Below are 230,686 nucleotides of genomic sequence, written 5' to 3'. Positions count from 1 at the left end.
CTAAGCTCAGTATAGTGTTGCTGTGGATTTTTTCCAGTAATTGCAGTGATTTCTGCTGCTAGCAAGCACATAATAATGCCGTCTTTATCAGTGGACCACGGTGTTCCATCAAAGCGCAAAAATGAAGCACCTGCACTTTCTTCACCCCCAAAACCCAAACTTCCATCAAACAAACCATCGACGAACCATTTAAAACCAACAGGCACCTCCACTAGTGAACGCCCAAGAGAACGTACTATGTAATCTATAATAGAACTGGAAACCAATGTTTTTCCTACCGCAACTTGACCCCCCCATTTAGGTCTGTTTTGGAATAGATAAGAAATGGCCACTGCCAGATAATGGTTAGGGTTCATTAAACCCGAAGGGGTGACAATACCATGACGATCATTGTCTGGATCATTAGCAAAAGCTAGATCAAATCTATCACGTACTGCTAATAAACCAGTCATTGTATATTCCGATGAACAATCCATACGGATTCTACCATCATGATCGAGATGCATAAAACGAAAGGTTTGATCTACAACATCATTCATAATAGTGAAGTCTAGTTGATAAAAATCGGCAATACGCTCCCAACATGCAATACCAGCACCACCTAAAGGATCAATACCAATTTTTAATTTAGCCTTCTGTATTGCTGGAATATCTATAATATACAATAAATCCTCAACGTATCGCTGTATGATGTCCTGCTCTGTTAAATAGCCACTGGCCCATGCATCATCTAATGTTACTTTTCTAACTTCTTTCAGCCCACCCTGAATTAACATATTAGCTCGCGCTTCTAAAATTTTAGTACAGTTATTATTCGCTGGACCACCATTAGGTAAATTATACTTAATTCCACCATCTTCCGGTGGATTGTGGGAAGCGGTAATTACAATACCATCTGCCTGTGGACCACCATTTTTATTATGCTCAATAATCGCATGAGAAATCACCGGTGTTGGTGTGTAGCCATTTTCTTTTTGAAGAATCACTGGTATCTTATGAGCGGCAAAAACTTCTAACACAGATAGCATTGCTGGTTCTGATAATGCGTGAGTATCTTTCCCTATATATGAAGGACCGGTCACACCATTTTTTTCTCGCTCTTCGGCAATAGCTTGTGTGATAGCTAAAATATGCGTTTCATTAAAACTGTAGCGCATAGAGCTACCACGATGACCTGAAGTACCAAACTTTACCGCATGCTCGATATAACCTGTCTTAGGGCTTAGTGCATAATACTGAGAAGTGAGTCGTGCCACATTAACTAAATCACTCTGCTGAGCAAGTTGTCCAGCCCTACAGTGATACCCCATAAAACCACCTCCCTTCAAAAATAAATATTAGAGGTCGATCAACTGACTGCATTGGCATTAAACTAAACACTTCATGGATATGCACACACAGCTCTATTTATACAACTATCATGCGACAATCTATTGTATGCGTAGTTTTAATGTATCTGATAATCATGCTCATCTCTATAATAATAAATTTCGTCTGCTCGAATAATGACAATAATTACTTAGTTCATCGTGATATTTTCTCAAAAACAATTGTGAATTACTTTTCATGCATTTCTATATGTCTTACGCTGAAAATGATCACCTACAATTTTGAATAAAAATTTGTACTTATATCGATGCTGTCTGTTTGAACATTCCTCTCTTGTTTCGCTATCAGCTTGTTATTAATATCTGCTATGCAGCGCATGTGTAGGGTATATTGCCTTTAAAAACAACTTTCTTGTTACGTATTATAATGCAGTCATTGACTGCTGCACATGCAAACATTCAATATCTACAAGATCCATCTATTGATATGCGATTATATTTTAATAACTTGAAAACTTTCCATTTTAACAGATATATGCAAAAGTATAATTAATAATTACTAATTACTATCATGGTTCAATACATAATATACATAGAAAATCACAGTATTTTCTTATTCGCCCTATCTTGTTTAAGTCAATCTCAAATAACAAGTAAGACCAAAAATCTAATAATACGATAAATACTAAGCTAAGTTACATTGCCTTTATACTCTGATGTATAGTTCCGTTAGTTACACACTCTGTATATATGCTACACTTGACTTTACAGATACAGACTTTTAATAAAACTTATCTCATTATTCATGCTATACGATCTTCATCGTAATACTATTAGCGCTTGCACGATCAATTACATTACATGATACTTGATAGTATATATCAAGTATCATGTAATGTAATTGATAGTATATATCAAGTTTTATGTTAAGATAGTTCTGCACTAATACATTATATGGAGTATTAAAATATATTGTATTGAGGTATGAGAGTGTATGAACTGACGTAATCTGACCTATCGAGCTTATCTCAACATTCTGTGCGTTAGAGCAATAAGGCATTATCTTACCATAACCCCGTTTTTGCAATGCATATACATTATATCGATAGATAGTACGGAAATATTATCAGATTAATATTATTTTAGTGTTTTAAGATGTTATGCATCCGTAGGATTTACCGTTATGAATACCATTCGCTTCGCAATAGTCCGACAAAAATATCGCCCAGATGGCGGTGCGGAAAAATTTATTACTTACGCACTAGAAGCTCTAGCAACATTACAGATCATCGATCTAAATATTATCGCCCGTCAGTGGCAATCCAAGCAGAAAACAAACTGGACGCTACATAAATGTGATCCGTTAAAATGGGGTAGAATAAACCGTGAACGCGGGTTTGCCTATAACGCACGAAAACTTTGGCGTCGAGAAAACTTTAATATTGTGCAAAGTCATGAACGTATTGCAGGGTGTGATATATATCGCGCAGGAGATGGTGTGCACCAAAGCTGGCTAGAACAGCGAAGTCGTATTCTTCCAAAATGGCATCAAAAACTACTTTTCCTCAGCTCTTACCATCGTTATGTAATCCAAGCTGAACGAATAATGTATCAGGCTCCAGAACTCAAAGCGGTTATATGTAATTCGCGTATGGTTCAGCAAGAAATTACAGCTCAATTTGGTGTCAATAAAAGTAAAATTCACGTGATCTATAATATAATTAATACGAAAGAATTTTTCCCAGCTAGCGAGTTTCGGCGTCTAAAGATCAGAAAACTATTTTCTTTACCATTAACTGCGCCCCTTTTGATCTATGTTGGATCTGGTTTTGAACGAAAGGGGCTGAAAGCAGCTATTTACGCGATAGCGAAAACCCATTACTATCTAATAGTGGTAGGGCGGGATAAGGCAGAAAAAAAATACCATAATATAGCCAAAGATCTTTACTGCGCTAACCGTGTGATTTTTGTTGGTGTTCAGGTCAATATGTGCCTATGGTATCAAGCTTCTGATGGGTTGTTGCTTCCCACCTTATATGATCCATGTCCTAATGTTATTTTAGAGGCAATGGCTTGCGGCTTGCCAATTATTACTTCTACCAAGTGTGGTGGCAACGAATTTATCTTACCAGGTAAAAATGGCTATATTTGCGATGCGATGGATATTAATGCTATAGCGGATGCTATTATGGCACTACCTCGATGGACTTTTAATAGCTTAGCTAGCAATTACGCACGTTCACAAGTACTGCCTCTATCGGCGCAGTACTTATCTCAACAGCTTCTATCTCTTTATAGAAAAATTCTTTCTTAAACTATGCGTATATTAATGATTATTGATGGGCTCTCTGGTGGAGGAGCTGAAAAAGTTGTTTTGACTCTCTGTCAGGAGATGTCTCAACTAGGGCACAAGATACAACTATTATCATTACGTAATATCTGTCAGTATCCACTGCCTAGGGGGGTAAATTATCAGGTACTTGATGGATTACCTTATGCGTCATTCTTTAAAAAATTAAAACAACGCTCTTACTTTGCTGATGCGCTTAGTCACGCTATTAACGTGCATGAACAAAAACAGGGTGCATATGATCTAATGTTCTCTCATTTACATAACACTGACCGTATCGTCTCTCAAGCTCATTTTAACTCTATAGAAAAAATATGGTTCTGTATTCATGGTATGTTATCTACTGCTTATCTTGGGCATCGTCATGCTCTCGACCTGTGGCGAAAAAAAAGAGCAATCACTAAAATCTATACTAATAAAAATGTCATCTCTGTTTCCAATGCCGTAGCACAGGATTTAACAGTGGGTCTTTCTATCCAACCTAGTAGATTAGTTGTTATTAATAATCCCTTTCAGCTTGAACGTATCCTTGCTCAAGCAGCTAAAAAATTTAATCTACCACAATCACCGTACATAATACATGTAGGTCGTTTTCATCCTCATAAACGTCACGATCGCCTACTTTTTGCCTATGTAAAATCAGGCATTCAAGCTAAATTAGTGCTAGCGGGCTGTGGAACCGTACAACAGATCAACATAATACAGAAATTAGCAGAAAAACTAAAGATCTTAGATCGGTTGATTTTTACCGGTTTTCAAATCAATCCTTACCCACTGATAAAACATGCAAAAATGTTAGTACTTAGTTCAGATAGTGAAGGTTTTGGTAATGTTCTTGTAGAGGCCTTACTCTGCGGAACACCAGTAGTCAGCACGCGTTGTCCAGGCGGTCCAATAGAAATTTTAGAAAAATCTGGTATGGGAAATGCTTTAACAGATTTAAACAGTCATGCGCTAGCAGAAAAAATGGCAGAAGTCTATCGCTATCCACCGGATCCAATTGATAAAAAACACTTAAACATTTATGATTGTAAAAACATCTGTCAGCAATATTTAAGATTAGCGCTGCGTTCTTAAAGCATCAGAATATAAGTGGCCCCTCATTGATCGCATAATCATTTTATATTAAATACGCATGACATTCTTATGATATAATATCAGTAACATCAATTACTAACACTCAATTAGTAAAAAAGAAGAACCTATAGAGGATTTTACCTAATGATGTGTAAGAATCTCTATACGCCTAATACAACAAATAGTAACTGTCTATTATGAAGATATCATAATACTACTACACAATAAAAAAACTCTAAACTATCTGAGATATATCAGATAGCGCAACAGGCAAATCACTTTAAAAAGAGTACATTGCCTATATAAAACTGCACAATCAAAACTGTGGTGTATACATTTTTCTATAATACACTTTTGTATGATCACTGTTATAAGCAATTTTTGCACCTATACTCTTAAAGTATACTCTCAAAGAGCTATTTGCAATATATTTAAATACCTATATTTAAATATCTCTGTTATTAATGTAATATCCCTGTTTGATACATAAAACATTAATTAATACAATTATTACACGCAAGAACATTATAGAAATAAAACTTTATATAAGGTATCATATGCAATATACTTCTGCATGCTTATAGAACAGACGATGTACTAAGCACTATCCCAGTAAATATAATTAGACCAACCCAGTTATTTTGTAAAAACGCTTTAAAACAGCGCTCCTCCTGACGGCTAGCGATCAAAAGTTGTTGATAAGTAAATAACATAAAGACCCCTAAAATTGCAACGTAAAAGATTGGATGCAGAGCCAGCTCCCAACCGACTAATGTTAGAAATGTTAATGATAACAACTGCAACAAAGCAATAACTAGCTTATCGTAACGATGGAATAAAATCGCAGTAGATTTAACACCTATCTTTAAATCATCCAAACGATCAACCATAGCATATTGCGTATCGTAAGAAAGCACCCAGAAAAAATTTCCAAAAAAAAGTAACCAGCAAGCAATAGGTATTCGATCGCTTATTGCCGACCAGGCCATCGGAATTGATAAACTAAACGCAACCCCTAAAAACACTTGTGGCCAATAAGTGTATCGCTTCATAAATGGATAGATCCAGGTTAAAGCTAATCCTACTGTAGAAAATAAGATTGTGATAATATTCATTGTTAAAACAAGAGAACAGGCAATTACTAGTAAACTTATATGTAATAGTTTTGCCTTTTTCACAGAAATCTTTCTAATAGATAGTGGTCGGTTTTGTGTGCGCCGAATATATCCGTCAATATTTCGATCGATAATATCATTAATGACACAGCCTGCCGAACGCATAACAAAGACCCCGAGCATAAACACAAATAACACTTTTAGCGGTGGGGCCGACATACCTGATAGCCATAACGACCACAAAGTAGGCCATAATAGTAAAAATAGGCCACCAGGTTGGTTAATACGCATTAACTGACAATAAATTGCCAGATTACGTATTTTGAATATGTCACCCATATGATATTCTCTTGTTAAGGTCTTTTCAAGAAGACCGTAAAACAGTTATCACTAATAAGAACGCACTATATATACGTGCATATATCTCATCAAGATTATGCTGGTTAGCATTATTTTAGAATGAGTGAGGCTTCATACAAGCTTTAGAAAATAATAGATACAATATACTCTATATATGATATTCTTGATATATCTGTAAGTGTTTGTTTAACAAAAATACTACGTGTATGATTAGATTTTAATTAGAATAAACTAACTATCTTGTCTGTCATAACGCAAAACTATTTTGTTCTGCAACCTGCATGTTCCTTTAAACGATACTATCGTTATTACCATTACCTGCTACTTAAGAATTTTACTAAATTTCAAAGTAAAATACTAACTCTTAATGACTAACTCTCAAATATAGTTATCAGCCTAACAGTGATAGGCTCTAAAATTAGGTTATAGAAACAATAGATACCACATATAATACTATTTATATCGTACACCTTTCAACTGCGACTAAAATTTAGGGCGCTTTTAATGCTTTGATGTTGCAAGACTAGCACAAATGACTTGTACCATCATAAGACATAGTTATAATCAATATCTTATGATGTTTCATTATTGAGAAATATAGCGTATTGATATGATCAAATATTTTCAAGTATGTAACTAGCTAGACTCTGTAGAATACAGATGTTAATATAATCAAGGTTTGTCCTGACCAGTTATCTCTGTATCACTTGAATCCCATAGCTAGAGATGTGTATTTAAAGATAAACATTTAAAGAATTAAGTCGTTTACCTCATAAAGGATTAGAGAAGATCTCTGGATCATCCCGTATAGGCAATTATGACTCATACAGAATTAACCAATGCATTCTATTGCATAATACCTTGGCTCCAAGAAACTAATTGCTATATTTTAGCATGTCGTTTATCAATATATGAGTTGCCATCAGCTTGCTCTTGAAACAACCAGGACACGTCCCCAATATAGTTAATAACTATACGCTGCGTGTATCCGTGATATACAGTATATAATATTGTGACTTACACAGAACACAAGAAACGCAATCAAAGCTCAAATATACTAAAATACTCTTACGTAACCTCGTTACAGAGCAAGCATTGTACTAGGAGATTCAAATGGTATATGGTGACAATAAGACAGTCACTCAATCGAAAATGACATTGGTTCCTATGGTAATAGAGCATACTTCTCGAGGAGAGCGCTCATATGACATCTATTCGCGTCTACTTAAAGAGCGTATTATCTTTTTAACTGGACCGATTGAAGACCACATGGCTAATCTAATTGTAGCTCAGATCTTATTTTTAGAGGCTGATAATCCAGAAAAGGATATTCATCTTTATATTAATTCCCCTGGTGGAGTAATTACTGCTGGCATGTCTATTTATGACACCATGCAGTTTATTAAGCCGGATATTAATACAATTTGCATGGGGCAAGCATGCTCCATGGGGGCCTTTCTTTTAACTGCAGGTACACAAGGCAAGCGCTTCTGTTTATCTCATTCACGCATCATGATCCATCAACCTCTAGGTGGATTCCACGGTCAAGCTTCTGATATTGATATTCATGCACGTGAAATTATTAAAACAAAGCAAATTATGAATCAATTAATGGCTAAACACACTGGTCAAACTATTGAGACTATTGAGCGCGATACTAATCGAGATCGTTTTTTGTCAGCAACAGAATCCGTAGAATACGGTTTAGTAGATTCCATCTTATTTAAACGTCATTAATTATTTTGTTATATGATAAAAAATCAACATAGAGTGATTGTACTCGATATAAGACTATATCTATACACATGATAATAAAGGTAGCAGTTTGATTTTTATTTCCTCTATTGGAAACAGTCAGTATCATTATAAAATGAGAGGGAAGTAAATGACCGATAAGCGCAAAGACGGTTCAGGACAGATCCTCTACTGTTCTTTTTGCGGTAAAAGCCAGTATAAAGTTCGCAAATTAATTGCTGGACCATCAGTATGTGTCTGTGATGAATGCGTGAATTTATGTAACGACATAATTCGCAAGGAGAGTCAGGAAGTGACATCTCCTGCTCATTGCAGTTCTCTGCCTACTCCGCAGGAGATTCGAGCTCATCTAGATGAGTATGTAATAGGGCAAGGACAAGCGAAAAAAGTACTATCAGTGGCTGTTTATAACCACTATAAACGCCTATATAACAGCGACGCCGGTAATACTATCGAGCTAGGAAAGAGCAATATTTTGTTAATTGGTCCAACAGGAAGCGGCAAAACCCTGCTTGCTGAAACCATGGCACGCCTCCTAGATGTGCCATGCACTATGGCGGATGCGACAACTCTTACGGAAGCAGGATACGTTGGTGAAGACGTAGAAAACATTATTCAAAAACTTCTGCAAAAATGTGATTACAATATACAAAAGGCTCAACATGGTATTGTCTATATTGATGAAATCGATAAAATTTCACGTAAATCAGATAACCCATCTATTACTCGGGACGTCTCTGGTGAAGGTGTACAGCAAGCGTTACTTAAGCTCATTGAAGGCACGGTGGCGTCAGTGCCACCGCAAGGTGGGCGAAAGCATCCACAACAAGAATTTCTTCAGGTAGATACTTCAAAAATTTTATTTATTTGTGGGGGAGCATTTTCTGGGCTCGATAAAGTTATTGCACAACGGGTAGATAATGGAGTTGGAATTGGTTTTGGTGCATTATTAACGCATCAATCAAGAAAAACAGAAGAGGATAATATTTTATCCCAGGTCGAGCCAGAAGATCTAATTAAATTTGGACTGATTCCTGAGTTCATTGGACGCTTGCCAGTTTTAGCAACACTTAGTGATCTAGATGAAATAGAGTTAATTCAAATCTTACATGAGCCAAAAAATGCACTGACAAAGCAATATCAAGCTTTATTTAGTTTAGAAGGAGTGGAGTTGGAGTTTCGAAAGGAGGCGCTACGAGAAATTGCACGTCAAGCAATACGACGAAAAATTGGGGCTCGAGGACTACGCTCTATCATAGAAAGCATCCTACTAAACACCATGTATGATCTACCATCAATACATAACATCCAAAAAGTTATTATCAATCAATCTGTCATCACTGGAGAAAGTGAACCAATAAAAACCTACAAACAACAAGAATCTATAAAACAATCGGATAACTTAGTAATAGCAAGCTCTTCATTACCCCTAGAGAATCCCGATACCTCTGATGCTATGCTGGAGGATAATGAAAATTAACTTTTAATTTACGTGAATAAAAATAAATTTTACAATAATTTTGTCATTACCATTATCAATGCAAAAATATCATTATGTTGGGTAAGATGCCAGTGCAAATTAGATCTCATATAAATATGTAGTAATTAATTCAATCTGTTTAATGACAAACATCATCCATAAACTTCGTCAGTTTGTGGCTTATAACACTTTACAAGGGCTCTTGTATACCTATGGTTAGCTTTTATTAAAAATTCGTAAATTTGTTATTTTTAGGAAAAAACATATTACTCTCTTATTAATCGAAGACTTTCGTTTGTGTATTTTAGCTTCTTTGTGAAAAATTACGTGTGAGAATATTTTCTCATTAGGTTTCCATTGGGTTGCTATTTATCATTCTCATAAATTGAAACATCAATAAGTACAACTGATTTTATCATGAACAGAGATGCCCCAGAGGCACTATACAACTATCTGAAAATCAAGGCTATGGCTTAAGGATTAATCTCTATCAAAAATCTTTATAAGAACATATCTTATCTTAGATGTTTAGACCAACTCCAGAAATAACTGTTTGCTTATATCTGAGATACTCAACAATGGATATTTTAAAATTTTTATCTCGAGCTTTATGGCAACATAACTATACCGCACTTACAGATCCGTCTCTTGTTTTGTCACTCTATGTTATATTCTTTTGTATCTTATTTTTAGAAAATGCTTTATTACCGACATCTTTTTTACCAGGTGACAGTCTATTAGTGCTAGTTGGTATCTTAGTGGCCAAAGGAGTAATAAATGGCGTACTTATATTATGCATTTTAACAATTGCTGCTGCTCTTGGTTGCTGGGTTAGCTATGTACAAGGTAAGTGGTTGGGACACACACTAATAGTGCAAAAGTGGCTCTTATGTCTTCCGTTACATTACCATCAAAGAGTAGAACGATTGTTTCAACAATACGGGATGTCTGCGCTATTAATTAGTCGTTTTATTGCTTTTGTTCGCACACTATTACCAACTATTGCAGGACTGTCTAGTTTGGATAATATAAAGTTTCAATTATTTAACTGGACTAGTGCTTTTCTCTGGGTACTGGTGTTAATCATGGTGGGGTTTTTATTTGGGCAAACACCAATTTTTATTTATTACGAACCGCAATTTATGCTATGTCTAATATTGCTACCAATGGGTTTGATGCTATGTGGCTTAGTAAGCGTACTATACTGCTTATGTAGTAAGAATCTATCGAAAAAATAAGACTGCCCGCGAATAACTTCTGCTGCAATGATAAGGTATAGTTTGAATAAAAATTCATCTTCATACTAGTGGACAAACTCCACTGTTATATCTTGTTAATATCCAATCATGATGATATGACGCGTATTCGGGGATTATTAATAAATCGTTTTGTGATGTATCGGTCGTTAAAGAGGTAGCTATCAACATATAGCTTACTGAAGCTATACAATTCAATACTAATATTCAAAAAATACGATATACGTGATGCTTATATTGTATATACATATACTCTTTCTAAGAAAGATGGTAGTCAATCAATAATTTAACTGACATTGCTACATATTGTGTAATTACTGAGTGTAATAGCTAAGCGGTTAAATGACTTCTCAGTTAGGATGCAACATAGCATCATGCAGTACTGACTTAAGATATAAGATCATTTCACTAATTTTAAACATTCGTTTTTGATTCAACACTCTAGATTTGTATTCAATTTCTTTATTGTTAAGATTACGCTCACTAATAACTAAGATATGTGGAATTCCAATTAGCTCCATATCTGAAAACATTATACCTGGTCTTTCGATCCTGTCATCCAGAATGACATCAATACCTTGAGCTAGTAGCTGAGAGTAAAGATCTTCAGCTGTACATCTTACACGAAACGACTGTTGTATATTAATTGGTAATATAGCCACTTGAAATGGAGCTAGCACTGGTGACCATAAAATACCATGCTCATCATGATTCTGCTCAATTGCAGCGGCAATAAGACGACTAATACCGAGGCCATAACATCCCATACTGATAGTTTTACTACATCCATCTACGCTTTGTACAATAGCTTTCATAGCATTAGAATATTTTGTTCCTAGCTGAAAAATATGTCCAACTTCAATCCCCCGTTTAATTAATAATACACCTTTACCATCAGAGCTCATGTCACCTTCTACTACATTACGAATATCTTCAATACGTGGCAATGGGAGATCACGCTCCCAGTTGATGCCTGTAAAATATTGACCATCAATATTAGCACCAACAATAAAATCACTCATGGCAGCAACAGAACGGTCAGCTATAATAGGCATATTAAGACCAATTGGCCCTAGTGATTTAATTCCAGCTTGACAATATCGACGAATTTCCTGATCAGTCGCAAAACATAATGGCGAGGCTATAATATCAATCCTTTCTGCTTTAATTTTATTAAGTACATGATCTCCTCGTACTAAAAGAGCAACCAACCCATCAGCGATGTCTGTATTTGCTTTTACTACCAGTGTTTGAACTATTTTGTTTATTGGAACATGGAACTTCTCAACAAGATCCTGAGTAGTAGTAACATTCTGTGTCAAAAATTGTGTTTTTATTTGTGAACCTAACTGTCGCGCATTGCTTGGAGGCAATGCCTCCGCTATTTCTAGATTTGCTGCATATGTCGATTCTGTAGAATATGCAATATCATTATCGCCACTTTCTGCTAAAACTTGAAATTCGTGAGAAATGCAGCCACCAATAGATCCAGTATCTGCTTCTACAATACAAAAGTTTAAATCCATCTTTTTTAAGATATTTCTGTACGCACTATACATAACTGCATAAGTTTCCTGCAAAGATTCCTGTGTTTCATGAAAAGAATAACCATCCTTCATAAGGAATTCTCTAGAACGTATAACACCAAATCGCGGTCGTATTTCATCACGAAATTTTGTGTGAATCTGGAAAAGCTTAATAGGCAATTGTTTGTAAGAGGTAACTTCATTACGGATTAAGTCAGTAATCACTTCTTCATGTGTTGGGCCAACTACAAAAGAACGACCGTTCCGGTCGACCAATTTGAGTAACTCAGAACCATACTGCTCCCAGCGTCCACTTTCCTGCCATAGACTAGCCGGTTGTATAATTGGCATAGATACTTCAAGAAAACCAATACGCTGCATTTCTTCACGTACAAGACGTGTTATTTTTTGTACTACCCGCAACCCAGTCGGCAGCCAGGTATATAATCCTGATGCTAATTGACGTATCATCCCAGCGCGCAGCATAAGTTGATGACTGATTGTGTCAGCACTGGAAGGCTTTTCTTTTAGCGTTGAAAGCATATATTGAGTAGTGCGCATGGCTTATCGGTTTACGTAAGTTAATCAGGCCTAGAAGTAACAGAAAATAATATTTTTAAATATTACAGTAATAAACATTACATTTTTTTGATATAAGGATAATAAAGAATATATTGTATATAAAATACGTATACTGCTCCATAAGATATGATAATCACAGATTCATAGCTATAACTTATGAAATTCTATAGTAGTTCTATTTCTTAAATAAGACTATCTACATATATGAAGACACAATTTCTTTTACATCATAATCGATAAAAATTATTAGTAAAAATTAAAGATATTAAAGGAAAAAAGACATGATTGATTATATTGAATATAGCTTACGCTATATTCATATATACTATATACTATATACTATATACCGTATACTAAGTATATATAAACACATCCTCTGTATCTTTAAAAATATTTACAAAACGATCACTATGCCTCTCAAGCACATGAATACCGCTGCGCTTGAGAAAATTCAATAATATCATGTATATAAAATATAACTTGAGCATCTTTATAGAGGGATGTTTTCGAAACTACATTACTACTCTAAGCGCACAACATATAAAACATTCTATTTAGAATGTTTTATATGTTGTCATGTTTAACCTTTAACCTAGTAATACAACTTGATCTAGCAGAATCGCTCATCTATTTTTGCTGCATATATATAACTCTGACTACTGAAAGATATATCAAAAATATATAGTATACCTATTTAATATATCGAATATTAATTTTTATGCTCTATTACCGATGATCATCTATTGTAACCCCTGGAGGTATACTAAATTGAAATTTTTTAGGATCAATTTCAGTAGGATTCTGCTTGGCTAAAACATAGCGAATACATACTCCATCTCTCTCAAAGATACTAAAGCGATTAATATTACCATTTTTGAGAATATTTAGAGTAAATTTTTTAATATTGCTATATAATTCCTTAGGAATGAAGATAAAGGTATCACCTTTTTGTAGTAAATGATATCGTTTCCAGGCATTAGACCAATGGCATGATACCAGCATTAACGGGGTATTCTGAAGAATATTTTTCACGCAATAGATACTGACTTGTTTGACAGATGGATTGTAAAACCACAACGTCTTTCCATCTGATATTAAATCACTTGAATCAGGGTACAGCACCTTCCAATATAACTGATCTGGTCGATTCACCCACACATAGCCATGACTCTTTTGAATTAAAATATTTCTTTTGTCGATCACTGTTTGATTAAACTCAGTGTGAAAGCTTTGAATTTTTTCAAGACGCTTTTGCAGAACAGTGGCTATATCACATTGCATACTACTAGAAACGCCAGGTATGATTAATAGACAGATGACAATCAATATTTTATTGATCATGTTATTTGTTCTTCCTAATAAAATTATAACTCTTAATGCATTTAGCGCTATAAACTATAATCCTTCTGAGATTGAAAATATTCTTTTACTATTTATCTTTTACTATTTATTAAGAAAACACTAATCAATGCATGTTAACTATTACAGCCCAGTTGATTAAAATAGTTATGCTTATCTTCCCATCGATGATGTGTGTCTCTTCTACATAATGTTAAAAATCATTAATAAGATTATTCTTGCAAAATACCCTATCATAGCAAAATCTTTTTCCTATCGAATACACTAACTTACAAAAAACAAAAATATAAAGTATGTATTACTTACACATGAGAGAGCTTAAAAGATTAATAGATAAATCAGCTAGCGCTGTTCAATCACCAGATAGATAGGTCCGGATAGTTAGTACATTTTTTCTTTAAAGCCTAATTAAAATTATTAGTCATCATTCTATTTGTACATAGAAAATTGAAAACATGCCGCACTCTAGAAATATAGTTTTTGGATTGTATTAGAAATGTTTTTGTAAACCATGACTAAATTACTTTTTGAGTATATTGGTGTATCTCTGTATGTAACAAACACATGTAATCTATAGGCAATCCTACAATTACTTCCCACAATTACTAGTGAGTTTTTAACTATTGCTATGCCCTTAAAAAATACCGCGGTTCTACTGTAATAATTCTGAGTTATATGGATACAAGTCACGTGGACGAAAACCTACTATTAACAACATCAAACAATAAACACTAATGCCAATGCCACATACCACCGAGAGTCGCAACAATCTCTCCGGCATACCCCCCATACTCCAGTCTTGGATCATGTGAGATACTCCAAATAAGGATATTGCCATAGCTAGCACAGCAATAAATAAACGTATAAAAAATTTCATCCATCCTGGCTGTGGTACGAAAAATCGTTTTTTAAGTAATTGCCAATAAAGCAGTCCAGTATTTAGACAGGCAGATAATCCAATCGATAGTGACAACCCAGCGTGTTTAAACGGACCAATAAAAGCTAAGTTCATGATCTGTGTTGCTAGAAGTGTTACTATGGCAATCTTGAATGGAGTGCTCATATCCTGTCTAGCATAAAAACCCGGCGCCAATACTTTCATGACAATGAGCCCTATCAAACCTACTGAATAGGCCACTAAAGAGCGCTGCGTCATCGTTACATCAAAGGGCGTAAATTTACCATATTGAAATAAAACAATAGTAAGCGGTTTTGCTAAAATACAAAGCGCCACAGAACCTGGGATTGCTAAAAGAAAACACAGACGCAATCCCCAGTCCATTATCTGTGAGTACAGTGCCTGTTGACCGCTCATGAAACTCTTTGATAAAGCCGGAAGAAGAATAGTTCCTAATGCTACACCCAGAACTCCAATAGGAAATTCCATTAATCGATCAGAATAATATATCCATGATACCGATCCTATTTCTAAAAAAGAAGCCAGGGTTGTATTGATTATTAAAGACACTTGACTAACTGAGACGCCAATAATTCCTGATGCCATCTGACGCACTAGTCTCCGCACAGCGTTATCGCGTAGATCAATACGTGGTAGAACGAGTAATCCAAGTTTTTTTAAAGAAGGCATCTGATAAAAGAACTGCAGTATTCCACCAACTAATACCGCCCACGCAAGCGCCATAATAGGTGGATGAAAGTACGGAGTTGCAAGCAATAAAAAACTAATCATACTAAAATTGAGCAATATGGGTGATAAGGCAGGCACTACAAAAAAATTCCATGTATTCAGGATAGATCCAGCCAATGATGCCAAAGAAATCAGTAATATATATGGAAATATAATATGAATAAGTGATACAGTTATTACAAACTGCTCTGTAGTATGAGAAAAACCAGGTGCAGTGACAATAATTACCCAAGGTGCAACAAATATTCCTAATAAGCTCACTAATGATACAATTAGTGTAAGAAGACCAGATGCATGCCTGATGAATACTTTTGTTAGCTCTATATTTTTTGCATTCTTATACTCAGTTAAAATTGGAATAAAAGCCTGAGAAAATGCACCTTCGGCAAAAATACGACGGAATAGATTAGGCAACTTAAAAGCAACAAAAAAAGCATCCGTTACCATGCCTGAACCAAAAATATAAGCTATAAGTGAATCCCGTGAAAAACCTAGAACCCGTGAACACAAAGTCACAAAACTAACTGCTGCTAATGATTTTAAAAGATTCATCTGTTTCCTGCTTTTAGTATCCAGCTCATTTAACCTATTAACACACCACAACTGCATCAGTGATAATTATCTTAGAACAAATGAGGCGACTTAACATAAAAACATTTCTTATACAGAGTTACAGATTTTTTAAGTCGTCACACTACAATATTGCAATATTAGTTGTAATGTAAGTATATATACAGGGCACCCCTAATACATCTAAAGGAATAATCTCTTTGAGTAATACATCTTAATGCATTGTTATCTAATCTAACTCATTATCATGCATAATCAGTTCTGCAAAGCGCAGCTCTCCTAATCTGCTAAAATCTCTGGTTACCCTGGGTATGCTCAAAATTCATATGAAGTAATCTCCATGAAATCTGTAACTATTGCATTAATAACCTGTATAACCGAAACTATTTAATTAATACCCTATAATAAGATTAGCATACTCATTATAGAATAGTTTTATCATGCACTAATAAAACATACATATCGCATCTTTTACAGGTGATAATTATGCTAATTGGCACTATGAAATTTATTGTGAGATATCATTGTTAGATATCGTGATATATGATATTGATCAGTAATAACATATGGTTATTTAAAAAGTCATAAATATATTTATCATTATGAGGATACATATCACGCTTCTCTACATAAAATAGAAAAGATTTTTTGTTTCTTATACCTAATAAAAATCCAAATTAAAATATATCCTTATGTTTAGTAACATATTAAATCAATACGTGATAATCTCTAAACGAAAAATGAAAAATTATCTAAATCAGGATCATTCAAGCTGTCCATTTCAAAGTTTACAAACATCATGCACAGTGATGATTGCTCATTACACATGATCTCTTGTATTATCTTGTTTCGTAACTCGTATTAAATCAATACGGTAATCAGTGGCCTCGATAATTTGAAATCTCAGGGAATAAATATTAATAATATCACCAATTTTAGGTAATCTGCCTATGTGCTCAATAATGAGACCAGCTAAAGATGCATTGTGATCTTCTGGTTTTATTAAGTTTTGATTATTGAATAAATGTTGCAATGAATGCAAATCTGCACCACCTTTAACCAACCAACCCTCTTCATCAATAACAATATCGGGCGTCTCATCTTCATCAGGAAATTCACCAGCAATAGCTTCTAATACATCCAATGGTGTAATAAGTCCTTGAACCGTACCAAATTCGCCAGTTACAACAACAAAGCTACCTTTTGCACGGCGTAGTACTCCGAGGAGATTTAAGGGATTCAAGGTATCTGGTATAATGATAGGTGGCGTAGCGCTCGCAAAAGTAAACACATCAACACCGTGATCTAATGCTACCAATAATTCTTTGGCTCGCACTACACCTATTATTGAGTCTAAATCACCTCTGCACACCGGAAACAAACTGTGCGGTGTATCGAGCAATTGCATGCGTACTTCATCTAATGAAGAAGTTAGGTCAACCCAAGAAATTTCTCCGCGGGGTGTCATGATGCTCCGTACTGAACGAGCAGCAAGAGTTAGCACTCCATTCATCATGTAGCGTTCTTCATCCTTAAATTCTTCTTTCGGTGATACTGTTGTTACAGAGCCATCTTCTATTCCATGACTAACGTATTGTCTATATCCTCCCATTAGCCGTTGAATCGCCTCAGCAGTTCTTTCGCGCATAGGGCGTCTCTCTTGATATCGCATTAAGTTACGCCGCGCCATTTGATTAAATAATTCAATAATAATCGAAAAACTGATTGCTGCATACAAATAACCTTTTGGTATGTTAAAATGAAAACCTTCAGCTAGTAGACTTAATCCGATCATCAGTAAAAAACTTAAACATAAGACTACTACAGTTGGATGAGCGTTGACAAAGTTAGTTAATGGTTTAGACGCTATGAGCATTACACTCATAGCTATCACTACTGCAAGCATCATAATTGATAAATCATTTACCATCCCTACTGCAGTAATGACTGCATCAAGAGAAAACACTGCGTCTAAAACAACCACCTGCACTACCACTGACCAAAAACTAGCATAGCCTTTATGCTTAACATTATGCACATCTCGGTTCTCTAAGCGTTCGTGCAATTCTGTCGTGGCTTTAAATAACAGAAAAACACCTCCTGTAAGTAACATTAATTCACGCCCAGAAAAACTAAGATCACCTATGCTAAAAAGTGGATGGCTCATTGTAGACATCCATGACATTAAGGATAACAAACCTAGCCGCATCACCATAGCCAATAATAATCCAGTGAGGCGGGCTTTATCACGCTGCTTTGGTGAGAGCTTATCTGACAAGATAGCAATAAATACTAAGTTATCGATACCCAGGACAATTTCCAGAAGAACAAGAGTGAAAAAACCCGCCAAAACTGATGGGTCTAAAAGAAATGACATGGACAGCTCCGAAAAAATACACTGGACAGCATCAGTAGTATTTGTATGGATGAGTTATGAGTAGCTTTTATTAAAGCATGAGCTGCGGATACAAAAATACCAAAATAATTATTCGAGTAATTCAACTAATTAAAGAAAACATAATGACAGTACATCTGAAGCTACAGCCCTGTGCTCCTATATTTTTAAAAAATGTTACTATTCTTGATCGCTCAGTATAGAAAAAGTCATTATTTTCAGCAACCTTATAAGCACTAACAATCCAAAATGTAATCAAGGTTCTATTTGCTTCGCTGTCTTTGTTGTCACTGAATTTTGCTATTTTTATACATTATTATTACCAATACGGTATTTTATGCAATAAACAGATGCAATCACCTCTGATCTTAAATAGTGTATACTTAGTATCATGGTTCTTATACTGAGTATTTTATTGGTTTTACTTATTGTGATTAGAGCGTCTCTTCGAATCCCATACTCTTTTTATCTTATCAAGTTTTTGACTTATCTGCGTTTTAGTGTTTTTATAAAAGAAGTAATGTCCTGACATAATCTCTTGATACCTGTATTATATAATGAAGAAATTAAATAATACTTCTCAGTCCATTGAATTGCTCTGATAATAGAAGCTGCACGTAACCGTGCTTCTTTATAACCTAAGAGGTCAACCTTGTTGAACACTAACCAACGCGGTTTCTGAAAAAGATTAATGCTGTATCTCTCCAACTCATATGTAATAATAGAAATATTCCTAACCAATTCTCTTTCATTTATTGGTGCTATATCAATAATATGTAGCAATAAGTGACAACGTTCAAGATGTTTTAAAAAACGAATACCTAGCCCGGCACCATTCGAAGCTCCTTCAATTAAACCTGGTATATCCGCAATAACAAAACTATTATCGCAGTCGACTCGCACTACGCCAAGACTAGGTGCTAGTGTTGTAAAGGGATAATCAGCTATTTTTGATTTAGCAGAAGATACCATGCAAGTTAAAGTTGACTTTCCTGCATTTGGCAATCCTAACATGCCAACATCTGCTAGTAGCATCATCTCTAGCCGTACATTTCTCTGCTCACCCAATGTACCCATAGTCTTTTTACGTGGAGCGCGATTAATCGATGATTTAAATCGCGTATTACCCATTCCGTGCCAACCACCTTTTACGAGCATCATTTTTTGGAGATGACGAGTCATGTCACCTAGTATCTGAGTTGTATCGCAATCAATGATTCTGGTGCCTACAGGAACATGAACAACTAGATCCTTTCCTCGCTTCCCTTTGCAGTCACTACTCTGGCCATTTTGACCATTTTCAGCACAAAAAGTTTTTTTAAAATGAAACTGAACTAATGTATTGATGTTCTCATTAGCTTGTATATATACATCACCGCCATCGCCACCATCACCGCCGTCAGGACCGCCACGAGGGATATACTTCTCACGACGAAAACTAACGCAACCGTTTCCCCCATCACCAGCCACCGCCAGGATCTTTGCTTCATCTACAAACTTCATTTGAGTACCCCATTATCGATACAACAGTGTATCTTCCAGAATGGATAATATCAAAAGATAGCGAGCGCATAATCCTACGTAAATATCACCAGTCTACGTCCTAAGTCATTGCTTCAATGCAGACAATATATGCGACCTTCGGTATACAAATCTATGTCTATCAAAGATAAAATCAATCAGAATATTATTCTGCTTTCATAATAAACAGTTATGCAATGTCATGGCTTAATGTGTTTTGCTTAAACAAGCATCCGAGTAACCAACCTACCGTCTTTAATCACAATATATATTTTTTATGCCAATATATAGAAATATATATTGTTTATTATCAATTTGATTGACGCTTCTAGGCTCAGATTTCTAGGTCATATGACATATTGGCAAGAATATTGGTAAGTTAGATTACATTATACATTACAATCCATGTCAGCATAGATTGACAAAGGGAGTTACCTCCTTCCTGACATTGATAAACACATAGTCTGTTTGCTTCGCAAACGAATAAGTTAGATTGTGAATACGTGGTAGTCTGAAGTATTAAAAAGATCACTACAGTAAGGCATTCTATGCCTAATCTTTCTTAACCAGAAAGTCATATATTTATATAAGTTACTTTAAATGTCTGTTAACCTCATGTGTGTTAATCAATGTCTCTTAATCTAAGTTACACTGTTTTCACTACTACTCAACAAGTAGTAGCATACTAAACTATTACTTATATTAATATAATATAAGCGTGTGACAGCGCTGTACCTGATAATGTCTTTATATAACTAGATATAACTAGTGTGAATGTACTAGATATAGCTAGTGTGAATGTCTTTATATAACTAGTGTGAGAATCTGCAGTAGCAATGAGACCTCAATAGTGATTCTTATTTAAGAATCAAATGTTTACATCATGATGCTAAGTTACGATTTTCTGATTTGGCTCTGTACTTGATAGAGTAAAACCCATAAGATAGCTTAGATGTTGGTGTGAAATACATAGATTTTATATTTTATATAAACAAGACTATATTTTGATAGGCAAATGAATCTCTCGATCGATATCGTGTTAGCAATAGTTATTTACCATGATTACGCATACCTATATATTTCATAACTTATATTTCATATATATAAACTAAAAATAACTATTGTTATAACTATATATTAAAAATAACCAATAATGTTACTGTGCTTAAAATAAATAATTTTTAAGGTAATTGCCCATCGGTCAGAGATTCTAGCTATGGCGAGATATAATATTTTTAAGCTACCATTTATTAATGAGTGTTGCGTGAACTTTATGAAAAAAAATCTGTTCTAATTTCTTGTTTTTGCCATTTCTTATAGAAATAAATTACTCTGATTAAAAATAAATTCTTTTAGAATTTATTTGATAATATTGTCTATTACACTAATTGATATGATCAGTGACGATGCTAATATATTTTCGTCTTGCTGCTCCTTTAATTTCAAATTTGACTTGACCATTAGTAGTAGCAAACAGAGTATGATCACGACCACACCCCACATTGTTACCGGCATAAAACTGAGTTCCCCTCTGCCTCACAATAATGCTCCCCGCCAATACAGTTTCTCCTCCAAAACGCTTTACCCCAAGTCGTTTTGCATGAGAGTCTCGACCATTACGCGTGGATCCACCTGCTTTTTTATGTGCCATGTGTTAAGCGATCCTCTGAGGCTCTAATAGTAATAATTTTAACATCAGTAAAAGACTGTCGATGACCTTGATGTTTTCGATAGTGTTTACGAGCACGAAATTTAATAATTTTAATTTTGTTGCTGCGACCATGAGCGATAATTTCTGCTTTTATTATTCCACCTATTACAAACGGTGAGCCTATATTGATATTCTTATCATTGGCTATCATAAGAACTTGGTTAAATACTACTACTTCGCCAATTAAGTGGTCTACCTTTTCTAGTCGTACCGCCTGACCTTCACTTACTCGGTGTTGCTTTCCGCCACTTTGAAAAACCGCATACATAGCCAACTCCGTTTCTGCGCTTTCCTGGTAAATATTATACTGCGCTATAAATTTTATTAGATATGTAATTATACAAAACTCTTTACTAAAAACAAGCATTTATTATCAATACAAAAGAAAATACTTTTACAACAAGAGCAAATATTTTTTCAACACATGGTGCAATATCATATACTGTATGATCTATTATATATCTGATGATATTAAAGATACATTTATACTTCCTTTGCGGTAAAAACTAGGTGAGAACTCAAAAAACTCATGAATTTAGAAGAAATAAACATACTTATTGCACATGATATGGCAGATGTTAATACTATAATAAGTAAACAACTGAGCTCAAATATTCCTCTGATTAATCAACTTAGTTGCTACATCATTAACAACGGAGGCAAACGTATTCGTCCAATGATCACATTATTAGCGGCAAGGGCCATTCATAGCTACTCAGGAAAACAACATATTACTATGGCAGCACTCATTGAGTTCATTCATACTGCAACACTACTACACGACGATGTCGTTGATCAATCAGAGGCCCGCAGAGGTCAACCTACCGCTAATATTGCCTTTGGCAATGCAGCGAGCGTATTAGTTGGCGACTTTATATATACTCGTGCATTTCAGATGATGACCAATCTTGGATCATTAAAAATTCTAGGAATAATCTCAGAAGCTGTCAATGTCATTTCCGAGGGAGAGGTGCTGCAATTGATAAATTGTCACAATCCAGATCTAACTGAAGAAAATTATATGCATATTATCTATAGTAAAACAGCGCGTCTTTTTGAAGCTGCAACGCAAGCTTCCGCTATTTTAGCGGGATCCAATCTAGCTCAAGAGAAAGCCTTACAAGATTATGGTCGTTATCTAGGTACTGCATTTCAACTGATTGATGACGTATTAGATTATAGCTCTAATGATAAAATATTAGGAAAAAACATAGGTGACGACCTTAAGGAGGGGAAACCTACCCTTCCTTTATTACATGCAATACACCATGGAAACCTTGAACAAGCTAACTTCATTCGCTCAGTAATTAGTAAAGGAAACGGATTCCACTATTTTGATATGATTCAATCCATCATGAAACAATATGGTTCTCTGGAGTGCACGAGAAAAACTGCACAGAAAGAAGCTGATAAGGCTGTAGCGGCATTAGAAATACTTCCTGAATCACCATGGCGTGATGCATTAGCGGCGCTAGCGCATATCTCAATGCAGCGTATCACTTAATATCTGCGATGTGCAGACTACATTGTTATCTACATTTCTAAATCATAAATTTTAAAACTTTATTATAATCAGCATTACTACATGCTCGCAGTGTTGAATATTTATCAGTGCTTAATATTTTATGTAAAATATTTTATGTAAAATGATAAAATTATTAGTTTTAATTCAAGAATCACTCTAAATAGAGGATAAATGCAGTATAAAATAAGAAATATTACTTATTGTATGCCACTTATGAATAATAATATTAAGACTTATTATGATCGGCTTCTTTTTAAGCTTGTACATGTTGGACAACATAGCATGCCGGGATCACGTTAATAGAAAAACAATCAATATATAGCTTGATCTTCCGATCAATAAAAAAATGTTAGAAATATTAGAAATATTAAAAAACTAGTAAATTTTACTAAAATTAAATTTTTTATACACTGATATTAAATGCTCAGTTAGTTAAAGACAGATTGATCTAATTTTAGTAAATACTAGATAGATACGTTATCAATACTGACTCTATGTACCGCTAAGTACATAGATCTATAAAAAAATCAAGTATTCTTAATTCTTAGATAAATACACTTGAGTGCAATAATACTAATTACATTGATTTTCAAATGTACCGATTTGATAATTACTGTTATTTTGTAAAAATATATGTATCTTGCTCTAAAACAGCGTTGATCTGGTTTTCATTGTGGCTCCTCTGACTGGATTCGAACCAGTGACATACGGATTAACAGTCCGCCGTTCTACCAACTGAACTACAGAGGATTATTCAAAAGTAAAAATTCTATTTTATCATATAAACTGTGAGATGTCAAATACTTAAAATTCATTTTTCCTACACGCACTGACAGTCTGAAGTATTATGTCAAGGCATATTACAATACTCTGTATCATACGGTGCAGTAACACTTATTATACGTATACTCTCGATATATTGTTGCAGTCGCGCTGTCGTCTCTATCTAGATATATTCTTATGAATCTCTAATGAAATTAAGAGCACCCTGTAATCTAATACAATAGAAACGTAATAGATAATAAGACATGCGTTACTAACACCTAAGATATCAACTATGATATTAGAGATAATAATTTTAATTAGTATCTTTAGCGCAATCTATGATTGATATCATATTGTGTATGATTGATATCATATTGTGCATGCACCATATAGTTCACATCAATGTTGGAGGTTAATCTAAAACGATTACGTAAGGGGTGATAGCATAGTCCAATAATGTTATATACATACAAAGGTGTCCTGTCTATCCATTCTAACAACTCACTGGGACGAATAAATTTTTTTATGTTATGCGTTCCGCGTGGCAGAATTTTTAGAATATACTCTGCACCAAGAATTGCTACTAACCAGGATGTTTTTGTACGATTTAAAGTTGAGCAAAAGACGTTACCACCTGGCTTAACAAGCCTAGCGCAAGAATCAATAATTGAGCACGGATCCGGGACATGCTCTAGCATCTCCATACAAGTTACAACGTCATACTGCCTAGAGCACTGCTCGGCATAAGCTTCTACTGTTTGTTTTATATAGTGTATTTTGGTATTGGTTTGCAGAGCATGTAAACGTGCTACTTGTAATAATTCCTCGCTCATGTCTAAACCGGTAACATGAGCCCCTTCTCGAGCCATGCTTTCTGCAAGAATACCACCACCACAACCAACATCTAAAACATCTTTACCAAAAAGACCATTTGCGTGCTTTATAATCCACTCCAGGCGTATTAAATTCATCCTATGCAGGGTCTGGAATGGTCCTTCTAAGTCCCACCAAGACGACGCTAACCTTGAAAATTTAATAATCTCATTGCTATCGATGTTCATTTCGTGAACCTGTTATACCTTCTTGGTTTACCCCTTTAGCGCTCTAACAAAGCTGATAATTAAAAAAATCCTTTGCATATCAATATATATCAATATATATTGATTTTCGTCTTGTCTAGCAATCCTATCCATATTTGTAGTAGTACTGTCATTAGACTATCATTTTTATATAGAATCTGAAAACTTCATATAATTTCTAATGTGTCGTATATCAAAAACATTCTCAAGGTTCCTTATTTTATGCATAAAATCAGTAGCATTTTATTGTTGTTACTCTTATACTAACCAGTACACCAGTTTATTCCAGAATATCTCTAATTCCAGAATATCTCTATAATAAGATATAACTTACTTTTATCATAAGTGTTGAGATTATCAACTGGTAATCATAGTAATCACACGATTACCTCATTTATTCTTGGATTCATATCAGTAACGAGTTAAATCATCAAAAAACTGTCTTACACCATCAAAAAACGTTTTAGAGCGCGGACTGTGCTTCTCTTCAGAAGATTCAATAAAGCTGTCATTTAATGTGCGTAATATCATTTTTTGATGTTCATTTAAATTCACGGGAGTTTCAACTACTATTCGACACAACAAATCACCTGCAACACCGCCACGCACTGATTTTACACCTTTTCCTCGCATACGAAACAATTTTCCGGTTTGTGTTTCAGAGGGTACCTTTAAACTTACACGTCCATCTAAAGTAGGAACTTCAATCTCCCCACCTAGTGCTGCCATTATAAAGTTAATTGGAACCTCACAGTATAAATTATTTTCTTCACGTTCAAAAATGTGATGCTTGCGCATCTGAATTTCGACATATAAATCACCTGAAGGGGCTCCTTTTTCACCAGGCTCACCTTCTCCACTCAGACGAATACGATCACCTGTATCGACCCCTGCAGGTATTTTCACTGACAAAGTTTTAGATTTAGAAATCCGACCTTTTGCATTACAAACCTTACACGGATCTTTGATGATCGACCCTCTTCCTTGACAGTGTGAGCAAACCTGCTGAACAGTAAAAAAACCTTGTCGAATTTGGATCTGCCCTGAACCATGGCACGTTGGACAAGTTTTTGGTTTAGTTCCTACCCTGGCTCCATTTCCATTACATTTGATACAATCTTCCATGGTTGGAATCTGAATTTCTTTAGATACACCACGTACTGCTTCTTCTAATGATAACTCCATATTGTATTGAAAATCAGATCCACGTGTAGTACGCTTCTGACGTCGATTTCCCCCAAAAATATCACCAAATACATCGCCAAAGATATCACTAAAGTCAGCATTACCACTACTAAAACTACCTTGTCCACCTCCATTTGAACCGCCATGCTCAAAAGCGGCATGACCATACTGGTCGTAAGCTTTTCGCTTCTGTGTATTTGTGAGAACCTCGTAAGCCTCTTTAATCTCTTTAAATCTAGCCTCCGAGCCCTTGTCTCCAGCATTACGATCAGGATGGAATTTCATTGCTAGACGCTTATAAGCCTTTTTGATTTCGCGCTCATCTGCTGATTTAGTTACACCTAAAATCTCGTAATAGTCTTTTTTCACCATTGCTCTTTATCCTGACATTCATAGACACGCACGGAGGTGAATTGTATCCACGTCCGTGCTAGTTGTAATCGGTGCTTTCAACGACATACATCGCTAATCTGAAAGATAATTATTTTTTGCTATCATTCACTTCTTCGAACTCAGCATCCACAACGTCACTATCTTTTTTAGTGCTTTCAGTAGAACTTGTGGAACTTCTAGACTCTGCTTGTTGTGTAGCGTGTTCTATAAGCTTAGCAGAAGATTCCATTAAGATCTGCATCTTGGCTTCAATTTCTGATTTATCTTCGCCTTTTAGTGCTGCGTTGAGCGCATTTAGCGCAGATTCAATAGAAGCTCTATCACCTGCTGCTAGTTTATCACCCACCTCTTTTAATTGCTTACGTGTACTATGTACTATTTGGTCACCTTGATTTCTGGTCTGAACTAGCTCTGCAAACTTACGATCTGACTCAGCATTAGTCTCTGCATCGTGCACCATTTTTTCAATTTCTCTATCGTTTAAACCTGAGGAAGCTTTAATAGTTATCTTTTGCTCTTTACCAGTATGCTTATCTTTTGCAGATACATGTAAAATACCATCAGCGTCAATATCAAAGGTAACCTCAATTTGAGGCATTCCACGCGGAGCGTTTTGAATACCATCAAGATTAAACTGCCCAAGAGACTTGTTATCCACTGCGCGTTTACGTTCACCTTGCACTACATGAATAGTCACCGCAGACTGATTATCCTCTGCTGTGGAAAATATCTGACTGTGCTTAGTTGGAATTGTAGTATTTTTACTAATTAGTGAAGTCATCACACCCCCCATGGTTTCAATACCCAAAGAGAGCGGGGTCACATCCAGCAACAAAACATCTTTGACTTCACCAGCTAGTACGCCACCCTGTACGGCAGCACCTACAGCTACCGCTTCATCTGGATTAACGTCTTTTCTTGGCTCTTTACTAAAGAAATCCGCTACTTTGGCTTGCACCATAGGCATACGGGTTTGACCACCTACAAGAATCACATCGTTAATATCAGCTATAGACAAGCTGGCATCTTTTAAAGCCATTTTCAATGGCTCAATTGAACGGATAATCAAATCTTCAACTAAGGACTCCAGCTTTGCACGTGTAACTTTGATATTTAAGTGTTTTGGACCATGAGCATCTGCTGTAATATACGGTAAATTAACATCGGTTTGCTGAGCAGAGGAAAGCTCAATCTTAGCTTTTTCGGCTGCTTCTTTTAAGCGTTGCATAGCTAGAGGGTCATTATGTAAATCAACCCCTTGATCTCTTTTGAATTCAGATACAAGGTAATTAATCATACGGCTATCGAAATCTTCACCACCTAAATGAGTATCACCGTTAGTAGCTAAAACCTCAAAAGTTTTTTCACCATCAACCTCATCAATTTCAATAATAGAAATATCAAAAGTCCCACCACCTAGATCATATACTGCAATTGTGCGATTACCTCGACCTTTATCTAAACCGTAAGCTAAAGCAGCTGCAGTAGGCTCATTGATGATGCGTTTAACATCTAAACCTGCAATACGCCCAGCATCTTTAGTGGCCTGACGTTGCGCATCATTAAAATAGGCTGGTACAGTTATCACTGCTTCACTGACATCCTCTCCTAAGTAATCTTCAGCGGTTTTTTTCATTTTTTTTAAAACTTCAGCAGAAATCTGCGGAGGTGCTATGCGTTTTCCTTTTACATCAAGCCACGCATCGCCATTATCGGCATTAACAATTTTAAATGGCATTATTTTGATATCACATTGCACCTCTTTATCCTGAAAACGACGGCCAATAAGGCGCTTAATTGCAAATAAAGTATTTTGTGGATTAGTAATCGCCTGACGCTTAGCAGGCTGTCCAACTAATGTTTCACCGTCCTGAGTATAAGCAATAATAGAAGGCGTGGTTCGATCACCTTCTGAGTTTTCCAGAACACGCGACTTTCCGCCATCCATAATAGCAACACATGAATTTGTTGTACCAAGATCAATGCCAATAATCTTACCCATAGAGATATCTCCTACTAATTATGATCGTCATTATTAAGTATTTATAATTATCTTAAATGCGGGCATATGCTATAATTTCAACTGCTTGTGTAATGTTTTTCTCAGTTATATACAAGAGCATTAAAGTATTATTGATACCAGACAATGACATATTATTGACACTAAAAAATTACATATTATTGATGCTGAGAAATTACAGGTTTATCAGTTTTACAAACTCTAACTCATGATAAAAGTTCCGTTTATCTATTTATATAAGTTTCAAATAAACAATAAAAAATAAAAAATTTTATATCTTATCCCTGTAAACTTAAAGCTCAATAGAGATTTATATACAATTTAATCAAATAAGACTCAATTAGAGATTGATATACAATGTAATCAAGAAAGGTATCTCTATTTAAATAATAAATAATAATAACAAATAATAAAGTATTGTAATAAAAATACGAAAACTATGTGATATTCACAGTTATAATTATATATAATTTTCAATTGATTTCAATTTTTATGATTTTAATGATTTTAATTTTTATATATATATCTGATATTTTTATATATTATATTCTATTTATTGTTGTACCTATTGAAATGTTCTGATCCTTGAGTAAATTGTACATAAAATATTTCTAAATATATTTATATATTTAAAGTGTATATCTTTAGTAAGTTTATTTATTTTGTATATCTTAAGTAAGTTTATTTATTTTAAGTATATTTTACGTATTTTATGCGCCCTATTTTGTACAGCATGCAATAACACAAGATCGGATGATCTTCAAAGTTTAAAGAAAATAATAAAGTTTAAAGAAGGTAATAAATATTACTATTATAGAAAGATAACTCTATGCATTAGAGAACCTAAATGAAAACATTAGAGAACCTAAATGAAAACATGAAAATAAAATATCTATACTATACAATGTGAATCAAGATTACTATCTAATATATTACTACTAATACATACTACTATCCTGCTATTTCTTATCTTACTATTTTTACTATTACTATCTAATGATCTAATAAATAAAAAATATGAGAATAGTAATTATTATTATTAAATAAATAAATAAATAAAAAAATAATATTATCTATCTTTGCCTTGACTAAATAATATTTTCTTTGCCTTTACTCGTTTATTCAGAAATGAAATAATGATTTTTATATAAAGTACACAATCATGATACCTCATACGAAACGAATTCATGCATAATAGCACATTACGTGTATGATGCTCGTATTAAAAATAGATTAGAATCATTAAAGGCATTGCATATTTACTTCATTCATAATATGATAGATTGATATCATATAGCTTGATAGATCGATCTTAGAAATTGTCTGCTAACTATTAGCTTAGTTAGTTTAGTTCGACAGACAATCTAAATATTCTATCTATACGAAAACTGTAATCAATCTTCGGCACGTAGCGCAGGTTGGTAGCGCACCGTCATGGGGTGGCGGGGGTCAGAGGTTCAAATCCTCTCGTGCCGACCAAAACGTTCATAATGTTCAATATTTTCAATAATTAAAATTCAATTCTTATATATATCAATTCAATGCTTTCTATATATAATATATAATTGTCAATATTTATCGACTTATTGGACTTATTGTAGGTCTATTACTGTCTATATACTCATACTTAATTAAGGTATATTATATTATTAATTAAATATTCTCAATTTATTAAATATTCTCAATTAAGGTATATTATTAAGTATTACGATTACGATGTATTATGTCATAATATTGTACTTTGTACTTTTGTACTATAAATACAGTATTCGAAGTTATGCAGTCCGTAATATACAAATATACTATACTGATGTTTTTACGTTTATCAGTCCTTAATACCTTGTACAATACAAAATAAAAATACCTTATACAAAGTAATACCTTATACAAAGTATAAAGAAGAATGTATGCTATGATTTATGTTATTAAGAAAGAATGTAAAGAGTGTATTCTTCTTGAACTTAATCATTAAACTTATAAATTATGTTTAAAATAATTGATATATTATTGATATCTCCAGGCTTCTAAATAACCTAATACCCGCTTTTATCGATTATCGATTTAATCATTGAATCATATATATAACATGGAATCATAGTATATAAAATGAGCAATAATCTATGACATGTATATTTTTACTATATACTTTATACACAAAAATAAAAACAGTAATAGCTGAAATATTCATCATAAATTCTGCACAATAACACTCAGATAACACTCAGACTGTCTAATTTTATTACAAGTCTATCTAGCTAGAAAATAGTTTGATATTTGATACAAGTCTATCTAAAGAATAATTGAAATATGAAATAATCCGAATAGACTGACAAGAAAGATACGCTATATTCCGTATTAATTTAATTAGCATGGCGAAATGATACTTTCACCAAGTATTGATTATTGATAATTTTCTATAGAAACAAGAATAAAAACTCTTATGAAAATATATACAAGATATGAACACACATGAACATTATATCCTAACCTAGTGTTTTTAGTAAGGTATTTACTTCCATTCATTAAAAAAATGAAAAAATTAAGACGTTTAATACATAATACAGATATCTAGCATTGAAAATTTCATATTTAGCTTTATGTGCTATTGTGAATCTACATATGAACTTTATAATATTTTTATAACTTACATACCATTCACTACCAAAGCGCATCTAATGCTCTTTATCAACTATTAAGATACTTGGTATATTCCTTTATTTTTTAAATTTTTAAATATTTTTTAAATATAATGTATTATAGGTAATACTTTTAAATAAAAATGCATTATAGACAAATAATAATGCATTATAGACAATACTACGCCATATAGTACATTTATGTTACAATAATTAAATACACAAGAATAAAAAGTTTAGAAAATCTACTCACAATAATTTTATTTTTTTATTATTCTAGATATATGAGATATATGTATCTTTTATAATTCTTAGTACATTAAATTATCATAGAATTATCATATTTCAAGGAAATATCATAATATCATATTTAAATTAAATTTGTTTAAATTTATTTTTGATGTAATATTTTATAATTTTATATTACATAAATTACATAAATGTATATCTTTATATTACATATCTTTATATTACATATAAATTTAAAATTAAAAATTAAAATTTAAGTTAGGCAAAATTTAGGTTTAGGTTACATCATAATAGTTTATATTACATCATAATAAAATTATACATGATATGTGTTATTATATTATAATTATATATGATTTATAAAATATGAAATCATAAAAAATAAAAATTCAATTAAATGATTAATCATTAAAATAAATAGAAACTTATCTATTTATATTTCTATACTTATATTTTCTACAGAAATGAGAATGTAGGATATGCGTACACTCAGAATATTCTATGCATTAATTTATGGAATATTATGCATTACGAAAACCACGCTATCCAGACATCAATGTGAAGTTAAATATCATGGTCATAGAGTTATAGCTACACACTGATTAACATGTTGAAAAAATTAATCAAGCATGTTGAATAAAATTCATACTATATTCTTAGGTTGTGTATTAACCATGACATTGATATGATATGTTTGAACTTAATCTATAATTTTATAAACATTATAAGGTTAGAATCTAATCTAATGAGAGTAGTAATCATGACATTTTTTATTATATTGTTAGTTTTTATGAAAATTTTTTAAAATATGTGTCAAGTTATAGCATTGTATCCTCACACAGGACAACCAGAGAAATAAGAAAATCACTATAAATAAACTATAAATAATGCTAAAAAGATATATATTCATATATATTAGTAGACTAAAGATACGAAAGCTATATATAGATATCACTAAAAATAAAAACTATAAATCTGATGGGATCAGACGTATGGAATAATTGATATTTCACTATATACAATATAAAATTGTATAGTTATATATATTTATATTTGATGCAATATTTGAGAGATACATCCTAGAGATACATCCTCACCAACTTACCATCCTTGTTACTCTGACAAGACAAGCAACATTATGCTCACTATTTATACAGCTTTACTATATTTTCTTCAACCTCTGATCTGGATACGTCTCTGGCTACGTGGACGAAAATCTTCTTCTTATCGCCAACGCTGGGGGGAACGATATGGATTCTGTACAGAAAAAGTCAAAACAAAAGGTATTTTGCTACATGCCGTATCCGTTGGTGAAACGTTGACTGCAATTCCACTCATACGCGAACTCAATCATCGTTATCCCGCCCTACCTATTGTAATCACTACCATGACGCCCACTGGTTCAGATCTCGCTATATCTTTGCTTGGAGAAACTGTGTCTCACGTATATCTACCCTATGACCTTCCTGGGGTAATGAGCCGTTTTTTTAATGTTACTTGTCCCAAGGTAGTAATAGTAATGGAGACCGAGCTTTGGCCTAATATGATCACGCTGTTATATACTCGTCGTATTCCGCTCATAATAGCTAATGCCCGTCTATCAGAGCGCTCGGCTAGACTTTATAAAAAGTTTGATACCTTTACCAAATGCTTGTTACAACGCATTACATTAGTTGCCGCCCAGAGCATAGAAGATGGCGAACGTTTTATTGAGCTAGGTTTAAAGCGTTCGCAACTCGTGGTGACAGGAAGTTTAAAATTTGATGTGTCTGTCATGCCAGAACTGATAGCAAAAGCTATGCAGTTACGAAGTCAGTGGATACTGAACAATCGATCTATATGGATTGCCGCGAGCACCCATAAGGGTGAAGAAAAAATAATCTTAAATGCACACTGTAAGCTTCTTAAGCGTTTTCCGGACCTCTTATTAATTTTAGTACCCAGACATCCTGAGCGTTTTTCTAGTGTGAGCTGTTTAACTAAACAGCACAATTTACACTACATTTTACGCAGTAATGGTCAGATACCCTCCGAGCATACGCAAGTGGTAATTGGAGATACTATGGGTGAGCTCATGCTGTTCTATGCTATTTCAGATATAGCGTTTGTTGGTGGTAGTTTAGTTAAGCATGGTGGTCATAACCCATTAGAACCTGCAGCTCATACTATTCCAGTCTTAATGGGTCCTTATACCTTTAATTTTAAAGAGGTATGTAAACTCTTACAGCAAGGTAGTGCCCTAATTACTGTCACGGATGCTGAATCATTGAATCATCAGATTACTGTATTACTCACCGATGCAAGCTATCGCTTGAATTCTGGGCTATACGCATGGAATGTGCTACATAAGAACAAAGGTGCATTAAGGCACTTATTAAATTTAATTGACCCTTACCTTGTACAAGGAGATCATTAAATGAAAAAACTACAAAAGCTCTCAGCAGTAATCATCACTCACAATGCAGAAGAAGTACTAGCTGAATGCCTAGAATCAGTAAGTTGGGCAGATGAAATTATTCTGTTAGATTTTAAAAGTAGTGATAAAACTCTAGATATTGCTGTGCGTTACGGAGTAATGGTGTATCAATCGAACACATGGCCTGGTTATGGTAAGCAGCGACAAATTGCACAAAGTTATGCTAATTATGAAATGATTTTAATGATTGACAGCGATGAACGTGTAACTACAGAGTTGCAGCAATCTATTAATCTCATACTGCAGCAGCCACCTGCAAAAATTGTATACAGTATATCACGATGCAATGTATTTCTTGGACAAGCCATGCGACATGGCGGGTGGTACCCAGATCGTGTGATCCGTTTATACCCATCCTGCTATGCTTACAATAATCACTTAGTTCATGAATCTTTGGATGTATCTGCAATACCTATTCGATCACTACATGGCGATTTATTGCATTTAACCAGTAGAGATTTTTGTACCTTTCAGTTAAAGCAATGCTCCTATGCTAAAGCTTGGGCTAAACAACGCTATCAGAAAGGTAAACATTATAGTATAACAAAAATTATTTACCGTAGCTTTTGGTCATTTATCAGAACATTATTAGTACGTGGTAGTTTTTTAGATGGAACACGGGGTTGGTTACTAGCAATAGTTGTTTGCCAGTATACTTTTAATAAGTATGTCGCCCTTTGGGATCTTAATTGCACCTCTAGGAACAGAAACTAATGAGAAAAAAAGCTATCTACCCTGGAACTTTTGATCCAATAACCAACGGCCATCTTGACATAGTTACACGAGCAGCAAGGATTTTTGAACAGATAATTCTAGCAATCTCAGCTAATCCAAGAAAAAAGACAATGTTTTCTGTGATAGAAAGAGAGCGTCTAGCACAAGAAACGGTTAAACATCTTCCAAATATATCAGTCATAAAATATAGCAATTTATTAGTAAACTTTGCTAAAGAACAAAAAGCTCGCATACTGATTCGCGGCTTACGCACAACATCTGATTTAGAGTATGAAAGGCAAATAGCCTCAATGAACCATTACTTGTCTCCTGATCTAGAAAGTGTTTTTTTTATGACAACAACGCAATATACTTATCTTTCTTCGTCATTAATTAAAGAGGTAGCTCAACATGGTGGTGATGTACAGAAACTTCTTCCAATGCCGGCATATCAAGCATTAAAACTACGTCTTGACATGACCATAAACTGTTAAAAAAATTTTATTAGCTTAAGAAGAAATTCCTTGTTGGCCCTCTTTGAATTATACCATGGCATGTGCCTTCTGATTAGTGGCTTAATATCATTCTTATGATATCCTAACCAGAGGGTTAAAAGGTATATTTATTATAGCATAGATGAAGAGACAACTGCCTACACTCCGACATACAGTAAGAGATTGTGGTTAACTAAAAGTTATTATATACAATGACTATTGTAGTGATGTTACTTTTATCATAGATAATGATAACTAATCAGCCGTTATGATATTATCATAAAAAATATCTCTATATAGAAACGATGCATATCATATGCTTAGATGCTCATTGCACTATAGATCATAGGTTATTCCGCTGATGTTATCATGAATAAAGGTAACCTAAAATATAAAGCATAATCTCCATAAACCATAGCAAGACAACTACATCAATATATTATGTAAGTAGCTCTGATGGCATTGTCACGTTACATATAATTGAGTAGACAACCTCTTAAATGTTTAATTTAGCTAAACTCTCTATCCGTCATATCAGACACTCCACACGAGAGTAACGATTGCATCATTAAGGATTACCAATCATCGACCAGATAAAAAATCTGTAATGATGCTTAGCACCGCTGTGTTATCTGTTGATAGTCTGCAATATTTTTATCTAAAAATTTATCTAAGCATTTCATATAATGCGTTTCATCTTCTGACACATACATATGTTTATACACTGACAGGAATAAAATATAGGTTTTAATATCGATATCTATCAATTAATAGCGTGATAAACGATCTGAAAAAGTACAATTTGATACAAAACGAACAACATTCTCTGAATACTAGGTCTATAGTGTATACTAGTAATATACCAACTTACATAGACTCATGGGCTCTCACTAGATATACATCTTGCAGCAACAAAAAATATTAGTTCACTATATGTACTGGTCTGCACTGCGTACTTTTAAGACAACAGTAATGATTATAGGTGTGCATCTTTGGCTTTTATAGTAAGTAATGAGCTATACTTTAATTTAATGAGCCATACTCTAATTCTATTACTCTTTAATAAAGTTACGGGAGTTTAATTAAGATTACGACAGATACAAATCTTAACCTTGCTGTAAATAAGAAGGATAGTTATTTAAAAACAGATTGAAAACTAACACTGCTTATCTAGCGCACTAGATATATCAACTTCAGGTTTATAATCTTAGAGAATTTGCGATGCTACTAATGATAGAATTTTGAATGCTTTTAATGATGAGCCTATAAATGTTAACTAAGAAATAGATTGTTATTACTGTTTGTGATCATTGTGCGATGTGGATACTTTACAGGATCTATAGAAAAACCTAATGTTAGTTTTAATGCTAAATTAAAAGTAACTGTACTTTGTAACACATAAGATATTTACACTATTAAAATATCTTCCTAAATATATGTTACCTAGTCTCTGCTTAATATTACAATTAACTACACCGCCCATATACGTCTATATCCGTATACTACGTCTATATATTATAGGATAGACGCTAATGTTACGATAATTTAATCTATCTAAATAAAATAAAATTGTCTTACTAATACTTACTAATAAATGCATATGCGATATCCATTCATGGTAAAATAGACTGATAGGTCTTAATGCGTATCATCACACATTGTTCATGTTTGCTGAATATACTTGCTTGTCATCATGTATTGATTCACTATACATTAGATAATCACCTATTGTAATTAAGCATAAAAATGTGAATCAGATCTTCTCACAAACCATTCCTGATAAGAGGATATCATGTCAAAGCAACAGATCGGCGTAATAGGTATGGCAGTCATGGGACGTAATTTAGCTCTTAATCTTGACAACCGAGGCTATTCCGTTTCTGTATTTAATCGATCCAATACAATAACTAACGCATTCCTTAAAAAAACTCAGACCAAAATGTTAGAACCCCATTATACGATACAAACATTTTTGCGCTCGTTAGAAAAACCACGATGCATCATGCTTATGGTAAAAGCTGGTGAAGCTACTGATTCGACTATTTCGTCATTGATTCCATATCTTGATCCAGGTGATATTCTCATCGATGGCGGTAACGCATTTTATAAAGATACTATGAGACGCCAGCGTGAACTCTCTACGCAAGGCGTATATTTGATTGGGACTGGAGTTTCCGGTGGTGAAAGAGGAGCCTTAGTAGGACCATCCTTTATGCCTGGAGGTCATAAAGAGGCATATGCGGTCATAGAGCCAATATTCACTAAAATTGCAGCTCTGTCTGAAGGTAAGGCCTGCGTTTCTTATATAGGACCAGATGGTTCGGGACATTATGTAAAAATGGTGCACAATGGTATTGAATATGCTGATATGCAGCTTATTGCAGAAGCGTACTCGCTTTTAAAAGATCCGCTAAATTTCAATAATGAGACATTAGCTCAGATATTTAGCGACTGGAATCAAGGAGAGTTAAACAGTTACCTCATTGGTATCACCAAAGATATCCTCACAAAAACAGATAAAGACGGTAATTATATCCTAGATTTGATCCTAGATGAAGCGGCTCATAAAGGTACAGGACAGTGGACTAGTCAAAGCGCGTTAGATCTCAATGAGCCAGTATCATTAATCACTGCATCAGTATTTGCCCGTTACCTTTCCTTATTAAAAAGTCAACGAATAGAAGCATCAACAGTGCTATCTGGTCCTAAGTTGCAAACTATTAGCATTAATAGGGACGAATACATTGAGACAGTGCGTAAAGCACTCTATCTTGGAAAAATAATTGCTTATGCCCAGGGGTTTTCCCAGCTAAAATCTGCATCTACGCAATATAACTGGCAGCTGAAATATGGTGAAATTGCTAACATATTCCGAGCAGGCTGTATTATTCGAGCAGGACTTCTTCAAGAAATTACTAATGCTTATAAAGATAATGCAAATATTTCTAATCTTATTTTAGCTCCTTACTTTAAAAGTATTGCAAATAAATACCAAAAAGCACTGCGTGATGTGGTAGCTTATTCAGTTTTAAATGGTATCCCGACACCGACCTTTTCTGCTGCTATTTCTTATTATGATAGTTATCGTGCAAAACAGCTACCTGCTAATTTGATTCAAGCACAACGCGACTACTTTGGTTCGCATACTTATCAGCGAATAGATAAAAGTGGTATCTTTCATACAGAATGGTAATGTGATCCCCATTATATAGACAATGTGCAGCACTTTCCGATGAAGCCTCTGAAGATTTAGTAGGTACTCTTTAATAGTATTAAGTTTTTCGATAACTATCAATCATAAAGTCATACCTGCTTTATACTTGATTACGATCACTCAACGCATACTAATTAGACTCGATGTTGATACATGATACAAAAGAGTATGGCCATACCATGAATCATACGGTCTACGCTGTATTGTTACAAGTTTTACATAGCGATGGAATAATAACGCAAAATATAATCAATAAGTTAAGAAAGTTAAGAGATGTGGCATATCTTAGTTAGTATGCACTAGATATTTTGTATCTACTTGAATATTGAATGCATACAAGATACGCGTTTAGTGTGTAAAGTATAACAAATAAGATTAGTATTATGCGTCTAGTTTAAAACAATTGAGCAACGTTTAATATCACCTGCTAATCCTTACTCCATAAACGATGGGGCCCTTTCAAAATCAGCGACTTCTTGCTCATAATACGCGAGTAAACAGAACAGAACCGATACAGTTCTTTCTGCTTAAGATTTAGATAATTTTAGTCCTTATACTTATAGATGCAAAAGCAATCAGCGTATAACTTGAGAGTAACCACTCCGTCTCTATTTACAATAAATAGTATAGATCAAAAACTAAAAGTAGAATAATAATAAATATTATTATCCTACTTTGATACCAATATACTATCATAGTATATACTCTCATAAAAAATCTATTAATTAGATTTATACAAGTAATCGCGATGATAGGTGCCAGTAGTAAGACAGCAATCAGCAATTCTTTCTTACGAGCTTTAAATGACTAACATGATTATAACATATTGAAATAATGCACAAAAATCATCAAAACAATTATAATGTAAAAGGTTTGAGGAGTATTAATCTTATTTAGGATATGCTATCAGTGTATACTACACATCTGTATAGACTGAGGATGTTAGATCCTGCAATGAGTAGATTGATCTATTAATATAACATCTAAAAAACTTTACTTACGTAAGTCAGAAAGACAGCTGATAATCTTATATACATTAGCTAATTGTCTGAGCCTCACCAGAAAAATACCAGTTAATTTTATCATGATAAGGAGCATAATAGTAAAATACAGAAGAAGTGTCAGATCAAGCTTTATACTATGTATACAATCTGGCCACATTTAGCTAAGTTAGCAATACTTATGTAGTCAACATTATGTATATCAGATCACCATATGATAATTATGACTAGTACGTCATGCCAATAACGATTTCGTTATAACTAGGTGAATACCCAGAGATAATTACTTCGGCAAATTAGATAACTCATTAAATACGGTAATGCTTGATCCTTCAGTATATATTCACTGTTAAGGTATTTTATCTGAATCTGAACTCAACTAATTAGCTAAAAATAGAGCAGTTGTTAAGATCTACAGCATGATCGTGAACTTCTCAAAAATAGCAGAAAATACAGTAGTTACATAATATCGTAACTAGATACGTGTATCTACCTAATGGTTTTATCGATAACTCACATTAGTATTATCATATGTAACAATACTGTAATCTATATATCTAAATTAACAACTGACATACATAGCAAAATAAAAATATGTTATCTATTGATAACCTCTAGGAATAAAAACTCTTAGGAGGAAAAAATAAAAAAATCTGCACACGTTTTGGTTCGTTTTAAGATCAAGCCTCGTTCAACAAGTTAGGGCTATGAGCCTACTCATTATGTTTATACTATATAAATTATTTATTGCATTATATATGCTTATACGTTGTGGTGAAAACTGCTACCACTCCCATCCTATATGTAACATTGATCAAAAAGGTAACTAAAAAAGATCTATCTGTATATAACTATAGGGATTATTTGTTAAGGACAGGTAAAGCGCGACATGAATCAGAGTCTTTTTGTAACTAAACGCGATGGCCGCACTGAGCGTATCGATCTAGATAAAATACACCGCGTACTCAACTGGGCAGCAGAAAATCTACATAATGTCTCTGTATCTCAGGTAGAATTATGTTCCCGTATCCAATTTTACCCAGGTATCCGTACATTTGATATTCATGAAACGATCATCAAATCAGCTGCCGATCTTATCTCAGCAGACGCACCTGATTACCAATATATGGCCGCACGTCTAGCAATTTTTCATTTACGAAAAAAAGCATATGGTCAATTTGAACCGCCTAAACTCATTGACCAAGTGACACGTATGGTATCCATGGGAAAATATGATGCCCATCTTTTAACAGACTACAGTGTAGATGAATTTGCAAAAATGGATAGTTTTATTGATCATTGGCGTGATATGAACTTTTCCTATGCTGCGGTAAAACAATTAGAAGGAAAATACCTAGTTCAAAACCGTGTTAATGGTGATATCTATGAGAGTGCTCAGTTCTTGTATATCTTAGTATCTGCTTGCTTATTCTCTAGTTATCCGAATAGCACGCGCCTAGATTATATTAAGCGTTTTTATAATGCTATCTCAACTTTTAAAATTTCATTACCAACACCTATTATGTCTGGAGTACGCACCCCAACGCGACAATTTAGCTCTTGTGTGCTTATTGAGTGCGACGACAGTCTAGATTCGATTAATGCCACTGCTAGCGCTATTGTCAAGTATGTCTCTCAACGCGCTGGAATTGGTATCAACGCTGGTCGTATTCGTGCTTTAGGTAGCCCGATACGTGGTGGTGAAGCATTTCATACTGGCTGTATTCCATTTTATAAACATTTTCAGAGTGCAGTAAAATCCTGTTCACAAGGAGGTGTACGTGGCGGCGCTGCTACTCTATTCTATCCTATGTGGCATCAAGAAGTGGAGAGTCTTTTAGTTTTAAAAAATAACCGCGGTATAGAAGACAACCGGGTACGTCATATCGACTATGGTATACAACTGAATAAGTTAATGTATCAACGATTACTTCAAGGCGAAGATATTACTTTATTTAGTACATCAGATGTACCAGGACTCTATGATGCGTTTTTTGCTAACCAAGATGAGTTTGAAAGACTCTATACCCAATATGAGCAAGACTCAAAAATTCGAAAACAACGCATTAAAGCAGTTCAGCTATTTTCCTTAATGATGCAAGAACGCGCCTCAACCGGTCGAATCTATATTCAAAATGTTGATCACTGTAATACTCATAGTCCTTTTAATCCAACTATGGCACCAGTACGTCAATCAAATTTATGCCTTGAGATTACTCTACCTACTAAACCCCTTCAGGATATCAACGATGAAAATGGAGAAATTGCGCTATGTACTTTATCTGCGTTTAACCTTGGTGTAATTGATAAGCTTGATGATCTTCAGGAACTAGCAACATTAGCGGTACGAGCGCTAGATGCATTGCTAGACTATCAAAATTACCCTATTCCTGCGGCCAAGCGTGGCGCCATGGGACGACGCACGCTTGGTATTGGCGTAATTAATTACGCATACTACTTAGCAAAACACAGGGTCCGTTATTCCGATAGCAGTGCCAATGTATTAACACACCAAGCGTTTGAAGCAATTCAGTACTGGCTATTAAAAGCATCTAATGAACTTGCTATTGAACAGGGCGCCTGCCCATGGTTTGCAGAAACCACTTATGCTCAAGGCATTATGCCGATTGATACTTATAAAAAGGATCTAGATGCTATCTGTAATACCCCTCTATTACTTGACTGGGAGGGTTTACGTAAGTCAGTAAAAATTCACGGCCTGCGTAACTCAACACTTTCGGCAGTTATGCCGACAGAAACATCTTCACAGATTTCTAACGCTTCTAATGGTATTGAACCACCTCGAGGGCATATCAGCATCAAAGTCTCAAAAGATGGAATCCTTCGCCAAGTTATACCAGAGTATGAACGTCTTAAAGATTATTATGAATTACTGTGGGATATACCAAATAATGATGGCTATCTTCAGCTAGTTGGTGTAATGCAAAAATTCATTGATCAAGCAATTTCATCAAATACACATTACGATCCAATGCGATTTATAAATGGCAAAGTCCCTATGAAACAACTGTTAAAAGATTTGCTTACAGCTTATAAGTTTGGTATTAAAACGCTGTATTACCAGCATACCCGTGATGGAACAGAAGATTTAAAAGATGATTGGTTGCCCGCTACGCCGGAGGAGGACTGCGAAAGCGGTGCCTGTAAAATGTAACCGTTACGATAAAAGTGCATTTCGGCGAATAATTACGACTACCGGCTTCATGTTTTGGAATACACAATGACTTATACAATATTTTCTCAACAAAAAAATAATCAGCTACTAGAGCCAATGTTTTTTGGTCAACCAGTAAATATCTCGCGATTTGATCAGCAAAAATATCGAATATTTGAAAAACTCATAGAAAAACAGCTATCATTCTTCTGGCGACCTGAAGAGATTGACGTCTCACGTGATCGCATCGATTATCAATCTCTACCTGAGCATGAAAAACATATCTTTATTAGCAACTTGAAATATCAAACACTGCTAGACTCTATTCAGGGAAGAAGCCCAAATATTGCACTATTACCAATAATCTCTATTCCAGAACTAGAAACATGGGTAGAAACATGGGCTTTTTTTGAAACAATTCACTCACGCTCATATACTCACATTATTCGAAATATTGTGAATGATCCCGCACTGATATTTGACGATATTGTCACACATAAACAGATTTTATCGCGTGCTAAAGATATTTCTAAATACTATGATGATTTAATTCGTATGACTAATGCTTGGAATCTCTTAGGTGAAGGTGTGCATCAGGTGAATCATACTACCGCCATAACTGTAAACTTGCGCGCACTAAAAAAACAACTATATCTTTGCTTGATGAGCGTAAATGCCCTAGAGGCTATCCGTTTCTATGTGAGTTTCGCTTGCTCATTTGCTTTTGCTGAACGCGAACTGATGGAAGGTAACGCTAAGATTATCAAGCTCATTGCGCGTGATGAGGCACTGCATGTCACTGGCACTCAATATATTCTAAATTTGCTTCGGAATGGTGATGACGATCCGGAAACAGCAGAGATAGCCGACGAGTGCCAACAGGAATGTTACAATCTATTTTTTCTGGCAGCACAACAAGAGAAAGAATGGGCTGAATATCTCTTTAGCAACGGATCAATGATTGGTCTAAACAAAGCTATTTTATGGCAATATATTGAATATATTACTAATATGCGCATGCATGCTATCGGTCTCGATCAACCTTTTAAAACCCGTTATAATCCAATTCCATGGATTAACTCATGGTTGATCTCAGATAATGTACAAGCAGCTCCTCAAGAAGTAGAAGTAAGCTCGTATCTAGTGGGTCAGATTGATGCTGAGGTTAGTACAGATGATTTTATGAATTATCGACTGTAATCTTATGACAGAACCTATTATTACACTCAAACCTTTTGGTATAAAATTAATATGGTATGATCTTCATCATAATCTTCTTACGATTCTAGAACTACACAACATATATATTGAATACCAGTGCCGTGCAGGATACTGCGGCTTATGCCGAATACGCCTACTACAGGGGATGATAAAGTATAGAACACAGCCTATTACTTTCTTGCGACCCGGTGAAATCCTACCCTGTTTATGTTACGCATGCAGCAATATTGAGATCGAAATGCATTGTCAGTGATCATGATCGACAGAGACTTGATTGATACATAAGATTTATACATAGATGTTTTTATGTAAAATTTTCTCTATTAGCACAATGTCAATTATTTGGCTTGACTGTCTGTATTAAAAAATACATGCGATTGATATTATCAAATCGCTTGCATCAGTTCTCTTGAGAAATGATGAAAATCTTAATGAAATAGGTTACATGCTTGGAGCATCTCGAGAACTTCTGTTATACAGAAAATTATTTTATCTTGCTCAGCTTTAATTAAACTGTACAAAACATCTCTATAATAGAGCTATAATATAATTATAGTCTATCTATATCACGCTTAAAGAATTAGTTGATGTATCTATGCACAACCAAGATCTCACGATTATCACAATATCGTGATACAAAATATGCACATATCTCTTTAAGATCTCCAGAGGAGAATCCGATGGGAAATACCTATAAAAATGTCACGCAGAGTAACCAGAATCTTAGACAAACAGATCAGGTTCTTACGTGCGATCCAAAATACATTGTTCTAGACATTCGCTCGCAAGATGAGCAAGAAGATCGACCGTTAAAACTTGCTAACTTTCTAGTAAAAACTTTACCATTCTATTATCTAGATAATCAATTTAACGCCTTAGACCAAAAAAAATCGTATCTACTATATTGCGATAATGGATTAATGAGCCGGTTACAGGTACTTTATTTACGTGAAAAGGGGTTTACAAATGTTAAAAGCTATTGTCTGCACCAAGCTGGAACATTGAACATATGAGATTACTGAATAATAATTTATTAGATTGCGTCCTTCCATCTTGTCGTATACTCAAATATTGTATCTAATGATCAACGCTTGATGGTTAACTGATCATTAAAATGTATTTGCCGCATCCGTGCTGCAGACCTTAAAAAGAAAAAGAATAATTATAGAAACACTATACAAACAGATCAAAATACCATTAACCATAGTAATGAAAGAATGATTTCAGGTGTGAACATGTACGATGCTGTGACCAAAGAGGACTATATGATTTTGCCGCATAATATGCAGAGCCTCCGTGAATTGCGCTTAAATTATAGATAGTAGCATTAACTAGATGATCGCTTGGTAAAGATGATAACACCAAATCATGTTCTCTGTCCCTCTATAGCATGTAAGCTTGTGTAACTACAATACGTTTAAGCTTTATTTTTACAGATATCATCACTTATGCTGGTTTTGCTATTCTAATAGAGCTTCTGATAACTACATGTTACAACTTTTATGCACTGTATTATCTATATACAATACTGCAACAGTTTTATAAATGATAAATTTTTATAAAGTATCGATTTAATCTATTCAAAATTTAGCATAACAATGCTACAAAACCATATGCCCAGTAACAAACCTCAAAAAGCAATCCAATTAAAATGTATTCTATGTCACAATTAGATTTCTCCGTTTTAATTTTTTATTTAACATACTACTAGAAGATGTAATTGGTATACCCCTTCATTTGGATTCTAGAATAATCTTCGACCTAGCGCTGGTTGCAGGCTATAAGGACAGTGCTCAGGATAATATCAGTATTTATCACATTGTGATAATTATTAATATTCATATTAATTAATAACTCTAGATTATGATTTGAGCTGAATAATTCTTATTAATCATAAAATCTAATTAATAATATGCTTGTTATCCCTAGCAGTCGATTCTTCAGTAGTGGATCCTAGAGTAATTTTTGAAGGTATGCTGGTAATATAACAAGAGGGATAACCTACTCCTGCATGATAAACGGTAGGGATGTGATGGCATGATGTTGTGTAGCTGAAATATCTATCAGTATACCTATACAGGTTTTAGTAGACCCTCTCAGAAGGGTCTTGATTTAGAGAAGACTGGTATATAGATATAGTGTATACAACTATATAGATAGACCTTGAGTCTGCTTCACAAAAACCAATAAACATAAAAATTTTTTATCCACTACTATTGATAGTGTCAACACACTAAAGCACGTATCTTACGTAATAATATCTATTATATACAGCGTATCGGTTGGTATGTAAATAGCTACAATAGTCATCTTATCTCAGTAAGATACATTATAAACAGTAAGATATATTACAAGATACTAGAAGTAATAGCAGTGCTTTCTTAACCTGTTTTCTGTAACTGATGCATGCTTCTTAGCTAGAGTAACACAAATCTAAAGTGTATTACTTCGATCATTTATTTATCTCAAAATGATCTATTCATTATCGCAACACATTCATGAGTAAATCTATAACGTTCACTTAGTCGTATCAGGTTAATAAAATATTATTTGTAAATGTCCCGTGAATATGCGACTGAGCTACTGTGATCCTAGCAATACAGTAATTTAAGCAGTAAACATGACATTCAATATAAAATCGTGACAATAAAATGCACTCTTATGAGATTTAGATCTCTCAATTAACTGTTAGTGCATTATATAATATATTATATATGCATCTCGAGCAAAAGATTTAGTAAGGTGCTAGGCATTATTTAAGATTGACACACAACTTACGATCTAATCTTAATTATGGAGAACTAGTATTACTGGTAGAATGGTATAAAAAATTACAGAATATACTATATATCTCCGAGCAACAGGAGTCGAGTATTGTGGTTTATACCTAAACTCTCACGCTTGTGTATATCTTCCCGTACCGTTTTGATGCTATCCTATTTTTTTATGGAGACTGATATCTAACTTTAGGTGTGTTTCTATTAAGACCCCTGCTGATAAACCCGTATATAAAATACTAAATTAACACTCTCAAACAATGTTGGAGCATATAAAAGACATCAGGGCCTAATATTATTAGGTTAATGATAGTATACTTTTACAACTCATATCTCAGCGCAAGACTATTTGCATTTAGGACAACACAGAACTATGTTTACTTAAAGTTTACTGAAAGTTTTCTTTGAACGTAAAGACACCAAAAAAATCTATTAATCAAAATTTAGCCGCTCTCTTGACAGAAAACATTCGATTTTTATAAATTATTTCTTTATAATCTCGTACATTAAGTATAAAGCTAGGTTGATGTGAAGGATTATTTATACTTTATATAGCCTATACGTCTAGCAAGGGGTAAAATCATTACTGCATATAGATGCATATAGATTAATAAAATCTAAACGCTTCTATTAGCGCTTAGATTTTATCAATCTACAATTTAACATGGATGCGTATTTAGATGAGAACTTTTACAGCTAAGGCAGAATCGGTCCAGCGTGACTGGTATGTTGTTGACGCAACATGTAAAACCTTAGGTCGTTTAGCAACAGAGCTAGCCCTTAGATTGCGTGGGAAGCATAAAACAGAATACACTCCGCATGTGGATACAGGCGATTATATTATCGTCCTAAATGCTGAAAAAGTAGCGATAACTGGCACTAAACCTAGTGATAAAATATATTATCATCATACTGGGTATATTGGGGGTATCAAAAAGTTAACTTTTTCAGAGATGATTAGTCGTTATCCTGAAAAAGTGATCGAAATAGCAGTAAAGGGTATGCTTCCAAAGGGCCCACTAGGTCGTCAGATGTACCGCAAACTTAAAGTATATGCAGGTGATAGGCATAAACATGCGGCACAAAAACCGAAAGTTCTTGATATATAATTAGGATGTTAAAAATGTTTGAGAAGACAAACTATGGAACTGGTCGCCGAAAAAGCGCCTCTGCACGTGTCTTTCTCAAGGCAGGTAGCGGTGGCATCACTATTAACCAGCGTTCTTTAAAAGAGTACTTTAGTCGCAAAACTGCTTGCATGATAGTTCGTCAGCCACTAGAATTATTAGATATGGTAAATGAATTTGATTTATATGTTACGGTAAAAGGCGGCGGTACATCAGGGCAGGCAGGCGCTATTCGTCATGGAATTACACGAGCTCTAATAAAACACAACGAATCATTGCGAGGCAATTTACGTAAAGCAGGATTTGTCACACGAGATGCGCGCCAAGTGGAGCGTAAAAAAGTCGGTTTTCGTAAAGCACGTCGTCGTCCACAGTTCTCCAAGCGATAACTTTTAAGTTATTAACACACCTTACCCAGTGCTAAACACTGGGTTTGTGCTCAGATCATGACCTTCAAGCACGATCACGGTAACATGTCGTACTATGCTGACAAGTTCTATTATGAGAATGTAAGATCCGATCTAATTATCAGCGCTTATTATATTTTATATATTTATATAAAATATAATAAGCGCTGACATACTGACTCAGTGATCCTGTAAGGTTACAGCCCTAGCACTAAAAATAAACACAAAAAACCTAAACGGCTATTATAGCCCCCTCTGCTCCCGACATACACATGAGAATCTATATCACTCAGGATTCTCGTAATATAACACTACTTTTTGACCTAACTCATCGTCTCAGAATTCAATGCGCACCTACAGCACAAAAATTTTCAGCATTGATGCATACCAAGCTAGGTCCACTAATCTACCGTAGCGGTTTATTAAAGTTAACCCCCTACTGCGCTATTTCTGCTATTTCTTATAGCCAGTTGACACTAGATAAGTCTCGTATTAGTATGTAATACTTAAATGAATATTGCTCTCATCTAGATCTGATGTCGATTTACCTAAGATCCCGCGAAGAGTCACAACTTTTTATTGATTGCATTAAACAGACTAGATTAACCTTATTGTACATAAGTAAAAGTATTATCAATGGTCAAAAAAAACGCTCAAGATAACAGTTCCAAGAAAAGCGATAAGTAATCTCTAAAATTATTCTTATACAATCTATTTAGTCAATGAAGCGTTTCGCTTAAAATGGTGCTATTTAGCTCCGTTATTTTGGCTTCTACTAAAAATAAGCATTCATTTATAGGAATCAGTACAAAAAGCTAAAAAACTATATTGAGAAGCATATTTTTTATAATTCTTTTTTAATATTCTAATAGAACTGAAGCCTCACACAATAATAACATTCGGAGCTGAATACAATGACAGATTCTCAATCTACTTCTTGTCGTCCTTATCTAATACGTGCATTTTATGAATGGTTAATTGACAATCAGCTCACGCCTCATTTAGTAATCGATCTGCATATACCTGATGTCGTAGTACCTTTGGAATATTCATCGAATGGCCAAATAATTCTAAATATTTCACCAAATGCAGTAAATGATCTCGAATTAGGTAATCACAAAATCCTTTTTACTACCAGCTTTAGCGGTATTTTGAAGAAAATTTCAATACCTCCACTATCTGTCATAGCGATTTATTCTCGTGAAAATGGTGAAGGGATGATCTTTGAACAAGCAATAGAACAAACTATAGAGCGACCTCCATATTTCAACGACTACACCACACCAATTAAAAATAATAAAATGCTATCCGTGATTAATAATCATCACAATAATCAGTATAGCATTAACCACAACCATCCTGATAAGAACACCCAAAAAAAATCTACAGATGATAAGACTGGTTTAGGGTTACACCTTGTGCAATAACATTGGTCTACTATCAAATATAAAATTTGACAATACCATATACGTTTTTATATAATATTAATTATTATTAATGCTTTTGAAATAAAAACGTATATTCTTAAAGCTCAATTTAATTTCGATCCAATATATAGAAACACTTGCAAAAATAAGAATAAACAAGAATTAATTAATAAGAATTAATTAATTCTAATCGACTTTAATAAAAGCAGCGGATATCATGTAAGCAGGTAAAACTTAGTTTTTTATTTAAAAAAATTCTCTACGCATGATTACATCATCTAAAAATATTTTTATAAAAAACAATTTGCTAATTAAAATTCAGAGACTACTAATTCATATTCTCATTATATCTTAATAAAATATTGAATAGAAATAAAAATATCACAAAGATCATCTTTAATAAAGATAAAAATGCGTAGATATCCACTCTTATATTAGAGATATCGCACATCATATAAAGTAATGACTTTATATGTTCTAGGCGTAGATGTGTTCCATGTACGATATAAATAATTATTTAGTCCATACTTGTTATTTAACAAATAATGTGCACTGATAAAAATCAGTAAAAAACCTGAAGTGACCTATAAAACCTAGCTTGTGCCTTGTAAGATTATATAAGGTAATATGATAGAATTTGATTCTAAAACCTTTCAAGGGTTAATTTTTAATTTACAAACTTACTGGTCAAAGCAAGGCTGTAGTATTCTACAACCTGTAGATCTAGAAGTTGGCGCCGGTACATCGCACCCGATGACCTGTTTATCTGCCATTGGTCCAGAGCCAACCTCGGTAGCCTATGTACAACCATCACGACGACCGAGTGATGGCCGTTATGCTAAAAACCCTAATCGCCTACAGTGTTACTATCAGTTTCAAGTCCTTATCAAACCATCACCACCTGATATCCAGGTGCTCTATTTAAACTCCTTACAAGCATTAGGCATAGACCTGGGCATGCATGATATCCGCTTTGTTGAAGATAATTGGGAAAACCCCACCCTAGGTGCATGGGGACTAGGATGGGAAGTATGGCTCAATGGTATGGAAATAACACAATTCACTTACTTTCAACAAATTTGTGGCTTAGAATGCAAACCCGTGAGTGGTGAGATTACTTATGGTCTAGAGCGACTGGCGATGCATATTCAGGATGTCGATAACATTTATGACTTGGTCTGGAATCAGGGGGCAGAAAGTACAATCACGTATGGTGACATATTTCATCAAAATGAGGTAGAGCAATCCGCATACAACTTTGAGTACGCTGATGTAGCTTTCCTCATGACTTGCTTGCAACAATATGAAGACGAAGTGCAATATCTCCTAACACTAGAAAAACCTCTACCAATTCCAGCATATGAACGTATTTTAAAAGCAGTGCACAGTTTTAATCTACTAGATTCACGCAAAGCCATATCAAGCACGGAGCGTCAACGTTGCATGCTACGCATTCGAACACTTACTAAAAGTGTAGCTGAAGCCTATTTAAACTCTAGAAAGGCAATGGGATTCCCCTATTGTAAAAAATATCTAATCAATACCAATGACTGAAGAAAATTTTTTAGTAGAAATCGGCACTGAGGAATTACCTCCAAAAATGCTACGTTGCTTAGCTGAAACGTTTGCGAAAAACCTTATTGCTGAGTTAAATCTTGCATCTTTGACCTATCAAGAAGTACGCTGGTTTGCTACTCCAAGGCGCTTAGCCTTATTAGTTCACAAGCTAATCCTAGCTCAACCTGATCGTAAAATCATTAAATACGGACCAACAGTGCAGACCGCTTTGAATGCAAATGGGACTCCATCACAAGCTGCCTTAAGCTGGGCTCATAGTTGCGGTATTCACGTTGAGCATGCTGATTATGTGGAAACTAGTAAAGGTCAGAGGCTAATGTTCTGTACTAAACAACCTGGACAAAGGACACAAAATTTACTGCCAGACATAATTGCTACGTCTATCAAAAAACTGACCAATCTTAAACAAATGCGATGGGGGAAGTCTGATTTTCAATTTATACGACCTGTGCATACTGTGATGCTACTCTTAGGTGATACACTTATTCCTACCAATATTTTTGGTATCTCTTCCTCTCGCATTATTCGAGGCCATCGCTTTATGGGTCAGTCAAGGATTACTATTAATCATGCCGACCATTATCTTCAGGTTCTGCTAGAAAAAGGAAAAGTCCAAGCAGATTATTTATTGCGTAAAAAAATTATTACTAGTAACGCTACTGCTGCAGCGGCACGCATTGGGGGGTGGGTTGACCTACAAGAAGACCTGCTAGAGGAAGTCACTTCTTTGGTGGAATGGCCAGTGATTTTAATGGCAAAATTTGACAAAAAATTCCTTATAATACCACCTGAAGCACTAGTCCATGCCATGATGGATCATCAAAAATATTTTCCAATTTATAATCAGAAAGGGGAGTTATTGCCCTATTTTATACTTGTGAGTAACATCGAATCAACACACCCTCAAAAAGTCATATTGGGCAATGAAAAAGTAATCCAAGCCCGATTAGAAGATGCTGCCTTTTTTTTTCACAATGACTGTCAAGATCTTCTAGAAGATCATCTGCCGCGTCTAAAGAGCGTATTATTCCAGAAAGACCTAGGTAATTTACTCGATAAAACTTATCGTATTAAGAAGCTATCAGGGTGGGTAGCAGAAAAAATCAGAAGTAATGTGCAAAGTGCAACACGCGCTGGGTTGCTTTCTAAATGTGATCTAATGAGTCACATGGTATGTGAATTTACAGAAACTCAGGGCATTATTGGTATGCACTATGCTCGACGCCAAGGTGAGACAGAAGAAGTAGCCATTGCTCTCATGGAACAATATAAGCCACGTTTTTCGAGTGATCCTGTTCCGTCTAACCCTGTATCCTGTGCGCTAGCAATTGCCGATAAAATAGACACCATAGTAGGAATATTTGGAATTTCTAAACACCCTACAGGAAATAAAGATCCATTTGCGTTACGTCGTTCTGCGCTTGGGGTCTTACGTATTATTCTTGAAAACAGATTGCCGATAGATTTGAAAAAGCTAACTGAAGAATCTATAAAACTATATGGTAAGAAACTGTCCAGTATCAATGTCGAAGATGATGTAATAAATTTTTTCTTTGGTCGCTTGAGCTCTTGGTATCGCAAAAAAGGTTACAAACCCGATGTCATTAAAGCGGTCCTTGCATGTCGTCCTACTAAACCAGTAGATTTTAATGCACGAGTAGAAGCCGTAGAATACTTCTGCTCCATGGAATACTCAATAAAACTATCAGAAGTTCAGAAACGCATTTCTAGTATTCTTGATCAATCTGCAGAAACATTCAATCATAGCGTGCAGTATTCTTTGCTACATGAGGTAGAAGAAATACAGTTAGCAACTCGTGCTGCCACTGTACAAACCAACCTAGACTTGTGTTTATCTGAAGAGCGTTACCAGGATGCGTTGATTGCGCTGATACCTCTTCATGACGACATTGAGCAGTTTTTTTCTAAAGTTCTGGTGAACACAAAGATAAAAGAGTTACGCATTAATCGCCTTACGCTATTAAATCAACTCAGAAAATCATTTTTACAGATCGCCGATCTATCTGTATTAAAGTAATCTCATATTAGATAGCATCGCAGTATCTATTGAATTTTATACTTTTTCTGTGAAAAAGTACCTTTAAAAATAAAAATTTAAACGAATTAGTGTTATATTTTTACGTTATCACCACATTGAATCATGTTAATTATTTGTATCTTTTTAGCAGGATCTTCTTCTGAATGGTCTGGTGATTAACCATAAAATAAAAATTATTTATCTGCAAGCCTTGTCATGTGATCTTTTGTCCAACCAAATCAAAGACTCTGATAGATATAATTTAAAAACCACTAGATGTGTTATTTTTATTTGAGCTAATCATAAATTGATTATAAGTTGCTTTTAAGATAAATATCGCACAATAATGCTACATTCTTAAAAATCTAAGGCATTCATCTGTCTGTCATGCAGTTTATCCTTAAGGTTTGACTATGTTCTGTAAGAATGCATGTCAAATTTCATATGTACAATAAAGACAATCATACGCAGCACGTAAAAGGTGTTCTATATCTATATTATAATGATAATCATTATGCTCTCTACCTTATATCATTATGATACTCTCTGCAATATAGATGTGAATATGCTAATATTTACCAAGGCGCCAAACACTGAGTGCATGTAAGTTTGTAAAGCGTCTCATTTTACATAAGTTCTATATTTTACCTCTAGAGAGAGATCGCAACAAGCTCAGTATGTTTAGCATTATTTCCTATCACTGATCTATTATAATTATAATATACAAAACGGAGAGATATAGCAGTATGATTTTAAGTTTTTTACATATTAGAATCGTTCATCGCTAATCAATTATTAATGGTAGATTCTGTTACGAAGATATGAGGGATTATCACTATATTACGTTAATATTGATAACGCTGAAATGTATATCTCATATACTCAAAATATAGTATCTATAGATATAGAGATATAGATACTTAAGGGTAAAATAACATGTGCGGATGCTCTACAAACAACACTTAAATATGTTATCTCGAGCGCCATTTATTTGCTGGTGTCGATGTGATTCAAAAGCCACCATCTCATAATACATATTATTACATAATCATCTGTTTCATCTTAGTTAATATCAGGCATGTCATAAACTTTTGCAGGATTAATGTTTATAATTAAGAAGGGTTAGAAAATATTATTTAAAGTCTTTGAAGAGTTAGAGGCTAAAGTACATCAGGCTATTGATGCAATGGCATTATTACAAATAGAAATTGAAGCATTAAAAGAAAAATGACACCCTTAGTCATCAAATTCAAGACATGTACAAAAATAACGAGAGATTAGGGTGTAAAAATAAGAAGCTTATAGCAGATCAACAACTCTGGCGGGCTCGCCTAAATCAGAGCCTTGAAAAATACAAAAATTTGATCTCACTTTCCTAAATTAATCAATTTAATAAAATTTTCTTCAATGGAGTAAAATGGTTTGGTATAAATAATGTAGTTTTGCAATTCATACTATAAATTTGTCTTTACTCGGTAATTAGATTGACTAAATAACAGTATAGCCACTTTTGCAAAAACACTAGATTAAGTAAAAGAAATAAGATTAATCTGTTTAATACTATTATTATGTATGTCATCACAACCCCTCTCTTCTAGCTATTATATATATACAGTCTTACCTGCCTAGAATTCTACCTAAAATAATTAATCTAATGCATCTCATGATTCTAGGTTCTCTGTTGTTTCTAACAACATGTACTCTTTTAAAGATCTCTTGCTATTTTCTCGCTACCGATTATATAATATTTTGAGTTTAATTTGTTCATAAATCAATTCTAATATATTAGAAATATATAATACGTCTAGATTAGAAAAACCACAGAATTATATGCTTATTTTTAAAAAAGCTAATTTATAATTAGATATCTAATATTCAGCGCATGTCCAGAGCGCTTGAAAATCTGGTTAACTTTAAATTCTAGCTTCGACCTAAGACGCAAAGGTACTGTTTATAACGTTTGAAGATTGTTATTTACTTTAGCATACACGTTAGTTATTTAATATACAGATATACTTTTGATCTGTATTGACGCTTTGCATAACACGTTTTTCTAAACAAAACACATTCTGCGTAATAGTACAAATGTACAAAAAACATTCTTCTAAAATCAGACGTATACGTATTATTTCCGGTCAATGGCGGGGATATTATATATCAGTGCCTAATCATGTAGGATTGCGCCCTACAACCAATCGGACCAGAGAAACATTGTTTAATTGGATTTCTGCGACTGTTATAGAATCTAAATGTCTTGACTGTTTTTCTGGTAGTGGCGCACTAGGACTGGAAGCGTTATCACGCTACGCTGCTAGTGCAACTTTTTTGGAAATACAAGGCTCAGTTACAAAACAACTAAAGCACACTCTTTTCACACTAAAAATAAAAAATGGACATATTATTCACACAAACACATTGAAATTTCTCTCTCAGAAAGGTGATGGGTATCACCTTGTCTTTGTTGACCCACCTTTTCGTACAGGTCTCGTTGAAAAAACCCTTATGTTATTAGAAACACATGCTTGGTTAAAAGATGAATCTCTAATCTATGTTGAGAGTGAGACAGAGCATGGACGACCAGTAGTGCCGGGAAATTGGTTTTTAGATCGTGAAATCATTTCTGGTCAAGTAGCTTCTCGATTATATTATCGCTTGGATAAATAAGAATATTATATACATTACTAATAAAGGCACTTCACTATTCTTATTCTTATATTAAGACATTTGATCACTCACTGCATCAGTTGTTGTACCCATTTGTTGTGCCCATTTTGAGCTATTTTAGTAGCATGCCTTAACGTTTTCAGCTACTATAACGAATACTTACATCTTGTAAACAATCCAAAGGAAATAACATGATAAATTATTTCAGGCAAGTTATCATGATTACAGCTAATCGCATCAAAAGTAATATTTTAGTAAAGGAATCCTAGAAAGGATGTAAATATCTCAAAATTTCTCCTGGGGTGCCTAGCGGCACCATATTATCTGAATCTGACAATGTATATCAGATGTGATCTCGTATAATTTGTGGTTATCTTATAAATATATAAATCTTAGTAAATACATAATATAGCTGCATACGCAGTTATTGAGTCTTTAGCCATACTCTTGTTACATTTGAAATGTATAATAAGATCTGTGTTATCAATAACAATGACATTGTTATTGAACACGACAGTGTTTACCAGAGAATTAACTCTAACTCTATATAAAATATTATTTACTAGCTATACTCTTTCAATACACATATTTATTGTGTTTTCAAAATAAATCACAGAACACACATCGATTTATCATCTACAGGGATGATAGCATCCTATGCTATGCAGAGTAGATCTCTAGTATTTTCACATAGTTTTTACTATTTGATCACAAGAAAGAGCTTAATAATAACAGCGCGATTAATTGTATCATGCTTATAAAGCATATAGGCTTTGTTAGAAGTACATCAAAACTTATTTTATATATAAGGCAAAGCATCCTTTTTGGATAGACAGCGCGCACTAAATTGAGTGAATAATACACATTCACACACGATACATGACCTGATCATGCTCTGTGTAGCTTATGAGTTATATAAAGATATAATCACTATCTTTATAGTGTTATTATATATATAACGCATGATTCTTTATTGTATGTATTAAAAGCGCAACATTATATCACCAATAAAGACATGCTACTTTAATCTTTTCAACGGGATCTATTATAAATAATGTGAATGTTCAAACGTGATGTATATAAAGCATATAGATTCTATATAACAGCTTTTAAAACACACCACTGTTAGTGGTGTCAGATACGATCGCTAATCTAGTAATCACATTTTACAAGTATATTTAAAAAGTTCCATGGTAATTCCTGCTCACTCTGTGATAAAGGACAACTTGCTGACTAATTATATTTCAATAAAAATTACCTAGAAATGCTTACTAGTAATTATCAAGACCTGTATGTACTATCCTTATACAGCAGATCTTACATATAATAGATAAAGAATCATCCAAAACAGAAATTACACGATCATGTAATAAAACACTACAATACACATTACTAATAATATTTTGTGTCATAGGCATATAGCATTCTAAAAATGCTACTCTCTAGTAATGTGTAAATATTTACCTAAAGGTATCTATACATCTTTAAATTCTAGCACTACACAGTAATACGAAGCGTACTGATGCGATTTTTTATAATTCAGTATATAGATATATAGAATAAAAGAATCTGAGTGATATAGAAAAATCATAAGCATTGCAAGGCAATTATAGTACAGAGATTTCATGTAAATCTATTAAGATGCTTTATATAAAAAACGTGTCTTATGGACCTATCCCAATAAATCGCTATCTGTTCGATAGTGCATTATTACTGTAATCTTTTGGTCCTCATCATTCTGATGTATTCATGATTTAAGTCACCTAACGTAAAAGATACGCGCTAAAATAATGCATAACATACTAGAAAAGTATAACAAGATTAAATAAAAGCCCTATAAACTTGATGCTGTTTAAATCATCAATTGATTAATCTATCTAAAAACTATACTTAGGGCTTTGTTAAAGAGGAAAATTAGTTTTGAAGCTACATTGTATCGCGACTCTTGCACTAGGAGTTTTTTCTCTTATATCTTGCTCTAGTAGTCACTACACAGAAGCACCTGTAAGCATAGTAAATGCCCACATTTCAAAAAAAAATATATCTAATTCGTACCATATTAGACATATAAGTAATGTACGTATGAGTAATATGATAGGTATCGATCCTGTGCATAGGTCATATAAAGGAATAAATCTTCCAACACAAAATAGAAGAAAGGACTTACTTGCACAAAATAACCGCATCTTTGACCGACACTCGTACAGTAACCTTTATAAAGGTAGTTATAAGCACAAGATTTATGTAGTTAAAAAAGGAGATACGCTATTTTACATTTCATGGATTTCTGGAAATAAGATGGATGATCTAGCAAAACGCAATCATATTATTAAACCATATGTTCTTTTAGTCGGCCAAAAACTTCAAGTATCTCATGCCATTTATTCATTACCTGCAGTGCGGAATGTGGTAGATATGAAGAAAACAATACATAAAAACCATTTTGACTGTTTTGTTGTGGATCATACAAAAAATACTACCAAATCTATCTATACAATCACTAGAACACATCCTAAGGTGGTTTACTTAATAAAGAACAATTATCAACTAAAACCAAATCATGAGGCAGCAGAAATAAAAAAACTTATAACTAAACACAAAATAAATCGTATGTTTAATAAAAGCCAGCCTCTGCATATTTGGTGCTGGCCAAGCAATGGTAAAATTATTAATTATTTCTCTGATTCTGAAAGAGGCAATAAAGGAATTGATATTCAGAGTAATTATGGCGCTACTGTAGTGGCTGCAGCGAATGGACGAGTCGTATATACTGGTAATGCATTGCGAGGTTATGGTAATCTAATTATCATTAAGCATCACAATAATTATCTAAGTGCTTATGCGCATAATGCAAGTATCCTTGTACATGAAAATCAAGAAGTTAAGGCAGGTCAAAAAATTTCTACGATGGGAAAAAGCGGCGCTATTTCTGTTAGATTACATTTTGAGATTCGCTATAAAGGGGAATCTGTTAACCCATTACTTTATTTACCAACGTCATAATATACTAGAATATAACCAGATTTTATACTCATTATCAATATAAACTATTATTTTTATATTAGATTCTTCTAATTATCATCGGTAACTGTGAATCACAGATAAGATGTGAATCACAGATAAGATCAAAACCTGAAATATGAAAAGGATGATAGGCATCATACACATGCAGAACGGCATTGTTCCGGTGCGATCCATTAATTATTATATTTTTGCAAATAAATAATAATTAATGCAACTGCCTATGCCTTTTCCTATGTCTAATGTAATAAGCCCAGACATAACATAGTACGATGTTAGTATTTTTACAGACATTAAGGGCTATGCAAAATTACTTGATATAATGTTTCCGCGTATCTGCTACCTTAACCGTTCTTTTTTATAAAAATATATTTTTAAGACTTAAATTTTTATAATTATTGTATTTCCACGCATTCCGAATGTTACGCTGATACCCTAGATACTCTTAAAGATCTTACGATACGTAAGATTAGTTGATATCAATGCATATGAAATATCTCGATACAGTAAACATTGAAGTTATTTAGTCATTAGGCTTATACATCTAAAACCGTGGCAGTCCTATGACGTCTACTATCAGTGTCTATTTGTTTTACTTGTATGACGATCTTTGATGAGGATTGTATGGCAATCTTGTACTAAGAAGATAATATAGATAAATAATAATTCATTTAGAATCATACCCGTATGACTTACTACCTATGATTAATAATAGCTCATATAATGCAATTTTTTTACTAAAAAATATATCTGTTGTGTACTATGATTATATCATAGTATGATAGCACTTAGATACAATATAACATTACATTTTAGTACGCGATCTGATATCGAAGCGAATATTGTTCAGCTTTATAATATATAATATGCAATCCGTGCTATACATATCGCTTTTAGGTATGCATCTCAATCTTCAATCATGGCAAAACTAGTAACTATGTTACTGATATAGTAACACCATTATATGCAATATAAGGTGAAAAATGCTGACAAGATCTATGATAAATTGATTTTTTGTTTTTATTTGAAGCTTCTGATATCAGATTATCAAAAAATAAATAATATGTTTTATACAATCTAACTGTATATTATGACACAATTAATAAAATGCTCAAGCAATATAAAAGCTAAAACAAGATTTTATGCATCGTCATATGTTTGTGGCCAAGCGTAATTATCAAAGCGAGACCACTGGCCATTAAAGGTTAATCTGATAGTCCCAATTGGACCATTACGCTGTTTACCAAAAATAATTTCTGCCACACCTTTTAGGGGGCTATGCTCATGATAAACTTCATCACGATAGATAAACATAATCAAATCAGCATCTTGCTCGATAGCACCAGACTCACGCAAATCAGAGTTAATTGGTCGTTTATCAGCCCGTTGCTCCAAAGAGCGATTAAGCTGAGAAAGTGCTATAACGGGTACTTTCAGTTCTTTTGCTAATGCTTTCAATGAGCGAGAAATCTCAGCAATCTCTAAAGTACGGTTATCAGATAAAGCAGGAACACGCATCAACTGTAAATAGTCAATCATTATTAGGTTTAGTCCACCATGCTCTCGAAAGACGCGACGCGCTCGTGCACGTACTTCTGTAGGGGTCAAACCAGAAGAATCATCAATAAACATATTTTTTTTCTTTAAAAGAATACCCATTGTGCTAGAAATGCGCGACCAATCATCATCATCGAGCTGTCCAGTGCGAATACGAGCCTGATCAACACGTGATAAGGATGCTAGCATTCTTATCATGATTTGTTCGCCTGGCATCTCGAGGCTAAAAATTAATACGGGTTTATCCTGTAGCATAGCTACATTTTCACATAGATTCATCGCAAAGGTGGTTTTGCCCATTGAAGGGCGGGCAGCTACAATGATAAGATCAGACCTCTGCAGACCTGCGGTTTTTTTATTAAGATCCTGATAGCCAGTATCTACTCCAGTGATACCATTATTCGGATTCTGATATAAAGACTCAATACGCGACATGGTGCCTTCAAGGATTTGATCAATACCTCTAGGTCCTGAGTCTTGGTTTGCTCGATGCTCCGCAATTTGAAATATACGTGATTCAGCAAGATCAAGAAGAGCTTCACTACTACGACCCTGTGGGTTATACCCAGAATCAGCGATCTCTTGCGCCACAGCAATCATTTCCCGAACTACTGCACGTTCGTGTACGATATCTGCATACGCGCTAATATTAGCCGTACTTGGTGTATTTTTCGATAATTCTGCTAAGTAGGCAAAACCACCTACCATATTTAATTTGCCTTGTGTCTCCATCGACTCGGAAAGGGTGATTAAATCAATTGGTTTGCCTTGATTTAACAGATCATGCATTGCTAAAAAAATCATCCGATGGGGCCGACTAAAAAAATCCTTAGCAACTACACGTTCTGCAATATGTTCCCAGCGATTATTATCTAGCATTAAGCCACCTAATACTGATTGTTCTGCTTCTATAGAACGCGGCGGTAGCTTTAATCCTTCTATCTGATGATCATATCGTTCATAGTTTATATGGGATTTATTGGTAGTGTTTTTGTCTGTCATAGGTATGTAATATCAGGGATCGCATGGTGAAATAAAAAATGTAATTATTAGCTAAGTAGTATTTACTATCTTCATTGTCCTATCTTACTGCATAGCTACACTCCTACAATCTATATTAACAGTAAGATCAATATTGATATTTATATTACTGTTAATATAACATAGCGCTAATAATTAGGGATACAGTGATGAGAAGACGCGCGATTATTATTTATATGATTAAATGACTAAGACTTAAATAATCCATATCTCTATATATTCATATAAACTCTTAGATTTTGTAAATGCTTTTGATCTATTTAAGTATCTAAACTATCTAAAATATAGCAAGTAGAACAGACTGTATTAAAAGATATAAAATAAAAATAATATAGGCCTAGATACTGCTGATACTAAAAACCACTAATAGTTAGACGCGCTCCTTTTTCAGTTCAGCATACACAGATTATATTTTTAGAAATTACATATTACTTTAATTATTCGTACTCAACCCATCTATAATAGAAATATTATCGGTTGAATATTAAAAATATACAGAATTAGTCGAAAGGTTTAGATGCCTTCTGCACCAAGATTCTCTATTGATTGCTTATCTCATAACGCAGAATAATAAACCATGAACATCCCGTAATTAGTAGGTATCTGAATCACTGCATAATATGACGAATCAGGTCAAGAACTTTACTAGAGTATCCTGTCTCGTTATCATACCAAGAGATTAACTTAAAGAAATTATCATTAAGTGATATACCCGCACGAGCATCAAAAATGGAAGTCATTGTTTCACCATTAAAATCACTAGATACTACCTGATCTGAAGTAAAACCAATAATTCCTCTCATCTCACCTTTCGATGCTGCTTGAATTGTTGAGCATATATCTTCATAAGATGTAGATTTTTTTAAACGAACAGTTAAGTCAACCACGGAAACGTTGGGGGTAGCAACGCGAAATGACATGCCTGTTATCTTACCACAAAGCTCGGGAATGACCTGGCCAACTGCTTTAGCCGCGCCAGTTGCAGAAGGGATGATATTCTGAATTGCACCACGACCACTTCTCCAATCTTTACAAGATACACCATCAACAGTTTTCTGCGTTGCTGTAGTGGCATGAATAGTTGTCATGAGAGCCTCTACAATGCCAAATTTATCGTTAATAACTTTAGCTAATGGAGCAAGACAATTTGTTGTGCAAGATGCATTAGAGATAATATCTTGTCCTTGATAGGAGTGATGATTAACCCCCATAACAAACATCGGAGTTGCATCTTTCGATGGTCCAGTGAGAACAACTTTTTTTGCACCAGCCGTAATATGTGGGCGCGCAGTTTGATCTGTTAAAAAATGACCGGTAGCTTCAATTACAACAGACGCATTTACTGCCGCCCACGGTAAATTACCAGGATTGCTCTCTGTGCTAACAAAAATAGTTTTATTATTAACAACGAGGTTACCTTCAGAGTTAACTTTAATGGCGCCATGAAACCGTCCATGGGTTGAATCATACTGCAACATATAAGCCATATATTCTGCATTTAATAAATCATTGATCGCTACAATTTCGATATCAGATCGAGTTGCAGCAGCACGAAAAATAACTCGACCAATGCGCCCAAAACCATTAATTCCAACTTTAATAGCCATACATATCACCAACGTGTTATTTGTGTTCTTAATTTAGGATTTAGAAATAATACTAATAATCACTAGTGTTATTTCTAAATAACTATTAGTTTTATAAAACATATAATCATATGTTTTAATTATTACATATTAGTAATATCAACATATGCAATCTGCACTTACATGACATAGATGATAGTCATCAAGTCTGTTATTTATATTCAACAACATTAGAAATATAAATCCATCATAAGGCTCATGAATGGTATTATCTCGATCAGTCAAGATATATGATATAGTCACTACCATAGTTGAATTGCTACATAACCACCGCTATCTCCAGGTATTACAGAAGATTTTATTATCAGACAAATTCAGATCCACTCTCTATCTGACATATGAGTGATAAAGTAAATCACCTGGTACATTCCATAAATCAGATACTCAAATACAATGGATAACTTCACATAATTTTATTGCAGCATATTAAACATATCATGCTATCAAAAATTCTTATAAATAGAAAACCCGTATTTTTTGAGCTTAGAAGTTATAAAAATATTGCCATTGCGATCAGTACTAGCGTGATCTAGAGCAATATGCTCATAACAACATGTTGTAGTGATTATATTATTGAAATAATTTGTACCTCTTATGTCTGCTGACAGGTATTGATAAGGTATGTTAGAGGTAAGATCCTAATGTGTATTATGACTTTATCTTATGAAGATGCCATCCTGCATTAATGTTTATTCATTAATATAATGCATGCTTACATCTATAGTATGTAGAAATGGCGAATGCTTTCAATAAAGATCAAATAGCCTTATTCTAAAGCAAGTTAGCATATAAAATATGCTAACTTGCTTTATTCCATTGTTACTGTATTCTCTTACTTTGTATTCAAACGTTATATTGTATTCAAATCTCATGCAGCTCTCATAGATAAGATAGTTAATAATATCAGTGCATGAAAATAACAAAAGATAATTACAAAGTAATACTTAAGTTTTGATGATACATGTTATAGATTCTTAGATAATCTAGCATAAGCACTATTAAGATAGTTCCGTTTTAATGTACTGACTTTTCTTTTGAATCAAATTTTATCATATTATATCATATCATATCACAATATGATACATGCAGTTTTTTAGTTTGTAAAACATATATCTATATATACGGCATTTCAGAAGAATACCGATAATACTTTATATAGTATTATCATACTAACAGTTTGAAATTCTGAGGTGTTTAATATCTTTCGTTTTTACTAGTTTTTTTATTGCAGACTACCGCTCATTTTGAAAACTATATACAACCAAAAATAATATTTCCTGTTATTTTCTAATCGACTTTATACACCTCACCTTAATCACAAAAACCTCTAAAAACTAGACTTTGACATATACATGTATAATTATATTATTGTAATAATATTCTGTAATATTTAGTATGATATGAAACTATTGCAAAGATTGAACACGATAAAATGAGCACAAAATACACCGAGAGACAGGATATACTTCAGTTATATCATATACAGTAGCTTCATATGTATAGATTGTTTCTTCAGACATGATAACCATTCTCTGATCCTATATATTAGAGATATCATCATCTCGCGGAACATAACATTATATTGAAATACATAAACTTACCGAGAGATATTAGGAGCCCAATACAAATTAATGCTCTTATTTTATTACCATGGATTAAATAATCGTATAACATATGATAACATAGACGCAATAATAGATAGACAAAGTCTAATAATAGATAGAAAAAGTCTAATATACTTTTACGTAACAAAATTACTTCTCAGGCAATTATAATTGAGATTATCTATCCTGATGGGATTCTCATAACACTTGCAGGCAATATTGTTCAAATTACATGATAAAACAATTATTTAACACTACTTAAAACTATTCATGCATACCTTCACTAACCACTGAGGCAGTCTCTCAAACCTACTAGATACTCTAACTGATAGGCCCACAACCTATATCTGCGCTATTACGATCAATAGAACAATGATATTTTATTGATCTGATGCGTCAGGTTCTATAAGTGTAATTTTTGTTACTGGCGCATACGAGTAACTTGTATAACGACCAAGATCTATCGCAGAATTAACCTGAGGAGTCATGTCCTTCTGATTTTGGACTAGAACAAAATCATTAGCAATGCCTTTTTTCTGAACTATCGGGGTGACCAGTTGACTACTAACAGATACATAATGAATGGTATTCTTTATAGAATTTTTTGTTTCAATCGCCGGTATACTGTTAGCATGAGAACTCATGCCAGGTTGAGAAAGCAAAGTCAAGCTGTTGTTGGCGCTTTCTGATACATTTTTAGCTTCTGCGTTTGCTGACGTAGCATGAGACGCCTTGCCCTCGAATGCTAGTTGATTTTTCTTATGTATTTCTGCCATGGGACTAGAGGGTATATTGCGATGACTGGATTCGAAATTTTTCACTGATATCGTTGAGTTGTCAATCCAAATCTTACCAAATGCAAGCTCAGGTGATGCCATGGCGTGCATTAAAGGCATGGGTGAATATTGTCCATCACACTCATCAGAATGACGACGGCGACGATGACCACCGAAACGCGAATGGCGCGTCGACCGACGTGGCCGGCGCACAACGGTATAACCACTTTTAGTTTCATGTGCAGATAAATCTAATGTAGCATTACTAGGCTCTAAGATAGGAGGTATTATAGATAAGTGAGATTCTTGTGATTGACTCATGACATCTATAACCCCACCAGGACTTTCGGTATCTTGTTGTACTGTTTTTAGTTCTGACAAGACATTACGACTCAATTCCATTGATGCGCACTGAGTCTGTTTTTCTATCTTATTAGTCACTGACACACTCGGTGCAGCACGTTGCTCAGATCGGTCTAACAGATCGTGTTCCAACTGCTTAAAATCTGAGCGACGACGATAACGAGACTGTCGTGATTGAATCTGTCTCTTGGTCTCAGATTCTTCTGAAGAGATTTGCTTACTATGATTAGATATCTGCTGAGTATGGCGACGATTGCGATGATTGCTGCGACTATCACGAATATCACGTTCATTGCGATCGGCACTATAGGTACGATCATCACACTGACGGTTATCATGATCGATATTCTTATTAACATGATCAACGAGATCATGATGCTTACGAGGGTCCTGTTGAGAAACAACACCGAGCGAAGATGTTTTGATAATGCTTTCAGAAATGACAGCACACTCTGATGGTTTACTTATTGTCTCTGTTGAGAAGAATAATTTTTTACATTCTTTTATAAGACGACTAACTAAGCTAGGTTGTCTGATGACGGTATACCCAGATGTTTCTACAGATACATTAGATTCTTTTCTGGAACGATCCATTCTATGCGATCCTAGTGAGGACCCTGGAATGACAACGGTAGTTATAGCTGGTCTTTCTGGACGTTTTCGCTCAACTTGCGTAGAATCCATAAGAACCCCCATCTCATCTTCATGCAGTTTTGACAGATGATAGCTTAAAGTTTGTGTTTCTTCTCCGCTACGTACGCGCGATACTGAATAGTGAGGGGTCTGCATATTATCACTTGGAACGATAATCGCACGCACACCACCAGGGCGCTTTTCAATAGCACTTACAGCATCACGTTTCTCATTTAGTAAATATGAAGCAACCTGCACTGGCACAATAGCGTGCACTTCTTTTGTATTTTCTTTTAGCACCTCTTCTTCTATTAATCGCAAAATAGATAATGACAATGACTCATTATCACGGATCGTGCCTGTACCGCTACAGCGAGGACATACATGATGACTAGACTCACCGAGTGATGAACTCAGGCGCTGACGTGACATTTCTAATAACCCAAAACGTGAAATATGGCTGATTTGAATACGAGCACGATCTTGGCGAACCTCTTCACGCAGGCGATGCTCTACAGCCCTTTGGTGGCGTATTGGCCCCATATCAATAAAATCAATGACAATTAATCCACCTAAATCACGTAGCCGTAGCTGACGAGCAATCTCATTGGCTGCTTCTAGATTTGTGTTAAATGCTGTCTCTTCAATATCAATACCTCGAGTCGCACGAGCAGAATTGATGTCTATAGCAGTAAGAGCTTCCGTGCTATCAATAACAATTGAACCACCGGATGGTAAACGAACTTCACGCTGAAAAGCTGATTCAATCTGTGACTCAATTTGATAATGACTAAATAATGGAATTTCTCCTGTATATAATTTAATTTTGCTAGTAAAATCTGGACGACCAAGCGCCGCAATATGCTGACGAGCTAACTCCAATACCTGAGGATTATCTATTAAAATTTCACCGATATCTTGTCGTAAATAATCACGGAAAGCACGTACAATGACATTGCTCTCCTGATGAATAAGAAAAGGTGCTGGCCGGCTACTTGCTATCTTCTTAATTTCCTCCCAATGTTTGATACGAAAACCTAAGTCCCATTGTAATGCTTCAACAGATTTACCAACCCCAGCAGTACGTGCAATTAAACCCATGCCATCCGGAAGCTTCAATAAAGATAAAGTAGCCTTAAGCTCAGTTCTGTCATCACCTTCAATACGTCGAGAAATACCACCAGCGCGGGGGTTGTTAGGCATTAATACTAAATATGTTCCGGCTAAGCTAATAAATGTAGTTAGGGCGGCTCCTTTATTACCGCGTTCTTCTTTATCAATTTGTACAATAACTTCCTGTCCTTCACGCAAAACATCTTTAATATTTGGGCGACCACGAATATTATCATTTTCTAAAAAATATTCACAGGAAATCTCCTTGAGAGATAAAAAACCATGTCTCTCCGCTCCGTAATCAACAAATGCAGCTTCCAAGCTAGGCTCAACACGAGTTATCTTGCCTTTGTAGATATTAGCCTTTTTCTGTTCGTACCCTATCGTCTCAATATCTAAGTCATATAGACACTGTCCATCGACAAGTGCAACGCGCCACTCTTCTTGCTGCGTGGCGTTTATCAGCATTCTTTTCATCATAACTTACTCATTATTATTGCATGATTAATAAAGCAACAGATAGAATTTCACTTAAAATAAGGATACAAATAACCCAATTTTACTTAGCTATCAATCTGATGGATATCGCCAACGGAGGGTAAGTAATATTTAGTGGTCTTTGACAGATGCATTAGTAAACCTTAGACGCAAGCGCGCGACTAACTTGACTAATCTTAAATCTATCATCTATCTGTAACTCTTGTATCATCTATCTGCAATCCCTGAATTCATCAATAGCCCGCACTGCCTGCAGGACCCTCATGCCTGATAAATACCATGCTTCGTATAAGGCATTCGTGAAGTTGTGTAATCAATACTAATTGTTCGTATTTAGCATGGACTCTATATGGATATATCAATCTTATATTTTACTTAGGTAGTATCTTGCTATAGGTAGTATCATGCTACATATAACTCTATATTAATATTTTATTATTGAAGTCACTTGAATATTCACGTAATTTGCTTACCAATATCAAAGCAAGCAATAAAAAGGTAATTTTGATTGACCTAAATAGGGTATTTTTAAAATTTTTGAAGATTGTTAGGTCAATCTATAACTAAACACGCTAAACCTCAACCTATGTTTTTCAACATCATATATCTGTTTCTACTGGACATGAGAATTAGAAAAATATAGCGCAAGTAACCTTCTAAAAGCCTAAAGAAATCTGTATATTCAACACTGCAACACTGCAACACTTCAATACTACTAGCATCATATAACAGCATTATGCTTGCCTTAGATGTTATCTAAATGCAATCAGGTTCCTATTATATCGATTTTCCATATAATTTATATAATTTTGATATGATTGTATATGTATGTATAATATTTTGTATATTACTAGAATCTAGTAAGGAATCACACCTCAGATCTGAGATTATCTTGATACTCGTCTAGCTCATTTGGATACAATCTAAAATTTTAAGATCAATATATGACATAAAATTGTATTCTAATTATAAACTGATATTTATCTATCAATAGTATTGCATACTGATATTGTATATGTATGGGGTCTATATACTATCTGTGGTATTAGTACAAAGTTCTGTGTAGTATCATTACAGATAAGGGGTTACGCGAATTAAGGGGTTTAAATTTTATGTACGAATACACGCAAGAGGGTGTGAATTTAAAAAGAAAAGCGCATACGCTAAAATAAAGTCACCATATAATTTCTGCAAATCTGATAAATATATTGAGGTATTTAGGATACTCAGAATGTTACGTAGGATACTTAAGAACCCCTGAGGTTGCTATTTCAAGTAACGTGTATTATTTACTACAGAACTACAGAGTCAACTACAGAACTGTAGAGTCAGATGATAATCTGATATATATCATTTATTTATATGTATACTGAAATATAATTCAATAATAACATGTGCATTCTGAAATGTAATGTAATAATAAGAATATAACCTATTTACAAAAAAATTTTGCAAAGTTTATGCAATTTCATACAAATATTAACGATGTTAATGATTACGCTGTGTCATTTCATGGTGCCTGATCAAATCTTATCCTATGCTTGACTGAGGAGTACAGTTAGGATATTAACTATAATATGCTTTTCTCAAGGCAGAAAATCTCTGCAGAGAAACTGTAATCGTTAATCAAGAATTGTATTTTTTAAATAGAGAATAGATTTATTACTATCTATGCAAGATGATGTACATATCACTAGTGCTATTAGTATATATGTCACTATTTGTGATAATTTATCTATGGTATAATGCTTAGTCTATATAATGTTGTGTTAGCCAACAGTAAAATTGTACACCATTTAACAAAATACTTAGCACATAATATAATTAGAAAAATAATTCGACTAAATTCTGATTTCACTTTTGATCTCGCTACCGATCATACCGATCATAGGTACGTCTATAGACACTGACTTATTCAAAAATAGTCACAACAAGATACATCTTCCTTTCTGCTTATCTTAAATAAATAAAAGAACGATATCATATCGTATCATAATATAATATATATAATTATAGCATTGGAGTTAAAGTAAAAAATCTTCTAGCTTTTTATTGTGTCCGTCTATAGCCATTCTTATGACTCCTGGAGTTCTGCCTTGCCCAGTCCATGTTTTATGTTCTCCATGCTTATCGACATAGCAATATTTTGCAGGACGCGATAGCCGTTTAGCCTGGGCGGTCGACTTTATTTTAACTGATGTTGTCAGTAATTCATTAGGATCGATACCGTCAGTTATAAGCATATCACGATACTTCTGCAGTTTACGGTAACGTGCTTCTACTGCCGCCTGAGCCTGACTTTCTTCTGTACGACGCTCATTAACTACAGTCTCAAATTTAACGAGCATCTCTTCTAGAATGTCTAAAGTACATTCTCTTGCTTGAGCACGTAATGTGCGAATATTATTCAGAATTTTAAGGGCCGCACTCATAAGTTGAATTCTCTAAATTATATTTATTGGGCTAGTTCTGCATAATAATAATTATGCTTATCAAGAACTGCAATAGTTAATTTCTTAATTATATTATTATCTCAATAGCAATGAAGGATAAAGTATTCGATAAAGTATTCTATAATCTATAAATAGAGATAATTAAAATATTATTTTATAATATAAACAGGGTATGCCAACCTAGTTGTTTAGATCTAGTTCTAAAAGCAAAAACACTTGATATCTAATTTGGGGTGATGAGCTACAATCTGAAAAGATCAGGATCCATCTTATGATTTTAATCACATCTATTATCTATTAGCGCAACAGTCAATATCCTATCTTAAATTTAGATTGCTAGAAACACTTCTTGATTGTAGAAATTTGATTGTAGCAATACTCTATTTTGGTACTATCTTGGATTATTTATTAATTATTTTAAATAATATGATTTATTAAAAAAAATAACAATAAATACTTAAATACTAAAATGAACAAATATTTTATATGTTGTTGTAGAAAGATTCTCTTTTTAGGTAGTTCTGATAGTTATCAGATAATATTATTTAGTTCTTAGATTATAAGTTCTTAGAATATATGATTCTTCTCATATCAGTAACTAGAGTTATTAAAGGATATATTTTTTGACATTCTACACTAAACCCTGCTAAAGGGATAACTAGTCTATGATATTTCTCGGAATTATTTAAATCTTCAATAAATTATATATTAAAAAATATTGATCTGAAAACTATATAGATTCGTTGTATATCACTAATAATCCATAGTTGTATATCACTAATAATTTATATTGTATACTATCAGAATACAGGTCATCGGAACTACAGGTCATGATTCAAGCGTTATACCCCATCAATCCATCAATAGTTTCTGTATATTAAACAACCCGCATTCTATCCGGCCAACAGTGCCTAAATTAAGACATATGCATGATGTATCGGTATAATCAACATTATTACATTAGTTATAATAACACCTAGTGCAATGAGTTATTAATAAAACCTAGTACAATTAGTTATAATAACACCTAGTATAATTTATAATTAACTCAACTAATGCAGACTTAACACCATATGTGCATAATGAATATTAATACACACTAACTAAAAGGAATACCTATAGTCTTTATGCTTTTTAGATTACCAAATAATATACAAATTATACCCTATACTTGCCTATATTCATACTACAATACTAATTCAATCATGAACTGATGAGATCATCACTCAAATAGAGATTACAATACGCATTGTAGCATTGGAAAATCTTTTGTTTTTGAAAATACAGCGAATTCTGATATAAATTTTAAGGTTATCTCAAAACCTCTATCAACACTATACTGTACACTTTAATCAAGAATAAAAGTGACACACATACATGCTAGTGTAAATTACAGATATAGGTCAACAAACCTAATGTTCACCTCTCTTTAACATACTGAGTGAGTTTTGATTCAATGGCTGAGTCTAGATTTTATTATATACTCACTGAATGCATTATATATAATCATTATAATCACATTATATATAATCATTATAATCATGCATACAGTGAATGCGTAAAACTCAGATAACCTTTTATTTTTTATGATGTTATACGATTCGGTTCATAGAGTGCGCTTTATATAATGATTTTGAATATATTCTAATTATTTTCAATTTATACAGGGTATGCTATAGCCACATAGTTACTTAATAATGCTATATACAATGTAAAATCTTGAATATTTCACACTCTTGGATAAAATCAAATGACTTTAAATCTTAACTCTATTATCTATAATAATAACTTTACTCTATTATCTATAATAATAAAATTATGAGCAGCATAAGAGATAAGCTAAATTTGTTACATAGGTCATGGTAAAATTCACCACTATAGTGGTATAAAGATCATTAAGGTATGAAACCAGCTGTATAAGCATATTGCTATAAAATGAGTCTCATGCACTATTAAATTGCAATTTAATACCTAACATTCATATATGTAAACCCTAATGACGCTATCCCACTGTATAATTTTTATTTATACCCCAGGAGAAAATCGGATGGCGCAACTTTATTTTTATTATTCAGCAATGAACGCCGGAAAATCAACAGCCTTGCTGCAATCCTCTTATAATTATCATGAAAGAGGGATGAGAACTTTAATCTATACCGCAAAGATCGATAATCGTTTTCATGTAGCTAAAGTAAGCTCACGCATTGGAATTTCATCTTCTGCTATATTATTTCATATTAAAACGAAATTTTTTCAAGACATTAACACGGCAACAGAGCATGAAACGGTTCACTGTATTTTAGTTGATGAAAGTCAATTTTTAACACGCAGGCAAGTTCAGGACTTATCTGAAGTTGTGGACATATTAAACATCCCGGTATTATGTTATGGTCTGCGCACCGATTTCCGTGGCGAGTTATTTTCTGGTAGTCAATATTTATTAGCGTGGTCAGATAAGTTAATTGAATTAAAAACAATTTGCTACTGTGGTAGAAAAGCAGGGATGGTCTTACGTGTTGATTCTCTCGGAAAACCTGTTATTCTAGGAGACCAAATACAAATAGGAGGCAATGAGAAATATATGTCAGTATGCCGCAAGCATTACTTTGAGGCGTTACAAATAGCTTCGATATAGGAGTAAAAACAACCGTCAGGGAAACGATAGCCGACTAAGAGTTTAATATATTGATTTCCTTAATATGAACAAATCATGCAGTATAATTCTAGTAATTGCACTCAAAAACTACGAAGGGACTATCATTATAGTAGTTAGACTGAGGTAGTCAGACTGCGTGATACCTAAAATCTATTAGCGATAATTCTGTTAGCGATACTTTTATTATCAATAAACATGTAATGCATATATACATGCTACAGATCTTAATTCCTACGACATATTATAGTGATAAATAAAAATTTTTATAACGTTATCCACGAGCATTATCGGAATGAAAGTCATACTTACTTAAAATACCAGATTTCTATTAGTAGATGTATAGTAGATGTAATCACTTCCTATAGTGAATGTAATCACTTCATGCATCAAATTATGATAAAAACATGATTTTGTGCAGTGCGTAAGGAGATAAAATGCTCTTTAACCCATGTTACTACATTACAATGAAAAGTATTTAAAAGTATTATAGCGGTAGTACCAGTAAACCGGAGAATAGCATTTATAACTAAGTCACTGAGTTATAAAAAGCTTTTTTGATCTTGCAAAGTATATACTTAAACACCTTTGTCTTATCTTGAAATATAGCTTTAGAGCATCATCATTAGTTTTTTAGTTCATACAGGTGCTTTAAAAAGTCATAACCGCTATTGAGGTAGAAAGAATCATGCACAAACAAGAAACTCTTAACTTCCAGTCAGAAGTCAAGCAACTATTAAAATTAATGATACATTCCATGTATTCAAATAAAGAAATTTTTTTACGTGAATTGATATCTAACGCTTCCGATGCTGCTGAAAAATTAAGATTTAAGGCACTATCTACATCAGAGCTAAACTTTGGTGATCTTCGGGTTAGGATAGAAGTTCAAAAAGACAAGCGCATTCTTGTTATTAGTGATAACGGCATTGGAATGCGACGAGATGAAGTTATTGAAAATCTAGGCACTATTGCAAAATCAGGTACTAAATCTTTTATAGCCTCACTCGGATCAGACAATGCCAAAAACAGTCAGTTAATTGGTCAGTTTGGTGTTGGTTTTTATTCTGCATTTATTGTAGCAGATAAGGTATCAGTGCGCACCCGTTCTGCAGAGTCCTCTGATAAGATAGGGGTGTTATGGGAGTCTTCCGGAGAGGGTGATTACACTATTTCTGATATTGAAAAAAACGACCGAGGTACGGAGATCATCCTTCATTTACGTGAAGGCGAAGATATGTTCCTAGATGTATGGCATATTCGTAATATCATTAGTAAATACTCCGAGCATATTTCGTTACCAGTGGAAATTCAAACACATCATGAAGAGGATGATACTGTCATATGGGAGCAGATTAATAAAGCTCAAGCGCTATGGACACGCAGCAAATCCGATATTACAGATGAAGAATACAAAGAATTTTACAAGCATTTATCTCATGATAATACTGATCCCCTTACCTGGAGTCATAATAGAGTAGAAGGAAAACAAGAATATACTAGTCTTTTATACATACCAGCTCAAGCTCCATGGGATATGTGGAATCGTGATCATAAGCACGGCCTAAAGCTATACGTGCAGCGTGTATTTATTATGGATGACGCTGAACAGTTTATGCCAAATTACTTACGTTTTATCAAAGGGGTAATTGATTCTAATGATCTACCATTAAATATTTCACGTGAAATCTTACAAAGTAACCATATTACACAAACCTTACGTCTAGCACTTATTAAACGTTCCCTTCAAATGTTAGATACCATGGCAAAAAATCATAAAGAGAAATATCAAACATTTTGGCAGCAATTTGGACGAGTTCTGAAAGAAGGACCTGCAGAAGATAGAAATAATGCAGTAACTATTGCTAAGCTTCTTCGTTTCTCTTCCACTACCTGTCCAGATTCATCGCAGACCGTATCATTAGATGATTACCTATCTCGAATGCAAAAGGAGCAGGAAAAAATTTATTTTTTAGCCGCCGATAGCTATCTTGCAGCTAAAAATAGCCCCTATCTTGAGATGTTCCATAAAAAATCCATCGAAGTTCTTTTGCTTTTTGACCGTATCGATGAGTGGATGATGAGTCATCTTACTGAATTTGAGGGAAAGAAATTCCAATCAGTCAGCACAGCTGACACTACATTAAATGCGTTGGCCGATGCTACCAGTGAAACACAAAAAGAAACCGAGAAATCTCTAGAACCGTTTATTAATCGGGTTAAAAGCTTTCTTGGAGATCGTGTTAAAGGCGTAAGCCTAACACACCGCCTATTTGATACGCCAGCAATCGTAACAACAGACGTGAATGATATATCTACGCAGATGGCAAAGTTATTTTCTGCTACAGGTCAAAACGCCCCAGCGGTAAGCTATCTATTGGAACTCAACCCTAAGCATACATTAGTGAAATTAGCAGCTGAGGTACAAAATGAAGCGCATTTTGTAGAGTGGATCGAATTATTTTTAGCTCAAGCTATCTTTGCTGCAACGGGGACACTAGAAGATCCCAATCAGTTTATCCAACGAATTAATCGTATGCTTTTAAAATCTATTAATTCAATAGAAGAGATGCCTGTGTGAAATAAATAAAGCCCCATAGATATCATTATGCTAAGATAGGAATATCTAATAGAACACCAGCCCGCAATATGCTTAGCGCGGGCTTTTCATCAAAATTACTCAAAACGTTTAAAAACGGCTTAAAAATATAAACAGGCTACTTCTAAAACAATTTTAGAATAACTAGATATATTGCATATGCCAATATAACTTGCATATGCTCATATAACAATATTTCATATCATGCAAACTTCTAAAAACTTAGACACTCTTTAGCCGTATAGGTAGGACGTCCTGTTCTTTATAATGAGCGCACATGATTGTAGTTAAATATTAAATGCTCCTTTGTCTTGACCTTGACATAGTGGTATTAGTCGTACTTCTATTACGCTCATTAAAAAACTTGATTTAGAAAGTTTCTATTGCATGTTGTTAGAAGAAATCCTTTAAATATACTACTACCTTCAGAGCCCAACCAATTGAATGCTATTTGAATGTAGTGTAGTTCTTTTTGTTCTTAATCTCATAAGAACAGCTAAATAAATTATCTTTATCGATTTATGGCTGTTACGGCATAATGTGTCATTCATAGGAAAGAATCATGCATATACTCAGGTTAAATGTTACTATCGTTTAGTATTAATTAATTTTAAGGAATATAATTTTAAGGAATATATATTAATCGCAGAGGTCTGTTAAGAACAAATTATGTTCTCATGGAAAATCAAATCACCTGAGATTACCAAATCTAGACTTACCTATAGCTAGTAATAAAATTTTCATTAGAAAATTAATAATTTTAAACGATTAATCTATAATTCACACCATTGAAAAATAATTAGCTAACAACCACTCTGTATTATTAGTTGATCTGTATCCATGCTTTGACAGGGATAGTTCTTAAACCGTGCTTGTTTAATAGAAAAACACTCTTTTTGTTAGTTGTAACACAATTATGACATTTTAAGAAGCATTAGATACTAAGATCTAATCTAAAATCAGGTAGGCCAAATACTATTTTCTTCTACTGAAGCATCAAAAAAATGACAAAGAGTTTGAATATTAGTATCGTTAAAAACGGATTTTCGCGCTGCCACTAATTTCTCTTCATATATTTTATACCGCCAGTCTAACGGGGTTAATATAGAAAACTTATCATCTTCTAAAACTATTAATTTCAAAGGAACTGTCTTAGCTTTTGTCAAACTATTATATAATGCTTGATATGCTTGAGGTGTATTAAAATGACTATGGATAGAATGAATATGCAAACAAAACCCTCGCGTAGTAACCTCCCTCCAAGAATGCAAGGCGAGTTGATAGCCAACGTCTGGTATATTTAATCTATCTAAATCAGCCGACCAAGTGTCGCGCTTCCATGATTCTTCGATTATTTTTAAGACAAACTCTGGATTGCTGATGTCCTTATACTTATGGATATCCCTCGTCAAGATATTCACTTGAAATGGTAGTTTTTTTTTTCGAATTGACTATAGATGAAGTTTTTTGATTAGAGGTAGGTATATTTTCACGCTCTTCTACTTTTAGATCTATCGCTGAATTTTCTGATGGAGTACGTTTTATTAAAAATTTATTATTGTCAGGAATGCACATAACTTTCTTATGACTAGTGGCATTTTTACTGCTATACGAGTTTTGATTGTTACTATTCTGCAAACTTTTGGAGAAGGATTCCTTTAATTTTTTTTTCTCTACACCTGTCACTAAATTTTCCAGTGCCTTAGAGGGAGATCCATGGTATAATGGGTCCTTCATGACCCTATCCGTTTTTTCTTCGTCTTGGGCTTCTTTTAGTTGAAACGCCATCGCGCGCAACAGGGTCATCTCAACCCCCATACGTTGATTAGGTGCAAATTGTAACTCTTTACGTCCTAGTAGAATAATCTGATAATACAATTGAAGATCAGTTGGAGATACTGTGCTCGCTAGTGACTTCAATCGATAATCAATAGCGCTTCTATCCTTGCTGATCACAGAAGGTAATAGCTGCATGATTGCCATACGATGTAAAAACCCAAGAATCACTATTAGCAAACCCTCCCAGTCAATGCCACGTATAGCTGCTTGATCTAATAGCTCCATGACTTTTGCACCATCAGTATGAACCAAACTCTCGATTAGAGACATCGAATATTGATCATCCAAAATGCTGAGCATATCACTGACAGCAGTAGTGGTCACTGCCCCCTTTCCTATTACGATTGCTTGATCAGTTAAACTTAGCGCGTTACGCATACTACCATCGGCTGATTGTGCTAATAGCTCTAGTGCTCTGAGCTCTGCATGAATATTTTCATCTTGAAGTATATTCTGCAATTTCATACAAATCTGATCTGTATCTAATACTGTTAAGTGTAAATGCAAACAGCGCGATACAATCGTTACTGGTAGTTTTTGCGGCTCTGTTGTGGCTAAGAGGAACTTTACATGTGGTGGTGGTTCCTCTAGAGTCTTTAATAAAGCATTAAAGCTATGACGCGACAACATATGCACTTCATCAATTAAATAAATCTTAAAACGACTCCGGGCTGGGGTATACTGCGCATTTTCTAGCAAATCTCTAATATCCTCAACTTTCGTACGTGAAGCTGCGTCAATCTCAATAAGATCTAGACAAAAGCCTTCAGCAATATCACGACACTGATTGCATACCCTACAAGGGTCAACAGTAATACTAGTCTCACAATTTAAACTCTTGGCTAATATCCGCGCAATAGTAGTCTTTCCGATACCGCTTGTGCCTGAAAATAAATAAGCATGATGTATACGCCCTAAAGATAATGCATTTTTTAATGTCAGTAATACATGCTCTTGACCAATAACATCAGTAAACACTTGTGGACGCCATTTTCTGGCTAATACTTGATAGCTCATAAAACTTTAATCATCTAGGTTGGAATATTCATTCTGTTTAAAATATATTTAACTACAGTTAAATACTAATTTATTTTTTAAAAAGAGATTGAGCGTCTTCAAAGCATACTCCAATCAAATATGTAGGAAGATTTATTCTGTAGGTAAGTTGCTATTCATCTCTAATTCTCAATGCTGGTTCAATTATTTTGTATCATATATGATACATACCTAATTTAAAACAACATATTTAACCTATCTATTCAGATACTGCATGCTATAATGATTCAACATCAATAGCAAATGCCACACGACTATACACCTGCTGTTATTTTAGTCTTATTTACTATTATTAAGTCGAAAGATTTTTATTAACATAACCTATTGACATACGCGCACACTGAAAAAACTAATGCAAAACAGGATTGTAACCATATATGGTTATTCTTTTAGGTAGAATTTCTATTAAGTACATATTGCTGCGCCACCATTTGATGAATATCAAGATAATATCTATAATGTCAGATTTAGAATTCAGATCGCTCTTATAATAAAAAGATTAATGATTCGATTAGATTGCGACTGTTAGCGCTGTCAATAGGTTGTATCATAAAGATGATACTAATGTATAAAGTGACAATGAATCAACAGCGTTTCGGGTCACATTTTATTAAAGGAGAGGCTATCATTGCCAAAATGCTATCATTAAATAAGCGCGAAATTATTAAGCGCACAGTTGTGTTTGCTAAGCCCATTTACTAGAAGTCTCTCATTGCCAGTAAGCATGATTATTGTAATCTTAGTGTTTGAGCCCTAAATCTTACAGATGCCCCTCAGGGCACATAGGAGAATATGGTAGAGTATAATCAGATTTTCAAATATGCTGTTACTAGAATAACCAGGATCCTTCCTTAAGTGAGACCGATACTATGGAGATGCTGTTTAAATACTGCCCGTTGAATCTATGTCAAGTTTTCATTAGATGATTACATCATACAATATTTATTCTCATCCCTCTTGATCTATAATGGGATGTATTTTTAATATCCAAAGATCTAAAAAATTTTTCAAACTTTTATCTCATCATATAACATGAGACTTTAAATTGTACTGACATAAAAATCTTACTTACAATTTTACTGAAAATATACTATCCAGCTAGAGATAATCCCATAAATAAAATTCCTTATATGTCTTAGAGCATACCTAAGAATATTTTTTATTTTTAGAAAAATAAAAAATACCTAAATAAAATAAAAAATACCTAAATAAAGATAAAACTCAAGAGTATACTATAACTTGAACAATATGAACCATTAATCGAACTAGTAGATAACATTGCTTTTCTTATTCACATGCATAATATATAACTCATGTATAATTATACATATTGTATTTGCGCAATGCTTCATCATTAAATACAGACAAAATACATACAAGCACTCAACGCATATTGTATTTTTGACCTACTACAAGGATCTCTGCTATTCATATACTGTTCCAAGCAATACCAATGACTAGCTGGTAACTGAAGTACTAAATATACTTATTGTGTACCTGAGTACTGTAGTGATGCTATTAATTGTAATGCGAACATAAAAAAGAAAATATACACATATTTTTTATATTTCATATGTTATTATTAACCATAAAATACGAAATATACTCTGCGGAAATCCATCAAGCGACTGATTTGTGTAAGCATTGAGCAGTAACAATACGATCACACCAAAAACCGTAATCAATATCCCTTACAAAGTAATATCATCATTCTTTATAGCAATTCTATGCGTAATAATATCTAAAATTTTGCAATAATATTCAAGACTATATTACAAAACTTTAGGACCAAATAGCAATGATATACGTTAAAAGTGATCGAATGTAGCTCAATACGCTATAAAAACTCTGTACAAACTACAATACTAATACCAAACTATGAATTCTAAACCTATACTATTAGGCCAAACACTGCTATCCTAAATTCAATAGCTAAGCTTGATAGTAAAAATATATACTGTATATGCTACAGGTAAAACTTAACAGGGCTAGATACATTATAAATGTCTCTTCAAAAAATCTAGAGTTTTACCTAAAATACTGAAGAAGATAGATGATGGCCTGTAAAATGCTGTGGCAATATTATATACGTTTTGTTAACTTTTAGATTGAGATATTTCCATGCTCAGAATCGCTAAAGAAACCCTGACATTTGACGATGTTCTTCTTATTCCAGCTCACTCTTCCGTTCTTCCAGAAACAGCTAATCTAACTACCTCACTGACTAAAACTATTCGTTTAAACATTCCCGTAATATCAGCTGCCATGGACACTGTCACTGAGTCTAGCCTGGCAATTGCCATGGCACAAGAAGGGGGGATAGGCTTTATTCATAAAAGCATGTCTATTGAAGATCAAGCAATAGAAGTCCGTAGGGTTAAAAAGTACGAGAGTGGAGTAGTAGTTAATCCGCAAACTGTATTACCGACTGCATCACTAAGAGCAGTGCAAACCTTGACTAAGCGTAATGGCTTTGCGGGTTATCCAGTAGTTAACAGTCAAAATCAATTAGATGGTATCATTACAGGCCGGGATGTACGATTTGTTACTAATCTTGATCTGCCTGTCTCTGCTGTTATGACTCCAAAAGAACGACTAGTCACCGTAAAAGAAGGCGAGTCACGCATGGTGATATTGCAAAAAATGCACGAAAAGCGTGTAGAGAAAGCATTAGTAATAGATCACCAGTTTCAATTAAGAGGCCTGATAACTGTTAAAGATTTTCAAAAAGCAGAGCGCAAACCTTATGCCTGCAAAGATAAACATGGACGCCTGCGCGTCGGAGCAGCTGTTGGCACCACCTTAGATAATGTAGAACGCATTGATGCTCTAGTATCCGCCGGCATTGATATTTTATTGATTGACTCTTCGCATGGCCACTCTGAAAGTGTTCTCCAATGTATTAGAAATACTCGTGAGAAATATCCTGATCTTCAAATTATTGGCGGTAATATAGTAACCGCTTCTGGTGCACTAGCGCTAGCTAAAGCAGGCGTTAATGCAGTTAAAGTTGGTCTTGGTCCTGGATCAATTTGCACTACCCGTGTTGTCACTGGTGTAGGTATACCTCAAATAACAGCGGTTTCAGACGCTGCAACTGCTTTAGAAGGTTCAGGCATTCCAATTATTGCTGATGGAGGTATTCGATTCTCAGGAGATATAGCTAAAGCTATTGCTGCCGGAGCAGCAGTGGTTATGCTGGGATCCATGCTAGCAGGTAGTGAAGAGTCACCAGGTGAAATTGAATTATACCAGGGGCGTTCGTTTAAATCTTACCGCGGGATGGGTTCGTTAGGAGCCATGACTAAAGGATCTTCCGATCGTTATTTTCAAAATCATAATGAGGGCAAGAAATTGGTACCGGAGGGTGTCGAAGGACGCGTGGCATACAGAGGTCACCTTAAGGAGATTATCTATCAGCAAATGGGTGGACTAAGATCTTGTATGGGTCTCACGGGTTGTGCTACTATCGAACAATTACGCACCACAGCGGTTTTTGTACGAATTAGTCAAGCAGGCATATCAGAAAGCCACTCGCATAATGTTACTATCACAAAAGAACCCCCAAATTACTACATGAGCTCCTAGTCTCGCATCTAAAATACTGCCTGATACAACTAAATAGTGATTTTTTTTTACCATACTACAACTATTCTTTGCACTTTAACTATAAAGTGCATCGCATGACCTCTAATTGACGATATTATTTTCTGGAAAATCTTTTCATGCTATCACAAAATATTTATACCGATCGTATCCTTATACTTGATTTTGGCTCACAATATACACAACTTCTCGCAAGGCGCATAAGGAGTATTGGAGTTTATTGTACATTACTGGCATGGAATGCATCAGAAAAACAGATTAGAGAATGTAACCCAAACGGAATAATTCTCTCAGGAGGGCCAGAGAGCAGTATAACTCATGATAGCCCACGTGCGGTAAACTATATATTTCATGCAGGAGTGCCAATTCTTGGTATATGCTATGGCATGCAAGTAATGGCTGTTCAGTTAGGTGGTAATGTGCAAAGCTCTAACCAGCGCGAATTCGGTTATGCACAAATTACAATCACAGGACACAGCCCGTTACTTCCTCCGCTCTTAAGTGGTACCAACACGGCTGAAAAGATACTTATGGATGTATGGATGAGCCACTCCGATCATGTTAGTAAAGTCCCATCTAATTTTATTACGATCGCCAGCACTGAAAAGTGTCCAGTGGTGATCATGGCAAATGAAAAACAACGTTTCTACGGTGTACAATTCCATCCAGAAGTAACGCATACACCAAAAGGACTAAGCTTAATAGAACAATTTGTGCGAATGATTTGTCAATGCACAGCGCTATGGACTTCAAAAAATATCATCGATGATACCACTAAACAGATAAACAATCAGATCACAAATGACAGAGTTATCCTTGGACTCTCTGGAGGTGTCGATTCCTCAGTAACAGCATTGTTATTGCACCATGCCATTGGTAATCGTTTAATATGTGTGTTTATTGATAATGGCCTTCTTCGTTTGGGGGAAGCTCAGCAGGTGATAACCATGTTTTCTAACTCCTTTGGTTTAAATATCATCCACATAGCAGCCGAAGAACGTTTTCTACAAGCTCTATCTGGTATCCAGGAACCAGAGGCTAAACGTAAAATTATTGGTCGCGTATTTATTGAGATATTTGAAGAAGAGGCAGCTAGACTTGGCAATATAAAATGGCTAGCACAGGGAACTATCTATTCTGATGTGATTGAATCTGGTATGACATCAACTGCTAAAACACGCGTGATCAAATCACATCATAATGTTGGAGGACTGCCGAAAAAGATGAGGCTGCAATTACTTGAGCCTCTAAAAACACTATTTAAAGACGAAGTACGAGAAATCGGCATGCAGTTAGGATTATCGAGCTCAATCCTACATCGACATCCATTTCCAGGCCCTGGCTTAAGTGTCCGCATATTGGGTGAGGTTACAAAAGAATACTGTAACCTTTTAAGATCCGCTGATGCTATATTGGTTGAAGAATTGCACAAAGCTAATTTGTATAATAAAGTAAGCCAAGCATTTACTGTGTTTCTTCCGATTCGCTCTGTTAGCGTTATAGGTGATAACCGCAAATACGACTGGGTCATAGCTGTTAGAGCTGTTGAAACAACTGATTTTATGACCGCTCAATGGGCAAACCTAACATATGAGTTTCTCAGCACTGTTTCTAATCGCATTATAAATGAAATTCAGGGAATATCCCGCGTTGTTTATGATATCTCTAGTAAACCACCTGCAACAATCGAATGGGAATAAAGATCGTATTCATACAGCCTAAGAAAATGGCCTGGACGTGAGTGTATGCAGTACTTATATTAATGCATGATCAAACAGAAACCCTCACATGCATTATATTGGAACTATCATATAACTTTTATATTAAATGTCTCTTACTTTAAGTAAGGTCAAAATTATACATTCTATTTTAATCCATGTGCCTTCCTTTATTTGCTTTTAATATACTTAGAAGATAGAAGCTAAAAACTACTTGAACCTACACTTACTTGTTTCAAGAGAAGTGTGGCTGAATGTATTATATATAATAGACTATCCTGAAATTTTGATACCTATTTAACATTTAACGCCTAAAGCTTATTGTCATCTTGTTTTCCGTAAATTCACGCAATATTCTAAAATAGAAAAATAAAACTCTGCCTATAATAGTAATATTCTCTTAAAGTTCTCTATAGCTAAAATAATTCAATTATTATCACCAGCCTCTTGTCTGATATAGCGATCATGTATTTGCACCAAATAATGTATTCGCGCACTCTAGTCTCTAGGAGAGACTACTATCATTGTGTAGTACCTGTTACATCAGGTACTACACATCATTTAAAATTAAAAATTAAATATAGACTATACAATCTATTTAGATATCTATACATGCATATATCTTGTTTTTTAGATCGATAAGAAGACTTGATAGACATTAGTTAATCAAACAATGATAGACATCTATTATAATTGGACTAATTATAATATCATTTCTATCCCATCAACAGATCAGAATTAGAAGCACTGCATAAAAATTATGCAGTTAAGAATATGAAAGGTTAGGAATATCCCACTAAATTATCCACTTTATCACTTTATATAGATATTAATTAGAGAATAATGTGATCCCCCGTTGTCCTAAACTCTCTATTATGAGTACCATCTGTCGTATTAGACCGTCTTATGGGAGCACTCAGCATTATCATTCGATAATCGCCTGTCCTCAAGAGCAGACAATGATGCTGTTGTAATGGTTTCAGCCACCCGCTGCAGGGCTACTACATTCTCATCTACAGCAGTGCGAATTAAAATTACACCTTGAGTATTTCGACCGATCATACTTACTTCAGACACTCGTGTACGTACTAGAGTACCCGCATCAGTAATCATCATGATCTGATCTCCATCCATCACTTGAACGGCCCCAATCACTGACCCATTTCTTTCCGATACCTTGATGGATATTACTCCTTGTGTGGCACGTGACTTAATAGGGTACTGAATATTTCTTGTGCGTTTTCCATAACCATGTTGAGTCACTGTCATAATTGCACCGTTATCTCGCGGAATAATCAAGGACACCACCCTATCGTCATTGGCTAGCTTAATACCTCGCACTCCAGAAGCCGCTCTCCCCATAGTACGAACTTCGGTTTCAGAAAAACGCACCACCTTCCCTCCAGAAGAAAATAACATAACCTCATCATGACCATTGGTGAGCGACACACCAATAAGTTCATCATCATCACGAAGATTAACAGCAAAGATACCAGCACTACGAGGTCGGCTAAATTCAGTCAATGCTGATTTTTTTACAGTTCCGCTAGCAGTGGCCATAAAGATATTCCATTCTTGAACGTACGCGTGTATAGGTAAAAGAGCAGTAATCCGCTCATTCATTGCTAAAGGTAATAAGTTAACAATTGGGCGACCACGCGCCCCACGACTCGCTTCTGGTAATTGATAAACTCTTATCCAATACAAGCGACCTCGACTAGAAAAGCATAAGATAGTATCATGTGTATTTGCCACCAACAGGCGATCAATAAAATCTTCTTCTTTAATACAGACTGCTGACTTTCCTTTTCCACCTCGTCTCTGAGCTTCATAAGAAGCTAACGGTTGATACTTAATGTATCCCTGGTATGACAAGGTCACGACTACATCTTCTTGGGTAATGAGATCTTCAGGATTTATACTGGCACTGTGTATAGCAATTTCAGTACGACGTTGGTCTCCAAATTTATCTCGAATGAATTCGAGTTCTTCACGGATGACTTCTATTAATCTTTTTGGGCTCTGTAAAACAGACATTAAATTATCAATGTAGTCTGATAAACTTATATACTCCTCAAGCAATTTTGTATGCTCTAGGCTGGTTATTTTTTGAAGCCGTAAATCTAGGATCGCCTGAACTTGATCAGCAGTTAAAGAATATCTACCAGAAGCAAGATATTTCTTTTTTTCTCGCCATATCGGATCATTGATATTAGTACCCACAGAGGCTAACATATAGGAAACACTTCCAATTTCCCAGGCATTCTCCATAAGCTTTTCTTTTGCTTTTTCTGGTGTACTTGAACCACGAATCAACTGAATCATAGATTCAATATTCGCTAACGCTAACGCTAAAGCTTCAAGAATATGAGCTCGATGACGTGCTTTTTGTAACTCAAAAACAGTACGACGTGTGATTATCTCTCGGCGATGCGACACAAAGGCTGCCACAATATCCTTGAGTGACATCAGCCTTGGTTGACCGTGATGTAACGCAACCATATTAATACAGAAAGACGTTTGCATCTGTGTTAGAGAATACAAGTTATTTAATACTACCTCACTCAGTGCATCACGTTTCACTTCTATTATAATACGCATACCTTCTTGGTCAGATTCATCACGCAAAGCACTGACTCCATCTAGTCGTTTTTCTTTAACTAATTCTGCAATTCTCTCAATAAGGTGCGCTTTATTTACTTGATATGGCAGTTCGTGTATAATGATAGTTTCTCGCCTACTTTTAGCATTCACCTCAATTCTAGCACGAGCCCGCATATAAATTTTTCCACGTCCTGTATGATAGGCTTCATGAATACCTTTATGTCCATAAATAATAGCAGAGGTGGGAAAATCTGGGCCAGGAATATACTGCATTAACGCTTCAACAGTGATACTCTCAGAGTCAAGATATGCGAGGCAACCATTAATTACCTCGGTTAGGTTATGCGGCGGAATGTTTGTTGCCATACCAACGGCAATCCCTGAAGAACCATTAATTAATAAGTTTGGGATGCGTGTTGGCATTACTTCTGGTATTTCTTCCGTGCTATCATAATTAGGCATAAAATCTACAGTTTCTTTGTCAAGATCTGCTAAAATCTCATGCGCTATTTTAGACATGCGAACTTCTGTATAACGCATCGCGGCAGCAGGGTCCCCATCAATAGAACCAAAATTTCCCTGACCATCAATTAAAGTATAACGTAACGAAAAAGACTGCGCCATACGGACAATTGTATCATATACGGCAACATCACCATGTGGGTGATATTTACCAATCACATCACCAACAATACGCGCGGATTTTTTATAGGCCCTATTCCAATCATTACCAAGAATGTGCATAGCGTACAAGATACGACGGTGCACTGGTTTTAAGCCATCACGCACATCTGGTAAAGCGCGACCAATAATAACCGACATAGCATAATCTAGATAAGAGTTTTTTAATTCTTCTGCAATATCAACCGATCTAATTTCACGGGCAAAGTCATTCATGGACGAACTTTCCTTTCTGTGTTAATTTGTTATGCAAAGATAGTGCAGTATACCACATTAGGTATAGACGAATAATCAGCGTTCCACTAATAAATCATGTGATTTTCTGTCTATTACAGCACATCATTTCTAAACACACGCTAACCCTAAAAATCTTTGCAATCAGTCAACCCTAAAATAACATTGTAAGATAAAATTCACTGTCTTCACCTTAAATGACATGGGTACCAATACAAAGATGTGATAGCATCTTTGTATGACTCTATACTTATTATAGAGTATATTTTTAATTGTAGCAGGTATTGATTACATGAAAATTAGAACTCGATTTTCTCCTAGCCCCACAGGAGACCTACACCTTGGCGGCGCGCGTACTGCCCTATATTCATGGTTATTTGCTCGTCACCATAATGGTAAATTTGTGTTGCGCATAGAAGATACTGATTTAAAGCGATCTCATCAAAGCTCGAGTGATGCCATCATAGAAGATTTGCGCTGGCTTAATCTTGATTGGGATGAAGGACCGCATTATCAGACGAGACGTTTAAATCGTTATAACGCAATTATTAAGCAAATGTTAAAAGCTAATACTGCATATAAATGCTATTGTTCAAAAAAACGACTAGATGCCCTTCGCAAAAATCAAATGGCTATTGGGCAAAAACCACACTATGATGGCTATTGTCGTGATGACAATACAAAACCGATAGATTATAACACATATGTAGTGCGCTTTAAGAACCCAGAAGAGGGCTCTGTAATCTTTTATGATAAAATCCATGGTCGTATTGAATTTAATAATCAAGAGCTAGATGATCTCATTATTCGTCGTAGTGATGGGTCTCCAACCTATAATTTTTGTGTAGTGATTGATGACTGGGACATGGATATAACCCATGTCATTCGTGGAGTAGATCACATAAATAATACTCCACGTCAAATCAACATCTTAAAAGCTATTGGCGCTACCATTCCTGTGTATGCACATGTATCCATGATATTAGATATTGATGGTAAAAAACTATCTAAGAGAAAAGGGGATTTAAGAGTAACTCAGTATCGAAATGAAGGTTATTTGCCAGAAGCATTACTTAATTATTTAGTCCGACTTGGATGGTCTCATGGTGATCGCGAGATATTTAACCTCAATGAAATGCAACAGCTATTTACATTAGAGGGACTCAGTAAATCTCCTAGTACTATGAATGTTACAAAATTAAAGTGGCTCAATCAGCACTATATTAATCATCTTGCCCCGGAATATATCAAGACCCATCTTCAATGGCAGATGAGATCTGAAAAGATTAACACCGAAAACGGTCCAAAACCAGAAGATATAGTAAAATTACTGGGTAATCGCTGTAATACATTAAAAGCAATGGCATCTACTTGTCGCTATTTCTACGAAGAATTTCAGGGATATGACGCAGGTGCAGCGAAAAAATATTTTTATAATCAAGCGGAGTCTTCTAAAAAATCACTAGAAGGTATACGTCTCAAGTTAGCTGCAATAATAAATTGGACACCAACAGAAATAGGGAATGCCATTCATGCCGCTTCTAACGAACTAGTTGGCGGTATACGTACTTTAGGGATGCCGGTGCGTATTGCTGTCACTGGATCATCAGAGTCTCCTTCCTTAGATGTTACTCTGTATACTATTGGTCAACAGCGCTGTTTATCACGTATTGATAAAGCATTAATATATATTAATAGGCAAGGCCATGGATCTTCATAAAGTATCTATATACAGAAAATACTATCCGTTCTAGAAGAACGTTATTCTAATTTATGAATAACCTACAATTCTACATTACCTATACAAAATAAACGTAATACTAAGGATTGATAATGTGATCATATATTTTATTCTCTTAATACAAGCTCACTGCGTTAGGTGGACCTAGCAGCGGGCAGTGACTTTTGAGCTCAACGTTAGATCTTAAAATAACTATTATAGTTATTGCTATACATTATCTACGCGTTTACGCTCTAAACGCACAGAAATGGGAATGCAACAGAACATTACTCTATAGAAATAACAACTGACTGTGTGATGTGCTTGTGGAGTGTTAGTTACCTGTATATTTTGATGTACTTTGTATGTAACTGAAAATTGTTCGTTTTCTAAACACAGAATAGCTCGGGGAGCTATAGTGGAAATATAGCTGGATGATTTTAGGACTTTTCCAGGTTTTTAATGTGTATAACAGATATTAAACTCTAAAAATAAACAGATTCACCTATCCACTGTTTTATGCAAAAACAGAGTTTTTTAACAAAAATCACATTCTATAGTATTGTCTTGATTACTATCTAGGTCAATTCATTAGATAAAGCCAAATTATAGCTTCTAGTAGAAGCATCATATCCACTCATCATAATCTTTTTTATACCCTTAATCTTGCATTAAATCGATTTTTTAGAGCAGCAATACATTTTGTAATAGTATTAGTGATCTCATAATCTTCAAGTGTTCGGGTGGTTGCCTGAACAATAACACTAATGGTAAAACTTTTAAAACCTGGCGCAACTTTATTTCCACGATATACATCAAATAAATTTACATCTATTATATATTTATCTCTAACTTTTTTGCATTCTCTAAGGATGTCTCCTGCCAGTATATGTTCTTCTACTACGATGGAAATATCTCGACGATTAGCTGGAAAACGCGACACAGGAAGCACATGAGGTACAATAGAATCTAAAATTCTGTTCCATATCAGCTCAAAAACTACGATTCGACCCTTCAGACCCAGATTTCGCTCTATTTCTGGATGCAAAACTCCAATGCATCCAATGTAATCTGTATTGATATACATTGCAGCACATTGACCAGGATGAAACGCAGGATTAAGTTCTCTAATAAATTTTATCTGATACAGCTTATGCTGCATATCAAAAATAGACTCTACATCTCCTTTTAAATCATAAAAATCAACCTCGGATCGCTCTAAATCCCAGTGTTCGCTGTATCGATCGCCACTAATAACACCTGAGAGCATTAACTCTTGACGAATACTATATGGTGCGCTTATGTCTGGAACAAAACGCAGACCACTTTCAAACAACCTGATACGTGACTGTTGACGATGCTGATTATATAGCACTGCTCCCAATAAACCACTAAATAATGACAATCGCATAACCGACATATCCCGTGACACTGGACGGAGCAGTCTCAAACCTTCTTGTTTTGGGTGAAGCATTGACTGAATTTTCGGATCAACAAAGCTATAAGTAATTGCCTCCTGATAACCCTTGTCAATAAGAAGCTCTTTTACTCGTTGTAGAGGAAAATCTTTTTTGCAATACTGACTCATCACTAAACTTGCTTGTACTGGCATGTTAGGGATTTGGTTGTAGCCATAGATTCGCATCACTTCTTCTACTACATCAACCTCAATAGCAATATCAAAGCGCCAACTTGGTGCGATGACTTTCCAGTGATCATGATCTTGTCTAGTTAAAATCATAAATCCTAAACGCTCTAAAATATCCGTTACTGTTTTATGAGGTATACAATGACCAATTAAACGATCTAAATTTTTACGATAGAGATTAATAATATTAGGCAATGGTAGCGCGCTATCATGCGTTATATCAATCACTGGACCAGGAGATCCACCACAAATTGTTAGTAACAGACTTGTTACACGTTCAAGAGCTTTATATTGGAGCTTTGAATCTACACCTCTCTCAAAACGAGATCCGGTATCACTATGCAATCCATAGCGACGCGCTCGTCCAACGATAGATGATGGCCTAAAAAATGCAGATTCAAGCAAGAGATCTTGTGTTTGTATTGTAACACTGGCATGCTTACTAACAGCAATACCTGCAATTGCTAGTATTTTTTCTTCATCTGCTACAACTAAAGTGTTACCGTCTAATCTAACTGTACCATTCTCTAAATGGATTACAGACTCCCCTTTTTTGGCATAACGAATACTGAGGTCACCTTGAATTTTCTCGAGGTCAAAAGTATGTATTGGTTGACCAAGTTCTAACAGAACATAATTAGTAACATCAAGCACTGGGCTCAGAGAATTAACACCACAGCGACGTAGTTTTTCCCGCATCCATAAAGGCGTACTGGCCTGGATATTCACTTTTTTTATTATCCTAGCAAGATAACGCGGACAATCCTCCGGTGTGTCAACATGAATCGAAATCAAATTCGGTACAGCAGAAAATATTGGCGTAACCTTTGATTCATATAGCGGTGTTCTGCTTATAACAGAAACATCACGTGCGATACCCATAATGCTTAGACAATCTGCACGATTCGCTGGTATACTAATTTCAATGATATGATCTTCTAGTTGCAGATACTGACGTAGATCTGTCCCTACAGAGGCATTGGTAGGTAGCTCTATAATGCCCTCTTGTTCTATAGGTATACCTAGTTTAGAAAATGAGCATAATATACCTTCCGATATCTCTCCGTGTAATTTAGTTTTTTGAATTGCACAATGACCGGGTAAAATTGCACCTACTGGTGCAACAGCAACCTTTAATCCTTGACGACAATTGACTGCACTAGAAATTACATTTAATACATTACTAGCTCCTATATCTATTGTTGTGATATATAATGTGTTGGAATGTGGATGTCGTACACATTTAACTACTTCACCGATTAAAACACGATGAAAATTAGGAGAAACTGGCTCTCTATTATTTACCTCTAAGCCAGCCATAACCATTTGATTGCAAAGTTCCAGACTATTAATGGTAGGGTTTACCCATTCTCTCAACCAGAGCTCGCTAATTTTCATTCATTTTCACCTTATTTGAATTGTTTAAGAAAACGCAAGTCATTTTCAAAAAAGACACGCAGATCACTAATACCGTAACGCAACATAGCTAAACGCTCCATTCCCATGCCAAATGCAAATCCAGAGTAGGCATGAGGGTCCACACCCATCGTTTTCATCACATTAGGATGGATCATGCCGCAGCCTAAAACTTCTAGCCATGCTCCATTTTCAGTCATTACGTCAATTTCAGCAGATGGCTCTGTAAAAGGAAAATAAGATGGGCGAAAACGTATCTGTATATCATTATTAAAAAAATTCTTGAGAAAACCTAACAAGATCCCTTTCAGATTGGCAAAGCTTATCTTATGATCAATAAGCAGACCCTCCATCTGATGAAACATGGGAGAGTGAGTCTGATCATGATCATTACGATACACACGGCCCGGAGCGATGATACGAATTGGTGGTGCTTGATTTTTCATAGCATGGATTTGCACCACAGAGGTTTGAGTGCGCAATAAGCGTGTTGAGTCAAACCAAAAGGTATCATGATCATTTCGTGCGGGATGATATTTAGGTATATTCAGTGCATCAAAATTATGATAATCATCTTCAATTTCTGGACCGGTAACGACTGAAAACCCTATCTCACAAAAAAGAGATTCAATGCAATCCATAGTGCGCGTAATAGGATGTAGACCACCCTGATCTCGTCTGCGACCAGGTAATGAAATATCAATGGTTTCTGCCATTAGACGTGTGTTCAGCGCTTGAGATTCGAGAATTTTTTTCTGCGTATTAAGCGCATCTTGTACACATTGCTTAGCCTTATTAATTTCCAGACCTAGTGATGAACGTTCTTCTCTTAGTAGTTTACGTAAGGTTGCTGCTTTAAGCGTAAGGTGTCCATGTTTACCTAGGTATTGCACTCGTACATAATCTAATGAAGAAATGTCTTGAGCATTGCTTATGGCAGCTTTTGCCTGAGTCACTAAATCTAAAATATCTACCATACCGTCCCTTTTTATTAGTTATTATAAATGCTTACATTATAGAATCCATATTCTGGTGTGACAGAATAAATACTACGGCATTTTATTTCTTATACATCTATTAACATTACAAAACTCTGATATGCCTCTAATATTATGCATATACATCTGAATCATTGAGATAATCATCTAATAATTTGTAAAGCGTGCATAGCACGCATATATTCTTATATACAATGTTGATTAATCTGATGATAAAATGTTTTCTAGAAATAGCTTCGGTATTTAAAACACCGGAATTTTTCAAAAACTACTACACTAATTTCAGTTCCTGCACGTACAGAGGAATATCAATAATATGTGATGGTTATCTAATCTATTCTGCTAGGTTACAATAAGAATTTTGATCTTCTACAACAACACAGGAAGCAGATCATTTGATTTAATTAAAGAATGCAAGCCTATTTTAAGCATAAAAACTTCAATCATCATATAAACATGCGTTGCAATGACTCTATATATTTGATGTGCTAATGAGCATATAAAATATAAATAAAATAAAGATGTTTTACATAAAAACTCTATAAATGTAGATAAGTTATAAAAATACCCATGAATTAAAGAAGAGCATCTAAAATTATCCTTGTGCTATACATAGTGTGTGACACTCTTTTATGCATATTCAGAACACTGATAATTGGGCGTTAACATAAGGAATACAAAATAGAAGAGAAGTGATAGTAATAATAATTCTGCATAAATCTATAGTGATATTCGGAACCTGAGATAATTAGACATTACGGACATTACGTATATAGAGAGGTAACTGAGACGCTACATTCAAATGTCATTTGAAGATCTCTGTGGATTTATATTGACGCTATCCACATAAAAATCCACCCGACTATAATTTATGATATATTGGGTATACAGATATCACTGGACCTTAATATATTAAAAATGATAAATCTCATATGGAAGCCTCTTTAAATGAGCTTGCAAATGTCAGAGAGGAGTCGCGTATATTAAAAATAAATCCCATCTCTAAGATACTTTACATCAGATCTATTGAGGTAATGTGCACTTGAATGCACCCGCCTATTCAAAACAGGCCTGATTATAATGCTAGCGCGTGATGATTGAGCTATCTTACAGAGAATGATAAGCACTGGAGTATATTTTCCTTTGTTCTGTCTTAGGATAACGCTCTAGATTCTTTTGCTTTTTCTGCCAACTGAGAGAATACGCTTTTATCAAATACAGCGATATCAGCTAACATCTTCCGATCAATAATAATTGAAGCCTGTTTTAAACTATTCATGAAAACACTATAAGACATACCATTCATGCGAGCGGCAGCATTAATACGTGATATCCATAGTCGACGAAACTGACGTTTACGCTGACGGCGATCACGGTAAGCATATTGACCAGATTTAATAACAGCTTGGCATGCAACACGATAAACTCGAGAACGCGCACCATAGTAACCTTTAGCTTGATGTAAGATTTTCTTGTGACGTGCGCGAGAAATTACACCACGTTTTACACGAGCCATGTAGCTCTCCTATGAAGTATCTATTTATCCCTTTTTCTACAAAAATACAATGATCGAGGAAAATACCTTAAGAGTTATTTAAGAGTACGGTAAGCAAGAAATAACTAGGTTGTGATCACTTTTTGAGACCATTGTTATAGGGCGTAAGTGACGTTTACGCTTAGTTGATTTTTTAGTCAAAATATGACGTAAGTTAGCATGTTTATGCTTAAATCTACCAGAGGCGGTCTTTTTAAAGCGCTTAGCTGCGCTACGTATAGTTTTTATCTTAGGCATCTGAAATTTCCATTTCATTTAATCCCCCGAAAGAAACCAAATAGAGCATTAAGTATGATACACATGCATTGTCTCATATACAGCTTATTGTTCTATTGTTTTTTTTTGGGAGAAAGTACCATAATCATTTGTCGACCCTCGATCTTTATAGGAAAAGATTCGACAATGGCTATATTTATATCTTCGCACAAAGCTTTTCGGACACGATGGATGATTGCCATTCCAATCTGCTGATGTGCCATTTCGCGACCACGAAAACAGAGGGTAATTTTGGTTTTATTACCCTCTTCTAAAAAACGGATCAAACTACGTAGTTTAACCTGATAATCTCCATCATCAGTGCCAGGACGGAATTTAACTTCCTTGATTTGAATAATTTTTTGCTTTTTCTTCTGTTCCTTGTACGATTTATTCTTTTCATAAAGAAACTTTCCATAGTTCATGATACGACAAACGGGCGGCTCAGCATTTGGGCTAATTTCAACAAGATCAACGCCAGCTAATTGAGCTTTTTCTAAAGCTTCAGTTAAACTAACAATGCCAATCTGTTCACCATCGATGCCTGTTAACCGAACTTCAGTAGCACGAATATCCCAGTTAATACGATTTGGGCGCACTGGTTGAACGCGTTTTCCACCTTTAATACTGTGCTCCTCCAATTAATGCAGATTATTTCGCCTGCGAATATCACCTTGTAGTTTTAACATCCAACTGCGAAAATCTACGCGACCTAAGTTATTTCCAAGTCGGGTACGAATAGATACCGTACCTTCTTCTACCTCTTGATCACCGCAAATTAAAAGATAGGGAACACGATGCAAAGTATGTTCACGGATTTTTAAACCAATCTTCTCGTGTCTCAAGTCTGCTTTTACTCGAATACCAATATCTTTGAGTTTGCATGTTAGCTCTGTAACATATTGACCTTGATTATGAGTGATACTCATAATCACAACTTGTAATGGCGCCAGCCATACAGGAAAAGATCCAGCATACTCTTCAGTCAAAATTCCGATAAAGCGTTCCATGGACCCTAGTATCGCACGATGAATCATCACTGGAACCTGACGTTCGTTATTCGCTCCTATGTATGATGCGTTTAGACGAGATGGTAATAGAAAATCTAATTGAATAGTACCACACTGCCATGACCTGTCTAGACAATCATGTAATGTAAATTCAATTTTAGGGCCATAAAAGGCGCCTTCCCCTGGCTGATACTCAAATTCAATATTTTTCTCTTTTAACACAGATACTAAATCAGACTCTGATCGATCCCATAATGCGCAACTACCAATTAATTTTTCTGGTCGTGTTGATAGCTTGACTGAAATTTTTTTAAAACCAAAGATACTATACATGTCATATAGCATTTCAAGACAACCATTGACCTCATTACGAACCTGTTCTTCCGTGCAAAAAATATGAGCATCATCCTGTGTAAAGCCACGCACTCGCATTAATCCATGTAAAGAACCAGATGGTTCATTACGATGACAACTCCCAAACTCAGCCATGCGCAACGGAAGATCTCGATAAGACTTCAGACCCTGCTTGAAAATCTGAACATGCCCAGGGCAGTTCATTGGTTTAATGCAATATTCACGATTCTCAGAAGATGTAATAAACATTGAGTCTCTATAATTATCCCAATGCCCTGTTTTTTCCCATAAGTATCGATCCATCAATAAAGGACTTTTCACTTCTTGGTAATCATACTTTTTTAATCTACTGCGTACAAATTTTTCTAACTCACGAAAAATCCTCCAACCGTCATGATGCCAAAACACCATACCTGGTGAATCTTCTTGGATATGATATAAATTCAGTTGCTTCCCGATTTTTCGGTGATCTCGTCTCTCTGCGTCTTTCACAAAAGAAAGATATGTCTTTAGTTGTGTTCTATTAGCCCATGCAGTACCATAAATACGCTGTAACATTTTATTACTGCTGTTGCCTCTCCAATATGCACCAGAAATTTTCTGCAATGTAAAATGATGACAAAATCTTATATTCGGGACATGAGGACCACGAGACATATCGACATATTGCTGGTGATAATATAAATTTAGATTAGCAGTCTGACTAATGCCCTCATCTAAAATAGATATTTTATAGTTTTCACCGCATTGACTAAAAATATGACGCGCCTCCTGCCAGCAAATATTTTTCTTTATTACATCATAATTTGTTTCAGCTAACTGGTGCATGCGTTGTTCAAGGCGCTTGATGTCTTCCTCTGTCAATCGATGATCAATATCTACATCATAATAGAAGCCATTTTCAATAGCTAGCCCGATAGCCATTTGAGCATCTGGCCAAAGTTGTTTTATTGCATGCCCTAATAGATGCGCACAGGAGTGACGGATGATCTGAATACCATCCTTATCTTGTTCCGTAATAATAATAATTAACGAATCTGATGTCACCTGATCAGATATATCAATCATGTGATTATTAACACGTCCAGCAATACACACCTTGGCTAATTCTGGGTGCATAGCCTCAACAATATCTATTAGTCTAACGGGCTCATTGAATAGCTTTTTTTTTCCGTTAGGCATAGTAACAAAAGGCATGAAACATCCTTAACTGTCAAGAATTCTTAACTGTCAAGCATTATGAAATCAATAATAATGCCACGGTTAATTGGAATATCACAACTGCTAGATTTTAACGTTAAATACAGCGCGATAGATCTTATCAGTTGTGTATCTTGCGCTTAAAACAGCATTAATCATACGCGCATTATCACGTATGATCATAATAATACTCGTCGTGTTTTATTATATTCACTTATATTATTAAGTACTTCTGTAGACAATACATCTCTATGGTTAAACTTTAATTGCTAGGTCATATCTTAATCTTGTGGTCTTGTAGATGTATTAACAAACTCTAAGATAGCATATTTATGCTATAACAAGTGGTATAAGTCAATCTATGATGTTACTGTTATATGACTCGCTTAAACATTAACTCCCATATCTGATGTCCTAACTGTTTCCCTTTTTGCTCAAATTTAGTATATGGCCTAAATGCTGGACGCTGTATCCAGGCACCGTTTTTAGACTGATTTTGATAGCCCGATACGACATTCATTACCATCAGCATGTGATTAGCATAAGATTCACAGTCAGTTACCATATGAAATGTTCCACCTAATTGCAACTTTTTTAGCACTAATTGAGCAAACTGAGCCTGCACGATACGCCGCTTATTATGACGCCTTTTTTGCCATGGATCTGGAAAAAAAATCTGTACTACGTCAAGAGTACCTGAACGCACCATAGTCTCTAGCACTGCTACTGCATCATGACATATAATACGAAGATTGGTAATATACTCTGCACGAGCTCTGATTAGGCACGCTCCCACGCCTGGCTTATAAACTTCAATGCCAAGAAAATTTTTTTTCGGGTTACACTTTGCCATATCGACTAAAGAAGAGCCCATACCAAACCCAATTTCTAATACTACTGGTGCAGCACGACCAAATACATCATTAAATTCAATTGGTTTGCACTGATATTCGATACCCATTTGTGGCCATAGTTGAGCTATAGCGCGCTTTTGACCCTTAGTGCAATGACTGTTTCTACTGACAAAACTCAGTATCCGATGCATGGGATAATGTTTGTTATATTGATCTTGTGCGATACTATGGTTCTTCATGGTTTTTGCTTTAGGCTCTATCTAGGCACAAACTATAGAGTCCAGTAGATAAAACGAGCATCCCTCCCTGCATGCAGCTATCTGATCAGATGATGTTAAGTTACAATCTATATCTATACGCACATTCTAGGTGTCACAATAAAACTGATAACTCTGAAAAACACTTCAGAGAATCTGGTACAAATCATGATATTCAAAGAACCCGATGATTTATCATCATACATGCATATTATAATACCACATAAATATAGTATATATTGCACTTGTCACTTATTTGATCTGGCTGAATAATTATTCAAATTGACTGAAATACTAAATACTGACACATTTATCACATAAATGCACTATCTAAGAATTTTTTATACACATCAAATCATAAAGCAATATGCCCCAAAAAAGGAGCCAGATATGGTCAAGCTTGACCTTCAAGTGCTTTTCTCTAAAACTATTTTGTGCTTTCATGAGGTATATATTTCAATATCACTTAGCATCACTCCATGGAAGAACTGAGTTCCTTCAAATTGTCTCTAATATTTTTGAACACTTGGATGTAAAAAGATTAGATGTATACGATCTTAATTACAGATCGAATTATTTCATCAGAGTTTTTAACTTATATAAAATTTTTAATTTATATGCAGTATATGCAATGTATTTTACTTCTATTATTTATAGAGCGAAGCTCTACGCATAATGGTTAAGTTTAACACCCTCGCTCTGGGAAACATAACACAATGTATGCACTGATTACGAATCCTGACGCATGGTTAGCTCTTGGCACATTAACGCTCCTTGAGATTATTCTTGGTATTGATAATATTCTTTTTCTATCATTAATAGTTGAAAAATTACCTAGAAACCAGCAAAACATCGCTCGTTGCATGGGAATGTCCATAGCTATGCTAATGAGACTAGTGCTTCTGGCGTCTATTACTTGGGTGATACACCTAACTAATCCAGTATGCACCCTAATGGGTCATAAATTTTCAATACATGACACTATACTATTATTTGGAGGGTTGTTTCTAGTTTTTAACTCTAGCGTTGAACTTTACAAAATCATGAAAGATTTGATTTTTTTAAAAAAAACTCATGCATGTCACTTCGCGTGGACAATCGTACAAATTATCCTACTAGATATGATTTTTAGCTTAGATTCAATTATAACTGCAGTTGGCTTATCTAATGACCTAGTCATAATGATGGTAGCTGTAGTGATTGCAGCTATAGTAATGGTATTTTTTTCCAGGCTGATTAGCGAGTATATTCAGCATCACCCCTCAATAAAAATTTTAGCACTTGTTTCTTTAATTTTAATTGGTATGACATTAGTATTAGAAGGATTTGAAGTTTATCTTGAAAAAAAATATATATATATTTCAATATTTCTTACAGTATCAATAGCAATCATAAAGATCTTATCTAATAAGACACGCCCCCATTAAAACAAAATTTTTTCTAGCTTATAGTTTACAAAAAAACTTCTTCAAGGATATTTTGAAGGATTTTAACAGAACTGAATCGTTAATTAACCATGATCAATATACTAACTTGGTCTCAATGCGATATATGCCGTAGCATTATAACTACCGTATTGATCTATATCAATATCAATAGACTTTTTTCTCCTGAAGATAGAAGAAACGCATTTTTTAAAATATATACTCTATTTAAAATTTTAACCTTAGTCACGGTAAAAATAAATTTAACCCAAAATTCTTGCTTGAGAACAATTGAACAATGTGTATCTATGAGTAAATTGTCGTATCATATATGCTTGAATTAAGTGAACAATATTAGTAGCAATAGAAAACTGCTCCTTAAGTAAAAGTGGATATTTAATATCCACTTTTACTCTAATAAACTGCATCTTTTTGATATCAGATCTAATCTATCATGGTGTATTAAGATTAACATTATAGATATTCACGAACATAGAGCTACTTTCAGTAATCTGCTTTATTATATCGTGTCAGACGCGCAGAATCTAAAATATTTCAACTAAAATTAAATTTTTATACGAAAACATATCGTATCAACATGCACGAATCCTATGGCATCTCTTGAGGACTACGAAAACACTGATCACTAGATCACTAAAGGTGATACCTAAAACTAAATAACATATAATATTCATTATTATCTGATATTTTATATAAAGTGCATCTAAATCTAGTTATATGCACATATATATCATACATAATCATATGCACCCTCTGTGATCAAATCAATGAAACTACATTCAGCAGTTTCTACAATCTAGAAAACATATGAATCTATTCTGTACATGAATATAGAGCTGTGTATCTAATTACAGAAAAACATTATTTTTAAACTATAAAAATTCAGATATCACTTTATGATAAATCTTTTTAGGTTTGATTGAATCATCACAGTCTTAAGACGATCAACGCAGGATATTGTCAACTATATTTTAGTGATATTTATTACGGATAGCAGATATAACCATACGTTATCAGTAACGAGCGTGACATCTCTAATACACTAAAATCAATTACACAGTATATTTATATACTGTGTAATTGATTTTTAACATCTAATAGATGAAAGAACTCTCTATACAAAGACATATAGTGACGTAATGGGTAAGTTTGACTGGATATAAGATTACTCTTAGATGAGAATTTTATAATTTATTTGAAAGACTTCTGACTTATCTTGTTTGTAAGTTACGAGTACTGTAATAATAAACATTAACAGTATACAATTCGCTCTGATTAAAAATTTTTCTAAAAACCTTATGACTGCGGGGGGATACTACTACTGTTTCTATACAATGCTATTGAGAAAAGTTCAGATTACAGTGCTATAACTGATGTGAGCGGCCACCCACCAAGACGCTTCCAACGATTGACAAGTTCGCAAAATAAATTTGCAGTCTGTATAGTATCATATAGTGCTGAATGCGCTTGCGCGTTATCGAATGGTATACCAGCTGTATTGCATGCTTTTGCTAAAACGGTTTGGCCAAGTACCAAGCCGCTTAATGCTGCAGTGTCAAAAGTTACAAAAGGATGAAAAGGATTTCGTTTTAAACGAGCACGTTCAATCGCAGCATTTATAAAATTTAGGTCAAATATAGCATTATGTGCTACAACCACAGCGCGATTACAGCCGCTCTTTGTCACTCCTTTTCGAACTAGTTTAAAAATAGCGTGCAATGCCTCTGATTCAGAAACTGCGCCACGTAGAGGATTCTCTGGATCAATTCCATTAAATGCCAACGCCTCAGGGTGAATTGTTAGTCCAGGAAATGGTTTAACGTGAAAGTGTAAGATATCATCTTTTCCAAGCCAACCATAGTTATCCATTTTAAGTGTAATGGCAGCTATCTCTAATAAAGCATTAGTCCTAGGATCAAAACCTGCAGTCTCTACATCAATCACTACTGGATAAAAACCGCGAAAACGACTGCTTAGTAGGCTATTTAGCTCATTTACGTCATGCATTATGTATCTTATCCAGGAACAATCAGTGAGAATTATAGAAAACTTTACTATTTGATATATCTGTGTTTCATACAGATACAAAGAAATATTTTATCTAATAGGTCTTCAATACCGCAAGCTATATCTAATATCTAATTTCGATTCATCGTGCAAACCCTGTGAGCGTGTTGTGATGATATGCTAGATAGCGTGCTATAACAAAAGTATTACATTATTACATAGATACGCATCTAGCATCCGAGTATATTAAGCTATCCAGAATAGCAATGATCACTGATTTTTATGATGACAATCTAAGATTTTTCATGCTGAATTAGCATAGAGCGCTTTTAGTAGAGGCATCTAATAAATATATTAGCCCATGAACTCTATTAGAGTATCATGAGCAAGTCTTGTATACAAGATACAGTCATGAGGAGAAATTAGGGTTGATTATACTATATTTGACCATTCAATAAGGTTGAGCGAAATGGTAGTCTAAATTTTTCTTACAAAAAAAATCAAGAGATTTTAATGTAATAGATAAAATCTATAATTAATATTTTTGAAATATATAATATATTCGATGCTCTATTATAGAGCTCTAATAAGACGCTTAATCTATGTATGATACTCTGAGTCAATCAAGTACTACTTTCTATACTGCGTTGTTATATAGAAAGTATAAATACTACACACTGTGTATCTTCGGACATAGATGAAGAGTCACTCCAAACATGATATTTAAAAAAATCTATAAGACATCAAGATAACACCATATATATGTTCGTATACTAAAGTTTTCTAAATCAGAGTTTTTGTAATTCCTGTAGTATCCTTGAAACGCGATAAAAATTGAATCTATTGTTTGATGTAAGATCGCAGATTTTTTTCAAATCAATCTAAAATACGTCACAATAAAATACAAATACTTTTATGATTAATTACTCTTAAAACCTTCTAGAATCAAGTGTAATCAATTTTTCTAACAATTATAGTCAGACAGGTGTTGATGAAAAATTAGAATTAATTTTTATTAGCAGATCAACACTGTATTGCACTTAAAAAAGCCACCTATAGCCACCTATAAGATATATTTTTTCATATGCAATGTGTTTTTATGATCTTTAAGAATTAAAGATTCTCTACAATATAGACAAGCGCGCATATATAATCAGTACTGTTTTATCTATAATTAGATTATTGTATCCTATATTGTATCCTTATTGTATCCTATATTGTATCCTAATTACGAGCTATACAAGACATGGATTTTATAAGATCCCTACTGAAGATTTATGTATAGATCTTTATTACTTATGTATTGAGTATATAAATAATAATTTTTCACACTATGTGTACTTTATGTCTGTATGTATACAATACATACATGAGTCACACTATGTGACGTAATAACAATATTAAGTTAAAGACACTATCATTATAATAATTAATGACTCTGCTGAAGTTAGAAAATCACATAAAACAGGCATCAAACAGGAATAAAATGCATCACAAAATGCTTAAAGTACTCAAAAATACTTAAAATATTTACAATTCATGCCTACTGCAATAAAAATTTTATGCATACTGCAATAGAAATGCGTCTATCAAGATAGATATCAGGATATCATGCAGTCAACAAAATTAGTTAATATGGCTCATAAGATAAATAATTTCATTATATCTTCATAAGAATTATTAAACAACTGTAATTAATAGGAATTATAAGATTTTTTTGCATGACAAACCTTATATAGATATCGTCGTGATTCAGCCGTAGGATGTTTACTAATAAGTACATTATACACTTCAACTGGAGAAAGCGTATTTATTATATAAATGGCACGATTTTTATTAGCAGAAAACACTCGTAGTACGCTACCAGAGCCACTGTGGTACGCAGTAATTACTGCATACAATCTTGAAGTAGGATTTTTAATATCAGATAGATAATTTCTCTGTAATAACGACAGATAAGCAGCTCCAGTATCGATGTTGTTCTCTGGATCTAACAGATATCTGCGGCTAGGCTGACCAGTTTTGCCATGCACTCGAAAAACATCTAGTCCCGCCGTATTCTGTACAATCTGCATCAAACCTAATGCGTTAGAATGACTAATAGCATATGGATTAAAACTGGACTCAGTGTTGATAATAGCTAAAATCAAAGACTGAGACACACCATAACGTTTTGCCATTTTTTGCACCAAAGGTAAATATTTATGTGCGCGTTGATCAATATGATTAGACACCATTGGGATAGTCACTGACCAAATCACATGCGAATTAGAATATCGATGCTCTCGTTTTGTTTTTATAAGATAGTCAGCATAAGTAGCAGCCATCTCTTGGCAGTCGATGGGTTTTCCAGTATTATCTAGAACCTGCCCATACAATAGGGGTTTGTGATGCTTTTCAGGTGCATTGTTTTCAAAAGACAGATCAATACCACAAGAGTCTTTACGCATGAGCAGAAGATTAATAATTGCCTTCCGCAAACAAAAAATAGGATGAACATGTGAAATAGTTGATAGAATAATTCGACCAGACTCAAAATCAACATGACTACGAGTATGGTACTGATCACTGTAATTTATATAATCTTTTGGCCCAGGAATCAGAACTGCTTTTCTTCCCCAAAGTATTTCAATATTATGAGAAAATTGCTCCATTAAGACATCGAAACCATCAGTATCTTTAATTGACCCCCCCCATACAGCCTCGTGTGTTCTCTGAGAACAGGAGATCAACGATATGAATAACAGAGCAAAAAGTAATATGGAAAAAAACTTTTTTATTATATGAGCACCTATCCATGTACAAAACGTTTTTTGCATGAAGCGCCTACAATTCTGCTGCTCGCCACACATGCTCTGCAGCAGTATCAATCTGATGTGTTTTGAATAAAAAATCAATCATCTCTTTTTCTATGACTTGTCGATGCGTCATATCAAACATGCTTAATTTTCTTTCATTAATAATTATCGTCTGTCTAGCAATCCATTGGCCCCATGCTTCTGCAGATATTTCATTAAAAATACGACGACCTAGATCACCAGGATACAACTGATAATCCTGACCCAAGGCCTTACGTTTTAAAAAAGTACAGAAAATCGTTCGACTCATCCTCTATCCTTACTACTGGTAATATTTGTGCTGTTTTATGGTTTTTGTATCGAGCGTAATGTATCTAGTAATCGATCTACTAATGCCGGGATACCAACAAGAGGAGGCTCCTTTAAGTTATACCAGAAACCTTTCCCGTAATGTACTTTTGCATAAGAAGAAGGCAATTTAAGCCGCATAGGTGTCACATCAAGATAAAAATGACTCAAAGTATGTCGAATCACATCCATCTGCTGTATGGGATATATGTCTAGCTCTTTATGATGAAGAGCTAGATTAAGCTCAGCTATAGACGCATACTGAGGGAATGCAAATAATCCACCCCATAAACCACATATTGGCCTCTTATCTAACCATATTTCCTGCCCTTGCTGTATAAGCAGTAACCAGTTAGTACGTGTAATCTTAGCCTTCCTGGGTTTCTTACCAGGAAGAGACTTCCAACTATCATATTTTCTAGCGTGACAATCAATATGCAAGGGGCATATTGCACATTTTGGACTAGATCGAGCGCAAATCACTGCTCCAAGATCCATCATTCCCTGATTGAATGGTCCAAAATCTTGTATTGGAGTAACTATTTCACTTATACGCCAAAAATATTTCACTACTTCTGTGTCTACAGGCCAAAAGGGTATACCATAATAACGAGATAAAACTCTCTTAACGTTCCCATCTAATATGCAGGCGCGCTTTCCTAACGCTAGTGAAAGAATAGCACCAGCAGTAGAACGTCCAATACCAGGCAAAGCGGCTATTTCTATAGCAGCGGTTGGGAAAACACCAGCGTGCTGTTCAGCTATTATTTTCGCTGCTTTATACAAATTACGCGCACGCGCATAATAACCAAGACCAGTCCAACAGTGCAAAACCTCATCTAATGAGGCTTGTGCTAAATCATTGATGGTAGGAAAACGCATCCTAAAACGTTTAAAATAAGGTATAACCGTCGTTACTGTGGTCTGTTGTAGCATCACCTCAGATAACCACACTGTGTAGGGTGTTTTATCTAGCTGCCATGGCAAGTTGTGGCGACCATAATGATGGTACCAATTCAAAACTCGTTGTGCAAAAATCGATGCCTGCATCATTACATCTATCGTACTTTATATTTAATAATAATTAGTTACAATGTGTATATACAAATTTTATATAGATACCGATAATCCTAGTTATTAAGGAGTGATAAGTAATATTAGTACAAATATCTACATGATGCACTATATCTAATTAAATTAGATATAGTCTCTATAGACTTAACTATACTATAGAGTAGTATCTATAAAACTAATATTTTTTATCAAAACACATTGGAGATACAAGTGGAAGAAATTTTTGTAACTTTAAATGTATTAGTCATAAAAATTTTTATTTTCAAGGTTATTAACCAACTCTAGATAATCGTAATAAAAATCAACTCTGTCATAAAATTTACATGTATTTTGTACTACATTCAGTTATAAACTATCAATGGATATATTTTATTATTTATTATAAAGATAATCATAATTATTTTCATTCTCATTCTGTTAATACTTGTAAATACCATTCTATAAATATACTATATTCTACTAATTCTTTCTAGTAATCTATAAAATTAATTAATATTATTATAGCCACCTGTTATCGTTTATAATACAATAGTCATATTAAGAGAGATCATCAAAGCAATAATCATTAGCAGGATATTTTATCGCCATTCTATGGTTTTTTTTTGACCCAGCAGGGGTAAGCGTTCTACTGATATGCTATATTTATGGCTCATAGAGTTATACAGACCTTCGCTATGATGAGATAATAGATAATACAATATTTCACACAGTAACATAATCGCATATTACTATACGCAGCCTGTCAAAGAATTATTGGCCTATACCTTCTCTCATCTGGCGTTGGCACCCCTTAAATAACATATAAAACTAACTAATTAAGTAACATGACTATAATGCTCTTAAATCAAAACCATAGACTCAATAATCTTTACATTAAAAGCAAATAGATATATCAATCTATATTAAAATATAGTAATTTTCTTGGATTATCTTACTTAAAATCTTAAAGGCTCCATCATGCCTAACAAGTTAGTTCTGGTTATTAACTGCGGGAGTTCTTCCTTAAAGTTTTCTATTATTAATCCTGAAAGTGGTGATGAACACTTGTCTGGTTTAGCTGAATGCCTCTACCTTCCGAATACATGTATTCATTGGACACTGAAGAGAGTTAAAAGAACACAGCGTCTAGAAGATAAAACAGAACACAAGGAAGTCTTGAGTTTTATAATAAATACTATTTTAGCATCACAATCTAAACTCTTTGGAGAAATTTTTGCTATCGGGCACCGTATTGTGCACGGTGGTCCAAAATTCACGCGCTCTGTCATTATTGATGAAAACTTTCTCCGAGAGCTGCATCACTTGTCATCGTTTGCCCCACTACATACTCCCGCGCACATAATTGGTATTACTGAAACTCTAAAACACTTCCCTAGCTTATCTCATAAAAATGTTGCTGTATTTGATACTGCATTCCATCAGACAATGCCGGAATCATCCTATCTCTACGCATTGCCTTATAAGTTGTGCAAAGAATACGGTATACGTCGCTATGGAGCACATGGCACTAGCCATAGTTATGTAATGCAAGAAGCGGCTAAATTTCTCAAAAAATCAGTGCGAGAGCTACATCTTATTACGTGTCATCTAGGCAATGGTAGCTCAGTAGCAGCTATTCTTAAAGGTCAGTGTGTGGATACTTCTATGGGTCTTACCCCGCTTGAAGGTCTCGTTATGGGGAGTCGTAGTGGCGATATTGATCCCGCTATTATATTTTTTTTACACGACAAACTAGGCATGAACATAGCTGACATTAATCACATGCTAACTCATGAATCTGGCTTGCTAGGTCTTACTGGGGTCACTAGCGATTGTCGTTATCTGGAAAATAACTATTCATCTAAAACCGATGCAAAACGCGCTATGGATGTTTACTGTCATCGACTTGCAAAATATATTGCATCCTATATCGCAGTGATGGATGGACGTTTAGATGCAATTATTTTTACCGGAGGTGTCGGAGAAAATTCTTATATGGTTCGTGAATTCACGTTAAACCAATTAACCCTATTAGGTGTTAAGGTGGATCATGATCGTAATTTACTTGCTCGTTTCGGTCGATCAGGGTTTATCAATCAAGATAATACTTTGTCGGTTCTTGTTCTACCAACCAAAGAAGAATTAATGATTGCTCGAGATGCAATATTGCTAACAACATGATGTTCAATACAGGTCTAGGATTAAACATAGTAATAGTACAAATACATGCTCGTTCTGTCACACAAACCAATCTATAATTATAGCGAAAACTGAATAACAGGACTTAAAGATCTCATGTATACAATACTCAGTCTATGATCGTCTCTCAATTTCAGTCTATTTGTAGCGATTGACTAATCAAAGACGCGCTCTAATATCTACTATATAAAGATCTGACAATATCGATCACCGTATATCCTTTATGTCATCAACAGAACTATGGGAGAAATCGTTATGGCACGTACTATTATGTTTATTCCTAGGGATGCCTGTATGGCTTTTAATAATCTCCTTGGAGGTGTTTTTCGTGCTATAAAAAATTCAGGAATACGTGTTGGCTTTTTCATACCTATAGCTCAAATATGTAATCACAGAACGCCAAGTTCTACAAAGATTGATGACAATATTAACCCATTAAACATCAATCTAGAAGGCTCTGCTGTATCTATGCACCATGTGACTAAGCTCATTCGATCCAGTCAGGTCGATATACTCATGGAAGAGATCTTTATCAGATATAATCAAAGCATAGATAAGAATGATGTTATTTTAGTACAAGGTTTAATACCGTCATACAATAATCCATATATCTCTATGCTAAACAATAAAATAGCTCAGATGCTAGATGCTGAAATTATATTGGTAACTACAGCTACCACAGTAGATAATAATTCTTTGCCGAAACTCAAAGAGCAAATAGCACTAATTGCACATAGCTTTAGGATCAGTCAAAATAAGAACATTATAGGTATTATTGTAAATCACATTGATAATCAACTTATAGGCATTAACGATTTCTCTTCTAGAGAATCAGGTGTAATCGGTACTGCACATAACCATAGCCTATTTAATCTCAATAAACAAAATCTTGTCGATGAAACACCAATTCCACTGCTAGGATATATACCGTGGAGTTTAGAAATAGCTTCTCCTCGATCTATTGATATATTTCGTTATCTACACGCATCGCCCATTAACACAGGTAAGATGAGACGTGTCACATCAATCATGGTCTGCACATATCCTCTAGAAGATACGCTTGAGATTTTCCGACCAGGTGCATTGCTGGTGATATCTTCTCATCAACTAGATGTGTTATTAGCAGCCTGCTTAGCCGCGTTAAATAATATACACATCGCTGGAATCCTACTAACCGACAGCTACTCTATAAATCAAGCGAAGTGGAAATGGTATAACGTCGTGTTTCAGACTGGACTGCCAATATTCCAGGTTGCAATGAATATTTGGGAAACGGTATCACATCTCAACAGGTTTACGTTAGAAGCAGCCAGAGATGACATTACAAATATTGATCGTATACAGACATATGTAGCGCGGCATATTTCCATCAAATGGGTTGACTCTTTGCATCAGTCTATTGTAAAACACTCCATCATAAAGAGATCTAACTTATCTTCAGCAGAATTCAAGTATCAGCTTATTCAGCGATCTCGCAAAATGAAAAAGTGCATTCTTCTCCCAGAAGGGGAAGAACCTCGCATTATTCGAGCTGCTACTATGTCTGTTAAACGAGGTATTGCAAATTGTGTACTATTGGGTAACCCAGACAATATTAAACGCATAGCATTTCAGTTAGACATCCAACTCAGTTCAGATATCCAAATCATGAACCCAGAGATTATACGAGAACAATATGTAGACCGTCTTATAGAGCTTCGGAAAACCCAAGGTATGACTAAACTCCTTGCTCATCATCAGTTAAAAGATAATGTAGTGCTTGGCACCATGATGCTTGAGCGGAATGAAGTAGATGGTTTAGTCTCCGGATCAATAAACACTACTGCTAATACCATTCGACCCGCATTGCAACTGATAAAAAGAATACCAAATAATCTACTCGTATCTTCTGTATTCTTTATGCTTTTACCTAAACAGGTATTGGTCTACGGTGATTGCGCTATTAACCGTAATCCTAACCCAGAGGAGCTTGCCGACATTGCTATACAATCCGCAAATTCAGCGATAGCATTTGGAGTCGAGCCGCGTATAGCGATGATCTCTTATTCTAGTGGTCACTCAGGGACTGGTGAAAGCGTAGAAAAAGTACGACAAGCGACACATATTGTTAAGGCAAAGCGACCTGAGCTACTGATCGATGGCCCGTTACAGTATGATACTGCTATTATGTCTAATGTGGCACAATCTAAGGCCCCTACCTCAGAAGTAGCCGGTCAAGCTACTGTATTTATCTTTCCAGATCTCAACACTGGAAATACTACCTATAAAGCAGTTCAACATTCAGCAAATATTAATGCTATTGGACCAATGTTACAAGGTTTAGGCAAACCAGTGAATGACCTATCACGTGGTGCTCTGGTTGAGGATATTTTTTATACCATTGCCCTAACCGTCGTGCAAGCATCAATATGCTATTAATGTGATATAGATCATTATATATGATCTATATCAAAGAAACCTCTAGAGCAGAACTAGACTTGCACTCACGCATTTAATATATATCTAATATCTTTAGAGCTTCGACAGGTTTCTAGAAGAAAATATTGGCCTGTGAAATAGTAAATATTATAAATACATATATATTATGTATGTTCAAATCTTAACCATGTGCCAAATACAAGCAATAACAGAAATCTTGCTATTTAATTTGAGATCACTAAAAAGTTTATTTTACTACAAATAGCGTATCAAATAGTTCTCGATAAACCATTCTATTGATTGTGCTCTGCTCTGTTTAGCAGCAATGGCTGATCACATTAATGCACTTCTTTATTCATAGAACTTTCATAAAAATTCTTTTATAATTCTGAAAAAATTTATAAGCTAAACTTGTTTTTGTGTAAGACTACTAGGGTTTAATTATAACGAAGCTAAAAATAAAAAACTTATCTTTAATATTAATTAAGACTTAATATTATTATTAACTAACATAGGTCCCAGCGGACAGCCTCCAATTAGATGTAAGTGAAGATGATATATCTCTTGTCTTCCGTGTTTATTGCAGTTGATAATTAAACGATACCCATCTTCTGAAATCCCTTCAGTTTTGGAAATTTTAGAAGCTAAAATAATCATGCGCCCCAGTAGAGCCTCATGGTGATCAGCTACATCATTAAGTGTTGGAATTAGAATATTTGGTACAATTAAAATATGTGTCGGAGCACAAGGAGAGGCATCACGAAACGCTGTGACTAACTCATCTTGATAAATAATGTCTGCTATTATTTCATGTTGAATAATTTTACTAAAAATAGTATTTGTGGTTGCCATAATCAAAATCGCCTTTCAATAAAATCTAAAATAGTCAGAAAGAAGTGAAGACGTAGCAAATATTTGTTGCGATATACTTCAATAACAGTATTAAAGAACAATATTAAAGTATATTTTATCTAATAACGTACTACGAGAATGCGTCTCAAGAACAACTGTACTAGAGATACAACACACTAAAGATACAACACATATAATGAAGCTATCAATACATCATAAGTATCAAAACAAATTTGATGAAAATTATGAGAACCAGAAAAATCACCATACATTGAAAAGACAATACATACCAAGATTAATAAAAATCATATTAATCTATTTGAAATTAAGTTAATTTTTATTAACTCAGCAATATATGTTCTGTTTTTGTGTGCATAATTTCATTATAGATAATATTATTCAGATATGCATTTATTATAGATATACATCAGCGAATACCTCTCTATGGAAACTGTAAGCATATATTAACCATGACGAATATCATTAAACGATGATGGTAATGAATTGTGTATAGACTGATCACTCTGTAGATTCTTAATAGCACTCAACCTATGTTTTGCGCCTGAAATCTCCTGCTAGAAGAAAGAATTTCATCCTTTGCGGCTGTAACGTTTTTCCAGCCGTCCACTGTAACCCATTTTCCCCCTTCTAAGGCCTTATATTGTTCGAAAAAATGTTGAATTTGATTGCGCAGTAGTTCTGATAGATCCGATACATCTTGAATATGCCCATATTCTTTGCTTAGCTTCTCTATTGGTACTGCAATGATCTTAGCATCTGGACCTGACTCATCAGTCATTTGCAGCATGCCAATAGGACGACAACGGATAACCGATCCTATCTGAAGTGGATAAGGCGTGAGCACCAACACATCTACTGGATCTCCATCTTCAGATAGGGTGTAATTTACATAGCCATAATTACAGGGATAGAACATGGTGGTTGCTATGAATCTATCGACAAATAAAACCCCGGTTAATTTATCCACTTCATATTTTATAGGATAAGAGTAAGCTGGAATCTCCGTAATAACATAAATATCATCAGGCAGATTGCAACCATCTGGAACATTTTTTATACTCATAACTGCTCCTTAATATTATTCATAACTATAATCGTGAGAAGGGCGGTGTACATAACAACAACGGCATTATCAGTAGAAGTTCTTTTTATGAAACGCTAGAAAATTAGTTATGAAACACTAGAAAATTAGGCTTTATCTTAGATCTCAATACATAGTACTACCAGAAGGCTTGAATATAGACCATAATGAGCCACATACTTCTGACCTAACCGGTTACTTAACTTATTTAGCACATGCTAGTATCAATATGCTTAGTTAGAACAGTTTCTAGAAAGTGTTGCTCACAAAATATCTAGTCAAATACAGTTTGTCGAAAATGAATAACATTTAATGGACACAAATTATAACAGCAGCTCTTTAGGAGAAAAATAATATAATACTAAAACTATATGATAATACTAAACTCAGAAATGAGCCTAAAATTGGCGATATCAGCGTTAGAAACGTATAGCCTTTAATTATTCAACCCACCATGCGATCACTTCCTAAGTCTCTCATTGTATAATGATGTAGCATCATGCACAGATACAAGCCACAAAATAGTACAAAAACCATAGTTACAGTAAACATCTACATTTTATGTAACTTTTATAAACCATAAAACAGGGATCTGTGTTGCATTATGCATTATAGCACTTGTAGCACCGATAACAGATTAATTCGTACGCACTGTTGTAAATCACGTCAATGAAAAGCACCACAAAATCATGATAGTAGTTATTAATAACAGCTTTTACTTACCGCATTGAGTAAAATGTCAGTGATATTACTGCAGAAATATATCTTTTATTACTTTATTCCTTACTAGTTGTATTGTAGTATACAATGCCAGTGATTTGCTGCTCTTTTCTGGTAATTATCAGAGCATTAGTAGCAATCACCATTACAGTAGATTACACCAAGTACACTGGAGATAGCATATGAGTTATACACTACCAGATCTACCTTATGCATATAACGCACTAGAGCCTTATTTTGATCAAACTACGATGTTTATTCATCATACTAAACATCATCAGACTTATATTGATAACGCAAATCTCGCTTTGGCAGGTACTGAGTTTTCAGATACTCTAGTTGAGCATCTAATTTCCGCATTAGATCAAGTACCTGATAATAAAAAAAATATATTACGCAATAACGCTGGAGGGCATGCAAATCATAGCTTTTTTTGGAAAGGCTTAAAACCTAATACGCATTTAAAGGGAGACCTAAAGAAAGCTATTGAAAACGATTTCGGTAGTATAGATCATTTTAAAGAGACCTTTGAAAGAGCGGCGTCTTCTTGTTTTGGTTCTGGCTGGGTTTGGTTAGTGCGCAAAAATAATAAATTATTAGTAGTATCCACCACTAATCAAGACAATCCCCTTATGGGAGAATTAATCTGTGGTACGTCTGGTACTCCAATCCTTGGCTTAGATATATGGGAACACGCTTACTATCTAAAATATCAAAACCAACGAATGCATTATGTTAAGGCGTTCTGGAATATAGTAAACTGGGATCAAGCGTCTATAAATTTTGTAAAAACTATGTAATGTGTTAAACTACACACCAAATATTAGATGTTTATGATTTATTGAGTAATACAGCATAAGCTATCAATTCTCATTGATAGTACATGGAACTCTAGTTGGTTAGATGATTTTATCACGAATCTCTTCGCGTTCATCTCTTAAGTACAGTGTATGACATTATTGATAGCATAAAACATAGTCCATTTCGACGCAGAAGGATATCAATAAAATTTAAGAGGATTTTTTAATAGAGTGCCCGTGCATCTAATACAATAAGGAATGTAATGATATTTATTAAACTCTTGGCAAGAAACTGTGTATTACTTGCCTTACTGAATGGGTGCTCATGGTTTAGCGGTACAGATAATTTCGAAGAAATATCCATACTACCAAAAATACACAACCAGTTTAATCCAGAGAAAATCTGGAGCACCAATATTGGTAATGATGTTAGTCACTTTTACTCTAATCTACGTCCAGGATATTCTAATAATACTGTTTATGCTGCTGATCGAAATGGCATAGTAAAAGCTCTTAATGCAGTAAACGGTAAAGAAAAATGGAAAGTTAATCTCTCAGATCATACATCCTTTTTCTCTGCAAACCGGCCAGCATTGCTGGCCGGTGGGGTAACACTTAATAGTAATTATATCTATATTGGAACCGAGCGTGCTACAGTCTTTGCTCTCAATCGTGATGATGGATCAATCGCCTGGAAAACGAATGTCATGGGCGAGGTGCTATCTGCTCCGGTAGTAAGTGATAATCTTGTACTGGTGCATACTAGTAATGGTCTGCTACAAGCTCTAGATCAGTTCAATGGTGTCGTGAAATGGTCGGTCCATCTTGAAGTGCCTAAATTTAGTTTGCGCGGCCAGTCCTCTCCAGCTACTACATGTGGTACTGCAATTGTAGGAGGTGATAATGGTTCCGTCAGTGCGATTTTAATTAATCAAGGTCAGATTATATGGCAACAGCGTATTGCTTATCATAGAAGCATCACTGGAGCACAGCAATTATCTGATGTTGACACAACCCCTTTAATTATAAACGGGGTAGTATATGCTTTAGCATATAACGGTGATCTGGCAGCGCTAGACATACAATCCGGCCATGTACTATGGCATCGTTATATTAGTTCGATACATGATATGATTACTGATGATGAAAAGCATATATTCCTAGTCGACCAAGATGATCGTTTGCTAGCTCTTAATATGGACAATGGCACCCAGATCTGGCAACAGAACAGCTTGTTACACCGTCATCTCACACCGCCAATACTATATCACAAAAATTTAGTTGTAGGTGATAGTAAAGGTTATCTTCACTGGGTAAATCCTAAAAATGGCGCTATAATGTCTCGACAAAAATTAGATAATACAGGGTTTCAAGCTAAACCACTAGTTACTAAGGAGTCCCCACTATTCATTATTCAATCCAAGAGCGGTAAAGTTCATGCGCTTATGCATTAAGAATCTAGGTACCCAATAATACAATTTAAATGTGATTTGGCGTTTTTGCTCTTAACATTACTGCAAGAGACACTACTTAAGCTAGTTTAAAAGACAGCATGCACACAGATATAGCTCCAATCCATATCTGTGTGCATGCTGTCTTTATGTTATATGATATTGATATGCACCAATAAATCTAGTTTGTCACGCTCGAGGTATCATTGATAGAGTGACAGTGATTTCTTGTGTGACAATACATGTCTTACAAAGACAATAGGCACTGTACATAACACAGCCAAGGCTTTTTTAAAAAAATCTTCTTTTATACAATGAAACATATGATACTTTTTTAGATAAACTTATACTGGGCTGAATATCCTATGCCTGGTTCTCCAATGATTATCTTAACGAGGATTGCACATAAATCATCATAGTGCCACCCAAAAATTCTTAATCTAAACCGACACAATTCAGGCGCATCTAATTCAGACCAGAGCCTATTCTTGAGAAAACAGCGCATCTATAAAAGAGTTAACTTGAAAAACACGTAAATCTTCTAAGGTTTCACCAACAGTAATATACCGAATCGGAATGTTAAATTTATCAGCTATTGAAAATATAACACCACCTTTCGCCGTCGTATCTAACTTAGTTAAAGTAATGCCAGTTAGGCCAATAGCTTCATGAAAAAATTTAGTTTGACTGATAGCATTCTGCCCAGTGCTAGCATCAATAGTTAATAAAACCTCATGAGGAGCGCTACAATCTAATTTTTTCATAACACGAATGATTTTTTTTATCTCAGCCATAAGATATGTTTTATTCTGTAAGCGTCCAGCGGTATCTGCTATCAGGACATCCATATGGCGTGATTTTGCAGCTTGTATAGCATCAAAAATTACTGCCGCAGGATCTGAGCCACTTGGTTGTGCTATCACCGGAATGTTATTACGTGATCCCCAGACTTCTAGTTGCTCAATAGCTCCTGCACGGAAGGTGTCTCCTGCAGCTAACATCACTAATTTACCTTCATTCTGAAACTTTCGCGCTAACTTTCCAATAGTAGTGGTTTTTCCAACACCATTAACACCAATCATTAAAACAATAAATGGCAATCTTCCTGAAACATCAAGAGGTACCTCAACTTTACATAAAATCTCAGATAAATTAGTTTTTAATTGTCTATACAGCAATTCTTCATTATCAATTTTTTTATCATTTATCTGAGCCTCTAAAGTACGGATAACACGATTAGTGGTATCTATACCAATATCAGCCATTAACAACTGATCCTCTAGCGCTTTGAGTAAGCCCTTGTCAATGGTTTTCCCTCGTAATAAATGCATTACTCCATCAACCAAGTAACTACGTGTCTGCTCTAAGCTAAGTTTTAGACGATTATAGAACCCGCCCTTGATTGCATTTTTTTTCTTTTGCAGATATTCAAGATCTGACATAGTGATTATTCCACCTATCATGCACCATAGAAAGCGCCATATATAACTAGCCTGAGATATAATAATTCATTGTAGTATAAAAAGTTGTACCTCGTATATACTCTATTATTGCACCCATATGAGAGTTTTTTTATTGAGCACCATTAACTTAAATCGTTATTATAAGATTATCTTAGATTAGCTTAGGTAGCGATGAGTCATTAGCTGTATCTATTTTCTTATTTTGTCTTAGGGATGTTTTCTAATCGATCTCATGATTTTAGAAGCTTACCCAAGACCCAGGGGACATTCTTAGCACTGTATACATTCAATAGTTATAACACTGTAGTGCTTAAACATATCCAATACCTATAGTTTTACAGCATGATGTGTCCTGAATAAACCAAATACAAAATATAAATAATATCTATGTTAGATATTTCAACAATATGATATGCCTCTGCTATACATGATGTTGTACTATACTATCTAGATCATCATAGATCTGTCGACACTGCATGTTTATGACATGTCTTGAATGTTTTCATAGCTAATCAGTAACAGTAGAACAGTAGAATATACAGAAAGATAATCTATAACGCTGATCATGTGTCATAGAGACACAGTACGTCATAGCTTTACATATAGAGAATTTTATGTTATATTTCAATAGTTAAAAAATTATTATTAAGTTATCAAAGCACAGTAACTATCATTTTGATCTATCTTGTGAAAACCAGTCACTGCCTGATTAATAAATTTATTGTATATCACGAGTACAGTACCCATGATCTATGCATAAAAAGCTAACAAAGCTCCCAGCATACATTTATCAACATAAATATATATTAAAAGAAAAAATTGATATTTGATATACTATCACATCACCTATTATTGATAATGAATTGTATGAACGGTGTCATGTAGCAAAACACATAACTATTAAACAGAATATGCAATGATAGTAAACCAAAAATGCGGATATCTAATATCCAAAACGATCATCTAATGTAATATCTATATATTTATATCCATATCTATCTATCCAGATATAGTAATTAATATTCAATATATAGTAGCATGATCAATATATAGTGATCTATAGGATAGATAATCTACAATGAAGTAAATATTGTTATATTATTGCAGAATAGATCATATGATGAAATCATTAAGAGGCATCGCTCATGTCGTGCGCTATTTAATGAGAAGAATCATCTCTTCAGATGATCTAAAGCACTATCTATTATAGTGCCTACTATCTATTATAGTGCCTACTAGCAGAGAAGCACGTTTTATTCTTCTGCGCCTGTTGTTTAACACTACTATTTAACTAACAGACTGATACCTAGAGCGTTATTTGTTCTTCTGTTGTTTCGCTCTCTCCCACTGATTGTATATCATTCGCATTCAAACCGCATACAAACTTTAAAAAAATCTATTTGTTTTTAGTGCACTACATCATGCCAACAAGCCACCAAATGACTATTTTACAGACGGTTTCACTTTAATTACTACACAAAAATGAGAATGCTTTTTATCAGTTAGAACGCTATTTGTAATTATCTAATTTTTAGCTTGGCATATAGAGCCACTAACCATTTAACACCTTGTTGTCGAAAATTCACCTGTAGGCGTGTCTGCTCACCATGCCCTGTGATATGAACAATTATCCCTTCACCAAATTTTTCATGTTGTACCCTCTGCGCAATCGAAAATCCACTGCTATGTATAATACTTTTATCATGTGTAGTATTATATTTCAGGGCTAGATTGTTTTGTGAATTATACTCTACTTTGTTTATACATATATCTGGTATCTCATTAACAAAGCGCGAGATCGGATAAGATACTTCCTTACCATAGATACGTCGGATTGTAGTATAACTCAAGATCAGTCTTTTCATTGCACGGGTAACACCAACATAGGCAAGACGACGCTCTTCCTCTAGCCTATGGCTCTCTTGTACAGCAAACTGGCTAGGAAAGACACCTTCTTCCATTCCAATAATGAAAACCTGTGGAAATTCAAGACCTTTAGAGGCATGTATAGTCATTAGCTGCACAGCATCCTGGTTCTGGACACCATCGTCTATGTTTATATCTAGTGCAGCTTGAGCTAAAAATAATTTAAGAGAAATAAAATTAGTATCCTCATTTGGATCACTATAATACTGTCTAGTAGTATTTATCAATTCCTCTAAATTCTCAATACGTGTTTGACCTTTTTCATCTTTCTCTTTTGAATACATCAACCACAGACCGGAATCCTTAAGGATACGCTCTGTTTGCATATGTAATGGCATATAACTAGTTAATTTCTCTAAAGAATCTATTAATTGAATAAAGCGCTTTAAAGAAGAAACGGCTGCATGGGCAGACAGTCCTTCATTCTTCAATAACTCCTGAGAGGCTTGCCATAATGTTATCTGACGCTTACATGATATCCGGCGCACCATCTCAAGGGTATGAAGGCCGATACCTCTGCGAGGGGTATTCACAGCACGTTCAAAAGCAACATCATCATTTCGATTAGCAATTAAGCGCAAATACGCGATGGAATCTTTTATCTCTTTTCTTTGGAAAAACCGAATACCACTGTAAATCTGATATGCAATGTTTCTTTGTACTAATGCCTCTTCTACCTCTCGCGACTGCGAATTATTACGATATAATACAGCACAATCACGTAGCGACTTGCGGTCCTTTGCATGTAATTCAATACAATTGACTACAAAGCGCGCTTCGTCAAATACATTTAAGGCGCGATAAAGAAGAATTGGCTCCCCATCAGAGGCCGCAGTCCACAGTTCTTTGCCTAAGCGACGATTATTATTAGCTATTAAAGTATTTGCAGCTTTAAGGATATTAAAGGTTGAGCGATAATTTCTTTCGAGACGCATAGTAGTTGCTAATGGAAAATCTTTAAAGAATTGCTGGATATTTTTTGTTTGCGCGCCTCGCCATCCATAAATTGATTGATCATCGTCACCAACAATCACTACTTTACTATTTTTTCCAGAGAGCGTACGAAGCCAGGAATATTGAAGAGCATTAGTATCTTGAAATTCGTCTACTAAAATATTAGTAAACTGTCTATGATAGTTGTGTAAAATCTCTGATTTAGACTGCCATAATTCGCAGACACGTAGGATCAACTCAGTAAAATCTACTAATCCAGAACGATTACAGGCCTCTTGATAAACCTCATAAACACGTAACCACATCTGATCAACCTGATAAAAAGATTTTTTTAACTGATTTGGGCGCAAGCCTTTTTCTTTTTTATCATTTATATACCAAACGCCCTGACGAGGTACCCATTTTTTCTGATCAATGTTCATACCCTTCATTAAGCGTGTGAGTAAACGCAACTGATCATCAGCATCAAGGATCTGAAAATCTTTTGGTAAATTGGCATCAATATAGTTAGAACATAAAAAACGGTGGGATAAAGCATGAAAAGTACCAATCCACATGCCACTCTGATCAGTGCCAATTAATTCTCTTACTCTTTCGCGCAGCTCCTTAGCTGCTTTATTAGTAAAGGTTACTGCGATAATTGACTGAGGAGAGCATTTTTCTATTTCTATTAACCAAGCAATGCGATAAGATAATACACGGGTTTTTCCACTACCAGCTCCTGCTAATACCAAAAAATTTGAACGCGGTGCGGATACAGCTACACGCTGTTGCATGTTTAAATGCAATAGCAGATCAGAAGCATTCATGGTCATCATAAGGCGTTAAACTGGTCTTATCTTTTTTAAAAAAGAAAAAATATTATTCAAATATCTCATAATAATGCTACATTGGTTCTTTGAATTTCAAACTGACACATTAAAAATGATGCTGTCATGACCTCTTGATTCCTCAAGGATATATGATGTTAAAGATAGATTAAGTCAAGAAAATATCTATCTAAACTCTTATGAATCTAGTTACTCTATTAAATTATAGTACATTATCTAAATAGAATACATTATCCAATGTTGCTAAATATCACAAGATATCTAGTAGATAGATATCATAAGCTATCTATAAAATAAATCTGATAAACTATCTCTACGAATATTGTATGCCTATACAAACACTGTGACTGATAATCACGCTTTTGATGCTTTCTTATACATGGGAATTGGCCTGCATATATTACGCATACATATTGATAAAATATACAATGTCAAAAAATTTTTTCTATACCATCTGTATGGTCCTGGTGACCTTTTGGTAATGAATAGAAATTAACTCTTGCGGTAATGAATAGAAGTTAACTGAGTAAGTCTCCAAAATGATCATTCAAATAGTCAATGACTAGAATGTCTCATACTACATATGATCTAAGTAAATAGACGATTCACTTATTACAATCTAGTCTTCTCAAATTATAACAACACAGGCACAAAACAGTTTAATTATGCAGATACCTACGAAAGATAAAAATATAAATATAGAGAGAACATCTAGTATTCTTGATGGCCGTAGACAGAACAATACAAAAATCTAAAGCTAAATCCATTACGACCTATAACTATGATCTATACTATAACTATGATCTATAACTATAAGTAATTGATTCATAATGGATTTTTCAACTAACATCTGTACAGAACGTGCTCACACATAGAAATTCATCTGTAATTCGATTAAATACTGCGTATTCATACTTCATACCTAGAAATTAATTATAGATTTTTTATATATTGCACTCGACCTGTTATATATTTTTGCAAAAATTTGCGATGAATTGGAATTAGGCGTAAATAATAACACAATATCTAGATTTAGTAATCTACTAGGTAGTGCTTAAATTAGACTTCAATGCATGCACTTTATCTATTCACTGTTCGTATCATCAATGCCTATCAATTGATATCGTCATGCTGTGCCTAGACAATATTACTAGTCCCGTCTTCTATAAAAAGTCGAATATATGTACTGCTTTGAGCATACATGTACTTCTTAAATAAATAACAATAATTAAGCATAGTATCTGCATCATTGCCACATACCTGAGATGATTTAAAAATACTAGTAATACCTAATATTTAGGCAACCTATGCATTTATATTTTTTATGCTACGACATTGTTTCGCCTATGATGAAACCAGAACTCTTTGCATACATAATACACTACAGCAATGATTAAACTGATCAGAACATGTTGGGCACTGAATAAAAAGTGTATGGCACTCATTGTTTAGACAGTTATGATAATGATCATATATCTTACCACACTGAGCGCAGTGTGCTAGAGTATCATTGGAGATACATTCAGACATACGCTCATCAAATACAAAGTTCTTTCCTATAAAATGCACTTGTAAGCCTTGAGTACGTGCCTGACGAACATAATTAATTATCCCACCCTCAATTTGATAAACATTTTTATATCCATGGTGACGCATCCAAGCGCTAGCTTTTTCACAACGAATACCTCCCGTACAATACAAAACTATCTGATGATTTTTATATTGTTTCAGCATATTTACCACGATTGCTAACTGTTCACGAAAAGTATTTCCTGGAATAGCTAATGCTTTATGAAAATGCCCTACGTGATACTCATAGTAATTCCGCACATCTACAAATACAGTCTTACAATCATCATATAAAAAATTTACTGTTTTTGCATTTATATATACACCAACATCATCAGCATTAAAACTTGGATCAGTGATACCATCCGCGACAATGCGCTGACGAACCTTTAATCGTAATACCCAAAACGATCGTCCATTATCATCTAGCGCTATATTCATATGCATTGAAGACATATGAGGATCAAATGAATATAGCATTTTTTCCATTTTTGAATACAGACTATATGGTACACTTACCTGAGCATTAATCCCTTCTCTAGCTACATAGATACGGCCAAAAACCTTTAAATTCGCAAGAGCTACATAAAGCGCATCTCGAAACGCATACGGGTCAGTAATAGTGAAATATTTATAAAACGACACAGTGATTCGACTTTGTGCTTCTGATAATAAGCGCCTCTTCAACTCCTGATTAGGCGTTATATTATATAATAATGACATTTTACGCGCCTATTCTACATTTGAATATTTAGATATAATATTAAGGTAGGATTTTGTGACAACTCTTTATTTTAAATTTTTCAAAAAAGATATTTAAGCTCTCACTGGTTCCTGTAGTCTTTGATACCAATATTTTCATTACTAATCAGTGACCATAAAATATAAAGATTATCATGGATATGCGAGTGATTACGTGAATATTCATGACAATTCAGTGTCATTACAAAAGATCTTCATGATTTAAGAGTCTCGAAGCTATCATCTACCTATGTAAAGAAGTTTGTTCTTAATTTAATATGCTTTTATCAATAAAGATTATTCTGGAAAATAGCCAACTTATATTACATATTTTTGATCACGGCTTCACCGAACTCAGAACATTTTAGTAATGTTGCACCAAGCATCATACGCTCAAAATCATAAGTGACAGTTTTTGCGTCAATTGTTTTTTCCATTGCTTTAATAATAAGATTTGCTGATTCCACCCAACCCATATAGCGTAGCATCATTTCAGCTGACAAAATTATAGAGCCAGGATTAACTTTATCCTGACCAGCATACTTAGGTGCTGTACCGTGAGTAGCTTCAAATAATGCACAGGTTTCACCAATATTAGCACCTGGAGAAATGCCAATACCACCTACTTGTGCTGCTATTGCATCTGAAATGTAATCACCATTAAGATTCATGCAAGCAATCACATCATATTCAGCCGGACGCAACAAAATCTGTTGTAAAAAAGCATCAGCAATGACGTCTTTAATTACAATCTCTGTTTGATTATGGGGGTTTTGTATCAGAACTGTTTTGCTATGATCGTTGAAGACCCCACTGAACTCCTCTATGGCCACCTGATAACCCCAATCCTTAAAAGCGCCTTCGGTAAATTTCATGATATTCCCTTTATGCACAAGGGTCACAGAATCACGGTTATTGGTAATCGCATATTTTATCGCGGCGCGTACTAAGCGTTTTGTGGCAATTTCTGAGCAAGGCTTGATTCCAATACCGCACTGCTCAGGAAAACGAATATTCTTTACATTCATTTCATGACGTAAAAACTGTATAATTTTATTTGCTTCTGCAGTACCAGCTGCCCATTCAATACCTGCATATATATCTTCAGAATTCTCACGAAAAATAACTACATCAATAGCTTCGGGATTTTTCACTGGGCTAGGTGTACCAGTATAATAACGTATTGGGCGTAAACAAATATATAAATCTAGTAACTGACGCAAAGCCACATTCAGAGAACGGATACCACCTCCTACTGGAGTAGTTAATGGACCTTTGATAGCAATATGATATTCTTTAAGAAAAGATAGCGTCTCTTCTGGCAACCAAATGCCCTCACCATATAATTTTACTGCTTTTTCACCAGTATATATCTCCATCCAGCTTACTTTACGTTTTCCAGTGTATGCTTTCTGCACGGCAGCATCAACAACCTTCCTCATTACAGGAGAAATATCCCTACCAATCCCATCTCCCTGAATAAAGGGGATGATTGGATTTACTGGTATATCAAGTATTCCTTGATAACACGTAATTTTCTGGCCGTCTGTAGGAATACATACTTTACTGTTCATTCAACCTCCTAACAACGCTATTATTAATAATTCAAGAATTTCAATATTTTATGGGTAAGGTATAGCTTATTAAGAGACATTGAGAAATAAGATAATGTTTTTATAAACACCTTAATTGAGATATATTGTATACCTTATACATTGAATTATAATGTAATTTCCTTTCAAAGATTTAGTTTCTGCTATTCTATCAAACAGCAAAGCTTCACTTTTACTCATTAAGTAATGACCGATTCATCCTGCTTTATTAATCATATATCAGACTACTATCAGTCTGTATTTGCATTTATATAGTCTATGTTAAGGTGTTCTTCTAAAAACAAACTGACTACCTTCTAAAAACAAACTAACTATTTGACAGTATCGTATAATATACATGATTATGCATTACAATAAATCCAAAATACTAAAAAACACAAACCTAGCCTAAAATATATACAAGCTAAAATTGTAAAATAAGAAAGAATGCGTTAAAATATAACGGTAAGAATGAGTTAAAATATAACATACTATAATATATAGATAGTTAGTTTAAGGTTTATAAAGAGTATCTTGTTTAAAGCACTACCATCACTAACACTAAACGTGTTAAGTTAATATTGAATATTACTGATTGCTAAAAATTAAAAAACACCGTCATGATATTTTTATTAACCTAAAAATAAAACACAGCCAACTACAAAGAGCACGTATCTATTATTTGACTTTGAATGTCAATTATCTCATTATGAAATATATACTAGACATTATCAAATAAACATATTTAATATCATCATAAAGTTAATAGTTTTGTACCATACACAGTATGTATCGCATGAGTTTTAGGAATACTTAAGCAATCTCTATCATCATATTTAATCCATAAAATATTTTCTCTCAATATATTAGACTCAATTATATTCTTATTTGTTAACTCATGTTATTTTATTTATACTCAAAGGAACTATAGATTTTAATATCTAGATTATATACCAAGTTAGCTCCAATATTATTATAACGATCCATCAGCCATAAGCTATCAACTAAGAATTATATCAATACCATCAAGATAAACTTTTATTATATTATCTTCAATACTTAATATGTGCATGTAAATAGATACATACAGAAGTTTAAGTCAAGAGTCTATTATGCACGCTGTTTCTGAGCTCTGCGCAAACTGTTTCTCGATTTAATCAAAACGCAAATTATAATGGACACATGAAGGATGTTTGAACTTATTAAAGAATCACCACCGGACCCTATTCTGGGCTTAAATTCTCAATTCTATACAGATCAAAATCGGGAGAAAATTAACTTAGGAATTGGGGTGTATACAGATCACATTGGAAAAACACCTGTGCTGTCTAGCGTAAAACAAGCAGAAAAATTTCTTTTAGAACAGGAGGTGACTAAAAATTATTTACAAATCGATGGTCTGTCTGATTTTGGAAGTTATACTCAAGAGTTACTATTTGGCAAAACCAATCCACTCATAAGCCAACAACGTATACGTACTGCACAGACCCCTGGTGGCACTGGTGCATTACGTGTTGTAGCAGATTTTATTGCCAAACAGACTAATACACAAAACATCTGGATTAGTAATCCTGGTTGGCAAAATTATAAAAACATTTTTTCTGCTGCGGGGCTACGTGTATATACGTATGATTATTATGACTCCATCAACCACGCACTAGATTTTAACGCTATGAAAAACAGCCTGAGTGCTGCTAGTCCTGGTGATGTAGTAGTTTTTCAGGGTTGTTGTCATAATCCAACCGGGGTAGATCCATCTTACTCACAATGGAAACACCTTTCTGAGATGTCTCTCGAAAAAGGCTGGTTACCATTATTTGACTATGCCTATCAAGGATTTTCTACAGGACTAGAGGAGGATGCTATCGGTTTGAGTGTGTTTTCTGCCACGCATAAAGAACTTATTGTGTGTAACTCCTATTCAAAAAATTTTAGTCTATATAATGAACGCGTTGGTGCTTTAACTATTGTTGCTAGTCACTCTACTATTGTTGATTCTGCGTTTAGTCACATAAAATTAGCTATTCGTGCAAACTACTCTAGCCCTCCATCACATGGGGCAGCAGTAGTTCTAAGAATTTTAAGTAGTAAAACTCTTCGTCTCCAATGGGAACACGAGCTATCTATCATGAGAGAACGCATCAAACTAATGCGCCAATTGTTAGTGAATGCGCTAAAAATAAAAGTAAAAACAGCTAATTTTAGTTTTATCACATCACAGACTGGCATGTTTTCTTTAATCAGATTATCACCGCATCAAATCAATCGTTTACGTAACGAGTTTGGCGTTTACATACTTCAGTCAGGTCGAATCAATATAGCGGGTATCAATCTACAAAATCTCTCTCCATTATGCGCAGCCATTAATCATGTTCTCTAAAAACCGACTAATAGTCGTCACCGGCAAGTAATATTGTGTATATATACAATATATAATGTATGATCTGATCGATATATAGCTCATTCAAAGCATGTAACAGAGAAGGACTATATATAACCACTCCTTCTCTAATTCATTAATCGAAAAACAAAAGTTATTATCCATACAATAAGGATATCTCCAAAACATAATTAAAAAATCATCGATACTATACAGTAGTGATAATAATACTACTATATCTTTTTCTGGATAATGGCACTCCAAAGCGTTATCTAGAGTGTATCTAATTTCATGAAACTTTTTATTAAATATAAAAGATTGCACTATCTTACAATAATTATATGCTAAGTACTGTGATCTACCTCAAAAAACTTGCTTCGACTTAGTTTCAATGAGATTGACAGTAATCAGTCATGCATAACATAACGCATCACTACATTAGGAGTGATTGAGTTATTATCCATAATGATAACATTCTGTTACTTTTAAAAATTGGTAATTTTGTAAAATGAAAAAAAACGTCGTAGTACTTGGCATCCAGTGGGGTGACGAAGGAAAAGGAAAAATTGTTGATCTACTTACTGAATGGGCCCAATATGTAGTGCGTTATCAAGGTGGTCACAATGCAGGTCACACACTAGTTATCAATGGTGAAAAAACAATCCTTCATTTAATTCCATCAGGGGTCTTGCATAAGCATGTTGTTAACATTATTGGACATGGCGTAGTTGTCTCTCCATCTGCTCTCATGCAAGAGGTGCAGGATTTAGAATCTAGAGGTCAATCAGTGCGTAAATCTCTCTTAATTTCTACAGCGTGCCCGCTATTGCTAGAATATCATGTTGCTTTAGATCTTGCCCGTGAAAAAGCACGAGGTCTCAAAGCAATCGGAACCACTGGTCGTGGCATTGGTCCTGCATATGAAGATAAAATTGCCAGACGCGGACTAAGGTTAGGTGATTTGTTGAATAAAAAAACTTTTGCAGAAAAACTTGAAATAACGATGGAATATCATAATTTTCAGCTGGTTCATTACTATAAGGCAAACGCAGTAAATTACTATACCGTGCTCGAAAATATCATGCAAATAGCTGATAACCTAACGCAAATGGCGATTGATGTCTCTGGATTACTAGAGAATGCCCAAAAACGTGGTGATCTAATTATTTTTGAGGGAGCCCAAGGGACCCTGCTAGATATCGATCATGGCACATATCCATATGTCACATCCTCAACTACTACTGCCGGGGGCGTTTCACCTGGTACCGGACTTGGTCCATGCTGCGTGGGTTATGTTTTAGGCGTGCTAAAAGCCTATTCAACCCGTGTAGGATCAGGTCCTTTCCCAACTGAGTTACGTGATCATACTGGGGAGTTTCTCTGTAAACGAGGTAACGAGTTTGGTGCAACCACTGGTCGTCGTCGTCGCACTGGATGGTTAGACGCTGTAGCTATACGTAGAGCAGTCCAAATAAACTCTATTTCAGGTTTTTGTGTTACTAAATTAGATGTATTAGACGGTCTTGAGGAAATTAAGATCTGTGTAGCTTACCGCATGCGAGACGATAGCTGTGTTACCGTAACCCCCTTAACTAGTGAACATTGGGAGGAAGCGGAACCAATCTATGAGATCTTGCCGGGATGGAACAGAAGTACATTTGGCATACAAAGTTTAGAACTTTTGCCACCCGAGGCACTACATTATATTAAACGCATTGAAGAAGTAACAGGCGTTCTAATTGATATTATCTCTACCGGACCTGATCGTAGTGAGACCATTGTATTACGTAATCCTTGTACTATATAAGCTTATATACTATATATACCCTTTTATACTAGAACGCTGATTAATATTACCACAATGGTTTACGGCCCTTCTGTTATCATCGTTTGATCTCCCTCACTAACTATATAGACCTATACAGTACTCAAGCTTACCATCTTCATAACTGTGAAAACTCTAGAAAAGACAGAAGCATCATCTATTATGATATGCTTGAGTTGCAACATTTATTACAACATATTTGATCTACTATAATTTAATAAATCATCTAGAGTAACTGCCTTAATAATAAAGTCTTTTTAGACATCGACCTCTTGGCATACTATCAAGGCAAGCAAATAATTTTAAGACTCATCCGACTATTAAAGGTGCGGATAGATACTATTATATTACTATTATATTTTTCATAAGATGGCTCAATACTTCCTAAATATTCTAGCTGTAAACCACTATCTGCTGTACCACATCATCCTGAATAAATGTGTTGCTTAGCAGATCAGAATGGAGAAACCTTGATGTTATACGACCTATTTAAGGAAAGAGAAGCTCAAAAATACGACAATCCTATTCCTAGTCGAGAATTTCTCCTCTATCATATAGGACAACATAACAAACCAATCGGTCGTGATGAATTAGCAAAAAAACTACTTATTTATGAACAAGACAGACTTGAAGCCCTACGAAGAAGACTGCGAGCTATGGAGCGCGATGGGCAGCTAGCATTTAAACGTCGACAAGGTTATTCAGTATTGAAAAAGGTTGATCTATTACAAGGAAAAGTAATTGGCCATCGTGATGGGTTTGGCTTTTTGCGTATCTCAGGGAGCAAGGATGATCTGTATCTCTCCATGACACAAATGAAAATGTGTCTCCATGGAGATATAATACTCGCACAGAGGATCAACTCCGATCGTAAAAATCGTAGAGAAGCACGTGTTGTGCGTATCATTGAGCCACGAAGCACACGTATTGTAGGTCGCTACCTACGTAATGCTGTAGGGGGCTACGTAGTCCCAGATGATCATCGCTTAACATTTGAGATCCTTATATCTGATAACAGTCTGCTTAGCAAATACCTAGGTTTTATCGTAGTAGCAGATCTCGTGCAACGCCCAACATTAAAAAATCAAGCAATCGGTAAAATTATTGAAGTACTTGGTAATGCAGTAGACACAAATACAGCAGTAAATATTGCATTACACACCCATAATATTCCTCATCGATGGCCAGAAGAGCTAGAAAAGTTCATTACACAACTGAATGTAGAGATACCCGAAGATACCAAACGTAACCGTATTGATCTGCGTCAATTACCATTGATGACTATTGATGGAGAGGATGCTGCTGACCTTGATGATGCCGTGTATTGTGCGCGAACAAAAGATGGTGGTTGGCGTCTGTGGGTTGCGATTGCTGACGTGAGTTACTATGTAAGGCCTAGTACTATCTTAGATGACGAAGCAATACAACGTGGAACTTCTGTATATTTTCCATCACAAGTTATTCCAATGCTCCCAGAAATACTATCCACTAAACTATGCTCACTAAATCCAGATGTAGACCGTTTATGTATGGTGTGTGAAATGACAGTTTCTCCTAATGGAGAACTGACTAGCTATAAACATTACGAGGCGGTTATGAACTCCTCTGCACAACTGACTTACGATACAGTTTGGAAAATTTTACAAGGAGATCAAAAATTACGCCAATACTACTCTCCGCTAGTTCAGGACCTTGAAGAGCTTCACCGCATGTATTTGGCATTAGAAAAATCTCGTAAACAACGCGGCGGGATCGTGTTCGATATCTCTGAGGCTAAATTTATTTTTAACGTGCATCGTCGTATCGCACGAGTTGAAAAAATGGTGCGTAATGACGCACATAAACTGATCGAAGAATGCATGATTCTTGCAAATATTGCATCAGCATGTTTTGTTGAAAAACATGGCGAACCAGCATTATTTAGAGATCATGATCGCCCGATAGGAGACAACATTAAGAGTTTTCGTGTCGTTCTAAGCGAGCTAGGGCTTACTCTGTGTGGCGGAGACCAACCCAGTCCATTAGATTACTCGGCACTTTTAAAAAAAATTCATGGACGTTCAGATCATGATATGATACAAACAATGCTATTACGCTCAATGAAACAGGCAGTATACGATGCAGAAAATCGTGGACACTTTGGGTTAGCGCTAGCATCTTATGCGCATTTTACATCACCAATTCGCCGCTATCCTGACCTTCTACTACACCGTACTATTAAATATCTCTTGGCGCAGGAAAAAGGCTCTCTAGAGAGTCATTACACACTTACCGGCGGACACCGCTATACAATAACTCAAATGTTACAGTTTGGCCAACATTGTTCGATAACAGAACGCCGCGCCGATGAAGCCACGCGTGACGTAACTGACTGGTTAAAATGCGATTTTATTAAAAATCAAGTTGGAGCAATCTTTAACGGCGTTATTGCCAACGTTACTAGTTTTGGTTTTTTTGTACGTCTTAGTGATATGTTTATTGATGGGTTAGTACATATATCCACACTAGATAAGCACTGTTATCGTTTTGATTCTATAAGACAGCGCTTAATCGGAGACCCCGTAGGTCACACCTATCGTTTAGGTGATACTGTTACGGTACGATTAGATGCGGTTCATTTAGAAGAACGTAAGATTATCTTAACCCTCATAAGTCATAAAAATACATTCTTACGTACAGGTAGCATCTTAAAAAAGCACTCAAAAGAGAATACCATACAGTAAATAAAATGATTTCAAAATAATTTATATATAAAAATTGAGTCATATATAAATTTACTATCACACGATATGAGGTTTACTATCATTCTAGCTAGCCCTAAAGATAATCAGTACAAAGTATTAATCAATCGATTATCATCGATTACATAATAATTAATACTTTGCTAAATAAACATAGTTTATAGATCATGCATCATTAGATATTAATACAATACTGAATATTTTCTAGCGATCGGTAACTAAGGGCGCTGCTATGGGCTCAATTATTATATAATGGAGTGATCATACAATAATACTGATACATATCAGAAAATGATCATCCACTAAAGTAGGTCAAACCTTATGACATACACAAAACGAGAACATAGGATAATCTCTAATCTATTCACAACGTGATACATTACTGTAATTTAAAGAACCTAAGACATGGATGAAATAGTTTTTGGTATGTATGCTGTACAAGCAATGCTAAATAATGATCCTCAGCGCTTTAAAGAAGTCTGGATTCTTCAAGGACGAGCAGATCATCGTCTACGGACTTTAGTAAAGTTGTTAGAAATGCATCAAGTGACAATTTATACAAAAACTCGCAGTAGGATGGATCAACAATCGGAGGGCGGGGTACATCAAGGTATTATTGCCGTTGTACAGAAAAAACGTCCATATCAAGAGAATGACCTGTTGGCCTTATTAGCTAAAATAAATAATCCATTTTTGTTAATTCTTGATGGCATTATGGATCCGCATAATCTTGGTGCTTGTATTCGCAATGCAGATGCAGCGGGCGTGCATGCTGTCATCATACCAAAGGATCGCTCTGCACAGTTAACTCCTATAGTCAGGAAAGTCGCTAGTGGTTCTGCAGAAAATGTACCCCTTGTTCATGTTACTAATTTAGCACGGGTAATGCGCTGCTTGCAACGAGAAAATATTTGGATTATTGGTACTACTGAGAAAACGCATCAGACCCTGTATCAAAGTAACCTGACAGGTCCATTATCATTGGTAATGGGTTCAGAAGAAAAAGGCATGCGGCGTCTCACACAGGAGAACTGTAACGAACTGGTGCATATTCCTATGCTAGGAGGTGTCTCTTCTCTAAATGTATCAGTAGCTACTGGCATTTGTTTATATGAAGCAGTACGTCAGAGAAACTTATGTACAAAAAAGCAATTAGATCAATTATCATAATAGTTATTAAAGGAGTATGTTAGGATATCTTAAGATATCCTATCTTTTTATTGTTAATACATGCAATTTATTAACAATAATGCTCATAAAAGTACAAGTTATACGTGATAGATTGCAGTATGCCATAATAATCTGTTAGCTAAATTCAGATTAATTTTTATCAAAAAATAATTTAATCAAGCATAAAAATTGTATTAGACTATTTTAAGATATACTATATAATATGAGTATATTGCACTAGAGTCTGATTCTTATCTATCAAAAAATAGAGTCCATATTCAAATTAATAGAATTAAGTCTTGTAGTTCTGTTTTCTATGACAGAAAACCATTGGGTTGAAGCTCTAATTAGATGGTGGGTAAAAAATAGAAAAAGATATAGTTATTCTGTCTTTCGTGCTGTCGTGCGTGGATACCCTTTTATGCTGATTAAGATACATCTTCATATAGCACGCACAGCATCTACGACAAGCGATACTATAAATGATTTCTTCTGTTGTATAAGTAAAAAATGCTTAAGATAATATATATCTTCACTGTGATATTATATATGGATCGTCTAATCACGAATCTGTGCATCATTATAACAATGCTCACTCTAAATAAGGTGCAATGAATATACACACTATGAGTAGTGTTATGCAGCAAGACACTAGAATTATTGCTACTTTTTGGTGCTTCTCCGTTACATAAAAAGATTTGAAGAAATATTTTTATTAATTGTACATTGTTATATGTATACATGTGTAATAACATTACACGGAAAAATCATATTCATACCGATAATAACTATTAGTTTTCAGCACACTCCTGTAATATATGCTTACACAGCAAGCACTTACAGTACAGCGATGCATACAATTGGTAACTCAGTAGTATTCAGTAGATTGCTGAAATGCTAACCAATCACATCAGGTAGAAAACCTGTAGAATATAGCAATTTAATATACATAAAAAAAATTCTCTATGTTGTTTGGATGAATACTGGGAGACTGATATGCGTATAGTTTCTATAGCAGATATCCTAAAAGGATGCAGCACCGTAGGCAGCGAAGTTACCGTATACGGCTGGGTTCGCACTCGTAGAGACTCAAAAGCTGGAGTTTCCTTTATAACTATATATGACGGTTCCTGCTTTAATTCGCTTCAAGTAGTAGTAGAGCAGAATCATTCTGATGTATTACGTCTCACAACGGGTTGCTCATTATCAGTAACAGGCAAAATTGTAGAATCACCAGGTAGTGGTCAAATCTTTGAAATGCAAGCCTCCCACATGGAGGTCGTAGGCTGGGTAGATAACCCAGATACCTATCCAATATCCGCAAAAATTCATAGCTTAGAATATCTTCGTGAAGTAGCTCACCTTAGACCACGAACTAATATCATTGGAGCAGTGACACGTGTGCGCCATTCCCTAGCGCAGGCTGTACACCGTTTTTTTAGTAAAGAGGGATTCTATTGGATTTCAACACCAATACTCACTGCATCTAATACCGAAGGTACGGGGGAGATGTTCCGCGTCTCTACGCTAGATATGGAAAACCCACCCCGCACAACATCAGGAAAGCTGAATTACGATATGGATTTTTTTGGTAAAGAAACCTTTCTTACTGTATCCGGTCAGTTACATGCTGAGGCCTACGCTAGTGCTATGTCAAAAATTTATACCTTTGGCCCTACTTTTCGAGCAGAGAAATCGAATACTAGCCGCCATCTAGCAGAGTTTTGGATGATAGAACCAGAAATAGCATTTTCTGATTTGTCTGGGGCATCTATTCTTGCAGAATCTATGCTGAAGTATATTTTTAAAGCAGTTCTGTCAGAGCGTGCTGATGATATGGATTTTTTTTCTTGCCGAATAGATCCAGGTGTTATTGTGCGATTGCAGCGCTGTATTTCTACTCAGTTTTCCCAGATCGATTATTCTGATGCCATTGAAATCTTATTATCATCAAAACACAAATTCCATCACCCAGTTCAATGGGGATTAGATCTCTCATCAGAGCATGAGCGCTATTTAACAGATCAATATTTTAAGGCTCCAGTTGTGGTCCGAAACTATCCAAAAGATATTAAAGCATTTTATATGCGCTTAAATAACGACGGCAGAACAGTCGCTGCTATGGATATTCTAGCGCCAGGTATTGGAGAAATCATTGGTGGATCACAACGAGAAGAGCGTGTTGAAATACTGGACATGCGTCTCGCAGAAAGGGGTATATCGATAGAAGAGTATTGGTGGTATCGTGATTTACGTCGCTACGGCACAGTACCGCACGCAGGGTTTGGGTTAGGTTTAGAGCGTTTGATTGCTTATGTTACAGGGGTAAAAAATGTAAGAGATCTTATTGCTTTTCCGAGAACGCCACGTAATGTATCTTTCTGAGTATTTATGATGCTGTCTATATACTTCATGCACATAATATATGTATACTTCATATGTTTTAAAACTATGCATCATAAAATATGATATAATAATTGTTATACGAACATTTGTTATATGTGTAATAGAACACACTACTTTCACAGGATAATAATTTGTACTTAGGCTTTGAATTACTGTTATTAGATAACGCTAATGGTTTTAGGAAAAGATTAGTAATATTTTCAAGCTAGATTCATCGAACTAGCAATGATAGAATCTCTAAAGAGTATAGAAAGCACAACACTCTCTGAGAGGTTACATAAAAATTATTGTCGGAAAACTTAAGTAATAAGTTTCCGGATAATCACTTCAATGAGGATCATACAATGATACATCGCAAAATGCTTGCAGTAATGATACCAGCCATTCTAAGTTCTGGATATGCTACTTCTGCCGAGATCTACAATAAAGACGGTAATAAAGTTGACTTATACGGTACAATTAATTTAAAACATCAATGCTCAAAAAATGCTGCTGATGACGGTGATAAATCCCATATACGCATTGGCTTTAAAGGTGAAACACAAATTAGTGATCTTCTAAGCGGTTATGGTCAATTAGAGTATAGTGTTCAAGATAATATGTCCGAAAAAGAAAGCGATTCTGGCTCTCAGCCTCATGTTGGATTTGCCGGTTTTAAATTTTCTGATTATGGAACCTTAGACTATGGTAGAAACTATGGAGTAGGACATGACCCGTTAGCATGGACTAACACTCTACCGATCGGTAGAAATGATTCAGCTCAAGCGAATAACGGAATGATTGGTCGTTCTAATGACCTAGTCACATATCGCAATAGCAACCTCTTTGGTTTGCTTGATGGTTTCGACTTTGCACTCCAGTACCAGGGAAAAAATAACACAAATACAACTACAAAAGATATTAAGACAGAAAATGGAGATGGTCTAGGTAGTTCAATGAGTTACACTACGCCAATGGGCATAGGCATATCCGCAGCTTATACTACTGCAAACCGCACACATAATCAGAAATCAACTTATTTCGGTTCTGGACATGACAATGCTGAAACCTGGGCTACGGCAATTAAATATGATGCGAATAATGTCTATCTAGCAACGATGTATGGTGAAACTCGCAATAACGCTTATATTAAAAATAAGATTGATAACAAACCAGTCGAGGGTGTAGTTGATAAAGAGCAAAAATTTGAAGCAGTGGCGCAATATCAGTTTGACTTTGGGCTTCGACCATCTTTGGCTTATATACAATCAATAGGTAAAAAAATTACTCATTTTAAACACAAAGAGCTGTGTAAATATATTGATTTAGGTACTTACTATAAGTTTAATACTAACTTGTTAACTTACGTGGATTATAAAATTAACCTATTGGAAAAAGATAACTTTACCAGTCACGCAGGTATTTCCACTGATAATACCGTTGGCCTTGGATTAATATACAAATTCTAATTTTATCTATTACCACTGCCTATCCTTTGGATGCATGTTAATAAACGGGGCAGTAGCTCCGTTTATTATTAGTCTGAATGAGTCATGTTCCTTAATTTTATCAGTATAGGAATCATTTTACTGGACATTGCATCTATAACTACACTCTTGTTTAAATCCTAATAATACTTATAAATTTTAAGATTAAAGTCATGCTCCTTATCAGAGATATAAGATATTTTAAAAGGTTTTTCTGTTAATAAATACTACAAGTACCATAGGTTTTGAATCACACTGAAGATCATGCAATGATAAAGTATCAATTTTTAGCAAAGCATATTCCCTGTACAGTCTTCATAATATACTGCAATCCTTGTATACACACTGCATATGGAACCATTTCTATATATGAAAGTTAAATTACTTTTTTGCATGACTACTTTATCAATACAATCTATATCTGTAAAATTTTTAGGTTCTCAACGGTAGCGATATTAGTATCAATTGTTTCTTAAACTGAGTTAACCACCTAATATGGCTAAACAGATCAGTAGATCTAGCTACTGATTAAATTATCAGAAGCACGCTATCGTTGTATTGAGCTTGCATTACTATTAAGATTAAAATGGGTTTTTTAAAAAAAAGTATACGAACCCTATTCACTATACGAATCCTATTAATGATAGATTTGATCTCATTCTTATCCATTGCTTTTACAACATAGATTATTTACACACAACATCATGACAAACATACAGCACACTGGTTTAAAAAGAGAACTGAAAACTCGTAATTTAATGATGATGGCCATAGGTGGATCTATCGGAACTGGTCTTTTTGTTGCCTCTGGAGCAACCATCGCCCAAGCTGGCCCAGGAGGAGCTCTAGTTGCATATGCACTCATTGGTCTTATGGTTTATTTTTTAATGACTAGTCTTGGTGAGTTAGCTTCCTTTATGCCGGTTTCTGGCTCCTTCTCTACCTATGGCTCTAGATATGTTGAAGAAGGTTTTGGTTTTGCACTAGGATGGAACTATTGGTATAATTGGGCGATAACTATAGCCGTGGATCTTGTAGCAGCCCAACTCATTATGAGCTGGTGGTTTCCAGATGCACCAGGATGGATTTGGAGCACTCTCTTTTTAGGACTGATTTTCCTACTGAATAATATCTCAGTAAGAAATTTTAGTACATCTGAATATTGGTTGTCACTCGTTAAGGTAGCCACAGTGATTCTGTTTATAGTCGTCGGTATTGTCATGATTCTCCATGCGCTACATGACTCTGCCAGTACAACATGGAAAAACTGGACGATTGGTGATGCCCCGTTTGTAGGTGGTTTTTCTTCAATTATTGGTGTAGCAATGATTGTAGGTTTTTCATTTCAAGGAACTGAGCTCATCGGTATTGCTGCTGGTGAATCCGTTAATCCTCAAAAAAGTATTCCAAAAGCAGTGCGCCAAGTATTTTGGCGAATCTTATTATTCTACGTTCTAGCAATCATTGTCATTAGTATTATAATTCCCTATACTGACCCTAATCTGCTTAAAACGAGCGTTCAAGATATTAGTATTAGCCCATTTACGCTAGTTTTTCAACATGCCGGCCTTTTACCAGCAGCAGCAGTAATGAATGTTGTGATTTTAACTGCGGTATTATCGTCAGGCAACTCAGGCATGTATTCCGCTACACGCATGTTGTTTGCTCTAGCATCTGACGGGAAAGCACCACGGATTTTTGCGAATACATCTAAGACAGGTATACCTCGTACTGCACTATATGCCACGACTTTAGTAGCAGGACTCTGTTTTCTTACTGTGGCGTATAGTAAAACTACTATCTATCTGTGGTTGTTAAATGCCTCAGGAGTTACAGGGTTTATTGCTTGGTTGGGTATTGCAATTAGCCATTACCGTTTCCGAAAAGGATATATATCGCAAGGTCGTAATCTAGATAATCTACCATATCGTGCCACTTATTTTCCAGTGGGACCTATCTTTGCTTTTATCATCTGTTTAGTGATAACATTTGGACAACACTATCAAGCATTTTGTTCTGATCACATCAACTGGCATGAGATAGCTGCAACCTACATAGGAATCCCTTTATTCCTATGTTTGTGGATGGGGTTTAAGATAAAATATAAAAGTCGTTTTGTAAAATATAGTGAGATGAGTTTTCCGACCTCAAATCACTAAGATCTGCTACAGGACACCCCTTTAATCAAGTAGATGCATTCTTGTGCACAACCTGTATCTACTATTACGTTATAAAATATAAATTATATAGTGAACATCCAAACAAAATTCTCTTGCTTAACTATTACTATTTATTGCTAGTAATCTTTACTAAAACAAGATATAAAAAGATATTAAACTAATATATTAAACTAAAAATTGTATGTCAAATAAACTAGAAGTATCCTAGGCAATCAATGCCTAGATGTATAACACTAATAAATTATGAATTTACAGTGATCCATAGAACCTATCTTTACTATTTTGCTTATAATATCGATAATCAGATCAATTATAAGCAGTATATTTTATACTATATATTACAAAAATAAAGCCAACAATAGATATGAGAGAACAAATTTAATCTATATATATAACAATGTAGATTACAGGCGCTGTGCTACAGTCTGATTCTCCTATACATTTTAAGCAAGCATAGCCAAAATTGAGTGATCTAAATACTCATCCCTCTTTTGAAATACAATGTGTCATAATATCATTAATATGATATGGCATGCAAATATCTCAGATTAAACACCGATGATCCAATAATAAGGATCTATGCTTGTTTTACTATGCACTCTTAAGGGAGAGTGATATTACGAATCTCTATTTTTCATAGAATCAGATTATTATATAAAATATGTAACATATTAACTAGAAAAAATTTAGACAATGCTATAAGTTTTTTTAGGTGGGAATAAAAATACCAGGAAATCTTTTTAAGAAATCAACTGTCCCACCCTGCACAAAGAATGATTAGAATTCAGCAGAGCTTGTACTGTCATTTTATTTTTTCCAGAGGGCTGTAATTCCTGTATATTTAAAATACCATCTGCGGTAACAACCTGAATACCTTCTTTTTCTATTTTTATGATTTCGCCAGGCTTTCCGTCATTAATAGCAGGTAGCGCAGAGGCCTTCCAAACTTTAATGTATTTCTCACCGATCATAAAATAACTTATAGGCCAGGGATTAAAAGCGCGGACACGACGCTCTAATTGAACAGCGGACAGCGACCAATTAAGACGAGCTTCTGCTTTACTAAGTTTATATGCATAACTAACTTGTCCTGTACCTTGTATGCGTAAATGATACGTATTACTCGCTAACTTCTTTAGAGTGGTTAATAAACTCAGTGAACCAAGATTAGCTAGCTTATCATATAATGTGGCCGTTGTATCAGAAGATTGAATCGGACATGATAGTGTGTGTAGAATATCCCCGGTATCTAGTCCGGCATCCATCTTTATAATGCTTACCCCAGTCTCAGTGTCTCCTGCACATAAGGCACGCTGAATAGGCGCTGCTCCTCGCCATCTGGGTAGTAAAGAGGCATGAATATTAATGCAACCAAGGCGAGGGATATCTAAAATTGCCTGAGGAAATATAAGACCATATGCAACCACCACTATAACATCAGCGTTAAATTCAGATATTATGTTCTGGTTAGCTTGGGAATGTAATGATTCTGGTTGGAAGATCGGTATTTGATGTTCCTCAGCTAACTTTTTAACTGGACTCGAAGTATTCTTATAACCTCTACCCGACGGCCGATCCGGTCGGGTTAAAACTAATACTATTTTATGGTTAGAGGAAAGCAGTACATTTAAATGATACTTCGCAAACTCTGAAGTACCAGCAAACATAATCCTTAAGGAATGAGACACATGAGCACCTTTATACCTACCAGTTAGGCGTGATAGTTCTGACGATAAAATTTTTGCAATTTCTGACGGATGCGTTGACGTTTCATAGGTGAGAGGTAATCAATAAAAAGTTTTCCAACAAGATGATCCATTTCATGCTGAATGCAAATAGATAAAAGACCATCTGCCTCTAGCTCATAATAGATACCATGGCGATTGATCGCCTGTATCTTAACCTTCTCCGAACGAGGCACTAATGCTCTCTGCTTAGGGATGGACAAACACCCCTCTTCTGTGATTGTATGATCACGCTTGTTTAATATACTGGGATTGATTAATACTAAACCTGTATTCTGGCTTTTGGAGATGTCGATGACAATAATACATTGATGAATATCAACTTGCGTTGCAGCTAATCCAATACCTTCTTCAGCATACATCGTATCGAACATATCATCGATGATGCGTTGAATACAGGTATCTATCTTTAGCACGGGTTGAGCGATAATACGTAAACGCTCATTAGGAAAATGTAATACCTTTAAAACAGACATAGCTTTTATTCTTAGTATCAAGAAATATAAGATTGTTGTTTCTACCTAACTATTATGAATAATATGTTGGATATTGCAACTATTAAACTAAATATATTTTTATTAAATGATTTATCTCTACTTCTGTTACCATTTGAGTTATTAGTTTTTGCTTATCAGTTTTATCAGTATAGTTAAGTCAAACACCAGAAGTCAGCTACTGCGACATCTCAATCCTTTGGAGTCATTACGTATCGTCTTTACCAAAGTAAATTTTATACATATTAAAAATATATATTTACAAAATGCGCGTTCAGGAGAAGCACAGTAAAAGTGCACTATATCTGATCTTACGGATATATTTTTGTGTACTCACCTGCAATTGTCATGGACTGTGATTTTATATACACGCGACATAATTCAAACTGGACACAGTCGCTCTCTGAAATAGAGCACATTATTATATCAAAAGTATATAGAGGTATATAACTTATTGCCATAAAATCATTCTTAACTGATACAGCTAGACAAGACATATGGTTAGTCTTGGTTGATCTTGCTTTTCTCCTAGGTCTCCTTATACTCAATGCTCTCTTAGATAGACGAAGTTAATAAATCTTACACGTCATACATGGCCCTTCATGGCTCTAAGTTAGATTATATCTTAATAAAACCTTTTAATGTCTCTATGAATAGATTGGTGGAGGAGCAGAGATTCGAACTCTGGAACGGTTTCCCGTTGCCGGTTTTCAAGACCGGTGCCTTCAGCCACTCGGCCACTCCTCCATTCTATATCTTCTACTCTTACTGTGAATGCATGACTCTCAATGAATGTAACTCTTTCAAAAAATCTATACGCAGTAATAATTCTACCAGATAATTATTGCTCATAATATATCTTGCAGATTTTTCATGTGAATATACAGTAATAATAGCTAGCAATCACTTACTATCTTGTTACAAACAACTTTTATTATTCAAAATATGCTATAGTCTAATTCGTTACTCATTGTAGATCTAGCATATCAATTGACATTTTTAAAAAGAACTTTCGTATATCTTAGTCTTATACTAAGATGATATCTAAAACCGTACAATCTAGAAAGATACTATTAACCATACTGGTAATAGATGCGCGTAATCAATAGAAGCATGCATTAGACATAAACTCTGCAAGTGGCATGTTAGGTATAATCCAGTAGGTACAAGTATTTCAAAGATAACCTGCACGATATATCACTTAGTAACTTTAAGAAATATATGATACCACCTCTTCTTATTTAGTTATTCGAACAATGTTATTGTAAGGTTAATTACTAATTAGGTTAATTAAAAACATTATAACAGAGAATGAACATAGATCTCAAGAAAATCTATATTTTAAAAGCAGTCTCATTATATTTTAGCAACTAATAAATGTAGGCGCATCAATATAAATGAATAATAGTAGTTTTCGCTACTTGCGCTATCACTTGTTCAGCGCTAATATCAATGATATTATTAAGTTTGACATAAACATTTTAACATAAACATTATAATGTATTGTAAGAGTACATACTCTCCATTACTTACGAAACAAAAGGCTTATATTTAAAACATCACGAGATCTGGTATTATTTCAGAGGCACAAACACAAGCTAAACAGAAGAACGTAACCATTCTTCAATAATACATAATTATCAAGTTATGATCATCTTTTATTTTATTGCAATTCCAACTACTCCGCTCTGGTTCTAGTAATAATAATATTCATTAAGGTTTATTCATAATGCATCAGTTGCTGTTTTCTCAGTTTGGAACACCTGAACAGCGTGTTCTCAGAGCGCTTAAGGCCTTGTATTCAGGCTCTGGAGTAATGGTGTTAGATGATGAAGATCGTGAAAATGAAGGAGACATGGTTTTTGCTGCAGAAAATATGACGTTAGAGCAAATGGCACTGACTATTCGTTATGGAAGCGGTATTATTTGCTTATGCCTTGATGAGGAACGCTTAAATACACTCGATCTGCCTATGATGGTTCAGAATAACACCAGTACTTACGGTACTGCTTTCACCATTACCATAGAAGCAGCAAAAGGTGTCACTACTGGAGTTTCTGCTGCTGATCGTCTTACAACAATACGCACCGCTATTGCCGACAATGCTCGACCCAGTGATTTAAACCGCCCTGGTCATGTGTTTCCTCTAAGAGCTCAATCCGGAGGCGTATTAGCTCGCAGTGGGCATACCGAAGCTACAATGGACTTAGTTACACTAGCTGGTTGTAAGCCAGCAGGCGTGTTATGCGAACTAACTAACGATGATGGCTCAATGGCAAGAACTTCAGAAGTTATTTTATTTTCCTCTCAACACAAGATGCCTATAGTAACGATCAAAGATTTAATAACATATCGAAAATACAAAAAATCCAGTAAATTAGAGCTGTAGCTCTGACAATTACAAATATCTCGCTTAATCATATTAGTACCTAAGTAGTATGCATGAGATTGAATAAACTAATCCTTTAACATACAAAAACACCCCATCTCTCCAAGAGACTCTAGCCATACATTAAGATTATGCAATCAAAACAAGCGCTTCTACACAAGAATATAAGTAAATATTTTGCCAGTATGGCGCGATACCTCTGGTACAGATAGCACCTTAAAGATACTTTAAAACATGATTACACTTTCATTTAATTATATTATATTACATGTTCACTGGAACTGAGCAGCGGGGATCATTAAAATAACAAAACATTACGTATATAATACATTTATATGCTGCGCTGTTCATTGAAAATTTTTTTCAATATTCTGGTAGTTTTTTCGTAAACAAAAATATTTTTTTTACTTACTTATATGCTCCGTTAATACATGTGATATCTTGATATCTAATTGATTTTTATTATCACTGTATAGGTAATCTCCTGTATTTATAAAATAAATATTAACACTTGATCCTTATAGACCACTTGTGTTGTGCATCCAGCAAGAACAAAGTCTCTGTTCTTACAAAGCACATCATTGTACATATTTATACAATCAAGCAGGGCCAGTCTATAATATCGTTTATATCAAAAACACTCTGAAGTCTCCTAACGTAGGATAAATCATATCTATAACAATTGATAACATTTAGAGAAACTCGATATCACTAAAAATTTTAAATGTGTATGGATCCTTTCTTAATCAAGGTCAATTAAGCTATATAGAAATTTCTAACACGCCAACTCTATATAGCCTGGTTTTTATGCATGAGCCCATCATACTGTTTACAGACAGATTTAGATATGTTTTTTATAACATCTCAATTTAACATCGAATTTGATTAATACTTAATATAATAGTGATAAGAATTATAATATTTTGAATGGATCATGCAGATATCGGATTTTATCTAAGATTTATTAGTTATCCTGTATAATATTATACTTCTAAATGATATGTAATTTTAGTATGACTTCTGACATCCACACGATTACATACAGCCTTATACCATGCGTTCACTTTGTCATTTTTTACATATCTTGAGTAAACTATATCTTTTAGCGTCTTCACACTAATTCTTATTTTGACCAACGTGCATTGGTAATTAGAAATCACCAGATCTCTAACAACCCTATACCACAATGAAATATTGTCTTTTTACTACAACTAGACAATGCTTTATACATATGATTTTTTATAAAAAATAATATAACGTCATGAATAAAAAATCAGTATTTGCAAGTCTTTTGTGAAAAATTATTTCTAACACCATTACAACAAATACTACAGTAAACAAATCTAACCACCCAGTGGTTCTGGCGTTATCTCTATCACTGATTACATCTAGTAACGTAACACTGTATTGGTATGCGGAAATTAACCTCTCATATCAGAGGTAGGTCACTACGACCTTAATTGTTCTATTACGCCAAGCTATAACCTACACATACACTCTATATTGATTAGAAGGTAAAAATGCATTAGTTCTCACTAATATAGCACAGCAGAAGGATCATCAACGTTGAAACGCTATCATACAAAGTTACTTCTATATTAATACACGCAGAATTTCTATGAATGCATTAGGGATTCATGAACGATAGACCAATAAGCACGGTATACAATATAAAGTAATGGATATTTTGGATCAAATAGAAGGCGTAGCTTTGAAGTGTATTGATACAATATCTTTTCTTTCTTTTGCATATAGAGGCATTTTGGTCAAAAAATTTTAATTATTATAGTTTATAAGATATAACGAAAAAAATCTGCATGATATCTCAGAAGGATCTTTGAGGAAATACAAGAAACACCCAATTACTTTAGGTTACTAAAAAGCAGTAAAGATTATTCTTGATGGTTAACATAAAATACTTATATGGTAAGAGTAAGCCAATATCTGACAATTACTAAAAAGTCTCGTGATAATTAGTAGCAAGACCATGTTTCCAGCTCACAAGAATTACAGTCAGATACACATCGTCGATATGTTGAGTTAATATATGAAAAAATAAAGTATTGCGGTTTATCTGCTTAGAGTGTTATGCCAATAATTTCTTCAACAATATAAATCAGATTACGCATATGGTAATTATTACCAAATCATTAGATTATTCAATCCTACCATGTACGTTATAGATATTATCACTAGGTATAATCCTAGTTATTATCTTACAAAGATGGAGTATACTTTATGTCTATTTTTAATTATCACCTAGCACATTTTATTGCTAGCGCTCCTGGTATTCACCATTTGCCAGCTGATACTGGCATTGAGATTGCATTTGTTGGTCGCTCAAACGCCGGAAAATCTAGCGCAATAAATGCATGTACAAACCAAAAAAACTTAGCTCGTACCAGCAAAATGCCAGGATGCACACAATTTATTAATCTATTCCAATTATCTGAAGGTTATCGCATAGTTGATTTACCTGGTTATGGATACTCAAATGCCCCAGTAGTTGTGCAGAGAAAAAGAAAAACTATCGTCACCAATTATCTAAAAAATCGACAATCCCTAAAAGGATTGCTGATTCTCATGGATATTCGTAACCCCTTGAAAGATCTAGATCAACAGATGATTATGTCAGCTATAGAATGTAATATAGCAGTATTAGTACTTTTAACAAAAGCAGATAAGTTAAATTACCAAAAATGCATCACACAGCTCCATACAGTGCGTCAGGTAACAAAAATTTTTTCTAATATAATACAAGTTCAGATATTTTCTGCAGAAAAAAAAATAGGTATAGACAAACTGCGTCAACAATTAGATTATTGGTATAATAGCGTGTTTACTGTAAGACAGGTGAAGCTGTAATCATTATTAACAATGAATAAATAATAATGGCAATGTTGGAATAAGTTTTAAAAAATCTTCTTTACTATGTCTTCTTTACTATGCTGTGCGTTCTTAATTCTTAATAAAGCAACTCTTGTATAGTTATAAACGTGAGCAAAACATTATACACTTTACTTCAGTCTCTGATCTTTAGAATTACTGAATATACCGTGATAGATAAATTGCTCTTTTAGTAAAAACAGAAACATAATGGTAATAAAGGTGATAAAATCATTCATTAATCAAACAGTTTACTAACACTGTTACCCAAGAAATGATAATATTACTGTATACCCTATGAGTTAGCCTGATATATAAGCATCACTTTAACTTGTGTAAGTAATATCAGTAAATTTTTTAGTAAAAAAATAATTTTTATTACCAGTGTTCTATATTTATTGATATATAAACGTATATTACGCTTAAGATTTGTTTGTTAAATATTTATTGCTCTATTGGTAACCAATGAAGATTCTTTTAATGCGTCATGGTGAAGCTGAATTAGTAGCACGCAATGATTTTTCTAGACCCTTAACTGATTGCGGATATGCTGAATCTCGTCAAATGGCCAATTTTCTCCGAAAAAAATCCATTGATATTCAACAAGCACTAGTCAGCCCTTATCTCCGTGCACAACAGACACTCAGTATAATTCGTGAGATATTCCCCTTACTAACCAATAATCAAGTAAATACACTTCAAGCACTGAGACCCGGTGGAATATCTAATCAAGTCCTATCTTATCTAAAAGAGCTAGATAAAAAAATCACTCAGTCAGTTATAATTATTTCTCATCTGCCTCTTATTGAGGCTCTTTTGACAGAAATACTTCATAAGGAAAACAAAATGATTTTTACAACCTCATCTATTGCATACATTGATCTAAATTTTCATTGGTTATTCAATAAAGTACAATGGCAAGTTTCCCCTAGAGAAATTCTTGGCAATCCATTCTATTAATCTACAATAATCGCTATCCATTAACTTCTTCTTGACATGTGGTATGAATCTTAATGTTTTATTTTAATCAAATATTATCAATGCTCAAACAATTTCTATTCTTATAGAAATTCTTGCTCTATGTAAAAAATCAGTGTGTAATGCTTCCTGCCTATACTGTTTGCGCACAGTGCAAAGCAGCACGAACATTTAGTATCCTTAGCGCCAACTCTTTTATCCAATGAATAGAGTCTGCATGCTTAATCGCGTTCTCTGAAAATAAGATTTCACTCAATCTATTCATGCGAGGAAGATCAAACATAATACTTTGCACACATATATCGTTTTAATCAAAAAGTTAATCTACTAGTTCAATTAATACAAGCAATGCAGCATCGCCTCCAAACTGCCTAGGGGCTTGATGAAAGGCCAATACGAGTGGGTGCTGAGCTAACCAGAAAGGCATTTGTGTTTTAAGGATGTGCTTGCCATGTCCGTGCAGGATTCGACTGCAATATAGATGCTTTTGTCGGCAAGTAGTAATCAGCGCACCTAATTCCTGTTTGGCTTGTACTTGAGTCATACCATGTAGATCAAGAACAATTTCTGGGGTATAATATCCGCGATATAATTTGTTTAGCTCATACTGATTTACACCATGGCGCAGATAGCGTGAGGCGCCTGCACTAGCTAAAACTGGTTGAAATTCATCAGAAAAATAATAACTATGCTCTCTTTGCGTGGATGATACACGTTGCAATACCCTCTGAGTTCGGCTCTTCCGTACTGACTTATGCACTATAGTGTCTTGCACTAACTGACGAGTACCGCGCATAAAATCAAAAAATATTTTTTTTTTCTTCCATTGTCAGCTTTTTTCTATCGTTCATTATTAATGTCACTCTCCTAAAGAGAAAAAATTTTTATATACTAAAAATGATTTTTTTCATGTCAATGTATCAGCCTATATAATATTTTTTAAAAATGTTTATTTTAGTTTTTACGCTTAAGGTACAATCCTTAACCTTAACATAGACACGGTTAGGTACTATAGCTTCCGACACACTAAGATGTACTACTATTTGGTATAGTAAATGATATTTACTAATAACATCTAGTCACTATCTTGTTTAGATTGTATTGTGATTGACTTATCTGCACCAATAAGGACTCAACTATCAGAATCACTTCCATGATTAGTCATCAATCAAATATTAAGTTATTAATACATAATTATATCTTATTAAAGAAAATATTAACTCTAAGTATTATAAGACATTCTTTAAGTCATGCTCGAGCCATCTAGTATGAGCAGAAACTCTATAATATGGCCAAGTTTTTACGGAAACTACTAGTTCTGTTGCAAGAAAAACCCATTTGTACAGAATCTAGTGCACTTTTCACTACATATGATCCTAGTAGATACTATATAATGCAATCTGGTAATAACTGTATCGATTCAGAACACAACAGAAAATTTGACCTGCTCCTAAAAATATGCTTAGGACAGGAGTAATCGTAACGGTTGCAAACAACCCCATGCCTTCAGAAAAATCTGTAACCTACAGGACAGCAGAAAATTCTGATTTTGCTAGATACAAAATCTTCTTGTAATGTTTCTAAAAATACAGTGGATTTACGAATAGATTGAATGATACCCTGTATTTTAATATAAATATGTTGCTATAATAAATTTATCTAAGGTCTTTACGGAAAACACTTTAAAAGCACTTGCGTCAGGATACGCCTTACGTCAGAGTTATGTTACATTTTATATAAAAATAATTTTTTGCTATACTCCCGACCAATCTTAATATTTCCTGTAGAATAAAACATTCTGTTAGCTAATATTAATTAAGCGTATATCTCTAGCGCTTATTTGCCATTAATTATCCTACTAATGCCGACTAAGAATAGATCCATTGATTAAAAAGCTGAGAATTGATTCTTTTCCAGAGATTTGTTCAGTAATGAACATCTTAGATGAAAATTAATTTTTCAATCTATCCTTGCTGTATAGATACCTCATTAAAAATTACAATAGAGCTAATCTATATTCTGATCAAATTTATAGTAGAAATTCAAAATTAGATGAATAATAGGCTTGAATCGACCTGTTGCAGGTTTCCTTTATTAACACAGCAGAGACAACATGACAAGATAATGCTATGTGTAAATATACACTAAACCAACGTAATTTATCACATTACAATAAGCTTATCACCAACAATAATTCTAACGATTAGTCTCTCATCTAGTCTGACCTGCATTGTGAATGTTGTATGCAAATCCATTACAACAGTAGTATCTTTATAAGATACATCTTGTTCAGTAATGCAAATCTTCATACCATAAAGACAAAAAATCTTGTAAGATTTTTATACATATCGTATTATTAGATATAATTTCATAGTACAATATACGACTCGTTGAGTACACGTCATTTCATTTAATATCCGTTAATCAAATCCACTACTTTATTCTTAAATATTTTTATTGATAATTTATGATTTTTTTTGTGTAATATGCAGTAATTCATTTTTCTTGTTTAAATCTTATATCTATCATCTCTTCCTGTAGCAGCATATAATAAATAGTTTCTATACCGCTTGATATGGCTGATTATAAATAGAGGATGAAATATCTAGAACGAGTCACATCAGATTGGTATTGCTGTATTTAGTAAGGAACTGCCTTGTTTTATCAAAATCAGTACAATTTATTTTATTTAAGGCAAGTTGCTCTATAACGCAATCTTTTTAAGCAAATTTTTAGTTGCTGATCTAACGGTGCGCTCATCATCATAATTTTTTTAGTATGTGGATGCATAAAAGATAATGTAGCTGCATGTAAAAAAATACGTTTTAGTCCAGTACCTGCCAGGTGCTTACTAAAATTAGAATTTCCGTAACGATTATCCAAAATAATAGGATGACCTATATGTAAAGCATGTGCGCGAATTTGATGCATACGTCCAGTTATAAGAGATGCTTTAACTAAAGTTGCAATGTTAGCATAGTTTTCTTCTACTTGGAATAAGGTTTGAGATGGTTTGCCGTCTTGATGAACCTTTACCGCGCAATGATGATTCAATTGAGTTGTTTTTAATAATGGAACATCCACAACCTTTACATGAGTTGGCCACCGTCCTTGAACAAGAGCTAAGTAGTTTTTTTCCATGCTGTTTGTACGTAATTGCTCATGGAGCATACGTAAGGAGGATCGTTTTTTGGCTAATAATAAAATACCTGATGTATCTCGGTCAAGGCGGTGCACTAACTCAAGAAATTCTGTAGCCGGCCGTAATGAACGTAATGCTTCAATAACTCCATACTGTAGACCACTTCCCCCATGTACCGCTATCCCAGAAGGCTTATTCAGTCCTACTATATATTCATCTTCATAAAGAATCGAGTCTGCTAATTTGGTAAGTACGGTTATTTTTTTTGATATTTTAGCGTGTTCTGGTTTGGTGATGCGAATTAATGGAATATGTATCTCATCTCCAATTTGTAGTTTATAGCATGGTTTAATACGCTTTTTGTTAATTCTGACCATCCCAGTACGTAATATCCGATAAATCATACTACGTGGAACACCTTTTAATTTATTGTGTAAAAAATTATCTATACGTTGTGCTTCGAATTCTGGAAGTATCAAAAAACTATTTTTAAAGAGAGTGTGATTATACATCATGAGCCATTCTATATAGTGATATATTATACCTCTGGTTTTTCATGCATTAGGTGCCTGTATTTACCACCTGAGTACTTATTAGATAAGGTACCACCATCATGCAGAAATCTATTTAATGTAGATTAAATGGATTTCTGCATGATGGTGGTACCTTAAGCAGATCACATGATCGCTATTAAAATTACTAGGATGCATAGGCCAGTGGAAAAAACCTAATCGTTTACTATATTTGTATTCTAGATTATAGCGTATGTTAGAATATGATGTGTATTAAACTTCAATAGCTCCACGCAATTTTTGCATAGCATTTTTCTCTAACTGTCGAATACGTTCAGCAGACACACCATAATAATTCGCTAATGCCTGAAGGGTGGTTTTATCTTTTTCGTCTAACCATCTTGCTTGAATAATATGCCGACTACGATCATCAAGATCTTTTAATGCTACACCAAGCTTATCAGAGGCATAATCTCCCCAATTCTCTTCCTCAATACCATTCGAAAAATTAGACGATAGGTCTTGTAAATAACAAGTTGGAGCTAGCGTTTCATGTTCAATATCATCATTTGGTTGAGGGTCAAAAATTAAATCTTGCGCAGACATTCTCGATTCCATTTCACGAACATCCTTACTGCTAACTCCAAGTTCTCGAGCAACCATATCAACTTCATCTTGATTAAACCACCCTAAACGTTTTTTAGTTTTTCGAAGATTAAAGAATAACTTACGCTGCGCTTTTGTAGTGGCAACCTTAACAATACGCCAATTACGCAACACATATTCATGAATTTCTGCTTTAATCCAGTGTACAGCAAAAGACACTAAACGCACACCGACTTCTGGATTAAAACGGCGCACTGCTTTCATAAGACCAATATTACCTTCTTGAATTAAATCTGCTTTTAGTAATCCATAACCAGAATAATTACATGCGACATGCACTACAAAACGTAAGTGTGATAAAATCAATGCCTTAGCTGCTATTAGATCACCACGGTAATATAACCTCTCAGCCAATTCCTTTTCCTCACTTGCTGTTAACATTGGCCAAGAATTTACTGCCCGAATATATGCATCTAAGTTTCCTAAAGAAGAAACTATGAGAGTTTGTATTTCTTTAGTCATTTGCGCCCTCTCTTGATAATGAGATGTAATAATAGGATCACTCTAAAGCCACTGATAATACTATGCTCAGTAATCAACGCTACAGGCTATTGCTATCAATAGAGATATACTCACTATGATAGGGCATAATAACTTGTATATAACTAAATATCTTGATATTAAGTATTTATATTTTAGTCGCTATATCAATGATAACTTTACCAATATATAAACATATTACAATGCTCTGTTATCATCTAATCCTCTATATCAGATATTACCTGAAGATCGTATAAGCAGACAACAGAAATAGCTTAGGCATTAGGGTGGTCTATGATCTACAGTGAATCACTGGTGATAGATGAGTTAACATATCTAGTTTATATTGTAGATTCGTAATCTAATCTATCTCTTAGATACAGTAAAACCACTTATATAGTGAGACTTTTGCGCTACTCAACACGCTTATCGCGATCATGCAAGCCACGCTCTTCTAAATCTCGATAAATCATATGCTGTTGCAATAAAGTTACTAAATTGCTAACAATATAATATAGAACCAGCCCTGATGGAAAACACAAGAAAAAGACAGTAAAAATAACTGGCATAAAAGTAATAATTTTTTGCTGTATGGGGTCTGTTGCTGTTGTTGGTGATAACTTCTGAATAAAAAACATAGTAGCACCCATTAAGAGTGGCAGGATATAATATGGATCCTGTTCAGATAAATCTTTAATCCAGAAAACAAATGAGGCATGTCTAAGCTCCACTGATCCAATAAGCATATAATACAGTCCTAGAAATATAGGCATTTGAATTATTAACGGCAGACAACCTCCCAGTGGATTGACATTTTCTCTTTTGTATAACGCCATCATTTCCTGACTCATGCGCTGCTTATCCTCTCCGAATCGCTCACGCATCGATTGAATTTTGGGCTGCAGAACACGCATACGAGCCATAGAAGTATACTGAGCTTTACTAAGTGGATATGTAACGCTACGCACAATTAACGTAATAAGAACAATCGAAAAACCCCAATTGTTGATAAAACGGTTAATAAACTGTAATAATTTAAATAGAGGCTGCGAAATAAACCATAGCCAACCATAATCTACTGTTAATTCTAAATATGGAGCTACAGTAGTCATACGGCCCTGAACTTCTGGCCCAACCCATAATGTAGCTGCTAGAGTCTTTTGAAAACCGGGTAAAATGATCACTGGCTCTGATTGGCAACTGATAGAAACTATATTATTATCTAGATTTTTTGTATACAGTATATTACTACCCATTGTTTTTGGGATCCAGATAGCAGCAAAATACTGCTGCAACATGGCTATCCAGCCATTTTTAGTTATTACATTCAAGTTCTTGTCTTTTCCAATAGTTTCAAAGTCATACTTGGAGTATTTGCTCTGACTACTAGAATAAGCCGCACCACGAAAAGTGTGTAGAGCAAAATTTTTACTATTCGTATTACGATGTTCTGGTAACTGAATAGTCTGCCTAAGCTGACCGCACATTGCAACCTCTATGGGTTCTATTGATCTATTATCAATTTGATAGGAAACGTCAATAGCATAATCGCCGCGCCGTAAAACAAAGGTTTTAATATAAGTAACATTATTTTTTGAAATAAAAGTTAACGGAATGCGTAATTCATTCTGATTATTAGATAGCTCAAAATGCTTTTGTTTACTAACATAAACCGGTCTTTTATCATAAGATAAATCATCTAGTCCATCATGACCGGTTAATCCGCTTTTGGCTTGATATAGAAAATCTGGGCTAGACTCTAAAAGTAAAAAAGGATGCTCCGAACCTAATTTATCTGAATAAGCTAATAATGCAGCCTCATCAATGTCACCCCCGCGAGTATTAATGCATAAAGATAACACATCGGTTTTAACTGTAATGACAGTATCTAAGTTGCTTTGTAACTTGTCCTGCTGCATTTTATGACTATCTGAGCTCACGATCTTCTGTATTGCTTGATGTGATGTTGGCTGAATAGTTTTTTCCATGTAAAAAACTTGCCAGATAACAAAAGATATAAACAGACAAGTAATTACCAAGAATTTGCTTTTAGCATGCATTATTCAGGCTCTCTGAAATCAATGTTTACGTGGCGGCAATGGATTATTATCACAAGAACTCAAAGGATGACATTGTAATATGCGCTTTATGGATAACCAACTGCCTTTAAATACTCCAAATCTTTGCAATGCCTCAATACTATATTGCGAGCAGGTTGGCTGAAAACGACAGCGCGGCCCTAAAAATGGGCTTAGAGCACATTGGTAGACTCTTACGATAAGGATTAAAATTTGTGAGCCAAGAGACAATGACGATTCCATAATTTCTCCAATGCTATTGTGAAAGCATTGTTATCAAGAGCAATAATCCCACTTTTTACTATAACTACAAAATCCATCGCTGGAAGTTGGTGTTGATTGTAACGAAAACTTTCCCGTATTAATCGTTTAATTCTATTTCGTTCATGTGAATGTTTAAGATTTTTCTTAGAAATAGCACAGCCAATCCTTGGATGTCCTAGTGAATTCAAACGCCCAAGAATAGTGATATAACTTGCACTGACTCGTTTCGGATTCTGAAAAACAAACTTAAAATGCGTGGAAGTTAACAAGCGCAACTGCTTGGGAAATGAATATTCCGTCATATATGATACAAAGAAATTAATGCTTATTACTTGAGACAGTTAGACGTACTCGACCTTTAGCTCGTCTATGAGATAAAATTTTACGACCGTTTTTGCTTTTCATACGAGCACGAAAACCATGGGTGCGGTTACGTTTAATCACAGATGGCTGGAAAGTGCGCTTCATACCTTTTACCTAGATTCTAACTAAAATATTTTTAGTACACATCAAACATATTAAATGTACCTGCGTGTACACCTATACCGGATTTGCCTTGCCTATACTGCTCGTCACGTTGGAGTCAAATGATGCAACCTCATAAAGGAAAGCAATAAAAGTGCAAACTATAACAGTATTTAAATTCTAAACTTTCTATACAGATAGAATTTTTATAAAATCCTACAATTCTACACTAGTTAGATACAATGTATCTTGTTATATCTGGGAAAATTTGATTCCCCGATAGCAGCGTATTAGAGTAATGCTCAGTATGATGATATACAATTATAAATTTTACTTTGTATAGATTCAGGTGATGATTGTATAAGTAGAGTTATCTCTAATTTTAACTTTGCAAAAATTGCATAGTCGGGATTGCCTTTAAAGCAATGAAAGAAATAGAAAATATTAAAATTATATTACATGCTATAATTAATATGAACATGCATATCACAGTGCGTCTTGATTATCTGTCATGATAATATTGCTGGCACAAAAACAGTTTAGTATTTTAATAGGCATTTATTTTAACTCATAAAATTATAATACATATATATCAAAAATGCAATATGTATAAAAATTTTTCTGAATTTGTCATGATCTAAGCAAACCGTTCAATTGCTAATGCCACACCATCTTCTGTATTACTTTTTGTAATAAATTTTGCCACCGACTTTACCCGGGAAATACTGTTGCTCATGGCTATACTTATACCTGAATACTCTAACATAGCTAAATCATTTTCTTGATCACCAATCGCCATTATTTCACTCCTTGCGTATCCTAACATTTCTGCTATAAATCGTAAAGCTGCACCTTTGTTTGCTCGTTTATCAAGAATTTCCAGATAGTACGGTGAACTTTTCATAATAGTATACTGCTGTAATGCCTTTTCTGGGATACGAGCAATAGCAGCATCTAGTCGATCTGGTGGATCTAGCATCATAACCTTTGGAAAGGTTAAATTACAGTCCATGTCACCTACAGAGCAATAACGCAGAGGAATGCCAGTCATCCAAGCTTCGTGTATAGTATATTTGCTAATATCTCTATTGGATGTAAACATCTCTGTTTTAGTAAAAGCCTGAAAATGCACTTCTAATACTCGTGATAATTCTTCAAAATACAGATAATCATCAAAACCTAGTAATACCTCAAAAAGACATTCTCCACTTTTTGCATTCTGAATTAACGAACCATTATTAGTAATGCAATATTGATTATCCTGATGAAGAGCTAGCTCATGTAAGTATTGCTCTACACCAATAAACGGTCTTCCGGTAGCAAGGATAACGTTAACCCCCTGGTTATTCACTCTCTGAATAACCTTTTTTACTTTTTCTGTTAACTCATGCTTCGGGTTAAGTAATGTCCCATCCATATCAATTGCAATCAATTTAATCGTCATACTATCCTCAGGATATTAATATTCTTCTTACGCTAGTATCATGCAGCTAAAATTTATAATTTGTGATGTAGAAGTCAAAAGCTAAAAACAGTTATCGCTCTGTAATGTACTTTATTTTGAAGACAATATTTCTGCACTTAATTTATCGATTCATTCTGAATCACTATAAAATATATAGCCTTAAGACTGGTGTGCAGATTGGTTCTCATAATATTTAAATTTTGATTAAAAATTAGATATCGATATGAACCGCACGCAGGGCATTGTCTTCAATAAAAGCGCGACGCGGTTCTACTATGTCCCCCATTAAAGTTCTAAAAAGTTGATCAGTTTGAAAAGCATCTTGGATAGTCACTAAAAACATGCGCCGACTGCTGGGGTTCATTGTAGTCTCCCATAATTGCTCCGGGTTCATTTCACCTAAACCTTTGTATCTCTGCACTGATAGACCCCGACGTGATTCTGATATCAACCACTTGACCGCCTGCTCAAAAGTGGACACCGATTGACGACGATCTCCGCGTACTACATAGGCGTCTTGTTTAATCAGATCCCGCAATTGCTCACCTAATATGGAGATTCTATGATATGTCTCGCTACATATGAAATCATTATCTAAACAATACTCCGTATCTATGCCATGTATACGTCCGCGCAGTATTGGCTCAAATAAGTCTAATTGAGGATTCTTCCTTACAATTCCCTGGTAGCATCTACCGTTGAAATTATTGTTATTTAACTTGTGTAGTAGACCCTGCAACCAATCGTTTACTACCTTCTCTATCGTTAAATTACTTAAAGTTTGATGATAAATTAGCACATTTAGTAATTCTATCGGATAGACGCGCTCTAATTTTTTAATCATTCTATGTGTATAGTGAAATGTATTTACTAATACTTCAAGCTGTTTTCCGCTTAATGCTGATATGTTATCGCCAATGTGTAACACAGCCTTATCAAGCGCAATAGACATTTGATACTGATCCATAGCCTCATCATCTTTAATATATGTTGCTTGCTTACCTTTTTTGACTTTATACAGCGGTGGCTGTGCAATATAAAGATGCCCTCGCTCGATAATTTCTGGCATTTGGCGATAAAAAAACGTTAAGAGCAACGTGCGAATATGTGATCCATCAACATCCGCATCAGTCATGATAATAATATTGTGGTAACGCAATTTATCTGGGTTATACTCATCACGACCAATGCCACAACCTAAAGCAGTAATTAATGTTGCTACCTCTTGGGAGGCCAGCATTTTATCAAAACGCGCTTTTTCTACATTCAGAATTTTTCCTTTTAACGGTAGAATAGCTTGATTTTTTCGATTGCGCCCCTGTTTTGCAGAACCACCAGCTGAATCGCCTTCCACTAAATAGAGTTCAGAAAGAGCTGGGTTTTTTTCTTGGCAATCAGCTAACTTTCCTGGCAAACTAGATAAATCTAATGCACCCTTTCGGCGAGTGATTTCTCGTGCACGGCGAGACGCCTCGCGCACACGCGCTGCATCAATAATTTTTCCAACTATTATTTTTGCATCACCTGGGTGCTCTAGTAGATAAGCGTAAAGCAACTCATTCATTGTTTGTTCAACTACTGTTTTTACCTCGGATGAAACTAGTTTATCTTTAGTTTGTGAAGAAAACTTTGGGTCTGAAGATTTGATCGATATGATAGCAATCAGGCCTTCGCGTGCATCATCACCAATAGTAGTAACCTTAGCTTTTTTAGTATACCCCTCTTTATCCATATAAGTATTGAGGGTGCGAGTCATGGCAGATCGAAAACCTATAAGATGAGTGCCACCTTCACGTTGGGGAATATTATTCGTAAAACAGTGTATAATTTCTTGAAAACCATTATTCCACTGCAAGGCCACTTCTATACCGATATCATCTTTCTGAGTGGCATAATAAAATATATTAGGATGAATCGGCGTCTTATTTTGACTTAGGTATTTGATAAACTCTTGCAACCCCCCTTTATAATGATAAAAATCGTTTTTACCATCCCGTTTATCTTCTAGAGCTATAGATACTCCAGAATTGAGAAAAGATAATTCCCGTAAACGTTTTGCTAACACCGAATACTCAAAGTCTATAACATTTTTAAAAGTATTATAACTAGGCCAAAAACGGACTAATGTGCCTGTCAAATCAGTATCACCTATGATGTTCAGTGGAGTTTGTGATGTACCATGTATATAGGTTTGAAAATATATATTGCCTTCACGAAAAATGGTCAGCTCTAATTTTTCTGATAATGCGTTTACTACAGATACACCAACACCATGAAGCCCTCCAGATACCTTGTACGAGTTGTCATCAAATTTTCCACCAGCATGTAGAATCGTCATGATTACTTCAGCAGCAGAGATTCCCTCTTCTGTATGTATCCCAGTCGGAATGCCACGACCATTGTCGTGTATTGATACAGATCGATCAGGATAAATAGTTACGCTAATATGGGAACAGTAACCTGCAAGAGTTTCATCAATCGCGTTATCTACAACTTCAAAAACCATGTGATGCAAACCAGTCCCGTCATCTGTATTACCAATATACATACCAGGACGTTTTCGTACCGCATCAAGCCCTTTTAATACTTTAATGCTCGAGGAGTCATACATATTGGACATCAATTTTTCTCATTAATGTTAATTTTTAGATAAAAATGCTATTGTTATGTTACTTTCATCTACCTGAAAAACTTAATATGCACATATTATAAACGAATGGGCATAATGATATAGCTTGCAGAGGGCATAACTGGATCTTTAATTTGCACACTAGATGTAGAATCAGTTAGCAATATACAAACATTGTTACCCTTTAATGTATTCAACACATCTAAAATATAACTAACATTCAAGCCAATTTCTATCTGATCGCCACTATAGATTACATCCAGGACCTCCTCCGCTGCTTCTTTCTCTTGATTATACGCTGTAATTTTTAGCTGATTCTCACTAACATGCAGGCAGATTCCACGAAATTTAGCATTAGATAAAATAGACGCCCTTACAAGGGCTTGTTTCAATGCTTCACGCTTAACCTCTATAGTTTTTACAGATGGAGATGATATAGATATAGCGCGACGATAGTCTGGAAACCGACCATCTATTAACTTAGAAATAAAGATGAAATTACCAATAGAAATACGAATATTATTTTTTCCAAGTTCTATCTCTAATGGTGTATCACTGCCGTCTAGTAGACGCGCAAGTTCTATCACACCTTTACGCGGAACAATTACGGAGTAACTTGCTAATAAATGGTCTACTGACATAGAACATATTGCTAATCGATGTCCATCTGTAGCAACTGTATATAATGTTCTTTCTACTGTTTCAAATAGCATGCCATTCAGGTAATATCGTACATCTTGATTAGCCATAGAAAACTGCGTAGCGTCAATTAGGCGCTTTATAGTGCCTTGATTTACAGTAAGAACAACCTCACTCTTCGAGTAATCCAGGTTAGGAAAATCGCTAGCTGGTAAAGCAACTAGAGAAAAAAGACTTCGCTGCGATCGCACCAGAACTCGGTCTCCCTCAAGGCATACGAAGAGTTCAGATCCTTCTGGTAATCCACGACAAATCTCAAAAAATTTACGCGAAGGAATGGTAGTCATTCCCAATACATGCTCTTTAGTGAGTGAAATACGCACTGCTATTTGCATTTCTAAGTCAGTACCGGTCAAAGACAGAGCTCTGTCTTTGACTTCTAACAAAAGATTGCTAAGAATAGGTAACACAGGACGACTACCTAATGTAGCACTAACATGTTGCAATGGTTTTAACAAGCGCTCACGTTCTATACTGAATTTCATAATATAAAAAACCTGGTGCATTACAAATTAAGAGGACAAAATCTTAATCAGAGTCGAAAAGTCTTCTTGAATATCCCTATTGTCTTCATGCAGCTATTCAAGATTTCCACAGGCATGCAGGATCGCAGTTTGCTCGCGCTACCCAAAACATAACCAACTTCTGGTAAATCATAATGAGTTAATCCTTTATCTATTGCCATTGCGATCTGTCTTGAACGGGGGGACTGAGTGAGATCTGCAGTTTAATAATAAAATTAACGACTTGAATTGTATAATACTAAGCTAGTTTGTTTTTGAACAACATGAATAGTGATTGGTTGGTCCTGTAATACTAGCGGATCACAAATCGCTTCCCAAAAACATCAACTGTGATTGCATGAATAGTAAATTCTGCATTATCTATGACATGATTAAGTGCGGCTTTTCATGCTTGCATATGAGAGTAGACTCTCATAGCAATAGAGCATCCTACTTCTTCTGATAAGAGGATATTGTTTTATAGGCTGGGTGTTAAAATCCTACACATGCTGCAATCTCTGGCAGATGAGTCGAAACTATTTAAATACCCATCACAATCGTGATCACAGTCTATCTTCTAAGCTATGCATACCTTTTTGGTGACGATCAGAAGTCAAAATAATCTGCTAATTGCCTTCTAAAAGTGTATTGAAGGCATTAAAAACTCTTTTTGGCAGTGCTCCTTACTGAGTAGTACAAAACTGAATTTAATCAATCAGTAGCGCTTTTCTGAGCAATAATAGCATTTACATTTCTCAATTGCATTGGTTTCCAATATCTTAACCCTATCGCTCGCAAAACGTTCAAATCGCATATATATCACAGTTTCTTTAGATGTTTTGGTTAACATCTCACCCCCTACCACATGTAATAGATATGTTTTATTTGGCCCGATTCTGCTATTAAAGAAACATATGGTTACACGTAGCTCACCCAAGATAATCTGTTACTTATTACGCGACTACATACATAATGGATGTAATTAATCCTCAATAAAGCTTTCAAAGTTATATCTAGCATTCACATTAGAGCCATAAGCAATGTCTAATAATTTTATAACATCATAACACCGCATTAAACGCATAGATGATTTCTACTTACCTGTATTACAATTGTACAAGTACTAGCGATAGTAGGTTCTCTCCCTAGAGGTTGAGTGACTATGTGGTAGCTAGATTTTCTATCTACCTTATTAAAAAAGCAACAGAACCTTGGCGCTACCAAAATTTTTAGGAGGACATTGATATATGAATAGATTTATCTGCAATCTATTTTAGCACAAAATGATGGCGCGCACCAATCTAGCGTATTATTATTTATTTTAGCTTGTAAAGATCTTATCTAAATGCTGAACTCGATCTTAGGTAGCTTAACCTGTCAACAGGTAAGACACTAGAGGCATAGCCTCAGTAAGACGGCGGCCCCACTGAACAAATCCAAAATACCAGAACTTAAATAATACATTATTTAATTTTTTGTAAAATGTTACCAAGTTTTAATACAAAAAGGCACTGGCTCTTTATTTTGTTTTGCTTAATCTAGCGATCTATAATATCTATAATAGTTGTAAAAATGATGAGCCATTATTTGTATTGTTTGACAACAGGCTATGATAAGGCAAAACGCAATCGAATTCTTGACCTGATATATAACACTCTCCATTACCCTAAAGCGCATAAACCATACACAACTATGGGGGACATACGGAATGCACAAAAACTAATACATAATAAATTATATCCATCGGAATTTCTGATTAGACACCTATCCTAATCCTATATGTATTTCTTTTGTGATACAAGATAATCCGCCTCCTAGTCATTCAGCTGAGTGATGATATGTAAATTCTATTTATATACTCAATATGCATTCAAAATGCTATATTGTTTTGCATATAGTATCATCAAATTACCAGATGATCTTGAACAAAATACATCTAAATATCATACATTTATTACTAATGCAGAGACCACTGAATCTATCATGTAAGGAGAGATTATGTCTCGTCCAATTGCAGCAATCATTAATCAAAAGGCATTGCAAAATAATCTCTCTATAGTGCGTCAGATGATTGGTAGTGCACGACTTTGGGCTGTAGTAAAAGCTAATGCATACGGTCATGGTATCAAGAAAACTTGGCAAAGCCTACACCAAGCAGATGGTTTTGCATTACTGAGTATCGATGAAGCCTTATTACTACGAGAAGGTGGTTGGAAAAAACCTATTTTATTATTAGAAGGGTTTTTTCATCCTGACGATATAACTATCTTAGATCAGTACAATTTAACCACAATTGTGCATAGTCCATGGCAGATTCAAGCACTAGAAAGAGCCAAGTTGCGGGCTCCCTTAGATGTCTATCTAAAAATGAATTGCGGTATGAATCGTCTTGGTTTTCAACCGGATGATATCTACTCTACTTGGCAAAAACTAAAAGCGATAGAAAATGTTGGCACATTAACACTTATGACGCATTTTGCGGAAGCGGGGTATAAACAAGGCGTGACAGAGCCAATGAAAAAAATCTCTCAAGCTTCACAGGGTCTGAACTGTCAAATGTCACTAGCTAATTCTGCGGCTATCCTGAGGCATCCTCAGACCCATCTTGACTGGGTTCGTCCTGGCATTATCTTATACGGCGCTTCTCCAGATGGTCATCAAAAGATGATATTAGGTAGTGGTTTAGAACCTGTTATGACACTCGCTAGTGAAATTATCGCTATTCAAACGATCCCCCTTGGATCAAAAATAGGCTACCATAATAGCTATCGCGCTAACTGTGAACAACGCATTGGAATAATAGCCTGTGGCTATGCGGATGGCTATCCACGCCATGCCCCATCTGGTACCCCAGTAAGGGTTTTAGAGAAAATAACAAAAACTATTGGAACTGTCTCTATGGATATGATGGCTATCGATTTAACAACGTGCCCCCAGGCGTCTATTGGCAGTAAGGTGGAACTCTGGGGAAAAAATGTTAAAATTGATGATGTTGCAACAGCATCTAAAACTGTGGGGTATGAACTTATGTGCGCGTTATCTCCACGAGTTCCAGTCAAACTTGAGTAAAATCATAGACGGAGGACTTAGCGACCTATAGATCAGTCTTTTGGTGCAGATGATCACTTGCACAGTATCAATAACATAAGTTGTGCTTGTATCAAGGATACATAATATGCATACTTAATATATTTAAGTTGTACTGAAAGTTTCGAGTATATGATTGGTTGTATACGTGCAATCATTATAGAACCTCATATTACCATATGACTACAGAATTTAGTAACATGTGTCTTAGTAATGTGTGTGTCGATTACATTACCATAGAGTACAAAAGTTATAAAATACTTATACAGACCTACGATCATCATCAAATTAGTATTAATATAAATTAATCTCACTATTAATTTATATTAATATCACTATTGCTAGTATACGCTTTAGTACGTTAGAATAACGCCCTCGTATATTTTTCAAAATATGTAATTTTTAATCCTAATAATGTTAGTGGATATCACCTAACAGCATCTTGTGAAAAGCACGGCATCATAGAATCAGTGACTCATGATACATCATTCACGTCCGATTATAAAATATTCTAATTCATCAGAATAAAACCCTTTAGTTTGTAGATCGGGTAAGACTTTATTGCTCATGCTATTTGTGACATAACTATTAATTGATATATATAAAAATATAATGGCAGTGAACGTTCTAAACTGTTTGAAAATTTCAAAATGAAATTTTTATATACATACAGTATGTTACACAAGACAAACATTCATTCTTAATTCATAAACATTAAGCATCTAATTATGATTAGATTAGTATGTGATATGAGTTTTATAGCTATACAACATGTATATTAATAGCATAAAACCCCCCGATAAAATCTTTTGTTATATTCAAGTCATATAGAGGCGATAATGCTACTCAAAATACAAAAAAATATATTTATTAGATATATATCATAGTTTCCTAGCATAAACACTAGATACAAAGTTATGCGATTTCTCTAAACATAAGCATTATTACAACGCTGATGATTTTAGATAGAGATCAAACAGAATTAAAACAATATTCAGAAATTTTAAACTATTAACACAAACTGCTAAAATTTTTAAAATATTTCTATAAAGTAGAAATTGAGAGGATGCTCTGTGAAAACACCAAGGTATTCTATGCAGTGATCTTTTCGTTAGTTTCACAGGCATATAATGTATTTTGCATCAGTGTCGCGACAGTCATTGGTCCTACTCCACCTGGCACTGGCGTAATCCAAGATGCCCGATGACAGGCTTGATCAAAATCAACATCACCCACTATCTTGCCATTTGTCAAACGATTAATACCAACATCAATAACTATTGCACCACATTTAATCCAAGAGCCAGGAATCAATCTAGGTTGTCCAACTGCTACTATCAGTAGATCGGCTTGTGATACAAAAAAATCTAGGTTTTTTGTAAAACGATGTGTAATAGTTGTGGTGCAACCAGAGAGGAGAAGCTCCATGCTCATTGGTCTTCCAACAATATTAGAGGCCCCAACAACTACTGCATGAAGTCTAAAAATATTAATATGATAACGCTCTAATAAAGTTATTATACCACGAGGTGTACACGGTCTTAACATACTTGGGGAACGCTTACACAAACGGCCCAGATTGTACGGACTAAAACCATCGACATCCTTAATGGGAGCGATGCTTTCCATAATTAGACTCGAGTCTATTCCTGGTGGCAACGGTAACTGCACCAGGATTCCATCAATATTAGCATCATGGTTAAGCTGTTGAATTAATTCTAGAAGCTGGACTTGACTAGTATGAGCTGATAAATCATACAAACGTGAAAAAAAGCCAACTTCTTTGCAAGCATAACATTTGCGAGCGACATAGACCTGTGAAGCTGGATCTGAACCCACTAATACTACTGCTAGACCTGGAGTACGCTTACCTGAAGCTAAACGTATTTTGATACTCCTAGCAATTTCTTGACGTATCTTCTGCGCAATCCTTTCACCGTTAATAATTTTTGCAGGCATCAGATGAGGCGTCCCTCTGCATTACACTCGACAATTGTGAAGCGCATCGATGTTTAGTTATACCAAAATGGATAGTTACGTTAAATGTATATAATTTACCTGTATGTGTATTTTACTGTATATGTATTTTACGTGATCTTTGATCACACTTATCATGATATTTTAAAAATACTTTATGGTATATAATCTCAACATCAAATATACATAAAGTAATATTTTAGTAGATGGTCGTAGATAACCAAAGATAATAATACTTTACATACAGTATCTAAAACCAGTATCTAAAACATACTGTATCTAAAGTATTCTAAGATTCTTGAAACTATAACACCAAAGACTATGCTGCACTATTGATTTTTACATATCTCTGTGGTTGTTGCAACTAAATCAGTCACAATGCTATTGAAATTTTTATATTTATTAACAGTCTGTAGCTTTGACATAGAGAGACCTCAGACTGAAAACCAATATAATATTGTATTAGTAATAACGACTATCTTACATTGTCTAAGTCTAACATTTATTATGATTATGATATCATAATAAATGTTAGACGATGTTAGACTAACATATCATAATAGCTGTTATCATCCCATAGGCTATTTATAGAATATGAAGTAATACTTTAAACTCAGTGCGTCATAAGTAGAATCTAAACTATAGCAGAGTGCTTGCTTACATTAATATCAATTGCGTTTACACTGCGTAAAATCAGTCTCTGCACTAATATTCAGCTATTAGCCTAGTATTTACCTAGTATTCGCGGCCACATATCTGACGATTTTGCAGTTCTTTGTTACGCTAATTGTAATTATTGAAATTGCAATCTATTACAAACTAACGCTTATGACTTTTAAATACATGAGCAGTAAGATACATAGCAGAATTAACAGTAAACTATAACATTAAGCTTAAAAACACAGTATACAGATAAATTATTTTCAAAAGCCAATTCCAATACATATGCACTACGAACATTACCCATCCATCTTGAGTTGAGAAACGAATATCACGGAAACTCACTGAAAATTTTTATTAATATTGACACAAACTCACGCACCTGTATAATTCTTACTCAGAATAAAAAATACTTCCTTTTTTAATGTGATTGATCTGTGTAGTCGCATCATATACAAGTTGACTCATAGTTAACAACTCTCAGTTAGATATAATCATCATGATTACAATCAATATAATTTAACAGACTTAGAAAGTGAATTAAACTCAATCAGTATTTACGTCGTAATAAGGATCCAGTGTCTATATCCAGAAAGAAGATTTTACTCTGATTCGAAGAACTAATCCATACAGTCTACATGTTATGTGGGCATGTTAAACACTAAAATTATAACAAATTATTTTACGTTATACTTATAACATCATATAAAATATATACTCAATGTATTATATATATAATAGCACAGTGCATGCACTGCATTGCAGTTAGTAATTGACTTACCTTACATTTTAAACATGATCTTTAAAAATTCTCAAAATAGAACGACAATTAATCTCTTGAGATGCATTTTTTATTAGATATTCAATAAAAGCATCAGAGACAGTATATAAATGTGATATTAGCGCACAATGCGCAACAATGCGCAGAGTATATCACTTCAAAATACATTCGTTTTAAACATACAATAAAGTTGTATGTACTAAAATTCCATATCAACCCACACAGGTTACATATTGCTGTTATATTGAGAATAATAGAAATATTCAGTGTATCCATCTCTCTTGAGCTCTAACGAGATGCCAAGAATTTTCTGGTGATACTAAAAAATCGCATAACTGCTAGTCAGGTCTATTTACACCACCAGTGATGCACTACATACATTGTGTCATATGAACGCTCTTTATCATGTGGCTTGATTTAATAACAATATTGTTATACGTATCAGTATACTTTACCTAGTATTAAAGTAAAACAGTTGACTCATCATATACATAACATATAATATTCATGTGGCATGCGCCCTTAGCTTAGCTGGATAGAGCACCGGCCTTCTAAGCCGTAGGTCACAGGTTCGAACCCTGTAGGGCGTGCCATCACTAGAGTTTTTCAGTTCTTCAAGTAACATTATAATGATACTATCATACATATATTTAGTATCGTATGGCATACTACATATATATTATGTATGTATAAAAAGAGTTAGATTAAGCAATACTAGTTCCCATGGCATCTATCATTAGCGATATATCTTTAGTTAAAGATTGCTTAAATATACAGAAAATATATATTCTTATAAAGAATAAAGAATCTGCGAAACTTAAACGCGCCATATAACATTTCGGCATTGTAATAATAATTACAGAACATAAAATATTCTGGTAGCTTATTTCATGATCACGGGATCGAACTGACTATTGCTAGTCATACCGGTAAGTGTTATTTATAAAACGCCATTTTATAAATAAAGAAAATCTGTATAAAAACAGAAATAGTGGTTTATACTTTTACTTTGATTTTTATGTAATTTTGAATCAACACTTAAATGAACAGTAATTATACTTAATAATATTAAAAAATTTAATAATATTAAAGAGTATTCTCAGAGGAAACTTCAAATGCAAAAAAAGAGCGGAGGTCTTTACAGGGGAGATGCAAAGAAGATCTCAGTTTGAGTATGTATATCAATAAATACTCAAACACAATTCATATAGATTATCCAGATCTTAAGCACATCGTGTTTTTTCTGAAATAGCTTTAATAGAATTAAGGCATAGCCTCATCGTATAAGATTAACAAACTAAACTAAGCAGTATTTATAATTGAGAAATAGGTTTAAAATTGAATAAAATTTACTCGCAATAGCATTTGCTAACAAAACATCATACTTAAAATATACATAAATCTATTCCTTAGATATGCTTACGTTCAAGAACTGATAATGACTCAGATGCACCACGGGCATAAACCCAGAAAACGTTTTGGACAACATTTTTTGCATGATCAATATATTATTGATGCTATTATTAATGCTATTGCTCCCCAGAATGGGGAGTTAATGCTTGAGATTGGACCTGGGCTTGGTGCAATAACGCAAAAAATAGGAAAACTGATAGATGCTCTAACAGTAATTGAAATTGACAGAGATCTAGCATCACGTCTCAAACATCATTCGTCTTTAAAGGGAAAGATCACTATCTTCCAACAAGATGCCTTAAAATTTGATTTTTCAGGTTTTTCAAAAAAAAAGAACCAATTATTACGCATCTTTGGCAACTTGCCTTATAATATTTCTACACCATTAATATTTTATCTTTTTAGTCATATTAGCGTCATTTGTGATATGTATTTTATGTTGCAACAAGAGGTAGCGGATCGTTTGTTAGCTTATCCAGGAAACAAAAATTATGGTCGTTTATCCGTTATGTCTCAGTATTATTGCCGGATGTTTCCAGTAATTCCAGTTCCACCCAATGCCTTTATCCCACCTCCAAAGGTTAACTCTAAGGTCGTGCGATTTATCCCTATAAGAACAGTACAACAATCACCCCAATTCATCTATGATTTACATCATATTACTACAGAAGCCTTCAATCAACGTCGTAAAAAAATACGAAATAGCCTTGGATACCTAATCTCTAGTAAGCGATTAATAGAAATGAATATTTCACCGGAGTTACGTGCAGAAGATGTTAGTGTTTTTCAGTATTGTCAATTAGCAGAGAAGTTAGCTAAAAATGATCAGTGACTGATGAACCGACCCATTTAATATAAAATATTGTCTAGTGCATCTCATATAGAACTGAAATCACAGTAAGTATACATATACGCACACCTCATACGTCCAGGTGAAACACCCTGTGCATCATTCAACAATACATCCGATCTATCAGAGTCATAAGTTCTTATATAATAAAAAGAGATAGGTCTGATCATGTTATATGACAATATATCTCTACTAACATTTAATATTTATTAGAAATGTAGTCTATACATAATTACTATGTAAAATCTATAATGGATAATGGTTATACTTTATAAGTGCTAACTATAGCCAGAATTAATAGATTCTAAAATCTCTATTTGAACATACGACAACGCTTTTGGTATACCTATTATAATGTCAGATTCTTATATTCTATATTTGGTAATATATTCTTATAATCTCTTCCGCCAGACATAATTTGTACCCAGAGCTCCAGATGGATTTTTGTTCCAAACATTACTTCCATATTTTGACGTGCTGCAACACCAATAATTTTTATCTTACCCCCTTTATGACCAATGACTATCTTTTTATGGCTTGTGCTTTCTACGAAAATGACCCCATGGATCGTTAACCCACCACGCTCATTGATAAAAAATTTTTCTATTGTAACTGTGACTGAATATGGAAGCTCTGCTCCGAGAGATCGCATGAGCTTTTCACGAATAACTTCTGATGCCATAAATTGTTTAGAGTGATTCATTATACATGTTTTTGGAAAATAGTGCTCTGACTGTGGAAGGTATTGGTGAACAATTCCACTAATAACATCAATATTTGTTCCTATCTTAGCAGATATAGGCACTATATCTATAAAATGTCTCTTTTGATTCAGGAGCTGCAGATACGGTAATAACAATTTTTTATCAGAAATATAATCAATCTTATTAATCACCAAAAGAACTAATGATTTATTTTTTAGGTTATTCATGACTATTTGATCAGAAATAGTCCAATTCATTCCTTCTATTATAAAAATTATGAGCCTGGAATTAGCAATAGAGTTTTTTGCTATTTGATTCATGCAGCGATCAGTAGTGCGTTTTTCTTCTATACATAAACCAGGTGTATCAATATAGATAGCTTGATATATTCCTTCGCTTTGAATTCCGATAATCTCATGACGCGTAGTATGCGGCTTACGTGAAGTAATAGAGATCTTCTGTTTGATAAGTTGATTCAATAAAGTTGACTTTCCCACATTCGGGCGCCCTATTATAGCAATAAAGCCACAGTAGGTGATGTTTTTTCTCATTCAATACCCAACTTAATTAAGGCTTTTTGAGCAGTTTCTTGCTCAGCTTGACGACGACTAAAACCAGTTCCTACTACTGGTTCTGTTATTCCACTAACTGTGCATTGAATCGTAAATGACTGATGGTGCTCTGAACCTTGTATCTGAGATACAAGATAAAATGGCAGCGGAAGATGGTTTCCTTGTAAGAATTCTTGCAGACGCGTTTTAGGATCTTTTTGTTCATTTCCTGGTTGAATAGTATGTAAACGAGAGTCGTACCAATTAAGAATCAACCGTTCTACCGTCTTCATGTTACTATCTAAAAATATGCCACCAATTAAAGCTTCCATAGCATTAGATAAAATAGATTGACGCTTATAGCCACCACTTTTCCATTCTCCTCGACTTAAAGTTAAATGCGAACCCAAATTAAACTCTCGTGCCATTTCGGCTAAGGTATAGCCACGTACTAATGTAGAACGCATACGACTCAACTCACCTTCATCAATACATGGAAAACTTCGATAAATTGCATAAGAAATTACGCAATTTAAAATAGAATCCCCAAGAAACTCGAACCTTTCATTATTTTGACGACTAGAACTGCGGTGTGTTAATGCCTGTTGTAATAATTCAATTTTTTTAAAAAAATAGCCTATCTTTCTCTGTAGATGATTCATGATTACCGTATCCATGGTTTGCCAGTGGCGATATTTAATAAATATACCTCTGTGGAGTGGCATACTTAATAATAATATACACACAGCATATATTGTGTATACACTGCGAACTGATATCATTCAGATCATAAAAATTATTAATTTAAGTCATACCTCTAAAATAATGCTTTAATGAATGATACCAATACGACCAAGACGTAAACCAGTTGGAAACTTACCTTCTTTTTTATCAAAACTCATCCATATAGCAGTTGCTTTACCAACCAAATTATTTTCCGGTACAAACCCCCAATAACGACTATCAGAGCTATTATCACGGTTGTCTCCCATCATAAAGTACATATTCTCTGGAACTAGCCAAGTCATCTTGGGCTCTGCGACCCCATTCTGAGAATAAGACCTAAAATTTTTCCATGCTCCATTGAATAATAAGATGCCGTGCTTCACACTATCGAGTGTTTCTATGCGAGTCACCAATCGATGATCTTCCGTTCTGAATTCTTCAATGAGTTCGTGTTTTATATTGTCTTTGAATTCCTCCTTATTAGGAGTGATGAATCTTTGATGATCTGTATTAACATCAGAATAAGTCACCTTCAATAAGCTTTTATAGTGTTTAGTATTCATAAAATCTGGCTGAATTGAAAGTGTTTTACTGAGAAGATTGTAGCTTACTAGATCACCGGGTAAACCAATTACCCGCTTGATATAATCTTGAGTGTTATCTTTTGGATATTTAAACACCACAATATCACCACGATGTGGATGCCCAGTCTCAATCAGAGTGCGTTGCGTCATTGGATTCTTCAACCCATATGAATACTTTTGCACTAAAATAAAATCACCAGGTAATAACGTTGGCATCATAGATCCTGAGGGAATCTGGAAGGGTTCATAACCAAATGAGCGAACTATGAATATTAACAAAAGTACTGGAAAGATTGATGCGATGCCTTCCACACATGATTTTAGTCTATACGATATAGTAGTTACATTACCAACAGGGTACTGCATTACATGTGCATTATCCTTAACTACCATCCTTTTAGCTGCCGTCAGGCACCATATTAAACCGCTAATAGACGTTGCAATTGCTAAAACTATTATGAATGTATGAGCCGTCATACCCACAACCTCTTGAATAAAATGATAAAATTTTATTTATTCTCTATAGAAACATGCATTATCGTAAGAAACGCTTCCTGCGGTAGTTCAATTTTTCCTATGTTTTTCATGCGTTTTTTACCATCTTTTTGTTTCTGAAGTAATTTCTTCTTACGACTAATATCGCCGCCATAACACTTAGCAAGAACATTTTTACGCAACTGTTTTACCGTACCGCGAGCAAAAATATTATTTCCAATACTCGCTTGTATAATAACTTCAAATTGTTGGCGAGGAATAATCTGTGTCAGTTTATTTACAAGCTCACGACCATAAAACTGCGCATGCTCACGATGAGTAATTAATGACAACGCATCGATGCGCTCGTTATTAATTATAATATCAACACGTACCATATCAGCCACGGAAAAATTTTTAAAACGATATTCCAGAGAGGCATAACCACGTGTCGTAGACTTAAGATGACTAAAAAAATCAAGAATCACTTCAGACATGGGTATATCATAAGTAAGGGCAACTTGTTTTTCATGATAAACTATACTTGTTTGGGTGCCACGTTTTTTAGTGCATAACATTATCACATTACCGAGATACTCCTGTGGTACTAACACTTGACATTCAGCAATTGGCTCACGCAACTCTACTATCTTATTACTTGGAGGCAACTTAGTGGGGCTGTCTATATCAATCAGATCACCATTAACTGTTTTGATTTGGTATACAACGGTAGGAGCAGTAATCATAAGCTCAAGGTTATATTCACGCTCGAGACGCTCTTTGACAATTTCCATATGTAACAAACCAAGAAATCCGCAACGAAAGCCAAACCCTAAAGCTGTAGAATTTTCTGGTTCATAAAACAATGAGGCATCGTTTAGACGTAACTTGCCTAAAGCATTGCGTAAGGATTCGTAATCATGAGATTTAATCGGAAATAAACCAGCATAAACTTGTGGTGCTACTTTTTTAAAGCCAGGTAATGCATTCATCGCTATATTATTAGCTAAAGTGAGTGTATCACCTACTGGCATACCCAAAACATCTTTTACACCACATACTATCCAGCCTACTTCACCGCAGTGTAAAATTCCGGTATCTTTGCGTTTTGGAGTAAAAATACCGGCACGATCTATTGTGTAAACCTGACCAGTGCTCATTACTTTAATTTTTGTACCTTGACGTAAAATGCCATTTTTAATACGTGTTAGAGACACAACACCAAGATAATTATCAAACCAGGAATCAATTATCAATGCTTGTAACGGCCCCTGGGGGTCCCCTATAGGTGGTGGAATATCCCGTATCAAACGCTCTAGCATATCAGATATTCCCACACCAGTTTTAGCTGAACACATGATAGCATCAGTAGTATCAAGCCCGATCATGTCTTCAATCTCTTGAAGAACTCTTACCGGATCTGCTGTACGTAAGTCTATTTTGTTAAGTACAGGAATCACTCTTAGGTTCATTTCTATTGCACTATAAAAATTAGCGATAGTTTGTGCTTCTACTCCCTGTGCAGCATCAATCACAAGAATTGCGCCTTCACATGCCCCAAGAGATCGAGAAACTTCATATGAGAAATCGACATGTCCTGGTGTATCAATAAAATTCAGTTGATATACTTTACCGTCTTGCGCATGATACGTAAGCGTAACGCTTTGTGCTTTAATGGTAATGCCACGTTCGCGCTCTAATTCCATGGAGTCTAACACCTGCTCCGTTATTTTACGATCTGTTAGACCCCCACACATCTGAATTAAACGATCTGCGATCGTTGATTTTCCATGATCAATATGAGCAATAATAGAAAAGTTTCGTATCTGATTTATTAATATCATTTGGCAGACTTTCAATAATAATGTGGATATGTATGGATAATAGCTAAAATCATTTTTAATTGTTAGGTTTGTAGGTATTGCTAGGCATTGCCAACGTCGCAGTGCAGATCTTACTATTTTTAGACCACAACATATAGCATGAGATTTAGAGATTAAGAACATTTCTAGTGCTTACTAGCATATGGTTAGATCCATGTCTTTCTATGTTTTATAATAATCGAATCTACACAATGCTACCTATGCTCATAACCAAACATATCCTTTAGATATTAATGCTATTTTCATACATGATAGCACTGTAATAAAAACCTACTGTATCAGATTCACTAGAGTCAGATGAATCTAATGAATCTGATACAGTAGGTTATTGGAAAAGCCATACAAAATAGACGACATCGAGAGCGATGTAAATTATGGAAATATATTTCTTTGGATTATCCAATATATATAACACTTAGTGAACTCTGCTAGAAGAAGCGATATTCTCGCATTACTCTTTTCACAGATACTCACCTAATATACTATATGCTATGTGTAGCGTAAATAAATGTACTCTTGAAAAGAAGATATCATACAATAAGAGATAATAGATAACGTCTATTATGATAGAAAAATAATTAATTAACAACCGGGCTCATAACAATCAATCACTATCTAATCTAATAAAAATATTTATAATTTTTCTAGAAGATATCTATTAAATAGATATCTTGATGTGATATTAAATTTGGCACGCATATGCTAAACTATCACTGTTTTGCAAAATTTAAATAATACTGATTTAACACGGTGACTTGCCTCTTGAGCATATCTAACGAACCATTGTTGTCTATGATGTCATCTGCAATAGAAGTACGTAATACAGATGTTGTTTGGGTGCAAATAATTTCATTAACTGCATGATAAGTACTGCAATCTCGTTTAGCAGTTCTTGCAATTTGAGATTTCAGATCAACCTCTGTTAATAAAATGCGATTAGCATGATGTTGTAAATTATTTTCTACTAACAATGGGACAACCCATAAGCACCATGGAGAACGTGAAGATGCCAACTGAGCATTAGTGGCCTGGCGAATAAGGGGATGTAATAAATTATTAACCCATAGTCTCTCTTCTGGAGAGGTAAAAATTTTTTTTCTTAACAAAGTACGGTTGATCGTCCTATCTGTTATAAATATTTCGCTGCCAAAATGCTTATGCATTGCTGTTAAAACTTCCCGGTTTTCCGTAAGAATCTGGCGTGAAATAACATCAGAATCTGTAATATCTACACCCATCTCGGCGAAAATATTTGCAATAGTGCTTTTTCCGCTACCAATACCACCTGTTAAGGCTACAATGTAGGACATAATTTTTACATCTCATTCTTTATCTAAAAATATCTAGATTGTATAACGAGCACTGATGATACTTTTAAATAGGACCGGTAACATTGTATAGTACTGTACTGTTATGCCCTTTAAGGGTTAAATATCTAAAAAATTACTTATGTTCATATAATTACTTCAGTTGCTAAAAAGTAAATTTTCTTGCATAGAACTCATTATGCATAGCGCTCAACACTGACTGTCATAAAGTATAAATATACTATTGAGCCAATCAGATGCATTTTAATATACACGATGTGTTATATGCGTGTAACTATACGTCCAGTATTAAAGAAATAGCGAACTACAATAGAAATTGTCACGCTTCTTAGGAGCAACATGATATCAATATTCCCTATGCCTAATAAACATTCACGATATTTCTTATTTATAAAGATTTTAGTATCTAGTGATATCTCTCATAACGTATAAATTACATCAGCAAAAACATATATACTGTATATTATAAGGCTCGACCTAAATCCTTACTAACAATCAACTAATGCTTTTCGCATCCATCTTTATATTAAAAAAATGAATTAAGATTAAATAATAATCAAGCGTCATATAGGTAGATAATATCTATATGCCATAAAAAAGATACACAAAAGGCTGATAATTAACACTAAACTTTATATTAAGGTTAGATTAACCTTAATATAAAAGAACAAAATATCAATTGATGCTCGATGCATATCAAAATATCCATAGTTAAAATAGAAAAAATTTTCTTCATTCGAGATGTTTCTTCGTGTCAAGATATAAATCTATAGAAATTCGGAATATTTAAATCAAAAAGATCAAAAATTCTGATAAATAGAACATCCAATAGACTAGATAGCAAAGCAAACAAAGTACATATTGTGCGTCTGATATGGCATGTGGTATCGTTATTAAGTATTAAATGTAATACCTGAAAAAAATAGTTATATCAACACATAATCATTATTCTTCTTACTTTATATAAAATATAAATATCTTATGCAGGTCGATCTCTAACAATCTATCGACTCATGATAAAATACACATAACACCTGAGATTTATACAAGTCACTAAGCGTTAGCGATCAACAAGAGTTATGCTGATGTGCTCTTGCACTAGCACTGCGCTTCTTTATGAAAAAGATGAAAAAGAAAACTACAATTTTAAAAACCATCTAATTGTTTTTAAAAAACACAATCTGTTCAGCTAAGTTTCTTATCAAAAATCTTTTACATACAACCCTATTCAGAATATCAATCATGCATCACAAACGTATGGCTTCATTATCGTTTCATTTCAGCTCTGTATTATTTGTATATACAATGTTTTAATACATGGTATTTTATAATATATCAACATGATATGTTATTTGATCTAGATTAATGATGTCAATAATCTACTGTATTAGGCTGATTCTTAACGGTAACCATTATGTCATTACAATGATCTCTGGTTGTGCTTAACAATATACGCCTAGCTCTTCTATTGGTTTTTAAGCCAACCTTCCTAGAAAAACCTTTGATTATATATCTCTATAGATCATAATTAGTAATTGGTTCAGGTCATTTGGAAGGCTGTTCTTTGTTAATATATAACAAGTTGCATATTCAGCGCTATGCTAGCTACTAAAAGTGTTGTTGGCTATAATCTAATCAATAAAGATAGAAACGTGAGTGGTCATTTGAGATACGCTTACAGTAAAATCTCAGATAAGGATTATTACGTTAATATATTACATCATACTTACCAATGCTCATTTAGCATCCGAAATTTGTATTATTATAATTAAGAGAAGAAAACGACCATGGAGGTTTACATGTATATTGCGAGGATGATCACAATAAGGTAAATATTCCTATCACTAAAAATTTATGAGTTTTGTGTAATATGTACTTATATAACCTTATAAACAGTATCACTAAGCCGATCCATTACGCTAAATACAACAGGACTTGACTCTAAGAGTGTCATAATAATGAAATTACCAATTTATCTAGATTATGCCGCCACTACACCTACTGATCCGAATGTAGTAAAAAAAATGCTAGAATATTTTACTCTAGATGGTAATTTTGGCAATGCATCCTCCCGATCACACAAATTTGGCTGGCGGGCAGAAGAAGCAGTAGATATTGCTAGAAACCAAATTTCAGACCTTATTGGAGCTGACTCTAGAGAAATCATTTTTACCTCAGGTGCTACTGAATCTAATAATCTGGCGATTAAAGGCGCCGCAATGTTTTATCGTAAAAAGGGTCGCCACCTTATTACCACTGAAACGGAACATAAAACAGTTTTAGATACTTGTGCTCATCTAGAATCTGAAGGTTTCAAGGTGACTTATCTGCATCCATCTCGCAATGGTATTTTTTCATTAGAGCAGCTAACAAAATCACTACGTCATGACACCATACTTGTTTCTATCATGCATGTTAATAATGAAATTGGTATTATACAAGATATCACTGCCATAGGAGAATTCTGCCGAGAACATGGCGTTATCTTCCATGTTGATGCGACACAAAGCGTTGGAAAACTACCTATCAATCTCAGAAAACTAAAGGTTGACCTTATGTCATTTTCAGCACATAAGGTGTACGGGCCAAAAGGTATTGGCGCGCTTTTCGTTCGTAATCAGCCGCGTGTCTATTTATCCGCACAAATCCACGGTGGTGGTCATGAACGGGGCATGAGATCTGGCACGCTACCAGTCCATCAAATTGTTGGAATGGGTGAAGCGTTTGTGATAGCTAAAGATAGAATGCAGAAAGATATGCTGCATCTTTGTAAATTACGCAAACAACTATGGCAGGGCATTCAGCATATTCAAACAGTATCTCTCAACGGGTCTGTTAATCAGGGATCTGGCCATATTCTAAATGTTAGTTTTTCTGATATTAGCAGCACAGAATTAATGATATCACTAAAAGATCTAGCAGTTTCTACTGGATCCGCTTGTCTTTCTAGTGGCATTACACCTTCTCATGTCCTCATAGCTCTTGGTGTACACCAAGAAGTCGCACGTAGTTCTATTCGCTTTTCTTTTGGGCGTTTTACTACTGAAGAAGAAATTTGTTATGCGATTCATTTGATAAATAAAATTAATGGTTGATAAACGGTACTGAAGAATCAATGCTAGCTACAATCTTACGACTACTGTACCACCTCTTAGTCTAGAGATACCACTTAACATTTTCATGTTATTATCGTATACACTCAAAACCCCTCTACATCTTGTCTATCATAGGTCAATAATTAAGTCATGATTAATAACAAAATTACTTTAGAGAGACAAATATTTCTATGGTCGATATGTTATATTGCTTTATATTTCAAGCGATAGCGTTGTTAAAACATTGTATTTCTCTTTTCTATATGAATTATAGGAATATTTTACCATAAACATGTGATTATTCACGATAGTGTCACTTCTAGAGCTTGATAAACTGCGCTAACTCAATAATAGGCTGTGGATAAACCCCTAATATCACAGAAAGCGCAGCACATGAGATCACCACAACACCACTTAACTCTGACGTTGCATGGTGTTGGGGTGATAAATGTTGCACAGATGCTTGAGGTGAGAGATATAAATTAATAATAATACGCAGATAATAATATAACCCAATAGAACTGCCAAGGACTATCGCTGCTGTTACGGACCATAAGTGAGCATGTAACCCTAGAGATATTAGGTAAAATTTACCTATAAAACCAAGGGTCATGGGAATACCAGCGAGTGAAAACATCGTTATTGTCATGGCAGTTGCTAAAACCGGATTACTCCAAAATAAACCGCGAAAGGAAGATAAAACTTCAGAAAAATCATTTCTAGTATCCGCTATAAGGCTCATTACACCAAAAGCACCTAGGGTGCTTAAAAGATAACTCACTAGATACACAGCAGAAGATTCTAGTGATAATTCGGGATCTTTCACGACAATAAGAGTAATTAACAGATAACCAAAATGCGCCACAGATGAATAGCCCAAAATACGTTTAATATTTTTTTGCCTAAGAGCCATTAAATTTCCAAATAACATAGACGCTACTGCTAGTATACTTAATGCGAAATAGATACCTTCAAAATTTATTATAGATGTATAGATAAATAAACGCATTAAAACACTAAATACTGCTATTTTACTAGCACTAGCCAGGAAGACCCCTACTGAAGAAGGCGCACCTTGGTACACATCAGGTGTCCAAAGATGAAAAGGTACTAATGAAAGCTTAAATCCAAAACTTACAATCATTAAAGCAAAACCTACTATCATTAATGCTTGCGAACTTAAACTATTGTTTTGCATAAAAATGCATTCGTCAAAACTAAGAGTTCCTGTATGCGCGTAAACTAATGCTATACCAAAAAGAAGGAATGCAGAAGCAGCAATAGATAATATAGTGTACTTTAAGGTAGCTTCTAAAGAACAGCCAACGTTTACTCCGTAACCTACCAAACCAGCTAACGGCAAAGATAGCAATTCAATGCCAATAAATAATGATGCAAAATGATTAGCGCTAGCTAAAACGGCACCGCCAAGTGTTGACAGTGTTATTAGCAAATAAAATTCTTCACGGTTCTTAGAGTACCTTTTAATCCATGGATAAGAAAAGATACAAGTAGATAAACTTGCAAGGATTACTAAACTAGTATAAAAAATTGAATATCTATCTACCCGAAGGAGTGGAGTAATATCTACCTCTTCTACCTGAGCTACAAAATATAAAGAGAACAGTGCTAAAATAAAACCTAAAAAAGCAATAGCAGCATTTATATGATGATTACGTTTCAAGCTAATGCTTAGCATCATAATTACTACTGTCAAGCTAAGGATAAATAACGGTATAATCAGAATGAATTGTTGATTGATAGATATCATAATAACTTACGATCTTATTGTGAGCATGGCAGTATTAACTAACTGTTGAATATTTCCCATAGCAGCATAAGAGGTATCCAAGATTGGTTGTGGGTATAAACCTAAAAAGAGTAATAAAAACAGTAGAACCAAGATAATCATCAGCTCACGAGGTGACATGTCACACAATAGTACTGCTGATTTTACCTTACCATAGTACGTTTTTTGCATCATAACCAAAGAGTATATAGCAGAGAATACTAGACTACATGTAGCAATTATAATAATTAGCGGCGCTGTATAGAAACCCCCAGTGAGGATCATGAATTCACCAACAAAATTACCTGTACTAGGCAGCCCTAAATTTGCCATGGCAAAAAACAAAGATAATCCAGGAAGCCATCTAATACGTGACCATAAACCGCCCATGTATCGCATATCGCGAGTATGTAGACGCTCATAAAGTTGTCCAGAAATAATAAATAGCGCGGCAGCAGACAGACCATGAGCGATCATGTGAATAACAGCTCCCTGATATGCTATCAGATTTCCTGTATATATTGCAATAAGTAAGAAACCCATATGAGAAATGGAGGTACAGGCAATCAAGCGCTTCATATCGTGCTGAGAAACAGCCATCCAAGCTCCATAAAATATACTAATAATCCCCAACCACATAGCAATTGGAGCAAACATAGCAGATGCATGAGGAAAGAGCGGCAAGGCAAAACGCAATAAACCATACGCAGCAGTTTTTAATAAAATACCTGCTAAATCAACTGACCCGGCAGTAGGGGCATAGCTATGCGCATCTTGCAGCCAACCATGCAGAGGAACGACTGGTATTTTCACCGCAAAAGCAATAAAAAAACCTATCATAAGTACTTGTTCCACTCTAGAAGACATGGGGGTCTGTAGTAAGTTTTCATAATGAAAGGTTAAATTTCCTGTTGCCGTATAATGCACAAAAACCAGGCCTATAATAGCCATCAGCATTAGCAACCCACTCACCTGAGTGTATATGAAAAACTTGGTAGCGGCAGCAATACACGCCTTGCTACCTGAAGATTGATTACCCCATAGCGCAATCAAAAAATACATTGGTATAAGCATTATTTCCCAAAAAAAGAAAAATAAAAATAAATCGATAGCAAGAAATACACCAATCACCCCCCCTAATAACCAGAGTAAATTCAGGTGAAACAAACCATGGCATTTATTAATTTCGTTCCATGAGCATAAGGTTGCCAAAAAACCTAATAAGCTCGTGAGTATCACCATTAATAATGATAAGCCATCTATAGCTAGAGAAAAAGTAATACCAAATCGAGGGATCCAAGGAACAGAGAATTGACTTTGCCAATGCGGACCACCTTGTATCTGTGGTAACGCATGTTCACTATTTATCCAGCACATCAATGAGAGAGCCAGTGTGAGCCCCATAGCGATCAAAGCTATCCAACGAGGCTTTTTAGCACCGAAAGACTCAGAGAGCCAACAGAGTACACCGCCCATAAAAGGTAATGCGATCAGCCAAGGTAATAACATTATAGTTCTTCTTTGTTTTGATACAGCCTAGTCATGTCTTGTTTCATCCAGCTATAACCTGAATTTAATTGATGTATTTAATATTTACGACAAATGTTTACTACGCACCTCTGCAGAAAGTACGTAACGTACTTTTTTTTGCAGATACTATAAAATTTAAGAATGGTGTACAGAACCAACTCATCATACAAAATAAATTTTGATTTCTATATTCTACCTGAATATTATCAACGTCAGTAACAAAACAGCGCCAAAACCCATAACAGAAAGATGCCAACGTAAGTAACCGCTTTCACTAATAATTAACCCTTTACTACTACTATTTATTGCATAAGCTAAACTATTAATCGTCACAGCTATTGGGTCACCCGCTAATCTCTTAGCGACCCTGAGATAGGTTTGAACAAAAACTTTATGATATAACCAGTCAAATCCCCACCCAGAAAACCACCATATCCTTAAAAAACGCCCTATTTTACTGTCTGAAACATTCTGTAAATAAATAGGAGGCCCTAACCATAATACAGCTGATATCGCACAACCCATGGTGACTATTACGCTTGAGGTGATTTCTAAAGTAAGTAAGTGATTTTCTGTTAACGCGCTACTGTTTGGAAGCGCGCCCTGTAGTGGCGGAAAAATCCAAGATCCTATTACACTTGAAAGTAATGCTAAAATAATGAGAGGTGAATAATGCATAAAATGCGGTAATATTAGTGTATACGGAATTTTTAATTTTCCATGAAATATCAGAAAAATCATACGACATGTATAAAGTGATGTTATCAATGATCCTAGCAATCCAGCAACCATCAACATTACATGTCCATGAGCTAATGCTGCTGCTAAGATGTATTCCTTACTAAAAAATCCTGACGTAATTAAGGGAAAGGCCATTAACGAGGCACCACCAATGATAAAACAAGCATAAATTAAAGGGGTCCTAGAGCCTAAGCCCCCCATCTTAAAGATGTTCTGCTCTTGGTTACAAACAATGATAAGTGATGCAGCAGAAAGAAAAAGTAACGCCTTAAAAAATGCATGCGTCATTAAATGAAAAATTGCTGGTTCCCACGCTTGAACACCTAACGCTAGAAACATATATCCTATTTGACTCATAGTAGAATAAGCTAACACACGCTTGATATCAGTTTGCACTAAAGCAGAGAGGCCAGCTAAAAGTATAGTAATAGCCCCAATGACACCCACGAGATAAAGAATTTCTGGTGTGAGCAAAAAAAGAACGTGAGTGCGAGCAATTAAATACACACCAGCTGTTACCATGGTCGCAGCATGAATTAACGCAGAAACCGGGGTAGGCCCAACCATAGCATCCGCCAGCCAGGTCTGTAAGGGTAATTGAGCGGATTTTCCAACAGCTCCTCCTAATAGCATTACAGTAATCCATGGCAGCATGTGCATATGTTCAGAGAAAACACCCTCTGAGATTAACACTTCGATATCATGAAAATTGAAAGTATGTGTTATTCTATAAAGCATTAATAGTGCAATAAAAAGACATACGTCTCCCACACGAGTTAGAATAAAAGCCTTGATGGCTGCTGCGCCATACTCTGGATTAGAGTAATAAAAGCCAATCAATAAATATGAACAGAGACCTACACCTTCCCACCCAAGGTACATTAAAACTAGATTGTCACCTAAAATTAGCACTACCATGCTAGCAATGAAGAGATTAGTATAGGCAAAAAATCGCGAATAACCTTCTGAGCCTCTCATATACCAAGAGGCAAAAATATGAATTAAAAATCCAACTCCAGTGACTATAGAAAGTAAGGTTAATGATAAGCCATCTAGTATTAACCCAATATCTACCCGCAACACCTCTATTGCCATCCATTTCCATAGAGTTTGGTTAAATACCTCTTGGTTGCTTGTCAAAAAATCATAGTCAATATAGGTTGTTACACATGCTGTTAAACCAATTGATAAAAGACCAATAACAGAGCTCCAGGTCTCTGATATTCGACCAGAAGCACAAGAGAGACACAGGAAACCCGTTAATGGGCACAGTATGGTCAAATAAAGAAGATTCATCCAGGTATCTCGCTTACTGTATCAATATCAAGGTTCTTAGTACGATAATAGAGCTGCAGTAACAAAGCAAGACCAATGCTGGTTTCAGCTGCCGACAAACTAATAGCAAAAATAAACATAATCTGACCATCTGCCTGACCCCAATAGCTACCTGCTACTGCCAATGCGAATGCTGCAGAATTGAGCATAATTTCTAAACTTATCAATATAAAGAGTAAATTACGACGAATCATGACACCGGTTAGCCCAAGGCAAAATAAAAATGTCGCCAGAATTAATCCATAATGTAAAGGGATCAAAACTACTTCTCCAGTTGATTTTTTAAAGTAATTGCTTGTGGAGTAACTGAGCTTTGTTTTTTTGGTATCGTATTTATTGATCTTGGATCACGCCCAATGTGATACCCAACAACAAGACCGGTTAGAAGCAGCATAGAGATTAATTCAACCGCCACAATATAAGGGCCAAACAGCTGAATTCCTACTTGCTTTCCGTCAAGTATAATACAGTAGATTCTAGAGTGATTGCTTAATAAAATAGAATATGAAATAATAAAAAACAATAAGCAGGATAACAGTCCTGGACCAATCCATGATCGTAGCTTCAGCCAGTTTTGTTCCTGTCTTGTAACGCTTTTGCTAAGATTTAGCATCATTACTGTAAACACGAATAATACTACTATTGCCCCGGCATAAATAATGATCTCAAGAGAAGCAGCAAAATAGGCACCAAGCGAAAACAAGACCCCAGATACAGCTAATAATGACATAATTAAATATAATAACGCATGTATAGGTTGTTTATGGAACACAACACACATTGTTGTGATAGCGGCTGTTAACCCACAAATATAAGATAAATATTCCATATCTGCGCCCTTAATTAAGGTAATAAGCTCTTAACATTAATAGGCTCCGCCTCTTTTTCAGAAGAACCTTTGTCTTTACCTGAAATCGCTATGCCTGACATCCTGTAAAAATTATATTGTGGGTACTTTCCTGGACCAGAAATTAATAAATTTTCTTTTTCATATATTAAATCTTGACGCTTAAATTCGCTTAATTCAATATCTGGAATTAATTGAATCGCGGTAGTTGGACAAGCCTCTTCGCATAATCCGCAGAAAATACATCGTGAAAAATTAATACGAAAAAATTCTGGATACCAGCGCCCATCCACCATCTCAGACTTCTGTAACGAAATACATCCGACCGGGCAAGCTACTGCGCACAGATTACAGGCTACACAGCGCTCAAGGCCATCTGGATCACGCGTTAGAATAATACGTCCACGATAACGAGCTGGAAGATCTAGAGGCTCTTCAGGATACATCAAAGTTTCTCGCTTAGCAAAGGCGTTTTTACCAATTAGCCAAATGCTACGCAGAATTGTACTGAGCCCAATGACAATATTCTTCCATATCATTGTCCATATCCTATTATCAACATCCTATTCGCTATACCCTACATTAAGATAACTGCAGCAGTTACGAGCAGATTTACAAGTGTTAACGGCAGACAAACCGTCCAACCGAACCGCATTACCTGATCGTACCGAGGTCGTGGCAAAGCAGCACGAATCAAGATAAACATAATTACAAAGAAAGCTGTTTTTAACACAAACCAGACTATCGGAAAAAAATATGGACCATGCCATCCAGCAAAAAATAACGTGACAATAAGTGAAGATGCAGTGATAATTCCAATGTATTCCCCAACAAAGAATAGCCCAAATTTCATACCAGAATATTCAATATGATACCCATCAGCTAACTCCTGTTCAGATTCAGGCTGATCGAATGGATGTCGATGACATACGGCAAGACTAGCTATTAAAAAAGTTACAAACCCGAAAAACTGTGGAATAATATTCCACATATGTTCTTGATTACTAACAATAGCGAGAACATTAAAGGATCCCGCCTGCGCTACTACACCCATCAAAGATAATCCAAGAAAAACCTCATAGCTTAAGGTCTGTGCAGAAGCGCGTAAGGCACCTAAAAGAGAATATTTATTATTACTGGACCATCCTGCCAAAAGCACTGCATAGACACCCAGCCCTGCCATAATCAAAAAAAATAATATACCAATATTGAGATCAGATCCCATCCAGGTAGGTGTGACAGGGATTATCACCATTGCCATTAGTAATGACGTAAATGCAATAACCGGTGCCAATATAAAGATGATATGATCTGAAAAGGGAGGAATCCAATCTTCTTTGAAAAAAATTTTTATCATATCAGCCGCTAGCTGTAACGATCCTCCCCATCCTACACGATTTGGACCATAACGGTTCTGGAATAAACCTAAAAGACGTCTTTCAGCAAAACTCATAAAAGCACCGCAGCTCACCACAACAAATAGGATCACTAAAGATTTTATAATAGCAGTCACAATGGCGAGTCTTGCTTCTGTTGACCAAATCATGATCTAGTCACTGTCTGAAAATTACACACATCTGCCCCGCGCAAAAATAGACCCAAACCAGGAAAGCCAAGAGGTAATCCTATTTGCCCAGACTGTAAGTGATTTGAAAAATATACTGGCAATATAAAGTCTTCTCCTAGGCAGCTAAAAAGTAACGTCGAACCCTCTTGTATCTTGAGTTGTATAGAATCCTGCAGGTTCATGATGATATATGGTTTCGGCATGCGTTCTTGAATAACCTGTGAGCGTTGAGTCATTTCCTCACTACCAAAAATATGAAAATAAGGCGTAATACGCCAGCAATGGTGTCGCGCTGTAAAAACAGTAGGAATTCTGTGAAACCAACTGAGTTTCACCTGCTCTGGCTCAATGAGCCGTACGCCTAAATCATCCCCATATGACTTTTTACCTATTGTGTTGTCAAATTTATGCGAAGCCTGTGAAGAGTTCCAACCTGGCACCCAAGAAAAAGGAATCTGTACATGGTAATCACGTAACAAATTGCTTCCCTCCATGGAAAAAGCAAACATACTATCTTGGTCTTGTGGCTGTTGTGGTTCATGGACGTTAATATGCGCGCGCATCGAGGTGCGTCCACTAAAACGCTGCGGAGAGCGTGCCAATTTTTGACCATGAATGCGAAAACCAGAGTCTGGTGACGCTCTCTTGATACCTGATAACGCTGGAACTTCTTTAATGCAAGCGTCAATCACATCATCCAGTGGGCTACAGTCTACTTTTCGACCATTAATGGCTTTTTTTATCATATTTAGCCAGCTCCAACTAGCGCGCACCTGAACTTTGTCATCATAATAAGCCGGATCGTAAACCTGAAAAAACCTCTGGGCACGCCCTTCTTGGCTAACAACAGTACCATGGCTTTCTGCAAAACTTGCGCTCGCTAAAACAAAATTAGCTTTCTTAGTTGTTTCAGTCTTTTGATGATCTAGTACAATGATGTTTTTTGTATATCTCAAGGAGAAATTGATTATATCCTTTGGTATATGACGATAAAGATCATTTTCTAAAATAATTACTGTATCTGCCTCGCTATTGGCAAGTACATCCAATGCCTTGTTTAATGAAAAGCCACCAATTAAACCAACCCCTATACTGTTTGCTTCTGGAGTTAAGAAGGTAATCCCTACTTCTTTTTCAGGCCTGTTTAACGCCTTTGCAATATTTGCTGATGCCTGAATAATTGCCTCGCTACCAGAATGGGCTCCTGAAATAATAAGTGGTTTTTTAGCACTACTCAACGCTTGAGCAATGATCTCAATATGATCGGTTAATTCCTTACCTAAACCGCTGACTGCTGGAGCGCGTTCATCTAGTTGATGAGCTATCGCAAATCCTAGTCGAGCTTGATTTTCTATTGGAGCATAATAACTCCAAGTAGCAACATCATCTAGGCGGGTTTTATCTACATTGGTTATGAACAGAGGATAGTGAGAATGACGAGTCATATTAAGGATTGCTGCGCTATGCCAAATCGCTACTTTTTGTGTTTCTGCCATTGCGCGAGCTTTACCTTTGATTGCCTGACGCACTGCTAATGCCATGCGCGCACCTGTCTGGGTAATATCTTCTCCAAGAACTAGCACGGCATCGTAATTTTCAATTTCACACAGTGTAGGAGTATGAATACCACTATTCTGCAATATCTTAATAATTAAACTTATGCACGCTTGTTCAATTGATGGCATTCCAGTAGAAAAGTTGGTTCTTCCAACTAGAGATAATAAAGAAAAATTACTTTCTATACTAGCACGCGGCGACCCGATACCAATCACTTTTTTGGCTTGACGAAGATTACTTGATAACACCTCAATGGCTTGTTTAGCATTGAGGACTCTCCAATCTGTTCCATTACGCTGCATAGGTTGACGTGGGCGATTGTTTAAATTCAAATAGCCATACCCAAACCGGCCGCGGTCACAGAGAAAATAACGATTTACCATACTGTTATATCTGTTCTCAATACGACGTAATTCCCCGTAACGTTCCCCAAGACTAATATTGCAACCCAGACTACACTGCTGGCAAATACTTGGAGCAAACTGCATATCCCATTTACGATTGTAACGCGCAGAATAAGTTTTATCAGTAAATACTCCAGTTGGGCAAATTTCTACTAGATTCCCTGAGAATTCATTTTCTAATACCCCATCCTCAATACGACCAAAATACAGATTATCACTCACTCCATATACACCAAGATCTGTTCCATGTGAGTATTCTTTATAGAATCGTATGCAGCGGTAACAGGCAATACAACGATTCATTTCATGAGCAATAAATGGCCCGAGATACTGGTTAAGATGAGTGCGCTTCGTAAAACGATAACGACGAGAAATATGACCATTCATTACTGTCATATCCTGCAAATGACAGTGTCCACCTTCTTCACATACTGGACAATCGTGTGGATGATTAATCATAAGCCATTCGGAAACACTTTTTCTAAACTCTTTCGCTTCATTGTCATGAATTGAAATCAACATACCATTATCAACTGGCGTCATGCAAGACATCACAAGACGTCCATGTTGATCTGCCTTGTTCTGATATTGTTTTACTGCGCATTGACGACAAGCCCCAATACTACCTAATGCTGGATGCCAACAAAAATATGGAATATCCAACCCTAGAGATAAACAAACATGCAGTAAATTACCTGCATCATTAACTGGATATTCTGCACCGTCTATATATATAATTACAGGCATAGTGTCTATGCTTCCATGAGGCTCATAGTATTATGAGCGTTATACTGTGTTAGGTAGGCGCATGCTTTAAACATCAGATGAGTTTGATTGAATGCCATGAATGACATACGAGTGACTATTAAGATTAGAGCATTGAATACCCGCCTCAAACTCTTCGCGAAAATATTTCATAGCACTTTGAAGTGGTGCTACTGCCCCTGGTGCATGAGCGCAGAACGTTCTTCCTGGGCCTAGATTCCGACAAAGATCGAGTAAAGTCTCGAGATCCCCTACCTGCCCTTGATGATATTCGAGGGATCGCAAGATTTTTAAACTCCAAGGCAATCCCTCACGACATGGCGTGCACCAACCACATGATTCGCGAGAAAAAAATGCTTCGATATTGCTCACCAGAGACACCATGCTGATTGTATGATCTACTGCAATAGCTAATGCTGTTCCTAAACGACTACCGACCTTACTAATACTTGCAAACTCCATGGGTATATCCAGGTGCTGGTTAGTTAAAAACTCAGTACTAGCCCCACCTGGTTGCCAAGCTTTAAATCTTAATCCGCTCTTCATGCCACCAGCATACTCGTCAAGGATTTCGCGAGCCGTCACACCGAACGGAAGTTCCCAAACACCTGGATTCTTTACTTGACCAGAAAAACCCATCATTTTAGTTCCTGTGTCCATACTTTTTGAAATACCTTTATACCATTTTGTGCCATTCGCACAAATTGCAGGAATATTTGAAAGAGTTTCAACATTATTAATGCAAGTTGGTTTACCCCATAACCCTATTGACGATGGAAATGGTGGTTTTGATCGTGGATTTGCACGACGTCCTTCTAAGGAATTCATTAAAGCAGTTTCTTCACCACAGATATAACGACCTGCACCAGTATGTACAACAATATCTAGGTTAAAATTAGTACCGAAAATATCATTTCCTAATAAGCCTACTTCTTGTGCTTCTAAAATTGCCCGGCGCAAATTCACTGCTGCTTCAATATATTCACCTCGCAGAAAGATGTACGCTCGAGATGCTTTTAAAGCGTAGGCACTAATTAACATACCCTCTATTAATTGATGCGGCATTTGCTCCATTAACAAACGATCTTTGTAGGTTCCAGGCTCCATTTCGTCTGCATTACACAATAAATAGCGAGTCTTTCTTGATGCATCTTTTGGCATCAAGCTCCATTTTAAGCCAGTTGGAAAACCAGCTCCGCCCCGCCCTCTAAGACCAGACTCCTTTACAAGCTCAACAACTTGCTCTGACGTCATGCTTTTCAGGGTTTGTTCTGCACTGGAATATCCATTGGTATTTGTGTATTCCTTTAAAAAAACTGGCTGTTGATCTTTGCGCATTCGCCAAGTAAGAGGATGCATATCAGGTGTACGCTTAATCTGCCTCATGGATACTCCTCCAGTAATTGAGTAATATCTTGTGACTTGACGTGACCGTAAGTTCTGTCATTAATCATTAATGTTGGGCCCTTGTCGCAATTACCAAGACAACAGGTTGGTAGTAACGTAAAACGCTTATCTTTCGTAGTTTGTCCTGGCTGAATCTTTAGGCATGCTTCTAGTGTTTTTTGAATTATCTGGTAATCCAGAATATAACACACTAGGCTATCACAATATCTAATAATATGACGACCGACTGGCATACGATAAATCTGACTATAAAAAGTTGCTACCTCTTCTACATCGCTAGCGGGAATTTCTAAAATATCAGCAACACTCTTAATTAAATGATCAGACACCCATCCTCGATGTTTTTGAATGATATGAAGCGCTTCGATTATGACGGCATGGGGCTCCTCATAAAGCACCCTCTCCTTAACTATAGCAGCGCACTCTAAAGCGCTCAGCGCGATATCATTAGGTTGAGATTCATGTTGAGTTTTGAGTAAAACCTTATTCTTATGCATATTATCGGTCCACATCTGACATCACAAAATCAATACTACCAAGATAGACAATTAGATCTGATATTAAGCTACCATTTATCACCGAAGGAATCTGCTGCAAGTGGGGAAAACTAGGTGTGCGTACGCGCGTACGATAGCTCATCGTATTTTTATCACTAATAAGATAGTAACTATTAATTCCTTTGGTAGCTTCTACCATTTGAAAAGATTCATTAGCTGGCATCACTGGACCCCATGAAACTTGCAAAAAATGAGTAATTAAAGTTTCGATATGCTGTAAAGTGCGCTCTTTAGGTGGTGGGGTAGTAAGGGGGTGATCAGCCTTAAATAGACCTGTTGGCATATTATGCAAGCACTGTTCTAAAATACGCATACTCTGGTGCATTTCTTCCATTTTCAGCATAACCCGAGTATAAGCGCAACTGACACCATGACCGATAGGGATTTCAAAATCAAAATTTTCATACCCAGAACAAGGCCGCCATTTACGTATATCAAAATCGAGACCAGTTGCGCGCAACCCTGCTCCTGTTACCCCCCAAGATAATGCTTCTTCCATATTATAAGAAGCGACACCCTTGGTACGAGCAATAAAAATAGAGTTGTTTAATGCAGCCTGCTTATATAATTTTAGACGTTGCGGTAACCATTTAAGCAACTCATGAAGCAGACGTTCCCATCCTTTTGGGAGATCACTCGCTACACCGCCTATCCGAAACCAGGCTGGATGCATGCGGAACCCAGTAATAGCCTCTATAACATTATAGATCTTTTGACGGTCAGTAAAAGCTAAAAATACCGGCGACATAGCACCAACATCCTGTATAAATGTTGAGATATATAATAGATGGCTATTGATGCGAAACAACTCGGATAGCATTACTCGGATGACCTCTGCACGTTCTGGCACTATAATGCCAGCTAGCTTCTCAACCGCTAAAACATAAGGTAACTCATTGATGCAACCACCCAGATATTCAATACGGTCAGTATATGGGATATAGCTGTGCCACGACTGTCTCTCCCCCATCTTTTCTGCGCCACGATGGTGATAGCCAATATCTGGTACACAATTAATAATCTCTTCTCCATCAAGCTGAAGAATAATACGAAACGCTCCATGCACAGATGGGTGATTGGGGCCAAGATTCAAAAACATAAAATCCTCATGAGTACTTGATCGTTTCATGCCCCACTCCTCCGGCCGAAAAAGTAGAGATTCCATGGCGAGATCTTCTTTTTGTTTAGTAAACTCAAAAGGCTTAAATTCAGTAGCACGCGCAGGATAGTCTTTTCGAAGCGGATGACCTTCCCAATTTCTTGGCATCATGATACGAGTTAAATGAGGGTGTCCAGTAATGTTGATACCAAACATCTCCCAGGTCTCACGCTCATACCAATTCGCATTTTTAAAAATATGACTAATAGTTGGAACGTGCAAATTATGCTCTAAGAGCGCCAACTTTAGCATTAAATCACGATTGTCCTTAATAAAAATAAAATGATAGAAAATAGAAAAATCTGCTTTTGGTAAACCACTACGATATATCCTCTGGCGCTCATCTACACCATGCAAGTCATATAACATCACATGTGGTTTAAAAAGCTCATACAAAAATTGCACAATTGCTAATATTTGTTCACGCTGTACCCAAGCTACAACCATACCGGTGCATGTGGCTTGCAAACTAAAAGAATAAGAACCAAAGCGATGGTAAAGTTTAGAAATAACTGGATCATCGTGCTCATCCAGAGCGCTCACTACCGCGTGAACAACGTCTTTATCAGGTAAATCTATCATAAATTATTTCACTATTTTAACCATTTAACGGACGCGTGATTCTTGCTGTATTAAAAGTAATTACTATCTCATCTTAAATAGTGGATCTATTATCATTACTTATAAAAATTATATTTTGTCTGGTGAGCGCAAATATGTAATAGCAATACGCTTTGAGTTTTTTCTCTCTCTTTCGGATGTCATATTAGCATGATATACGTTTTGATCATCCATCACTGATGCTAATGGACGACGCTCTTTTCCAATGGATTGTTGCAATAATAATAACGCTTGTATATACGCCTCTGGTCTCGGTGGACAACCCGGGATATATACATCTACTGGCAAAAATTTATCCACTCCTTGCACTACTGAATAAATGTCATACATACCACCAGAATTCGCGCATGCTCCCATAGAAATTACCCATTTCGGCTCTAACATTTGATCATATAAACGCTGAATGACTGGAGCCATCTTAATAAAACAAGTACCAGCGATTACCATCAAGTCTGCTTGTCGCGGCGATGAACGAATAACTTCTGATCCAAAGCGAGCCACATCATGTACTGCAGTAAATGCGGTGGTCATTTCTACATAACAACAAGACAATCCAAAATTCAATGGCCAAAGAGAGTTCTTACGCCCCCAGTTTACAAGCTTGTGTAAGAGAAGTTCTAATTTTCCAAAATAAATATGTCGATATATGTTTTCTTTTAAAGGGTCATCAACCTGTTTCTGTTTGTGCAAAGGGTAAGTATCATTCTCACTATTTTGATTAGGGCGAGTTAAAGTGTAATTCATGTATTGTCTCTATTTTCTAAGGGGTAGCTTGGCGCATCAATAAAAATCTTCAATACCTGAACTGTTATGTCAGATAGTAGTTTGATCACTATGAGATTGACGATAGGCAGGAGACCAATCTAGAGCTCGAATACGAGTTAAATAAAACAGACTCACAAGCAAAATAAAAATAAAAATTGTAGCTTCAATGAACCCAGTCCACCCGGCTTCACGAATTGAGACTGCCCAGGCGTAGAGATACAAGGACTCAACATCAAAGATAACAAAAAACATGGCTATTAAATAGAATTTAACAGATAATCGCAATCTGGCGCTTCCAATAGAAGCAATACCTGATTCAAATGGTGTATCAGTATATCTCCCGTGTTTTTTGCTACCTAAAAACCATGATATAGTTAACATTGATAAACAAAGACATATTGCAGCAACCAAAAAAAGAATAAAACCCCATTGATGAGCAATACTTTTGATAGTTATAGGCATATTGATTTTACTCAAAAAAAGTTAAATTTTATTTTATATTCATATATTTTTTATTTTATATTTATATATCATGTATACCTAGGTATACAGCCTTACTATAACTAACGCATTATTATCTCATCATCGTAGGCGATCCTAGAGTAGTAATCTTTAAGACAAACTTTATCAGTTATAATGTAAATGAAAATTAATCTTTTAGGTGTTTTTTTTTAGGTGTTTTTGTTAGCTATAGAATAGATCATATTAATTGTAATAAGCGTTATTAATCGATTTCTCGCTAAGATCATTATCTTATCATTATACATAATACAGATAATATCTAAGGAACATAAAAACATATATGGAATACTAGCTGCCCATGCTAGACTAGTAACTCTTTTCTGTTATTAACCTATCATGAAGAAGTGAAGATTCAATAAATAATCTAAATATCAAAATCTTAATTATGTCGATTGCCAAAAATGTCGATTTACAATAAATATATATTTATAATACCATAAATTTTATGTTATATCATTATGTATTCTGCGTTATTCAGAGATTTTAAAAATCTTAGGTTAAAAATCATTATTGACCTTACTAATGATTTACCTATTAATGATAATAATTCACTTAATCTTAGGAGTATTGCTAATGAAAAGCATCACTAAAAAAATTATTACGTCTATAACGTCATATCAAAACTCACAAGCACTACATGTATAGTCTAATAAAAGTGATAGAATATACGGAAAGAGATGTTAAGATCATCAAGTTAATTAATGTTACTATTTATTAGTACATCTATAGCTTATATATATTCTTAAAACTAATATCTCTTAATAGAAAATCTTTATTTTGTTTTATTACAATATCTCTATTGTCAGTTCATAATATTTGTCAGTTAATAATATATGATATTATACAGATTACTTCATCATAATTTTATTAGTTAATGTATCGTTTTGAAACAACATGCAAAAAATATCCAAAATCACTAGATCTTTATTATTCAAATAAATAAAATAAACACAAGATCATAACTCTATTTTTAATCCATTTTAATGCATTATTCAAATATCTTATAATGAAGCATTTGTATTATCTGCTTGGCATCATTAGTAGGTGCTAAAAAACAGAGCGCAAATTGAGGATAACTGTCAAAAACCATGCGTATATTGCATGAATCTAATAAACTCAAAAGTTTTTGATCAGTGCTCTTAACCCTAGAAATCTTATTTCCAATAATTGAAACTAGTGCTAAATTTTCTTCTACCTCTAATTTACAACAAGCAGCAAGCTCGGTCAGCAATGTTGGATTTAACAGATCACTGGCTATGACAAAAGACCAGGTCTCCTCTAGAGTTACTGCTAATTTTACTTCAGAACGCATTATTAAATCCAGATGAATGCCATGACGTATTAATAACTGACATACTGTTTCAAAAAAACCAAACGTATCCAATATATAAATATTATGTAATGTTAGCAATGTTTGGTGAGAGCGTAAAACGAGAGCTCGAAACAAAGGTAAATTATGATTCTCATGACATACAACGGTGCCACCAGCTGTTGGGTGCTTACTGGAACCAATAAATATTGACATGTTACTGCGCACTGCAGGTAAGAGAGTTCCTGGATGTAATACCTTTGCACCAAAGGTCGCCATTGTAAACGCTTCTTTAACAGTGATCTTGTCAATACGCTTAGCAGACGGAACCAATCGTGGATCCGCGGTATAAATTCCAGACACATCAGTCCAGATATCAATCCTTTTAACATTTAACGCCTCTCCAAGCATTGCTGCAGAGTAGTCGCTACCTCCACGACCTAAAGTCGTGGTTCGTCCTTTTTCTTCTTGACCGATAAACCCTTGTGTAACGATTAATGCCTTTGAAACAAGAGGCTTTAGTTGATGCTGAACCAGCTCTTTAAGCATACTCAGTTTTGGCTCTGCAGAACCAAAACACGCATCAGTACGCATGACTCTACGCACATCAAACCACTCCGCTACCACTTTACGCTCGCGAAGGATTTCCACAAAAAGTAAACTAGACATTAACTCACCATAACTAATCAACTCATCAGTTAGCTCAGAAGATTGTAAAAACTCTGCAGTTTTAGAAAGAGCTTGAATATTACTGAGTATGCAAGTTATTTTATTACGAATTACCTCTTGGTGAATCAATCGATTAATAATAGCCTCTTGCATTTGGACCAGTTGAGAGAGTATGGAGGTGCGTTGTTTTTTGTGCTGACCTACAGCTAGCAAACATAGCTGATTAGTCACCCCTGCAGATGCTGATAATACCACTAAGCGTATAGCAGGGTTTTTTAGCACTATATTTGCACTATGCTGCATAGATATATAATCAGCCATACTGCTACCGCCAAATTTCGCTACAATAAGATTGTGAGACATAACAAGAGAGCCAAACTGATGTGAAAATGAATGACATTAGCTACATACAGAGAATGCAGGTAAAATGGGCATATTTTATTATATAAACATATATTACCGCAACCATGACACTGTCAAGGCATGAGAGCCTATCCCGCTATATGATAGCTTTGTAAGTGTTAGCCGTGGTTATTTTGTAAATCTTTTAACAATTATACCAACTTAGCATGTCAAGCACTTAGGCTATGTCTAAATAGATAGTCTGATTACCTTTATTCAATATAAATTCAATATAAAAAGTTCTCGTATCGTTTGGTTAAACTAACATTACAAGTTTTTATCTAAATAAAAGAAAAAAGTGATTCAAATCTAACTATTAAGTAACTATTGGTACTGATAGTATTTTATTAAGTAAGCTGCTAATTGTTTGAAAATATTCACAATGTGATATATGTACGGATGACAGACAGATAACAGACTAAAGAAAGTCTATACACTGAGATTTGTTTTATTCTTTATAAACAATCATAAAGATCCAGGACTAAATATCGTGTTGTTATGCAAGAATTAATGCATGTACTTAATGAAGAACTAGACAAAATTGTCACTCTTTCTAAGTATACCTCAAAGATACAAAGAATTTTAAACTACAGGTGTAACAACATCATGTAAATATTTTTGCAAAATTTACGCGTGCATTTATTGAATGTAGACTTGATCTAACTAAAAATATCAAACGCATCAGACTGATATTTAAATTAAAAATTTTTACACATCTAGCCCATAACCTACAAATAACCTACGTTTTTATGATATCCTACTTTTTATTATATCCTAACATAACTGCTGTTTTACTGCGCGGACATACTGGATCATTCCAATAATCCTGAAAATATTAATCTAATTAATCTATACAAGGGGCGTCTAACGCTTACTATGCTCCTACGCTCCTAAAAATATATTTTTATACTTATGTATATCACATAAGTTCATCACAACACACTGAACATGTTATATGGTATATCATCGCATGATGATATAAGACCGCGCTTATCTTGTATACTTGTATACTTACGACCAGTTCAGAGTCTGATCTATCTTACACTACACTTAATCAGTGTAAATGGCCTCAGTGTTTTCTATGATAAGATTTTTATGTAAATACAATCAGTGTATGAAGCTTTTACTTGCGTAGTGTAAATTTTAGGGGCAAAACTTTTTACTGAAACTCATATCATCATCTAGATTAACAATCCAAATAGTCTATGATGACCTATAAGGTCATTTTATTGACATCCATTAGTCTAGTTTTACGCCTAAACGGTTGGCAACTTCTTCATAAGCTTCTATTAAGCCTACTTGAGTCTGCCGGTTCTGCCGGTAGAGGTCTTTATCCATTTTATTAAGAGTTTTTGCATCCCACAATCGAGCACTATCAGGAGAAAATTCATCACCTAGCATTACTTGATTATTAAATATGCCAAACTCTAATTTAAAATCTACTAAGATAAAACCGATCGCAGAGAACAGTTTTTTTAAAATTTCATTACTCTGGAAAGTTATTTCGCGCATATGCGATAAATGATGTTTACTTACCCAGCCAAATGTCTCGCAATAGGAGGAATTGATCATAGGATCGCGCTTGCTATCATTTTTTAAAAATAAATCAAACAGCGGAGGACAAAGACGCACACCCTCCTCAATTCCTAAACGTTTTACTAATGATCCTGCTGCACGATTACGCAATACAAATTCCAGTGGAACCATCTCTAGATTTTTCACCAATATTGCATTGTGAGAGTATAATGCTTCGATTTGAGTTGGTATGCCAGCCTCCTGTAACTGTGACATTATAAAATAATTTAACTTATTATTAATCAACCCTTTACGATAAAACTGATCAATGCGTTGACCATCTAAGGCGGACACATCATCACGGAACTCTAGTACCAATAAGTTCGGATTATCCGTGCTATATAGGGTTTTTGTTTTGCCGCGATACAACTCAATTATCTTACGCATCGTGTTTACTCAACTCTAATCATGTAATACCTATACGTTTTTACGCGAGTGCGCACTGTGCTAATCACTAGCTTAAACTTTTAATTCAAACGTATGATCATGTAACATCAATGATGTGATTCATTGCCTAGCTCTATATATAATCCGTTAATATTTATGTAACAAATGCAATTATGAAGAGAACTAGTCACGCGTATCAATCTGATATGCAGTTATATATTAACCAACACATTTACTGAAATATTTTTTTGATTCACGCAATACCGAAATAGTATTTTTGACAGCATTAGGGCTATATTGTTGTATATTGATAATACTTCACTGAATCTCTCCAGAGCCAAAAATAAAATAAATAGTTAACCCTTATATTGTGAGTTTTTGCTACACTCTTTCGTGATTAGTGCGTTACTTTTTGCGTATCCTTAGTCAAGATGACTAATACCAGTATATTTTATAAAAATATATATAATTTTAAGTGAACATTAATCAAACATGGTGTGATATATATATGGTGTTATATATAATATAGTGCTAATCAGCCATGTTCTTTGGTCTTTGGTTAGAGATAACCTAGATTATAATCTATATCTCAAATAACCCTATTGTGCAGAATGTACATTTATATTATACAACAGATAACATGCAAAATTTAAATTTAAAGAGTATTAAAGAGTAAGAGCATAACATATAATAATGGTACATCTTTTAGATGAGACTGCACTAGGATACCTAGCACAGGACAACCATTTTAGTGTAAAATCACCACATTACTATTAAAATTTCTTGTCTAAACATACAGACTATCACAATAGTTATAACAGAGACTACTGTTTAAGGATGTTCAGAGATACTTATTTTTTTGTTACAATCCGATTGAGAACCGCAAGCATGTTCTCATGTTGCAATCGATTTAATAGACGACCTGATGGATCAAAAAATTGTAAACTACTATAAGGGCCTAGATCGCCAACCTGAATCTTGTAGTAACCATTTTTTAAATTCATATCAGAAACACCTAATTTATGAATTGTTTTCCTGCTTAACGAATTATATTTTACCTTGAAGCTCCCATGTGAATAATTACTCTCTTTTAAGTCCATGCTTAATATCTTTAGTATATCTGGTAACCAGCGCCAAACATGCTCAAAAGAAGCACATAAAATTATGTTAGGTAAACCGGCATCATTAGTACTACTATATATATGAATATTTCGTTTATATCTATTAGGTATCACGGGATCCATGTGGTTCTGATCTATCATCGTGTTTAGTTTTTGAGCTATATAGTTACACATCTTTGCGGTGTAATACTGAATCTGAACAGGGGAGTTCACCACCTTGTTTTTTCGTCTCAGATTAATTAAGGTTACTTTTATTTGCTGATCAATGCCATGGTTCTTGATAGAAACTTGATAGCGCCCAGAGTAGATATGCTCTTTGTAATCATGCAGAGGGGCCCATTGCACCCAATCAGTAAATAAAATTTTACGTGCATCCTGCCGATATAGAGTTGTAAATTTAGCTTTTTGCAAAATATGAACTACCTGTGACCAAGTAGCACCTGATGAGTCCTTAATAATCAAGGTTCCTACATTGCCAGATATCTGAGCATCATAATGTTGGCCTTTGATAGAAGTCTGAACGGGTGGTTTAAGATCTACCTGTTTATAATGCTGACCCACTGTGATGGGCATGTAGGGAATACAGAAATACGGATTTCGTGTTGGAAGGATCATTCCAGGCGGGGCTTTTAACTCCCTAGAATGATCAATTTCTAAAGTGGATAAATTGCTTATTTCCTGGTTTTTATCACATGTCTTGCTCGAGCAAGCAGACAGCAATAACAGTAATGATAGTAATGATAGTCCTAAAATCACCGCCATCGTGGACCGACGTCCTGCATTAGCCATGTACATACTCCTTTAAGTCAAAAGAAGATTGGCATCTTCCATAGCCTGTTGGACAATAGCACAGTTAATCTTAGTTAATGGTGTCATTGGCAAACGCAGCATATCGCTCTCTATTAAGCCTAGCTCTTTTGCTGCCCATTTGACAGGAATAGGATTCGGTTCAATAAATAATGTTCGATGAAGACCCATTAGCTTTTGATTTAAGAAATGCGCCTGTTGCATATTTCCTTGATTAACAACGTCACACAGATTTGCCATCTGGTCAGCAGCAATATTAGCTGTTACAGATATAACACCGCACCCACCTAGTTCCATAAAATCTAATGCAGTGGGATCGTCACCACTGAGCAGGATAAAATCCTCTGCGACTAGTTTTTGAATTTCAGTGATACGTAATAAATCCCCAGTGGCCTCTTTAATGCCAATAATGTTTTTAATATTAGAAAGGCGTGCAATGGTTTTTGGTAATAAATCTACACCGGTGCGAGAAGGAACATTGTATAGTATTTGCGGTAGATTGGTATTTTCAGCAATGATTCTAAAATGTTGATAAAGTCCTTCTTGTGTTGGACAATTATAGTAAGGCGTTACGCTTAAGCATGCAGATACACCGGAATTTTCAAAAGATTTAGTTACAGAAACACCCTCGGCAGTGCTATTTACACCAGTACCAACTATGATCGGAATGCGCCCTTTGGAAAACTTTAGTACCAGTTCAACTACATGACGACGTTCTTGATGAGTCAAAGTAGCTGATTCCCCCGTCGTACCTAAAGCGACTATAGCTGAAGTTCCGCTTTTCACATGATAATTAATGAGTTTTTTTAGACTACTATAACATACGATACCTTGCTCATTCATTGGTGTGATCAATGCTACAATGCTTCCTTTAAACATTGCCATTCCTTGTAAAACAAAACGTTTAAGACAGGTGTTTCTGAAAAATAGTTCATATACTAAATATTTTGCATATCACTATTTATATAGTACCACACAGTAATATTAACTATAAATTATAAATTATAAATTATAAATATTAAATGATACAAATTACCACTCATGATGAATAAATGTAATTATAATAATTCAATTGTAGCCACAAGATACGCACAACGATTAACTTGATGTAATTATTAGTTCTTGGAATGGTTATATCTCTAAAATGAATTAGAGTCTGTACAGACTAGAGTCTTTTACAAAAAACACTCCTAGTATTTTTTATTGGCGAAATATATTTGATCTACGATGAAGCTATGCATATACTAACTATGGATAGCATAATGAATAGCTGTAATTCAAATACAATCATATAAACAATTGCATTTAGTTATACAAATAACTCTGTTTTAAATTTTATTGCTTTTGAGAATTTTTTGATTTTTTATTTTACAAGGAAACATAGATATTGTCTAATATAATTAGTAAACATAGAAATTGATATACATTTTATCTTATATATCGGAATCTCTAATTTGTGCGATCTCACCTTTCGAAAACTTTATAGCTTTAAGTATCAAAAAATTTCAGAAGGCTGTCCGAAAGAACGCTGGATACTTTATGGGTATAATTAGATGATTAATGCGAGATTTGCTATCCAATCTCTCTATGTGTAAATATAATTCTTTGATTATTTACATTAGTCAAGATTCCTTGATGATTAAAAACTAACTTTAATGTTTGTTGTTGAAGAGGCCTATACCGAATTTTTTGACGACATACATAGTACCAAATATTACTACCAAATGGATCACTAACCTGAGGGGTTCCTAAGATGGATCTGACTTGTTCTTGTGTCATTCCAATACGAATTTTTACTAAATTATTGTGAGATAAATAATTTCCTTGAATCAGATCCGGGTGATAAACTAATTTATCCGAGATGGAGCAACCACTGGTAATCGTTAGAGCAATTAGCATTGTAATTAACGTTTGATAGCTTATCATAATACTATTCCTTTTCGCTATAATAATTCTTATCGTTACCAATTTTAAATGTTTACTATAGATTATGATCAAAGATGGAGACTATTGGAGATTAATATGTACTGGGCGTATCATCTATACAATACATAATTAAGCATGCATTTCCGTATACTGACTGAATTATGTTATAGTGGAGAAAGCTGTATTATGTATTAGAATTCAGATAGTAAAAAATATATAGCATAATTATATCAATACTTATATCAATACTTATATCAATACTTATATCAATACTTATATATCAATACTATATATCAATACTATATATCAATACTATATATCAATACTATATAGTATTTAGTATTAATTTAATAATTGCTATTATTTTAATTTAATAATTGCTATTATTTTATTTATAGTTATAGACTAATGAAAAAACCTAATAATAACCTTTTAATCATGACCGCTAAATATACTCTTGATACACAGGGACTTCGCTGTCCCGAGCCCCTCATGATGGTACGAAAATCTATACGTCATATAAATAATGGCGATACCTTGTTAGTTCTCTCTGACGATCCAGCCACCGTATATGATATTCCTAATTTTTGTCATTTTATGGATCACACCTTAATTGCACAATCAATTAATTCTCTACCATATCAATACCTGCTAAAAAAATCTAATTTTTGCAACGAAATTACTTAGATCGTTACTATCTTCAGTAGTAGTCATGCAATAAAAATAAAAAATGAACTATCTCATATTTTTCATCTATATCTAATTATAGATTAATTTCAAACACCATAACCGTTTGAATTGCTATTGTTAAGGCTTATAAGTAAGTGCATTGTCTTGAGCTGATCTTGAGAGTGGATGTTATATCTACCTGAGATTCAAGATAGCGATTCACGATAGTTCCCATGAGTTGATTAGTTAATTGAATTAACTAGTTTATTTATCGTCAATGTCAGTAGATAAGCAGGTATGTCAATACCTGCGATCAAGCATAGATTATACCGCCCTAACTTAAGAAATCACCTAATATATTCCAACTAGCTCTAGCTGTTGCTAGTTTTAGCTCTCTACCACGATTTGTCTTTCAGGCGATTCTAAAAATCGATTAATACCTATTAATACCTATTGTTTTATATCACATTAAAAATTAAAATGTAATGTGATACCAATTATACACACTATACATAATATCATATCCGAGACAGTCAGATCTCAATGGTAATTTTCACTGTACTATATTTTGTGATTTACTATTCATTTTGTAATTTACTATTATTAATATAGTAGATGCGTTCAATATCTTATTATGATACAAACATCATAAGATAATCATAAAAATGATTTCAACAATATTATAGTTAAATCAACTCAAAATATGTTTTTATAATATAAATTACTATCCATGTTTTTGATACAAAATAAAATATATAGAAATTAGGTTGTCTATGCGTTTATTTAGATTATTAAAGCAGAAATCTTTCAGAGGCATTCAGGTATCGCAAAAAGATTTATGAGTATCTGCTCATAAATTGAATGTATTTAATCTTTAAATAATTTATTATGTATAATGCTTGAATCAAAGTTACCCTGTATTAGGCAGGAATATGTATGATGTTAATCAACTCTAATTAAGTCACTTTATCGATATAACCATCATATGTTTTTATTTATAAATGTTTATTTAACGTTGATCAGCATAAAAAGTTTATCGACCTAACATTCTAGATATAGATCTTCGTATATATTGAAATTTTATATCTCTTAACTTAAAACTGACTTTTATAATACCAAATACTGATGATTATCATAATGATGCATCTATAATAATGTATTAGGATATAATTTTTTCATGCTACACCTTAAAAGATTCTGAAGAAATTCTGCATAACGCAATCCTTATACAACATTACAACATTACAACATTACAACATTACAACATTACAACATTAAAATATACTCTGAGCAATTCATGCACATCAAAAAGATGTATGCGTACAATTTAATTCATTAATTTAATGTTAAGAAAAACTTCTTTAACCCTAGACCAATTAGGACATACTAGAACATCACACTCAGTAAACATTAAGAAATAATCAATGCTTTATCTATAGTATATTATATGTCCGTATGGACTAATCTTAGTCAAAGACCTACTAATAAAATTATAGTCAAAATTGTCATTAAAAATTCTTTTAGTATCAAGTCTAAATATTACACTACATAACAACGTTAGCATAAATGTAAATTACATAAAACTCTGCTGGCTATGCTCTTCGTTGTATAAATGAAATATTTCTACTCTAATCGTCAGCCGCCTCACAACATTGAATCACATGTTATCTATTCAATTTATAATTTATATAGTACCACACGACGCTTACTCTAAAGACCTCATGGATTCAATCCATCACGATATGAAATAATCTTTTTTCACGACACCTCATAAGACCAATTACATCAATTATGATTATAGATTAATATAACGTTGGTCAATTGACAATCTACATTCTGCAGAATGATTCAGTAAACAAGCCACATGAAAAGCATATGAAGAGCATCATAATAGGAGTTTAATATAATTAAAATATTGACGCATGGCACGCTCAGTGATAAAAAATACCTCAATACATGCCGTGTTGACTATATACAAGATACAAAAAATATCTAGGCTATGTTTGGCTTAAGTTATAAATATAAAATAGTATCCAATAACACGCAAGATACCCAAGAAACACTCGTTTATAACTACTGAACGCAATAAAAGTTAAGAGAAGAAGCGCGACCTGCATAAGACCTAAAATTAGTAATAACTTGTGTGTATTTTTCCGTCATGACCCTTGTTAAGCGCAACCCGCTGAACGACTTTATACCTACATAAGCCAACTTTCATAAGATTATTTATCGAAGCTATCTATCACATTATATGTATAATACATAAAAATTTCATACTCTGCACGTCAGTAACGAACATCATCGATGTGTTTACTGAATAGACACTGCTATTCATATTAATTAAAATTTTTCTCATACAAGTAGTGTAACATTCCACCCTACGTCTTAAAACTTGATGATTTATATAGTCTTGATGTTGTACATAGTAGTGACCTGCCGAATACTGCATAGTATGTAATCCTTACCCAAGGTATTTCATGCTATATTGCCTTATCAAAATATTACAGATCCTATCTCATGAAACATGCAATTATATGTTTAAGTTTTAAAACGCGACACTCTGAATAATAAAACAATCGGCTTTATGACCAATCATCATGCAGTCAATATAAAATGACATCTGTATTAATAATACATACTATGTCGCATTATATAGATATATATAATAATATGCTTTAATAACACTATACTTAATAAAACTATACTAATTCGAGCATGCAGTGACAGTATAGTTTTCAACTTTCGCATTGATGTGTAACATCCTCTAATAGAGAAAACCCATAGTATTCATTAACCTCATTAGTGAGTTTTGAGTTCGATGAAAAACTATTGACTCTCTCATATTATGGATTATTAAATCCTATTAATTACAAGGCGAAACGTTAATAACTAGAACTATCTACTAAAATAGACTACTTAAGAACACACCAGATAGCGATATTTTCTGTTTTATTAATTAATAGAGTACCATTCTATATTAATTGCAATTAATGATCTTTTCTAATGCATATAATCTTTTTGAGTTTTCAAGGCAGGTTCTATATCTGATTATTTTATCCAAAATCGATATAATCTGAACTGATACAGTCTGTTAATAAGAAAATGCATTATGATGGCTGAGCACTTACAGAAGAAAGATCCATGATTTTGCATAACAATAAAGCATAGCACTTTTTGTAAGCATGATGCATCTCTAGTCCTGTATCAATACAAACAGGCAATAGTTATCTAAATTTTACGTAGTGATCTCAGTTAGAACTATTAATGTATATAATTCAAAATATATATGATATATAAATAAAAGCTTATATATTACTTACAAAAACCTCTTTAATGATATTGAGAAATATCAAGTTACATCTAAAACGGTGCGCAATACAATCCCAAAATTCTAATGATTATACAAAATACTATATACCCTCTCAATAATCATCAGGAATAGGCTGTGAAAATGCGAACCGCTTTATATGCGCTGTGATACGATCATATCGTACTAATTAACAGGATTACAAAGTTTCTATGTTAGAGAAAGATAATGGTGATGGATCTCCTAAAATCCATCGGATTTACACTAAAGATATCTCTTTTGAATCACCAAAAACACCACAAGTATTTCAAGAGCCTTGGGATCCTCAGGTTACACTAAACCTAGGTACTAGCTCTACTCATTTGATAGATAAAACGTACGAGGTAATCCTACGAGTCACTGTTATTACAAACCTTTCTAAAAAAATTGCATTTTTATGCGAGGTAGAACAGGCCGGAATCTTCTCTGTTAGTGAAACGGAAGAAAACAAAATAGCACATCTCTTAGGCTCATGTTGTCCAAATATTCTTTTTCCCTACGCACGTGCATGTATCGCTAACTTAATATGGCATAGCACCTTTCCATCACTACATCTTGAGCCGGTAAATTTTGATACCCTATTTATAAGGTACCTTCAGGAATCTAAACACACAGAACACACCCCGGATACATAAATGAAAAACTCTGATGCTATAATGAGCATTATTGGAGCTGGTTCATATGGGACCGCGCTAGCTATTATGCTAGCTCGTAGTGGCCATCAAGTCATACTATGGGGGCACAATCCTTATCATCAGACTCAACTAAAAATATACCGATATCATCGTGCCATTCTTCCTAAAGTACTTTTTCCAGACACCTTAATAATTGAAACCAATCTTGCTAAAACAATATCAGCTAGTCAAGATCTACTGATAGCCGTGCCAAGCTATGTATTTGGAAATGTGTTGCAGCGCATTCAACCTCATCTTCGTACTGATTCACGTTTAATCTGGGCAACAAAAGGTCTAGAAAAGAATACTGGACGCCTGCTCAAAGATGTTGCATCTGAAATACTTGGTAAATATATCCCCTTAGCCGTAATATCAGGACCAACTTTTGCTAATGAAGTAGCAATAGGCGCACCAACCGCAATTACGTTAGCAGCAACAGATAGAGCATTTGCAATAGAATTGCAAAAACTATTACATTGCAACAGAAAATTACGAGTATACAATAACCCTGACATGATTGGAGTTCAACTTGGTGGAGCAGTAAAAAATGTAATTGCGATCGCAGCTGGCATCTCTGATGGTATCGGTTTTGGCGCTAATACTAGGGCCACATTGATCACTAGAGGGTTAGCGGAAATGACTAGGTTAGGGACAGCTTTACATGCTAATCCTGCTACTTTTACGGGCATGTCAGGTTTAGGAGATTTGGTGCTAACCTGTACAGATAACCAGTCTCGTAATCGACGCTTTGGCGTCTTACTAGGAAAAGGTTATAACATTTATAGCGCAAAAAAATCAATAGGGCAGGTGATTGAAGGTTGGTGCAACACAAAAGAAATTAAAACACTAGCCGCACGCTATGGTGTTGATATGCCAATTAGTGAACAAATTTATCAGATATTATATTGCGGGAAAAGCATTACAGATGCCGCAGAGGCCCTATTGAGTCGGACAAGAAAAGAGGAGAATGATAGAAGCTAAGTCAGACTGATTAGTTTTTACTGCGAAATGCTCGATATTTTATTGGAGAATGAATGATGCTACATATAGAGCCTGAAGAAATTTGGGGTCACATCAGAAAAGAAGCATGTCAGCTCACTGAATGTGAACCGATGCTGGTCAGTTTTTATCATTCTGCTCTATTGAGATATAATAATCTTGGAACTGCTTTAAGCTACATTTTAGCTAATAAGCTAGCTAATCATATTATATCTGAAAGAGATTTACGTGAGATCATTCAGGATACTTACCGACAGAATCCAGCTATGATTATTTCTGCTGCTTATGATATTTACGCAGCACGTCACCGTGATCCTACTGTTGATAAATACTCTACAGTAATATTATATTTGAAGGGTTTTCATGCTTTACAAATTTATCGTCTGTACCACTGTTTATGGAATGTTGGTCGTCGCTCTCTTGCTATATACCTTCAACATGCAAGCTCGTTATTATTCGCGGTTGATATTCACCCTGCCGCAAGACTTGGTCACGGTATCTTGCTAGACCATGCAACCGGCATTGTAATCGGTGAAACTACAGTTATTGCGGATAATGTATTAATTTTACAATCAGTGACACTTGGAGGTACTGGTAAAGATGATAGCGGTGATAGACATCCAAAAATTCAGGAATGGGTTATAATTGGAGCGGGAGCCAAGATTCTTGGGAACATTGAAGTAGGGTGCTGGGCAAAAGTTGGGGCTGGATCTGTAGTTCTACAACCAGTCCCTGCTTATACTACTGTTGCTGGCGTCCCAGCTAATGTTGTCAGTAAACAACATAAGAATAATATATCATCTATTCTTATGAATAAATACCCGGTAACAGTATTTACAGGTTTTGAATATGGCGACGGAATATAATAAACCTCAATGAATAAATATGACTACAGATTTATTCAGTTAGAAAATGGAGCCTATCTTCAAGACTGTGTATGCTAAGAAACCAGAATAAATCTTAATTATAGGATTCCTAAATAACCTAATACTATTGAGTATTCCTTTACTATTAAGTATTCCTTATATGTATATCTGTATCTCCGTTAAAATCTTCTAAAATTTATAACTCAAAAATTTCAATCACTAAAATTATGCTATCTCTGATAATAGAGTTGAAATCATCATTCAACCCATCACGAAAACAACTCAATTAAACTGTTATGATTTTGCTGAATTGGAAACTATTTTATTTGTATTTGTATTTTAAATACAGTCTCAATAGCTGTATAACTTATACTATAAATTATACTGAACATACCAAGTATAATCTAATAATGCATGCACGCTTAAGTTCTACTTAAGTGCTATACCATGCAAGTTTTATATTATGCACATACTATAATTATACCAATATGATATGTATAAAACTCTATTTTTTCAGGATAGCAAGATACTTTACGCCATAATTGAGCAATAATTGTTCTAAAATTCTTACCTCATTCGGAGGTAAGAAATCCTAAGATAAAATCGTAGCATTTTACTACTTATGTGTTTATTATAGATAGACATTTTAGTTATGCGCTGCTCAATACAAAATTAAATAGATTCCATGAAAAAACAGTGTGATTTAATGTAAGCTATACATAATGATTGCTATACACGCAATAGCAAAGCACAATATCTTATTTTCCTAAACGATTTACTTAGTATCTCGTAAGATTATGTATCATGGATAGAATTTAGCCTAATCAGTGAAGATAAATCAATTAGATGGTTAGACACTAAATTCTGTTCTAGACATAGATGGTATGAACCCAATAAATACAGGACCTCGACTATGTATGAGAGGTCGATCACGCATATAACAAGGAGAGCCATCGTGTTTCTTTTTTACTCTTAGAGTATAAAAGAGTATAAAAAATTATCAAGGACAACACGTAGTAGGCATACCAGATCACTGATATTACTAGCTAGAAGAGAGTTGCCATACACAACCGATGTATGGACAAAATGATCTTACACCATAGCATCACTGTGTAAATAGTTCTGGTAGTTTGCCATCTAAGATTTTAAAACTGACATCATAATAGCACTTAAGATATAACAATACCTACAAAGAGTGCTAATACAACTTCTTAGCAATCTCTAGCCAGTCATATTTAAATGGACGCTTCATATTGTCAATAGCATCAATAATATTATGATGTACCATCTTCTCATTTTGAATACCTATACAACATCCGTAAGAACCTTCTAGTAATAACTTAGTGGCGTAAGCACCCATGCGTGAGGCAAGAATGCGATCATACGCCACTGGAGAACCGCCCCTTTGAATATGCCCTAGTACAGTAACACGTGTGTCTCGTTTAGTTTCTTCTTGAATATATTGTGCTAACTCATTAATATCGCAAATATGCTCAGTGATAGCTACAATAGCATGTTTTTTGCCTTGAGAAATCCCATCTTTGATCTCATCAACCAATTTCTCACGAGTTTCAGGAGTCTCTGGCAAGACGATAAACTCACAACCTCCAGCAATTGCAGCAGCTAAAGTTAAATCACCACAGTGGCGTCCCATAACCTCTACAATAGAAATACGTTGATGCGAAGAAGAGGTGTCACGTAAACGATCCATAGCTTCTACCACTGTTTCTAATGCAGTAAAATAGCCAATAGTATAATCCGTCCCCGCTACGTCATTATCAATGGTCCCTGGTAGACTGATACAAGGAAACCCCATTTCCGTTAAAGATTTGGCACCCATATAAGAACCATCGCCACCAATCACCACTAAAGCATCAATTCCACGTGTGATCATATTGTTTATCGCAATACTACGTATTTCTTTTAAACAAAATTCAGGGAAACGAGCCGATCCTAAAAATGTCCCACCACGGTTAATAATATCCGATACGCTATAACGATTAAGAGTAATCATTCTATCTTCATACAATCCTAAATACCCATCATAAATCCCAAAGATTTCTAAACCTTCACTAATACCTGTACGGACAATACCACGGATTGCGGCATTCATGCCTGGAGCATCTCCACCGCTGGTTAGTATACCGATTTTATTAATCATCAAATCCTCTCAATATAGTCATCAGGTTGTATATGATCCACGACAAGAACAATCGCGTATATCACTTGCCAACCAAAAAGCATTGCGATACGCTCAAAGAATAAAGATAAGAGTCGAGCACAGATAAACCTAAAAGCTAAAATAGTTAATAGACATATGATGGACTAATCATGAGGTTGTGCTTGTTAAGTAATAATTGACGCATGTCATGATTTCTGTATTAAGTTGAATCATCGACTCATTCTGAATAGCAGAATTACTATACTAATCGTTATTATTCTACTCTATTAGCTTCATAGACTTGCTATACTTTTGATTACCTCTGGATGATTGAACATCAACCGCAATACATTTAAGACTACAAGATATTCTAAAACCTCTGCTATGATAGCAATATGCCTTAGTGTTCGTGAGATACCACAGAACGCGGATCTTGATGGATAATCACGTCCGAACCAGGAAATCGCATACGCAGTGCTTGTTCAACATGGTGAGATATACTATGTGCCTCGTATAAGGGTAAGTTATCTTCCATTTCTATGTGGAGTTGAATAAAACGTGTTGCACCAGCCTGGCGCGTACGAATACCATGCACTCCGCAGATACCAGGCCATGCTGAAACAATTTTTACAATCGCTTGATGCTCTGTCATGGGTAAAGCATGATCGAGTAATACCTGTACAGCCTCACGCGCCATGCGCCATGCAGAATATAAAATCCACCCTCCAATATTCAGAGCACATAATGCATCAGCCCAATAATAACCGCACCAACTTAAAACTATAGCTAATAAAATTGCACTATTGATTACTATATCTGATTGATAATGCAACATATCTGCACGTATAGCCTGACTTTGAGTGTTTCGGACTACCCAGCGCTGAAAGGTAACTAAAACTAGCGTAGAAAACAAAGCTATCAAGGTAACTATAACTAATATTAAAGGTTCCTTGAGCTCCCTAGGGGAAAACATTTTTTGAAAGCCAGTAAAAAAAAGAAAGAGAGCAGAAGCACAGATAAATACACTTTGAGCTAATACTGCAAGAGACTCGGCCTTACCATGGCCAAATGTATGCTCAGAATCAGCTGGCTGCATGGCATAGCGTATGATTAACAGATTTGTCAATGAAGCAGCAATGTCCACTAACGAATCTATGAGTGCCGCCAGTAAACTTACTGAACCCGTGCACCACCAAGCGAAAAATTTGATAATTAATAACAGAAATGCAAGTAATATCGCTGCTATGGCCGCCATAAAAACTTGCCGTGTGTATTCTATATGCATATCTGCTATCCACCAGATGCAATGAGTTAGTGGTACTAAAGGTAAAAGACCCCATCTATATGTGATAGATAAACTAGAAGAACGCGATGTGACCTCTATGCAACATCAATAAGATAATTTCAGCACTATAGTCTGTTAATGGATATTGAAAAATCTTTTGAAACATGCGCAACATATTAAATATAAAAATTAAAATATATTAAATATATACTGATGTATATATTTAATAAACATCAAGACACCTAATAGCAATACGATTACTAATTCCTTTCAAGATTAACATATCTTCTGATAAAGTCGTCACTAATCATTTAGAATAACAGTGTGAGAAACAGCTTGAACATGATGAAAAGCTTGATATGTTAAATTGGAAAAATATACAGAATACCAATATTATATTTAATTGCTTTCCCTTGATACATGAATAATATTAGTGATTATTTAGTGATTTTTGATTGAGTGATTTTACGCTAATATTGTAAACTTCATTTCTATTTGATGTGTAGCCTTAGTTATGCCAAACATTGTCAATGTTATAAAAATATTCAGAATAATCTCTTGTTGTAATGCTATATTTTTATATATTGTATAAAAATAGTGTTTTTCTGAAAACGTAGACTACTGTAACAAACCGATCTAGACATAGAACGTAGTCTGATTTTTGATAATTTTGATTATACCTAGAATAATTTTTTGATATTAGTTGTATTTTAGAAATTAACATATGCGTTTTATATTACATAAGGTGAGGTTATTTAGGAGCTGATTCATAACAGATTATCTCTGTTATTAACATGAATAGATGTTATCTGTTGTATATATCTATTAATAATTGGCGCTTCTTAATTGAATGTCTTTAATTGCATTAAATTATAATGAATAATCAGCACCCCTCAGTTTCCAAGAAAAAACTGAACGTGCGATACCAATAGTGCTTACAGATCATATAAACACTGTTAATAAAAAACAATTACTCACATTGCGATTTTTAAAAATATCAATTGTTTATAGTCACTTCCATTTGCCAATAGATAGTGTTAATATGCTTTAGATAGTGGAATAAGAACAGCCTAAATTTCAGCTGTAAAACTTTCCGCTATAAAACAATAAAATATCTATTATGATTCTAATATCTATAAAATAATACAAAATGTTACATAGTCTTCTCTGAAGATATGGAAAGTCTATATATCTTAATACTAATGATCAAAAATCTTTCTAGCACTAGCTCTCAGCATAGTACAATATCTTTTTATATGATCTTATGTAGCATATATATTAGCGCCGCATATTTTATGTGCCTTACTTATAACAATTGGAATCAATTAACATTTCTACACAAACAAACATATTATCGGTACCTTGTGCGATCTTACATCTCTAATAGCACAGTATAGCTAAGAACACTCAGGTCTAGAATGCAGATAATATTAGTGTTTGTCTGCATTATATATACAAGGCCAAGGCTCGGCATGGAAAAGCGCATTAAATCATATAATATATTATCTAACATATAGTTAGACATGATCTTTATCGCACTAATCACCACGAGAAAAACCTTATACGTTACTTATTTACTGTCATGCTTGCTTAGAATAGTATTGTTTAGGATAGTAATGAGTATTGAGAGCGTCAGAGGTTGTTGTTACTTTACTACAAGACGGTTTATATTTTATAAGTTAGCATCTACAGTCTTGAGATATATCAATACCGAGATCACGCTAAATTTTTATGCACCTCATCATAATAGCTCTTAATCATGTACTCTGGTTCAGCTAGATTACATGATACTACTTATGCGTTCACTCGGTCTACGCTTACTGATCCTTAAGGTTCCTTATTTAACTAACACTAACACTGTCAACCATCAAGGCTCTCAATTTAATATAGATATTTTCAATACAACACAGAAAGCTTTATAGAATTCCTAACCTCTTGTATAACCTGTTGTTATAATGATTATAAGATCGAGATAGGATCTGCAGTATTGTACCTATTATACATTCAATATTTATATGCAATTATACTTAGTATCTTACGCATCTTAAGATTCCATCTATAACAGTTGAAATCAAGTTGCATAAATAGAAAAAAACAATGTAATATAAACCTGTTATCTATACACCCCTAGAGCAGCCGAAGTGGCGAAATTGGTAGACGCAGTTGACTCAAAATCAACCGCCGAAAGGCGTGCCGGTTCAATTCCGGCCTTCGGTACCATAATATAACATTCTTATGGTGTTATGAGATAGATCAATCTGATACTTATCCATGCATTATATATCTATTAACTCAAGCTATTTCTATATAATAGAAATAAATAGTATAAAAGCACACAATACAAACACAAAATCATATTTTATCCCATCAGATACACTAGCGTACGCTAATATTATCTACTGCCTGAGACGTAGCGCATATGGAAAAGAGCTATAATCCGCAACATATCGAGAAACTGCTATATCAGAACTGGGAAAAAAAGGGTTATTTTAAACCAAATGGTGACACATCTCAGGAAGCCTTCTGTGTTGTGATGCCACCACCCAATGTCACTGGTAGTTTACATATCGGTCATGCCTTCCAACAAACTCTCATGGATATGATGATCCGATACCATCGCATGCAAGGTAAAAACACACTATGGCAAACCGGCACTGATCACGCAGGTATTGCTACGCAGATACTTATTACAAGAAAGATCGCCGACGAAGAAAATAAAACCTCTCAAGACTATGACAATCATACCTTGATTGACAAAACTTGGCAGTGGAAAAATAAATCTAATCGTATTATTTCTGACCAAATGCGTCGCTTAGGCAACTCTGTTGACTGGACACGTGAACGCTTTACCCTGGATCAGGGTTTTTCGGATGCAGTGAGAAAAACCTTCGTTCATCTATATAAAGAAAAACTCATTTATCGTAAAAAGCGCTTAGTTAATTGGGATCCAAAGCTATGCACTGCTATCTCTGACTTAGAAGTAGAAAACCTCGAAAAAAAAGGCTCTATGTGGTATATTCGCTATCCTCTCGCGAATGGCGCGCAAACCGTTAACGGTAAAACTTACGTGGTGGTCGCTACTACACGCCCGGAAACCATCTTGGGCGATACAGGCGTAGCTGTCAACCCTTTAGATATACGTTATCAAAATCTTATTGGTAAATTTGTAGTATTACCGTTAATTAATCGTTTAATCCCAATCATTAGCGATAAATATGTAGAGATGGCAAAAGGTACTGGGTGTATGAAGATTACCCCCGCTCATGATTTTTATGACTATGAAATAGGTTGTCGTCATCAATTGCCAATGATTAACATTTTCACTTACAATGGTAAGCTTCGTCATTACTCTCAAGTTTATGATAGTCATGGCCAGGAAACTAATAGCTATGCTCCTGTCATACCTGTAGCTTTTCGCGGATTAGATCGTTTTGAAGCCCGTACAGCGATTATTCAGGAAATTAATAAAATAGGTTTATTAGAAGATATCCAAACACATTGCTTTATGGTTCCGCATGGTGAACGCAGCGGTGTTGTAATCGAGGCCATGCTCACTACGCAATGGTACGTCCGAATGGCACCGTTAGCTAAAGTAGCCACACAGGCGGTTGCGTCAGGAAAAATTCAGTTTGTACCACGGCAATATACTAATATGTATTTCTCTTGGATGAGAAACATCGAAGATTGGTGTATTTCACGCCAACTATGGTGGGGGCATCGAATTCCCGCCTGGTACGATCCATCAGGCAATGTCTACGTTGCTCATAGCGAACAAGAAGTTCGCAAAGAGAACGATCTCAGTGACAACCTACCTCTTACCCAAGAGGTGGATGTGCTAGATACATGGTTTTCTTCTGCTCTCTGGACATTTGTAAGTCTAGGATGGCCAAAGTGCACTAAGGAGTTAAAAATTTTCCATCCCACGAATGTGCTAGTTAGCGGTTTTGATATTATATTTTTTTGGATTGCCCGCATGATTATGCTTACTATGCACTTTGTAAAAGATGATAGAGGTCAATTCCAGGTACCCTTTAAAACTGTTTACGTAACTGGTTTAATTCGAGATCACGAGGGTCAAAAAATGTCAAAATCCAAAGGAAATATCCTCGATCCATTAGACATGATCGATGGAATTTCACTGGAAGACTTAATTAAGAAGCGCACCAAAAATATGATGAAGCCTCAATTAGCAGAAAAAATCCGTAAACGTACTAAAGAGCAGTTTCCATGTGGTATAGAGGCGCATGGTGCGGATGCATTAAGATTTACTTTGGCATCTTTAGCATCAACTGGACGCGATATTCACTGGGATATGAAACGTCTCAAGGGTTATCGTCACTTCTGTAATAAGCTTTGGAATGGTAGTCGATTTGTCCTTATGAATACTGAAAAGCATGACTGTGGGTTTTCCGGCGACGAATTAGAACTCTCTTTACCTGATCGCTGGATAATTGCAAAATTCAACTACACAGCACAAGCCTGGCACGACGCATTAGAACGCTACCGCTTCGATCTGGCTGCGAATATTCTGTACGAATTTACATGGAATCAGTTCTGTGATTGGTATTTAGAATTAACAAAGCCAACCTTGCATGGTGGTACTAAATCTCAATTAAGAGGGACACGTCACACACTAGTAAATGTGTTAACAGACTTGCTCTGTCTAGCTCATCCACTTATTCCATTTATTACTGAAACTATCTGGCAACGAGTAAAAGTGATAAAAAATATTGCAGATGAGACTATTATGCTCCAACCTATACCAGCTTTTTCTGAGACTCGCATTAATGATAAAGCGATAGAAGATATTGATTGGATGAAGCGGGTTATTATTGCGATACGCAATATGCGTAATAAGGCTCGTATTCCTCAAGCACACCCATTAGATCTACTGCTTCGCACAAATAGTAAGCATGTGATTGATAGAGTTAACAACAACGATCGCCTCCTCAAAGCTCTTGCTCATTTAAAAACAATACAAATTGTGCCTGAGGACGCCAATCATCCATTAGCCTATAATGAATCAATAGAGGATGCGGATATACTGCTACCCTTAACAGATTGGATAGATAAGAATATCGAACTCAATCGAATCACAGGAGAAATTATGCAACTAGAAGCAGCAACCAAACAAATTAACAGCAAGTTAGATAATAAAGACTTTATTAGACTGGCACCAGAAGCAATTATGATCAAAGAAAAAAAACGCCTTAGAGAGTGTGAATTAAAAATAGCAAAATTAATAGAAAAAAAAATGTTGATACTTGCTATATAACAGTATATTAGGGGCATTATGTATGCTTTTCTGACCTATCTCAATCTACCAATACAATCAATAAGTTCATCATTCATTAAAATCACGTTGCGTCTACAGTTAAGAATATTATATATGAACAAGCATTCTCGTCATTACTGACTATCAACGCCTGAAGTTTTAGTATGTTTTTAGTACAAAACATTTCAGAGAGCAAGCTATATTCAAAGATTACATACTTCTTTGCTTCTAGAAAAATTTTTATACTTAAGGTTAGCCATAGTATGAAACAACGTACAAGTCTCAACCTACTATAAGTCATGACATGATAAAAAAAATTGACATTAAAATTCTAGATACCAGAATTGGTACTTCTTTTCCGATCCCTACCTATTCTACTTCGGGCTCTGCCGGTTTAGATTTACGGGCCTGCATAGAAGACACGCTTATCTTAAATCCTGGGGCTACGCACTTAATAGAAACAGGCATAGCTTTACATATTGCTGATCCGCAAGTTACTGCAATCATACTACCACGCTCTGGACTTGGGCACACCAATGGTATCGTACTCGGCAATCTTGTAGGGTTAATCGACTCTGATTATCATGGTCAAATTATGGTATCACTTTGGAATCGCGGGCAGAGCTCATTTATCATCAGAGCCGGTGAACGTATTGCGCAAATAATCTTCCTACCTGTCATACAGGTGGAATTCAACCTAGTTAATCACCTCACTGATAGCCAACGAGGTTCAGGTGGCTTTGGACACACAGGGCGTCAGTAACGGTTAGTCTAAAAAAATACTGTTATTATGTCATGAGTCACTACAATAATATGTGCAGATTTTTACGAGATGTGTTATAGCAACACTGACTAGGTAGAATGATAATCTATAGCTATAGCTATAGCTATAGCAGTAGCAGTAAAGATCTTAATAGCAACAACAGCACCTTCTTAGGTGTAATACCCTTAGGTGTAATACCGTTTTTCATGGCATAAACACAAACAAGTCTTAATGCTACATATTCATCATTATGATTGCATTATCATTATTTTAATCGCACATTGCTCAAGTAACATTCTCAAGTATATAGAATGTTATTAGATAATATATTCATTATGATTTCTACTCTCTCTATAATATATTAAGATCACCGTATAATATACCGGTTATTAGACAGACCCCTATAGAAACATCAATAGTAGTATTGAGCATGGATAGCACATATAGTTATCTATCACTGACTTTTGGTTATCCCTGAAAACTAATTCAGCGTTTCTTTAAATATCTTACATAATTTATTTACGCAACTAATACACTAGATCAGCCATGAAAGCACCAGATCAAGGGTTATCATCGACCATATAAAGTATTATAATTAAGAAGCCTATAATAACCACGCATTCAGCTCTCTGCTAAAATTAACAGATCTCTCTTATACCTTATCCTTGAAAATGTCAATAGCCACATCAATAACAATCTTAGTTTTTTAAAAATGACGATAAAATATAACAATAATTTTGATTAATGAATAAAGCTTGGATGAAATATTCTTGGGACCTCATATCTTATAAGAGGGTAACAGTTATTCTTGAATCCTTACACCAATCTTCACAATACCATGATCTGATTTTTCTGCAACCGTCCATAATATATTTTTCCATTCAATTTGATCCCCCACAACAGGCGCTGCCCCTATAATACTTGAAACCATCTCACCTAGTGTTTGTTGATTATTGATCTCGTCATCAAGCTCAATCCCATAAATATGAGCAACATTCTGTAATGAAACGTTTGCCTGTAAAATAAAGTCACCAAAAAACCTCTGATCTGATACAGGCGGAGACTGACTAAATAACTTACCTAACGCGGCAAGATCACTCTCACGACCAATAACGCATAAAACATCATTTTCTTTTAGTCGTGTACTACCAGATGGATGCAGTAATTGATTTTTACGAAATAGTGCAGCAATGCGTGTTTGAGAAGGCATGCGCAAATCACGCAATGCTGCGCCAATACACCACTTATCTTCGCTAAGTTGATAAATAAATTGTTCCCATGGGTTCTCAGGATGAATATCCAAACCAATACGGGAAATCGGGGATGCTAATGGCGGTATAACTACACGCGCTTTACGTGCCGCCCAACTCAGTGATGTACCCTGAACCATAAGTGACACTAAAACTACAAAAAACGCGATATTAAAAAAAAGAGATGCCTGAGGTAATCCAGCCATCATAGGAAAAACTGCAAGTATAATAGGTAATGCCCCGCGTAGACCAACCCAGCTTATGAACATACGCTCTCGAATATTAAATCCAGGAAATGGTGACAATCCAATTAAAATTGAGAGTGGACGAGCAACAAGAATGAGACAGATAGATAGTAGCGTAGCTGGAAGCGCAATTGACCAGAGATCCGCAGGATTAACTAACAAGCCTAGCACTAAAAACATACCAATTTGACTTAACCAGGCCATACCATCAAAAATTTGCAAAATACCATGACGATTACGAATGGGGCGGTTACCCAAAATAAAACCACACAAGTAAACTGCAAGGATACCGCTTCCTTCTAGCATAGAAGTCAAGGAAAATACTAAAATGCCTCCACTTACTGCCAATAACGGGTATAATCCGCTGGCTAATGAAACACGATTAATAATTTGCAATAACGCCAACCCCCCACCTAAGCCTAGAAGAATACCCAAGCCAAATTGCTGTATTATTTGAACAATCAACATCCAGTTGACTCCAATTTGTTCATTTTGGATCATTTTAATTAAAGTCATAGTAAGAAAAACAGCCATGGGATCATTACTACCAGATTCAATTTCTAGGGTAGCGCTAACACGTTCATTTAGACCTTTTCCACCTAAAAGTGAAAAAACTGCTGCAGCATCAGTAGAGCCAATAATTGAACCAATAAGAAAACCATTAGGTAAACTCAGACTGAACAACCATGCAGCAGCTAAACCGGTTAAACCAGCTGTAATAAGCACTCCAACTGTAGCTAATAATAATGCCGGACCTAAAGCTACCCTAAAGGAACTCGCCTGAGTACGCATACCACCATCCAGAAGAATGACAGCTAACGCAAGATTGCTAATTAAATAAGCAGCAGGATAATTATCGAAAGCAATCTTACCAATACCATCAACCCCCGCTAACATGCCAATGGCAAGGAAAATAACTAGAATGGGAATACCTAGTCTTGATGAAAAAGAACTAAGTAGAATGCTTGTAGCAACTAGTATTGAACCAATAATGAAAAGACCGTAAATCGCGCTAGATTCCAATACACATTTCCCCTATTTAAGATCAAATACTTATAAAGTATGTATCAATATGCATTATTCACATATAAAAACACCTATAAGATAGACTGCAAAAAATAATCAAGCAAAAAAAAACTTAAGTTTTAAAATAAATTATATTCGAATGAATCATACAATTATATATTTAGTATGATCGGAAATCAGCATCTAATCTATCTTCTACAGTGTCATACAACAACTCTAAAAGCATGTTAAGATTATCTTTTTATATTATTAACAGTAATATTTCTTATATTCTACAAATTTACATATTGGATTATGATCATCCCTGTCTATGTATGCCAAACCTATGAGACACATAGAGATGCTGGAGATAACCTTACAGGCATATAGAAAATAAGATGTTAGACATCCAAAACGATCACAATCGCTGTATTGTCTTACATCAGCACAGGGCTTCGATAACATAAGAAAGCATTACTATTAAACTTACAGAAACGTTGGTAATAGTTGGCGCGAAGCGCTCTATAATTAAAATTAATTATGCATATATGTAAAGAATACGTAGATGATGTGCTTTTTATTTTTCTATGCTACGCAAGAAGTATGGTCTAATGACCTAGGATAAAAGGTGCGATATGTCATATTCGACATCTGCAGTCACGATCACTATGTGTAACTCATACCTATTATTCGCTTTATGTTACATGCCGTGATATACATAAAACTAACGATACTAATCTAAAGATCTCATAAGGTACCTGCATAGCTCATGACAACAAAAAAGGTACAGAAATGCATAGCACATCTGAATATATAATAAGATATAAAAGAGAAGTTACCATATGCATATCACTAAAGCTTTTTGATAAATATATTTATGCTGAATAACTTATGCCGGTTATTGTTTTCAACGAATGCGACATCGAATGTTATATACAATGCATCAAGGAAAATAAAAAAAATCTTACATATAAAGGCAAAAATTACCTAAGTTTAGGTAACGCGCCTACAATATCTCGCAAATTAATTACTCTAGTGAGAGCTTACTAGCACAACAACCTCTGACAAGTAACCTCGTTTTTCAGTGAACTAATATGTAACACTCGACCTTACAAAGCATAATAGTAGATTTACTAAAATAATGTAACTATTTGGACTGATGACGCTTATGATGCTATGGATCACTATAGATCCAATATACTATCGGTATCAGTATAGATATATCTATATATAGGATAAATTATGCATACACGGAATACAAAATGTTTAATGATTTGCAGGTCAGCCAGTTTTTTACTAGTTTTTATTGCGCTGTTTTCTGTCTTCCCGTTACATTTGTTACCGTGTTTTCTCGCCGGATTTATTATGTATGAAATTATTTTAGCACTCACCGTTCTTGTAGAGTATCTAGTCAAAGCTCAGGTAGCACGTTGGGTAAGCATTATGTTTCTTAGCATCCTATTAATCCTGTTAATAGTTGTCACTGCTAGTAAACTTATTGGATTTCTTTTGCATGACTGTCAAAATCTTGCTGGCTTTGACGCTACTGCTAGTAATCTTCTTAGAGATGCGCAGCGCACTCTCTCTCCACTAATCACACGTTACTTACCATTAAATATAGATGAATTAAAGAATCAGCTAATTAATTGGTTACATGAAAATTTAGTTATGCAAACTTTTAGTCGTAACGCAGCGCATACCGTTGCCACTATGCTCATTGGGGTAGTACTCGGTGCAATGATTTCTCTACAGAGTAATGGTAAACAAAAACTTCACACAACACCTTTACAAGATGCTCTTCTGGATCGACTAACAGTCCTGTCAGAGGCCTTTCATAATGTGATTTTTGCCCAAATTCATGTATCACTCTGTAACACACTATTAACTGGTTGCTTTCTATTCGGTATACTGCCTATTTTTGAGCTACATTTGCCCTTTTCTAAAACCATAGTAATGCTAACCTTTTTTACTGGATTATTACCCATTATTGGAAATTTAATCTCTAATACAGTTATTTTTTTGATTGGGCTTTCTATATCGCTTGAAGCTGGTCTGATTTCACTAACATATCTCATCATTGTGCATAAATTAGAATATTTTATTAACGCACATATCTTTAGCGGTCGGATCCACGCAAAAACCTGGGAAATTCTACTAGCTATGTTAGTATTTGAATCCACTTTTGGTATTACCGGGGTAATTGCAGCTCCAATCTATTATGCTTATCTTAAGGCTGAATTACGCAAATATGATCTTATTTAAGTCAATATATTCAAAAACTGATTCTAGAATTCAGTGTTATCAGTAGATAACTATTAGGGTCATGACCCGCTTGAAGCACGCATTATGTAATAATGATATGCCATCTGTATTGGCTCTATGGGACCTATGGGGCTGTATATTATGAGTTAAAGAATCCAGTTATCACTAATTCAGTGACTATTATATCTTTATTACCTAATCAATTATTACTGCGCGATTTCAGGGATTTTGTAACCATCAGTGATTGTTAAAAACCCATAATAACAGTATGAATCATCCCATTTACCTATATTTCATGTTATGCTACTCAGCAGATAAACTCAGATAGTTTATTCAGTAGAAGCCCCTTCAATGCATCAACATTTTTCGGATGCTCTATATTTTAATAGTGATACTGGTATCCTGTCGGTCAATGTTATAAGTAAACTTATACGCACAATAAGAGCTTAATGAGTATCTCATTCTTGTATACGTCTTGAGTTAAGTTACTACAAGACCCACCGACATGAGAATAGACTAGATAGTCTTACATGAGATAACATTCTTCTTTAGCAGACGCGGTGTATCTTATTAGCATGCGTAACATAACTTTTAAGTACAATAAATCTATGAAGTACGCATTAATAGCGTTTATATATGATAGTATATGATAGAATGAATGGTATAAAAGGCTGTATTATATGCACTGTATCGTGAGATCATACTAAATTGAACATATCTTATAATTTTCATGCTTAGCGCAGTTAGATTATAAATTTCTCTAAATAGAAACGGTTACAGGTTACAAGAAGGCATACTTAATCAGTAGTACCTAGCCGGTCATTCAGGACCCTTGCTGTCGATTATAACACAATAGATTTTTATCATTGATAATTATAGCATGTCACAGAGATTGAAGATTATGGACCGAATCAGATAACTTTACCTGCCCCATCCGCGAAAAACCTAGCAGAACCAACATGTTCTTTGCTTAATACATATTAATAGAAGAAAATCTATATTATGTCAGAAAATAAAAAATTAAGATCTAGCACTAACAATCCGTAACTCATGTCTTACTCTAGATATCCGCCTTGCAAAATAATCTCCAGCTTGCATTAATTCTTAGTTTAAATTAGACAAATACTGACTGAACTTACAGAGAGAAAATTTAGCCTTAAACACAATTTAGCCTTCAGTACAGTATGTATAGCTTGATAAAAACACATATTCACACTGCTTATCTTTATATCTTTATAAGATATAAAGATAGTACTAGATAAAATAAAATAAAAATAAACGAAAACTAATATCTAATATGAGTAAGAAAGTCAAGCCTTAATATGATTATATATTATTACTAGATTTGCCCTGAAGCATCAAACAGGCCTACTGCAAGTAGAGTACTTTTGGCTAAAAATAGACAAAAGCACCTGTATTACCAAAGGACACCTTGAGATACTCAAGCGTAGTGATGCATGTTCTGCTATCAAAAAAAGCGAGAACTCTGGATGATATTTGACAATATAAACAACACCCTATATTTAACTTTTACAACAATGGGTTTAGTCCTGTATTGTATCTCGCGTCTCTTTCATTAATTCTTAACATACATCATAGTACTGAGTAATCTGATAAATTATTAAAAAATATTTATAAATATCTAAAAAGATATTGAAAATAACGATATAATACAACTTATAATCTTATTCAGTAAAATTTTATCTATTATCTTATACTACCGCTAACTTTTGTCATATTTAATAATGCATTCTATATCAGTATGACATGCGCTACACCTAGCTTATTCCAGGTTATATGATATATATAGCCAAGCTATACACTGAAACTATATTTATGAAACCGACTTTACTATTTTATGACTATGAAACTTTTGGGACAAGCCCATCGTTAGACCGGCCGGCACAGTTTGCTGCAATACGTACTGATATGGACTTAAATGTTATAGGAGAGCCCGAAACTATTTATTGCTGCCTAGCCAATGATTATTTACCGCAACCGGAAGCAGTTCTTATAACAGGCATTACACCGCAAATCGCCCAGTTACGCGGTATAAATGAAGCAAGCTTTACTCGACGTATTCATCAAATATTTTGTGTACCGAATACCTGTATTGTAGGTTACAACAACATTTGTTTTGATGATGAGATAAGCCGAAATTTATTTTACCGAAACTTCTATGATCCGTATGATTGGAGCTGGAAGAATTCTAATAGTCGATGGGATTTATTAGATGTAGTGAGAGCTTGCTTCGCCTTACGTCCAGATGGTATTCGTTGGCCAACAGACACTCAAGGATGTCCTACCTTTCGCTTGGAGAAGCTCACTCAGGAAAATCAGATCGCTCATAACAGTGCACATGACGCACTATCTGACGTATATGCGACAATCGCTCTTGCAAAATTAATCAAAGAAAAACAACCAAAACTATATAATTTTTTATATGCGCATCGACAAAAGCATAAGCTTCGTACATTAATCAATGTTTCACAAATGAAACAACTTGTATTTGTTTCGAGCAGGTTTGGAAAAAAAAGGAGTAACGTAACCTGTGTCGCTCCACTAGCGTGGCATCCACATAATAAAAACGCTTTAATAACGTGTGATCTTGGGGGAGATGTTTCTTCGCTAATAGCGATTGACACCGATTTGTTACGCGAATCTCTTGATAATTATCACAAACTAGCTCAGCATAGATCCAACTTTCCATTACAGCTCATTCATATAAATAAATGCCCTGTTATTGCGCCAGCTAATGTCTTACGCGCGTCAGATGCCCTACGTATCGGGATAAACCTAGAATACTATGCTGATAATCTAGCTAAATTACTCCAAAATCCAAAAATCAGAGAAAAAGTTGCTCAATTGTACATAATAAAGGAAAAACATATCCCTTTAGAAGATGTAGATACACAAATGTATCATGGTTTTTTTAATTACTCTGATCGCCATACAATACATACTATATGTCACACTTCTGCAAAACACCTGTTGACCTTAAATCTCACATTTTATGACAAACGTATTAAACAGCTTTTTTTTCGATTTCGTGCGCGAAATTTTCCAGATTTATTAACACCCCTAGAAAAAATCGCATGGTTGCAACATAGGCGCGAAATACTCAATAAAAAACGCATACAAGAATATATCAAAAACATCGAGTCACTGCATACTCAGTATCAATATGATCAAGTCAAGCAAGCTCATCTTGAGGCATTATTAGATTACACGAAAGATATTCAGTTTTCTTTACAAACTGAATATCTTTAACTAAACTTTAATGTTCTACGCGAGATTAGACCATCTCATGGCGTACGTATTCGCATTATCTGACACCAACCACTTAAAAAGAATGTGTTCACATATTTCTATATTAAGATATACCCCTTAATACTTTAATAAGTAATCTGAGCAAAATTCGTCGTGTGATATCTAAAGAGAAGCTCATGTCTTTTAATAAGACACGGAAGATGTAACTTCACAAAGGTGCAGAAAATTTATATATCAGTATCAGTATACATATCTAATATTTGCCAGATTTGACTAATGGATCACCTATTTACGTACTCTTTCTTCCTATTGAATGGCACTTTCAGACCTTCCGTTAGACATAAAGACTCGCTAGCTAGAGAGAAAAACATGAAAAAGTTCTCAGGCATAAGTTCTTGAGTTATTGAATAAAAATTCAAGATTCTAGGTAACTACTATTAAACATATTATTATATCTTATATTGGATGTCTTTATGCATAATGAGATACAACAAACAGAGTAATGAGGTGCTAATAAAGCTGCTATGATATGCATACTAAGTTTTATGATATAGATATTACTTCAAATCTCACTTACTTTTATATAGCTAAAACAACATCCCAGCGGCATCACTGTAAGTTTCTGAATATTTAAGCGTACATCATGTGAATCATCAATATTTATTCAACAGTCTGTAGTATATGAGTCTTGGTACAATCCATCAGATATAAATTGTTAGGATAGATTGAGTAGTTGAAGAGGATATGATATAATTTATTTATTTTTTCTGAACTATCCCGCAAATGTAAATCTTAGTTATGCTAAAGGCTAGGTTTACTTTAAGATATCACCAAGGCCTCTGCTCTAGATATTATTATAATCTATCCGTGTCTTACACAATACACATTAGCATTTATTGTGACTAACTTTTACAAGACGCAGTAATGCTCAAAGATACAGTAATAAAATAAGACAATCTCTGATTGAATCAAACGCACTGAGTTTAGACGCGCTTCATTTTACAAATCTTAAATTATAAATGACTTGTTTATATTGAAGCATCTGCTATAAATAGCAGATTTAGACCAAAGCAAATCAAGGTAAAGAGATACAAGTTGGACCTAGTAGTCAAAAAAATATACATTCGTTATGATTTAAAGCACTATACACGATATATACTGGTTCGGACTATATCATCTACAAACTTCGGATAGTATCAATATACTACTATCTATAGATTAAGCAAATTCTTTTATCGCCAGGGCCACTATACTGTCTGCATTACTGTCTGCATTGATAATCTCTATTTTTATCTCTAATAAAAACCTTGTTTATCTGCTCTAAGATAGAACAGATACCAATCAGTCATTGGATTTTTAGTTTTTCGAGAACCCTCTATGCATCTCTTAATATACATATCTAAAATTAAAATTCACATCACGATACTAAACATAGGAGATACATTCTTACAATTCCAGACATTAATATAAAAATTTTTGTGATAGTCTATCAAAATCCAGTATAGTATATCACTGATAGTGGATACCTTACAAATACTCCAGAGTCTCATGAGAGGCAAACATCGGTAAAAATAGCGTTCTTTAATAGAACTATTATATAAAATTATTTTCTATGTGTAATATCTTATTTGCCAGTTATAGAATAATACAATTAAAATCAATAATAGTATTTAAGAAGGATTAAATATAAAAATAATTTTAATAAGTGTATTGATGAGTTTTCTATAGCACCAGGTTATGACCAGCATACAAATAATTTGCACTCATTAAAATAGAATAGAATTCTATTCTATTTCATAGATATGATCTATCAGGTGCATATAAACGCCTAGCTTAAGCTGTATACAATACTTACACGCAATATAATACAATATAATAATAAATATAATACAATATAATAATAGATGTATATTGATACTATCACACCTTAGCGATGAGAGCGAGCCACTATAAATAACGATTAAGTAATATCGTATTCTATAATATGAGGTATTTTTGGATAACAATCTAGGTTTTGGTGCTCTCACTGCACTCGTTCTGAGCTCAATGTTGGGCGCTGGTATTTTTAGTTTACCACAAAATATGGCGGCAGCTGCTAGCCCCGCTGCGCTACTCATAGCTTGGGGTATTACTGGATGCGGTGTTATGCTACTAGCATTAACATTACTGTTATTAAGTAGACTAAAACCTCATTTAGACGGCGGTATTTTTATGTATGCCCAAGCAGGGTTTGGAAAATTTATCGGGTTCTGCTCTGCCTGGGGATACTGGCTATGCGCAGTAATTGCAAATGCTTCTTATTTAGTGATTGTCTGCTCTGCTGTCAGTTTTTTTATTGACTCTCCAAATCACGTTATATTTGGAAACGGTAATACATGGCAGGCTATGTTAGCAGCTTCAACCCTATTATGGCTGATTCATTCATTAGTGTTACAAGGTATTAGAACAGCAGCCAGTATTAATCTTATTGCAACACTGGCTAAGCTAGTACCTCTTGGTTTATTTATCATTCTAGCAATCAGTGCTTTCAGCTCTCATTCCTTCTGTTTTGACTTCACTGGTCTCGCCTTAAAAAAATCATTGTCTCAGCAGGTAAAGGACACTATGCTGATTACTCTATGGGTTTTTATTGGCATTGAGGGTGCAGTAGTTATGTCATCCCACGCCCGCAATAAACATGATATTGGCCGCGCTACAATGTTTGCTGTTCTTATAGCATTGGTAATCTATTTACTAGTTAGTCTATTATCATTAGGGGTTGTACCAAGAGCAGAATTAGCAAGGATGCAGAACCCTGCTATGGCTGGAATAATGGATCACTTATTAGGTTACTGGGGTGGTATTATTATTATCTTTGGTCTCATTATTTCAGTATGCGGAGCATACCTTAGCTGGACTATCATGGCTTCAGAAGTCCCTGTGATTGCTGCACAGCATGGTTCATGCCAAATTCGGTCTTTGACGATTGATCATTCTTGTCAGGCACCAAAATTTTCTTTATATCTAACAAATATCTGTGTACAGATTGCTTTGATCTTAATTTGGTTAACTGGTTGTGATTACAGCACATTGCTCACTATCGCATCAGAAATGATACTAGCGCCCTATTTGCTGGTTAGTGCTTATCTTTTTAAAGTATCATATGAAGTGAATAAACCTTACATAACACTTATATCAATTGGTTCAGGTGCCTATGGAGCCTGGTTGATATACGCATCAGGTGTCCTAAACTTACTGCTCTCAGTTGTACTGTATATACCTGGGATTCTGATTTTTCTCATCACAAAGAGACTCAACAAAAAACAGAAATGTTAATTACTACAGAAATGTATATTACTAATGTATTACTGCTGCTGCTTTCTTTGTGTAGATAGCACCATATAGCTTGAGTCGAGAGAATTAATATAGCCTGTTCAGCACAGGATAAAATAAACCTACATGGCGATAACACAGCGACAATATTATTAAATATGTCATTATGTATAAATTACATAAGCGCTCTAAGATATTAGTTAAAAAATGATTCTGTTGTTATAGTAAAGCGTGATTCTGAGCATCCTACGTCGCTAATCAAAGTGTTTGAGTCAAAAAATGATACCCCGATCACAACATGAGCGAATACAAAACACAAAATAACCTAACAGCATAATATTTAACGAGATCTTACCATTTATACACATCGCGATGATTATAAATTTTTCTTTTTTACAACTTTACGCTAGCTATGGCTAAGATCTAGATATTCTGCAA

129 protein-coding genes, 5 tRNA genes and 5 pseudogenes (1 of these 139 running past the window's edge) are annotated in these 230,686 nt (G+C 34.8%); 59 read left to right on the top strand and 80 right to left on the bottom strand.

Annotated elements, in window-relative coordinates; translation table 11 throughout:
* Positions 1-1,310: the 5' portion of a phosphoglucomutase (alpha-D-glucose-1,6-bisphosphate-dependent) gene (gene pgm, locus CIPSTX3056_RS00870; RefSeq protein WP_072666083.1), read on the bottom strand. Its footprint begins 334 nt before the window's first position; 1,310 of the gene's 1,644 nt are visible here — the first part of the coding sequence; the start codon lies at positions 1,308-1,310; the stop codon falls past the left edge of the window.
* Positions 1,311-2,511: 1,201 nt separating this feature from the next.
* On the opposite strand from pgm, the gene CIPSTX3056_RS00865 reads away from it, so the two are divergent.
* A complete protein-coding gene (locus tag CIPSTX3056_RS00865) occupies positions 2,512-3,642 on the top strand; it encodes a glycosyltransferase family 4 protein (protein WP_072666082.1) in 1,131 nt (376 codons plus the stop codon).
* Positions 3,643-3,645: 3 nt separating this feature from the next.
* Entirely contained in the window at positions 3,646-4,755 is a 1,110-nt protein-coding gene (locus CIPSTX3056_RS00860; protein WP_072666081.1) for a glycosyltransferase, read from the top strand.
* A 578-nt stretch (positions 4,756-5,333) separates the two neighbouring features.
* Here CIPSTX3056_RS00860 and ubiA read toward each other — a convergent pair.
* Positions 5,334-6,209, bottom strand: a complete 876-nt coding sequence (ubiA, locus tag CIPSTX3056_RS00855; RefSeq protein WP_072666080.1) for a 4-hydroxybenzoate octaprenyltransferase — start codon at positions 6,207-6,209, stop codon at positions 5,334-5,336.
* Between the two features lie 1,134 nt (positions 6,210-7,343).
* Here ubiA and clpP point away from each other — a divergent pair.
* The 3 genes and pseudogenes from clpP (at position 7,344) to CIPSTX3056_RS00840 (ending at position 10,703) form a co-directional block, all read left to right on the top strand.
* A complete protein-coding gene (gene clpP, locus CIPSTX3056_RS00850) occupies positions 7,344-7,967 on the top strand; it encodes an ATP-dependent Clp endopeptidase proteolytic subunit ClpP (RefSeq protein ID WP_072666079.1) in 624 nt (207 codons plus the stop codon).
* Between the two features lie 148 nt (positions 7,968-8,115).
* Positions 8,116-9,381: pseudogene (gene clpX / locus CIPSTX3056_RS00845) on the top strand (ATP-dependent protease ATP-binding subunit ClpX); the annotation flags it as partial.
* Between the two features lie 662 nt (positions 9,382-10,043).
* A complete protein-coding gene (locus CIPSTX3056_RS00840) occupies positions 10,044-10,703 on the top strand; it encodes a DedA family protein (protein WP_072666078.1) in 660 nt (219 codons plus the stop codon).
* Positions 10,704-11,071: 368 nt separating this feature from the next.
* Here CIPSTX3056_RS00840 and CIPSTX3056_RS00835 read toward each other — a convergent pair whose 3' ends face one another.
* The 7 genes and pseudogenes from CIPSTX3056_RS00835 to rplU form a co-directional block, all read right to left on the bottom strand.
* Positions 11,072-12,808 carry a proline--tRNA ligase gene (locus tag CIPSTX3056_RS00835; RefSeq protein WP_072666077.1) on the bottom strand — a complete coding sequence of 579 codons (1,737 nt, stop codon included), beginning with the start codon at positions 12,806-12,808 and terminating at the stop codon, positions 11,072-11,074.
* 747 nt (positions 12,809-13,555) lie between these two features.
* The gene (gene lolA, locus CIPSTX3056_RS00830) at positions 13,556-14,170 is read right to left on the bottom strand and encodes an outer membrane lipoprotein periplasmic chaperone LolA (protein WP_072666076.1); all 615 of its coding nucleotides are present in this window, start codon (positions 14,168-14,170) and stop codon (positions 13,556-13,558) included.
* Between the two features lie 670 nt (positions 14,171-14,840).
* Entirely contained in the window at positions 14,841-16,388 is a 1,548-nt protein-coding gene (gene murJ, locus CIPSTX3056_RS00825) for a murein biosynthesis integral membrane protein MurJ (protein WP_072666075.1), read from the bottom strand.
* Between the two features lie 838 nt (positions 16,389-17,226).
* Positions 17,227-18,783: a TerC family protein gene (locus tag CIPSTX3056_RS00820; protein WP_072666074.1), complete on the bottom strand. Its 1,557-nt coding sequence runs from the start codon at positions 18,781-18,783 to the stop codon at positions 17,227-17,229.
* 522 nt (positions 18,784-19,305) lie between these two features.
* Positions 19,306-20,304: pseudogene (gene cgtA / locus CIPSTX3056_RS00815) on the bottom strand (Obg family GTPase CgtA); the annotation flags it as partial.
* 1,402 nt (positions 20,305-21,706) lie between these two features.
* The gene (gene rpmA / locus CIPSTX3056_RS00810) at positions 21,707-21,973 is read right to left on the bottom strand and encodes a 50S ribosomal protein L27 (protein WP_072666073.1); all 267 of its coding nucleotides are present in this window, start codon (positions 21,971-21,973) and stop codon (positions 21,707-21,709) included.
* Positions 21,963-22,301 carry a 50S ribosomal protein L21 gene (gene rplU, locus CIPSTX3056_RS00805; protein WP_072666517.1) on the bottom strand — a complete coding sequence of 113 codons (339 nt, stop codon included), beginning with the start codon at positions 22,299-22,301 and terminating at the stop codon, positions 21,963-21,965. The genes rpmA and rplU overlap by 11 nt, the downstream gene beginning before the upstream one ends.
* A 261-nt stretch (positions 22,302-22,562) precedes the next feature.
* On the opposite strand from rplU, the gene ispB reads away from it, so the two are divergent.
* Positions 22,563-23,537, top strand: a complete 975-nt coding sequence (gene ispB / locus CIPSTX3056_RS00800) for an octaprenyl diphosphate synthase (protein WP_072666072.1) — start codon at positions 22,563-22,565, stop codon at positions 23,535-23,537.
* Positions 23,538-24,232: 695 nt separating this feature from the next.
* Here the strand turns inward: ispB and CIPSTX3056_RS00795 are convergent.
* The 4 genes from CIPSTX3056_RS00795 to dnaK all read right to left on the bottom strand — a co-directional run bounded on the left by CIPSTX3056_RS00795 (position 24,233) and on the right by dnaK (position 28,982).
* A tRNA-Asn gene (locus CIPSTX3056_RS00795) sits at positions 24,233-24,308 on the bottom strand.
* 341 nt (positions 24,309-24,649) lie between these two features.
* The gene (gene ubiG, locus CIPSTX3056_RS00790; protein ID WP_072666071.1) at positions 24,650-25,384 is read right to left on the bottom strand and encodes a bifunctional 2-polyprenyl-6-hydroxyphenol methylase/3-demethylubiquinol 3-O-methyltransferase UbiG; all 735 of its coding nucleotides are present in this window, start codon (positions 25,382-25,384) and stop codon (positions 24,650-24,652) included.
* A 429-nt stretch (positions 25,385-25,813) separates the two neighbouring features.
* The gene (gene dnaJ / locus CIPSTX3056_RS00785) at positions 25,814-26,959 is read right to left on the bottom strand and encodes a molecular chaperone DnaJ (RefSeq protein WP_072666070.1); all 1,146 of its coding nucleotides are present in this window, start codon (positions 26,957-26,959) and stop codon (positions 25,814-25,816) included.
* Positions 26,960-27,068: 109 nt separating this feature from the next.
* Complete coding sequence (gene dnaK, locus CIPSTX3056_RS00780; protein ID WP_072666069.1) at positions 27,069-28,982, bottom strand: molecular chaperone DnaK; 1,914 nt, start codon at positions 28,980-28,982, stop codon at positions 27,069-27,071.
* Between the two features lie 1,420 nt (positions 28,983-30,402).
* Between dnaK and CIPSTX3056_RS00775 the strand changes: the two genes are divergently transcribed.
* From CIPSTX3056_RS00775 to nlpD, 18 genes are all read left to right on the top strand, one after another.
* Positions 30,403-30,479: transfer RNA gene (locus CIPSTX3056_RS00775), tRNA-Pro, on the top strand.
* A gap of 2,544 nt (positions 30,480-33,023) precedes the next feature.
* The gene (waaA, locus tag CIPSTX3056_RS00770) at positions 33,024-34,301 is read left to right on the top strand and encodes a lipid IV(A) 3-deoxy-D-manno-octulosonic acid transferase (RefSeq protein ID WP_072666068.1); all 1,278 of its coding nucleotides are present in this window, start codon (positions 33,024-33,026) and stop codon (positions 34,299-34,301) included.
* Positions 34,302-35,075, top strand: a complete 774-nt coding sequence (locus CIPSTX3056_RS00765; protein ID WP_072666067.1) for a glycosyltransferase family 2 protein — start codon at positions 34,302-34,304, stop codon at positions 35,073-35,075.
* Complete coding sequence (gene coaD, locus CIPSTX3056_RS00760) at positions 35,075-35,569, top strand: pantetheine-phosphate adenylyltransferase (RefSeq protein WP_072666066.1); 495 nt, start codon at positions 35,075-35,077, stop codon at positions 35,567-35,569. The genes CIPSTX3056_RS00765 and coaD overlap by 1 nt, the downstream gene beginning before the upstream one ends.
* A gap of 1,792 nt (positions 35,570-37,361) precedes the next feature.
* Positions 37,362-38,762 carry an NADP-dependent phosphogluconate dehydrogenase gene (gene gndA, locus CIPSTX3056_RS00755; protein ID WP_072666065.1) on the top strand — a complete coding sequence of 467 codons (1,401 nt, stop codon included), beginning with the start codon at positions 37,362-37,364 and terminating at the stop codon, positions 38,760-38,762.
* A gap of 1,911 nt (positions 38,763-40,673) precedes the next feature.
* Positions 40,674-42,959, top strand: a complete 2,286-nt coding sequence (gene nrdA / locus CIPSTX3056_RS00750; RefSeq protein WP_072666064.1) for a class 1a ribonucleoside-diphosphate reductase subunit alpha — start codon at positions 40,674-40,676, stop codon at positions 42,957-42,959.
* Positions 42,960-43,025: 66 nt separating this feature from the next.
* Positions 43,026-44,159 (top strand): class Ia ribonucleoside-diphosphate reductase subunit beta, encoded by a 1,134-nt coding sequence (nrdB, locus tag CIPSTX3056_RS00745; RefSeq protein ID WP_072666063.1) that lies wholly within the window; start codon positions 43,026-43,028, stop codon positions 44,157-44,159.
* A 4-nt stretch (positions 44,160-44,163) separates the two neighbouring features.
* Positions 44,164-44,433 carry a class I ribonucleotide reductase maintenance protein YfaE gene (gene yfaE / locus CIPSTX3056_RS00740; RefSeq protein WP_072666062.1) on the top strand — a complete coding sequence of 90 codons (270 nt, stop codon included), beginning with the start codon at positions 44,164-44,166 and terminating at the stop codon, positions 44,431-44,433.
* Positions 44,434-44,767: 334 nt separating this feature from the next.
* Complete coding sequence (gene thiI / locus CIPSTX3056_RS00735; RefSeq protein WP_083595497.1) at positions 44,768-45,193, top strand: thiazole biosynthesis protein; 426 nt, start codon at positions 44,768-44,770, stop codon at positions 45,191-45,193.
* Positions 45,194-47,637: 2,444 nt separating this feature from the next.
* The gene (rplM, locus tag CIPSTX3056_RS00730) at positions 47,638-48,066 is read left to right on the top strand and encodes a 50S ribosomal protein L13 (RefSeq protein ID WP_072666061.1); all 429 of its coding nucleotides are present in this window, start codon (positions 47,638-47,640) and stop codon (positions 48,064-48,066) included.
* Positions 48,067-48,080: 14 nt separating this feature from the next.
* Positions 48,081-48,473, top strand: a complete 393-nt coding sequence (gene rpsI, locus CIPSTX3056_RS00725; RefSeq protein ID WP_072666060.1) for a 30S ribosomal protein S9 — start codon at positions 48,081-48,083, stop codon at positions 48,471-48,473.
* Between the two features lie 290 nt (positions 48,474-48,763).
* Positions 48,764-48,994: a hypothetical protein gene (locus tag CIPSTX3056_RS00720; protein WP_072666059.1), complete on the top strand. Its 231-nt coding sequence runs from the start codon at positions 48,764-48,766 to the stop codon at positions 48,992-48,994.
* 411 nt (positions 48,995-49,405) lie between these two features.
* Positions 49,406-49,918 carry a ClpXP protease specificity-enhancing factor gene (locus CIPSTX3056_RS00715; RefSeq protein ID WP_072666058.1) on the top strand — a complete coding sequence of 171 codons (513 nt, stop codon included), beginning with the start codon at positions 49,406-49,408 and terminating at the stop codon, positions 49,916-49,918.
* A 627-nt stretch (positions 49,919-50,545) separates the two neighbouring features.
* Positions 50,546-51,472 carry a glycine--tRNA ligase subunit alpha gene (glyQ, locus tag CIPSTX3056_RS00710; RefSeq protein WP_072666057.1) on the top strand — a complete coding sequence of 309 codons (927 nt, stop codon included), beginning with the start codon at positions 50,546-50,548 and terminating at the stop codon, positions 51,470-51,472.
* Positions 51,465-53,534 (top strand): glycine--tRNA ligase subunit beta, encoded by a 2,070-nt coding sequence (gene glyS / locus CIPSTX3056_RS00705; RefSeq protein ID WP_072666056.1) that lies wholly within the window; start codon positions 51,465-51,467, stop codon positions 53,532-53,534. Before glyQ ends, glyS begins: the two co-directional genes overlap by 8 nt.
* A 1,129-nt stretch (positions 53,535-54,663) precedes the next feature.
* Complete coding sequence (gene zapB / locus CIPSTX3056_RS03475) at positions 54,664-54,765, top strand: cell division protein ZapB (protein WP_414835985.1); 102 nt, start codon at positions 54,664-54,666, stop codon at positions 54,763-54,765.
* An 854-nt stretch (positions 54,766-55,619) separates the two neighbouring features.
* Positions 55,620-56,198, top strand: a complete 579-nt coding sequence (gene rsmD / locus CIPSTX3056_RS00695) for a 16S rRNA (guanine(966)-N(2))-methyltransferase RsmD (protein WP_072666055.1) — start codon at positions 55,620-55,622, stop codon at positions 56,196-56,198.
* Between the two features lie 1,920 nt (positions 56,199-58,118).
* Positions 58,119-59,201: a murein hydrolase activator NlpD gene (gene nlpD / locus CIPSTX3056_RS00690; protein WP_157992340.1), complete on the top strand. Its 1,083-nt coding sequence runs from the start codon at positions 58,119-58,121 to the stop codon at positions 59,199-59,201.
* 1,158 nt (positions 59,202-60,359) lie between these two features.
* Here the strand turns inward: nlpD and dnaB are convergent.
* The 4 genes from dnaB to hns all read right to left on the bottom strand — a co-directional run bounded on the left by dnaB (position 60,360) and on the right by hns (position 70,882).
* Positions 60,360-61,778: a replicative DNA helicase gene (gene dnaB / locus CIPSTX3056_RS00685; RefSeq protein WP_072666053.1), complete on the bottom strand. Its 1,419-nt coding sequence runs from the start codon at positions 61,776-61,778 to the stop codon at positions 60,360-60,362.
* A 647-nt stretch (positions 61,779-62,425) separates the two neighbouring features.
* Positions 62,426-63,424: a type I glyceraldehyde-3-phosphate dehydrogenase gene (gene gap / locus CIPSTX3056_RS00680; protein ID WP_072666052.1), complete on the bottom strand. Its 999-nt coding sequence runs from the start codon at positions 63,422-63,424 to the stop codon at positions 62,426-62,428.
* Between the two features lie 2,023 nt (positions 63,425-65,447).
* A complete protein-coding gene (gene rne, locus CIPSTX3056_RS00675) occupies positions 65,448-68,429 on the bottom strand; it encodes a ribonuclease E (protein WP_072666051.1) in 2,982 nt (993 codons plus the stop codon).
* 2,045 nt (positions 68,430-70,474) lie between these two features.
* The gene (hns, locus tag CIPSTX3056_RS00670) at positions 70,475-70,882 is read right to left on the bottom strand and encodes a histone-like nucleoid-structuring protein H-NS (RefSeq protein ID WP_072666050.1); all 408 of its coding nucleotides are present in this window, start codon (positions 70,880-70,882) and stop codon (positions 70,475-70,477) included.
* 2,068 nt (positions 70,883-72,950) lie between these two features.
* Here hns and CIPSTX3056_RS00665 point away from each other — a divergent pair.
* A complete protein-coding gene (locus CIPSTX3056_RS00665; protein ID WP_072666049.1) occupies positions 72,951-73,538 on the top strand; it encodes a thymidine kinase in 588 nt (195 codons plus the stop codon).
* A gap of 706 nt (positions 73,539-74,244) precedes the next feature.
* Positions 74,245-76,137, top strand: coding sequence for a molecular chaperone HtpG (gene htpG / locus CIPSTX3056_RS00660; protein ID WP_072666048.1), 1,893 nt, complete (start codon positions 74,245-74,247; stop codon positions 76,135-76,137).
* A 977-nt stretch (positions 76,138-77,114) separates the two neighbouring features.
* On the opposite strand, the gene CIPSTX3056_RS00655 is transcribed toward htpG, so the two are convergent.
* Together CIPSTX3056_RS00655 and dnaX are read right to left on the bottom strand one after the other, a co-directional pair.
* Entirely contained in the window at positions 77,115-77,567 is a 453-nt protein-coding gene (locus tag CIPSTX3056_RS00655; RefSeq protein ID WP_157883602.1) for a DNA polymerase III subunit gamma/tau C-terminal domain-containing protein, read from the bottom strand.
* Entirely contained in the window at positions 77,548-79,011 is a 1,464-nt protein-coding gene (gene dnaX / locus CIPSTX3056_RS00650; RefSeq protein ID WP_072666046.1) for a DNA polymerase III subunit gamma/tau, read from the bottom strand. The genes CIPSTX3056_RS00655 and dnaX overlap by 20 nt, the downstream gene beginning before the upstream one ends.
* A 603-nt stretch (positions 79,012-79,614) precedes the next feature.
* Here dnaX and CIPSTX3056_RS00645 point away from each other — a divergent pair.
* From CIPSTX3056_RS00645 to guaA, 3 genes are all read left to right on the top strand, one after another.
* Positions 79,615-79,752, top strand: coding sequence for a hypothetical protein (locus CIPSTX3056_RS00645; protein WP_157883601.1), 138 nt, complete (start codon positions 79,615-79,617; stop codon positions 79,750-79,752).
* 1,419 nt (positions 79,753-81,171) lie between these two features.
* The gene (guaB, locus tag CIPSTX3056_RS00640; protein ID WP_072666045.1) at positions 81,172-82,638 is read left to right on the top strand and encodes an IMP dehydrogenase; all 1,467 of its coding nucleotides are present in this window, start codon (positions 81,172-81,174) and stop codon (positions 82,636-82,638) included.
* A 137-nt stretch (positions 82,639-82,775) separates the two neighbouring features.
* A complete protein-coding gene (gene guaA / locus CIPSTX3056_RS00635) occupies positions 82,776-84,356 on the top strand; it encodes a glutamine-hydrolyzing GMP synthase (protein WP_072666044.1) in 1,581 nt (526 codons plus the stop codon).
* Positions 84,357-85,268: 912 nt separating this feature from the next.
* Here the strand turns inward: guaA and gyrA are convergent.
* Complete coding sequence (gene gyrA / locus CIPSTX3056_RS00630) at positions 85,269-87,875, bottom strand: DNA topoisomerase (ATP-hydrolyzing) subunit A (protein WP_072666043.1); 2,607 nt, start codon at positions 87,873-87,875, stop codon at positions 85,269-85,271.
* 310 nt (positions 87,876-88,185) lie between these two features.
* Between gyrA and gltX the strand changes: the two genes are divergently transcribed.
* Positions 88,186-89,613, top strand: coding sequence for a glutamate--tRNA ligase (gene gltX / locus CIPSTX3056_RS00625; protein ID WP_072666042.1), 1,428 nt, complete (start codon positions 88,186-88,188; stop codon positions 89,611-89,613).
* A 652-nt stretch (positions 89,614-90,265) separates the two neighbouring features.
* Here the strand turns inward: gltX and pheT are convergent.
* From pheT to trmB, 7 genes are all read right to left on the bottom strand, one after another.
* Complete coding sequence (pheT, locus tag CIPSTX3056_RS00620) at positions 90,266-92,659, bottom strand: phenylalanine--tRNA ligase subunit beta (RefSeq protein ID WP_072666041.1); 2,394 nt, start codon at positions 92,657-92,659, stop codon at positions 90,266-90,268.
* 11 nt (positions 92,660-92,670) lie between these two features.
* Positions 92,671-93,654 (bottom strand): phenylalanine--tRNA ligase subunit alpha, encoded by a 984-nt coding sequence (gene pheS / locus CIPSTX3056_RS00615; protein ID WP_072666040.1) that lies wholly within the window; start codon positions 93,652-93,654, stop codon positions 92,671-92,673.
* 1,174 nt (positions 93,655-94,828) lie between these two features.
* On the bottom strand, positions 94,829-95,191 hold the full coding sequence (gene rplT / locus CIPSTX3056_RS00610) for a 50S ribosomal protein L20 (protein WP_072666039.1): 363 nt from the start codon (positions 95,189-95,191) through the stop codon (positions 94,829-94,831).
* A 78-nt stretch (positions 95,192-95,269) separates the two neighbouring features.
* On the bottom strand, positions 95,270-95,467 hold the full coding sequence (gene rpmI / locus CIPSTX3056_RS00605) for a 50S ribosomal protein L35 (protein WP_072666515.1): 198 nt from the start codon (positions 95,465-95,467) through the stop codon (positions 95,270-95,272).
* Between the two features lie 92 nt (positions 95,468-95,559).
* On the bottom strand, positions 95,560-96,111 hold the full coding sequence (gene infC, locus CIPSTX3056_RS00600) for a translation initiation factor IF-3 (RefSeq protein WP_072666516.1): 552 nt from the start codon (positions 96,109-96,111) through the stop codon (positions 95,560-95,562).
* Between the two features lie 15 nt (positions 96,112-96,126).
* A complete protein-coding gene (gene thrS / locus CIPSTX3056_RS00595) occupies positions 96,127-98,046 on the bottom strand; it encodes a threonine--tRNA ligase (protein WP_072666038.1) in 1,920 nt (639 codons plus the stop codon).
* 376 nt (positions 98,047-98,422) lie between these two features.
* Positions 98,423-99,142: a tRNA (guanosine(46)-N7)-methyltransferase TrmB gene (gene trmB / locus CIPSTX3056_RS00590; RefSeq protein WP_072666037.1), complete on the bottom strand. Its 720-nt coding sequence runs from the start codon at positions 99,140-99,142 to the stop codon at positions 98,423-98,425.
* A 734-nt stretch (positions 99,143-99,876) separates the two neighbouring features.
* Here trmB and CIPSTX3056_RS00585 point away from each other — a divergent pair.
* Positions 99,877-100,587 carry a TerC family protein gene (locus tag CIPSTX3056_RS00585; protein WP_072666036.1) on the top strand — a complete coding sequence of 237 codons (711 nt, stop codon included), beginning with the start codon at positions 99,877-99,879 and terminating at the stop codon, positions 100,585-100,587.
* A 1,374-nt stretch (positions 100,588-101,961) separates the two neighbouring features.
* On the opposite strand, the gene rnt is transcribed toward CIPSTX3056_RS00585, so the two are convergent.
* The 4 genes from rnt to mutY all read right to left on the bottom strand — a co-directional run bounded on the left by rnt (position 101,962) and on the right by mutY (position 106,808).
* Positions 101,962-102,612 carry a ribonuclease T gene (gene rnt / locus CIPSTX3056_RS00580; protein WP_072666035.1) on the bottom strand — a complete coding sequence of 217 codons (651 nt, stop codon included), beginning with the start codon at positions 102,610-102,612 and terminating at the stop codon, positions 101,962-101,964.
* Positions 102,613-104,306: 1,694 nt separating this feature from the next.
* A complete protein-coding gene (mltC, locus tag CIPSTX3056_RS00575) occupies positions 104,307-105,395 on the bottom strand; it encodes a membrane-bound lytic murein transglycosylase MltC (RefSeq protein ID WP_072666514.1) in 1,089 nt (362 codons plus the stop codon).
* A 43-nt stretch (positions 105,396-105,438) separates the two neighbouring features.
* A complete protein-coding gene (locus CIPSTX3056_RS00570) occupies positions 105,439-105,720 on the bottom strand; it encodes an oxidative damage protection protein (protein ID WP_072666034.1) in 282 nt (93 codons plus the stop codon).
* A 35-nt stretch (positions 105,721-105,755) separates the two neighbouring features.
* The gene (mutY, locus tag CIPSTX3056_RS00565; protein ID WP_072666033.1) at positions 105,756-106,808 is read right to left on the bottom strand and encodes an A/G-specific adenine glycosylase; all 1,053 of its coding nucleotides are present in this window, start codon (positions 106,806-106,808) and stop codon (positions 105,756-105,758) included.
* Between the two features lie 981 nt (positions 106,809-107,789).
* On the opposite strand from mutY, the gene CIPSTX3056_RS00560 reads away from it, so the two are divergent.
* Positions 107,790-108,992 (top strand): acetate kinase, encoded by a 1,203-nt coding sequence (locus CIPSTX3056_RS00560; RefSeq protein WP_072666032.1) that lies wholly within the window; start codon positions 107,790-107,792, stop codon positions 108,990-108,992.
* 273 nt (positions 108,993-109,265) lie between these two features.
* On the top strand, positions 109,266-111,428 hold the full coding sequence (gene pta, locus CIPSTX3056_RS00555; RefSeq protein ID WP_072666031.1) for a phosphate acetyltransferase: 2,163 nt from the start codon (positions 109,266-109,268) through the stop codon (positions 111,426-111,428).
* Between the two features lie 483 nt (positions 111,429-111,911).
* Here pta and CIPSTX3056_RS00550 read toward each other — a convergent pair whose 3' ends face one another.
* Both CIPSTX3056_RS00550 and ppa read right to left on the bottom strand, forming a co-directional pair.
* Positions 111,912-112,280, bottom strand: a complete 369-nt coding sequence (locus tag CIPSTX3056_RS00550) for an HIT domain-containing protein (protein ID WP_072666030.1) — start codon at positions 112,278-112,280, stop codon at positions 111,912-111,914.
* Between the two features lie 544 nt (positions 112,281-112,824).
* Positions 112,825-113,364: an inorganic diphosphatase gene (gene ppa / locus CIPSTX3056_RS00545; RefSeq protein ID WP_072666029.1), complete on the bottom strand. Its 540-nt coding sequence runs from the start codon at positions 113,362-113,364 to the stop codon at positions 112,825-112,827.
* Positions 113,365-114,284: 920 nt separating this feature from the next.
* Between ppa and CIPSTX3056_RS00540 the strand changes: the two genes are divergently transcribed.
* Complete coding sequence (locus tag CIPSTX3056_RS00540; protein WP_072666028.1) at positions 114,285-114,902, top strand: Fe-Mn family superoxide dismutase; 618 nt, start codon at positions 114,285-114,287, stop codon at positions 114,900-114,902.
* Positions 114,903-115,165: 263 nt separating this feature from the next.
* A complete protein-coding gene (gene bamB, locus CIPSTX3056_RS00535) occupies positions 115,166-116,356 on the top strand; it encodes an outer membrane protein assembly factor BamB (protein WP_072666027.1) in 1,191 nt (396 codons plus the stop codon).
* A gap of 479 nt (positions 116,357-116,835) precedes the next feature.
* Here the strand turns inward: bamB and ftsY are convergent.
* From ftsY to icd, 4 genes and pseudogenes are all read right to left on the bottom strand, one after another.
* Positions 116,836-117,783, bottom strand: a pseudogene (gene ftsY, locus CIPSTX3056_RS00530) (signal recognition particle-docking protein FtsY); the annotation flags it as partial.
* 1,553 nt (positions 117,784-119,336) lie between these two features.
* Positions 119,337-121,505, bottom strand: a complete 2,169-nt coding sequence (gene uvrD / locus CIPSTX3056_RS00525) for a DNA helicase II (protein ID WP_072666513.1) — start codon at positions 121,503-121,505, stop codon at positions 119,337-119,339.
* A 1,365-nt stretch (positions 121,506-122,870) separates the two neighbouring features.
* Complete coding sequence (gene trhO / locus CIPSTX3056_RS00520) at positions 122,871-123,818, bottom strand: oxygen-dependent tRNA uridine(34) hydroxylase TrhO (protein WP_072666025.1); 948 nt, start codon at positions 123,816-123,818, stop codon at positions 122,871-122,873.
* A 341-nt stretch (positions 123,819-124,159) separates the two neighbouring features.
* A complete protein-coding gene (gene icd / locus CIPSTX3056_RS00515; protein ID WP_072666024.1) occupies positions 124,160-125,410 on the bottom strand; it encodes an NADP-dependent isocitrate dehydrogenase in 1,251 nt (416 codons plus the stop codon).
* A 1,207-nt stretch (positions 125,411-126,617) separates the two neighbouring features.
* Here icd and CIPSTX3056_RS00510 point away from each other — a divergent pair.
* From CIPSTX3056_RS00510 to CIPSTX3056_RS00480, 7 genes and pseudogenes are all read left to right on the top strand, one after another.
* Positions 126,618-127,808: an amino acid aminotransferase gene (locus CIPSTX3056_RS00510; protein ID WP_072666023.1), complete on the top strand. Its 1,191-nt coding sequence runs from the start codon at positions 126,618-126,620 to the stop codon at positions 127,806-127,808.
* Positions 127,809-128,316: 508 nt separating this feature from the next.
* A complete protein-coding gene (locus tag CIPSTX3056_RS00505) occupies positions 128,317-129,615 on the top strand; it encodes an adenylosuccinate synthase (RefSeq protein ID WP_072666022.1) in 1,299 nt (432 codons plus the stop codon).
* 491 nt (positions 129,616-130,106) lie between these two features.
* Positions 130,107-132,347: pseudogene (gene rnr, locus CIPSTX3056_RS00500) on the top strand (ribonuclease R); the annotation flags it as partial.
* Between the two features lie 432 nt (positions 132,348-132,779).
* Positions 132,780-133,544 carry a 23S rRNA (guanosine(2251)-2'-O)-methyltransferase RlmB gene (rlmB, locus tag CIPSTX3056_RS00495; RefSeq protein WP_072666020.1) on the top strand — a complete coding sequence of 255 codons (765 nt, stop codon included), beginning with the start codon at positions 132,780-132,782 and terminating at the stop codon, positions 133,542-133,544.
* Between the two features lie 996 nt (positions 133,545-134,540).
* Entirely contained in the window at positions 134,541-135,929 is a 1,389-nt protein-coding gene (asnS, locus tag CIPSTX3056_RS00490) for an asparagine--tRNA ligase (protein ID WP_072666019.1), read from the top strand.
* Positions 135,930-136,294: 365 nt separating this feature from the next.
* Positions 136,295-137,398 carry a porin gene (locus CIPSTX3056_RS00485; protein ID WP_072666018.1) on the top strand — a complete coding sequence of 368 codons (1,104 nt, stop codon included), beginning with the start codon at positions 136,295-136,297 and terminating at the stop codon, positions 137,396-137,398.
* Positions 137,399-138,120: 722 nt separating this feature from the next.
* Entirely contained in the window at positions 138,121-139,575 is a 1,455-nt protein-coding gene (locus tag CIPSTX3056_RS00480; protein WP_072666017.1) for an amino acid permease, read from the top strand.
* Positions 139,576-140,336: 761 nt separating this feature from the next.
* On the opposite strand, the gene fmt is transcribed toward CIPSTX3056_RS00480, so the two are convergent.
* The 3 genes from fmt to CIPSTX3056_RS00465 all read right to left on the bottom strand — a co-directional run bounded on the left by fmt (position 140,337) and on the right by CIPSTX3056_RS00465 (position 142,582).
* Complete coding sequence (gene fmt / locus CIPSTX3056_RS00475; protein ID WP_072666016.1) at positions 140,337-141,284, bottom strand: methionyl-tRNA formyltransferase; 948 nt, start codon at positions 141,282-141,284, stop codon at positions 140,337-140,339.
* A 23-nt stretch (positions 141,285-141,307) separates the two neighbouring features.
* Positions 141,308-141,817, bottom strand: coding sequence for a peptide deformylase (gene def, locus CIPSTX3056_RS00470; protein ID WP_072666015.1), 510 nt, complete (start codon positions 141,815-141,817; stop codon positions 141,308-141,310).
* Between the two features lie 677 nt (positions 141,818-142,494).
* A tRNA-Ser gene (locus CIPSTX3056_RS00465) sits at positions 142,495-142,582 on the bottom strand.
* Positions 142,583-143,564: 982 nt separating this feature from the next.
* Between CIPSTX3056_RS00465 and ribB the strand changes: the two genes are divergently transcribed.
* The 3 genes from ribB to sixA all read left to right on the top strand — a co-directional run bounded on the left by ribB (position 143,565) and on the right by sixA (position 148,070).
* Positions 143,565-144,224 carry a 3,4-dihydroxy-2-butanone-4-phosphate synthase gene (ribB, locus tag CIPSTX3056_RS00460; protein ID WP_072666014.1) on the top strand — a complete coding sequence of 220 codons (660 nt, stop codon included), beginning with the start codon at positions 143,565-143,567 and terminating at the stop codon, positions 144,222-144,224.
* A 2,238-nt stretch (positions 144,225-146,462) separates the two neighbouring features.
* Positions 146,463-147,089, top strand: a complete 627-nt coding sequence (gene yihA, locus CIPSTX3056_RS00455) for a ribosome biogenesis GTP-binding protein YihA/YsxC (RefSeq protein ID WP_072666013.1) — start codon at positions 146,463-146,465, stop codon at positions 147,087-147,089.
* 486 nt (positions 147,090-147,575) lie between these two features.
* Entirely contained in the window at positions 147,576-148,070 is a 495-nt protein-coding gene (sixA, locus tag CIPSTX3056_RS00450; RefSeq protein ID WP_072666012.1) for a phosphohistidine phosphatase SixA, read from the top strand.
* Positions 148,071-148,221: 151 nt separating this feature from the next.
* On the opposite strand, the gene CIPSTX3056_RS00445 is transcribed toward sixA, so the two are convergent.
* The 13 genes from CIPSTX3056_RS00445 to CIPSTX3056_RS03470 all read right to left on the bottom strand — a co-directional run bounded on the left by CIPSTX3056_RS00445 (position 148,222) and on the right by CIPSTX3056_RS03470 (position 161,928).
* Positions 148,222-148,371 carry a hypothetical protein gene (locus CIPSTX3056_RS00445; protein WP_157883600.1) on the bottom strand — a complete coding sequence of 50 codons (150 nt, stop codon included), beginning with the start codon at positions 148,369-148,371 and terminating at the stop codon, positions 148,222-148,224.
* A 36-nt stretch (positions 148,372-148,407) separates the two neighbouring features.
* The gene (gene smrB / locus CIPSTX3056_RS00440) at positions 148,408-148,884 is read right to left on the bottom strand and encodes an endonuclease SmrB (protein ID WP_083595495.1); all 477 of its coding nucleotides are present in this window, start codon (positions 148,882-148,884) and stop codon (positions 148,408-148,410) included.
* Between the two features lie 1,889 nt (positions 148,885-150,773).
* On the bottom strand, positions 150,774-151,742 hold the full coding sequence (gene rluC / locus CIPSTX3056_RS00435) for a 23S rRNA pseudouridine(955/2504/2580) synthase RluC (RefSeq protein ID WP_072666010.1): 969 nt from the start codon (positions 151,740-151,742) through the stop codon (positions 150,774-150,776).
* 273 nt (positions 151,743-152,015) lie between these two features.
* Positions 152,016-152,870: an RNA polymerase sigma factor RpoH gene (rpoH, locus tag CIPSTX3056_RS00430; RefSeq protein ID WP_072666009.1), complete on the bottom strand. Its 855-nt coding sequence runs from the start codon at positions 152,868-152,870 to the stop codon at positions 152,016-152,018.
* Between the two features lie 431 nt (positions 152,871-153,301).
* Complete coding sequence (gene yidC / locus CIPSTX3056_RS00425) at positions 153,302-154,948, bottom strand: membrane protein insertase YidC (protein WP_072666008.1); 1,647 nt, start codon at positions 154,946-154,948, stop codon at positions 153,302-153,304.
* An 18-nt stretch (positions 154,949-154,966) separates the two neighbouring features.
* A complete protein-coding gene (gene yidD, locus CIPSTX3056_RS00420; RefSeq protein WP_072666007.1) occupies positions 154,967-155,209 on the bottom strand; it encodes a membrane protein insertion efficiency factor YidD in 243 nt (80 codons plus the stop codon).
* Positions 155,173-155,532: a ribonuclease P protein component gene (gene rnpA, locus CIPSTX3056_RS00415; protein WP_072666006.1), complete on the bottom strand. Its 360-nt coding sequence runs from the start codon at positions 155,530-155,532 to the stop codon at positions 155,173-155,175. The genes yidD and rnpA overlap by 37 nt, the downstream gene beginning before the upstream one ends.
* 16 nt (positions 155,533-155,548) lie before the next feature.
* Positions 155,549-155,698: a 50S ribosomal protein L34 gene (rpmH, locus tag CIPSTX3056_RS00410; RefSeq protein ID WP_072666005.1), complete on the bottom strand. Its 150-nt coding sequence runs from the start codon at positions 155,696-155,698 to the stop codon at positions 155,549-155,551.
* 634 nt (positions 155,699-156,332) lie between these two features.
* Positions 156,333-157,139, bottom strand: a complete 807-nt coding sequence (yidA, locus tag CIPSTX3056_RS00405) for a sugar-phosphatase (protein ID WP_072666004.1) — start codon at positions 157,137-157,139, stop codon at positions 156,333-156,335.
* A 232-nt stretch (positions 157,140-157,371) separates the two neighbouring features.
* On the bottom strand, positions 157,372-159,780 hold the full coding sequence (gene gyrB, locus CIPSTX3056_RS00400; protein ID WP_072666003.1) for a DNA topoisomerase (ATP-hydrolyzing) subunit B: 2,409 nt from the start codon (positions 159,778-159,780) through the stop codon (positions 157,372-157,374).
* Between the two features lie 86 nt (positions 159,781-159,866).
* Positions 159,867-160,973: a DNA polymerase III subunit beta gene (gene dnaN / locus CIPSTX3056_RS00395; protein WP_072666002.1), complete on the bottom strand. Its 1,107-nt coding sequence runs from the start codon at positions 160,971-160,973 to the stop codon at positions 159,867-159,869.
* A 47-nt stretch (positions 160,974-161,020) separates the two neighbouring features.
* A complete protein-coding gene (locus CIPSTX3056_RS00390) occupies positions 161,021-161,173 on the bottom strand; it encodes a hypothetical protein (protein WP_157883599.1) in 153 nt (50 codons plus the stop codon).
* Between the two features lie 533 nt (positions 161,174-161,706).
* The gene (locus tag CIPSTX3056_RS03470) at positions 161,707-161,928 is read right to left on the bottom strand and encodes a DnaA ATPase domain-containing protein (protein WP_072666001.1); all 222 of its coding nucleotides are present in this window, start codon (positions 161,926-161,928) and stop codon (positions 161,707-161,709) included.
* A gap of 1,061 nt (positions 161,929-162,989) precedes the next feature.
* Between CIPSTX3056_RS03470 and dadX the strand changes: the two genes are divergently transcribed.
* Positions 162,990-164,060, top strand: a complete 1,071-nt coding sequence (gene dadX, locus CIPSTX3056_RS00380; RefSeq protein WP_072666000.1) for a catabolic alanine racemase DadX — start codon at positions 162,990-162,992, stop codon at positions 164,058-164,060.
* A 1,110-nt stretch (positions 164,061-165,170) separates the two neighbouring features.
* On the opposite strand, the gene folD is transcribed toward dadX, so the two are convergent.
* The gene (gene folD, locus CIPSTX3056_RS00375; RefSeq protein WP_072665999.1) at positions 165,171-166,037 is read right to left on the bottom strand and encodes a bifunctional methylenetetrahydrofolate dehydrogenase/methenyltetrahydrofolate cyclohydrolase FolD; all 867 of its coding nucleotides are present in this window, start codon (positions 166,035-166,037) and stop codon (positions 165,171-165,173) included.
* 1,975 nt (positions 166,038-168,012) lie between these two features.
* Between folD and CIPSTX3056_RS00370 the strand changes: the two genes are divergently transcribed.
* Positions 168,013-168,089 (top strand) — tRNA-Arg (locus CIPSTX3056_RS00370).
* An 842-nt stretch (positions 168,090-168,931) separates the two neighbouring features.
* The gene (gene rsmA / locus CIPSTX3056_RS00365) at positions 168,932-169,741 is read left to right on the top strand and encodes a 16S rRNA (adenine(1518)-N(6)/adenine(1519)-N(6))-dimethyltransferase RsmA (protein WP_072665998.1); all 810 of its coding nucleotides are present in this window, start codon (positions 168,932-168,934) and stop codon (positions 169,739-169,741) included.
* A gap of 367 nt (positions 169,742-170,108) precedes the next feature.
* On the opposite strand, the gene era is transcribed toward rsmA, so the two are convergent.
* The 5 genes from era to coaE all read right to left on the bottom strand — a co-directional run bounded on the left by era (position 170,109) and on the right by coaE (position 175,991).
* Positions 170,109-171,014, bottom strand: coding sequence for a GTPase Era (era, locus tag CIPSTX3056_RS00360; RefSeq protein WP_072665997.1), 906 nt, complete (start codon positions 171,012-171,014; stop codon positions 170,109-170,111).
* Positions 171,011-171,691: a ribonuclease III gene (gene rnc / locus CIPSTX3056_RS00355; RefSeq protein WP_072666512.1), complete on the bottom strand. Its 681-nt coding sequence runs from the start codon at positions 171,689-171,691 to the stop codon at positions 171,011-171,013. Before rnc ends, era begins: the two co-directional genes overlap by 4 nt.
* Before the next feature lie 153 nt (positions 171,692-171,844).
* The gene (gene lepB, locus CIPSTX3056_RS00350; protein WP_072665996.1) at positions 171,845-172,801 is read right to left on the bottom strand and encodes a signal peptidase I; all 957 of its coding nucleotides are present in this window, start codon (positions 172,799-172,801) and stop codon (positions 171,845-171,847) included.
* 32 nt (positions 172,802-172,833) lie between these two features.
* Positions 172,834-174,633 (bottom strand): translation elongation factor 4, encoded by a 1,800-nt coding sequence (gene lepA, locus CIPSTX3056_RS00345; protein ID WP_125918807.1) that lies wholly within the window; start codon positions 174,631-174,633, stop codon positions 172,834-172,836.
* A 758-nt stretch (positions 174,634-175,391) separates the two neighbouring features.
* On the bottom strand, positions 175,392-175,991 hold the full coding sequence (gene coaE, locus CIPSTX3056_RS00340; RefSeq protein ID WP_072665995.1) for a dephospho-CoA kinase: 600 nt from the start codon (positions 175,989-175,991) through the stop codon (positions 175,392-175,394).
* A 1,976-nt stretch (positions 175,992-177,967) separates the two neighbouring features.
* Here coaE and CIPSTX3056_RS00335 point away from each other — a divergent pair.
* Positions 177,968-179,101: pseudogene (locus tag CIPSTX3056_RS00335) on the top strand (IscS subfamily cysteine desulfurase); the annotation flags it as partial.
* Between the two features lie 322 nt (positions 179,102-179,423).
* Here CIPSTX3056_RS00335 and nuoN read toward each other — a convergent pair.
* The 18 genes from nuoN to bamE all read right to left on the bottom strand — a co-directional run bounded on the left by nuoN (position 179,424) and on the right by bamE (position 202,866).
* Positions 179,424-180,875 carry an NADH-quinone oxidoreductase subunit NuoN gene (nuoN, locus tag CIPSTX3056_RS00330; RefSeq protein ID WP_072665993.1) on the bottom strand — a complete coding sequence of 484 codons (1,452 nt, stop codon included), beginning with the start codon at positions 180,873-180,875 and terminating at the stop codon, positions 179,424-179,426.
* 6 nt (positions 180,876-180,881) lie between these two features.
* Positions 180,882-182,402, bottom strand: a complete 1,521-nt coding sequence (gene nuoM / locus CIPSTX3056_RS00325; RefSeq protein WP_072665992.1) for an NADH-quinone oxidoreductase subunit M — start codon at positions 182,400-182,402, stop codon at positions 180,882-180,884.
* A 213-nt stretch (positions 182,403-182,615) separates the two neighbouring features.
* Positions 182,616-184,460, bottom strand: coding sequence for an NADH-quinone oxidoreductase subunit L (gene nuoL, locus CIPSTX3056_RS00320; protein ID WP_072665991.1), 1,845 nt, complete (start codon positions 184,458-184,460; stop codon positions 182,616-182,618).
* On the bottom strand, positions 184,457-184,759 hold the full coding sequence (gene nuoK, locus CIPSTX3056_RS00315; RefSeq protein WP_072665990.1) for an NADH-quinone oxidoreductase subunit NuoK: 303 nt from the start codon (positions 184,757-184,759) through the stop codon (positions 184,457-184,459). The genes nuoL and nuoK overlap by 4 nt, the downstream gene beginning before the upstream one ends.
* A gap of 2 nt (positions 184,760-184,761) precedes the next feature.
* Positions 184,762-185,328 carry an NADH-quinone oxidoreductase subunit J gene (gene nuoJ, locus CIPSTX3056_RS00310; RefSeq protein WP_072665989.1) on the bottom strand — a complete coding sequence of 189 codons (567 nt, stop codon included), beginning with the start codon at positions 185,326-185,328 and terminating at the stop codon, positions 184,762-184,764.
* A gap of 14 nt (positions 185,329-185,342) precedes the next feature.
* Complete coding sequence (gene nuoI, locus CIPSTX3056_RS00305; protein WP_072665988.1) at positions 185,343-185,885, bottom strand: NADH-quinone oxidoreductase subunit NuoI; 543 nt, start codon at positions 185,883-185,885, stop codon at positions 185,343-185,345.
* A gap of 38 nt (positions 185,886-185,923) precedes the next feature.
* On the bottom strand, positions 185,924-186,892 hold the full coding sequence (gene nuoH / locus CIPSTX3056_RS00300; protein ID WP_072665987.1) for an NADH-quinone oxidoreductase subunit NuoH: 969 nt from the start codon (positions 186,890-186,892) through the stop codon (positions 185,924-185,926).
* Positions 186,889-189,621, bottom strand: coding sequence for an NADH-quinone oxidoreductase subunit NuoG (gene nuoG, locus CIPSTX3056_RS00295; protein ID WP_072665986.1), 2,733 nt, complete (start codon positions 189,619-189,621; stop codon positions 186,889-186,891). Before nuoG ends, nuoH begins: the two co-directional genes overlap by 4 nt.
* A gap of 66 nt (positions 189,622-189,687) precedes the next feature.
* Positions 189,688-191,025 (bottom strand): NADH-quinone oxidoreductase subunit NuoF, encoded by a 1,338-nt coding sequence (gene nuoF / locus CIPSTX3056_RS00290; RefSeq protein ID WP_072665985.1) that lies wholly within the window; start codon positions 191,023-191,025, stop codon positions 189,688-189,690.
* Positions 191,022-191,543, bottom strand: a complete 522-nt coding sequence (gene nuoE / locus CIPSTX3056_RS00285; RefSeq protein WP_072665984.1) for an NADH-quinone oxidoreductase subunit NuoE — start codon at positions 191,541-191,543, stop codon at positions 191,022-191,024. The genes nuoF and nuoE overlap by 4 nt, the downstream gene beginning before the upstream one ends.
* Position 191,544: 1 nt before the next feature.
* A complete protein-coding gene (gene nuoC, locus CIPSTX3056_RS00280) occupies positions 191,545-193,344 on the bottom strand; it encodes an NADH-quinone oxidoreductase subunit C/D (protein ID WP_072665983.1) in 1,800 nt (599 codons plus the stop codon).
* Positions 193,345-193,452: 108 nt separating this feature from the next.
* On the bottom strand, positions 193,453-194,127 hold the full coding sequence (locus CIPSTX3056_RS00275; RefSeq protein WP_072665982.1) for an NADH-quinone oxidoreductase subunit B: 675 nt from the start codon (positions 194,125-194,127) through the stop codon (positions 193,453-193,455).
* Positions 194,128-194,196: 69 nt separating this feature from the next.
* Positions 194,197-194,610: an NADH-quinone oxidoreductase subunit A gene (locus CIPSTX3056_RS00270; protein WP_072665981.1), complete on the bottom strand. Its 414-nt coding sequence runs from the start codon at positions 194,608-194,610 to the stop codon at positions 194,197-194,199.
* Between the two features lie 1,048 nt (positions 194,611-195,658).
* A complete protein-coding gene (lysC, locus tag CIPSTX3056_RS00265) occupies positions 195,659-197,011 on the bottom strand; it encodes a lysine-sensitive aspartokinase 3 (protein ID WP_072665980.1) in 1,353 nt (450 codons plus the stop codon).
* Between the two features lie 1,278 nt (positions 197,012-198,289).
* Entirely contained in the window at positions 198,290-199,012 is a 723-nt protein-coding gene (gene purC, locus CIPSTX3056_RS00260) for a phosphoribosylaminoimidazolesuccinocarboxamide synthase (RefSeq protein ID WP_072665979.1), read from the bottom strand.
* A gap of 851 nt (positions 199,013-199,863) precedes the next feature.
* Complete coding sequence (bamC, locus tag CIPSTX3056_RS00255) at positions 199,864-200,922, bottom strand: outer membrane protein assembly factor BamC (RefSeq protein ID WP_072665978.1); 1,059 nt, start codon at positions 200,920-200,922, stop codon at positions 199,864-199,866.
* A gap of 12 nt (positions 200,923-200,934) precedes the next feature.
* Positions 200,935-201,819 carry a 4-hydroxy-tetrahydrodipicolinate synthase gene (dapA, locus tag CIPSTX3056_RS00250; RefSeq protein ID WP_072665977.1) on the bottom strand — a complete coding sequence of 295 codons (885 nt, stop codon included), beginning with the start codon at positions 201,817-201,819 and terminating at the stop codon, positions 200,935-200,937.
* A gap of 693 nt (positions 201,820-202,512) precedes the next feature.
* The gene (gene bamE / locus CIPSTX3056_RS00245) at positions 202,513-202,866 is read right to left on the bottom strand and encodes an outer membrane protein assembly factor BamE (protein ID WP_072665976.1); all 354 of its coding nucleotides are present in this window, start codon (positions 202,864-202,866) and stop codon (positions 202,513-202,515) included.
* Between the two features lie 408 nt (positions 202,867-203,274).
* Here bamE and tusA point away from each other — a divergent pair, with 408 nt between their 5' ends.
* From tusA to cysE, 4 genes are all read left to right on the top strand, one after another.
* Positions 203,275-203,553: a sulfurtransferase TusA gene (gene tusA / locus CIPSTX3056_RS00240; RefSeq protein ID WP_231939190.1), complete on the top strand. Its 279-nt coding sequence runs from the start codon at positions 203,275-203,277 to the stop codon at positions 203,551-203,553.
* Between the two features lie 3,501 nt (positions 203,554-207,054).
* A complete protein-coding gene (secB, locus tag CIPSTX3056_RS00235; protein WP_072665975.1) occupies positions 207,055-207,516 on the top strand; it encodes a protein-export chaperone SecB in 462 nt (153 codons plus the stop codon).
* Entirely contained in the window at positions 207,517-208,536 is a 1,020-nt protein-coding gene (gene gpsA / locus CIPSTX3056_RS00230; RefSeq protein WP_072665974.1) for an NAD(P)H-dependent glycerol-3-phosphate dehydrogenase, read from the top strand.
* 56 nt (positions 208,537-208,592) lie between these two features.
* Complete coding sequence (cysE, locus tag CIPSTX3056_RS00225; RefSeq protein ID WP_072666509.1) at positions 208,593-209,420, top strand: serine O-acetyltransferase; 828 nt, start codon at positions 208,593-208,595, stop codon at positions 209,418-209,420.
* A 1,198-nt stretch (positions 209,421-210,618) separates the two neighbouring features.
* On the opposite strand, the gene pfkA is transcribed toward cysE, so the two are convergent.
* A complete protein-coding gene (gene pfkA, locus CIPSTX3056_RS00220; protein WP_072665973.1) occupies positions 210,619-211,581 on the bottom strand; it encodes a 6-phosphofructokinase in 963 nt (320 codons plus the stop codon).
* Between the two features lie 400 nt (positions 211,582-211,981).
* Positions 211,982-212,866, bottom strand: coding sequence for a CDF family cation-efflux transporter FieF (gene fieF, locus CIPSTX3056_RS00215; RefSeq protein WP_072665972.1), 885 nt, complete (start codon positions 212,864-212,866; stop codon positions 211,982-211,984).
* A 2,135-nt stretch (positions 212,867-215,001) separates the two neighbouring features.
* On the opposite strand from fieF, the gene CIPSTX3056_RS00210 reads away from it, so the two are divergent.
* The 3 genes from CIPSTX3056_RS00210 (at position 215,002) to dut (ending at position 218,904) form a co-directional block, all read left to right on the top strand.
* Positions 215,002-215,086, top strand: a tRNA-Leu gene (locus CIPSTX3056_RS00210).
* Between the two features lie 199 nt (positions 215,087-215,285).
* Positions 215,286-218,141: a valine--tRNA ligase gene (locus CIPSTX3056_RS00205; protein WP_072665971.1), complete on the top strand. Its 2,856-nt coding sequence runs from the start codon at positions 215,286-215,288 to the stop codon at positions 218,139-218,141.
* Positions 218,142-218,445: 304 nt separating this feature from the next.
* Entirely contained in the window at positions 218,446-218,904 is a 459-nt protein-coding gene (gene dut / locus CIPSTX3056_RS00200) for a dUTP diphosphatase (protein WP_072665970.1), read from the top strand.
* Between the two features lie 802 nt (positions 218,905-219,706).
* Here the strand turns inward: dut and CIPSTX3056_RS00195 are convergent.
* Entirely contained in the window at positions 219,707-221,422 is a 1,716-nt protein-coding gene (locus tag CIPSTX3056_RS00195) for a potassium/proton antiporter (RefSeq protein WP_072665969.1), read from the bottom strand.
* 1,224 nt (positions 221,423-222,646) lie between these two features.
* Between CIPSTX3056_RS00195 and CIPSTX3056_RS00190 the strand changes: the two genes are divergently transcribed.
* The 3 genes from CIPSTX3056_RS00190 (at position 222,647) to CIPSTX3056_RS00180 (ending at position 230,251) form a co-directional block, all read left to right on the top strand.
* On the top strand, positions 222,647-223,666 hold the full coding sequence (locus tag CIPSTX3056_RS00190; RefSeq protein ID WP_072665968.1) for an AI-2E family transporter: 1,020 nt from the start codon (positions 222,647-222,649) through the stop codon (positions 223,664-223,666).
* Between the two features lie 1,836 nt (positions 223,667-225,502).
* On the top strand, positions 225,503-226,936 hold the full coding sequence (gene sbcB / locus CIPSTX3056_RS00185; protein WP_072665967.1) for an exodeoxyribonuclease I: 1,434 nt from the start codon (positions 225,503-225,505) through the stop codon (positions 226,934-226,936).
* A 1,995-nt stretch (positions 226,937-228,931) separates the two neighbouring features.
* Positions 228,932-230,251 (top strand): basic amino acid/polyamine antiporter, encoded by a 1,320-nt coding sequence (locus tag CIPSTX3056_RS00180; RefSeq protein ID WP_083595492.1) that lies wholly within the window; start codon positions 228,932-228,934, stop codon positions 230,249-230,251.
* The last annotated feature ends 435 nt before the right edge of the window (positions 230,252-230,686 follow it).

Source organism: Candidatus Erwinia haradaeae (assembly GCF_900698965.1).
In the GTDB taxonomy this organism is placed as follows: domain Bacteria; phylum Pseudomonadota; class Gammaproteobacteria; order Enterobacterales; family Enterobacteriaceae; genus Erwinia_E; species Erwinia_E haradaeae_A.
The sequence above is the reverse complement of the archived record's forward strand: the minus strand, read 5'-3'. Positions and strand labels throughout refer to the sequence as shown.

Coding starts and splice junctions, on each gene's coding strand:
- CIPSTX3056_RS00205 (WP_072665971.1), top strand. CDS start 215,286: ATGGAAAAGAGCTATAATCCGCAACATATCGAGAAACTGCTATATCAG.
- nrdA (WP_072666064.1), top strand. CDS start 40,674: ATGAATCAGAGTCTTTTTGTAACTAAACGCGATGGCCGCACTGAGCGT.
- rpmI (WP_072666515.1), bottom strand. CDS start 95,467: ATGCCTAAGATAAAAACTATACGTAGCGCAGCTAAGCGCTTTAAAAAG.
- rsmD (WP_072666055.1), top strand. CDS start 55,620: ATGTACAAAAAACATTCTTCTAAAATCAGACGTATACGTATTATTTCC.
- trhO (WP_072666025.1), bottom strand. CDS start 123,818: ATGTCATTATTATATAATATAACGCCTAATCAGGAGTTGAAGAGGCGC.
- nuoH (WP_072665987.1), bottom strand. CDS start 186,892: ATGATTTGGTCAACAGAAGCAAGACTCGCCATTGTGACTGCTATTATA.
- waaA (WP_072666068.1), top strand. CDS start 33,024: ATGCTCACTATTTATACAGCTTTACTATATTTTCTTCAACCTCTGATC.
- gltX (WP_072666042.1), top strand. CDS start 88,186: ATGAAAATTAGAACTCGATTTTCTCCTAGCCCCACAGGAGACCTACAC.
- pfkA (WP_072665973.1), bottom strand. CDS start 211,581: ATGATTAATAAAATCGGTATACTAACCAGCGGTGGAGATGCTCCAGGC.
- gyrB (WP_072666003.1), bottom strand. CDS start 159,780: ATGTCCAATATGTATGACTCCTCGAGCATTAAAGTATTAAAAGGGCTT.
- era (WP_072665997.1), bottom strand. CDS start 171,014: ATGAGAAAAAACATCACCTACTGTGGCTTTATTGCTATAATAGGGCGC.
- CIPSTX3056_RS00270 (WP_072665981.1), bottom strand. CDS start 194,610: ATGCCTATAACTATCAAAAGTATTGCTCATCAATGGGGTTTTATTCTT.
- nuoN (WP_072665993.1), bottom strand. CDS start 180,875: ATGATATCTATCAATCAACAATTCATTCTGATTATACCGTTATTTATC.
- CIPSTX3056_RS00585 (WP_072666036.1), top strand. CDS start 99,877: ATGTATGCACTGATTACGAATCCTGACGCATGGTTAGCTCTTGGCACA.
- CIPSTX3056_RS00480 (WP_072666017.1), top strand. CDS start 138,121: ATGACAAACATACAGCACACTGGTTTAAAAAGAGAACTGAAAACTCGT.
- CIPSTX3056_RS00275 (WP_072665982.1), bottom strand. CDS start 194,127: ATGAATTACACTTTAACTCGCCCTAATCAAAATAGTGAGAATGATACT.
- CIPSTX3056_RS00445 (WP_157883600.1), bottom strand. CDS start 148,371: ATGTTTGATCTTCCTCGCATGAATAGATTGAGTGAAATCTTATTTTCA.
- guaA (WP_072666044.1), top strand. CDS start 82,776: ATGCTATCACAAAATATTTATACCGATCGTATCCTTATACTTGATTTT.
- htpG (WP_072666048.1), top strand. CDS start 74,245: ATGCACAAACAAGAAACTCTTAACTTCCAGTCAGAAGTCAAGCAACTA.
- dnaJ (WP_072666070.1), bottom strand. CDS start 26,959: ATGGTGAAAAAAGACTATTACGAGATTTTAGGTGTAACTAAATCAGCA.
- CIPSTX3056_RS00715 (WP_072666058.1), top strand. CDS start 49,406: ATGACAGATTCTCAATCTACTTCTTGTCGTCCTTATCTAATACGTGCA.
- CIPSTX3056_RS00550 (WP_072666030.1), bottom strand. CDS start 112,280: ATGGCAACCACAAATACTATTTTTAGTAAAATTATTCAACATGAAATA.
- rplT (WP_072666039.1), bottom strand. CDS start 95,191: ATGGCTCGTGTAAAACGTGGTGTAATTTCTCGCGCACGTCACAAGAAA.
- nuoG (WP_072665986.1), bottom strand. CDS start 189,621: ATGCCTGTAATTATATATATAGACGGTGCAGAATATCCAGTTAATGAT.
- rpsI (WP_072666060.1), top strand. CDS start 48,081: ATGTTTGAGAAGACAAACTATGGAACTGGTCGCCGAAAAAGCGCCTCT.
- dut (WP_072665970.1), top strand. CDS start 218,446: ATGATAAAAAAAATTGACATTAAAATTCTAGATACCAGAATTGGTACT.
- ppa (WP_072666029.1), bottom strand. CDS start 113,364: ATGAGTATAAAAAATGTTCCAGATGGTTGCAATCTGCCTGATGATATT.
- thrS (WP_072666038.1), bottom strand. CDS start 98,046: ATGCCTTTTGTTACTATGCCTAACGGAAAAAAAAAGCTATTCAATGAG.
- yidD (WP_072666007.1), bottom strand. CDS start 155,209: ATGGAATCGTCATTGTCTCTTGGCTCACAAATTTTAATCCTTATCGTA.
- def (WP_072666015.1), bottom strand. CDS start 141,817: ATGTCTGTTTTAAAGGTATTACATTTTCCTAATGAGCGTTTACGTATT.
- coaE (WP_072665995.1), bottom strand. CDS start 175,991: ATGTCCTACATTGTAGCCTTAACAGGTGGTATTGGTAGCGGAAAAAGC.
- glyQ (WP_072666057.1), top strand. CDS start 50,546: ATGATAGAATTTGATTCTAAAACCTTTCAAGGGTTAATTTTTAATTTA.
- gap (WP_072666052.1), bottom strand. CDS start 63,424: ATGGCTATTAAAGTTGGAATTAATGGTTTTGGGCGCATTGGTCGAGTT.
- CIPSTX3056_RS00390 (WP_157883599.1), bottom strand. CDS start 161,173: ATGGCAATAGATAAAGGATTAACTCATTATGATTTACCAGAAGTTGGT.
- CIPSTX3056_RS00720 (WP_072666059.1), top strand. CDS start 48,764: ATGAGAATCTATATCACTCAGGATTCTCGTAATATAACACTACTTTTT.
- smrB (WP_083595495.1), bottom strand. CDS start 148,884: ATGCGCGGTACTCGTCAGTTAGTGCAAGACACTATAGTGCATAAGTCA.
- thiI (WP_083595497.1), top strand. CDS start 44,768: ATGTATCTATGCACAACCAAGATCTCACGATTATCACAATATCGTGAT.
- bamB (WP_072666027.1), top strand. CDS start 115,166: ATGATATTTATTAAACTCTTGGCAAGAAACTGTGTATTACTTGCCTTA.
- CIPSTX3056_RS00860 (WP_072666081.1), top strand. CDS start 3,646: ATGCGTATATTAATGATTATTGATGGGCTCTCTGGTGGAGGAGCTGAA.
- CIPSTX3056_RS00865 (WP_072666082.1), top strand. CDS start 2,512: ATGAATACCATTCGCTTCGCAATAGTCCGACAAAAATATCGCCCAGAT.
- pta (WP_072666031.1), top strand. CDS start 109,266: ATGGCACGTACTATTATGTTTATTCCTAGGGATGCCTGTATGGCTTTT.
- rne (WP_072666051.1), bottom strand. CDS start 68,429: ATGAAAAGAATGCTGATAAACGCCACGCAGCAAGAAGAGTGGCGCGTT.
- ribB (WP_072666014.1), top strand. CDS start 143,565: ATGCATCAGTTGCTGTTTTCTCAGTTTGGAACACCTGAACAGCGTGTT.
- nuoI (WP_072665988.1), bottom strand. CDS start 185,885: ATGATATGGAAGAATATTGTCATTGGGCTCAGTACAATTCTGCGTAGC.
- yidA (WP_072666004.1), bottom strand. CDS start 157,139: ATGACGATTAAATTGATTGCAATTGATATGGATGGGACATTACTTAAC.
- CIPSTX3056_RS00840 (WP_072666078.1), top strand. CDS start 10,044: ATGGATATTTTAAAATTTTTATCTCGAGCTTTATGGCAACATAACTAT.
- CIPSTX3056_RS00540 (WP_072666028.1), top strand. CDS start 114,285: ATGAGTTATACACTACCAGATCTACCTTATGCATATAACGCACTAGAG.
- murJ (WP_072666075.1), bottom strand. CDS start 16,388: ATGAATCTTTTAAAATCATTAGCAGCAGTTAGTTTTGTGACTTTGTGT.
- sbcB (WP_072665967.1), top strand. CDS start 225,503: ATGAAACCGACTTTACTATTTTATGACTATGAAACTTTTGGGACAAGC.
- asnS (WP_072666019.1), top strand. CDS start 134,541: ATGCGTATAGTTTCTATAGCAGATATCCTAAAAGGATGCAGCACCGTA.
- nuoJ (WP_072665989.1), bottom strand. CDS start 185,328: ATGGAATATTTATCTTATATTTGTGGGTTAACAGCCGCTATCACAACA.
- pheS (WP_072666040.1), bottom strand. CDS start 93,654: ATGGTAGATATTTTAGATTTAGTGACTCAGGCAAAAGCTGCCATAAGC.
- lepB (WP_072665996.1), bottom strand. CDS start 172,801: ATGACGGCTCATACATTCATAATAGTTTTAGCAATTGCAACGTCTATT.
- CIPSTX3056_RS00190 (WP_072665968.1), top strand. CDS start 222,647: ATGCATACACGGAATACAAAATGTTTAATGATTTGCAGGTCAGCCAGT.
- rpoH (WP_072666009.1), bottom strand. CDS start 152,870: ATGACTAAAGAAATACAAACTCTCATAGTTTCTTCTTTAGGAAACTTA.
- nuoE (WP_072665984.1), bottom strand. CDS start 191,543: ATGCATAAGAATAAGGTTTTACTCAAAACTCAACATGAATCTCAACCT.
- CIPSTX3056_RS00570 (WP_072666034.1), bottom strand. CDS start 105,720: ATGAGTCGAACGATTTTCTGTACTTTTTTAAAACGTAAGGCCTTGGGT.
- ubiG (WP_072666071.1), bottom strand. CDS start 25,384: ATGAACATCGATAGCAATGAGATTATTAAATTTTCAAGGTTAGCGTCG.
- tusA (WP_231939190.1), top strand. CDS start 203,275: ATGAAAAAACCTAATAATAACCTTTTAATCATGACCGCTAAATATACT.
- rnpA (WP_072666006.1), bottom strand. CDS start 155,532: ATGACGGAATATTCATTTCCCAAGCAGTTGCGCTTGTTAACTTCCACG.
- ubiA (WP_072666080.1), bottom strand. CDS start 6,209: ATGGGTGACATATTCAAAATACGTAATCTGGCAATTTATTGTCAGTTA.
- dadX (WP_072666000.1), top strand. CDS start 162,990: ATGTCTCGTCCAATTGCAGCAATCATTAATCAAAAGGCATTGCAAAAT.
- rnt (WP_072666035.1), bottom strand. CDS start 102,612: ATGCATGACGTAAATGAGCTAAATAGCCTACTAAGCAGTCGTTTTCGC.
- rluC (WP_072666010.1), bottom strand. CDS start 151,742: ATGTATAATCACACTCTCTTTAAAAATAGTTTTTTGATACTTCCAGAA.
- nrdB (WP_072666063.1), top strand. CDS start 43,026: ATGACTTATACAATATTTTCTCAACAAAAAAATAATCAGCTACTAGAG.
- nuoF (WP_072665985.1), bottom strand. CDS start 191,025: ATGAGGCAGATTAAGCGTACACCTGATATGCATCCTCTTACTTGGCGA.
- icd (WP_072666024.1), bottom strand. CDS start 125,410: ATGAACAGTAAAGTATGTATTCCTACAGACGGCCAGAAAATTACGTGT.
- dnaX (WP_072666046.1), bottom strand. CDS start 79,011: ATGAGCTATCAAGTATTAGCCAGAAAATGGCGTCCACAAGTGTTTACT.
- sixA (WP_072666012.1), top strand. CDS start 147,576: ATGAAGATTCTTTTAATGCGTCATGGTGAAGCTGAATTAGTAGCACGC.
- yidC (WP_072666008.1), bottom strand. CDS start 154,948: ATGCATGCTAAAAGCAAATTCTTGGTAATTACTTGTCTGTTTATATCT.
- gpsA (WP_072665974.1), top strand. CDS start 207,517: ATGAAAAACTCTGATGCTATAATGAGCATTATTGGAGCTGGTTCATAT.
- rnc (WP_072666512.1), bottom strand. CDS start 171,691: ATGGATACGGTAATCATGAATCATCTACAGAGAAAGATAGGCTATTTT.
- rpmA (WP_072666073.1), bottom strand. CDS start 21,973: ATGGCACATAAAAAAGCAGGTGGATCCACGCGTAATGGTCGAGACTCT.
- glyS (WP_072666056.1), top strand. CDS start 51,465: ATGACTGAAGAAAATTTTTTAGTAGAAATCGGCACTGAGGAATTACCT.
- CIPSTX3056_RS00485 (WP_072666018.1), top strand. CDS start 136,295: ATGATACATCGCAAAATGCTTGCAGTAATGATACCAGCCATTCTAAGT.
- nuoM (WP_072665992.1), bottom strand. CDS start 182,402: ATGTTATTACCTTGGCTGATCGCATTACCTTTTATGGGCGGTGTACTC.
- trmB (WP_072666037.1), bottom strand. CDS start 99,142: ATGAAGAACCATAGTATCGCACAAGATCAATATAACAAACATTATCCC.
- dnaK (WP_072666069.1), bottom strand. CDS start 28,982: ATGGGTAAGATTATTGGCATTGATCTTGGTACAACAAATTCATGTGTT.
- CIPSTX3056_RS00820 (WP_072666074.1), bottom strand. CDS start 18,783: ATGTCATTTCTTTTAGACCCATCAGTTTTGGCGGGTTTTTTCACTCTT.
- rpmH (WP_072666005.1), bottom strand. CDS start 155,698: ATGAAGCGCACTTTCCAGCCATCTGTGATTAAACGTAACCGCACCCAT.
- CIPSTX3056_RS00835 (WP_072666077.1), bottom strand. CDS start 12,808: ATGCGCACTACTCAATATATGCTTTCAACGCTAAAAGAAAAGCCTTCC.
- yfaE (WP_072666062.1), top strand. CDS start 44,164: ATGACAGAACCTATTATTACACTCAAACCTTTTGGTATAAAATTAATA.
- CIPSTX3056_RS00510 (WP_072666023.1), top strand. CDS start 126,618: ATGTTTGAACTTATTAAAGAATCACCACCGGACCCTATTCTGGGCTTA.
- secB (WP_072665975.1), top strand. CDS start 207,055: ATGTTAGAGAAAGATAATGGTGATGGATCTCCTAAAATCCATCGGATT.
- CIPSTX3056_RS00765 (WP_072666067.1), top strand. CDS start 34,302: ATGAAAAAACTACAAAAGCTCTCAGCAGTAATCATCACTCACAATGCA.
- cysE (WP_072666509.1), top strand. CDS start 208,593: ATGCTACATATAGAGCCTGAAGAAATTTGGGGTCACATCAGAAAAGAA.
- CIPSTX3056_RS00645 (WP_157883601.1), top strand. CDS start 79,615: ATGTATAAAGTGACAATGAATCAACAGCGTTTCGGGTCACATTTTATT.
- CIPSTX3056_RS00665 (WP_072666049.1), top strand. CDS start 72,951: ATGGCGCAACTTTATTTTTATTATTCAGCAATGAACGCCGGAAAATCA.
- purC (WP_072665979.1), bottom strand. CDS start 199,012: ATGCGTAAGATAATTGAGTTGTATCGCGGCAAAACAAAAACCCTATAT.
- dapA (WP_072665977.1), bottom strand. CDS start 201,819: ATGTTTAAAGGAAGCATTGTAGCATTGATCACACCAATGAATGAGCAA.
- folD (WP_072665999.1), bottom strand. CDS start 166,037: ATGCCTGCAAAAATTATTAACGGTGAAAGGATTGCGCAGAAGATACGT.
- CIPSTX3056_RS00505 (WP_072666022.1), top strand. CDS start 128,317: ATGAAAAAAAACGTCGTAGTACTTGGCATCCAGTGGGGTGACGAAGGA.
- bamC (WP_072665978.1), bottom strand. CDS start 200,922: ATGGCTAATGCAGGACGTCGGTCCACGATGGCGGTGATTTTAGGACTA.
- guaB (WP_072666045.1), top strand. CDS start 81,172: ATGCTCAGAATCGCTAAAGAAACCCTGACATTTGACGATGTTCTTCTT.
- fieF (WP_072665972.1), bottom strand. CDS start 212,866: ATGCATATAGAATACACACGGCAAGTTTTTATGGCGGCCATAGCAGCG.
- mutY (WP_072666033.1), bottom strand. CDS start 106,808: ATGCAGGCATCGATTTTTGCACAACGAGTTTTGAATTGGTACCATCAT.
- nuoL (WP_072665991.1), bottom strand. CDS start 184,460: ATGAATCTTCTTTATTTGACCATACTGTGCCCATTAACGGGTTTCCTG.
- bamE (WP_072665976.1), bottom strand. CDS start 202,866: ATGATAAGCTATCAAACGTTAATTACAATGCTAATTGCTCTAACGATT.
- hns (WP_072666050.1), bottom strand. CDS start 70,882: ATGAGTGCGGCCCTTAAAATTCTGAATAATATTCGCACATTACGTGCT.
- gyrA (WP_072666043.1), bottom strand. CDS start 87,875: ATGAATGACTTTGCCCGTGAAATTAGATCGGTTGATATTGCAGAAGAA.
- yihA (WP_072666013.1), top strand. CDS start 146,463: ATGTCTATTTTTAATTATCACCTAGCACATTTTATTGCTAGCGCTCCT.
- coaD (WP_072666066.1), top strand. CDS start 35,075: ATGAGAAAAAAAGCTATCTACCCTGGAACTTTTGATCCAATAACCAAC.
- rplM (WP_072666061.1), top strand. CDS start 47,638: ATGAGAACTTTTACAGCTAAGGCAGAATCGGTCCAGCGTGACTGGTAT.
- dnaB (WP_072666053.1), bottom strand. CDS start 61,778: ATGACAGACAAAAACACTACCAATAAATCCCATATAAACTATGAACGA.
- dnaN (WP_072666002.1), bottom strand. CDS start 160,973: ATGAAATTCAGTATAGAACGTGAGCGCTTGTTAAAACCATTGCAACAT.
- rplU (WP_072666517.1), bottom strand. CDS start 22,301: ATGTATGCGGTTTTTCAAAGTGGCGGAAAGCAACACCGAGTAAGTGAA.
- clpP (WP_072666079.1), top strand. CDS start 7,344: ATGGTATATGGTGACAATAAGACAGTCACTCAATCGAAAATGACATTG.
- ispB (WP_072666072.1), top strand. CDS start 22,563: ATGAATTTAGAAGAAATAAACATACTTATTGCACATGATATGGCAGAT.
- lolA (WP_072666076.1), bottom strand. CDS start 14,170: ATGATCAATAAAATATTGATTGTCATCTGTCTATTAATCATACCTGGC.
- rlmB (WP_072666020.1), top strand. CDS start 132,780: ATGGATGAAATAGTTTTTGGTATGTATGCTGTACAAGCAATGCTAAAT.
- CIPSTX3056_RS00560 (WP_072666032.1), top strand. CDS start 107,790: ATGCCTAACAAGTTAGTTCTGGTTATTAACTGCGGGAGTTCTTCCTTA.
- pheT (WP_072666041.1), bottom strand. CDS start 92,659: ATGAAAATTAGCGAGCTCTGGTTGAGAGAATGGGTAAACCCTACCATT.
- gndA (WP_072666065.1), top strand. CDS start 37,362: ATGTCAAAGCAACAGATCGGCGTAATAGGTATGGCAGTCATGGGACGT.
- uvrD (WP_072666513.1), bottom strand. CDS start 121,505: ATGAATGCTTCTGATCTGCTATTGCATTTAAACATGCAACAGCGTGTA.
- lysC (WP_072665980.1), bottom strand. CDS start 197,011: ATGTCTCACAATCTTATTGTAGCGAAATTTGGCGGTAGCAGTATGGCT.
- nuoC (WP_072665983.1), bottom strand. CDS start 193,344: ATGATAGATTTACCTGATAAAGACGTTGTTCACGCGGTAGTGAGCGCT.